The sequence below is a fragment of the Pseudomonas lundensis genome (assembly GCF_015377145.2).
GTDB lineage: Bacteria > Pseudomonadota > Gammaproteobacteria > Pseudomonadales > Pseudomonadaceae > Aquipseudomonas > Aquipseudomonas lundensis.
In genome coordinates this window covers 3,206,244-3,433,774 of sequence record NZ_CP062158.2, presented here as the reverse complement: position 1 = coordinate 3,433,774, position 227,531 = coordinate 3,206,244, and the positions used below count along the sequence as shown (strand labels likewise).

The 227,531-nt window shown below is 57.9% G+C and carries 205 protein-coding genes, 8 tRNA genes, 6 rRNA genes and 3 pseudogenes (2 of these 222 cut by a window edge); 138 read left to right on the top strand and 84 right to left on the bottom strand.

Annotation, left to right across the window (positions count from 1 at the left end; genetic code table 11):
* The 4 genes from ybgF to IF654_RS16140 all read left to right on the top strand — a co-directional run.
* Positions 1-631, top strand: the 3' portion of a protein-coding gene (gene ybgF / locus IF654_RS16155; RefSeq protein WP_047281010.1) for a tol-pal system protein YbgF. The gene continues 191 nt to the left of window position 1, outside the view; the window shows 631 of its 822 coding nt (coding positions 192-822); its start codon lies beyond the left edge, outside the window; it ends in the stop codon at positions 629-631.
* A gap of 163 nt (positions 632-794) precedes the next feature.
* Positions 795-1,442 (top strand): 7-carboxy-7-deazaguanine synthase QueE, encoded by a 648-nt coding sequence (gene queE, locus IF654_RS16150; RefSeq protein ID WP_047276706.1) that lies wholly within the window; start codon positions 795-797, stop codon positions 1,440-1,442.
* Position 1,443: 1 nt separating this feature from the next.
* Positions 1,444-2,136: a 7-cyano-7-deazaguanine synthase QueC gene (queC, locus tag IF654_RS16145; RefSeq protein ID WP_047283010.1), complete on the top strand. Its 693-nt coding sequence runs from the start codon at positions 1,444-1,446 to the stop codon at positions 2,134-2,136.
* A 74-nt stretch (positions 2,137-2,210) separates the two neighbouring features.
* Positions 2,211-2,286 (top strand) — tRNA-Lys (locus IF654_RS16140).
* A 142-nt stretch (positions 2,287-2,428) separates the two neighbouring features.
* Here the strand turns inward: IF654_RS16140 and IF654_RS16135 are convergent.
* Positions 2,429-3,694 (bottom strand): cytidine/deoxycytidylate deaminase family protein, encoded by a 1,266-nt coding sequence (locus tag IF654_RS16135; protein WP_047295329.1) that lies wholly within the window; start codon positions 3,692-3,694, stop codon positions 2,429-2,431.
* Positions 3,695-3,880: 186 nt separating this feature from the next.
* Between IF654_RS16135 and IF654_RS16130 the strand changes: the two genes are divergently transcribed.
* Both IF654_RS16130 and nadA read left to right on the top strand, forming a co-directional pair.
* A complete protein-coding gene (locus IF654_RS16130) occupies positions 3,881-4,570 on the top strand; it encodes a type 1 glutamine amidotransferase domain-containing protein (protein ID WP_047276703.1) in 690 nt (229 codons plus the stop codon).
* A 251-nt stretch (positions 4,571-4,821) separates the two neighbouring features.
* The gene (gene nadA, locus IF654_RS16125; RefSeq protein ID WP_047277983.1) at positions 4,822-5,880 is read left to right on the top strand and encodes a quinolinate synthase NadA; all 1,059 of its coding nucleotides are present in this window, start codon (positions 4,822-4,824) and stop codon (positions 5,878-5,880) included.
* 71 nt (positions 5,881-5,951) lie between these two features.
* On the opposite strand, the gene IF654_RS16120 is transcribed toward nadA, so the two are convergent.
* Complete coding sequence (locus IF654_RS16120) at positions 5,952-7,382, bottom strand: M48 family metalloprotease (protein ID WP_047276699.1); 1,431 nt, start codon at positions 7,380-7,382, stop codon at positions 5,952-5,954.
* Between the two features lie 113 nt (positions 7,383-7,495).
* Here IF654_RS16120 and IF654_RS16115 point away from each other — a divergent pair, with 113 nt between their 5' ends.
* Together IF654_RS16115 and IF654_RS16110 are read left to right on the top strand one after the other, a co-directional pair.
* Complete coding sequence (locus IF654_RS16115; RefSeq protein WP_047276697.1) at positions 7,496-7,735, top strand: sulfurtransferase TusA family protein; 240 nt, start codon at positions 7,496-7,498, stop codon at positions 7,733-7,735.
* A gap of 32 nt (positions 7,736-7,767) precedes the next feature.
* A complete protein-coding gene (locus IF654_RS16110; RefSeq protein WP_169836920.1) occupies positions 7,768-8,838 on the top strand; it encodes an AI-2E family transporter in 1,071 nt (356 codons plus the stop codon).
* Positions 8,839-8,908: 70 nt separating this feature from the next.
* Here the strand turns inward: IF654_RS16110 and acnB are convergent, their stop codons facing one another.
* Complete coding sequence (acnB, locus tag IF654_RS16105; protein ID WP_047276694.1) at positions 8,909-11,509, bottom strand: bifunctional aconitate hydratase 2/2-methylisocitrate dehydratase; 2,601 nt, start codon at positions 11,507-11,509, stop codon at positions 8,909-8,911.
* Positions 11,510-11,914: 405 nt separating this feature from the next.
* On the opposite strand from acnB, the gene IF654_RS16100 reads away from it, so the two are divergent.
* The gene (locus IF654_RS16100) at positions 11,915-12,385 is read left to right on the top strand and encodes a DUF1289 domain-containing protein (RefSeq protein ID WP_047276693.1); all 471 of its coding nucleotides are present in this window, start codon (positions 11,915-11,917) and stop codon (positions 12,383-12,385) included.
* Between the two features lie 8 nt (positions 12,386-12,393).
* On the opposite strand, the gene IF654_RS16095 is transcribed toward IF654_RS16100, so the two are convergent.
* A complete protein-coding gene (locus IF654_RS16095) occupies positions 12,394-13,257 on the bottom strand; it encodes a universal stress protein (RefSeq protein WP_047281007.1) in 864 nt (287 codons plus the stop codon).
* A gap of 212 nt (positions 13,258-13,469) precedes the next feature.
* On the opposite strand from IF654_RS16095, the gene IF654_RS16090 reads away from it, so the two are divergent.
* From IF654_RS16090 to IF654_RS16070, 5 genes are all read left to right on the top strand, one after another.
* Positions 13,470-14,078, top strand: a complete 609-nt coding sequence (locus IF654_RS16090; RefSeq protein WP_083333360.1) for a MiaE family protein — start codon at positions 13,470-13,472, stop codon at positions 14,076-14,078.
* Between the two features lie 198 nt (positions 14,079-14,276).
* The gene (locus tag IF654_RS16085) at positions 14,277-14,750 is read left to right on the top strand and encodes a MarR family winged helix-turn-helix transcriptional regulator (protein ID WP_047276687.1); all 474 of its coding nucleotides are present in this window, start codon (positions 14,277-14,279) and stop codon (positions 14,748-14,750) included.
* A complete protein-coding gene (locus IF654_RS16080; protein WP_194862230.1) occupies positions 14,747-16,216 on the top strand; it encodes an efflux transporter outer membrane subunit in 1,470 nt (489 codons plus the stop codon). Before IF654_RS16085 ends, IF654_RS16080 begins: the two co-directional genes overlap by 4 nt.
* A 15-nt stretch (positions 16,217-16,231) precedes the next feature.
* On the top strand, positions 16,232-17,437 hold the full coding sequence (locus IF654_RS16075; RefSeq protein ID WP_083333362.1) for an HlyD/EmrA/EmrK family protein: 1,206 nt from the start codon (positions 16,232-16,234) through the stop codon (positions 17,435-17,437).
* A gap of 63 nt (positions 17,438-17,500) precedes the next feature.
* Entirely contained in the window at positions 17,501-19,030 is a 1,530-nt protein-coding gene (locus IF654_RS16070; protein ID WP_047277971.1) for a DHA2 family efflux MFS transporter permease subunit, read from the top strand.
* Between the two features lie 105 nt (positions 19,031-19,135).
* On the opposite strand, the gene lpxH is transcribed toward IF654_RS16070, so the two are convergent.
* Complete coding sequence (gene lpxH, locus IF654_RS16065) at positions 19,136-19,885, bottom strand: UDP-2,3-diacylglucosamine diphosphatase (RefSeq protein WP_047276678.1); 750 nt, start codon at positions 19,883-19,885, stop codon at positions 19,136-19,138.
* Positions 19,882-20,385 (bottom strand): peptidylprolyl isomerase, encoded by a 504-nt coding sequence (locus IF654_RS16060; RefSeq protein WP_047276676.1) that lies wholly within the window; start codon positions 20,383-20,385, stop codon positions 19,882-19,884. Before IF654_RS16060 ends, lpxH begins: the two co-directional genes overlap by 4 nt.
* Before the next feature lie 275 nt (positions 20,386-20,660).
* On the opposite strand from IF654_RS16060, the gene IF654_RS16055 reads away from it, so the two are divergent.
* Positions 20,661-22,358 carry a glutamine--tRNA ligase/YqeY domain fusion protein gene (locus IF654_RS16055; protein ID WP_047277965.1) on the top strand — a complete coding sequence of 566 codons (1,698 nt, stop codon included), beginning with the start codon at positions 20,661-20,663 and terminating at the stop codon, positions 22,356-22,358.
* A 21-nt stretch (positions 22,359-22,379) separates the two neighbouring features.
* Entirely contained in the window at positions 22,380-23,762 is a 1,383-nt protein-coding gene (gene cysS, locus IF654_RS16050; protein ID WP_194862231.1) for a cysteine--tRNA ligase, read from the top strand.
* Between the two features lie 112 nt (positions 23,763-23,874).
* Here the strand turns inward: cysS and folD are convergent, their stop codons facing one another.
* Positions 23,875-24,729, bottom strand: coding sequence for a bifunctional methylenetetrahydrofolate dehydrogenase/methenyltetrahydrofolate cyclohydrolase FolD (folD, locus tag IF654_RS16045; protein WP_047276671.1), 855 nt, complete (start codon positions 24,727-24,729; stop codon positions 23,875-23,877).
* 280 nt (positions 24,730-25,009) lie between these two features.
* Here folD and IF654_RS16040 point away from each other — a divergent pair.
* From IF654_RS16040 to IF654_RS16025, 4 genes are all read left to right on the top strand, one after another.
* Positions 25,010-25,086 (top strand) — tRNA-Arg (locus tag IF654_RS16040).
* Between the two features lie 40 nt (positions 25,087-25,126).
* Positions 25,127-25,202, top strand: a tRNA-His gene (locus IF654_RS16035).
* Positions 25,203-25,258: 56 nt separating this feature from the next.
* A tRNA-Leu gene (locus IF654_RS16030) sits at positions 25,259-25,343 on the top strand.
* Between the two features lie 164 nt (positions 25,344-25,507).
* Positions 25,508-26,737, top strand: coding sequence for a tyrosine-type recombinase/integrase (locus IF654_RS16025; RefSeq protein ID WP_047295305.1), 1,230 nt, complete (start codon positions 25,508-25,510; stop codon positions 26,735-26,737).
* Here IF654_RS16025 and IF654_RS16020 read toward each other — a convergent pair.
* From IF654_RS16020 to IF654_RS16005, 4 genes are all read right to left on the bottom strand, one after another.
* Entirely contained in the window at positions 26,734-26,946 is a 213-nt protein-coding gene (locus IF654_RS16020) for a helix-turn-helix transcriptional regulator (protein WP_047276666.1), read from the bottom strand. The two genes, IF654_RS16025 and IF654_RS16020, sit on opposite strands and share 4 nt — an antisense overlap.
* 232 nt (positions 26,947-27,178) lie before the next feature.
* Positions 27,179-27,394: a hypothetical protein gene (locus IF654_RS16015; RefSeq protein WP_169835959.1), complete on the bottom strand. Its 216-nt coding sequence runs from the start codon at positions 27,392-27,394 to the stop codon at positions 27,179-27,181.
* 82 nt (positions 27,395-27,476) lie between these two features.
* Entirely contained in the window at positions 27,477-28,019 is a 543-nt protein-coding gene (locus IF654_RS16010) for a hypothetical protein (protein WP_230683719.1), read from the bottom strand.
* A 70-nt stretch (positions 28,020-28,089) separates the two neighbouring features.
* Positions 28,090-28,563, bottom strand: a complete 474-nt coding sequence (locus IF654_RS16005; RefSeq protein ID WP_194862232.1) for a class I SAM-dependent methyltransferase — start codon at positions 28,561-28,563, stop codon at positions 28,090-28,092.
* Positions 28,564-28,998: 435 nt separating this feature from the next.
* Here IF654_RS16005 and IF654_RS16000 point away from each other — a divergent pair, with 435 nt between their 5' ends.
* Positions 28,999-29,241, top strand: a complete 243-nt coding sequence (locus IF654_RS16000; RefSeq protein WP_230683718.1) for a hypothetical protein — start codon at positions 28,999-29,001, stop codon at positions 29,239-29,241.
* Between the two features lies 1 nt (position 29,242).
* Here IF654_RS16000 and IF654_RS15995 read toward each other — a convergent pair whose 3' ends face one another.
* Positions 29,243-29,410: a hypothetical protein gene (locus IF654_RS15995; RefSeq protein WP_194862233.1), complete on the bottom strand. Its 168-nt coding sequence runs from the start codon at positions 29,408-29,410 to the stop codon at positions 29,243-29,245.
* A complete protein-coding gene (locus tag IF654_RS15990; RefSeq protein ID WP_194862234.1) occupies positions 29,407-29,844 on the bottom strand; it encodes a hypothetical protein in 438 nt (145 codons plus the stop codon). The genes IF654_RS15995 and IF654_RS15990 overlap by 4 nt, the downstream gene beginning before the upstream one ends.
* Positions 29,845-30,163: 319 nt before the next feature.
* Here IF654_RS15990 and IF654_RS15985 point away from each other — a divergent pair, with 319 nt between their 5' ends.
* Positions 30,164-30,820, top strand: a complete 657-nt coding sequence (locus tag IF654_RS15985; RefSeq protein ID WP_194862235.1) for a hypothetical protein — start codon at positions 30,164-30,166, stop codon at positions 30,818-30,820.
* A 28-nt stretch (positions 30,821-30,848) separates the two neighbouring features.
* Here IF654_RS15985 and IF654_RS15980 read toward each other — a convergent pair whose 3' ends face one another.
* Positions 30,849-31,445: a hypothetical protein gene (locus IF654_RS15980; protein ID WP_194862236.1), complete on the bottom strand. Its 597-nt coding sequence runs from the start codon at positions 31,443-31,445 to the stop codon at positions 30,849-30,851.
* Between the two features lie 134 nt (positions 31,446-31,579).
* Here IF654_RS15980 and IF654_RS15975 point away from each other — a divergent pair, with 134 nt between their 5' ends.
* Entirely contained in the window at positions 31,580-32,125 is a 546-nt protein-coding gene (locus tag IF654_RS15975) for a hypothetical protein (RefSeq protein ID WP_194862237.1), read from the top strand.
* On the opposite strand, the gene IF654_RS15970 is transcribed toward IF654_RS15975, so the two are convergent.
* The 6 genes from IF654_RS15970 to IF654_RS15945 all read right to left on the bottom strand — a co-directional run bounded on the left by IF654_RS15970 (position 32,085) and on the right by IF654_RS15945 (position 35,851).
* Positions 32,085-32,435, bottom strand: a complete 351-nt coding sequence (locus IF654_RS15970; RefSeq protein ID WP_194862238.1) for a hypothetical protein — start codon at positions 32,433-32,435, stop codon at positions 32,085-32,087. The genes IF654_RS15975 and IF654_RS15970 overlap by 41 nt on opposite strands.
* Before the next feature lie 78 nt (positions 32,436-32,513).
* Complete coding sequence (locus IF654_RS15965; RefSeq protein WP_047276659.1) at positions 32,514-32,861, bottom strand: hypothetical protein; 348 nt, start codon at positions 32,859-32,861, stop codon at positions 32,514-32,516.
* A 394-nt stretch (positions 32,862-33,255) separates the two neighbouring features.
* On the bottom strand, positions 33,256-33,639 hold the full coding sequence (locus IF654_RS15960; RefSeq protein ID WP_194862239.1) for a helix-turn-helix domain-containing protein: 384 nt from the start codon (positions 33,637-33,639) through the stop codon (positions 33,256-33,258).
* A 315-nt stretch (positions 33,640-33,954) separates the two neighbouring features.
* Positions 33,955-34,626 (bottom strand): BRCT domain-containing protein, encoded by a 672-nt coding sequence (locus tag IF654_RS15955; protein WP_194862240.1) that lies wholly within the window; start codon positions 34,624-34,626, stop codon positions 33,955-33,957.
* Complete coding sequence (locus IF654_RS15950; protein WP_230683717.1) at positions 34,580-35,053, bottom strand: hypothetical protein; 474 nt, start codon at positions 35,051-35,053, stop codon at positions 34,580-34,582. Before IF654_RS15950 ends, IF654_RS15955 begins: the two co-directional genes overlap by 47 nt.
* 27 nt (positions 35,054-35,080) lie before the next feature.
* Entirely contained in the window at positions 35,081-35,851 is a 771-nt protein-coding gene (locus tag IF654_RS15945) for an XRE family transcriptional regulator (protein WP_194862241.1), read from the bottom strand.
* 83 nt (positions 35,852-35,934) lie between these two features.
* Between IF654_RS15945 and IF654_RS15940 the strand changes: the two genes are divergently transcribed.
* The 33 genes from IF654_RS15940 (at position 35,935) to IF654_RS15780 (ending at position 63,069) form a co-directional block, all read left to right on the top strand.
* Complete coding sequence (locus IF654_RS15940) at positions 35,935-36,180, top strand: Cro/CI family transcriptional regulator (protein ID WP_418889546.1); 246 nt, start codon at positions 35,935-35,937, stop codon at positions 36,178-36,180.
* Between the two features lie 254 nt (positions 36,181-36,434).
* The gene (locus IF654_RS15935; RefSeq protein WP_194862242.1) at positions 36,435-37,208 is read left to right on the top strand and encodes a DnaT-like ssDNA-binding domain-containing protein; all 774 of its coding nucleotides are present in this window, start codon (positions 36,435-36,437) and stop codon (positions 37,206-37,208) included.
* Positions 37,205-37,900 (top strand): replication protein P, encoded by a 696-nt coding sequence (locus tag IF654_RS15930; protein WP_194862243.1) that lies wholly within the window; start codon positions 37,205-37,207, stop codon positions 37,898-37,900. The genes IF654_RS15935 and IF654_RS15930 overlap by 4 nt, the downstream gene beginning before the upstream one ends.
* Positions 37,893-38,102, top strand: a complete 210-nt coding sequence (locus tag IF654_RS15925) for a hypothetical protein (protein ID WP_194862244.1) — start codon at positions 37,893-37,895, stop codon at positions 38,100-38,102. The genes IF654_RS15930 and IF654_RS15925 overlap by 8 nt, the downstream gene beginning before the upstream one ends.
* The gene (locus IF654_RS15920) at positions 38,099-39,394 is read left to right on the top strand and encodes a tyrosine-type recombinase/integrase (protein ID WP_194862245.1); all 1,296 of its coding nucleotides are present in this window, start codon (positions 38,099-38,101) and stop codon (positions 39,392-39,394) included. The genes IF654_RS15925 and IF654_RS15920 overlap by 4 nt, the downstream gene beginning before the upstream one ends.
* Positions 39,395-39,396: 2 nt before the next feature.
* Positions 39,397-39,600, top strand: coding sequence for a hypothetical protein (locus IF654_RS15915; RefSeq protein WP_095009982.1), 204 nt, complete (start codon positions 39,397-39,399; stop codon positions 39,598-39,600).
* Positions 39,600-40,163: a hypothetical protein gene (locus IF654_RS15910; RefSeq protein ID WP_194862246.1), complete on the top strand. Its 564-nt coding sequence runs from the start codon at positions 39,600-39,602 to the stop codon at positions 40,161-40,163. The genes IF654_RS15915 and IF654_RS15910 overlap by 1 nt, the downstream gene beginning before the upstream one ends.
* Positions 40,164-40,382: 219 nt before the next feature.
* On the top strand, positions 40,383-40,706 hold the full coding sequence (locus IF654_RS15905) for a phage holin family protein (RefSeq protein WP_047295275.1): 324 nt from the start codon (positions 40,383-40,385) through the stop codon (positions 40,704-40,706).
* Between the two features lie 15 nt (positions 40,707-40,721).
* Positions 40,722-41,459 carry a hypothetical protein gene (locus tag IF654_RS15900; protein ID WP_194862247.1) on the top strand — a complete coding sequence of 246 codons (738 nt, stop codon included), beginning with the start codon at positions 40,722-40,724 and terminating at the stop codon, positions 41,457-41,459.
* A 104-nt stretch (positions 41,460-41,563) separates the two neighbouring features.
* The gene (locus IF654_RS15895; RefSeq protein ID WP_080960185.1) at positions 41,564-42,118 is read left to right on the top strand and encodes a terminase small subunit; all 555 of its coding nucleotides are present in this window, start codon (positions 41,564-41,566) and stop codon (positions 42,116-42,118) included.
* Positions 42,081-44,102: a phage terminase large subunit family protein gene (locus IF654_RS15890; protein ID WP_047295271.1), complete on the top strand. Its 2,022-nt coding sequence runs from the start codon at positions 42,081-42,083 to the stop codon at positions 44,100-44,102. The genes IF654_RS15895 and IF654_RS15890 overlap by 38 nt, the downstream gene beginning before the upstream one ends.
* The gene (locus IF654_RS15885; RefSeq protein ID WP_047295269.1) at positions 44,093-44,308 is read left to right on the top strand and encodes a hypothetical protein; all 216 of its coding nucleotides are present in this window, start codon (positions 44,093-44,095) and stop codon (positions 44,306-44,308) included. The genes IF654_RS15890 and IF654_RS15885 overlap by 10 nt, the downstream gene beginning before the upstream one ends.
* A gap of 5 nt (positions 44,309-44,313) precedes the next feature.
* Positions 44,314-45,837 carry a phage portal protein gene (locus IF654_RS15880; protein ID WP_047295267.1) on the top strand — a complete coding sequence of 508 codons (1,524 nt, stop codon included), beginning with the start codon at positions 44,314-44,316 and terminating at the stop codon, positions 45,835-45,837.
* Positions 45,785-47,824, top strand: coding sequence for a ClpP-like prohead protease/major capsid protein fusion protein (locus IF654_RS15875; RefSeq protein ID WP_230683716.1), 2,040 nt, complete (start codon positions 45,785-45,787; stop codon positions 47,822-47,824). The genes IF654_RS15880 and IF654_RS15875 overlap by 53 nt, the downstream gene beginning before the upstream one ends.
* Before the next feature lie 69 nt (positions 47,825-47,893).
* Positions 47,894-48,208, top strand: a complete 315-nt coding sequence (locus IF654_RS15870; protein WP_047295266.1) for a capsid cement protein — start codon at positions 47,894-47,896, stop codon at positions 48,206-48,208.
* Positions 48,208-48,588, top strand: a complete 381-nt coding sequence (locus IF654_RS15865) for a head-tail joining protein (protein ID WP_047295264.1) — start codon at positions 48,208-48,210, stop codon at positions 48,586-48,588. Before IF654_RS15870 ends, IF654_RS15865 begins: the two co-directional genes overlap by 1 nt.
* A gap of 19 nt (positions 48,589-48,607) precedes the next feature.
* The gene (locus IF654_RS15860) at positions 48,608-49,093 is read left to right on the top strand and encodes a hypothetical protein (protein ID WP_047295262.1); all 486 of its coding nucleotides are present in this window, start codon (positions 48,608-48,610) and stop codon (positions 49,091-49,093) included.
* Entirely contained in the window at positions 49,090-49,683 is a 594-nt protein-coding gene (locus IF654_RS15855; RefSeq protein WP_194862248.1) for a phage baseplate assembly protein V, read from the top strand. Before IF654_RS15860 ends, IF654_RS15855 begins: the two co-directional genes overlap by 4 nt.
* 42 nt (positions 49,684-49,725) lie before the next feature.
* Positions 49,726-49,959, top strand: a complete 234-nt coding sequence (locus tag IF654_RS15850; RefSeq protein WP_230683715.1) for a hypothetical protein — start codon at positions 49,726-49,728, stop codon at positions 49,957-49,959.
* Between the two features lie 6 nt (positions 49,960-49,965).
* Positions 49,966-50,292 carry a GPW/gp25 family protein gene (locus IF654_RS15845; RefSeq protein WP_048374851.1) on the top strand — a complete coding sequence of 109 codons (327 nt, stop codon included), beginning with the start codon at positions 49,966-49,968 and terminating at the stop codon, positions 50,290-50,292.
* Positions 50,289-51,176: a baseplate assembly protein gene (locus IF654_RS15840; protein ID WP_048374849.1), complete on the top strand. Its 888-nt coding sequence runs from the start codon at positions 50,289-50,291 to the stop codon at positions 51,174-51,176. The genes IF654_RS15845 and IF654_RS15840 overlap by 4 nt, the downstream gene beginning before the upstream one ends.
* Positions 51,173-51,775 carry a phage tail protein I gene (locus IF654_RS15835; RefSeq protein WP_169836252.1) on the top strand — a complete coding sequence of 201 codons (603 nt, stop codon included), beginning with the start codon at positions 51,173-51,175 and terminating at the stop codon, positions 51,773-51,775. The genes IF654_RS15840 and IF654_RS15835 overlap by 4 nt, the downstream gene beginning before the upstream one ends.
* Complete coding sequence (locus IF654_RS23030) at positions 51,772-53,955, top strand: phage tail protein (RefSeq protein WP_230683714.1); 2,184 nt, start codon at positions 51,772-51,774, stop codon at positions 53,953-53,955. Before IF654_RS15835 ends, IF654_RS23030 begins: the two co-directional genes overlap by 4 nt.
* On the top strand, positions 53,952-54,566 hold the full coding sequence (locus IF654_RS15825) for a phage tail assembly chaperone (protein ID WP_052959421.1): 615 nt from the start codon (positions 53,952-53,954) through the stop codon (positions 54,564-54,566). The genes IF654_RS23030 and IF654_RS15825 overlap by 4 nt, the downstream gene beginning before the upstream one ends.
* A 90-nt stretch (positions 54,567-54,656) precedes the next feature.
* Complete coding sequence (locus tag IF654_RS15820) at positions 54,657-55,829, top strand: phage tail sheath subtilisin-like domain-containing protein (protein WP_194862249.1); 1,173 nt, start codon at positions 54,657-54,659, stop codon at positions 55,827-55,829.
* A gap of 12 nt (positions 55,830-55,841) precedes the next feature.
* Positions 55,842-56,345, top strand: coding sequence for a phage major tail tube protein (locus IF654_RS15815; RefSeq protein ID WP_194862250.1), 504 nt, complete (start codon positions 55,842-55,844; stop codon positions 56,343-56,345).
* An 11-nt stretch (positions 56,346-56,356) separates the two neighbouring features.
* Positions 56,357-56,665: a phage tail assembly protein gene (locus tag IF654_RS15810; RefSeq protein ID WP_095008538.1), complete on the top strand. Its 309-nt coding sequence runs from the start codon at positions 56,357-56,359 to the stop codon at positions 56,663-56,665.
* A gap of 148 nt (positions 56,666-56,813) precedes the next feature.
* Positions 56,814-59,819 (top strand): phage tail tape measure protein, encoded by a 3,006-nt coding sequence (locus tag IF654_RS15805; RefSeq protein WP_194862251.1) that lies wholly within the window; start codon positions 56,814-56,816, stop codon positions 59,817-59,819.
* Between the two features lie 16 nt (positions 59,820-59,835).
* Entirely contained in the window at positions 59,836-60,681 is an 846-nt protein-coding gene (locus tag IF654_RS15800; RefSeq protein WP_095008616.1) for a phage tail protein, read from the top strand.
* Complete coding sequence (locus IF654_RS15795) at positions 60,656-60,862, top strand: tail protein X (RefSeq protein WP_047296895.1); 207 nt, start codon at positions 60,656-60,658, stop codon at positions 60,860-60,862. The genes IF654_RS15800 and IF654_RS15795 overlap by 26 nt, the downstream gene beginning before the upstream one ends.
* Before the next feature lie 76 nt (positions 60,863-60,938).
* Entirely contained in the window at positions 60,939-61,985 is a 1,047-nt protein-coding gene (locus tag IF654_RS15790; protein WP_194862252.1) for a phage late control D family protein, read from the top strand.
* 47 nt (positions 61,986-62,032) lie between these two features.
* Positions 62,033-62,578 (top strand): glycoside hydrolase family 19 protein, encoded by a 546-nt coding sequence (locus tag IF654_RS15785; protein WP_047280270.1) that lies wholly within the window; start codon positions 62,033-62,035, stop codon positions 62,576-62,578.
* Positions 62,575-63,069, top strand: coding sequence for a lysis protein (locus tag IF654_RS15780; RefSeq protein WP_052959406.1), 495 nt, complete (start codon positions 62,575-62,577; stop codon positions 63,067-63,069). The genes IF654_RS15785 and IF654_RS15780 overlap by 4 nt, the downstream gene beginning before the upstream one ends.
* A gap of 50 nt (positions 63,070-63,119) precedes the next feature.
* Here the strand turns inward: IF654_RS15780 and IF654_RS15775 are convergent, their stop codons facing one another.
* Complete coding sequence (locus tag IF654_RS15775) at positions 63,120-63,650, bottom strand: hypothetical protein (protein ID WP_047294202.1); 531 nt, start codon at positions 63,648-63,650, stop codon at positions 63,120-63,122.
* Between the two features lies 1 nt (position 63,651).
* Positions 63,652-64,716 carry a hypothetical protein gene (locus IF654_RS15770; RefSeq protein WP_047294200.1) on the bottom strand — a complete coding sequence of 355 codons (1,065 nt, stop codon included), beginning with the start codon at positions 64,714-64,716 and terminating at the stop codon, positions 63,652-63,654.
* Positions 64,717-65,735: 1,019 nt separating this feature from the next.
* Between IF654_RS15770 and tig the strand changes: the two genes are divergently transcribed.
* The 6 genes from tig to IF654_RS15740 all read left to right on the top strand — a co-directional run bounded on the left by tig (position 65,736) and on the right by IF654_RS15740 (position 74,252).
* Positions 65,736-67,046 (top strand): trigger factor, encoded by a 1,311-nt coding sequence (gene tig / locus IF654_RS15765; RefSeq protein WP_047277961.1) that lies wholly within the window; start codon positions 65,736-65,738, stop codon positions 67,044-67,046.
* Positions 67,047-67,137: 91 nt separating this feature from the next.
* Positions 67,138-67,779, top strand: a complete 642-nt coding sequence (gene clpP / locus IF654_RS15760; protein WP_047276599.1) for an ATP-dependent Clp endopeptidase proteolytic subunit ClpP — start codon at positions 67,138-67,140, stop codon at positions 67,777-67,779.
* Between the two features lie 106 nt (positions 67,780-67,885).
* Complete coding sequence (gene clpX, locus IF654_RS15755) at positions 67,886-69,169, top strand: ATP-dependent Clp protease ATP-binding subunit ClpX (RefSeq protein ID WP_047276597.1); 1,284 nt, start codon at positions 67,886-67,888, stop codon at positions 69,167-69,169.
* A 164-nt stretch (positions 69,170-69,333) separates the two neighbouring features.
* Positions 69,334-71,730, top strand: a complete 2,397-nt coding sequence (gene lon / locus IF654_RS15750; protein ID WP_047277959.1) for an endopeptidase La — start codon at positions 69,334-69,336, stop codon at positions 71,728-71,730.
* A gap of 148 nt (positions 71,731-71,878) precedes the next feature.
* Positions 71,879-72,151 carry an HU family DNA-binding protein gene (locus tag IF654_RS15745; protein ID WP_003183171.1) on the top strand — a complete coding sequence of 91 codons (273 nt, stop codon included), beginning with the start codon at positions 71,879-71,881 and terminating at the stop codon, positions 72,149-72,151.
* 229 nt (positions 72,152-72,380) lie between these two features.
* Complete coding sequence (locus IF654_RS15740; protein WP_047282921.1) at positions 72,381-74,252, top strand: SurA N-terminal domain-containing protein; 1,872 nt, start codon at positions 72,381-72,383, stop codon at positions 74,250-74,252.
* Between the two features lie 253 nt (positions 74,253-74,505).
* Here the strand turns inward: IF654_RS15740 and fabI are convergent, their stop codons facing one another.
* The 8 genes from fabI to gloB form a co-directional block, all read right to left on the bottom strand.
* Positions 74,506-75,300: an enoyl-ACP reductase FabI gene (fabI, locus tag IF654_RS15735; protein WP_194862253.1), complete on the bottom strand. Its 795-nt coding sequence runs from the start codon at positions 75,298-75,300 to the stop codon at positions 74,506-74,508.
* A 19-nt stretch (positions 75,301-75,319) separates the two neighbouring features.
* On the bottom strand, positions 75,320-76,930 hold the full coding sequence (locus IF654_RS15730) for an ABC transporter ATP-binding protein (RefSeq protein WP_194862254.1): 1,611 nt from the start codon (positions 76,928-76,930) through the stop codon (positions 75,320-75,322).
* Between the two features lies 1 nt (position 76,931).
* Positions 76,932-77,951 carry an ABC transporter permease gene (locus IF654_RS15725; protein WP_047276583.1) on the bottom strand — a complete coding sequence of 340 codons (1,020 nt, stop codon included), beginning with the start codon at positions 77,949-77,951 and terminating at the stop codon, positions 76,932-76,934.
* Position 77,952: 1 nt separating this feature from the next.
* Positions 77,953-79,026, bottom strand: coding sequence for a microcin C ABC transporter permease YejB (locus tag IF654_RS15720; protein ID WP_097191485.1), 1,074 nt, complete (start codon positions 79,024-79,026; stop codon positions 77,953-77,955).
* On the bottom strand, positions 79,027-80,868 hold the full coding sequence (locus IF654_RS15715) for an extracellular solute-binding protein (protein ID WP_194862255.1): 1,842 nt from the start codon (positions 80,866-80,868) through the stop codon (positions 79,027-79,029).
* Positions 80,865-82,718 carry an extracellular solute-binding protein gene (locus IF654_RS15710; protein ID WP_094987722.1) on the bottom strand — a complete coding sequence of 618 codons (1,854 nt, stop codon included), beginning with the start codon at positions 82,716-82,718 and terminating at the stop codon, positions 80,865-80,867. Before IF654_RS15710 ends, IF654_RS15715 begins: the two co-directional genes overlap by 4 nt.
* A 130-nt stretch (positions 82,719-82,848) precedes the next feature.
* On the bottom strand, positions 82,849-84,249 hold the full coding sequence (locus IF654_RS15705; RefSeq protein ID WP_047276576.1) for a transglycosylase SLT domain-containing protein: 1,401 nt from the start codon (positions 84,247-84,249) through the stop codon (positions 82,849-82,851).
* A 99-nt stretch (positions 84,250-84,348) separates the two neighbouring features.
* On the bottom strand, positions 84,349-85,128 hold the full coding sequence (gloB, locus tag IF654_RS15700; protein WP_194862256.1) for a hydroxyacylglutathione hydrolase: 780 nt from the start codon (positions 85,126-85,128) through the stop codon (positions 84,349-84,351).
* A gap of 73 nt (positions 85,129-85,201) precedes the next feature.
* On the opposite strand from gloB, the gene IF654_RS15695 reads away from it, so the two are divergent.
* From IF654_RS15695 to IF654_RS15680, 4 genes are all read left to right on the top strand, one after another.
* Positions 85,202-85,960 carry a methyltransferase domain-containing protein gene (locus IF654_RS15695; protein ID WP_047276574.1) on the top strand — a complete coding sequence of 253 codons (759 nt, stop codon included), beginning with the start codon at positions 85,202-85,204 and terminating at the stop codon, positions 85,958-85,960.
* 96 nt (positions 85,961-86,056) lie between these two features.
* Positions 86,057-86,509: a ribonuclease HI gene (gene rnhA / locus IF654_RS15690; RefSeq protein ID WP_047276573.1), complete on the top strand. Its 453-nt coding sequence runs from the start codon at positions 86,057-86,059 to the stop codon at positions 86,507-86,509.
* The gene (gene dnaQ / locus IF654_RS15685) at positions 86,502-87,260 is read left to right on the top strand and encodes a DNA polymerase III subunit epsilon (protein WP_194862257.1); all 759 of its coding nucleotides are present in this window, start codon (positions 86,502-86,504) and stop codon (positions 87,258-87,260) included. The genes rnhA and dnaQ overlap by 8 nt, the downstream gene beginning before the upstream one ends.
* Before the next feature lie 96 nt (positions 87,261-87,356).
* Positions 87,357-87,929, top strand: coding sequence for a GNAT family N-acetyltransferase (locus tag IF654_RS15680; protein ID WP_047276570.1), 573 nt, complete (start codon positions 87,357-87,359; stop codon positions 87,927-87,929).
* A gap of 119 nt (positions 87,930-88,048) precedes the next feature.
* Here the strand turns inward: IF654_RS15680 and IF654_RS15675 are convergent, their stop codons facing one another.
* Entirely contained in the window at positions 88,049-88,270 is a 222-nt protein-coding gene (locus IF654_RS15675; RefSeq protein WP_047276568.1) for a hypothetical protein, read from the bottom strand.
* A gap of 205 nt (positions 88,271-88,475) precedes the next feature.
* Here IF654_RS15675 and IF654_RS15670 point away from each other — a divergent pair, with 205 nt between their 5' ends.
* On the top strand, positions 88,476-89,036 hold the full coding sequence (locus IF654_RS15670) for an NADPH-dependent FMN reductase (protein WP_094987721.1): 561 nt from the start codon (positions 88,476-88,478) through the stop codon (positions 89,034-89,036).
* Positions 89,037-89,086: 50 nt separating this feature from the next.
* Here the strand turns inward: IF654_RS15670 and phnX are convergent, their stop codons facing one another.
* Positions 89,087-89,914 carry a phosphonoacetaldehyde hydrolase gene (gene phnX / locus IF654_RS15665; protein WP_094987720.1) on the bottom strand — a complete coding sequence of 276 codons (828 nt, stop codon included), beginning with the start codon at positions 89,912-89,914 and terminating at the stop codon, positions 89,087-89,089.
* Between the two features lie 68 nt (positions 89,915-89,982).
* Positions 89,983-91,092, bottom strand: coding sequence for a 2-aminoethylphosphonate--pyruvate transaminase (locus tag IF654_RS15660; protein ID WP_094987719.1), 1,110 nt, complete (start codon positions 91,090-91,092; stop codon positions 89,983-89,985).
* 115 nt (positions 91,093-91,207) lie between these two features.
* Here IF654_RS15660 and IF654_RS15655 point away from each other — a divergent pair, with 115 nt between their 5' ends.
* Together IF654_RS15655 and IF654_RS15650 are read left to right on the top strand one after the other, a co-directional pair.
* The gene (locus IF654_RS15655; RefSeq protein WP_047277937.1) at positions 91,208-92,077 is read left to right on the top strand and encodes a LysR substrate-binding domain-containing protein; all 870 of its coding nucleotides are present in this window, start codon (positions 91,208-91,210) and stop codon (positions 92,075-92,077) included.
* Between the two features lie 169 nt (positions 92,078-92,246).
* Complete coding sequence (locus IF654_RS15650) at positions 92,247-92,951, top strand: YebC/PmpR family DNA-binding transcriptional regulator (RefSeq protein WP_047282914.1); 705 nt, start codon at positions 92,247-92,249, stop codon at positions 92,949-92,951.
* A gap of 127 nt (positions 92,952-93,078) precedes the next feature.
* Here IF654_RS15650 and IF654_RS15645 read toward each other — a convergent pair whose 3' ends face one another.
* From IF654_RS15645 to IF654_RS15635, 3 genes are all read right to left on the bottom strand, one after another.
* The gene (locus tag IF654_RS15645) at positions 93,079-94,389 is read right to left on the bottom strand and encodes a leucine-rich repeat-containing protein kinase family protein (protein WP_047280491.1); all 1,311 of its coding nucleotides are present in this window, start codon (positions 94,387-94,389) and stop codon (positions 93,079-93,081) included.
* Between the two features lie 93 nt (positions 94,390-94,482).
* Positions 94,483-95,634, bottom strand: coding sequence for a M14 family metallopeptidase (locus IF654_RS15640; protein WP_194862258.1), 1,152 nt, complete (start codon positions 95,632-95,634; stop codon positions 94,483-94,485).
* 535 nt (positions 95,635-96,169) lie between these two features.
* Complete coding sequence (locus IF654_RS15635) at positions 96,170-96,637, bottom strand: Lrp/AsnC family transcriptional regulator (protein WP_047276552.1); 468 nt, start codon at positions 96,635-96,637, stop codon at positions 96,170-96,172.
* A gap of 189 nt (positions 96,638-96,826) precedes the next feature.
* On the opposite strand from IF654_RS15635, the gene IF654_RS15630 reads away from it, so the two are divergent.
* Positions 96,827-97,879 carry a Glu/Leu/Phe/Val dehydrogenase gene (locus IF654_RS15630; protein ID WP_194862259.1) on the top strand — a complete coding sequence of 351 codons (1,053 nt, stop codon included), beginning with the start codon at positions 96,827-96,829 and terminating at the stop codon, positions 97,877-97,879.
* 131 nt (positions 97,880-98,010) lie between these two features.
* Here the strand turns inward: IF654_RS15630 and IF654_RS15625 are convergent, their stop codons facing one another.
* Positions 98,011-98,358, bottom strand: a complete 348-nt coding sequence (locus IF654_RS15625) for a DUF6124 family protein (protein ID WP_047276550.1) — start codon at positions 98,356-98,358, stop codon at positions 98,011-98,013.
* 131 nt (positions 98,359-98,489) lie between these two features.
* Between IF654_RS15625 and IF654_RS15620 the strand changes: the two genes are divergently transcribed.
* Positions 98,490-99,146: a LexA family protein gene (locus IF654_RS15620; RefSeq protein ID WP_047276549.1), complete on the top strand. Its 657-nt coding sequence runs from the start codon at positions 98,490-98,492 to the stop codon at positions 99,144-99,146.
* Between the two features lie 72 nt (positions 99,147-99,218).
* On the opposite strand, the gene IF654_RS15615 is transcribed toward IF654_RS15620, so the two are convergent.
* From IF654_RS15615 to IF654_RS15600, 4 genes are all read right to left on the bottom strand, one after another.
* Positions 99,219-101,159, bottom strand: a complete 1,941-nt coding sequence (locus IF654_RS15615; protein WP_194862260.1) for an acetyl/propionyl/methylcrotonyl-CoA carboxylase subunit alpha — start codon at positions 101,157-101,159, stop codon at positions 99,219-99,221.
* The gene (locus tag IF654_RS15610; protein WP_047276545.1) at positions 101,156-101,974 is read right to left on the bottom strand and encodes a gamma-carboxygeranoyl-CoA hydratase; all 819 of its coding nucleotides are present in this window, start codon (positions 101,972-101,974) and stop codon (positions 101,156-101,158) included. The genes IF654_RS15615 and IF654_RS15610 overlap by 4 nt, the downstream gene beginning before the upstream one ends.
* A 106-nt stretch (positions 101,975-102,080) precedes the next feature.
* Entirely contained in the window at positions 102,081-103,688 is a 1,608-nt protein-coding gene (locus IF654_RS15605) for a carboxyl transferase domain-containing protein (RefSeq protein WP_047280488.1), read from the bottom strand.
* 10 nt (positions 103,689-103,698) lie between these two features.
* Positions 103,699-104,862 carry an isovaleryl-CoA dehydrogenase gene (locus tag IF654_RS15600; RefSeq protein ID WP_047277923.1) on the bottom strand — a complete coding sequence of 388 codons (1,164 nt, stop codon included), beginning with the start codon at positions 104,860-104,862 and terminating at the stop codon, positions 103,699-103,701.
* A gap of 206 nt (positions 104,863-105,068) precedes the next feature.
* On the opposite strand from IF654_RS15600, the gene IF654_RS15595 reads away from it, so the two are divergent.
* A complete protein-coding gene (locus IF654_RS15595) occupies positions 105,069-106,766 on the top strand; it encodes an AMP-binding protein (protein WP_047280487.1) in 1,698 nt (565 codons plus the stop codon).
* A 542-nt stretch (positions 106,767-107,308) separates the two neighbouring features.
* Here the strand turns inward: IF654_RS15595 and IF654_RS15590 are convergent.
* From IF654_RS15590 to IF654_RS15580, 3 genes are read right to left on the bottom strand one after another with little or no spacing between them, the layout of a single operon-like run.
* Complete coding sequence (locus IF654_RS15590; protein WP_047282907.1) at positions 107,309-108,205, bottom strand: hydroxymethylglutaryl-CoA lyase; 897 nt, start codon at positions 108,203-108,205, stop codon at positions 107,309-107,311.
* A 57-nt stretch (positions 108,206-108,262) separates the two neighbouring features.
* Complete coding sequence (locus IF654_RS15585) at positions 108,263-108,658, bottom strand: MerR family transcriptional regulator (protein ID WP_047276537.1); 396 nt, start codon at positions 108,656-108,658, stop codon at positions 108,263-108,265.
* 26 nt (positions 108,659-108,684) lie between these two features.
* Positions 108,685-109,650: a LysR family transcriptional regulator gene (locus IF654_RS15580; protein WP_047277920.1), complete on the bottom strand. Its 966-nt coding sequence runs from the start codon at positions 109,648-109,650 to the stop codon at positions 108,685-108,687.
* A gap of 154 nt (positions 109,651-109,804) precedes the next feature.
* Between IF654_RS15580 and IF654_RS15575 the strand changes: the two genes are divergently transcribed.
* Positions 109,805-111,019, top strand: coding sequence for an acyl-CoA dehydrogenase (locus IF654_RS15575; RefSeq protein WP_047276535.1), 1,215 nt, complete (start codon positions 109,805-109,807; stop codon positions 111,017-111,019).
* 61 nt (positions 111,020-111,080) lie between these two features.
* Here IF654_RS15575 and IF654_RS15570 read toward each other — a convergent pair whose 3' ends face one another.
* The gene (locus tag IF654_RS15570) at positions 111,081-112,397 is read right to left on the bottom strand and encodes a substrate-binding domain-containing protein (protein ID WP_094987714.1); all 1,317 of its coding nucleotides are present in this window, start codon (positions 112,395-112,397) and stop codon (positions 111,081-111,083) included.
* A gap of 142 nt (positions 112,398-112,539) precedes the next feature.
* Entirely contained in the window at positions 112,540-113,352 is an 813-nt protein-coding gene (xthA, locus tag IF654_RS15565) for an exodeoxyribonuclease III (protein WP_047276533.1), read from the bottom strand.
* A gap of 185 nt (positions 113,353-113,537) precedes the next feature.
* Here xthA and IF654_RS15560 point away from each other — a divergent pair, with 185 nt between their 5' ends.
* From IF654_RS15560 to IF654_RS15550, 3 genes are all read left to right on the top strand, one after another.
* Positions 113,538-114,188 (top strand): GNAT family N-acetyltransferase, encoded by a 651-nt coding sequence (locus tag IF654_RS15560; protein ID WP_047276532.1) that lies wholly within the window; start codon positions 113,538-113,540, stop codon positions 114,186-114,188.
* Positions 114,189-114,251: 63 nt separating this feature from the next.
* Positions 114,252-115,979: an autotransporter assembly complex protein TamA gene (locus IF654_RS15555; RefSeq protein WP_083333411.1), complete on the top strand. Its 1,728-nt coding sequence runs from the start codon at positions 114,252-114,254 to the stop codon at positions 115,977-115,979.
* Positions 115,976-119,650 carry a translocation/assembly module TamB domain-containing protein gene (locus IF654_RS15550; RefSeq protein ID WP_094987713.1) on the top strand — a complete coding sequence of 1,225 codons (3,675 nt, stop codon included), beginning with the start codon at positions 115,976-115,978 and terminating at the stop codon, positions 119,648-119,650. Before IF654_RS15555 ends, IF654_RS15550 begins: the two co-directional genes overlap by 4 nt.
* Before the next feature lie 61 nt (positions 119,651-119,711).
* Here the strand turns inward: IF654_RS15550 and IF654_RS15545 are convergent, their stop codons facing one another.
* Positions 119,712-120,707, bottom strand: coding sequence for an aldo/keto reductase (locus IF654_RS15545; protein ID WP_047282903.1), 996 nt, complete (start codon positions 120,705-120,707; stop codon positions 119,712-119,714).
* Between the two features lie 118 nt (positions 120,708-120,825).
* On the opposite strand from IF654_RS15545, the gene IF654_RS15540 reads away from it, so the two are divergent.
* Entirely contained in the window at positions 120,826-121,731 is a 906-nt protein-coding gene (locus IF654_RS15540) for a LysR family transcriptional regulator (protein ID WP_047282902.1), read from the top strand.
* Positions 121,732-121,743: 12 nt separating this feature from the next.
* On the opposite strand, the gene IF654_RS15535 is transcribed toward IF654_RS15540, so the two are convergent.
* Complete coding sequence (locus tag IF654_RS15535) at positions 121,744-121,929, bottom strand: hypothetical protein (RefSeq protein ID WP_080960359.1); 186 nt, start codon at positions 121,927-121,929, stop codon at positions 121,744-121,746.
* Positions 121,930-122,078: 149 nt separating this feature from the next.
* Between IF654_RS15535 and IF654_RS15530 the strand changes: the two genes are divergently transcribed.
* Positions 122,079-122,267, top strand: coding sequence for a hypothetical protein (locus IF654_RS15530; RefSeq protein WP_047276524.1), 189 nt, complete (start codon positions 122,079-122,081; stop codon positions 122,265-122,267).
* Here IF654_RS15530 and IF654_RS15525 read toward each other — a convergent pair.
* Entirely contained in the window at positions 122,264-122,647 is a 384-nt protein-coding gene (locus IF654_RS15525) for a hypothetical protein (RefSeq protein ID WP_047276522.1), read from the bottom strand. The two genes, IF654_RS15530 and IF654_RS15525, sit on opposite strands and share 4 nt — an antisense overlap.
* A 312-nt stretch (positions 122,648-122,959) precedes the next feature.
* On the opposite strand from IF654_RS15525, the gene pvdQ reads away from it, so the two are divergent.
* Positions 122,960-125,254 carry a bifunctional acylase PvdQ gene (gene pvdQ, locus IF654_RS15520; protein WP_194862261.1) on the top strand — a complete coding sequence of 765 codons (2,295 nt, stop codon included), beginning with the start codon at positions 122,960-122,962 and terminating at the stop codon, positions 125,252-125,254.
* On the opposite strand, the gene IF654_RS15515 is transcribed toward pvdQ, so the two are convergent.
* Positions 125,251-126,252, bottom strand: coding sequence for a FecR family protein (locus IF654_RS15515; RefSeq protein ID WP_047276518.1), 1,002 nt, complete (start codon positions 126,250-126,252; stop codon positions 125,251-125,253). The two genes, pvdQ and IF654_RS15515, sit on opposite strands and share 4 nt — an antisense overlap.
* 164 nt (positions 126,253-126,416) lie before the next feature.
* On the opposite strand from IF654_RS15515, the gene IF654_RS15510 reads away from it, so the two are divergent.
* The gene (locus tag IF654_RS15510; RefSeq protein ID WP_047282900.1) at positions 126,417-126,695 is read left to right on the top strand and encodes a PepSY domain-containing protein; all 279 of its coding nucleotides are present in this window, start codon (positions 126,417-126,419) and stop codon (positions 126,693-126,695) included.
* Between the two features lie 132 nt (positions 126,696-126,827).
* On the opposite strand, the gene IF654_RS15505 is transcribed toward IF654_RS15510, so the two are convergent.
* Together IF654_RS15505 and IF654_RS15500 are read right to left on the bottom strand one after the other, a co-directional pair.
* Positions 126,828-127,085 (bottom strand): DUF2790 domain-containing protein, encoded by a 258-nt coding sequence (locus IF654_RS15505; RefSeq protein ID WP_047276514.1) that lies wholly within the window; start codon positions 127,083-127,085, stop codon positions 126,828-126,830.
* A 300-nt stretch (positions 127,086-127,385) separates the two neighbouring features.
* Complete coding sequence (locus tag IF654_RS15500) at positions 127,386-127,640, bottom strand: DUF2790 domain-containing protein (RefSeq protein WP_047276512.1); 255 nt, start codon at positions 127,638-127,640, stop codon at positions 127,386-127,388.
* 305 nt (positions 127,641-127,945) lie between these two features.
* Between IF654_RS15500 and zapE the strand changes: the two genes are divergently transcribed.
* Positions 127,946-129,067 carry a cell division protein ZapE gene (zapE, locus tag IF654_RS15495; RefSeq protein ID WP_047276510.1) on the top strand — a complete coding sequence of 374 codons (1,122 nt, stop codon included), beginning with the start codon at positions 127,946-127,948 and terminating at the stop codon, positions 129,065-129,067.
* Between the two features lie 26 nt (positions 129,068-129,093).
* Here zapE and dkgB read toward each other — a convergent pair whose 3' ends face one another.
* Positions 129,094-129,897, bottom strand: coding sequence for a 2,5-didehydrogluconate reductase DkgB (gene dkgB, locus IF654_RS15490; RefSeq protein ID WP_047276508.1), 804 nt, complete (start codon positions 129,895-129,897; stop codon positions 129,094-129,096).
* A gap of 227 nt (positions 129,898-130,124) precedes the next feature.
* Here dkgB and pvdP point away from each other — a divergent pair, with 227 nt between their 5' ends.
* A complete protein-coding gene (gene pvdP, locus IF654_RS15485) occupies positions 130,125-131,753 on the top strand; it encodes a pyoverdine maturation tyrosinase PvdP (RefSeq protein WP_047276506.1) in 1,629 nt (542 codons plus the stop codon).
* 73 nt (positions 131,754-131,826) lie between these two features.
* Here the strand turns inward: pvdP and IF654_RS15480 are convergent, their stop codons facing one another.
* The 6 genes from IF654_RS15480 to IF654_RS15455 all read right to left on the bottom strand — a co-directional run bounded on the left by IF654_RS15480 (position 131,827) and on the right by IF654_RS15455 (position 138,582).
* The gene (locus tag IF654_RS15480; protein WP_139047516.1) at positions 131,827-132,768 is read right to left on the bottom strand and encodes a hypothetical protein; all 942 of its coding nucleotides are present in this window, start codon (positions 132,766-132,768) and stop codon (positions 131,827-131,829) included.
* Positions 132,769-132,799: 31 nt separating this feature from the next.
* Positions 132,800-133,294 carry a hypothetical protein gene (locus IF654_RS15475; RefSeq protein ID WP_196325519.1) on the bottom strand — a complete coding sequence of 165 codons (495 nt, stop codon included), beginning with the start codon at positions 133,292-133,294 and terminating at the stop codon, positions 132,800-132,802.
* A gap of 212 nt (positions 133,295-133,506) precedes the next feature.
* Positions 133,507-133,758 carry a hypothetical protein gene (locus tag IF654_RS15470; protein ID WP_194862263.1) on the bottom strand — a complete coding sequence of 84 codons (252 nt, stop codon included), beginning with the start codon at positions 133,756-133,758 and terminating at the stop codon, positions 133,507-133,509.
* A gap of 281 nt (positions 133,759-134,039) precedes the next feature.
* Positions 134,040-135,434 carry an efflux transporter outer membrane subunit gene (locus IF654_RS15465; protein ID WP_094987791.1) on the bottom strand — a complete coding sequence of 465 codons (1,395 nt, stop codon included), beginning with the start codon at positions 135,432-135,434 and terminating at the stop codon, positions 134,040-134,042.
* Between the two features lie 7 nt (positions 135,435-135,441).
* On the bottom strand, positions 135,442-137,409 hold the full coding sequence (locus IF654_RS15460; RefSeq protein ID WP_094987710.1) for a MacB family efflux pump subunit: 1,968 nt from the start codon (positions 137,407-137,409) through the stop codon (positions 135,442-135,444).
* Positions 137,410-138,582, bottom strand: a complete 1,173-nt coding sequence (locus IF654_RS15455; RefSeq protein WP_047276498.1) for an efflux RND transporter periplasmic adaptor subunit — start codon at positions 138,580-138,582, stop codon at positions 137,410-137,412.
* Between the two features lie 312 nt (positions 138,583-138,894).
* Here IF654_RS15455 and IF654_RS15450 point away from each other — a divergent pair, with 312 nt between their 5' ends.
* The 8 genes from IF654_RS15450 (at position 138,895) to IF654_RS15415 (ending at position 150,265) form a co-directional block, all read left to right on the top strand.
* The gene (locus IF654_RS15450) at positions 138,895-139,374 is read left to right on the top strand and encodes a sigma-70 family RNA polymerase sigma factor (protein WP_047280478.1); all 480 of its coding nucleotides are present in this window, start codon (positions 138,895-138,897) and stop codon (positions 139,372-139,374) included.
* 117 nt (positions 139,375-139,491) lie between these two features.
* Positions 139,492-140,829: a lysine N(6)-hydroxylase/L-ornithine N(5)-oxygenase family protein gene (locus tag IF654_RS15445; protein WP_083333420.1), complete on the top strand. Its 1,338-nt coding sequence runs from the start codon at positions 139,492-139,494 to the stop codon at positions 140,827-140,829.
* Positions 140,830-141,537: 708 nt separating this feature from the next.
* Positions 141,538-144,300, top strand: coding sequence for a magnesium-translocating P-type ATPase (gene mgtA, locus IF654_RS15440; RefSeq protein ID WP_083333421.1), 2,763 nt, complete (start codon positions 141,538-141,540; stop codon positions 144,298-144,300).
* A 70-nt stretch (positions 144,301-144,370) separates the two neighbouring features.
* A complete protein-coding gene (locus IF654_RS15435; RefSeq protein ID WP_047280477.1) occupies positions 144,371-145,087 on the top strand; it encodes an MgtC/SapB family protein in 717 nt (238 codons plus the stop codon).
* Positions 145,088-145,375: 288 nt separating this feature from the next.
* Complete coding sequence (locus IF654_RS15430) at positions 145,376-146,002, top strand: response regulator transcription factor (RefSeq protein ID WP_047276489.1); 627 nt, start codon at positions 145,376-145,378, stop codon at positions 146,000-146,002.
* Positions 146,003-149,260, top strand: coding sequence for a transporter substrate-binding domain-containing protein (locus IF654_RS15425; protein ID WP_094987708.1), 3,258 nt, complete (start codon positions 146,003-146,005; stop codon positions 149,258-149,260).
* Positions 149,261-149,378: 118 nt separating this feature from the next.
* Positions 149,379-149,723, top strand: coding sequence for an ANTAR domain-containing protein (locus IF654_RS15420; RefSeq protein WP_047276485.1), 345 nt, complete (start codon positions 149,379-149,381; stop codon positions 149,721-149,723).
* Between the two features lie 56 nt (positions 149,724-149,779).
* Positions 149,780-150,265 (top strand): GNAT family N-acetyltransferase, encoded by a 486-nt coding sequence (locus IF654_RS15415; protein WP_047276483.1) that lies wholly within the window; start codon positions 149,780-149,782, stop codon positions 150,263-150,265.
* Between the two features lie 115 nt (positions 150,266-150,380).
* Here IF654_RS15415 and IF654_RS15410 read toward each other — a convergent pair whose 3' ends face one another.
* The 3 genes from IF654_RS15410 to IF654_RS15400 all read right to left on the bottom strand — a co-directional run bounded on the left by IF654_RS15410 (position 150,381) and on the right by IF654_RS15400 (position 154,871).
* Positions 150,381-152,627, bottom strand: a complete 2,247-nt coding sequence (locus IF654_RS15410; RefSeq protein WP_047276481.1) for a TonB-dependent siderophore receptor — start codon at positions 152,625-152,627, stop codon at positions 150,381-150,383.
* Positions 152,628-152,777: 150 nt separating this feature from the next.
* A complete protein-coding gene (locus IF654_RS15405) occupies positions 152,778-154,520 on the bottom strand; it encodes a phosphoethanolamine transferase CptA (RefSeq protein ID WP_047276479.1) in 1,743 nt (580 codons plus the stop codon).
* A 168-nt stretch (positions 154,521-154,688) separates the two neighbouring features.
* Positions 154,689-154,871 carry a DUF6026 family protein gene (locus IF654_RS15400; RefSeq protein WP_047276477.1) on the bottom strand — a complete coding sequence of 61 codons (183 nt, stop codon included), beginning with the start codon at positions 154,869-154,871 and terminating at the stop codon, positions 154,689-154,691.
* A gap of 291 nt (positions 154,872-155,162) precedes the next feature.
* On the opposite strand from IF654_RS15400, the gene gnd reads away from it, so the two are divergent.
* From gnd to nudC, 5 genes are all read left to right on the top strand, one after another.
* On the top strand, positions 155,163-156,143 hold the full coding sequence (gene gnd, locus IF654_RS15395; protein WP_047276476.1) for a phosphogluconate dehydrogenase (NAD(+)-dependent, decarboxylating): 981 nt from the start codon (positions 155,163-155,165) through the stop codon (positions 156,141-156,143).
* Positions 156,140-157,663 carry a glucose-6-phosphate dehydrogenase gene (gene zwf / locus IF654_RS15390; protein WP_047276474.1) on the top strand — a complete coding sequence of 508 codons (1,524 nt, stop codon included), beginning with the start codon at positions 156,140-156,142 and terminating at the stop codon, positions 157,661-157,663. Before gnd ends, zwf begins: the two co-directional genes overlap by 4 nt.
* Positions 157,664-157,667: 4 nt before the next feature.
* Entirely contained in the window at positions 157,668-158,486 is an 819-nt protein-coding gene (locus IF654_RS15385; RefSeq protein ID WP_255164200.1) for an HAD family hydrolase, read from the top strand.
* Positions 158,487-158,598: 112 nt separating this feature from the next.
* Positions 158,599-159,411, top strand: coding sequence for a crotonase/enoyl-CoA hydratase family protein (locus IF654_RS15380; protein WP_047280472.1), 813 nt, complete (start codon positions 158,599-158,601; stop codon positions 159,409-159,411).
* Between the two features lie 42 nt (positions 159,412-159,453).
* Positions 159,454-160,284, top strand: coding sequence for an NAD(+) diphosphatase (nudC, locus tag IF654_RS15375; protein ID WP_047277878.1), 831 nt, complete (start codon positions 159,454-159,456; stop codon positions 160,282-160,284).
* Here the strand turns inward: nudC and IF654_RS15370 are convergent.
* On the bottom strand, positions 160,252-161,031 hold the full coding sequence (locus IF654_RS15370; protein ID WP_047276468.1) for a TSUP family transporter: 780 nt from the start codon (positions 161,029-161,031) through the stop codon (positions 160,252-160,254). The genes nudC and IF654_RS15370 overlap by 33 nt on opposite strands.
* Before the next feature lie 537 nt (positions 161,032-161,568).
* Between IF654_RS15370 and IF654_RS15365 the strand changes: the two genes are divergently transcribed.
* Both IF654_RS15365 and IF654_RS15360 read left to right on the top strand, forming a co-directional pair.
* Positions 161,569-162,738 carry a cysteine desulfurase family protein gene (locus IF654_RS15365; RefSeq protein WP_094987706.1) on the top strand — a complete coding sequence of 390 codons (1,170 nt, stop codon included), beginning with the start codon at positions 161,569-161,571 and terminating at the stop codon, positions 162,736-162,738.
* A 56-nt stretch (positions 162,739-162,794) separates the two neighbouring features.
* Complete coding sequence (locus IF654_RS15360; RefSeq protein ID WP_094987705.1) at positions 162,795-164,618, top strand: aminopeptidase P family protein; 1,824 nt, start codon at positions 162,795-162,797, stop codon at positions 164,616-164,618.
* 56 nt (positions 164,619-164,674) lie between these two features.
* Here the strand turns inward: IF654_RS15360 and IF654_RS15355 are convergent, their stop codons facing one another.
* Complete coding sequence (locus tag IF654_RS15355) at positions 164,675-164,956, bottom strand: hypothetical protein (RefSeq protein WP_047277875.1); 282 nt, start codon at positions 164,954-164,956, stop codon at positions 164,675-164,677.
* Positions 164,957-165,120: 164 nt separating this feature from the next.
* Positions 165,121-166,008, bottom strand: coding sequence for a threonine/homoserine exporter RhtA (gene rhtA, locus IF654_RS15350; RefSeq protein ID WP_047276461.1), 888 nt, complete (start codon positions 166,006-166,008; stop codon positions 165,121-165,123).
* A 604-nt stretch (positions 166,009-166,612) separates the two neighbouring features.
* On the opposite strand from rhtA, the gene IF654_RS15345 reads away from it, so the two are divergent.
* From IF654_RS15345 to rrf (IF654_RS15300), 10 genes are all read left to right on the top strand, one after another.
* Positions 166,613-168,149, top strand: a 16S ribosomal RNA gene (locus tag IF654_RS15345).
* Positions 168,150-168,271: 122 nt separating this feature from the next.
* Positions 168,272-168,348 (top strand) — tRNA-Ile (locus tag IF654_RS15340).
* A 9-nt stretch (positions 168,349-168,357) separates the two neighbouring features.
* A tRNA-Ala gene (locus IF654_RS15335) sits at positions 168,358-168,433 on the top strand.
* A 235-nt stretch (positions 168,434-168,668) separates the two neighbouring features.
* A 23S ribosomal RNA gene (locus tag IF654_RS15330) occupies positions 168,669-171,560 on the top strand.
* A gap of 150 nt (positions 171,561-171,710) precedes the next feature.
* A 5S ribosomal RNA gene (gene rrf / locus IF654_RS15325) occupies positions 171,711-171,826 on the top strand.
* A gap of 455 nt (positions 171,827-172,281) precedes the next feature.
* Positions 172,282-173,818, top strand: a 16S ribosomal RNA gene (locus tag IF654_RS15320).
* Positions 173,819-173,940: 122 nt separating this feature from the next.
* Positions 173,941-174,017, top strand: a tRNA-Ile gene (locus IF654_RS15315).
* Between the two features lie 9 nt (positions 174,018-174,026).
* Positions 174,027-174,102, top strand: a tRNA-Ala gene (locus IF654_RS15310).
* 235 nt (positions 174,103-174,337) lie between these two features.
* Positions 174,338-177,229 (top strand): 23S ribosomal RNA (locus tag IF654_RS15305).
* A gap of 150 nt (positions 177,230-177,379) precedes the next feature.
* A 5S ribosomal RNA gene (gene rrf, locus IF654_RS15300) occupies positions 177,380-177,495 on the top strand.
* Together the 16S, 23S and 5S rRNA genes with 4 tRNA genes alongside form the textbook arrangement of a ribosomal RNA operon.
* A gap of 217 nt (positions 177,496-177,712) precedes the next feature.
* Here the strand turns inward: rrf (IF654_RS15300) and queD are convergent.
* Complete coding sequence (queD, locus tag IF654_RS15295) at positions 177,713-178,069, bottom strand: 6-carboxytetrahydropterin synthase QueD (RefSeq protein ID WP_047276013.1); 357 nt, start codon at positions 178,067-178,069, stop codon at positions 177,713-177,715.
* 220 nt (positions 178,070-178,289) lie between these two features.
* Here queD and IF654_RS15290 point away from each other — a divergent pair, with 220 nt between their 5' ends.
* Genes IF654_RS15290 through IF654_RS15280 form a run of 3 tightly spaced genes read left to right on the top strand, consistent with a single transcriptional unit; the run spans position 178,290 to position 180,603 of the window.
* Positions 178,290-178,604 (top strand): PepSY domain-containing protein, encoded by a 315-nt coding sequence (locus IF654_RS15290; protein WP_047282817.1) that lies wholly within the window; start codon positions 178,290-178,292, stop codon positions 178,602-178,604.
* Positions 178,604-179,272, top strand: a complete 669-nt coding sequence (locus tag IF654_RS15285) for a response regulator transcription factor (RefSeq protein WP_047276140.1) — start codon at positions 178,604-178,606, stop codon at positions 179,270-179,272. Before IF654_RS15290 ends, IF654_RS15285 begins: the two co-directional genes overlap by 1 nt.
* Positions 179,269-180,603, top strand: coding sequence for an ATP-binding protein (locus tag IF654_RS15280; protein WP_047276138.1), 1,335 nt, complete (start codon positions 179,269-179,271; stop codon positions 180,601-180,603). The genes IF654_RS15285 and IF654_RS15280 overlap by 4 nt, the downstream gene beginning before the upstream one ends.
* Before the next feature lie 23 nt (positions 180,604-180,626).
* On the opposite strand, the pseudogene IF654_RS23325 reads toward IF654_RS15280, so the two are convergent.
* A pseudogene (locus tag IF654_RS23325) lies at positions 180,627-181,142 on the bottom strand (methyl-accepting chemotaxis protein); the annotation flags it as partial.
* Between the two features lie 342 nt (positions 181,143-181,484).
* Positions 181,485-182,555: pseudogene (locus IF654_RS23320) on the bottom strand (methyl-accepting chemotaxis protein); the annotation flags it as partial.
* A 523-nt stretch (positions 182,556-183,078) separates the two neighbouring features.
* Here IF654_RS23320 and IF654_RS15270 point away from each other — a divergent pair.
* The 3 genes and pseudogenes from IF654_RS15270 to IF654_RS23310 all read left to right on the top strand — a co-directional run bounded on the left by IF654_RS15270 (position 183,079) and on the right by IF654_RS23310 (position 186,184).
* On the top strand, positions 183,079-184,398 hold the full coding sequence (locus tag IF654_RS15270) for a Na+/H+ antiporter family protein (protein WP_162493713.1): 1,320 nt from the start codon (positions 183,079-183,081) through the stop codon (positions 184,396-184,398).
* 103 nt (positions 184,399-184,501) lie between these two features.
* Positions 184,502-185,326 (top strand): annotated as a pseudogene (locus IF654_RS23315) (cache domain-containing protein); the annotation flags it as partial.
* 15 nt (positions 185,327-185,341) lie between these two features.
* Positions 185,342-186,184 carry a methyl-accepting chemotaxis protein gene (locus IF654_RS23310; RefSeq protein ID WP_371264259.1) on the top strand — a complete coding sequence of 281 codons (843 nt, stop codon included), beginning with the start codon at positions 185,342-185,344 and terminating at the stop codon, positions 186,182-186,184.
* Between the two features lie 58 nt (positions 186,185-186,242).
* On the opposite strand, the gene IF654_RS15260 is transcribed toward IF654_RS23310, so the two are convergent.
* Both IF654_RS15260 and IF654_RS15255 read right to left on the bottom strand, forming a co-directional pair.
* A complete protein-coding gene (locus tag IF654_RS15260) occupies positions 186,243-187,103 on the bottom strand; it encodes a pirin family protein (protein ID WP_194862265.1) in 861 nt (286 codons plus the stop codon).
* 64 nt (positions 187,104-187,167) lie between these two features.
* The gene (locus IF654_RS15255; protein ID WP_047276128.1) at positions 187,168-187,584 is read right to left on the bottom strand and encodes an OsmC family protein; all 417 of its coding nucleotides are present in this window, start codon (positions 187,582-187,584) and stop codon (positions 187,168-187,170) included.
* A gap of 140 nt (positions 187,585-187,724) precedes the next feature.
* On the opposite strand from IF654_RS15255, the gene IF654_RS15250 reads away from it, so the two are divergent.
* Entirely contained in the window at positions 187,725-188,732 is a 1,008-nt protein-coding gene (locus tag IF654_RS15250; protein ID WP_047282813.1) for an amidohydrolase family protein, read from the top strand.
* A 125-nt stretch (positions 188,733-188,857) separates the two neighbouring features.
* Here IF654_RS15250 and IF654_RS15245 read toward each other — a convergent pair whose 3' ends face one another.
* The 4 genes from IF654_RS15245 to IF654_RS15230 all read right to left on the bottom strand — a co-directional run bounded on the left by IF654_RS15245 (position 188,858) and on the right by IF654_RS15230 (position 193,843).
* A complete protein-coding gene (locus IF654_RS15245) occupies positions 188,858-189,640 on the bottom strand; it encodes a hypothetical protein (protein ID WP_047280914.1) in 783 nt (260 codons plus the stop codon).
* 319 nt (positions 189,641-189,959) lie between these two features.
* Entirely contained in the window at positions 189,960-191,180 is a 1,221-nt protein-coding gene (fabB, locus tag IF654_RS15240) for a beta-ketoacyl-ACP synthase I (RefSeq protein WP_047276123.1), read from the bottom strand.
* 11 nt (positions 191,181-191,191) lie between these two features.
* Complete coding sequence (gene fabA, locus IF654_RS15235) at positions 191,192-191,707, bottom strand: 3-hydroxyacyl-[acyl-carrier-protein] dehydratase FabA (RefSeq protein WP_047276121.1); 516 nt, start codon at positions 191,705-191,707, stop codon at positions 191,192-191,194.
* A 249-nt stretch (positions 191,708-191,956) separates the two neighbouring features.
* Complete coding sequence (locus tag IF654_RS15230) at positions 191,957-193,843, bottom strand: response regulator (protein ID WP_194862266.1); 1,887 nt, start codon at positions 193,841-193,843, stop codon at positions 191,957-191,959.
* 260 nt (positions 193,844-194,103) lie between these two features.
* Here IF654_RS15230 and IF654_RS15225 point away from each other — a divergent pair, with 260 nt between their 5' ends.
* The 8 genes from IF654_RS15225 to IF654_RS15190 all read left to right on the top strand — a co-directional run bounded on the left by IF654_RS15225 (position 194,104) and on the right by IF654_RS15190 (position 200,368).
* The gene (locus IF654_RS15225) at positions 194,104-195,129 is read left to right on the top strand and encodes an NAD(P)H-dependent glycerol-3-phosphate dehydrogenase (protein ID WP_194862267.1); all 1,026 of its coding nucleotides are present in this window, start codon (positions 194,104-194,106) and stop codon (positions 195,127-195,129) included.
* An 18-nt stretch (positions 195,130-195,147) separates the two neighbouring features.
* Positions 195,148-195,477 carry a DUF4389 domain-containing protein gene (locus tag IF654_RS15220; RefSeq protein WP_047276115.1) on the top strand — a complete coding sequence of 110 codons (330 nt, stop codon included), beginning with the start codon at positions 195,148-195,150 and terminating at the stop codon, positions 195,475-195,477.
* Positions 195,474-195,923, top strand: a complete 450-nt coding sequence (gene sixA, locus IF654_RS15215) for a phosphohistidine phosphatase SixA (protein ID WP_047276113.1) — start codon at positions 195,474-195,476, stop codon at positions 195,921-195,923. Before IF654_RS15220 ends, sixA begins: the two co-directional genes overlap by 4 nt.
* 139 nt (positions 195,924-196,062) lie before the next feature.
* The gene (locus tag IF654_RS15210; protein WP_047276111.1) at positions 196,063-196,506 is read left to right on the top strand and encodes a hotdog fold thioesterase; all 444 of its coding nucleotides are present in this window, start codon (positions 196,063-196,065) and stop codon (positions 196,504-196,506) included.
* A 111-nt stretch (positions 196,507-196,617) separates the two neighbouring features.
* Complete coding sequence (locus IF654_RS15205) at positions 196,618-197,424, top strand: alpha/beta fold hydrolase (RefSeq protein WP_194862268.1); 807 nt, start codon at positions 196,618-196,620, stop codon at positions 197,422-197,424.
* A 5-nt stretch (positions 197,425-197,429) separates the two neighbouring features.
* A complete protein-coding gene (locus IF654_RS15200; protein WP_047282810.1) occupies positions 197,430-198,284 on the top strand; it encodes an alpha/beta hydrolase in 855 nt (284 codons plus the stop codon).
* 145 nt (positions 198,285-198,429) lie between these two features.
* Positions 198,430-199,248 carry a DUF4892 domain-containing protein gene (locus tag IF654_RS15195; protein WP_194862269.1) on the top strand — a complete coding sequence of 273 codons (819 nt, stop codon included), beginning with the start codon at positions 198,430-198,432 and terminating at the stop codon, positions 199,246-199,248.
* Positions 199,249-199,318: 70 nt separating this feature from the next.
* Positions 199,319-200,368, top strand: coding sequence for an AI-2E family transporter (locus tag IF654_RS15190; RefSeq protein WP_047276058.1), 1,050 nt, complete (start codon positions 199,319-199,321; stop codon positions 200,366-200,368).
* 59 nt (positions 200,369-200,427) lie between these two features.
* Here the strand turns inward: IF654_RS15190 and IF654_RS15185 are convergent, their stop codons facing one another.
* From IF654_RS15185 to IF654_RS15170, 4 genes are all read right to left on the bottom strand, one after another.
* Positions 200,428-200,763 (bottom strand): DUF2892 domain-containing protein, encoded by a 336-nt coding sequence (locus IF654_RS15185; protein WP_047276060.1) that lies wholly within the window; start codon positions 200,761-200,763, stop codon positions 200,428-200,430.
* A 78-nt stretch (positions 200,764-200,841) separates the two neighbouring features.
* Complete coding sequence (locus IF654_RS15180; protein WP_047276062.1) at positions 200,842-201,309, bottom strand: RNA methyltransferase; 468 nt, start codon at positions 201,307-201,309, stop codon at positions 200,842-200,844.
* A gap of 92 nt (positions 201,310-201,401) precedes the next feature.
* The gene (locus IF654_RS15175; RefSeq protein WP_047276064.1) at positions 201,402-201,776 is read right to left on the bottom strand and encodes a YajD family HNH nuclease; all 375 of its coding nucleotides are present in this window, start codon (positions 201,774-201,776) and stop codon (positions 201,402-201,404) included.
* Between the two features lie 52 nt (positions 201,777-201,828).
* Complete coding sequence (locus IF654_RS15170; RefSeq protein ID WP_047276066.1) at positions 201,829-202,515, bottom strand: spermidine synthase; 687 nt, start codon at positions 202,513-202,515, stop codon at positions 201,829-201,831.
* A gap of 82 nt (positions 202,516-202,597) precedes the next feature.
* Here IF654_RS15170 and IF654_RS15165 point away from each other — a divergent pair, with 82 nt between their 5' ends.
* Positions 202,598-202,894, top strand: coding sequence for a hypothetical protein (locus tag IF654_RS15165; RefSeq protein WP_047276068.1), 297 nt, complete (start codon positions 202,598-202,600; stop codon positions 202,892-202,894).
* 44 nt (positions 202,895-202,938) lie between these two features.
* Here the strand turns inward: IF654_RS15165 and IF654_RS15160 are convergent, their stop codons facing one another.
* Positions 202,939-204,984, bottom strand: coding sequence for a S9 family peptidase (locus IF654_RS15160; RefSeq protein WP_094987467.1), 2,046 nt, complete (start codon positions 204,982-204,984; stop codon positions 202,939-202,941).
* 88 nt (positions 204,985-205,072) lie between these two features.
* Between IF654_RS15160 and IF654_RS15155 the strand changes: the two genes are divergently transcribed.
* The 6 genes from IF654_RS15155 to IF654_RS15130 all read left to right on the top strand — a co-directional run bounded on the left by IF654_RS15155 (position 205,073) and on the right by IF654_RS15130 (position 209,478).
* A complete protein-coding gene (locus IF654_RS15155; protein WP_047276208.1) occupies positions 205,073-205,567 on the top strand; it encodes a hypothetical protein in 495 nt (164 codons plus the stop codon).
* A gap of 35 nt (positions 205,568-205,602) precedes the next feature.
* Complete coding sequence (locus tag IF654_RS15150; protein WP_047276072.1) at positions 205,603-206,379, top strand: class II glutamine amidotransferase; 777 nt, start codon at positions 205,603-205,605, stop codon at positions 206,377-206,379.
* Positions 206,380-206,391: 12 nt separating this feature from the next.
* Positions 206,392-206,925 (top strand): DUF2937 family protein, encoded by a 534-nt coding sequence (locus IF654_RS15145; RefSeq protein WP_047276074.1) that lies wholly within the window; start codon positions 206,392-206,394, stop codon positions 206,923-206,925.
* 182 nt (positions 206,926-207,107) lie between these two features.
* A complete protein-coding gene (locus IF654_RS15140; RefSeq protein WP_047276099.1) occupies positions 207,108-207,857 on the top strand; it encodes a 5-oxoprolinase subunit PxpA in 750 nt (249 codons plus the stop codon).
* Positions 207,854-208,558: a 5-oxoprolinase subunit B family protein gene (locus IF654_RS15135; protein WP_047276078.1), complete on the top strand. Its 705-nt coding sequence runs from the start codon at positions 207,854-207,856 to the stop codon at positions 208,556-208,558. Before IF654_RS15140 ends, IF654_RS15135 begins: the two co-directional genes overlap by 4 nt.
* Positions 208,555-209,478, top strand: a complete 924-nt coding sequence (locus IF654_RS15130) for a 5-oxoprolinase subunit C family protein (protein ID WP_094987469.1) — start codon at positions 208,555-208,557, stop codon at positions 209,476-209,478. The genes IF654_RS15135 and IF654_RS15130 overlap by 4 nt, the downstream gene beginning before the upstream one ends.
* A 30-nt stretch (positions 209,479-209,508) precedes the next feature.
* On the opposite strand, the gene IF654_RS15125 is transcribed toward IF654_RS15130, so the two are convergent.
* Together IF654_RS15125 and IF654_RS15120 are read right to left on the bottom strand one after the other, a co-directional pair.
* A complete protein-coding gene (locus IF654_RS15125) occupies positions 209,509-210,687 on the bottom strand; it encodes a vWA domain-containing protein (RefSeq protein ID WP_194862270.1) in 1,179 nt (392 codons plus the stop codon).
* 19 nt (positions 210,688-210,706) lie between these two features.
* Positions 210,707-211,552, bottom strand: coding sequence for an AAA family ATPase (locus tag IF654_RS15120; protein ID WP_047276083.1), 846 nt, complete (start codon positions 211,550-211,552; stop codon positions 210,707-210,709).
* A gap of 207 nt (positions 211,553-211,759) precedes the next feature.
* Here IF654_RS15120 and cysK point away from each other — a divergent pair, with 207 nt between their 5' ends.
* The 3 genes from cysK (at position 211,760) to IF654_RS15105 (ending at position 215,132) form a co-directional block, all read left to right on the top strand.
* Entirely contained in the window at positions 211,760-212,734 is a 975-nt protein-coding gene (gene cysK, locus IF654_RS15115) for a cysteine synthase A (RefSeq protein WP_194862271.1), read from the top strand.
* A 276-nt stretch (positions 212,735-213,010) separates the two neighbouring features.
* The gene (locus IF654_RS15110) at positions 213,011-213,949 is read left to right on the top strand and encodes an aspartyl/asparaginyl beta-hydroxylase domain-containing protein (protein ID WP_047276087.1); all 939 of its coding nucleotides are present in this window, start codon (positions 213,011-213,013) and stop codon (positions 213,947-213,949) included.
* A 319-nt stretch (positions 213,950-214,268) separates the two neighbouring features.
* A complete protein-coding gene (locus IF654_RS15105) occupies positions 214,269-215,132 on the top strand; it encodes a DMT family transporter (RefSeq protein WP_094987470.1) in 864 nt (287 codons plus the stop codon).
* 62 nt (positions 215,133-215,194) lie between these two features.
* Here the strand turns inward: IF654_RS15105 and IF654_RS15100 are convergent, their stop codons facing one another.
* On the bottom strand, positions 215,195-216,079 hold the full coding sequence (locus IF654_RS15100) for a DMT family transporter (RefSeq protein WP_047276086.1): 885 nt from the start codon (positions 216,077-216,079) through the stop codon (positions 215,195-215,197).
* Between the two features lie 136 nt (positions 216,080-216,215).
* On the opposite strand from IF654_RS15100, the gene aceK reads away from it, so the two are divergent.
* The 5 genes from aceK to IF654_RS15075 all read left to right on the top strand — a co-directional run bounded on the left by aceK (position 216,216) and on the right by IF654_RS15075 (position 224,176).
* The gene (gene aceK / locus IF654_RS15095) at positions 216,216-217,925 is read left to right on the top strand and encodes a bifunctional isocitrate dehydrogenase kinase/phosphatase (protein ID WP_047280903.1); all 1,710 of its coding nucleotides are present in this window, start codon (positions 216,216-216,218) and stop codon (positions 217,923-217,925) included.
* A 135-nt stretch (positions 217,926-218,060) separates the two neighbouring features.
* Positions 218,061-221,972, top strand: coding sequence for an ATP-dependent RNA helicase HrpA (gene hrpA, locus IF654_RS15090; protein WP_047276082.1), 3,912 nt, complete (start codon positions 218,061-218,063; stop codon positions 221,970-221,972).
* Between the two features lie 187 nt (positions 221,973-222,159).
* The gene (locus tag IF654_RS15085; protein ID WP_047276080.1) at positions 222,160-223,281 is read left to right on the top strand and encodes a beta-ketoacyl-ACP synthase III; all 1,122 of its coding nucleotides are present in this window, start codon (positions 222,160-222,162) and stop codon (positions 223,279-223,281) included.
* A gap of 56 nt (positions 223,282-223,337) precedes the next feature.
* Positions 223,338-223,940 (top strand): RNA polymerase sigma factor, encoded by a 603-nt coding sequence (locus IF654_RS15080; protein ID WP_047276077.1) that lies wholly within the window; start codon positions 223,338-223,340, stop codon positions 223,938-223,940.
* On the top strand, positions 223,934-224,176 hold the full coding sequence (locus IF654_RS15075; protein WP_047276075.1) for an anti-sigma factor family protein: 243 nt from the start codon (positions 223,934-223,936) through the stop codon (positions 224,174-224,176). Before IF654_RS15080 ends, IF654_RS15075 begins: the two co-directional genes overlap by 7 nt.
* Positions 224,177-224,238: 62 nt before the next feature.
* Here the strand turns inward: IF654_RS15075 and IF654_RS15070 are convergent, their stop codons facing one another.
* Entirely contained in the window at positions 224,239-225,531 is a 1,293-nt protein-coding gene (locus IF654_RS15070) for a putative porin (protein WP_047276073.1), read from the bottom strand.
* A 357-nt stretch (positions 225,532-225,888) separates the two neighbouring features.
* On the opposite strand from IF654_RS15070, the gene IF654_RS15065 reads away from it, so the two are divergent.
* On the top strand, positions 225,889-227,013 hold the full coding sequence (locus tag IF654_RS15065; protein WP_094987473.1) for a GNAT family N-acetyltransferase: 1,125 nt from the start codon (positions 225,889-225,891) through the stop codon (positions 227,011-227,013).
* A gap of 18 nt (positions 227,014-227,031) precedes the next feature.
* On the opposite strand, the gene aqpZ is transcribed toward IF654_RS15065, so the two are convergent.
* Positions 227,032-227,531 carry the 3' portion of an aquaporin Z gene (aqpZ, locus tag IF654_RS15060; RefSeq protein ID WP_047276069.1) on the bottom strand. The gene runs 202 nt beyond the window's last position, so only the last 500 of its 702 coding nucleotides appear in the window; its start codon lies beyond the right edge, outside the window; the stop codon is at positions 227,032-227,034.

Sequence of the window (227,531 nt, the reverse complement as noted above, 5' to 3'; positions counted from 1 at the left end):
CGAGCTGTTCAACCAGTTGCAACAAATGCAGGAACAGATTGCACGCCAACAGGGTGTGATTGAAGTTCTGCAAAATGATATTTCGCGCATGAAGCAAGAAAGCCTGGAGCGATACCAGGATCTTGATCGGCGTATTGGTGCTGGCATTGCTCCTGCTGCCACGCCTGATAATTCGTCATCGGGTGGCAGCAATACCGCCGCCAGTAATACGGCCGCGCCTGCACCTCAGGCCGCCGCCAGTTCCGAGCCGGGTGATCCTGCGAAAGAAAAGCTCTATTACGATGCTGCTTTCGACTTGATCAAGGCCAAAGATTTCGACAAGGCCAGTCAGGCTTTCACTGCCTTTTTGCGCAAATACCCTAACAGTCAGTACGCCGGTAACGCGCAGTACTGGCTGGGTGAGGTGAATTTGGCGAAAGGGGATTTGCAGGCTGCAGGCCAGGCATTTGCTAAAGTCAGCCAGCTTTATCCCAAGCATGGGAAGGTGCCTGACTCTTTGTACAAGTTGGCTGATGTAGAGCGCCGTCTTGGCCATGCCGATAAGGTTAAAGGCATCCTGCAGCAAGTGGTGTCTCAATATCCGGGCACATCGGCAGCGCAATTGGCGCAGCGCGATTTGCAGCGCATGTAAGCTCTCAAACGCTTTCATCGAGAAACCCGCGCCTGTCGCGGGTTTTTTCGTTAGAATCCACGCCCTTTTATGAAATACGCTCTTCTGAGTACTGCGTTGGCAGATTCTTTGGAGTGCCTGACGGAGGCGGACAGCCTGTTTAGCTGTTACGCCCGTGGCGGATATGCAAGACACATTGAGAATTACCGAAGTTTTTTACTCGTTGCAGGGTGAAACGCGAACGGCTGGCTTGCCGACCGTTTTTGTTCGCCTTACCGGTTGCCCGTTGCGCTGTGGTTATTGCGACAGCGCTTACGCATTCAGTGGCGGCACTGTGAGACCTCTTGAGGACATACTCGAGCAGGTGGCAAGTTATCGTCCGCGTTACGTCTGTGTTACGGGGGGGGAGCCGCTGGCGCAGCCCAACGCAATTCCTTTACTGACGCAGCTCTGTGATGCCGGGTATGAAGTCTCCATCGAGACCAGTGGCGCGCTGGATATTTCGGCAGTTGATCCACGCGTCAGTCGCGTGCTTGATTTGAAAACCCCTGGCTCTAAAGAATCCCATCGTAACCTCTACGAAAATATCGCGTTGCTGACATCCAATGATCAGGTCAAGTTTGTGATCTGTTCGCGTGATGACTACGACTGGGCTGTTTCGAAGTTGATCGAGTATGGATTGGAGCGGCGAGCGGGCGAGGTGCTGTTTTCGCCAAGCCATCATGATTTGTCGGCCCGTGACCTGGCCGACTGGATCGTAGCGGACAACTTGCCTGTGCGTTTGCAAATGCAGTTGCACAAATACTTATGGAATGATGAGCCGGGGCGCTGAAATGACGGAACAATCGGTTGTAAGAGAGAAAAGAGCGGTCATTCTGTTGTCGGGTGGCCTGGATTCGGCGACCGTTGTCGCCATGGCTCGCGCCGAGGGCTACAGCTGCTACACGATGAGCTTTGATTATGGCCAGCGCCATCGTGCGGAACTTGATGCCGCAGCGCGTGTTGCACGTGATCTGGGGGTCATTGACCACAAGGTCATTGGCCTGAACCTGGACGGCATCGGAGGGTCGGCGCTGACCGACAGCTCGATTGACGTGCCTGAGGCGCCAAGTGAAGGTATTCCCGTCACCTATGTCCCGGCGCGCAATACGGTGTTCCTGTCGTTGGCATTGGGTTGGGCCGAGGTACTGGATGCCCAAGATATTTTTATCGGCGTGAACGCTGTGGACTATTCAGGCTATCCGGATTGCCGTCCCGAGTTTGTCGCGGCTTTTGAAGTCATGGCCAACCTTGCTACCAAGGCGGGTGTCGAAGGTAAGCCTTTCAGTATCAAGGCGCCTTTGCAAAATCTGAGCAAGGCACAGATCGTTCAGGCGGGCATACAGTTAGGCGTCGACTATTCGCTGACTGTTTCGTGCTATCAGGCCGATGACCAGGGCCGTGCATGCGGTAAGTGCGACAGCTGTCGCTTGCGTGCAGATGGCTTTGCAGCCGCCGGAATCAAAGACCCAACCCGTTATTTTTGATTTATTTCATATTTATTTTTAATCGGGTGTTGAATTCTCGTTAAAAATCAGTATTATACGTCCCACAACGAAGCGGGTCGTTAGCTCAGTTGGTAGAGCAGTTGGCTTTTAACCAATTGGTCGTAGGTTCGAATCCCACACGACCCACCATATCGCTACACCAAAACAGCCGGTCAGTACCTCAGGGTCTACCGGCTTTTTTGTGTCTTTAATTTGCCTGGAATGGACATACCTGCAACGGGTCGACGCCATCCAGTCGCGTCGTCCCGTTGGCGCTTGACGGCGAATTTAGCTAGTGCTTGCATCCGCCTTGCTGGGCGCTGGCAATCAACGCTTCGCTGAGCACTTGGGCGGGCGCCACTTGCACGCTTTGGGTATAAAAAGGCGGCAGCGTTTGCGCCAGTTCCGAAACGGCCTGTGCGGTGGTTGAGGCGGGCAACAGTACGTATTGAAAGTTCGAGGGGTAGCTCTGCGGTACGGGGCCTTCCATCGTTGATCCGTACGCCCCCAGTGTCATCACGGCCTGTGGTGTTGCGGGATCTGGGGCGTAAAGAAAGACGAATGTTCCGTATTTGGGGTGCGTCAGATATTGCTCGGCTTCGGCGCGCACTTCCGGTGACGGGTCATTCATGAGTTTCCAGCGCAGAACGGCGTAACCGCGCGTGGTCTCCATAAATGCCGTGCGGATGGGGGATTGTTTTTCACTCCCGCCCAAGCAGGTCAGCAAATTACCAAATGGATCAAGCAGCGCAACCGCGTTGAAGGCGCCGCCGTTGAGCTGGGCCTGTTGTGCAACGGCAATCAATGGGGCGCTCAGCTCGGCGCCAGGGTTGCGCGGGCTGGGTGAGACCGTTGTGAGTGCTTGGTCGCTCAATGCTGTTAGCGCTTGTCGTACGGGGCTGTTGGCAGGGAGGTCGGCGGGGTTTTTCAAGTGTGCCGGCTCGATGCCGCTGTTATTGCTGGACTCTCTGACGGTGTTCACGCTGGCTTCAAAAATGGATGACGTCAGGCAATACAACAACGAATCAATCGTCTGTCCTGCAAAGACCGGCGTGGTGCTGCCTGTAAAAGCACGGCTGAAGGGTGGTGCGACAGCGTAATAAGCCCAGCTTTTTTGCGCTTGTTCGCGTATGTGGAGGGGCAGAGTGGGGAAATCAAACGCGCTGTTGTAATTAATGCCCGCATAGGTATCGATTGCGCTGACGGCAACATTGAACCCCGCGGTGAGTAAAGAGCCTGCGCACATGGCGCACGGGTCGAGCGTTGTAACGATCGTGAGCTGCTGCGCAGGTGGCAGTTTGAGTGCGGCGGCGTTTTCGTAATACCAGTCCACCAATTGCCGTTCGCCATGGGCGGTAGGGTCGTGGGGTAGAAACCGGGTTGTGCCAGAGGCTGGCGGGTAGGGCATCAATACGTTGTTATGCATGGCTGCGATGATTTTTTTTGTGGCGTTATCAATGATGGCTCCGCCGACAGCAAAGGTTTTTTGATACGCCGCGTTGACTGACTCCGATGCCGCGACACCGACGGCTTCCTGCGCATTCGTGACTGTGGTCATGGCTTCAACTCCTGTTGGGTTGGATGCTGGCACGCTATTTCAAGTGCTGGGAAAACTCAGCGTAGCCGCTCACCCTGAGTCGGCAAACCTAATGGTCTATGCTCTCGCTTCGTTCCTCGGCTGAACCATTTGCAGTGATGTACAGCCCAAGTTGCGTGCATACCCGCTATTTACAGGAGGCTTACGATGAGCAAGAAAATGTTGGTGGTTTTGACCAGTGTCGAAAAATACCCGAACCTGCCGCGTGCCACGGGTTTATGGCTGGGGGAGGCGGTGCATTTCGTACAGAAGGTTGAGGCTGCAGGCTACACAGTCGACTTCGTCAGCCCTCAAGGTGGTTACACGCCGATCGACCCTCACAGTTTGGCCAAGGACATGGCAGCTGATATTGACTGGCAGTGGTATCACGATAAGTCGTTCATGAATCGCCTTGGCGCAACGCTCAAGCCAAGCGATATCAAGCCTGAAGACTACTGCGCTATTTACTTTGCAGGGGGCCACGGGGTCATCTGGGATTTCCCGGACAACGTTGAGCTGCAAACCATCAGCCGCGAGATTTATGAGTCGGGTGGAGTCGTGTCCTCGGTATGTCACGGGGCGGTCGGGCTGCTGAATATCATGCTCAGCGACGGCAAACTGCTGATTGAGGGGAAAAAACTCACGGGTTTCTCCAATGAAGAAGAGCAATTGGCCGGTTTGGCCGAAGTCGTGCCGTATTTGACCGAGACCGAGCTGGTCAAGCGTGGGGCCAAGTATGAGAAGGCGAGCCAGCCGTGGGCGGCTTATGCCGTTGCAGATGGGCGTTTGATTACGGGCCAGAACCCTGCGTCAGGTGGCGCTGTGGCTGAGCTTGTGCTTAAAGCGTTGAGCCAGTGAGTTAAGTTCTGCTGCCGATGCCTGGTGGCCTGCCAGTCATCGGCAGATTTGCCCTTGTGGCCCTGCAACACATCCCCTGCAAGACCTCCCCTGAAACATTAAACTTTTGAATCGCAAGCATATTCTGTAGCCTTGGCGAGCTGAATAGATGGTCCGTGCCTGATAACACACACTCTCCCGGCGGGACTCGACGGTCCGGAGCCGGTGGTACACTCGACTTTCGCGCAGTAGCGCCTGCAGGTCTTGCGAACATGACGCATATTTCCGAACGACTTCTGGTTCAAGCCCACCTTGATGCCAAGCAGCCTAAAGCCCTGACCCTGGAAGAAGAGGCTGCATTGCGTGCCGCCATCGCTGCCGAGCTCAAGGCGCAGGATGCGGTTCTGGTGGCTCATTTTTATTGCGATCCCGTGATTCAGGCGCTCGCCGAAGAAACAGGCGGTTGCGTTTCCGACTCGCTGGAAATGGCCCGTTTCGGTGCCGCGCATCCCGCAAAAACGGTACTGGTCGCCGGTGTTCGTTTCATGGGTGAAACGGCCAAAATCCTCACCCCTGAAAAGCGTGTGCTGATGCCGACGCTGGAAGCCACCTGCTCGCTGGACCTGGGTTGCCCGGTCGAAGCGTTTTCTGCGTTCTGTGACAAACACCCCGAGCGCACTGTGGTGGTTTACGCTAACACGTCAGCTGCGGTTAAAGCCCGTGCAGACTGGGTGGTGACATCAAGCTGTGCGCTGGAAATCGTCGAAAGCCTGATGGATAACGGCGAAACGATCATCTGGGGGCCTGACAAGCATCTTGGTCGCTATATCCAGCGCCAGACCGGGGCCGACATGTTGCTCTGGGATGGGGCGTGCATTGTCCATGAAGAGTTCAAGTCCAAGCAGCTCGAAGACATGAAGGCGCTGTACCCGGATGCGGCGATTCTGGTTCACCCTGAATCGCCCGAGTCGGTGATTGATCTGGCCGACGCCGTAGGCTCCACCAGTCAACTGATTGCCGCCGCGCAGAACCTGCCCAACAAGACCTTCATCGTGGCCACCGACCGCGGCATTTTTTACAAAATGCAGCAGCTGTGTCCTGACAAAGTCTTTATTGAAGCGCCTACGGCAGGCAATGGCGCGGCGTGCCGCAGCTGCGCCCATTGCCCGTGGATGGCAATGAATACGCTGGAACGTACGCTGGAATGTCTACAGAAGGGATCGAACGAGATCTTTGTCGATCCGGCGCTGGTGCCGCAAGCGGTTCGCCCACTCAAACGCATGTTGGACTTCACTCAAGCGGCCCGTTTGAAGCTGGCGGGCAACGCCTGAGTGTCGCTCTTGGGCGTAGGCACTGAAGGCGGTAGCTCACTCCCGTGAAGCTGCCGCCTTCAGGCGTGCTCTCAATTCATCATGTCTTTGATAGACCGCTCTTCATCCAGCAAATCACGTTGCCGAGCATCAATGCGCGATAGCAGCTGGAAGTTATTGGTCAGTTTTTTCGCCAGGTCCAGCTGTTGCAGGGCCTGACGGTAATCACCCACCAGTGCAAAGTACTCCGCCCGCGCCTGATGCAAGCCGATGATATTGCCCGAAAGGCCGCGGGTTTCAGCCACCGAGTACCAGACATCCGGGTCGTTCGGTCGACTCTTGAGCAAGGCTTCCAGTGCTTTATCTGCTTCGCCTGCTCTGTTCTGTTTAAGCAACAGATCGACACGCGCCTGATTGAGCGGGTAATTGCCCGGATACAGCGTACGCATCCGTTCGACCCGCTTTTGCGCATCGTCCAGTTGATTGCTGGCCATGTCGAGTTCGATCTGCGCCAGGTTGTACGTGATGTCGTTGGGCGATTTGTCGAGCAGCCGTTTCAGGTTGTCCCGAGCGTCCTTGAATTGACTGCCCTTGATCTGCGCGATGGCCAAACCGTAGCGGGCCACGTCGTTGTTCGGGTTTTCATCGAGTTGGACCCGGAAACGCTTGGCGGCAAGTCCGGGTGTTTCTTCGTAGTTGAGTTGCACCCGTGCGCGAATCAATTGATAGCGCAGGCTGTCCTCGGCGCCGCCGGGGCGGGCTTGTTCAGCACGGTTGCGGGTGTCTGCAATACGCGATTCGGTCACCGGGTGAGTCAGTAAAAATTCCGGTGGTTTGGCATCGAACCGGTATTGGCGCATCAGGCGCTCGAACATCGTCGGCATGGAGCGCGGGTCGTAACCGGCTTTCTCCAGATTAAGGATGCCAATGCGGTCTGCTTCCTGCTCGTTTTGCCGGGAGAAGCGTCGCTGCTCCTGAAATGCTGCGGCCTGAGTGCCCGCAATAGCGGCAATCCCGGCATCACCCGCCCCCGAGGCGGCGATGACGATGCCTGCCAGCAAGGCGGCCATCATGGGCAATTGCATGCGTTGTTGCGCTTCGACCCCGCGTGCGAAGTGCCGCTGCGACAAGTGGGCCAATTCGTGCGCCAGCACCGAGGCATACTCACCTTCGGTCTGCGCGTTGAGAAACAGGCCGCCGTTCACGCCGATGATTCCGCCGGGCGCGGCAAAGGCGTTGAGCTGGGGGCTGTTGATTAATATGAATTCAAGGCGCCGGTCCTGAACCTGGCTGGTTTCGACCAATTTATAGACGCTGGTTTCAACGTAGTCCTTGAGCTGCGGATCGTTAAGCTGCGAGACCTGGCCGCGCAACATGCTCAGCCAGGCGCGACCCAGTTTGTACTCTTGTTGAGGCGAAACAATGGAGGAGCTGGCATCACCCAACGACGGCAAATCGTCGGCGAAAAGCGGTGATGCGAGCAGGCAAGCGAGCGTCAACAGGGTCGGGCGCAGAAAATTCATGCACGAAGCTCTAGTCGATAAAGGGCTTACTGTAGCTGCACAGTGGGCTGGCGACCAGAGGCGGGTCAGCCTGGGGTATTCTAGTGCGCTACAAAATGCCTGAGGACGGGTAAATGACTGATGTGTTGGAACATGATTCGCTGCTGGACGCCAGCGGTCTGAATTGCCCGTTGCCGTTGCTCAAGGCGAAGATGGTACTCAATCAGATGAGCTCGGGTGCCGTGCTGAAGGTGATTGCGACTGATGCGGGCTCCCAGCGCGACTTCCGCACATTCGCGCGCCTGGCGGGGCATGAACTGCTCGGAGAGCAAGAGGATTCGGGCGTCTATCGTTATTGGTTGCGCAAGGCCTGACGCCCGGGCGACACCTTTTAAAAGGAATCTTGATGTTCAACGTGTTGCGTAACTGGATACAACGCTACTTTTCCGATGAGGAAGCGGTGGTGCTGGCCGTGTTGCTAGTGCTGGCGTTCACAGTGGTCTTGACCTTGGGCGGCATGCTGGCGCCTGTGCTGGCGGGCATGGTTCTGGCGTACCTCATGCAGGGGCTGGTGGTGGCACTGGAGCGCTTGCGCTTGCCTGGAGCGGTGGCCGTAGGGCTGGTGTTTGCGTTGTTCATGGGCCTGTTATTGCTGTTTATCGTGGTAGTGGTGCCGCTGCTGTGGCACCAATTGATCACGCTGTTCAATGAGCTGCCGGGCATGCTCGTCAAGTGGCAGTCGTTGCTGTTGTTGCTGCCTGAACGCTACCCGCATCTGGTCTCGGATGAGCAAGTGTTGCAGGCCATCGAGGTGGCGCGAGGGGAGATTGGCAAAGTGGGGCAATTGGCGTTGACCCTCTCGCTGTCCAGTCTGCCGCTGTTGGTCAACATCATGATCTATTTGGTACTGGTGCCGATTCTGGTGTTCTTCTTTCTCAAGGACCGGGCCATGATCGGCCGCTGGGTGCGCAGCTACTTGCCTCGCCAGCGTGCGCTGATTACCCGCGTGGCGCATGACATGAACCGTCAGATTGCCAACTACATTCGTGGCAAAGTCATCGAGATCATCATCTGCGGAGGCGTCACCTACATTGCGTTTGTCGTCATGGATCTCAATTACGCGGCATTGCTGGCCTTATTGGTGGGTGTGTCGGTGGTGGTGCCCTACGTAGGAGCGGTGGTCGTGACTGTGCCGGTGTGCCTGATTGCCTTGTTCCAGTGGGGCTGGAGCGATCAGTTCATTTACCTGATGGCGGTCTACGGAATCATTCAGACACTGGATGGCAACATTCTGGTGCCGTTGCTGTTTTCAGAAGCGGTGAGCTTGCACCCGGTGGCGATCATTTGCGCGGTGCTGTTGTTCGGTGGCTTGTGGGGCTTCTGGGGGGTGTTTTTTGCCATCCCGCTGGCCACGCTGTTCAAGGCGGTGCTGGATGCCTGGCCGCGCAAGCAGCAGGTTGTGGCGCCACTGCTATAGCCTTGCATTGCGGCGGGCATGAAAAAGCCCCGGCTCTTGCGAGTCGGGGCTTTTTCGTTACAGCGTCAGCTTACGCTTGAATAACCGGAATGTTGGCATTGGCTGCCGCTTCACGGAATTCAGCGATCTGATCAAAGCTCAGGTAGCGGTAAACGTCCGCCGCCATGGTGTTGATCTCAGCTGCGTACGCCATGTATTCCTCAACGGAAGGCAGGCGGCCCAGGATAGAAGCCACCGACGCCAGCTCGGCCGAAGCCAGGTATACGTTGGCGCCGTCACCCAGACGGTTCGGGAAGTTACGGGTTGAAGTCGACACCACGGTGGCGTTCGGCTCAACACGTGCCTGGTTACCCATGCACAGCGAGCAACCCGGCATTTCCATGCGCGCGCCGGCTTTGCCGTAGATGCCGTAGTAGCCTTCTTCGGTCAGCTGGTGAGCGTCCATTTTGGTCGGCGGCGACAGCCACAGACGGGTTGGCAACTGACCTTTGACCTTGTCGAGCAACTTGCCCGCTGCGCGGAAGTGGCCGATGTTGGTCATGCACGAACCGATGAATACTTCGTCGATTTTCTCGCCAGCAACGCTGGACAGCAGACGGGCGTCATCCGGGTCGTTCGGGGCGCACAGCACTGGCTCGTTGATGTCAGCCAGGTCGATTTCGATGATGTGCGCGTATTCGGCGTCAGCATCGGCTTCCATCAATTGCGGGTTGGCAATCCAGGCTTCCATCGCTTGAGCGCGACGCTCAAGGGTGCGTGCATCGCCGTAACCTTCACCGATCATCCAGCGCAGCAGGGTGATGTTGGATTTCAGGTATTCGGTGATCGACTCTTTGGACAGTTTGATCGTGCAGCCAGCAGCCGAACGTTCTGCCGACGCGTCGGACAGTTCGAACGCTTGCTCGATGCTCAAGTTGTCCAGGCCTTCGATTTCCAGGATGCGACCCGAGAACTCGTTGATCTTGCCCTTTTTCTCTACGGTCAGCAGGCCTTGTTGGATTGCCACGTAAGGAATGGCGTGAACCAGGTCGCGCAAGGTAATGCCAGGTTGCATTTTGCCTTTGAAGCGAACCAGAACCGATTCCGGCATGTCCAGTGGCATGACGCCAGTCGCGGCAGCAAATGCCACCAGACCCGAACCGGCCGGGAACGAAATGCCCATTGGGAAGCGGGTGTGGGAGTCGCCACCGGTGCCGACGGTGTCAGGCAGCAGCATGCGGTTCAACCAGCTGTGGATGATGCCGTCGCCCGGACGCAGGGAAACGCCGCCACGGGTCATGATGAAGTCAGGCAGGGTGTGGTGGGTGGTCACGTCGATCGGCTTTGGATAGGCCGCGGTGTGGCAGAACGACTGCATCACCAGATCCGCCGAGAAGCCCAGGCATGCCAGGTCTTTCAGTTCGTCACGGGTCATTGGGCCGGTGGTGTCCTGAGAACCCACGGTGGTCATTTTCGGCTCGCAGTAAGTGCCCGGACGAACACCGGTTACGCCGCAGGCTTTACCGACCATTTTCTGCGCCAGGGTGAAACCCTTGGTGCTTTCAATAGGCGCTTCAGGCTTTTTGAACAGGTCAGACGGACCCATGCCCAGTTCGGCGCGTGCCTTTTCAGTCAGGCCGCGACCGATGATCAGCGGAATACGGCCGCCAGCGCGGACTTCATCCAGCAGAACCGGGGTTTTCAGTTCAAAGGTGGTGATGACTTCGTCGGTACCGTGCTTGCAGACTTTACCAGCGTGCGGGTACAGGTCGATCACGTCGCCCATGTTGATGTTGCTGACGTCAAACTCGATAGGCAGTGCGCCCGCATCTTCCATGGTGTTGTAGAAGATCGGAGCAATTTTGCTGCCGAAGCAGAAACCACCGGCGCGCTTGTTCGGCACGTAAGGCACGTCGTCGCCGAAGAACCACAGTACCGAGTTGGTAGCCGATTTACGCGAAGAACCCGTACCGACAACGTCACCGACGTAGGCGATAGGGAAGCCCTGGCCGCGCATTTCTTCGATTTGCTTCATCGGGCCGATGGAGCCCTGGACGTCTGGCACGATGCCGTCACGGGCCATTTTCAACATGGCCAGCGCGTGCAGCGGGATGTCAGGACGTGACCAGGCATCTGGGGCAGGCGACAGGTCGTCGGTGTTGGTTTCGCCGGTCACCTTGAATACGCGCAGGCTGATTTTGTCTGCCAGGGTAGGGCGGTTTTTGAACCACTCGCCGTCAGCCCAGGATTGCACCACCGCCTTGGCGTGGGCATTACCGTTCTTGGCTTTTTCAGCAACGTCGTGGAAGGCGTCAAACATCAACAGGGTGTGCTTGAGCTGCTCGGCAGCCACCGGAGCCAGCTCTGCGTCGTCCAGCAGGTCAACCAGCGTGACGATGTTGTAGCCGCCTTGCATGGTGCCAAGCAGTTCAACAGCGCGCTTTTTGCTGATCAGGGGGGAGGTGGCTTCACCTTTCGCGAGGGCAGCGAGGAAGCCGGCTTTTACGTAGGCCGCTTCGTCAACACCCGGTGGAATGCGGTTGGTGATCAGGTCAACGAGGAATTCTTCTTCGCCAGCAGGCGGGTTTTTCAGCAGCTCAACCAGGCCTGCAGTTTGTTCGGCGTTAAGCGGCTGGGGAACGATACCCAGTGCTGCGCGCTCTTCGATATGTTTGCGGTAGGCTTCAAGCACAGTTATTACCCTCATCATTGGTCCCAAATGGGTGTCCGGGACGCTCATCCAGGAATGCAAGGCACTCATGCGCTGCGGGGCTTTATGAGCCGCTTAGCCAGAGTTGCAGAGATTCCCAACAGAAGCTGTTTTCAAAGTTTTACGCCTTGGGAACGGAGGGGTGGTGCACGTTGGTGCGGGCAGTTGCCTGGCAAGTACCCATCACCAACACCGTTCTTCAGGATCAACTGTGCTCGTGACGCTTTGAAAACAGCTTCTAACGGACATTGGCGCCTTAAAAGGCAGGCCGATTCTACGGGAAAAACTTGGTAAAGGTAAGTTAACCCCTGAAGGTTGAGGGGTGATCTGCGTTAGACAAAGGGCTAACATGCCCGCCTGTTTCGCTCTGCAGTGCTCTATTTCGCCATGCCCAACCAAACCATCAAGACTCCCTGTATCGGCCTGTGTTCGACGGTTTACGGCGACCTGGTATGCCGTGGATGCAAGCGTTTCCATCATGAAGTGATCCACTGGAACGGTTACAACGACGACGAGAAGCGCGCAGTGTGGATGCGTCTGGAGCAGTTGCTCGTGCAGGTGATGGCGGGCAAGGTTGAAGTGTTTGACCCACAAAAGCTGCGTGGTCAGTTGCTGGCGCGGCAAATTCGGTTTGTCCCCCATCAGTCCGAATATTGCTGGGCCTACCAGCTGATTGCCCGCGGGGCGCGGGTGATCAATCAGCTGGAAGCGTACGGAATGGTGCTGTTGCCTGAGTTTCGCGACTGGAATTTGCCCGAGCTGCGAGACGCCATTGATCGGGAATTTTTCCTGCTGTCCGAAGCCCACTATCAGCGCTACATCGCCCCCAGTTTCTTGAAAGATGCGCTGGGCAACTGATTAGCAGGTCAATGTTTGGATGCCAGTTTTTCCAGGTGACGGGTCATTTCTTCTGGCTTGAGCACCAAGATGTCACTTTTGAGTTTGTCGATGACAACTTCTGCGGTGTTACCGATCAGCGCCCCCGAAAACCCGGTGCGCGCCACTGTGCCCATGACGGTCACGGCAGCGTGTAGCTCGTCGGCAACCCGCGGAATAATCACATCGGCCGGGCCTTCCTCGACATGCAGGCGGCTGCCGTCAATGTCGTACTGTTTCTGGAACCCTTCGCACGCCTTGCGATAAATCGCCTCGTATTCCGTTTCAATCGGGTAGGCGGCTTCAACGGCGGCCAGCATGGGAGCCGGGTAGGCGCTGACCACATGCAGCTTGCCTTTAACCAGGCTGGCGATTTCAAAACCGGCGTCAACAATGCTCTTGTGCAGTTCCATGTGGTCGGCATCGTCATTACCCACGTCCACCGCGGTCAGCACGACACCGTTGTCCCAGTCCGTTGCACATTTAGCCAGCAATACCGGAGCCGGGCAGTAGCGCAACAGTTTCCAGTCTTCGGGCGTGAGCAAGAGTTTTTTCAGGGGGTTGTCAGGAATGTGCTGCTTGATCACCAGGCCGCAATTCTCAGCCTGCTGCGCCCGGATAATGGTCTGGTGCTTGCTCTCATGCCAGGACCGTTCGCTGCTGGCAGTAACGCCTTCGGCCCTTAACGCGTTCTCAAGGACGCTGAGCAATGCGGCGTGTTTGTCCTCTTTGTCGCAAATCAAGAGGTGCAGGGCGGCCTTGGTCTTTTCGGCGATTTGTTTGGCGCGCTTGAGGGCAAGGCTTTCCATTAACTCGGGTTCGATCACCACCAGCAGCTTGTTGATCTTTTGCATGGTCGAGGCTCCATGGAGGATTAAGTGCAACCACTATAGTTGCTCGCGGGTTGCCCGCGCGTTGATGCATATCAACCCGCCAGGCTGGTGCTGTGCCGTGGGCCCCGTATAATCGGCGGCTTTGTCACTCCAGTCTGTGTGAGCCTCATGCCTGTCACTTCTCTGCCTACTGCCGACTCGTCGCGCACCCTTCTTATTTCGGGAGCGTTCGCGTGATTCTTCCTGAAATTCACGAGTTTCTTGGTTGCCGAACGCCCGATGGCTGGATCGCGGCAGCGCTGGCCGATCAGGAAACCCTGCTCATCGATCATAAAAACTGCGAGTTCAAGGCTGCCAGCACGGCGCTGAGCCTGATCGCCAAATATCACTCCCATGTTGACCTGATCAACATGATGTCGCGTCTGGCCCGCGAAGAGTTGGTGCACCACGAGCAGGTCATGCGTTTGATGAAAAAGCGCAAGATCGAACTTCGCCAGCTGTCTGCAGGCCGCTACGCCTCAGGCTTGCGCAAAGTAGTACGCAACCACGAGCCCGTGAAGCTGGTAGACACGCTGGTGGTCGGGGCGTTTATCGAGGCGCGCAGTTGTGAGCGTTTCGAGGCGCTGGTGCCGCACCTGGACGAAGAGCTGGGCACGTTTTATTTCGGTTTGCTGAAAAGCGAAGCGCGGCATTTCCAGGGCTATTTGAAGTTGGCCTATCAATGCGGCGACGCCAAGGACATTGCTCAGGTCATTGAGCGCGTTCGCGACGCCGAGCAAGCACTCATCGAAAGCCCTGACGTTGAGTTTCGCTTCCACAGCGGCGTGCCTGCTCAGGCGTAGCCTTCAGCTGGCGCAGGCATCCCTTGCGTCAGCCCCTGTTTTTTTATCAAACAGCTCATTGCTACGAGTGGCGGACCCACCCCCGTCGGTCAGACGCCATTGGCATGAATAGATAGCTGGCTATTTATCGCCTTGACATTAGCTGCCTAGACAGTAATATTTTGAAACATTACTGCTTAAGCAGCTTCCTGGTGGCCGATGAAGCACTTTTCCCCCGATAACTTCCAAAATTGCACCCTGGGTTTGCTCTTGGGTCGTGCGGCGTTGCTCAAGGACCGCATTATTGATACGCACATGGAGCCGTATGGCATCACGGCTGCGCAGTTCAAAGTGCTGATCATCATGGCGCAGTTCGAGGTGGACACCCCGGCCGAGCTGTGTCGACACTTGTGCATCGACAGCGGTTCGATGACCCGCATGCTCGACCGTCTTGAGCAAAAAAATCTGTTGGTGCGTCAGCGCTCCGAGGCCGACAGGCGTCAGGTGCGGTTAGTGCTTACAGAGGAGGGGCAAGGGCTGGCCGATCAACTCCCGACCATCGGTGCCGCTGCCATGAACCAGTTGGCTGGCGCGATAACCCCGCAAGAACTGCAAAGTCTTGAACATATCCTGAAAAAAATACTGCTCGCCGCCGGTGACACGATCACGGTGCAGCGCCTGGGTGGAAAATGAGCGACAAAACCTTGCGTACGGGCTTGAGCCTGGTATTTGCGTCAATGGTGTTGGCTGGCTGTGCCAATTACCACGGGCTGAACCCCCAGGGCATCAGCCTTGATGCCCAACACTTGAAGGCCGGTCACTCCTTCAAAAACGTCAGCGTCACCCCCGCCGCCTGGCCCGAAAAGGAATGGTGGACGCGGTTGGGCGATCAGCAACTTAACAGCCTGGTTGCGCAGGCCTTGCGTGACAGCCCGGACATGCAAGTGGCCAGCGCCCGCACCCATCAAGCCACGGCTGCTGCCCGTTCAGCGAACGCGGCGCGGATGCCCACGCTGGATGCGAACGGGGATGTCACGCGCTCGCGCCTGTCTCGATCACACGATCCAAGCGGGCAGGGTGGACGTTACAGCACCGAGCGTGACCTTAATCTGACCTTCAATTACACCTTTGACTTGTGGGGCGGTCAGCGCGCTGCGTGGGAAGCCGCATTGGGCGAAGCCCGTGCAGCTGAAGTGGACGGCCAGGCCGCGCGTCTTACGCTGGCGGGCGATGTGGCGCGTGCCTACAGCAATTTGGGACATGCCTTCCAAGTGCGAGATCTGTCGCAAGAGGATCTGCAACGCACGCGAAAAATGCTGGACCTGAGCAAACGTCGTTTGGCTTCAGGCATCGACAGCCATTATCAGTTTCAACAAACCGAAAGCCTTGAGGCTAGCGCCCAAGAGCAACTGATTGACGCCGAGAAACAGCTCAATTCGGCGCGTATAGCGCTCGCGGTATTGCTTGGCAAGGGGCCGGATCGGGGTCAGGAAATCACCCGGCCCGATAGGTTGGCTCCGGGCGCCGTGGCATTGCCCAGTACATTGCCTGCGGACTTGCTGGGGCGTCGGCCGGACGTAGTCGCGGCGCGCTGGCGCGTGGAAGCGGCGAGTAAAAACATTGCTGCGGCCAAGACCCGCTTCTACCCCAACCTGAATTTAACGGCCGCAGCGGGTACTCAGTCGTTGCTAGGGGATGCGTTGTTCGGGTCGGCAAGCCGCTTCTTCAATATTGCGCCAGCGTTGACGCTGCCGATTTTTGATGGCGGGCGTTTACGCGCCGGGCTGGATGCGGAGGACGCCAATTACGATCTGGCGGTGGCGCAATACAACAAAACAGTCGTGGGCGCCCTTGGCGAAGTCAGCGATACCCTCGGGCAATTGGGGGCCACGGGCCGTCAGATTATGGCTCAACAGCGTGCCGCCGATATCGCGCAGGACTCCTACGACACGGTGTTGCAGCGTTATGGTTCGGGGGTCGGTAACTACCTGGACGTGCTCAGCATTGAACAGCAACTGCTTCAGGCTCAGCGCCAATTGGCTGATTTGAACGCGCAACAGATCGATCTCTCGATTCAATTGATGCAGGCCTTGGGCGGCGGCTTCGAGCCCGCTCACACGGCGTTGGCCGTTCCCTCCCAAGCCTCGCTGGCAGAATAATTTCAGGTAATGGTCATGGCCTCTGTGCAAACACCGAATGAAACGCAACACAACGAAAACGCGGGTGGCTCGCGTAAACGCAAACTCTGGCTGGGTGCCCTCGCGCTGCTGGTCGTGCTCGGTATCGTAGGCGTTTGGGCCTGGCACGAACTGTACGGCCGCTGGAGTGAAAGCACTGACGACGCTTACGTCAATGGCAACGTGGTTGAAATCACGCCTCTGGTGACAGGTACGGTGGTGAGCATTGGCGCCGATGATGGCGATCTGGTTCACGAAGGTCAGGTATTGCTCAATTTTGACCCGAGCGATGCGCAAGTCGGGCTGCAAAGTGCTGAAGCCAATCTGGCGCGTACGGTGCGTCAGGTGCGTGGTTTGTTCAGCAATGTGAACGGCATGAAGGCTCAAGTGGCTGCGCAAAAATCCGAAGTGCAAAAGGCTCAGGACAACTACAGCCGTCGTAAAAGTCTGGCTGCGGGCGGCGCCATTTCGCAGGAAGAGCTGTCCCATGCGCGGGACGATCTGGCATCGGCACAAAGTGCCTTGCGCAATGCCGAACAACAGTTAAATACCACCACGGCATTGGTGGATAACACCGCCGTCGCTAACCATCCCGATGTACTCGCGGCCGCCGCGCAATTGCGTCAGGCGTACCTGGAGCATGCGCGCACCACCCTGATTGCCCCAGTGACCGGTTATGTGGCGAAACGCACGGTTCAGCTGGGTCAGCGTGTCCAGCCGGGCACGGCGCTGATGGCCGTTATCCCGCTGAATCAGTTATGGATTGATGCCAACTTCAAGGAAACCCAGCTGCATAACATGCGTATCGGCCAGCCGGTTGAGATCGAATCGGACATTTACGGCAGCGATGTGAAATACAGCGGCTCCATCGACAGTATCGGCGCCGGTACAGGCAGCGCGTTCGCGTTGTTGCCAGCGCAAAACGCGACTGGCAACTGGATCAAAATTGTCCAGCGGGTACCGGTTCGTATTCATATCAATGCCGACCAATTGGCGCAGCACCCGTTGCGGGTGGGTTTGTCGACCGTGGTGGAGGTGAACTTGCATGACCAGAGTGGCCCGGTGCTGGCGCAACAGCCACCGCAAAAAGCCACCTTCACGACCAATGTGTATGAAAAACAATTGGCCGATGCTGAAGCCTTGATCGCGCGCCTGATTGACCGTAACAGTGCCGCCGTGAGCAATGCCGCCGCTGCGCGTTGATTCGCCAATCCACTGACCCCGTCGCTACGGCGGGGTTGCGCTCTCTGTTTTAAAGGATTTGCGATGAGTACAAACGCGTCTTTTACGCCGCCCAGCCTGCTGCTTGCCACCATTGGCCTGTCGTTGGCCACTTTTATGCAAGTGCTCGATACCACCATTGCCAACGTCGCGCTGCCCACCATTTCCGGCAACTTGGGGGTGAGTTCGGAGCAGGGGACGTGGGTCATCACTTCTTTTGCGGTCAGCAACGCGATTGCATTGCCATTGACCGGCTGGCTGAGCCGCCGCTTCGGTGAAGTGAAGCTGTTTTTATGGGCGACGATTTTGTTCGTGCTGGCTTCATTTTTGTGCGGAATTTCCACGTCGATGCCTGAACTGGTGGGCTTTCGGGTCCTGCAGGGCTTGGTCGCGGGGCCTTTGTACCCGATGACTCAGACCCTGTTGATTGCTGTGTATCCACCCGCAAAACGGGGGATGGCATTGGCATTGCTGGCGATGGTCACGGTGGTGGCGCCCATTGCCGGGCCGATTTTGGGTGGCTGGATTACGGACAGTTACAGTTGGCCATGGATTTTCTTCATTAATATTCCGATCGGAATATTCGCGGTCATGGTCGTGCGCCAGCAGTTGAAAGCGCGCCCCGTGGTTATCACCCGCCAGCCCATGGACTATGTGGGGTTGATCACGCTGATCATCGGGGTGGGCGCCCTGCAAATTGTGCTCGATAAAGGCAATGATCTGGACTGGTTCGAATCCAGCTTCATCCTGATGGGTACCGCGCTGTCAGTGGTTGCACTGGCGGCCTTCGTCATTTGGGAAATGACTGACAAACACCCGATCGTCAACCTGCGCCTGTTCGCCCATCGCAACTTCCGTATCGGAACGCTGGTACTGGTATTGGGGTATGCCGGCTTCTTCGGTATCAACTTGATTCTGCCGCAATGGCTGCAAACCCAAATGGGTTACACGGCCACTTGGGCCGGTCTGGCCGTTGCACCTATCGGCATCTTGCCGGTGGTGATGTCTCCGTTCGTGGGCAAGTACGCGCATAAATTTGACCTGCGACTGTTGGCGGGGCTGGCCTTCCTGGCGATTGGCCTGAGCTGCTTTATGCGCGCCGAATTCACCAATGAAGTGGATTTCCAGCACATCGCAATGGTGCAACTGTTTATGGGGATTGGCGTGGCGCTGTTCTTTATGCCGACGTTGAGCATTTTGATGTCGGATTTGCCCCCACATCAAATTGCCGACGGGGCCGGGCTGGCTACATTCTTGCGTACATTGGGCGGCAGTTTCGCGGCCTCATTGACCACGTGGATCTGGATTCGCCGGGCGGATCAGCATCATGCCTACATGAGTGAAAGCATCAGTACGTACGATCCAATTACCCGGCATACCCTCGAAAATCTGGGGGGTGCCAGTACCAAGGCCTACGCTCAGATGGATCAAATCCTGACCAGCCAGGCGTACATGCTGTCGACCGTGGATTACTTCACGATGATGGGCTGGATGTTCATGGGCTTGATTTTGATCGTATGGCTGGCCAAACCACCCTTTGCTGCCAAGGCGGGGCCAGCGGCCAGCGGGCATTGAGACACTTTTAGCAGGGATGAGGCGGGGATAGCCGAAGGCCGCGACGTACTGGGTCTTGGCCTTTGGCGACGCCGGTCAGTGCTCTGTCGGCGAGGCTCGGGTGGTTCAGGGGTGCGTGGCAGCTGGCAATGTCAGCTGAAAGTCGAACGGCGTGAGTTGCATGCCTTGCTCATCCACTTGCAACACCCAGCCTTGACGGTCCCAGTCGCCGAGCACAATCCGCTTGGCGGCCTGCTCACCAATCTGCAATTTATGAATCGCCGGTCGATGTGTGTGGCCGTGGATCAAGGTGTGGACGCCGAACTGCGTCATGATCCGCGGAACCTCTTCAGGGGTCACGTCGACAATGTCGTTGGCTTTCATGCGGGTCTGGGCGCGGCTTTCGCTGCGCAATTTACGCGCGAGTGTGTGGCGGGTGCTTACTGGCAAGTGACGCAACACCCACAGTGTTACCGGGTTGCGCAGGTAGCGTCGTAAGCGCATGTAGGCTTCGTCGCGGGTACACAGACTGTCGCCGTGCATCAGGAGCACGGGTTCGCCGTAAAAGTCCACGACGCTTGGGTCTTTCAGCAGGGTGCAGCCGGCCGCTTTACAAAAGGCCCGGCCCAATAAAAAGTCACGGTTGCCGTGCATGAGAAACACATCAGTACCGCCATCGCTCAGGGCGCGCAGTGCGTCACAGATCGAGCGCTGGTAGGGCGTCATTGCATCGTCGCCGATCCAGGCTTCAAAAAAGTCGCCCAAGATGTACAGCGCCTGAGCCGAGCGCGCGCGCCCGGTCAGGAAATTCAGAAACGCCCGGGTAATGTCCGGGCGCTCCTCTTCCAGATGCAAATCTGAAATCAGCAGTATCACTCAACGATCTCGGCTTTCTCGATGATCACGTCGTCTGCAGGTACATCCTGGTGGCCAGCTTTGGAAGTGGTTGCGACAGCTTTGATCTTGTCGACAATGTCCTGACCTTCAACGACTTCGCCAAACACTGCGTAGCCCCAGCCCTGAACGGTCTTGCCGCTGTGGTTCAGGAAGCTGTTGTCAGCCACGTTGATGAAGAATTGAGCAGAAGCAGAATGCGGCTCCATGGTGCGGGCCATGGCTACCGAATACTTCTTGTTCGGCAGGCCGTTGTCGGCTTCGTTCTGGATGCTGGGACGCTTGTCTTTCTTTTCTTTCATGCCCGGCTCAAAACCGCCGCCCTGGATCATGAAGTTGCCGATGACACGGTGAAAAACGGTGTTTTCGTAGTGGCCGGCTTTTACGTATTCGATGAAGTTGGCAACCGTGATCGGCGCTTTTTCAGCGTTCAGTTGCAGCACGATGTCGCCGTGGTTGGTGGTCAGTTTTACTTTTGACATGGTGTTATCGCTCTATCAGAGAATTCGTCGGGCCCGGAGGCGGTATGGGTCGCCCCAACCCCTGAGCTGGCTGGGTAGAAACAGCCGCGGGGCGGAGTTTAGCGTGCTCGCGCGGCATTTCGATGCGGTTTTTACGATATGGGTACTAAAAGCGGCGATTTCAAATGCTTTGATTGAGCGCCTGCTCTGTCAGTGGCTTGACAGCATCGGCTATGATAGGCGCTTTGATTTAGTCGGCCGACCCAGGCCGCGCACTCGTTATGTTCAAGGATCCTATGAGCAAGCCCACTGTCGACCCCACTCTGAATCCAAAGGCTGGCCCAGCTGTCCCGGCCAATTTCCTGCGTCCAATCGTTCAGGCTGACCTTGACTCGGGTAAATGCAAACAGATCGTGACCCGTTTCCCGCCCGAGCCCAACGGTTACCTGCACATTGGTCACGCCAAATCGATTTGCGTGAACTTCGGGCTGGCTGAAGAGTTTGGTGGCGTCACGCACTTGCGTTTTGACGACACCAACCCGGCCAAGGAAGACCAGGAATACATTGACGCCATTGAAAGCGATGTCAAATGGCTGGGCTTTCAATGGTCCGGCGAAGTGCGCTATGCCTCTCAGTATTTCGACCAGTTGCACGAGTGGGCGGTTTACCTCATTAAAGAGGGCAAGGCCTACGTCTGCGACTTGACGCCTGAACAGGCCAAAGAGTACCGCGGCAGCCTGACCGAGCCTGGCAAAAACAGCCCGTTTCGTGACCGCGGCGTAGAGGAAAACCTCGACCTGTTTGCCCGCATGAAGGCGGGTGAGTTCGAAGATGGCAAGCGTGTGTTGCGTGCCAAAATTGACATGGCCTCGCCGAACATGAACCTGCGCGACCCGATTCTGTATCGCATTCGTCATGCTCATCACCATCAGACGGGCGATAAGTGGTGCATCTACCCCAACTATGACTTCACCCATGGGCAGTCTGATGCCATCGAAGGGATTACTCATTCGATCTGCACCCTCGAATTTGAAGGTCACCGTCCTCTGTATGAGTGGTTCCTCGACAATCTGCCGGTGCCGAGCAAGCCTCGTCAGTACGAGTTCTCGCGCCTGAATCTGAACTACACCATCACCAGCAAGCGCAAGCTCAAGCAGTTGGTTGATGAGAAGCACGTCAACGGTTGGGACGACCCGCGCATGTCCACGCTGTCGGGATTCCGCCGTCGTGGTTATACCCCCAAGTCGATCCGTAACTTCTGCGACATGGTCGGCACCAACCGTTCCGACGGTGTAGTCGATTTCGGCATGCTGGAGTTCAGCATCCGCGACGATCTGGATCGAAGCGCGCCGCGTGCCATGTGCGTCTTGCGTCCGTTGAAGGTTGTGATCACCAACTACCCGGAAGGTCAGGTTGAAAACCTTGAGCTGCCTTGCCATCCAAAAGAAGACATGGGTGTGCGCGTGCTGCCGTTCGCGCGCGAAATCTATATCGACCGGGATGACTTCATGGAAGAGCCGCCAAAAGGTTACAAGCGGCTTGAGCCTGCGGGCGAAGTGCGGCTGCGTGGCAGTTATGTCATTCGCGCGGATGAAGCAATCAAGGATGCCGAGGGCAATATCGTCGAGTTGCGTTGTTCCTACGACCCGCAAACCTTGGGTAAAAACCCGGAAGGTCGCAAGGTCAAAGGAGTTGTGCACTGGGTGCCGGCTGCGGCCAGCGTTGAATGTGAAGTGCGTCTTTATGATCGTCTGTTCCGTTCGCCGAATCCTGAAAAGGCTGAAGACGGTGCGGGTTTCCTCGAAAACATCAACCCTGGCTCGCTGCAGGTCCTGACCGGTTGTCGTGCTGAACCTTCTTTGGGGAATGCACAGCCTGAAGACCGTTTCCAGTTCGAGCGCGAAGGTTACTTCTGCGCGGATATCAAGGACTCGAAACCGGGTCGTCCGGTATTCAACCGCACCGTGACCCTGCGCGATTCTTGGGGTCAGTGAGTCAGTTTTAAGGAAGTCGTCGTGCTAACGATCTACAACACGCTCACCAAGAGCAAAGAAGTCTTCAAGCCGCTGGACGGCAACAACGTGCGCATGTACGTGTGCGGCATGACGGTCTATGACTATTGCCATCTGGGTCATGGTCGCAGCATGGTTGCTTTCGACCTGATTACCCGCTGGTTGCGCTTCAGTGGGTATGACTTGACCTACGTACGCAACATTACGGATATCGACGACAAGATCATCAATCGCGCGGTCCAAAATAATGAGTCCTTCACGGCGTTGACCGAGCGCATGATCGCCGCGATGCATGAAGATGAAGCGCGGCTCAATATCCGCAAACCGGACATGGAGCCGCGTGCCACGGACCACATTGCCGGCATGCACGCGATGATCCAGACCTTGATAGACAAGGGGTTTGCTTACGCGCCGGGCAATGGTGACGTGTACTACCGCGTGGCCAAATTTATGGGCTACGGCAAGTTGTCGCGTAAAAAGATCGAAGACCTGCGTATCGGTGCGCGCATCGAAGTTGATGAAGCCAAGGACGATCCGCTGGATTTCGTGCTGTGGAAAGGCGTCAAGCCCGGCGAGCCTAGCTGGGAATCGCCGTGGGGGCCGGGTCGTCCGGGGTGGCATATTGAATGTTCGGTCATGTCTACCTGCTGCCTGGGCGAGACGTTCGATATTCACGGTGGCGGCAGTGATCTTGAGTTTCCGCACCATGAAAACGAAATCGCCCAGAGTGAGGCGGCGACGGGCAAGACCTACGCCAATGCCTGGATGCACTGCGGGATGATTCGCATCAATGGCGAGAAGATGTCCAAATCCTTGAACAACTTCTTCACCATTCGTGACGTGCTGGAGAAATATCATCCGGAAGTGGTGCGCTATTTGTTGGTGTCCAGCCATTACCGCAGCTCGATCAACTATTCGGAAGACAACCTGAAGGACGCGAAAGCAGCGCTTGAACGTTTCTACCATGCGCTCAAAGGCTTGCCAAAGGCTGAGCCAGTGGGTGGTGAAGCGTTTGTAGAGCGTTTTACTCAGGTGATGAATGACGATTTCGGTACGCCGGAAGCGTGTGCGGTCTTGTTTGAGATGGTCCGTGAAATCAATCGCCTGCGTGAAACTGATCTTCAGGCGGCGGCTGGCTTGGCGGCTCGTCTCAAGCAGTTGGCGGATGTGCTGGGCGTTTTGCAGCTTGAGGCAGACGATTTCTTGCAGGCAGGCGCTGAAGGCAAGGTCGACGCTGCGCAGGTAGAAGCTCTGATCGCGGCGCGTTTGGCGGCACGTGCGGCAAAAGACTGGGCCGAATCCGATCGTATTCGTGATCAATTGACCGAAATGGGGATTGTGCTCGAAGACGGGAAGGGCGCAACCACCTGGCGTCTGGCTGACTAGTTAATCGCCGTACCAACAAAAGCCCGCTTCGTGCGGGCTTTTGTTTGTCTGGAAAGTTATCGCCAACAAAAACGGCACCCGAAGGTGCCGTTGGCCTCAATGGATTGAGCGCTTAGCCGTGCAACGTCTCGGCGGCGTACAGCGTGTTCTCAAGCAGGCAGGCACGCGTCATCGGGCCTACGCCGCCCGGAACGGGGGTGATCCAGCCTGCGCGGGGCAGGGCGGTCTCGTAAACCACGTCACCCACTAGCTTGCCATCCGCCTGACGGTTAATCCCGACGTCAATCACGATGGCGCCTTCCTTGATCCACTCACCTTTGACCAGGCCCGGTTTGCCAGCGGCCACCACCACGAGGTCGGCGCGGCCGACATGGCCAGCCAGATCTTTAGTGAAACGGTGGGTGACGGTCACGGTGCAGCCTGCCAGCAGCAACTCCATGGCCATTGGACGCCCCACAATGTTGGAGGCGCCAACGACGACGGCATCCATTCCGTACAGGTTTTGGCCTGTGCTTTCCAGCAGGGTCATGATGCCTTTCGGGGTGCAAGGGCGCAGGAGCGGGATGCGTTGTGCCAGGCGCCCGACGTTGTAGGGGTGGAAACCGTCTACGTCTTTGTCAGGGCGGATGCGCTCCAACAGTTTGGAAGCGTCCAAATGCTCTGGCAGCGGTAATTGCAGCAGAATGCCGTCGATGTTCGCATCGTCATTGAGGCGGTCGATCAAGTCGGTCAGGTCTTGCTGTTTGGTATCGGAAGGCAAGTCATAGGCTTGTGAAAGAAAGCCTACCTCTTCGCAGTCTTTACGCTTGTGCGAAACATAAACCTGGGAGGCAGGATCGCTGCCGACCAGAATCACTGCCAGACCAGGAGTGCGCAGGCCTTGCTCGTGACGCTCGGCAACACGTTTGGCAATCTGCTGGCGCAGGCTGGCGGCGATCGCTTTGCCGTCGATTAGTTGTGCAGTCATTACGCGTGATTAACCATCGAAAAGGGTGGAAAAAGGGCGTGCATTCTCGCATGCCATGGCGTGAGGGCAAAGGCGCTTGGTCTGCTTAATCCCCTAACCCCTTTATATTTCTAAACTTTTTTTAAAAAAGAGTTGACGACCTACCGACTCACCTATAACATTCGTCGCACTTGTCGGGCACAGCCTAGCACTGGTTAAGAAGGTAGAGCGAAGTTGATGTCTAGCTTGGTGATACTGAAAGCACTTAGTTTGTAGTCGTCACAGAGTACAGATTAATAAGGCGCCCGTAGCTCAGCTGGATAGAGCATCCGCCTTCTAAGCGGATGGTCGCAGGTTCGAGTCCTGCCGGGTGCGCCATTAGGCAGCTTTGGCACAAGTAGGCAGTACAGGCAATATGGTGGGCGTAGCTCAGTTGGTAGAGCACGGGATTGTGACTCCCGTTGTCGAGGGTTCGATCCCCTTCGTCCACCCCATATTTAGAAAGACGCCAGATTAATAATCTGGCGTCTTTGCTTCAAAAGTTTGAAATGCGGATGTGGTGGAATTGGTAGACACACTGGATTTAGGTTCCAGCGCCGCAAGGTGTGAGAGTTCGAGTCTCTCCGTCCGCACCAAACATGGTTTCGCACAGTCTCGCTGACTTTCGCGAAACCCTTGAAATAACCCGCCTTGAGCGGGTTTTTTCTTTTGTGGCGTTTCGCTTTCTTTCGCCACCTTCCCAACATTTTTAGTACATTAGCCAGTCCATCGGTAATTCGAGCACTATGGTGATGTACTAATGCCCCTCACTGACACCGCTGTCAGGCAAGCCAAGCCCCGTGACAAAGACTTTACTCTGAGTGATCTCGACGGCCTTTCGCTGTTCGTGGCTGCCAACGGCAAGAAGTCCTGGCACTTTCGATTTAGCTGGCACGGCAAACAACCGCGCATCTCTCTTGGCACATATCCCGAAATTACCCTCCGTGAAGCCCGTGAACTGCGGGATCAGGCGCGTGCGCTCGTTGCAAAAGGCATTGATCCGCGGCTAGAGCGCAAGCAGGCCCGACACGCTGCTGGTGCCGAGGTCGAGAACACCTTCGAAGTTGTGGCCAACAAATGGTACGACTTCAAGTCTCCGCGCCTGGTGGCTGCCGTGAAGGGGGGCGCGGCGCAATCGCGTAGGTATTTGGACAAAGACCTGATACCGATGCTGGGCAAAATCCCCATCGGCCAAATCAAGCGTGCCGATGTACTAGCGGCAGTACATCGCGTTGAAAAGCGTGGCGCGCTGAATGTGGCTGAGAAGTGCCGCACTTGGCTGAATCAGATTTTTCGCTACGCCATAGCGCAGGGTCTGATCGAGACCAACCCTGCGGCAGATATCGATATTGTTGCCGCCGTGCAGCCGCCAGCGAAACACAACCCTTTCCTGAAACGCTCGGAACTCAAACCGTTCCTGCTGGACCTGCGCAATTTCAAAGGTTCGGTATTCACTATGCATGCGATCAGGTTATTGCTGCTGACAGGCGTTCGCACGGGTGAGCTGAGAGCGGCAACACCAGATCAGTTCGATCTGGACGCCGCACTGTGGACAGTGCCGGCTGACAACGTTAAGCAGTTGCGCAGCCGGGTTAGAACAGAGGGGGATGTAATACCGCCGTATCTGGTGCCACTGTCGCGGCAGGCGGTAGAGGTGGTGCGTGCATTGAAAGGCATGACCGGTGAGCACTGTCGGTTGTTGTTGCCCGGGAGGAATCACCCGAACACACCGATGAGCGAGAACACGGTAAATAGCGCGATCAAAAAAATGGGATATGAAGGCCGACTGACCGGGCACGGAATACGCGCCACGCTTTCAACGGCCTTAAATGAGATGGGATACAAAGAGGATTGGATCGAGGCTCAGCTGTCCCACGCGGGGGATAACAAGGTGCGCAAGACGTACAACCATGCGGAGTACGTGGAACAGCGGAGAGTGATGATGCAGGAGTGGGCTGACTTTCTCGATGCGGCCGAGGCCGCCGATTAAGCGCGGTGCTCACGTGCCGCCATTTGATCATTGGCCCATTGCAATACCTCGGCTTTAACCCAGCGCACTGAGCGCGTGCCGAGGTGCACCTTTTTCGGGAAGGCGCCTTTATTCACCATGTCGTAGATCTTCGTGGTCTTGAAGCCGGTAATCTTGATCACCTCGGGCAGCGCGATCAGTTCGGTTGGTTGGGTGTTTTGAGTGTTCATAGAGATACCTCGCCATGCCGGTTACGGCTGGTGCGTTGAAATTCGGAGGGTGGGGTTATTGCTGCCGCTTGAAGTCAGCGCACCGCGCAATGACTGCGCTTGCGTCGCGCTGAATCGGCGGCATGTTCTTGAAGGCAAGGGCACAGCAATCGCTGCGTGCCTGCGGGCAGGGGCAAAAACATGGCGCCTTTTGGGTGGCTATCCATGGGCTGCATCAATAAATTCCCTGTGTTTAGGCACTGCGAATCACGTAAATGACAATCGAATACCCGGACACAATCCAAAGCGCGGTACCAGCGAATGCGCCTACCAGGTGAGCGTCAGAGCCGTTATCGGTTAGCGGAGGGATAGCCAGGCAGAACCATGCAACGCTGGCGATCAGGTAAAGCGTGACGATCAGCAGGAACAAACAGAGCTGTTTCGTGCCGAGAGCTTGAACTGAGGGCATAGAAAATCCTTGCCTGCCGAAGTGGGGCGGGCTGAATGGGGCTTGAAGGTGGGTATTGCCGCGCTGAGCGGCAGGAAGTGGGTCAGCTGATGGCTTTCTTGATCGCGGCGCGCGCGTCGAACAAGGCGTAGTACAGGCGGTGGAAGATCGCGCAGCTCGGGTCTTCGTGATCGTCACCGCCGTGCTCGAAGATCCCGTCGATAGTCCCGCTGTAGTTGCTGGCTATCTGCTCGCATTCGCTTGCTACCTGGGTAAGCGCCGTCAGTGCTTTCAGCAATTGCTCGCTGTTGGCGCGCTCCTCCCGGCCAATATCCCAGAATCGCTGACCCCAGTGATTCGTCGGCGGCGGGTTCGTTTTCTGAGCGCCAAAGGCGAGGGCACCGATGATTGAGTCACACAGGTCACGCTTATAGGCGTTATCACCATCGATGCTCAGGCCGCGTCGGCGTAAGGAGCTTACTACTTCATTGTCATCAAGCCCTTGATCCTTGAGAACGATGTCTTCCTCGGGTTTGCCTGGGGTATAGATCACAAGTGCGATCTTGGCTCCGGGCAGGCAGTGCTCGCTGACCTTAACGAGCGCGTCATTGGCGACTTGGTGGAAGCGCTGAAGAATTGCAGACATAGAAATACCTCGCCATGCCGGTTACGGCTGGATAGTTTTTGGAGTGGGGGTTGGGCTTGAAGCAGAAGGTTTAGCGCTTCATAAACGTCATCCAGTGCGTGTTCACACGCTTACCGGACTTATGGCCGAAGAGTGGCTGATGATCAGTGAGTGCAAGTATTTCGCTCACTTTGACCTGGGTTTCGTTCCACTTGAAAATTAACGTGCCATCGGTGGCCAACACGCGAAAGCATTCCGCAAAACCCTTCGACAAGTCGTCGCGCCAGTCATCGGTGAGCAGGCCGTACTTGGCACGCAGCCAGCTATCACGCCCGGCGCGGGTCAGGTGCGGCGGATCGAATACCACCAACTTAAATGCGCCGTCAGCGAAGGGTAGGGTGCGAAAGTCCATGATGACGTTGGGCTCTACGTTCAACACGCGGCCATCACACAGAACGTTCTGCTCGTCGCGAATATCGCCGAAGAGGGCGCGCTGGTCACTCTTGTCGAACCAAAACATTCGGCTGCCACAGCACGGGTCGAGAATTTTGGCGGCGGCGGTCATAGCGTTGCCACTCGGCGTGCCCAGCTCACGCAAGGGCCGTCTTCACTATCGAAGATCCCAAGCAAAAACCACTCATGCGCGGGTGCTGTCGGTGACCAGCCTAGGCAGTGACACGCGCCGTCGTCATACGGATGATGGCCCTCCATATCAGCTTCCATGTGCCACTGTTGCAACTCCAAGCGCTGCTCCGCAATCCACGCTTTGAATGCTGCGTAGTCCTCGTCGAAATCAGGTAAGTCAGGATGGCTCCACCATCCGTCAGCGTCGCGTACAACAGCTCACGGTTGAATCAATACAGTTTCTTCAGGCATGACTTCGTCCTCGCCGCTGCAGCGGCTAATCTATGGAATTTGGCTTTGATGTTGCGTATTTGTGGATGAGACCTAAAGTAGGCCTACTCGATGTAACTACTTGGTCAAACTGGAGTATTGTTTCGTGCAATACGAAAAACAGATGTCGTTGACGCATCGATACAGGGGTCACACTGTTTATTTGAAATTCTATTGGATGAAGCCCAACGATAGCGTTCCTGCGGCTGTACATATTGTCGATGCGAGCGATGTGTCTGGTTTCGGCATCACCGCTGCCGAATTGGGTGGGAAATGGCCTGATTATCAAAGCTCTTTAGCCGAAGCGGTAGGGGCAGCGAATAGATTCATTGATAGCCAGTTAGGTTGAATTAATTATTCGGCAAGCGACGCTCAACCGCTTCGGCTTGGCGCAATTTGCTGCATTTGGTGTGGTTGCCATGGGCGCGTGACCTGTTGCATTGGTCGCACATGACGTTCAAGTCCAGCGGCCGCATGGGAGCACCGCGCAGCCTGACTGTTCGGCGTAGGGCGGTCATGCTGCCTCCTGCTGGACATCCGGCTTTTGGATCAGCCCAAGGCGAACGCCTTCATCGCGAACAATTAAGATGTCGTCGCCATAGCCCCAAGGATTCTCGAAACCCTTATCCATGGTTGGCTGGAAATATCCATAGCGCATCGTCTTCCCGCTGAGTACGAACGCACCGATGGATCCGACCAGGCTTTTTAGGGTGCCTCCGTGCGAGAAGCCATCCCAGCGACTTTCCTTAAGAACGTTGATGCGGGCACCGGTGTAGTCGTCAAATAGCCAGACGATGTTGCGGCGAGCGTTGAGGGTTATGTACGCATCGTGCCCTGCGCCCGTGTTACGAAAGAAGCACCGGCCGCAATTAGAAATAACCCTGATGAATTCGTTCGCAGCGATGATTCGGTCTAGGCGCAGTTGTCCCATAGTTTTGTGTTCTGTAGGCATTGGGAGTCCTTGCCGGGCCATGCCCGGGAGGTAGTGAGATCGTGGAAAAAGCCCAAGAGGAATTGGATGCAGGGGCAGTGGCTCAATGTCTCAAACCAAACCGAGGCATTGCCAAATGAAGCGACTTATTGCAGACCTGATGTACCACGTCCTGACCGAGCTATTGAGTCAGTTGCTGATTCGTCTTGCTGAGTGGGCCGGGGCGGTGCCTTGGCTTTGATTTGTGCCGCTTTCGCCTGATGCTCGCCTGAGCTGGCGTGATTTGTTGAAGTGGGGTATTTGTGTTCGGCCCGGCATGGAGCCGGTAAAAGGAGTGGCAATGGCTTTCGCGTTTAGATACTCAGGTCAGAAACACAATGACGCTCTTCTTGCTCTTGGAAATATTCGAATTGGGACGCTTCACGACTTCAGAAGAATCGAGCACAAGCGAGGGATTGCAGATGCCAACGAGGGAACCAAAAGTGTTTCGCATCACATCCCTTATGCCACTGAAAAGGATGTAGGAAGTATTCACCTCGAAGCTTTGAAGCGGTTCAACGTCATTGATTTAGGTAACTCAACGGACGTGGTACTTCAAAATATTCAGATGATCCAAAGCTTTGATCATCCCGATTGCTTCGTCCATTGCGTGTCGGCCGATTATTCAAAGGGAGTCTTGGATCAATTTGAAGGTGCGGACTCCTGCGTTGAAATTGCCGATCTGGAAGGGTTCTATCAGCGCTTAACTAGCACTTTAAATTCCCACGTACCTGTACAGCTTTTAGCTATATCAATGGTTCAGTATATGCAGCGGAATGAGGATTGGAATGGACGGGACTGGGGTGTTCATCCGGCCCTGATTAAGGAGCCCGAGTTTTCTAAGCAAGTGGAAATAAGAGCGATATGGCGCCCGAAGTTTGGAGGTGGAATCTCTCCAGTCGTGATCAATGACATCGGACTGATCGAGTTTTGTAAGGCTAGAGAATTGCCTCTATGATGAGCTCCTCGCAATAGGTGAGGGCTGGTCAGGCTGTTATGCGCTCGCCTATCACTTTCGTGGTGAAGGTAACCGAGTACTCGATTGTCAGCTCGAATAAACCGTCGCAGGTATCGCACTCCATGTTCTTGTCGCCGTAGTCCTCGGTTTCAATGTGGATCACGGTGGCGCAGTGCGGGCATTTGCATTCGTCCAGATTGCGATAATCCCACTCGTCATAGTCGCTCTCGGCGACCTTGGCCAGCGCTGCTGCCTTCGCAACGGCGTCTACTGCGTCTTGGCAAGGCTTGCAGGTGAAGCCTTCAGGGTGGCCCCACGGTGTTTCCGTTAGCTTAGAGCGGTGAGTACTGCATAGGCGGCAGACGTTATGCTTGTCGCACACCGAGTAGCTGTATTTCTCACCACTTCCGTTGCACTTTGCGCAACCAGATACCCAGTACCAGGCGCCATCGATTCGCTCGGCGTACAGCCCTACTTCTGGGGGATCAAGCCGAACCTCTGGCAAACCGTTGGCATGCGGCTTGCCGTGTCGAGCTTCATTCCAGATGTTTGTTTTCCCCGAGCGCAGGCGCTGCGTCCATTCGCCGGGGATTTCCGGGATTAGGATCTTCGTGTTCTTGTCCATGAATTATCTCCAGTCAAGCGCCGCCCTCCGTGACCGGTGGTGGCAATTTTAGTACGAGTGGTATTTGATGGCAGCCTTAGTCAAAGAAGGGTAAGCCGGTGAAGCTAAAGGAGCGTGGAGCACTACTAGCAGGTATGACGTTGCTGAGCGTTTGGATTGCATTGCTCGGAACGTCACTGCTTTGGATGGTAGTTGGCATTTGCAAGTACTACGGCATGGAACTCAAAGGTGGGGATTGGGTGCAAGCAGCTGCTTCTCTGACTGGGGTTGGCGCAGCTATCTTCATTGCCAACTCTCAATTTCGTCGTGATGCGTTGGCAGAAAAGAATAAGAAAAAAGTCGCCTTGGCTGCTCTAGTTAAGATGGCGGAAGTCGCAGGCGTTGAAGTGAATCATCTCTATATGAATGCATCGCCAAACAATAGAAGCCCGATGCATTTGGAGCGGGTTAGAAGCATGGAGAGATCCTTCATGGCAGTGGACATACTCAATCTTCCGGATGCGAAAATGGTTGAATACGTCCTACAGATTCGCAGCATGCTGGAGTACTCAGCGCAGCAGATGGAACTAGCGCACAATCTGATTGATGCTCAAGCTGCTCATGCCGCCTACGAGTCTTTAATCGCAACCAGATTACTGATCAACGGCGCAGCATTGAATCTTCGAAGGCTGGTGGAATAATCTCGTCGCCCGGGTCTTTCTGGATGGCGAGAAGGCTTTTATTGCGGAATTCCCGCGCCACCTTTTCTGTAGGTTCGAAAACGTGGCGCGGCGGATTTAGCAGCGGCTGGCAATTGGCGGAACCCAGCGCATGCAGGTGATGAATCATCAGCGTCATCGCCTCGCCCTGCTCAGAAATGCCTGACCACTGCATCAGGTCGGCCAGTGCCTGTCGGGTGCCAGGGCGAACCCTGAGCCTCAATTCTTCTTCGGCATTTTCCACGCGCTTCTTGGCAGCCTTGGCCGACCGTTCCTGTACCGTTTTGGCCATGGCCTACCTCTTCTATTCCGCTAGCTGGCAATGCCAACCATGTTTGACGTTTGCGTTGCTGGATGCGGGCTATACGTCTCACACGTGGCTGCCGAAGAATGCGAACACCGTCAGCGTCAGGCTGATGCGCAGTGCCCAGTCCCGCAGGAAACGGCCGAACTGTTTCACATCGAACTGATCTTTCTTGGCTTCCAACTCGCGAGCATGAGCGGTCGCATTGTTGTGGCCGAAGCGCTCCGTGATGATCTTGCCCGTGGCGCGCTCGATCACTTCAAAGGTGTTGCTGCCAGTCGGCTTGACGATGAAGCGCGGAGCCAATGGCGGGGCGATGACGTTTGGCTTCTGGTAGAAGTCGGCAGTGGCTTGGCGTGTGCGTTCGCGCAACCCTTCGAGAATGGCGCGGCGCTGGGAGAAGGTTGGGTGCATGGTCGATCCTCGACAGGGTTACGGGTATTCGTCAGCACTCGGGGCCTGGCATATATGCCGGTGGGCGCGCAGGGGAGTGCTGACGAATAACCGCAGGATTGAAAAGCCCGGTCGAAACCGGGCTGTGAGCTGCTCTACAAACGCCGCCGTATGTAAGAGCGAAGCGTGTAAATCGTGTTAATTGCCCATGGCTGCAAATCCTCCGTTCAGGTGTGCACTGCGGGCGGTAGCGCGGCAGCGGTGTGATGCAGGTGTCCAGCGTCTGCTGGGTTGGCTTCCGCATCGGTCTGTATTCAGGTTGTAAAGTCGGAGTACAGACCGATGCGGCCTGGGGATGTGGGGCCAGGCGCTCGGGCAGTCTTCGAAAGGCTGTCGTAGCGTTGGTTGATGCGGTTTAGCCAATCAGCTCGACAGCTTCGGCGCGGCGCACTAAACGCATTTCAGCGCTGCGGCGTTCCGATGGCCTGCGATCACGGCGGGCCAATTGGTCATCTGTGGCGGTGTGCATGGCGATCAGGCCAGCCAGCAGCAGGCACAACGGGGTGATGATCTGGCGGCGCATGGCTTCGGCGACCAGCGCGCCTTGGCGGTGAACGCCAAGCTTGAACATGGCGTTGGCCAGTCGCTTAACCACGGTGCCCGGCGCAATGCCGAATACCCGGGCGATCTCTTTGGCGGTGAGCCCTTGTGCGACCGACAGAACAAATTGCAGCTCACGCGGCGCAAGGCCACGGCCGAGGTGGCCTTTCCATGCGCCGTCTACGATTGTCGATTCCATGATGTGTACTCGGTTGTTTTCCCAATGCACCCGGTTAGCCAGGTGCATCAGTGAAAGTGTCCGTTTTTAAAGAGCTCTCATTGCTGAGCCAGTCGGTCCCCGTGAGGGGGCTGGGGTCAGGTTTCCCCCTGGCCGTGGTAGCCGGTGAGTCTCCGGCTTGTTGCCGGTTTGCTCCGGCGATGGAACAAACAATACCAATGGCAATATTAATTGTAAATGCCAATGGTAATAATATTTTCGATGGGCATGAAAAAACCCGCACTTGGCGGGTTTCTATCTGGGCCGGATAAAGGCTTTCAGGTGCAACGCTTGACGCTAGCCGTTAGTCGGCTGTCCGAAAAGCGCTTCTTGCCAAGCATGTTCACCAATGATTGCTACCGGGCTCCCTGATTCGCGCAGCTCAACGGCTCTCATGATTTTTAAGCCATAACTGCTATGGCGCCATTGATCATTCCCAACACTTCCTACCACCAAGTAGTGAGTTTTTTTATTGATCCCGCTACCAATCAGCCCTCCACGTTCCTCAATAAGCGCCTGGCAGTCCTTGCGCGGCCCGTAGGCCATAACACCCGTGAAGACGAACAGACGTTCTTGCCAAACTATTTCTGGAATGGGCATGTTGAAAGGGAGGTCGTTCGGGGCGGTAAAGTTATTTTCGTTGGCTCTTTTCACGGCTTTTCCTTGGCAAAGGCTCAGGCCTGAGAAATTTTGCAGCATTGCCAAAAGCTCTCTCGACTCTTCGGCATCCAGAATTCCATCGGAAAGCATGTTTGATAGGCGGCGATAGAGGATGTTGACGACAGGGTCTTCTAAATGCAGAAGATTTTTAGCAATCCAGTCTTCAAGAAAAATGGCCTCTTTCAAGTTGACTACACCGTCCGAAACAATTCCAGCTGCCAGACCTACAAGGGCGTCGGCAGAGCGCCTATCAATGCGGTCCTCATTGAAAAAGCGACTGTTCTGAAACTCCTGATACAAGTCCACCATTTAAAGCTCCTTCTTCAATGTTGTTATTCTCGGAATCATTCAAGATTTTGCGAAGGTCTGGAGTGAAGGTCACGATCATATGAGTTTTTACACATTTGATAGTTACGTCTGCGTCCAGGTTGATGCTCAAGTCTTCCCCGCGGAGCCCCTGCCACTGAGCTAGATAGCGCAAGGAGCCGAACTTTTCGCGCTTAACCAGAGTTCGATCGCTCCCACCTTTCCAGTTCAGAGGAGGGAGCTCTCCGGCCAGTGTTTTCGAAGCCAAGTTAGGGTTCTGAATGGCAAGCTTTCGACCAATTTCCCAGGTTTTTATCAGTCCAGAATCTGGACCTTCCCAAGTCTCGTGCCAGCTCAGGTTAGACCTTACTGGCTCTGCATAGGATCGCTGAATTAGTCGGTTTGTCTGAATTGATTCAATCTGGGTCATTCAAGGGTCCATCCTGCAGATTTTTTGTTAGAGCTTCTTCACATCCCAAGCCAGTAGGACGCGAGCATGGACGTACATGCGCTCCAGTTGTTCGCCATTTAGATCAATCGGGCGGTAGATCGGATTGTCAGAAATCATTGACAAGGACTTGCCGGTGATTCGCTGCAAGCGCTTGATAAAAAGATCACCGTCGAGTGTGAAAACATAAATGGCGTCTGTTTTGATTTCAGTAATGCCGCGATCAATCAAAAGGGATGCACCATCGCTGAAAGTGCCTTCCATGCTGTCGCCGTCGCCAGTGATGATCGCCAGATTCTCGAGTTTTGAGTAGTGGACTCCCCGGCGTGCGAGCCAGTCCAAATGCACAGTAATGTCACGTATCACATCAATGTGTCCGTCTGGCGCTGTTATGCCTCGGCCCATAGACGCAGAGACATCGAGCCGGGGGATGGTCACGTACCCCTCGCTGTCGGGCTTTCTGATGAAGTCGACAGTGATTACGTTTTCTTCTTTGGCAGTCTGCGCACCGATAGCCTGGGCGATTTTGGTCATTTCTTCGGCAAGGCGCTCACTGAATGCGGAGACATCTACGCCAAGAATTTTCGCAAAGCTTGCGGCCACTGCAGCATTGAGCGGGTTAATACCGTTCAGGTAATGGCTTACGGAGCTCTGGTTCATTTCCAAAGCATGAGCAAGCTTCTCTTGGGTTAAACCAAGCTCATTTTTCTTCGCGTTAAAGATGGCCTTGAGACGCTGGCACTCTTCTTTCTTTTCGGGGGGTAGCGGCTTTTTGCTCATGGCCGAATCCTATGCCCATCGGTAATAAAGCATCAAATGCCATTGGCATTTACATTTAAAAATGCCATAGGTAATATCTCGCCATGAAAACCATGGAGAGAACTCCTGTGAAAAGAACCCACATCACTCATTTTGCTCAGGAGCTTGGGCAATGTGAGGCGGCAGCCTTACTCAAAATGACTCAAGGCGCGCTCAGCAAAGCTATACGCCGTGGCCGGGACGTATACGTCACCAAGCACGCAGATGGCTCGTACACGGCGGAGGAGGTGCGTTCATTCCCTTCGCAGAGTCCAACAAAAAACCAACCACCTGAAGCTGTCGCCGTTTGAGAAATCAAGAGGGCCAGCTTGGCGTGCCTAGCAATTATCAATCCTTCCGAACCCACTCAACAGCACCTCGGATTAGCTGTAAATCCATCCAGTTACCAAATCGCAGGCAAAAAAAAGCCGGTGGCTAGACCGGCTTCTTCACAACATATTACGGGGGCCATTATGTGCACCATTTGTTCATCGCGCAACACCGCTGACGTGATACATCGCCTTGCACCATTACTCGCCACGACTACCGCACAGGAGGCCGTGTAATGGCCCGTATACGAACCATCAAACCCGAGTTTTGGACCAGTGAACAAGTGATGGAATGCAGCCCTTTGGCGCGCCTGTTGTTCATTGGTGTCTGGAATTTCTGCGACGACGCGGGCAACCACCCAATGTCAGCCAAAACGCTTAAGGCTCTGGTATTTCCCGGTGACGACATTACCTCGGCGAAGGTAGGCGAGCTGCTCGTCGAGCTATCCACGAATGGGCTTATCGACCTCTACGAGGTGTCGGGCAAAGAGTACCTGCACGTCAACGGCTGGAAGCATCAGAAGATCGACCGGCCAACCATCAAACACCCTACATATCGACTGACTGTCGACGCTGACTCGGAGGACGCTCGACGAGCACTCGCCGAGGACTCGCATGAGCCTAGACGAGACCTCACCCCCGGAAGGGAAGGGATATATAAGGGAGAAAACCCACCCAACGCGCACGAGACGTTCGACGCTCGTGAAGTAACCGCCATGACTCTGGATTGGTTGCCTGATCCCCAAGCGCTGAAAACCTACGCCATGCACATCGGTCTTTCAGTCGATCTGTTCACCCCGGCAGTGATTGCCCTGTTCACGTGTCACTACGAGCCGAAGGGTGTGGTTAACACCCAGGCTGAGTGGGTAAGCATGTTGGTCAAGTGGGTGCAGCGTGATCAGGTCAAGTCAGCAGGCTCCAACGTCAGCCGCTTCCCGGTGCAATCGCGCACAGATCAAAACTTCGAAGACGAAACCACTGACTGGCTGACTCAGGAGGCCACCCTATGAAACACGTTTCAGTCACTGCCACCGGCCTGTGGGCCAAGGTACAAACCGGCCAGTTCATTGCTGCCGGTGAAAGAGAAAACGTCCGGCCTGCCGCGGGAGTTTCCGAAGCGACGGCCAAGGTCATCAACGGTCTTTTTCGCGAACTGCGCTCAATCTTTCCTGCGTGGAAGCAGGCGTGGCCGGACATGGCGACCTACAAAGCCGCTAAGCAGCAGTGGATGCAGGGGTTCCTCGAAGCGGGCATTTGCAGTACTGAACAACTGCGGTTTGGACTGATGCGAGCGCGTCAGGCTGCCAAGGACTTTGTGCCCAACGTGGGAGTATTTATCGATTGGTGCACGCCAACGGCGGAAATGCTGGGACTGCCGAAGCTGGTCGCTGCTCACCGCGAGGCTTGCCGCAACGCGCACCCGTCTATGGCAGGACAAGCGCAATGGTCCCATGACGCGGTGTGGCATACGGCCAAGGAGTGCGGGTTTGAAAATCTCAACCGTCTTGCTAATGACCTGAGCATCAAACTGTTTGAGCGCAATTACACGATCACTGTGCGCCGTGTGCTGGCAGGTCTGCCGTTGCAGAAAATGCCGCTGGCCTTGCCTCCGCGCACTATCGAGCGCAGCGCCCCTGAGGTTGGCAACAACGCGTTGGCGGCATTGCGAGCCATGCGTTCGGGAGGTGCAGCACATGCCTAACCCAAATCTGGCCCCGGTGGAACCGAGTGCTTATCGCTGGGCCGTTCACTGCTGCGCTCACAAGCTGGATTTGAGTGCTGGCCCTGACCGCGCCGTAGCCTTGTTTGAGCATGAAAGCGTGGCCCACACCTTTGGCCGCCTGATGTGGCCAACCACTTACGAGGTTGTCGACCGGCAGCCTCAACCGGAAGGTGCCCTGTGAACACCAAAATAAAAACCCTGACCGTGAAACTGTCCGATGCGGAGATTGGGCGCAATGCCAAGCTTGAGCACGTGCGGGATTTGCGTGATGCCGGCCATCCTGCGTTGCATTTTCGGTATGGCAAGAACCGCACCCGAGGCTCCTGGTACTTGGTCAATAAACGCCGTTGGCACCGTATCGGCGCGTTCCCGGACTTGAGCGCCAAGCAGGTGCTGGCTGCGTTGCCCTCTGTGCGCCTGCGGGTTTCGGCTGATGCTGGCTCGGCTATTTCGCAGTGGGCGACCACGGGTGAACTGCTCACCTGGTATGCCGATCGCATGGCCCGTGACCGCAATCTGTCGGCCAAGCGAAAGAATACCGGCGCCTCAGCCATGAAGTGCCATCTGCTGCCGCGCCTGGGTGATTTGCCGTTGGTTGAGGTCAACAAGGCGGCGCTCGACAAGCTGCTGATGTGGCCACTGCAAGAAACCCTTTCAATCGATTACGTGCGTCTGGCGTTCCAGTTGCTGGCTCTGGCGTTCCGGCAAGCGTTGGCGCTGGGCCTGATCACGTCCAATCCGATGGCGGGCATCAAGTTCAAGGACTTCTCCAAGGCCAAGGTGAGCATCAAGCCGTCTCGGTTGCGCGGCGTGCAGTTGCAGGACTTGCTCGGTGAGTTGAAGCAGGTGATGGGTAGCGACCCGGCTGACGCCATGCTGGCCCTGATGATGCTGTGCCACGGCACGCGCATTGGTGAGACCAGGCAAGCGCGCTGGTCGCATATCAGTCTGGCAGAGGGTGAGTGGTTCATTCCGGCTGAGCACACCAAAACCGGTGTTGAACATCACCTGCCGCTGACTGAGCAAGTCCGCAATCTGTTGATCCAGTACCGAGAAAATCAAATCGCCCGCGGCTATGACGGCCAGTACCTGTTCCCGGCGCGCAATGGCAAGGCGCTGAGCGAAGGGCAGGCCAGTGCTGTGTTCACCCGGTTGGGAAAGGGTGAGTGGACCAGTCACGACCTGCGCAAGTTGGCTCGCACGGGCTGGGCAGTTCTCGGCATCGACCATCTGATCGGTGAGCTGCTGATCAACCACGCGATGGGCCACAACGTGAAGGTGTACATCCAGTCGGACGTGATGAACCGCAAGCGTGACGCGCTGGAGAAGTGGCACGCGCATCTAGATCGGAAGGGTTTGAACCTGATCCACGGGCAGACAGGCGTTAGATTCAAAGAATCCGGTAATACGCTGGAGGCCGCTAACGGCGTGGCATGCATCACCATTCAGAAATCAACCATAGGCGAGGATTAAAAATGATGATTTTGCTTGAGAAGCGCACACGCCTCGCCGTGAATCCTGATGATGTCAGCTCAATGAGCGTCGGTACTTCGAACGGCTACGCGGTGCTTGAGGTACGAATGAAGAGTGGTGAGAAGCACAGAATCAAGGACACCGCTCATTGTTCAGATGGCGACAACATTTTTGCGCTTCACAAGCAGTTGCTGGAGGCTAAGTGATGGGGCTTTATAAAGACGTAATGGGCACCCTGGTACGTGTGCTTGCTGCAGACAACATCGACAACTCAACCAAGCAAAGCTGGCAGAAACTGATTGATGCCGAACTGCGCTCAGGTGGGCAGGGCGCTGGCATTTCGGTGCGGGACAAGTTCGACTATGACTGCTGCCTGTATGCGCTGCTGCACCGTGAATTGACCTCGGCCCACTGGGATGTGCTGGTGGCGAAGTACTCGACGCACAAGGCCAACAAGGTCGCGGCAATAGGGCGGTTAATCAGCCGGATTGCCTCACCAGCACCGCAGCTATTCATCTATAAAGCTGTGACTGCCTGGGCCATTCCGAAGCTTAAGGGCGTTCAGTCTGGTAAGCGCTCAACAGACATGATCGTGCTGCCTGCCGAGTTCTATGACATGAACACTTGGGATCTTGAAGCATCGCCTGAGCGCACTCGGAGAGACTGGAGGGCTGGTATTGGTAAGCGTCTGGAGGCACTTGAAGAAGGGGCTGTTATCCATGCCACCGAGATATTTGACGTAGAGGAAATCTTTATTGATGCCGCTTGACTGATTCGCCGACTCGCCGTAAATTAACCCCATCATGTCGATTTTGCGCGTTATGAGGATCGACCAGTAAAAGCCCTGCCATTGAGCGGGGCTTTTTGCTTTCTACAGTTCACTGAGCCCTGGCATTTGCCGGGGCTTTTTCGTTTTCGGTCCCATGCCTGTCTCTTTGCTCCAAGCGGATGACAGAGTCATGGAGGCCGGATTTATTGAGGACCGCAGATGAACACTGAGCATCAGGCTCTCGCCGATGTGCCCCTATGGCTATTGGTTTTGTTGAGCATGGCCGGTTTGTCCGGGGAAATGTTGCGAGCTTCAGGCACTGACCTGGGGCTTCGGCAGATTCTGCAACGTGTTGCTCTGCGCTTTCTTGCATCAGGTCTGCTGGGCATGGCAACGCTGCTGCTCGCGCTGGCAGTATGGAGCAATCTGTACCTGGCCGCAGGCTTGGGCATTGTCATTGCGGTGATTGGTGCCGATGTAGCAGGTGGTCTCTATACCCAGTTCTTGGCGAAGAAAGCTGGTATCGACACTCGTAATTCTTAACGTGGAGAGGACCGCATGTTCAAGCTCGAAATCGGAGTCGATGATGGCCAACTGACTAAATCAGCGATTGAGATGCAGCGTCGTCATATCCCGTTTGCACTCGTCTTAACGGCCACTCGCTTGGCCCAGCGGATCAAAAAAGGCGAGTTGGCTGTGATGCGCAAGCGTCTCGATAGGCCGACCCCGACCACGTTGAACAGTTTGTTTTTAAAAGCTGCGACCAAGGCAAAACCCGCGCGAGTGTATTTCAAGGATTCTTGGACTTCAGGGATACCAGCCGATACGTATTTACAACAGGCAGTTTTTGGCGGAGTGCGACCACATAAGCGGTTTGAGAAGTCTCTGATAGCCCAGGGCATCATGAAGTCAGGCCAGTATGCATTGCCCTCAAAGTCGTTTCTCAATCAGTACGGCAACGTATCCCGGGGCACGATGACCAAGGTCTTGTCTGGCTTGGGCGCCGCTGAAACAACCAGTGGCTTCAAGGCAAATGCTACGAATAGTAAGCGCAGCATGGCTAAGGGCAACAGGCGCTACTTCGGTGGTGTAGTGGGTGATGAGTCCGGTGTGTGGGAGCGCATGAATACCAAGTGGGGTGCCGCTGTTCGACCGGTATTTGTCTTCAGCGATGGCGCTCCTGCATATCGCACCATCTTCCCGTTCTTCAAGATCGCGGAAAATATCGCTAGAGCCCATAGAACTCAGGAGTTCAACGATGCTTTGGCTCAAACCCTGGCAACTGCTCGTCCCTGATGCGTAGCAATGGGTCCTCCTGAGGGGGTGGGGGCATGGGGGTAATTCGGGCCCCGCTCTTACGTTATGTACGAGAATTTTCAGAGGTTGGTTGTTGTTTAGTTATGGCCAATACATCAATCACACGACAGCCGTTCTGGCTAAACAAAACTCGCATGGCCGAAAGCTTGGGGATTTCCGTTCAAGCCTTTGACAAATGGGGCGTTGATGCCGTCGCGAAAGTCGGTCGAGAGTCGTTCTATGACGTGCGCTCCGTTCTCGATAACCGACTTAAGCACCAAGGTGTGAAGCAACAACCCACCGGACCTGATGGCGAAAACCTCGACCCACTCATTGAGTACCGCCTGTTGCAGGAGCGACTGCGTTTGACTGGTGCTCAGGCAGATGCACAAGAGCGGAAAAACAAGGTTCAGGATAAAGACTTGGTCCCGGTCGGTTTTATGGTTTTTGCCCTCGGTCGTTTGTCCGCCATGTTGGGCTCAACACTGGACACCATTCCCAAGAGTTTGAAGCGCAAGCACCCCGACATTGCCATTCGGCATTTGGAGGCGCTTGAGCGCGAGATTGCCGTTACGCGTAACGAGGCTGCTGGGTTATCCGAAGCCATACCGGAGATTTTGGATGACTACATCGCCACCCTGGATGAGGGCGTTGGCTGACGCCGTTCGACGGGGACTCAATGCACTGTACAAAGAGCCGCCACTGACAGCGGTGGAGTGGGCCGACACGCATTTCTATCTGTCGTCGGAGTCCTCCTACCAACAAGGCCGCTGGGTGACGGCCGCGTTTCAAGTGGCGATCCTCAACGCGATGGGCAATGACCTGATTCGGGTGTTCAACCTGCACAAGTCGGCCCGCGTGGGTTACACCAAGATGCTGATGGCCAACATCGGCTACAAGATTCAACACAAGAAACGCAACGTGTTGAGCTACTGCCCGACCGATCCCGACGCTGATGAGCTGATGAAACGGCACGTCGACACGATGATCCGCGACGTTCCGGTGTTGCTGGCCCTGGCACCGTGGTTCGGCCGCAAGCACAGCGACAACACACAAGACGCCAAGCGCTTCGATAATCAGAAGATGCTGTGGTGCCTTGGCGGTAAGGCCGCGCGCAACTACCGGGAGAAAAGCCCGGACGAGGTGATCTACGACGAGCTGTCGAAGTTCGACCACGACATTGAGGGGGAGGGCTCGCCCACCTCTTTGGGGGACAAGCGCCTTGAGGGCGCGACCTACAAGAAATCCATACGCGGCTCAACGCTGGGCATTGCCGGGCAATGCCAGATCAGCCGGGCGGCCGAGAAATCGCCGCACTACCTGCGATTCCATATCAAGCCACCGTGCTGCGGAGGTGAGCAACACCTGAAGTGGGGCGGCAAGGACGAGCCTTACGGGCTCAAGTGGCGCACCAACGAATTGGGCGAAGTCGAGAGCGCCTGGTATCTGTGCGAGCACTGCCAAGGTGGCACCTTCGAGTATCACGAGATGGTCGAGGCGTCCCAGTTCGGGCGCTACATCTGCGAGCGCACCGGCATCTGGACGCGCAACGGCATGGAATGGTTCGGTGCGGATGATCAGCCGATCCCCACGCCGCGCTCGGTCACGTTTCATATCTGGACGATTTATTCGACGTTCACCACCTGGGTGGATATTGCGGCCGAGCGGATCGAGGTCGGCAAGGACTTGGGCAAGCTCAAGACCTTTGTAAACACGACGCTGGGCGAAGTCTGGGAAGAAGACCAGACGGAAAAGGTCGACTGGGAACAGTTGCGCGACCGTCGCGAGAATTATGGTGCGCAGGTGCCGGGCCGCGCCGTGGCGCTGTTCGGTTCCATCGACTCGCAAGATGACCGCTACGAGGGCCGCGTCTGGGGGTTCGGCGCCGGTGAGGAAAGTTGGCTGGTTTACCGATTCATTCTGTACGGCGACCCGGCCAGTCAGGTGCTGCGCAAAAAGGTGGGCGTGGAGCTGCACCGCCAGTTCACCCGGGCCGATGGTCAGGTGATGGGCGTCGAGCGATGGTGCTGGGACTCCGGCGGCCACTATTCGGACGAAGTGCGGCTGGAAAGCCGCAAACATGGCGTGCATTGGGTCATTCCGATTTTCGGCGCAAGCGTCTACGGCAAGCCTATTGCCAACTTCCCGCGCAAGAAAGAAAAGAAGAGCAAGACCTACCTTACCGAGGTAGGCACCGACAACGCCAAAGAGCTGATTTACAACCGCCTCAAAATCCAGCCAGACGGCGATCAGCCGGTTCCTGGCTGCGTGCATTTCCCTGCCGACGACAACATCTGCGATGAGGCTGAGCTGAAACAGCTCACCTCGGAAAGCAAAAAGTGGGTCGTGGTCAGGGGGCGCCGGGTATTCCGCTGGGATGCCAGCAAACGGCGCAACGAGGCGCTGGACTGTTACGTGTACGCCGTCGCGGCGCTGCGTATCAGCCAGCAGCGTTTTGGTCTGGACCTTGACGAGCTTTCAAAGGGGCTGCCTCAAGTCATTGAGCGGCCACAAGCCGAGCCGATGGACGAGCCGGCCGAACTATCCGCCCCGGCTGAGCCGGAACCGGCGACCCACCAACCCCCAGCTGAGCCTGCATCTGTTGGCGGCTGGGTCGACACAGGACGAGGCGCATGGCTCTAGATCCGCAAACCATGATTGACCGCTATCTGGAGGCCGAGGTGGCCGTGCTGGACGGCAAGGAAATCACTTTCAACGGCCGCAAGCAGGTGATGGCCGACTTGCCTCAAATCCGTGCGGGCCGACTTGAGTGGGAGCGCCGTCTGGCCTCGCAGCAAACAGCACTTGCAGGGGGCCGCCCGGGGTATTCCCTCGCGGTATTTGATTGAGTCGTATGAACTTGCTCGACCGGATTTTGGCCCCGGTATTTCCCGGGGCCGTGGCCGAGCGCTTGCGGGCCCGCAATGTGATACAGGCGTTTGAGGCGTCGGATATTACTCGCACGCATAAGGCAAAAAAGCAGTCGAAAAGTGCTGACAAGTCCCTGCAGAAGTCGGCCGTGTCGCTGCGTGAGCAGTGCCGCAAGCTGGACGAGGATCACGACATTGTTACCGGCCTGTTTGATCGGCTGGAAGAGCGCGTGGTGGGAGGCTCCGGTATTTCAGTCGAGCCGATCCCGCTTACCTATGCCGGTGACGTTGATCTGGAATTTGCCGCCGCGATCAAGGCGCAGTGGTCCGAGTGGTCGTTGTCGCCGGAGACCTCCGGCGAGTTGTCGCGACCACAGATGGAACGCCTTATGTGTCGTACCTGGTTGCGCGACGGTGAGGGGCTGGCCCAGATGCTGATCGGTCGGGTGGCTAATTATGACCACCTGCATGATGTGCCGTTTGCCCTTGAACTGCTGGAACCGGACTACCTGCCGTGGGGTTACACGGACTTGGCCAAGGGTATTTCCCAAGGCATCGAGCGTAACGGTTGGCGACGGGTCAAGGCCTATCACTTGCTCAAGCAACACCCGGGCGATGGCTTGGGTTATGGCATGACCCTCGACACCAAGAGTGTCCCGGCTGATCGCATGATCCATATCGCGTACCGCAAACGGATTGGCCAGAACCGTGGCCAGCCCTTGCTGCATGCCGTGATTATCCGGCTGGCGGATATCAAGGATTACGAGGAAAGCGAGCGGGTGGCCGCACGCATCAGCGCAGCTCTGGCGATGTACATCAAGAAGGGCACGCCAGACGACTTTGTGCCCAGCCAGACCAAGGCACCCGAGCGGACGTTTCCGCTGGCCCCCGGTGTCGTGGTCGACACCCTGTTGCCGGGTGAAGACGTGGGCATGATCGAAAGCAACCGGCCCAACCCGTTTCTTGAGGGGTTCCGCAATGGCCAGCTCAAGGCAGTGGCAGCGGGCACCCGGGGCACTTACTCCAGTGTGGCCCGCAGTTATGACGGCACCTACTCGGCACAGCGTCAGGAACTGGTGGAAGGGCAATTGGGTTATGACCTGCTGCAGCACGAGTTTATCGACTACTGGTGTCGGCGTGTGTACCGCGAGTGGTTGCGCATCGCGATCACCAGCGGGGTGTTGGTGGTGCCCAAGACCGTCGACCCCAGCACGATTTATGGCGCGATCTATCAGGGGCCGGTCATGCCCTGGATCAACCCGGTGCATGAGGCCAATGCCTGGAAAATCCTTGTTGAGGCGGGTTTTGCCGATGAGGCCGAAGTGGCCCGGGCTCGTCAGCGCAACCCTCAGGAATTGAAACGCACCCGCAAGGCAGAGATTGAAACCAACCGGGCGCAAGGGCTGGTGTTCAGCTCCGATGCCTACCACCTGTACTACGGGAAAAACAAAGCGAATGAAACGGAAAAAAAACCGGATGACGATGACCCCGAGGGGGGCGACAAGTAGCGCCGGGGAGAGCTGGTACACGCTGCGAGCCAAGGCCCGGGGCGTCGTGGACCTGATGCTTTACGGTGACATTGGTGCCTGGGGCATTACGGCCAACCAGTTTGCTCGCGACTTGAAAGCCCTCGGTGACGTGTCACAGATCAATCTGCACATCCACTCCCCCGGCGGTGACGTGTTTGAAGGCATGGCCATGTACAACCTGCTCAAGGCGCATCCAGCGCGTATCGAGGGGTTTGTGGATGGTCTGGCCGCGTCGATGGGCAGCGTGATCCTGATGGCCTGCGACACGATCAGCATGCCCGAAAACGCCATGATCATGGTCCACAAACCGTGGGGCATTCAGGGTGGCGATGCCGAGGATCTGCGCCGTTATGCCGATCTGCTGGACAAGGTCGAAGACTCACTGGTCATGGCCTATGTGGCCAAGACCGGGAAAACCGCCGATGAAATTCACGCCTTGTTGAAAGATGAGACGTGGATGAACGGAACAGAAGCGGTCGTGGCCGGATTCGCAGACACCGTCATTGAACCAATCAAGGCCGCCGCCCATATCAACTCTAATCGCATGCAGGAGTTCACCAACATGCCCGAAGCATTTAAAAAACTGTGGGAGCCGCGCGGCTCGACCACTCCCCCGGCGCCTGCTCCAACCCCTGCGCCTGCTCCAGCGGGATCGGTTCTGACTCCTGAGCAAATTCGCGCTCAGGTAGTGCAGGCCGAGACCGAGCGCCGTACCGCGATTACAGCCGCGTTCGGTGGTTTCAATGTGGCCCATGCCGAACTGCTCAATACCTGCCTGACCGACATGGAATGCAACGTCGAAAAGGCCCGTGAGCAGCTACTGGTGGCTTTGGGCAAAGACACCACCCCTACGGGTGGGCCAACTCCGCGTCACCCCGGGCACACCTCCAACGGCAATCTGGTCGGTGACTCGGTGCGTGCGTCGTTGGTAAGCCGTACTGGTCAGGGCGAAATCCAGAAGGATAACTCTTACAACTACATGAGCCTGCGCGAGCTGGCCCGTGCTTCGCTGCAGGATCGCGGCATTCTGGTGGCGACCCTGGCCCCGATGCAGATGGTGGGCATGGCGTTTACCCATGACACCAGCGACTTCGGCAACATCCTCGTCGACATTGCCGCCGCGTCGGTGCTGCAGGGCTGGAATGAAGCGGAAGAAACCTTCCACCTCTGGACCAAGACCGGCCGGCTGAGCGACTTTAAAACCGCCAAGCGTGTGGGCATGGGCGAATTCCCAACTCTGCGTGAAGTGCGCCCGGGTGCCGAGTACAAGTACATCACCACCGGCGACCGTGGCGAAACCATCCGCTTGGCCACCTACGGTGAATTGTTCTCGATCACCCGTCAGGCGATCCTCAACGATGACCTGGACCAACTGACCACCATCCCGAAACGCATGGGTGAGGCGGCACGCGGCACCATTGGCGATCTGGTGTATGACACCCTGATCAATAACCAGAATTTGAGCGACGACAAGAAGCTGTTCGATGCTTCGCGCAAAAACCTGTTCACCGGCGCCGGTTCGGCGTTGTCGATCGAGTCGCTAAGCAAAGCCAAGACCGCGATGGCACTGCAGAAGAACCAGACCGAAGGCGGCAAGGCTCGAACCCTCAACATCCGGCCGGGCTTCGTACTGGTGCCGGTGGCGCTGGAAGACAAGGCCAAGCAGTTGATCCGTTCGGCCTCGGTGCCTGGTGCTGAAACCAATGCCGGTATCGACAACCCGATCCGCAACTTTGCCGAAGTGATCGCTGAGCCGCGTCTTGATGATAATTCGTCGACCGCCTGGTATCTGGCGGCCAAGAAAGGTAGCGACACCATTGAGGTGGCCTACCTTGACGGTGTTGAGCTGCCATACCTGGAGCAGCAACAAGGCTTCACCAATGACGGTGTTATCTCCAAGGTGCGAATCGATGCCGGTGTCGCGCCGCTGGACTCTCGCGGCCTCAACAAGTCGAACGGCGCCTAAGCCGCGCTGTTACCCCTGAGCCCCGCCCTGTGCGGGGCTTGTTGTTTCTTAAGGCAGGAGAAATTGGCTATGGCCAAGAATTTTGTAAGCAGTGGCGAGACCCAAGACTTTATTGCCCCGGCTGGCGGCGCCGATGCCGGTGTTCCGGTGACCATCAATGATCTGGTGTTGATTCCGGTCACTGGCGGTCTGGAAGGTGACAAGTTGGTGGGGCATATCAGTGGCGAGTGGCGTGTAAAGGCTGATGGTGCGCTTAAAAAGGGCCAGAAAGTCAGCGTCAAAGCAGGTGTGCTGGTAGCTCCGGCGACCGCTGATTCAGTGCCGTTCGGCAAGCTGACCAGCGACATGGTCAGTAACGTGGCCACCGCGTTGTTGATTCCCTGATGGCGGCTGATCGCTTTCGCGAGCGAGCGGCGCGGATGGATCGCGTTTTGATCGAGCGCCTGGGCGATCAGGCCACGCTGGAAGATGGCACGACGATTCGCGGCGCGTTTGTGTCGCCATTTATTGGTGCGCAGATCGGCGCCAAGGCGAGCGGCTTTCGCCTTGGCGCATCGATCAATGCCGAGCAGATCAAGGAGCCCACGTTTACCGTGCGCTCGGTCGATGCGGCCAAGGTCAAACGCGGGGCATTCATTACCATTGACCTGCCTGATGTTGATGGCGGCGGGCGTTACAAGATGGTCAGGCCCGAGCCGGACGGTGCGGGCATGGTTGATCTGATTTTGGGGGCAGACAGTGAGCGATCCGACGATATCAAGTGAGGCCGTCAGTGAGCTGACAATGCTGCACGAAGCCATTGAGGCGACCTTTCGTGAGCGTATCCCCGCCTTTAAGCATGTCGAGCCTTACCCCGAGCTGAACAAGGAAATGGGCGAGCCTGCCCTCGTGTTCGCGGTAACGGGGATGGGGGAAGTGGATGATACAGGTACGGGAAAAATAACCCTGAATTGTCGTTTCCAAGCTGTTGTGCTTGTTGATGCCACTCGCAAGCGAGCACCTCTTCAAGCAGCGATTTTGGCTGGCCGCGTGGCGACGGTTTTGCACGGGCAGTATTGGGGGTTGGATTTTGTCGAGTCTCCTGAACATATTCAGGTGCAGCCAGATGGGTCCACCCCCGAATTGGCGCAATTCTGCGTATGGGTTGTCGAGTGGATGCAAGTTGTTCACTTTGGTGAGTTTTCGTGGCCATGGCCTGATGAGCCACCGGGCACCTTGCTGATCAGCGTCAACGATGAAGACCACGTCGCCCCCGAGGGGCTGCCATGAGCTACGCCAGTGCTGAACACGACCGCATGATCGCGGCCCTGTTGATCCCCTGCTACGTGGTCGCGGTGGACTTGGCAGCGTCGCCACCCGCCTGCCGCGTATCCACCGGCGACTGGACCAGCGCCTGGGTGCGCTGGCACAGCGTGGCCGCGGGCAAGGCCCGGCACTGGCGCGCGCCGAGTTTAGGTGAGCAGGGCGTGCTGTTTAATCCCAGCGGACAGGCAGGCATGGGGACCTTTGTACCGGGCTTGTACGGCGATGCAGGCGCACCCCCGGACAACCGCGACCACGTCGAGGTGTGGCGGTTTGATGATGGCGGCTCGCTGGTCTACGACTGGCAGGCCAAAAGCTACAGCATCACCTTGCCCAGCGGCACCGTGACCATTGCGGTCGGTAGCAGTTCGGCGGTGGTCACGGACAGCGCCATTACTGGCAAGGCCGAAGCGATCAACCTGACCGGGAAAATAACCCTGAACGGCGACGTGGTGATCAAAGGATCGATCTTGACCCACAACGGGCTGAATGTCGGATCGACGCACACCCATAAAGGCGTAACACCCGGTGCGGGAATAACGGGCACACCGTCTTAACCAACCTCGCTACGGCGAGGTTTTTATTACCTGGAGAACACCATGAGCAAAACATCTGACGACAAAGTCACCGAGCCGGGTGCCTTGGTCCTGCAAAAAACCACCCCTGTCACGGAACCGGTTCGTGCGTTCCGCGACAAGGTCTACACCTCCCGCACCCTGATCCTGCCCGGCGGCGCCACGCTTGCGGTCGCCAAAGGCCGTGCCACGGCGGTCGACGATCAGCAGTTTCAGTACCTCAACACCCACCCGGATTTTGAACGCCTGACGGAGTAAGCCGCGATGATCGGAATGGATCGCCACACCGGCGCGGCCCTTTCCGGCGTCGAGCACTTGCGCCAATCCATTGCCGACATCCTCACCACCCCGGTGGGCAGTCGGCGCATGCGCCCGGCCTATGGCTGCCAGTTGCGCCGGTTCGTCGACATGCCGATCAACGCGGGTTGGAAAAGCGCGGTACAGGCCGAGGTCGCCCACGCGCTGAACCTGTGGGAGCCGCGTTTCAAGTTGCAGGCGGTGCGGGTGTCGGCGGTGCTCGATGGCGTGATCACTTTTGAACTCAAGGGCCTGTACCGGGGCGAGGGCGTAGCAATGGAGGTGAGCGCATGAGTACCGTGGACCTGTCGGCATTGCCGACCCCGGAGGTGCTGGAGTCGCTGGACTTTGAAGACGCCTATCAGGAAGAACTGGCGGTGTTTCGCGCCTACATGGGCGACAACTGGAACGCGGCGTTGGAGAGCGACCCGGTGGTCAAGTTGCTGGAGCTGGGCGCCTACAGCCGGGTTCGGCACCGGGCGCGGGTTAATGACGCGTCCAAGTCGCTGCTGTTGGCCTACGCCCAGCGCACCGACCTCGATCACCTCGCCGCCAACGTGCGGCTTAAACGGTTGGTGATTCAGGAAGCCGATCTGCAAAGCGTGCCACCGGTGCCGCAAGTGATGGAACTGGACGACGCGTTACGCGAGCGTATCCAACTGGTGTACGAGGGCCTGACCACGGCCGGGCCGCGTAACAGCTACATCCTGCACGCGCGCAACGCCTCGGCGCTGGTGGCTGACGCGCAGGCCGAAAGTCCGAGCCCGGCCCACGTGGTGGTCACCGTGTTGCATCTGGAGGGCAACGGCGTGGCCGACCAGCCGTTGCTGGACAAGGTGCTGGCCCACCTCAGCGACGAAGACATTCGCCCGGTCGGGGATCGGGTCACGGTGCAAAGCGCCGAGGTGCAGGAATACCGCATTGACGCGGTGCTGCACATGGCCGGGACCGGCTCGGAAAACGAAGCGATTCTGGCCGAAGCCACCCGGCGCCTCGCGGCCTGGATCAACCCGCGTCGGCGCCTTGGCGTGGAAATCGCCCGCTCGGCCATTGATGCGCAACTGCACATCACTGGCGTCAGCCGCGTGGACTTGCCCGGCTGGGTCGACATTCCCCGGGCCACGCACCAAGCCGCGTACTGCATCGGCTACAGCGTGACCCAAGGCGGTGCCGGATGAGCCTGCTGCCGCTCAACAGCACTCAGTTAGAGCGGGCCATCGAAGCGGCGATTGATCACAACCCGGCGATTCCGATTCGCACCCTGTACAACGCGAAAACCTGCCCGGCGCACTTGCTGCACCAGTTGGCGTGGGCGTGGTCGGTGGACCGCTGGGACAACCGCTGGAGCGAGCAGGTCAAGCGCGCCGCCATTGAATCGGCGTTCTTCATCCATGCCCACAAAGGCACCATCGGCGCGCTGCGCCGGGTGGTGGAGCCGCTGGGTTATCTGCTGGAAGTGATCGAGTGGTGGCAGACCGTGCCGCTGGGCGTGCCGGGCACGTTCGGGCTCAAGGTCGGGGTGCTGGATACCGGCATCACCGAGGAAATGTACCGCGAGCTGACGGCGCTTATCGATGACGCAAAACCGCTCAGCCGCACGCTGACCGAACTGGTGATCAGCCTTGAAAGCACCGGCCAGCTCAACGTCTTTTCCTGCCTGTACGAGGGCGAGGTGATCGACGTGTACCCACCGGCGCCGCGCGACATCGAGGTCACGGGGCATTACGGCCCGGCTGGCCGGGAACATCAAATCGAATACCTGGACGTGTACTCATGATTGATCAAAGCAGCCAGTTCATGGCGATCCTCACCGCCGTGGGCAAGGCCAAGCAGGCCAACGCCAACGCGATGAACATCCCGTGGACGTTCTCTCAAATGGGCGTGGGCGATGCCAACGGTGCCGACCCGCAACCCAACCAGGCGCAAACCAAGCTGATCAACGAGCGCCGCCGCGCGCCGCTGAATCAGGTCAAGATCGACCCGAAAAACACCAACGTGATCATTGCCGAGCAGGTGATCCCGGAAAACGTCGGCGGCTGGTGGATTCGTGAAATCGGCCTGTACGACGCGGACGGCGATCTGGTGGCGGTGGCCAACTGTGCGCCCAGCTTTAAACCGGAGCTGGCACAGGGCTCCGGCAAGACCCAAGTGGTGCGCATTAACTTCATCGTCAGCAGCGCCGCCAACGTCACGCTCAAGATCGACCCGAGCGTGGTACTGGCGACCCGGCAGTACGTGGACGACCGCATCATTGAAGTGTTGCCGCCGACGCGCAAGCCCGGCAGTTACACCAAGGTGCTGATCGACAAACGCGGCGTGGTGATCGAGGGCAGCAACCCCGAGACACTGGCCGATAACGGGATCAAGGACGCTTACACCAAAACGCAAGTCAATGACTTGCTGCAGGTGAAAGCGCCGCTCGACAGCCCGGTGCTGACCGGCACCCCGAAAGCACCCACGGCGCCGTTGACCAGCAACAGTCAGCAGTTGGCCAACACGGCTTTCGTTCAGGCGCTGGTTGCCTCGCTGATCAGCGGTGCGCCAGGTGCGCTGGACACCTTGAAAGAACTGGCCGACGCCTTGGGCGGTGATCCAAACTTTGCCAACACCATCATCAATGCCTTGTCGCGCAAAGTGTCCCGCGAAGGCGATGAGATGTCGGGGGGGCTGACCCTCGGCAATGGCACTGATGTATCGCCCTCGCTCAGCTTTCGCGATGCCTCCGGTATTGGCGGGTTCAGCCTGAACAAAGGCGTGTTGCGCTACATCGGCTATTACGGGTCGCAATCCAAACAACTGTTCTCGCTGGACTTCAACAGCGGGAACGTGGCCAACGCTCGCGGCGCCTTGTGGGACGTGGTCACCTATCCGCCTTCGACGTTCTGGAACACCGGCAATTTCAACCCGGCGTCCAAAGCGGACGCGGCAGCGGTCACGGCCGCACTGGCGACCAAGGCCGACAACGCGACCACGCTGGCGGGCTACCGCATCGGGGACGCCTACACCAAAACTCAGACGGCCCAGCTGGTCGAGAACGCGATTACCGCGCTGGTGGGTTCCTCCCCGGAAGCGCTGAACACGCTCAATGAACTGGCGGCCGCGCTGGGCAATAACCCGAACTTCGCCACGGCCATCAACGAAGAACTGGCCAAGCGCGTACGCAACACCGGCGACACCATGACCGGCCCGCTGACCCTTGCGGGCCTGACCACCAGTAGCCCTTCGATTAGCTTTAGGTCCGAAGAGGGCATCGGCTCACTGAATGTCTACCGACAGCGTCTGCGCTACATCGGCTATTACGGCAGTGAGTCGAAAGAGATCTTTTCGGCCGACTTTGCCACCGGCGACGTGTTCAACGGGCGCGGCGCGTTGTGGGACGTGTCCAAGTACCCGCCTGCGCAGTACCTCAAGGTCAACCAGTCGTTGGCCAGCGGTTCCAACCTGCATTGCGGTTCTGGGAATTCGCCGTATATCGCGTCCATGACCAGCGAAACCGGCTCGCTGGAAGTGCACAACGAGGCCAACAACGCGGCCTCGGCGGTGATGCTGTTTCATCGCAAAGGGATTTTCGGGGCCTACTTTGGTCTGGACACGGACAACCAGTTCAAGGTCGGCGGGCTCTCGATGGGCGCCAATGCCTACACCGTGTGGCACTCGGGCAACGCCCCGAAAAACACGGGCAGTGCAGCTGTGACCGGTTGGTGGCGATGCGCTGACACCGGACTGATGCGTATGTGGGGGGTGACCAACAGTGTCGGGCAGGATTCGTCCGTGGCGGTGCCGCTGCCGATGACCTTCCCGAACGCGGTGTTCGGCGTCCACTTTATGCAACAGGCCGAGATGAAGCCCAGCGCGGTGGGTAACTACGGCGTCAAAGACGTGACCCGCCAAGGGTTCACACTGGTTAACGGCAACGACGGCGTAGGGCCGTGTTATTGGGAGGCGTGGGGAAATTGAAGACTGACACCTACTACCTGCACCGCACGCAGTTGAATTTCTACTGTGATTCGGTGTTTGGTCCACGTCGCATCGACGTGGTTGATCCCGAGTGGACGCCGCCTGTGGCGTATGTGCCTGACCCGGACTGGTCGCCGGATGCCGACAACCTCAGTGCGTCGGCGCCGAACATTGAAATGCCCGATCCGGACGCCATACCGCCCTTGATCAGCGTGCCCAACCCGGCCTGCAAACTGCCGCCTGAGCACGAGCTGCTGGAACTGAGCGAGGCGTTGTACCTGGAACTGTCCCACGCGTCGGCGGCAGGCAAGGTCGTGGCCCTGGACGAGGACGGCGTGCCGTGTCTGGTTGACCGGCCGCCACCCAGCCTTGCCCAGCAAGCCGCCGGACAGCGCCAATGGCGTGACCGGCTGCTGCTGAGCACCGACACGCTGATCGTTCGCCATCGGGATGAAACCGAAGCCGGTCGGCCGACCACGCTTGGTGCTGATCAATACCGGGCGTTGCAAGGCTTTCGCATGGACCTGCGCGACTGGCCCGAATCCGAAGCGTTTCCGGACGTCACCCGGCGTCCGGTCGAGCCGGACTGGTTGGCTGACTACCTTGCCTGACGCCCCGCACCCTGGGGCGTTTTTGTATCCACTGTTTGACCCACACAAGCCCCGCTCTGCGGGGCTTTGTTGTTTCTGGAGAGTACCTGTATGAGCACAGCCAGCCGTTTTCACGGCGTTACCGTCACGCTGGTCGACACCGGCGAGCGCACCATTGCGCTGCCGTCGACCTCGATCATCGGCCTTTGCGACACCTTCACCCCGGGTATCAAGGCGACGGCCAAACCCAATGACCTGGTACTGCTGACCAGCGAGCGCGAAGCCATCGCCGCATTCGGTGAAGACTCGGCCATCACCCGTGCGGCAAAAGCGGTGTTCTTGAAAGCCAAGGCCGTGATCGTCGCGTGCGGCGTGGCCAAGCTGGAAGACGAAGCGCTGCAAACCTCGGCCATCATCGGCGGCGTGTTGGCCTCGGGTCAGCGTACCGGCCTGCAAGCCTTGCTCGACGGCAAAAGCCGCTTCAACGCCCAGCCGCGGCTGTTGATCGCGCCCAAGCATTCCGCCACGCAAGCGGTGGCCACGGCCATGGATGCACTGGCGGGCAAGTTGCGCGCCATCGCCATCGTCGACGGCCCCAACACCACCGACGAGGCGGTGCTGGCCTACGCGCAGGAGTTCGGTAGCAAGCGCATTTACATGGTCGACCCGGGCGTTCAGCAATGGGACACGATCACCAGCAAAACCATCGACGCCCCGGCCTCGGCGTTTACCGCTGGCCTGTTCGCCTGGACTGACACCGAGTACGGCTTCTGGGCCTCGCCGTCGAACAAGGAGTTTGTCGGCATCACCGGCACCACGCGCCCGATTGAGTTCCTGGACGGCGACGAAACCTGCCGCGCCAACCTGCTCAACAACGCCAACATCACCACCATCATCCGCGACGGCGGCTACCGCCTGTGGGGCAACCGCACGCTGTCGGCCGATTCGAAATGGTCGTTTGTCACCCGCGTGCGCACCCTCGACATCGTGATGGACGCGATTCTGGCCGGGCACAAATGGGCGGTGGACCGCTCGATCACCAAGACCTACGTCAAGGACGTCACGGACGGCCTCGAAGCCTTTATGCGCGACCTGAAAAATCAGGGTGCAGTGATCAACTTTGAAGTGTTTGCAGACACCGAACTGAACACGGCCAGCCAGCTGGAGGAGGGCAAGGTGTACTGGAACATCCGTTTCACCGACGTGCCGCCTGCCGAGAACCCTATTTTCCGCGTGGAGGTCACCAACCAGTGGTTGACCGAAGTGCTGGAAACCGCCGCCTAAGGAGGCCGCTCAATGATTCCGCAAATGCTCAGCAACACCAACCTGTTCGTGGACGGGGTCAGCTTCGCCGGTGACGTGCCGTCGCTGACCCTGCCCAAGCTCACGGTTAAAACCGAAGCGCATCGCGGCGGCGGGATGGCCGGTGAGATCGATATGGACATGGGGCTGGAAAAGCTGGAAGCCAGCTGGACCAGCACCGGGGTACGCCGCGAGATGATGAAGTACTTCGGCCTGTCGGACCAGACCGGCTGCAACGCGGTGTTTCGCGGGGCCTTCAAGGGGCTCAAGGGCCAGATCACCCCGGTGATTGCCACCCTGCGCGGCATGCTCAAGGAAGTTGATCCGGGCGACTGGAAGGCGGGCGACAAAGCTGAAATGAAATACGCCATGGCGGTCACCTACTACAAGTTGGAGATCGACGGTCGTGTGATGTACGAAATCGACATGGTCAACGCGGTGCGCGTGATTGACGGCGTCGATCAACTGGCTGCCGAACGCAGCGCCCTGGGCCTTTAAGGAATTCCCGCATGACTATCAATACTGAAAAGAAACTCCCGTCCTGGCTCACCCTGACCGACGAAGGCGTCACCATCACCCTGCGTTACCCAACTGAACTTAACCATGTCAAAACCGACAAGGTGGTCATGCGCGCGCCGACCGTTCGCGATGTGCGGGCAGCGGGCGCGGTCTCGGGCGGCGATGCTGAAAAGCGCGAATTGCAACTGTTCTCCAGCCTGACCGAAATCCCGCCCGGCGATCTGGAGGGGCTCAAGGTGGTGGACTACAGCCGCGTGCAGGAAGGCTATTTTCGTATGGTCGACGAAGGCGAACTGTAACCCCGCAACCCTTAAACAACTGGCCAAGCGCTTGGCGGCAGAAACGAGTTTTTCCGCCGCCGAGATCATGGCCATGCCGTTTTCTGAAATGGTCTGGTGGCTCACGGATTGAGCCGCCTGACGCGCAACCACAGGGCAGGGCGAACAGATGGCAAACAAACTCGCGCTCGGGCTGGTGATCGGCGGGGCGGTCAGTTCCTCCGTGGGCTCAGCGTTCAAGGACGTTGATAGCCGGATCAAGAAGCTGGAAGCGACCGGGGCCAAGGCCCGGGTCATGCAACGCCAGATCGGTGACACCATCCGCCTGCGCAACGAATGGAAAAAGGCCTACGACAGCGGTTCGGCCGGGGCATACGCGCTGCGGAACAAACTCAATGCCAATCTCGACAGTTTGCGCAAGCAGGGGATCGAGGTCGGGCGACTCGACCGGGCCTATCAAATGCTCGGCCGTACGGCGCGGCAGGCGGATCTGAAAGCCCAGGGCCATGCACAACTCAACGAAGGCCGGGCCAGTGTCAAAAGCACGGTTGGCCGGGCAGCGGTGGGGGCGGCAGCACTGGCGGTGCCGACCAAAGTCAGCGCCGATTACAACGCCATCATCCGCGACATCGCGATCAAGGCGGGCATCGCCAATGCCCCCGAAGAAAAGCAGATGTCGCGCACCATCATCGACACCTCACGTGACACCGGCATGGCCCGTAACGAGGTGGCCACCGTGGTCAACGAGCTGGTGGGTGCCGGTATGGACTTGGCCAAGGCCATGGAATACGCGCCGGTCGCGGCCAAGTTCGTGATCGGGCAGGGCTCGGATGGCGGCGAAACCGCGAAGATGATCAACGCCCTGGGGCAGAACGCCAACATCACCAGCGCCAAGGAAATGCAGCAAGCGCTTGAGGCCATCGCCTTCCAAGGGCAGGCGGGCAGTTTCGAGGCCAGCGACATGGCCAAGTGGTTCCCTGAGTTGCTGGCCAACATGGGGAATTTGCGGATCACTGGTATGGATGCCGTGACCCAACTGGGCGCAATGTTGCAAGTACAGATGAAGACCGCAGGTAGCTCCGATGAGGCGGCTAACAACCTCAAGAACTGGATGGGGAAAATTGGTTCTTCGCAAACTGTTGAGTCTTACGCCAAGGTAGGTATTGATTACCAAGGCTCACTGGAGTCTGGCATTCAGCAGGGCATGTCTACGCTGGAATCTAGCTTTGCCCTCGCACAAAAGTATATTCAGAAGACTGATCCAAAACGCGCCGCTGAAATGGCCGAAGCAACGGCAAAAATAAGCAAGGAGTCCAACCCGGAAAAAGCCAAGGCCATGATGGCTTCGCTTGAACAGGCACTGCGAACCGGCGATATTTTCGCGGACATGCAGGTCAAGGCCGCGCTCACGGCCTACATGCAGAACAAGGAACTGTACGGCCAGCTCAAGCGTGAATCCCGGGACGCCACCGGCATCCTCGACAAGAACTTGGCTGAGCGCCGCGAAACCTCGTCGCAAAAATGGAAGGAAATGGCCCAGTCGATGGACGACGCCATGCGCTCGGTGGGCGATGCGATCCGGCCGATCACCGACGGCGTGGCCGAAGGGCTGACCAGTGTGGCCAAGGGCATCACCTCGCTCAGCGACCGCACGCCCGGGTTGGCCATGGGGCTGACGGTGTTGGCCGGTGGAGCGCTGACCCTGCAAGGGCTGCTGGGCTCGTTCAAGATCGGCAAGGGCCTGTTCAACCTCGCACGCGGCGCCATGGGCGGACGGGATGCCAAGGGCGTGCAAAAGGTCTTTGTGACCAACGCCGGTGATGGTGACGACAAGGAAGGCGGCAAGGGCTCCAAAGTGCTGGCCCTCGCGGAAATCGGCCTGAAAGCCTTCGGCGGCAAAAAGGACGATGACGGCGACAGCGAGGAAGGCGGCGAAAGCAAAGGCTTTGACCCGATTGATACCGGGCTCAAGCTACTGGATGTGTTCCGCGAAGCCAAAAACGATGATGACGGTGGGGAAGACACCGGGCCGCAAAAGGTGTTTGTGGTCAACGCCGCAGCAATGGGCGGCGGGGGTGGTGGAGGCGGCGCCGGTGGTCGTGGCGGGCGACGGCGCGCGGGCGGCCGCAACGGCCGACGCCGTGCGGGTGGTGGTGGGCCTCGTCCGCCGAGACCGCCCGTGCCGCCCGTTCCACCTGTACCGCCGGGGCGGGCGGCGCGCGCCATGGGGTTGATTGGCAAAGCAGGTAAAGCGGTTCCTGGTGCTGCGCTGTTTGAAGGCGTCCTGCGTGCGGCCGACACCTACCAGAACGCCGAAACCAAGGACGAAAAGGCCGAAGGCTACGGCGCCGCTGCGGGCAACATGGCCGGTGCGCTGGCAGGGGCTGCGGCCGGTGCGGCCATCGGTTCTGTTGTGCCGATTTTGGGCACGGCGGTCGGTGGCTTGATCGGCGGCATCCTCGGCAGCATGGGCGGCGAATCCATCGGGGGCAGCCTCGGTAAATCGTGGTTCGGATCGGACGATGAAAAGCCCGCTGAACCGCCGAAGCCCGAAGCCAAAGCGGCAGGCGAGCCACTGGCTCCAGTGGTCAAGCCGGTGTCATATGACCCGACTGATCCGGACTCGAAAGACCCGTTCCTGTTGCCGCACTTTGCCAACAAACCGCGCTTCCCCGGGGCGGACCTGGTGCGCCCGGATTCGTTGCCGCCGCCGACAGCATCACCGGCGCCGGTGGTCAAACCGGTGTCGTATGACCCGGCTGATCCGGACTCGAAAAACCCGTTCCTGTTACCGCACTTTGCCAACAAGCCGCGCTTCCCGGGGGCGGACTTGGTACGGCCCAAGTCTTTACCGCCTGAGGGCTCACTCGGTGCCAGCGCATCACGCGAGCTGCCCGGTGCAGTAAACATGGGCGACGTGGTGCGCTCGTTCGCCAGCACCGCGCCTGCGGGGCCGCTGGCCATGCCGCCGAAGGTGGAGCCGGTGCTCAAGGTCGAGCCGCCGAAGATTGATCAGAAAATCGACGTCAGTGCGCCGCTGACCATTACGGTGCAGGGAGATGTGAAAGACCCGGCCGCACTGGCCCGCGAGCTACAGCCACACCTGCAGCGGCAGATCGAGCAAATCAACCAGCAGATGTCGAGCCGGAATCTGTACGACCAACCGCATCTTTAAACAGAAGGGGCAAGCCATGGCCTACATGGAACAACTGCAGTCGGGGTTGAAGTACCTGACTGCGGCCGGGGAAACCGGGCGTCGTAGCCTGGACGGCATGCTTGGGCCAGTGAACGGCGCCATTGGAGAAATCAGCGGCGCCGCCTCCGAACTGAGCGACTTGCCGTTCATTGGCCCTGCGGTCGGGGCCAAGGTGCAACGGCTGATGCGTGGGGTCAACGCCGCGCAGGCCAAGGTCGGCGCGGTGGTGGCCACCTACAACAAAGCCACCCGGGCGGCCTCGCAAATTGAGGAACGCCTCGGCGTGCTGAAAGAGCAGGCGGGCAAGGCCGCGACTGCGATCAACAAAATCGCAGGCAAAGTCAGCCCGTCACTGGCCAACATCGTGCCCACCGGCGCGCTGGGCGCAGACGCGACCCCGGCCGCCGAAGCGGTAAAACCGTTCCCGCATCTGCTGATCATGCAACCGCTCAAGCCCGGATCGACACCGTTCTACTTCAACCTGGACACCGCCGCCTTCGACGAACTCAAGCGCTCCAGCGAATACCGCTGGGCTTCACAAGAGCGCCTGAACCGTCGCCCGGCGCAGCAAGCCGTGGGCATGGGCGAAGAACGCATCACCCTCACGGGTGCGATTTTTGGCGGGTTCAAAGGCGGCATCAAACAACTCGACACCCTGCGCAGCATCGGCGCCCAACTTCAACCGCTGGGCCTGACCACCGGCTACGGCGACGTGCTGGGCAACTGGTGTTTGAAAAACATCGAAGAAGAACAAAGCGCCCTGCTGCAAGGCGGCATCCCGCGTAAACAGGGCTTTACCTTGGAGTTTGTGCGCTATGGCGACGACCTGCAGAACGGCTAGCGGCGACGTACTCGACACCATTTGCCAGAACTACTACGGCCACCTCAATGGCACGGTAGAAGCCGTGCTCGATGCCAACCAAGGGCTGGCCGAACAGGTTCAGCCGTTCAAGGCTGGGCTAGTGATTCACCTGCCGGATTTGCCCGCGCCGAGTGATGAAGTGGTGATGCTCTGGAATTAACCGCGTTTCGTTACGCGTAACGCTCAACCACTCGGCCCGCCATCGCGCGGGCTTTCTATTGTTCGGAATTCACCTAATGACCCCGACCTTTCGCATCGTCGCAGACGGCGCCGACATCACCGCGCTGATAAACGACCGCCTTCTGTTGCTGCGCACCACTGATAAACCCGGGATGGAGTCCGACGACTTTGAACTTCGCATCGATGACCGTGATAGCGCCGTGTCATTGCCAAGTCGTGGAGCGAGTATCGAAGTATTCCTCGGCTACAGCGGCACCGCATTAACCCGCCTCGGACGCTACACCGTGGACGAGGTCGAGTTGTCCGGCCCGCCCGATACGCTGGTGATCCGGGGCAAAGCCAGCGACATGCGTGGCAGCGGCAAGACCACGCGCAGCGGCAGTTGGGAAGGGGTGAGTCTGGCCAGCATCGTCAAGGACATAGCTGCGCGTAACGGCTGGTCGCCGGTGTGCCCGGTCGACACCGTGGTGCCTCGCGCGGACCAGCTCGGCGAATCCGACTTCAACTTCATCACCCGGCTCTCCAAGCAGTTCGACTGCACCGCCAAAGTGGCGGACGGCAAGTTGCTGGTGATGCAGCGCCAAGGCGGACAAAGCGCGAGCGGCACAGCGCTGGGCACCGTCACCCTGACACGTAGCGACGTCAGCCGGTGGCAGTTCCGGTTGGGTGATCGCAGCGCCCATAAGGCGGTCAGCACCAAGCATCAGGACAAGAAGACCGGCAAGCTGGCCATCGTCACCTTGGACAACGACGAAGCTCCTGACGGCCTACCGCCCGTTCATACAGACCGCCACATTTACCCCAACAAATCCGCCGCCGAGCAGGCCGCCAAAGCGCGGCTGGCCGCGTTCAACCGCTCGACCGCCGCAGTGCGTCTAGAAATGCCCGGGCGAACTGATTTGTTTGCTGAGCGGACCATCAATGCCCAAGGCTTCAAGGTCGGGCTCGATGGTGAGTACCTGGTGGACTCGGTGGAGCAGGTTTTCACCCAAAGCGGCTGGAGCACCACCGTCGAATGCAATGGCGGCAAGAAAGGCAAAGCCAAGGCCAAAGGCAAGAAGCCCAAAGCTCCGCTAAAAGTCGTGCAGCTACAAGCAAATTAATCCCAAACCTAACCCGCCTTGTGCGGGTTTTTCATTAAGGCAAGCCTATGTCGATTACCCAGCAACAACTTCAGCAGATCCTCCCCAACGCCGGCCAAACAGCCGGCGTTTTTGTTCCTGTCCTTAACACCGCAATGGTTCGCTTCCAGATCATCGGGACAAAGCGCGTCGCCGCCTTCATCGCCCAGATCGGCCACGAGTCCGGCCAGTTTCGCTACGTGCGCGAGCTGGGCAGCGACCAGTACCTGAGCAAATACGACACCGGCTCACTCGCCAAGCGCTTGGGCAACACACCTGAGGCGGACGGCGACGGCCAGAAGTATCGCGGCCGTGGACTGATCCAGATCACCGGACGCGCCAACTACATCACATGCGGCGAAGCGCTGGCCCTTGATCTGGTCAACCATCCAGAGCTGCTGGAAAAGCCGCAGCATGCCTGCATGTCAGCAGCGTGGTTTTGGGCGAGCGGAGGACTCAACACCTTGGCCGACGCTGGTCAGTTCGACAAGATCACACAACGCATCAACGGTGGCCAAAACGGAGCAGCAGATCGTCAGGCGCTGTACGCGCGGGCGTTGAAGGTGTTGGCGTGACTCCGTGGCGCTGGGCTGGTCTTGCCGCAGTGGTGGCCATTGCTTGTTTTTCCACATGGAAAGTGGAGGCTTGGCGGTACGGCAAGCAACTGGCCGATCTGAGTGCGGCGCATAAAGCTGACCTGACGACCATTACCACCGCTGCAAACGCCCAAGTACGCCAGGCGCTGGACAAGCAGCAAGCCGCAGAGCTGGCCCGCGCAGAACTCGATGCTAAATCCACAAAGGAAAAAGCCCATGCTCTCGCTGAAAATGAAAGGCTGCGCGTTGATGTTGCTGCTGGTGATCGCCGGCTGCGCATCGCGGGGCGCTGTAGTGCCGGTAGCGGCAAGCTGTCCGATACCGCCAGCGCCACCCGCGTGGATGATGGCGGAGCCGTCGAACTCGCTGGAGCTACTGGACGAACTGTTTTTGATATCAGAGCCGGGATCATCAAAGACCGGGCAGCCTTGAAGGGGTTGCAGAGATATGTGCGGGAGGTGTGTCGATAAAATTGTGGAAATAAAGAGCCCGGCGCAGGGCTGGGCTCTTTGTTACAGGGTCACTTCGGTTGTTTTGGAGCCAATCTCTCAAGTTTTTTATTAATGCTTTTGGTCTTGATTGCCCTCTCATGGACTCCGCTTTTGAAGTCTGATACCTCTTTGATCTCACTGAGAATAAGAAAAAAAGAGCAGATACTCACCGAAAAGCTAACGCCAGTGAAAGTAGTGACAACTTTGTATACAGCCCAATTTCCTGGGGACAAGAAGAGCCCAATTGCTATTAGAGAGGCTGAGCACACATAAAAACATATGGCGTATTGTATTTGTCGTCTTTTGGCTCCGACAGTAGCTTTTACACGACGTCGTTCAGATTCGGTGATTCCCTTGATTTCTCGCAGGCTATTGAGGTTCCACCATAGCTGGGTGGCAAAACCAAGGGGTAGCAAAAATACTGTCAGCATCCCCCACTGTATAGTCGGTGGTGAGCTTTGATCTGCCGACAACAGGAAGAAATGAGTCGCAAGCGCTCCCATCGCGGCTGCAACCAGCACCGCAAGAAAACCTAACCCAGTCCAACCCTGCTGTTTCATGTCAATCAATCTCCGGAAGAATTATTGCTTCTGCGTCGCCTGATCTTAGCTTGCCTGCGAGCCAGCCGTGCATTTTATGATACAAGACGCCCTCATCGAGCAAACCATTCGTCAGTTTTGGCACGGAAATAGAGCCAGAGAGTTTCAGATCGCCACCTTTTATTGTCCCTCCACCTTCTAGTTCGATCCGGATGTCGGCCTCGTCAACGTGGCGGAGCGATGTTGCAATGTTATCTAGTATCTTTTGGCCGACTTTTGTAGTCTTTCTCATGTAAGTTATCTCAAGGCTTACCTTGAGATTTGCTTCATCAAGGTCTTCTTCGAGATCGAGCCTGTTGAACCAGTCCGCACCCATAGCGGCCCGTATGACATCCGCACCCATTCCAGCAGGTTGAAACCGTACCTTTCGGGGGTTGAGTACATCTTCAGAAACTTCGGTGAGCGTTACGCGACCTTCATCATCAGGCACAGAGTCTTCAGCCTCGGCCTTTACAGGGGTCCCAAGCTTGATATTCCTTACGGGCTTGGCTGCAATTTTTGCGAATGTTTCTTGGCTTGGCTGATCATTCAGAATGATAGCTGTTCCAGTGGGGACGCCACCAAAGCTGGCGATGATCCATCCCAGATGAGCCTCAAGCTCTCTTGCCCGAAGAGAGCTGGATTGCAACACTACAACGTGATTATCAAAAACCCCGAAGTAAAGCAGCGAGTCAACAAACTCTTTTCTGAATTTAGCTTGCTCCTCGGCATCTGCCGGCTTATTGAGAGCTTCGTTTGTGAACGCATCGAGGGCATAAAAGTCAGCATCATCGTCCATTTCTATGAATGCTTGGCTGCCTCCTGGCTCAAACATGATCATTTGAAAGAAGAGCATGCCGTTATAGTCAAGCTTGTGGTTGATCACACGGAAACTATCGGTATCAGCATTTACAATTTCTTTTCGCTTGCCGACCTTGTTCGCCGGACTGGCCACAGCAAAAACTTTTTCTAAAATTTCCTGCAGATTACCTGCCCCGCTTATTACTGCTCGCTTGTAGTGCAGAGTCTTGGAAATAGTCCCGGCCATAGAATTTCCCTTTTTGGTAGATACGCTGAATTTCGTAGTGAGAGCATTGTTGGGGGGGTAAAGATAAGGCAAAAGGCCAGCTCGGAATAGCCGCTAAAATGATGCGGGAAATAAAGCGCAATGCATTTGGCACGTTTCTGAAGGCTTGTTCGTTCGGCAGGACGCCGGGGGAGGGAAATAGCCTGCGTGACTTTCTCACGAACCTATCTGTGGTTATTCGGTTGCAGCGAGCGCTAGAGAAGCAGCCATGTTTAAACGGTTTGCCATGCTCCTTCGGGCATGTGGTGCTGATGGAAGCATTGACTATCGATCATGAATGCGGAATAGGCTGACTTCGAGCGTCATAAGATTCGAATGTTGCGACCTTACCGTTTCCCTCCTTTATAGAGAGGGGCGATGCAGTACATCCGCTATCGTGCGGAATGAGGTGGGCTGGGGTCCAAGGAGGGGTTGCTGTGCGGGTCCCGTTTTGTGTAACAATACCAGTAGGTTAGGGTGTCTTCGCGGGCTCCCAGCAAGCGCATTTTAGTACAGTGGTCAGTACATTGGTTTTGCGGGCTGCTTTGCAGGCCGCGTACGGCAGGGGCTTCAGGCTTTGATTTGATTCCCTCCGTCCGCACCAAATTAGTGGCTCGTCCACTTACTGAAAAAGGCGCAGCACCTGAAAAGGGCTGCGCCTTTTTCGTTTTGGCGTTTTTAAATGTTCAAGCGCCATTGATCGTGCTAAAGAGGCGGGTTGTCGAGTCAGGCATTTCTGCTTTTCCTCTTTAGCTGGGCCTTTTTGGTGGGCGTTTATGGCCGAGAGTCGCCTTCTATATAGGAAGGTTCTGATTCGGTCTTTATGGTTATAGGTTGTGTGTCCGGGAGTGAGCGAATGAATGCTGCTCCTTATTAATGCGTGTGCTGTTTCCGAGTACGAATGCGGTAGGGTGACTTCTTGAGTTTGACCCACTAGAATGCATGCCCTTGATTATGGGGTCGGAAACGGCCGGCTAACGTCTGTGCAACGAGGAATATCCATGCAAGTTTCTGTTGAAAATACTTCCGCTCTTGAGCGTCGCATGACCATTGGCGTGCCAGCTGAGCGTATTGAGGCTGAAGTCAACAAGCGTCTGCAACAGACTGCCCAAAAGGCCAAGATCCCGGGCTTCCGTCCAGGCAAAGTGCCAATGAGCGTGATCCGCCAGCGTTACGAAGCTGATGCGCGTCAAGAAGCGCTGGGCAACATCATTCAGGCTTCCTTCTACGAAGCAGTGGTTGAGCAAAAACTCAACCCGGCAGGTCAGCCATCTGTAGAACCTAAAGTGTTCGAAAAAGGCAAAGATCTGGAATACATCGCCACTTTCGAAGTGTTCCCTGAATTCGAAGTGACGGGTCTGGACACTATTGCCGTTGAGCGTCTGAGCGCTGAAGTGGCTGATGCTGACCTGGACAAAATGCTGGAAGTGCTGCGCAAGCAGAACACCCGTTTTGAAGTCACTGAGCGTGCTGCTCAGAACGAAGATCAGCTGAATATCGACTTCGTTGGCAAGGTTGACGGTGAAGTGTTTGCGGGCGGGTCGGCGCAAGGTACTCAGTTGGTTCTGGGTTCGGGCCGCATGATTCCTGGTTTTGAAGAAGGTCTGGTAGGCGCCAAGGCGGGCGAAGAGCGCGTTCTGACCCTGACATTCCCTGAGGATTATCAGAATCTTGATCTGGCAGGCAAAACTGCCGAGTTCACCGTGACGGTTAATACCGTTTCTGAGCCAAAGCTGCCTGAATTGAACGAAGAATTCTTCGCTCAGTTCGGTATCAAAGAGACTGGCCTTGAAGGTTTCCGCGCCGAAGTTCGTAAGAACATGGAGCGTGAATTGCGTCAGGCGATCAAGTCCAAGGTTAAAAATCAGGTTATGGAAGGCCTGCTGGCTGCCAACCCGATTGAAGTGCCTAAGGCGCTGTTGTCGAGCGAAGTTGACCGTCTGCGCGTTCAGGCTGTTCAGCAGTTCGGCGGCAACATCAAGCCGGATCAACTGCCAGCCGAGCTGTTTGAAGAGCAAGCCAAGCGTCGCGTTGTGCTGGGTCTGATCGTGGCTGAGGTGGTCAAGCAGTTCGACCTGAAGCCAGACGAAGATCGCGTTCGTGAAATGATTCAGGAAATGGCTTCTGCTTACCAAGAGCCGGAGCAGGTTGTAGCCTGGTACTACAAAAATGACCAGCAATTGAACGAAGTCCGTTCGGTTGTGCTGGAAGAACAAGTTGTGGATACTGTTCTGCAGAAGGCTAAGGTGACCGATAAGTCGGTCTCTTACGAAGAAGCTGTCAAGCCGGTGGAAGCTCCACAAGCCGACTGATTTCAGATTCGTTTGAAAACACAACCATAAGCCAGCCTCGTGCTGGCTTATGCGTATTCAAGACAGAACTATTTGGGAGTGACTGCAGGACATGTCCCGCAATTCTTATATGCAGCAGAACTCTGACATTCAAGCCGCTGGCGGCTTGGTCCCGATGGTTGTTGAGCAGTCCGCCCGTGGCGAGCGCGCCTATGACATCTATTCGCGCCTGTTGAAGGAGCGGATCATCTTCCTGGTAGGCCCTGTAGAAGACTACATGGCTAACCTGGTCGCGGCGCAGTTGCTCTTCCTTGAAGCCGAAAACCCGGACAAGGACATCCATCTTTACATTAACTCCCCTGGTGGCTCGGTAACGGCAGGCATGTCGATCTACGACACCATGCAGTTCATCAAGCCGGACGTCTCGACCATCTGTATTGGTCAGGCCTGTAGCATGGGTGCATTCCTGTTGGCTGGCGGTGCGCCGGGCAAGCGTCATTGCCTGCCAAACTCGCGGATGATGATTCACCAGCCACTGGGCGGTTTCCAGGGGCAGGCGTCGGATATCGATATTCACGCCAAGGAAATCCTCAACATCCGTCATCGTTTGAACTCGCTGTTGGCGCATCACACCGGTCAAACCCTCGAAACCATCGAGCGTGACACGGAGCGTGACAACTTCATGAGTGCCGAGCGTGCAGCCGAATATGGCTTGATCGACTCTGTGTTCAGCAAGCGTCAAATGCCCGCTTAAGCAGCTAAAATGTAGGTGGTTGGTTTATCCGGCCACCTGTGGGCTTGAAAAAGCCTGCAGTTGCCTTCATCTTGTGTTGCAAGCCTATCGGATTTGGATCGATCGAATGACTGACACCCGCAACGGCGAGGACAACGGCAAATTGCTCTATTGCTCCTTCTGTGGCAAAAGCCAGCATGAAGTGCGCAAATTGATTGCCGGCCCCTCGGTCTTTATCTGCGACGAATGCGTCGACCTGTGCAATGACATCATCCGTGAGGAGGTGCAGGAAGCCCAGGCCGAGAGCAGTGCGCATAAATTACCATCGCCAAAAGAAATCAGCGGCATCCTTGATCAGTATGTAATTGGTCAGGAACGTGCCAAAAAGGTTTTGGCTGTAGCGGTTTATAACCACTACAAGCGCCTTAACCAGCGTGACAAAAAGAACGACGACGTCGAACTGGGCAAGAGTAATATCCTGCTTATCGGTCCTACTGGCTCGGGTAAAACCCTGCTGGCAGAGACCTTGGCTCGTTTGCTGAATGTGCCTTTCACCATTGCCGACGCAACCACGCTGACTGAGGCGGGTTACGTGGGTGAAGATGTTGAAAATATCATTCAGAAGCTGTTGCAGAAGTGCGACTACGATGTAGAGAAGGCTCAGATGGGCATTGTCTACATTGATGAAATCGACAAGATTTCACGCAAATCTGACAACCCGTCCATCACCCGGGATGTTTCCGGCGAAGGTGTGCAGCAAGCTTTGTTGAAGCTGATCGAAGGCACCGTGGCTTCCGTTCCGCCTCAAGGTGGGCGCAAGCATCCTCAGCAAGAGTTTTTACAGGTTGATACCCGTAATATTCTCTTCATTTGCGGTGGTGCTTTCTCCGGCCTCGAAAAGGTCGTTCAGGCTCGCTCAACCCGTGGCGGTATTGGCTTCAGTGCTGAGGTTCGCAGCAAGGAAGAGGGCAAGAAGGTAGGTGAATCCCTGCGTGAGGTCGAACCTGACGATTTGGTCAAGTTTGGTCTGATTCCGGAATTCGTAGGCCGTCTCCCTGTACTGGCGACATTGGATGAGCTGGATGAGGCTGCATTGATGCAGATTCTCACCGAGCCTAAAAATGCGCTGACCAAGCAGTACGGCAAGCTGTTCGAAATGGAAGGTGTAGACCTTGAGTTTCGTGCGGATGCGCTGAAAGCTGTGGCCAAGCGTGCTCTGGAACGTAAAACAGGTGCTCGTGGCCTGCGTTCCATTCTCGAAGGCGTGCTGCTCGACACCATGTATGAAATCCCCTCGCAGTCCGAGGTGAGTAAAGTGGTGATCGATGAAAGCGTTATCGAAGGCAAGTCCAAGCCATTGTTGATTTACGAAAACAACGATGCGACTGCCAAGGCTGCGCCAGACGCGTAAATGTGTAGCTCTTTGTTACATGGTGCGTGTTTAACAAAGGGGCCTTCGGGCCCCTTTGTTTTTACTGCCTATCAACGCTTGTTTTTTTTAGAGACAGCCCCCATCTTGGCTTCAAGCTTACTTCCATCTGATTACGGCCGTATGGCCGCCGTAGAGGCGAAATCATGAAGACAACCATCGAATTGCCTCTCCTGCCGTTGCGTGATGTCGTTGTGTATCCGCACATGGTGATCCCACTGTTCGTGGGACGCGAGAAGTCGATCGAGGCCCTCGAGGCTGCGATGACGGGCGACAAGCAAATCCTGCTGTTGGCTCAAAAAAATCCTGCAGACGATGATCCCACTGCAGACGCACTTTATGGCGTGGGCACTATCGCCACTGTTTTGCAGTTGCTGAAACTGCCAGACGGTACCGTCAAGGTGCTGGTCGAGGGTGAGCAGCGTGGCGCTGTTGAAAAATTTGGCCAGGCGGATGGCTACCTGAGCGCCGAAGTTTCCTTGATCGAAGAAGCGGCTGCGCCTGAGCGCGAGTCCGAAGTATTTGTACGCAGCCTGCTCTCGCAGTTTGAGCAGTATGTGCAGTTGGGCAAAAAAGTACCGGCTGAGGTGTTGTCTTCGCTTAACAGCATTGATGAGCCAAGCCGACTGGTCGATACCATGGCTGCCCATATGGCACTCAAGATCGAACAGAAGCAGGAAATACTCGAAATCATCGATCTGCAAACCCGGGTGGAGCACGTGCTCGCGCTGCTGGACGCCGAAATCGATCTGCTGCAAGTTGAAAAGCGCATTCGCGGCCGCGTCAAAAAGCAGATGGAACGCAGTCAGCGCGAGTACTACCTGAATGAGCAGATGAAGGCCATTCAGAAAGAGCTGGGTGATGGTGACGAAGGTCACAACGAAATTGAAGAACTGAAAAAGCGCATCGATGCAGCCGGCCTTCCAAAAGATGCCATGGCCAAAGCGCAGGCTGAGCTTAACAAGCTCAAGCAGATGTCGCCCATGTCGGCCGAAGCGACGGTCGTACGCTCCTATATCGACTGGCTGGTCCAGGTGCCCTGGAAAGCACAGAGCAAGGTGCGTCTGGACCTCAAGCGCGCTGAAGACATCCTTGATGCCGACCATTACGGTCTGGAGGAAGTTAAAGAGCGGATTCTTGAATATCTCGCTGTGCAAAAGCGGGTGAAGAAAATCCGTGGACCGGTGCTGTGCCTGGTCGGGCCTCCGGGGGTCGGTAAAACCTCGCTTGCCGAGTCGATCGCCCATGCAACCAATCGTAAATTCGTGCGAATGGCGTTGGGCGGTGTGCGTGACGAGGCTGAAATTCGGGGCCATCGCCGGACTTATATCGGTTCGATGCCAGGCCGATTGATTCAAAAAATGACCAAGGTGGGCGTACGTAACCCGCTGTTTCTGCTCGATGAAATCGACAAAATGGGCAGCGACATGCGTGGTGATCCCGCGTCAGCGTTGCTCGAAGTGCTCGATCCTGAGCAAAACCATAACTTCAATGATCATTACCTCGAGGTTGATTACGACCTGTCCGATGTGATGTTCCTGTGCACCTCTAACTCCATGAACATTCCGCCAGCGTTGCTGGACCGGATGGAGGTGATTCGTCTGCCGGGTTACACCGAAGACGAAAAAATCAACATTGCTGTCAAATACCTGGCACCCAAGCAAATCGAGGCGAATGGCCTTAAAAAAGGCGAATTGGCATTCGACAACGAAGCCATTCGCGACATCATTCGTTACTACACCCGTGAAGCCGGTGTACGGGGGCTTGAGCGTCAAATTGCCAAGATCTGCCGTAAAGCCGTCAAAGAGCATGCGTTGGAAAAACGCTTCTCTGTGGTGGTGACGTCTGATTTGCTCGAGCACTTTTTAGGTGTAAGAAAATTCAGTTATGGCTTGGCTGAACAGCAAGATCAGATTGGTCAGGTAACCGGCCTGGCCTGGACTCAGGTGGGCGGCGAGCTGTTGACGATTGAAGCCGCAGTCGTGCCTGGCAAAGGTCAACTGATCAAGACCGGCTCGCTGGGCGATGTCATGGTCGAGTCGATTACGGCAGCGCTGACGGTTGTGCGCAGTCGGGCTAAAAGTCTGGGTATCCCGTTGGATTTCCACGAGAAACGCGATATTCACATTCATATGCCTGAAGGCGCTACGCCCAAGGACGGCCCGAGCGCGGGTGTCGGAATGTGCACCGCTTTGGTCTCCGCACTGACGCTGATTCCCGTGCGGGCCGATGTTGCGATGACCGGTGAAATTACGCTGCGTGGTCAGGTATTGGCCATCGGGGGCTTGAAGGAAAAACTATTGGCTGCTCACCGTGGTGGGATCAAGACAGTAATTATTCCTGAAGAAAATGTCCGTGATCTGAAGGAAATCCCTGACAACATCAAACAGGATCTTCAAATCAAACCGGTTAAATGGATTGACGAAGTCCTGCAAATTGCGCTGCAATACGCGCCGGAGCCCTTGCCGGACGAGGCTCCCGAGATTGTCGCCAAGGAAGACAAACGAGAGTCTGACTCTAAGGAAAGAATTAGCACGCATTAATACGGATTCGCCTGAGGGGCTTTCTTGACGCTTTTTAGAGCCCTTGTTATAAAGCGGCTCTATAAGTGTCCGTAAGTGCTTCAGCAGTCGTTTTGCTTTGACCAAAAAACTTTAGAAACATACTCAGATAGATATAAGGGGACTTAGAGTGAACAAGTCGGAACTGATTGATGCTATCGCTGCATCTGCTGATATCCCGAAAGCTGCCGCCGGCCGTGCGCTGGACGCAGTAATCGAATCCGTCACTGGCGCTCTTAAGGCTGGCGACTCTGTGGTACTGGTTGGCTTTGGTACTTTTTCTGTAACCGATCGTCCTGCTCGTACTGGTCGTAACCCACAGACCGGTAAAACGCTGGAAATTCCTGCTGCTAAAAAGCCAGGTTTCAAAGCCGGTAAAGCGCTGAAAGAAGCCGTTAACTGAGTTTCTGTTACACCTTTTACCCAACCGGGTCAGGCGCACGCCAGGCTTGGCAGCGGAGCGGTAGTGCGGTCGATGGCTATATCGATCTGTTACGCCGGGGGTCGCGGGTTCGAGCCCGGTCCGCTCCGCCAGTTACGAGAAGGCGCATCCTCGGATGCGCCTTTCTTCTATCCGGACTCTACCCACGCTCCACGGTTGTTCATTAAGCAAGACCGTTTCTGGGGGAAGCATGCTGCAAAATATCAGGGACAATTCACAAGGCTGGATTGCCAAGACCATCATCGGTGTCATCGTCGCGTTAATGGCGTTGACCGGTTTCGATGCCATTTTTCAAGCCACTTCGACCAGCAAGGATGCAGCCAAGGTAAACGGTGAAGAAATCACTCAAACCGAGCTGAGCCAGGCCGTCGACATGCAACGTCGTCAGCTGATGCAGCAACTGGGCAAGGATTTCGATGCCTCGCTTCTGGACGAGAAAATGCTGCGTGAGTCAGCCCTCAAAGGGTTGATCGACCGCAAGCTGTTGCTGCAAGGTGCCAACCAGTCCAAGTTCTCTTTCTCTGAGGCCGCGCTGGACCAAGTGATTCTGCAAACGCCAGAGTTCCAGGTGGATGGCAAGTTCAGTCCCGAACGTTTCGATCAGGTCATCCGCCAGTTGGGCTACGGCCGTCTGCAATTTCGTGACATGTTGGCTGAAGAAATGCTGATTGGTCAGCTGCGCGCCGGTTTGGCAGGCAGTGGTTTCGTTACCGATGAGCAAGTCAACGCCTTCGCCCGTCTTGAAAAACAGACCCGCGATTTCGACTCGCTGAACATCAAGGCCGATCCTGCTGCGGTGAAATTGAGCGATGACGAGATCAAGGCCTACTACGACGAGCACGCCAAAGAGTTCATGACCCCTGATCAGGTTGTGATCGATTACATCGAATTGAAGAAGTCTTCTTTCTTTGATCAGGTGGCGGTCAAGGATGACGAGCTTCAGGCGCTTTATCAGAAAGAAATCGCCAATTTGGCTGAACAGCGTCGTGGCGCGCACATCCTGATTGAAGTGAACGACAAAGTCAGCGACGAGCAAGCCAAGGCCAAAATCGCCGAGATTCAACAACGTCTGGCCAAGGGTGAAAGCTTCGAGGCATTGGCCAAGGAGTTCTCTCAGGATCCAGGTTCGGCGGCTAACGGCGGTGATCTTGGTTTCGCAGGCCCGGGTGTTTACGACCCGGTATTTGAGACAGCCCTGTATGCGCTGAACAAAGACCAGGTGTCCGAGCCGGTTCGCACGAGCTTTGGCTACCACTTGATCAAACTGCTGGGTGTGGAAGCGCCTGAGGTGCCGACCTTTGCCAGCCTCAAAGACAAACTGACGCGTGACCTGAAAACACAACAGGTCGAGCAGCGCTTTGTCGATGCCAGCAAGCAGCTTGAAGATTCGGCATTTGAAGCCTCTGATCTGGCGCAGCCAGCCCAGGAGCTGAAGTTGACTGTTCACACCTCTGCACCGTTTGGTCGTGAAGGTGGAGAAGGGGTTGCCGCCAACCGCGCTGTGGTTCAAGCCGCATTCAGCACTGAAGTGATGGATGAGGGGGCGAACAGCTCTGCCATTGAGCTTGATCCTGAGACCGTTGTCGTATTGCGCGTCAAGGAGCACCGCAAGCCGGAGCAATTGCCGCTGGAAGCGGTCGCGCCAAGCATTCGTGCGCAATTGGTTAAAGAGCACGCCAGTGCTGCGGCTAAAACCCGGGCTGAGGACATCATTAAAGGTCTGCGCGATGGCAAGTTGCCGTTGAATCAGCCGGTTGATGGTCATGCCTGGAAGGTTGAGCAAGGGGTGGCACGAGGTCAGGACGGTATCGATCCGGCTGTCTTGCAAGCCGTATTCCGCATGCCCAAGCCAGCCTCCAAGGACAAGCCGACGTTCAGCAGCGTTACCCTGGCGGATGGCAGTGTTGTTGTGCTGCGGTTGAATGCCGTCAATGACGGTGCCCAGCCGACAGCAGAAGAGAAAGCTACGTATCGTCGCGTTCTCGCCTCGCGTGCCGGTCAGCAGGACTTCTCTGCTTTCCGCAAGCAGTTGGAAAACGAGGCCAAGGTCGAACGCTACTAAGCCGTGAGATCAAGCGTTTAGCCTCAACCAAAATGGCCGCTCATGGAGCGGCCATTTTTTTTGCTTGGGAAACGGGCCAGTAGCTCCCTCGCGATTAGGGTACGCAGAGGGAATGCGGTCCTCGCGTGATCAGGGGGCTGGCCGTGTAGCGGCGCATGCGACGAGGGAAGAGCAGGAGGAGCGCCGACCTTAAACGCAAAACGCCCGATGCAGTGGCTGCACCGGGCGTTTTCAAGGCAGCGACAGCGAAGAGTTACTCTTCGATGTTGCCCATTGCGGTGGTGTTGAAGCCGCCGTCAACGTACATGATTTCACCGCTGATGCCCGACGCCAGGTCAGAGCACAGGAAGGCGCCGGCATTACCGACTTCCTCAATGGTCACGTTGCGACGCAGAGGCGTTTGCGCTTCGTTGGCTGCCAGCATTTTACGGAAATTCTTGATGCCTGACGCGGCCAACGTGCGGATCGGGCCTGCCGATACACAGTTAACGCGCGTACCTTCCGGGCCCAGGCTGCCAGCAAGATAGCGTACGCCCGCTTCCAGGCTGGCTTTTGCCATGCCCATCACGTTGTAGTTGGGCATGGTGCGCTCTGCGCCCAGGTACGACAGGGTCAGCAGGCTGCCATTACGGCCTTTCATCATTGGGCGGCCAGCCTTGGCCAGGGCCACGAAGCTGTAGGCGCTGATGTCGTGGGCAATGCGGAAACCTTCACGGGTGGTGGCGTCGGTGAAGTCGCCATCCAGTTGGTCGCCCGGAGCGAAGCCCACGGAGTGAACGATGCAGTCCAGACCGTCCCACTTCTTTCTCAGGTCTTCGAAGACCTTGGCAATTTCTTCATCGCTGGCAACGTCGCAAGGGAAGCACAGTTCAGGGCTGGAGCCCCAACCTGCGGCGAACTCTTCAACGCGGCCTTTAAGCTTTTCGTTCTGATAAGTGAAGGCAAGTTCAGCGCCTTCACGGTGCATGGCGGCAGCAATGCCAGAAGCGATGGACAATTTGCTAGCGACACCGACGATCAGGACGCGCTTACCGGCGAGAAAACCCATGTGTTGTTCCTCTATCAGATTAATCGACAGCCACTGGTGCCAAAAAGGCGGCTTCCAGCAACTGCTGTGTATATGGATGTTGCGGCGAGGCAAAAATGGAAGACGCCTCACCTTGTTCGACCACTTGGCCTTGCTTGACCACCATCAATTGGTGGCTCAGCGCTTTGACTACCGCCAAATCATGGCTGATAAACAAATACGTCAGGTTGTACTTGGCTTGCAGAGCACGCAAGAGCTCGACGACCTGGCGTTGTACCGTTCTGTCCAACGCAGAGGTTGGCTCGTCCAGCAAAATCAACGCTGGCTTCAACACTAACGCGCGGGCAATGGCGATTCTCTGCCGCTGTCCACCTGAAAACTCGTGAGGGTAACGGTGCCGGGTTTCAGGATCCAGACCTACTTCACGCAACGCCTCAATAATGGCGGCTTCTTGCTCTTGAGCGGTGCCCATGCCGTGAATGCGTAAACCTTCACCGACAATTTCGCTGACGCTCATGCGTGGGCTGAGGCTGCCATACGGGTCCTGAAACACCACCTGCATCTGGCGTCGCAACGGTCTGACGTCTTTCTGCGACAGGCAGTCTAGCTGCTTGTCCCCAAAATGAATCGCGCCGCGACTGGCAATCAGCCGCAAAATCGCCAGCCCCAACGTCGATTTGCCCGATCCGCTTTCCCCCACAATGCCCAGCGTTTGACCACGGGGCAGGCTGAAGTTAATGCCATCGACTGCTTTTACGTAATCGACGGTTTTGCGCAACAGCCCTTTTTTGATCGCAAACCAGACTCTCAGGTCCTCGACCTTCAGCAACGTCGGGCCCGCGACGGTATCCGCTGGGCCTCCGCTGGGCTCTGCACCGAGCAGTTCCCGGGTGTAAGGATGCTGCGGCGAACGGAACAGCTGTTCGCACGATGCTTGTTCGACGATGCAACCGCGCTGCATGACACATACTCTGTGAGCAATTCGTCGAACCAGGTTCAAATCGTGACTGATCAGTAACAGCGACATGCCCAGCCGGGCCTGCAAATCTTTGAGCAAATCGAGGATTTTGAGCTGTACCGTGACGTCCAGCGCCGTCGTGGGTTCGTCGGCAATTAACAACTCAGGCTCATTGGCCAGGGCCATGGCAATCATGACACGCTGTCTCTGGCCGCCGGAGAGCTCGTGTGGCAAGGCCTTTAGCCGTTTGCGGGGCTCGGGGATGCCTACGAGGTCCAGCAGCTCCAGCGTCCGCTCAGTGGCTGCCTTGCCCGTTAACCCTTTGTGCAGCCCCAGCACTTCATTGATCTGCTTTTCAATGCTGTGCAAGGGGTTGAGTGACGTCATCGGCTCTTGAAAAATCATGGCGATGCGGTTGCCGCGGATGTGCCGCAGTTTTTTCTCGTCCAGCGTCAGTAAATCCTGCCCCGCATAGGTGATGCTGCCGCCGGGGTGGCGGGCGTTGGGGTAGGGCAGCAGCCTCAGGATCGAGTGGGCCGTGACAGATTTGCCTGAGCCGCTTTCGCCCACCAGTGCCAGGGTTTCGCCACGTTTGATGTCAAAGCTCACGCCTTGCACCACACGCTGCGGTTGCTCCCCGGCCACGAACTCGACGCAGAGATCGCGCACTTCGATCAGATTGTCCTGCGTCATTTCATTTCCTCGGGTCGAAGGCATCGCGAGCGGACTCACCGATGAACACCAGCAAGCTGAGCATGATTGCCAGCACGGCGAACGCGCTCATGCCCAGCCACGGCGCTTGCAGGTTGGATTTACCCTGGGCGACCAGCTCGCCCAGAGAGGGTGCTCCCGGCGGCAGGCCGAAGCCCAGAAAGTCCAGCGCGGTCAGGGTGCCGATCGCACCGGTCAGAATGAACGGCATGAACGTCATGGTCGACACCATGGCGTTAGGCAAAATGTGCCGGTACATGATGGCCATGTCCTGCATGCCCAGGGCACGGGCGGCCCGAACGTACTCCAGGTTGCGACCCCGCAGGAATTCGGCCCGCACGACATCCACCAGGCTCATCCACGAAAACAGCAACATGATGCCTAGCAGCCACCAGAAGTTGGGCTGCACAAAACTGGCGAGGATGATCAGCAGGTACAGCACTGGCAATCCGGACCAGATCTCCAGAAAGCGCTGACCTGCCAGGTCGACCCAGCCTCCGTAGAAGCCCTGCAGCGCCCCGGCAATCACACCGATGATGGAACTCAAGATCGTCAGGGTCAGGGCGAACAGCACCGAAATCCGGAAGCCGTAAATCACCCGCGCCAGCACGTCGCGCCCTTGGTCATCGGTGCCGAGCCAGTTTTCGGCTGAAGGCGGTGCGGGGGCCGGGACTTTCAGGTCGTAGTTGATGCTCTGATAGCTATACGGAATAGGTGGCCACAGCACCCAGGCATCTTTTTTGGCCAACAGTTCGCGGATGTAGGGGCTCTTGTAATTGGCCTCCAGCGGGAACTCACCGCCAAAGTCGGTCTCGGGGTAGCGTTTGAGGGCGGGAAAGTACAGCTCGCCGTCGTAGCGGATGACCAGCGGTTTGTCGTTGGCGATCAACTCGGCGCCGAGGCTGAGCGTGAACAGCACCAAAAAAATCCACAATGACCACCAGCCGCGTTTATTCGCTTTGAACCGTGCGAATCGTCGCTTGTTAAGGGGCGATAACGTCATCTCAATGCTCCCTGCTTTCAAAGTCGATGCGCGGATCAACCAGGGTGTATGAGAGGTCACCGATCAGTTTTACCAGCAAGCCGACCAGCGTGAAGATGAACAACGTGCCGAAAACCACGGGGTAGTCACGGTTTATCGCCGCTTCAAAGCTCATCAAACCCAGCCCGTCCAGCGAGAAAATCACTTCGACCAGCAAGGAACCGGTAAAGAAGATACCGATAAAAGCAGACGGGAAACCGGCAATCACCAGCAACATCGCGTTGCGAAACACGTGGCCATACAGCACGCGATGATGGGTCAGCCCCTTGGCCTTGGCCGTTACCACGTACTGTTTGTTGATTTCGTCCAGAAAGCTGTTTTTGGTCAGCAGGGTCATGGTCGCGAAGTTGCCGATCACCAGCGCCGTGACCGGCAAGGCCAGGTGCCAGAAGTAATCGAGGATCTTGCCGCCCAGGCTCAGTTCATCGAAGTTGTTGGAGGTCAGGCCGCGCAAGGGAAACCAATCCAGGTAGCTGCCGCCGGCAAACACCACAATCAGCAAAATGGCGAACAGGAAGGCGGGTATCGCATACCCGACAATGATGGCCGAGCTGGTCCATACGTCGAAATGACTGCCGTGCCGCGTGGCCTTGGCGATCCCCAGCGGGATCGACACCAGGTACATGATCAGCGTGCTCCACAGGCCGAGCGAGATCGAGACGGGCATTTTTTCTTTGATCAGATCAATGACCTTGGCGTCGCGGAAAAAACTCTCCCCGAAGTCCAGGTGGGCGTAATTCTTGATCATGATCCACAAGCGCTCCGGGGCAGACTTGTCGAACCCGTACATTTTTTCGATTTCCTGAATCAGCGCAGGGTCCAGCCCCTGCGCACCACGGTAGTTGGAGCCTGCGACCGACACTTCGGAGCCGCCCCCGGCGATCCGGCTGGTCGCGCCGTCAAAACCTTCGAGCTTGGCAATCATCTGCTCCACCGGGCCGCCGGGAGCGGCCTGGATGATGACGAAGTTGATCAGCAGAATCCCGAAGAGTGTCGGAATAATCAGCAGCAGTCGCCTGAATATATAGGCCAGCATCTAAGGCTCCAGGCTTTCGCTTGTGGGTTGAGTGGCAGTGACCGGCTCGACATCAGGTTTGACCCACCAAGTGGAGGTGCCGATGTCATACAGCGGTGTGACGGCCGGGTGACCGATGTGGTTGGAATAGGCCACGCGCCAGGTTTTGATGTGCCAGTTGGGAATGACATAGAACCCCCACTGCAACACGCGATCCAGCGCGCGGGCATGGGTGATCAGGTTCTGGCGGGAGTCGGCATTGATCAGCCCTTCGGTGAGTTGATCGATGGCTGGGTCCTTGAGGCCCATGAAGTTGCGACTGCCCAGTTTTTCGGCGCTTTCAGAGGCCCAGTACTCGCGTTGCTCACTGCCCGGCGAGCTGGATTGCGGGAAGCTGCCGATGATCATGTCGAAGTCCCTTGAGCGCAGACGGTTCAGGTATTGGGAGGTGTCGACGCGACGAATTTGCAAGTCGATGCCCAAGTCACTGAGGTTGCGCTTGAACGGCAGCAAGATGCGTTCGAATTCGGTTTGCGCCAGAAGGAATTCAATCTTTACCGGGTTGCCCTGGGTGTCGACCATCTTGTCGTCAACGATGCGCCACCCGGCGTCTTGTAACAGCTTGTACGCGCGGCGCTGCTGCTCCCGAATCATGCCGCTGGCGTCGGTCACATCCGGTTTGTACACCTCGGTGAAGACCTTGTCGGGAATTTGCCCGCGCAACGGTTCCAAAATCGCCAGTTCTTCGTCGCTCGGCAGTGTTTTGGCGGCCATGTCCGAGTTTTCGAAATAGCTGCTGGTGCGCGCATATGAACCGTTGAACAGCTGTTTGTTGGCCCATTCAAAGTCGAACAGCAGGTTCAGGGCTTCACGCACGCGCACATCCTGAAACATCGGCCTGCGCAGGTTGAAAATAAAGCCTTGCATACCGGTGGGGTTGGCGTTGCGGATTTCTTCTTTAATCAGGCGACCCTGTTTGACCGCAGGCACGTTGTAAGCACCTGCCCAGTTTTTGGCGCTGATTTCCAGCCAGTAATCGAATTGGCCGGCCTTGAGTGCTTCAAACGCGACGCTGTTATCGCGGAAATAATCGATGGTGATGGCGTCGAAGTTGTACAGGCCTTTATTGATGGGCAAGTCTTTGCCCCAGTAGTCCTTGTTGCGTTCGTAGCGTATCGAACGGCCCGGCTTGATCTCGGTAATGGTGTAAGGGCCACTGCCGACGGGTATTTCGAGATTTCCCTTGTTGAAGTCGCGAGTTTCCCACCAGTGTTTGGGCAAAATCGGCAGTTGTCCGAGAATCAGCGGCAATTCGCGGTTTTTGGTGTGTTTGAAGATGAATTTCACCTGCAACGGGTTTTCTTCGACCGCTTTTTCTACGTCGCTGTAATAGCTCTTGAACAGCGGCGAGGCGCTTTTCATCAAGGTGTCGAAGCTGAACACCACGTCTTCTGCGCGGATCGGGTGGCCGTCATTGAATTTGGCCTGCGGACGCAGATAAAAACGCACCCAACTGTTGTCAGGGGCTTTTTCGATTTTTTCTGCGATCAGTCCGTAGGCGGTAAACGGTTCGTCGAGGCTCTGACGGGCCAGGGTGTCGTAGGTCAGATCGATGTCATCGGCCGGAACGCCCTTATTGATAAACGGGTTCAGGCTGTCGAACGTGCCGAGGGCGGATTTGCGGAAGGTGCCGCCTTTGGGCGCATTCGGGTTCACGTAATCGAGGTGCTTGAAATTGGCCGGGTATTTTGGCGGTTCGTCGTACAGGGTCAGGGCATGTTGCGGGGCGGCCAGCACGAGGCAACTGACACCGGCCAATAGCAGGCCGCCAAGGGGCTTTAGCAGGGTACGCAAAGGCATCATTGGGATTTCTCCGTAGGCTTTAGCCACCACGCACTCAAGCCCAATGTGTAGGGCGGCGTAGTCACGAAGGCGAACCGGTTGCGGTACGCCAGGCGGTGATAATTCAGATACCAGTTTGGGATGCTGTAGTACTGCCACAACAGGACACGATCCAGTGCCCGGCCTGCGGCCAATTGCTCTTCACGGGTTTGCGCGGCCAGCAGCTTTTCGAGCAGTTGGTCGACAATCGGATTGGCCACGCCTGCATAGTTTTTACTGCCCTTGACGTTGGCCTGGCTCGAGTGAAAGTACTGCCACTGCTCAAGGCCGGGGCTCAGGGTCTGGTCAAGGGTTATGAGGATCATGTCGAAATCGAACTGATCCAGACGCTGTTTGTACTGGGCCCGGTCCACCGTACGCAGCCGCGCTGCAATGCCGATGCTCGCCAAGTTCTCCACGTACGGTTGCAGAATGCGCTCAAGGTTTGGATTTACCAGCAATATCTCAAAGCTCAGTGGTTTTCCTTCGCTATTGATCAAGCGTTGCCCGGAGAGTTTCCAGCCATTTTCGGCCAGTAAGGCCAGCGCGCGACGCAGGGTGTCGCGGGGGATGCCGCGCCCTTGTGTTTGCGGCAGGCTAAAAGCCTGTTTGAACAGTTCGGGCGGCAATTGCGTGCGCCAAGGCGAAAGCAGTAGCCATTCATGACCCTGTGGAATGCCGCTGGCCGAGAAATCGCTGTTGGGATAGAAGCTCGTCGCGCGCTGGTAGGCGCCGTTGAACAGGGTGCGGTTGGTCCATTCAAAATCGAACATCAAGCCCATGGCTTCACGCACGCCGGTTGAATTGAACGTGCTGCGGCGGCTGTTCATGAACAGCCCCTGGGTTTGAGTCGGGATGTGATGAGGGATTTGCGCCTGGATCACTTCGCCCCGGCGCACGGCCGGGAAGTTGTAGCCATTGGCCCAATTTTTGGCCTGATGCTCGATATACATATCGAATTCACCGGCCTTGAAGGCTTCGAACGCCACATCGCTGTCGCGGTAAAACTCAACGTCCACCCGGTCAAAATTGTATTTGCCACGGTTGACCGGCAGGTTGGCGCCCCACCAGTTCTTGACGTGTTCAAACACCAGTTGCCGTCCCGGCGTGACTTTAGTGATCCGGTAGGGACCGCTGCCCAGCGGCGGTTCGAACGTCGTGGCCTTGAAGTCGCGCGTGGCCCAGTAATGCTGGGGCAACACCGGCAGCTCACCCAGGCGCAAAATCAGCAGCGGGTTGCCCGAACGCTTGAACACAAACCGGATCCGCTTGGGCCCCAGAACGTCCACGCGCTGCACTTCTTGCAGGTTGGTGCGGTACTGCGGATGGCCTTCTTTGAGCAGCAGGTTGTATGAAAACGCCACATCGTAGGCTGTGATGGGGGCGCCATCATGAAAGCGCGCTTCGGGCCTGAGGTTGAACACGACCCAGCTGCGGTCTTCGTTGTATTCAACCGATTGGGCAATCAAGCCATAACTGGCGGTCGGCTCGTCGCCGGACGGAGCATATTGGCCGGTGCCCGCCATCAGGGTTTCATTGAGCTCATTGACCCCGTATTGCAAGAAATTGGGGGTTGAAACCGGGCTGGTGCCTTTGAAGGTATAGGGGTTTAGCGTATCGAACGTGCCAAACGCCATGACCTTGAGCGTCCCGCCTTTGGGCGCGTCAGGGTTGACCCAGTCGAAATGGGTAAATGTGGCCGGGTATTTGAGTGTGCCGAACTGCGCATAACCGTGGCTTTCGCTGAGGGTTGCGCAGGCGGGGGCGCTCAAGGCCAGGCAGAGCAGTAACGGGAGGAGGGGACGCTTCAAGTCAGAGATCCGATCCGGCATTGGGCTTGGGTTTCCGTACAGTAACAGCTTGTATCTGTAGGAAAAAGACTGCACCGGAAAGCAAAACGGGCAATCTGCTTCCCACATTTATGTAGGAGCTGGATTGCCCGCTGCGTTGACGGCGTGACGCTTACCGAGGCTTTGAAATGGTCAGCATCTGCCCTGGCTTGAGTGCCTTGGCACTGTTGGGATTCCAGCGCTTGAGGTGTTGCATCTCAACGTTGAACCGCTTGGCGACGATGTACAGCGAGTCGCCCTTTTTTACCTTGTATTGCGTGGGTTTCTGGCGGGTCGCGGGTTTACGTGTGTCCTGCATGACCAGCATCTGACCGGCCTTGAGGTTTTTGCCGGTGAGCTTGTTCCAGCGCTGCAAGTCTCGAACATTGACCCTGTTGGCTTTGGCAATGGTGGTCAGGTTGTCGCCGCTTTTGACTTTGTACGTGCGCTTGAGGCGAGGCGTGGTGCTGGCGACGGTATCGAAGACAGCCTTTTTAGGGCGCAGGCTGACCAATTCTTCAGGTTTGAGGTTGGACAGGCTGGCCGTCAGCAATTGAGCCTTGGAGGTCGGTACGAGCAAGTGCTGCGGGCCATCGGTGGTGGCGCGTTGCTTGTAGGCCGGGTTCAACTGGAACATTTCGTCTTCGTCGATTTCAGCCAACGCTGCCACACGGGACAAGTCCATGGACTGCTTGATTTCGACCATCTCGAAGTACGGTTCGTTGGCGATAGGGTTCAGGTTGATGCCATAGGCTTCAGGGGCCATCACCACTTGGGACAATGCCAGGAGCTTGGGGACGTAGTCCTTGGTTTCCTGGGGCAGGGGCAGGTTCCAGTAATCGGTAGGCAGGCCCAGCTTTTCGTTGCGCTCGATTGCCCGGCTCACCGTGCCTTCGCCCGCGTTGTAAGCCGCGAGTGCCAGCAACCAGTCGCCATTGAACATGTCATGCAGGCGGGTCAGGTAGTTCATGGCCGCCAGGGTCGAGGCGGTAATGTCTTTGCGACCATCGTAAGCGCGGGTCTGGCGCAGGTTGAAGTAGCGACCGGTCGAGGGGATGAACTGCCAGAGACCTACGGCATTGGCGTGGGAATACGCCATTGGGTTGTAGGCACTTTCAATCACTGGCAGCAGGGCCAGTTCAAGCGGCATGTTGCGTTCTTCGAGGCGCTCCACGATGTAGTGGATATAAAGGCTGCCGCGCTCGCCCGCGTTTTCGAGAAACGACGGGTTGCTGGCGAACCAGAGGCGCTGCTGTTCTATTCGCGGGTTAACGTCCGCGCCTTCCTGCAACTTGAACCCCTGGCGCATCCGCTCCCACACATCTTGCGGGGCGGCAGGGCTGGGTTTTTCGTTGAGCCAGATCGGCTCTTGAGGAATGCGTTTGGTCAGTTTGAGCGAGGGTCTTTCGGACGTTTGAGCCGAATGATCCATGCTTTGACAACCCGCCAGTACAGCGGACACGGCCAGCGCGATGGCTTGCGCAAGGCGCGTCAATGCGTCTGTTTTGAGGGAGTTACGTATAGATGACGACATTGGCTGGAAGTAAGTTCCGGGCAAAAATGTCGGGCGATTCTAGAAAGCAGGTGGGACGCGGTCAACTGTTCAGAATTTTTGTGCCAACCGCGACCCTGATTAGAACTTATCTTTCCAGCGGCGCAAGCTGGCAAACACCGCGCCCGGCGAGGCATTGTCCTGCCCGCTCCATTCGTCAGCTTTTTCTTTAACGGATGTTTCGTTAACCCGTAAAAAAGGGTTGGTACGTAATTCCAGTGCGACATCGGACGGAAGACTGATCTGATCCTTGGCTCGCCATTGCGTGACTTGTTCGATGCGCGCCTTGATATCCGCGTTGTCCGGCTCCACCGCCTGAGCAAAGCGCAAATTGCTCAACGTGTATTCATGGGCGCAATACACGGCGGTGTTACCGGGCAGCGCCGCCAGTCGGCCCAAGGAGCGATGCATTTGTTCGGGGGTGCCTTCAAACAGCCTGCCGCAACCCGCCGCAAACAGGGTGTCGCCACAGAACAGCAGCGGGGTTGCCGGATGCGCGTGATAGTAGGCGATGTGCCCAAGGGTATGGCCGGGCAGTAGGAAGACCTCGAACGTACACCCCAGCACCTCGATGCGATCGTTGTCGTTAAGGGCCGCTTGTCGTGCGGGGATGGTTTCCTGGGCCGGGCCCCAGACCTTGGCGTTAGTCTGTTGGTGCAACTGTTCAACCCCACCAACATGGTCGAAGTGGTGATGGGTGATCAGGATGTCGCTCAAGGTCCAGTCCGGGTGTTGGGCCAGCCAGGCTTCGACCGGCGCAGCGTCGCCCGGATCCACGACCGCGCAGCGTTTGCTGGCAGTGTCCTGTAACAACCAGATGTAGTTGTCATTGAAGGCAGGCAGTGCATCGATCTGTAGCATGGCGCAATTCCCAAGTGCGAAACAATGGCGCATCTTAGGGCTTGTGATGGGTACATGGCGAGTTGGAGGAGCAATGACCGATAAAGCATTGGCTCAGGCTGACCCTGAGTGGCTGGCGCTGATCCGTTCGGCGCGCGAATGGTTGTCCGGTCCCCACGGGCAGTTATTGCTGGAAGATGAACAACGTGTACTGGAAGACGAACTCGGCCGGTTCTTTGGCGGTTATCTGGTGCATTACGGGCCGGGCGCGGATACCCCGCCCAACGCGGCTCAAGTCCAGCGCACGGTGCGCCTGGGGGCGCCATTACCGGGTGTTGAGATTTTTTGTGAAGAACAGGCCTGGCCGTTGTGCGAGCACGCGGCCGACGTGGTGGTGCTGCAACACGGTCTGGATTTCTGCCTGTCGCCCCATGGCTTGTTGCGCGAAGCCGCCAGCAGCGTACGGCCCGGTGGGCATTTGCTGATCGTGGGCATCAACCCCTGGAGCACCTGGGGCCTGCGCCACGTGTTCGCCAAGGATGCGCTGAGCAAGGCGCGTTGTATTTCCCCCTCCCGCGTGGCCGATTGGCTGAACCTGCTGGGCTTTGCGCTGGAGAAACGCCGCTTCGGGTGCTATCGTCCGCCGCTCGCGTCCCCGGCCTGGCAGCGTCGTTTATCAGGTTGGGAACACAAGGCGGGCAACTGGCAATTGGCCGGTGGCGGCTTCTATATATTGGTGGCACGCAAGATGGTGGTTGGCTTGCGGCCGGTCAATCCGTTACGACGCGAGCCCATGGGCAAGCTGATTCCCTTGCCGATGGCCAAGGTCAACCGGCGTCACAGCCAACCGTAGTTGCGCTTGAATAAACGAAGGGCCGGAGCGATCCGGCCTCAGGTGCTGCCGATCCGTGATGGGCAGGCCACAACACCCTTTTCTGGATAGGTTGTAATGAGCAATAGCGTTGAAATGTTCACCGATGGTGCCTGCAAGGGCAATCCCGGCCCCGGCGGCTGGGGTGCCTTGCTGGTGTGTCAGGGTGTCGAGAAAGAACTCTGGGGCGGCGAACCCAATACCACCAACAACCGCATGGAACTGATGGCGGCCATTCGTGGCCTTGAAGAACTCAAGCGTCCGTGCGAAGTCGTGCTGGTAACGGACTCCCAGTACGTGATGAAAGGCATCACCGAGTGGATGGTCAACTGGAAAAAACGCGGTTGGAAAACCGCGTCCAAAGAGCCGGTGAAAAACGCCGACCTGTGGAAGTTGCTCGATGAACAAGTCAGCCGTCACACGGTGAAGTGGCAATGGGTGCGTGGTCACATCGGCCATCCGGGCAATGAACGTGCCGACCAGTTGGCCAATCGGGGTGTGGATGAAATGAGGGGCCTCAAGCATGCGTAGTGTTGTCCTCGATACCGAAACCACCGGTATGCCGGTGACCGATGGCCACCGGGTCATCGAAATCGGCTGCGTCGAGTTGATGGGCCGCCGCCTGACCGGGCGGCATTTTCACGTGTACCTGCAACCTGACCGTGAAAGCGACGAGGGCGCGATTGGCGTCCACGGGATCACCAACGAGTTTCTGGTGGGCAAGCCGCGTTTTGCCGAAGTGGCCGATGAATTCTTCGAGTTCATCAAGGGCGCTCAGCTCATCATCCATAACGCCGCGTTCGACATCGGCTTCCTGAACAACGAATTTGCCCTGATCGGGCAAACCGACCGCGCCGACCTCACGCAGCACTGCACCATCCTCGATACCTTGATGATGGCGCGTGCCCGTCACCCGGGTCAGCGCAATAGCCTCGATGCCTTGTGCAAACGCTATGGCGTCGACAACTCGGGCCGTGAGCTGCACGGCGCCTTGCTCGACTCCGAGATCCTGGCAGACGTTTACCTGACCATGACGGGTGGGCAGACCAGTCTGTCGTTGGCCGGGAATGCCTCTGACGGCAATGGCTCGGGCGAAGGCTCCGGCAACCAGGCCACTGAAATCCGCCGTTTGCCCGCAGATCGTCTGCCGGGGCGGATTATTCGTGCAAGTGAAAGCGATATGGCTGAGCACGCAGCGCGGCTCGAAGCGATTGCCAAGTCTGCGGGCGCCCCTTCGTTATGGGCGCAACTGCTTGAAGCCAAGCAGCAGACGCTGCAATAAACGACCCCCTTTGAGGTCTCGGCAAGGGCTGGCAGCCCTTGTTGCCATCGGCGGCACCTGGGTGAGAGGTGCCCGCACACAAGGATCGGCTCACCCATGCACCTGGTCATAAACCCGCAAAATCCTGAAGTGTCTGTGCGCCTGGCGGATGAAGGGTTCGCGCCCTATGTGTGGTGCAACGATTTCAGTTTTGAAGTACGCGCTTACGCCCAGGTAGACCTGCACACGCGCGTCGATGAATGGCCCCTGCACCGGATCACACCCTACCGCAAGTGTTACGGAATCGATCCCGACGAGTTCGCCAGTTATCGGGGCGCGCCAGACAGCGCCGTGTTCATGGCTTATCTCGATGGCCAAGCCGTAGGCCACGTAGTGGTCAGTACCAACTGGAACGGTTTTGCCCACGTTGACGAATTGGCCGTGATTGCTGGCGCCCGTCGCCATGGGGTCGCCCGATCATTGCTGGATGTGGTGAGGTTCTGGAGCCACAAGAAAAAGCTGCCGGGCATCATGCTGGAAACCCAGAACAACAACATCGGTGCGTGCCGTTTGTACGAGCGTTGTGGGTATCAGGTAGGCGGGGTCGATCATTTGCGCTATCGCGGGATTGATCCGCAGACAGCCGAGGTGGCGATCTTCTGGTATCTGCTATTTGAAAAGCAGGCATGAGACGTCAGTCAACGCAGGGTTGAGCGTGTCGTGTGATACCCGCAGCGCGCAGCGACTTCTCAGCCAAGGCGCATGATCGTGCACCACCCGACAGGCGCGCCTCCCACAAAAATGACGTGTTAAGAGTGAGCGGGTTCAGGCTCGCGAACCAGGGCAATGCCTGATTGCACCAGTTCGAATTCGGTATCACTTATTTTCTTGACGCGGTCGCCAATCGCCAACTTGTACGTGATGACCGGCTGACCGTCTGTTCCAGGGGTGGAGTCTTGAAACTCATGCACGGAATAAACACGGCCTTCCGCGTCTCTTGCATGAAACTGCCCAACGAGCACTGCTGCCATTTGTAGAGAACCTCTGGAGATAAACACCCAATTTGCGGTTCTTGTAGACCGTTGATCAGCCGGGGAAGTTTAACGCTGTGGAAAAAATAGTCCGGCTACTTTACAGGCTTGCCGGTCGATAGGGTGAACCGGGGTGCAAGAAAGGCGTCCGATCATCTATAACTAACGTTCTTACAGCTTTCCTACAGCAGCTTCGGGGGTTTCCATGAGCAAGGTCTACAACGTTGCAGTACTGGTCGGCAGTTTGAGAAAGGACTCGCTCAATCGAAAAGTGGCACACGCCCTGGCGCACCTGGCGCCACCCCACGTGAAGCTGAACATTGTCGAAATTGGCGATCTGGCGCTTTATAACGAAGACATTGATGTCACCCCGGCGCCTGCGCCGTACACGGCATTTCGCGATCAGGTTCGCCAGGCCGATGCGGTGCTGTTTGTGACCCCCGAATACAACCGTTCAGTGCCGGGTGCGCTGAAAAACGCCATCGATGTGGGATCGCGCCCGTACGGTCAAAGTGTCTTCAGCGGCAAACCGGGCGCTGTGATCAGCGTTTCCCCTGGCGCCATTGGCGGCTTTGGGGCTAACCATCACCTTCGCCAGTCGCTGGTGTTCCTGAATGTTCCGTGCATGCAGCAGCCAGAAGCCTATCTGGGCGGAGCGGGCGCGGCTTTTGATGAGTCCGGCGCACTCTCGGAAAAAACCCGTCCCTTCCTGCAAGCCTTTATTGATGCGTATGTGCAGTGGGTTGAGCTGAACACGCCAGCCTGAATGCGGTGAAGACAGCGGCGCCATTGGCCGCTGTCCTCCGTTGAATCGGGTCAGCTACTTTGTGGCATTTCACCGTTTTTCAGACGCGTATTGATGTCTGCAATCACGGGCGGCAAGTCCATGATGGTGTCGATCATGTAGTGCGGGCGTGAGCCCTCGAACAGCGCGTGAATGCGCGTGCGCTCGCTGGCCAGCGTCTGCGCGTCCAGCGCTTGGAATTGTTCCCATGTCAGGCCCAGGGCGTTGCCCGAACACACCAACGCCACTGTCCACATGCCTGCGCGGCGACCTTCAAGAATGCCCGGCACGGTGTCATCAATCTTCACGCAAGCGCCCACGTCCTCAATGCCCAGCGCGATCACGTTGGCCAGCGCCTGAGCAGGCCATGGACGCCCGTTGGGTACGTCGTCGGTTGCCACCACATGGTCGGCGACGTAACCGTTGGAGGTCGCCAGTTCAACGACTTTGGCCATGACCTGTGCGGGGTAACCCGAGCAAGAGCCGATTTTTAAGCCTTGGGCGCGCAATTGGGCAATGGTCTCAAGCGCACCGGGGATCAACGCCGAGTGCGCGGCGATTTTCTCGATTTGCAGCGGCATGAAGCGCTCATAAAGGGCCGTCACGTCATCATCGGTCGGGGTGCGGCCAAAGACCTTTTTGTAGCGCTCGGCAATCTGCGGCTGATTGCACAGGGTGCGAATGTGGTCCCACTTGCCCATACCCATGGGGCCGCGTGCTTCCTCGATGGAAACGTGTACATCGAACTCGCCAAACGCTTCGACAAAAATCTGCGTAGGGGCGAATGAACCGAAGTCGACCACGGTGCCCGCCCAGTCGAAGATGGCGGCTTGAAGCGTGTGGGGGTTGGTGTAGTTCATGTCGTTGGATCCTGTATGAGCGGTCGTAACCGCACGGAGAAATTTACGTTCAACCAGCGTTTGTGCCGTCAGATGTCCAGCACTTCCATGTCTTGCAGCACCTGCGCCACGGCATCGACCGCCGCCTGCATATCGACGTGGGTGACGTGGCCTATGCAGCCCACGCGGAATGTTTCAACTTGGGTCAATTTGCCTGGGTAGAGAATGAAACCCTTAGCCTTGACCCGTTCGTAGAATTCCTTGAACTGATAACGCGGGTCTTTCGGGGCGTGGAAGGTGACGATGATCGGTGCCTGAATGGCTTCGGGCAGGAAACTGCGAATCCCCAGCGTGGCCATGCCGGCGAGCAGTGTCTGGCAGTTGTTGGCGTAGCGCTGATGGCGAGCGGGCAGGCCGCCTTCTTCGTGGTATTGCAGTAACGCTTCGTGCAGGGCGGCGACCACATGGGTGGGTGGGGTGAAGCGCCACTGGCCGGTTTTTGCCATGTAGGCGTGCTGATCCTGCAAGTCCATCGCCAGTGAGTGGGCATTGCCCGCTGCCTGGGCCAGGGAGGCTTTACGGGCGAACACGAAGCCCATGCCCGGCACCCCTTCGAGGCATTTGCCGGAGGCGGCGATCAGCGCATCGAACGGTACTTTTTGTGCGTCCACCGGCAGTGCGCCGAAAGAACTCATGGCATCGATGATCAGACGCTTGCCCTGTCGGGCAATGACCTCGGCAATTTCTGGCAGCGGATTGAGTATCCCGGTACTGGTTTCGCAATGGATCAACGCCACGTGGGTGATACCGGGATCAGCCTTGAGCAGGCGTTCTACGTCAGCGGCTGTGGTGGGTTGATCTTCGGCGGTTTCAAACGTGCTGAAGCGGCGCCCCAGCACCTCACAGATTTTCGCCACACGCTTGCCGTAGGCGCCGTTGATCAACACCAGCACTTTGCCGTCACGCGGGACCAGGGTGCCGATAGCGGCCTCTACAGCGAAGGTGCCGCTGCCTTGCAACGGTACACAATGGTGGCTGCTGGCGCCGTTGATGATGGCCAGCAGTTGTTCGCACAGGCTGGCCGTCAATTGGTTGAAGCGTTCATCCCATGAGCCCCAGTCGACCATCATGGCCTGACGGGTTCGCGCCGAGGTGGTCAGGGGGCCGGGAGTCAGCAGGATCGGCGCGGCAGTGTGCATTCGGGGGTTCCTCGCAAGCAATGGGATAGCGACTGGATACACCGGCTAAATTGCAGTTTGAGTTACCATCATTCAAATTGTTTGTTGTGATGCCAGCCATCAGCGAGGCTTATTTATGAATCTGTTCCAGCTCCGGGCCTTCGACGCGGTGGCACGCGAAGGCAGCTTCACCCGGGCGGCCGCACGCTTGTTTATCAGCCAGCCGGCGGTCACCGGGCATATCAAAACCCTTGAAGAGCATTACCAAATCACCTTATTGCGCCGCACGGCCCGGCGTGTGGAGTTGACCGAAGAGGGGATCAAACTGGCGGCCATCACCCGCGCCATGTTTGGTTTGGTGGATGAGGCGCAAGTCATGCTCGAAGCCAATCGCCAACTGCTTACCGGACGCCTCGAAGTGGCGGCGGACGGCCCGCACCTGGTGATGCCCATGCTGGCGAGCCTGCGTGAGCGCTATCCCGGCATCACCGTGAATTTACGCTTGGGCAATGCGCAGGACACCCTGGCCGCTTTGCTCTCAGAACACGCAGACGTGGCCGTGCTGACAGAGGTCGAGCCGCGTAAAGGCTTGATGCTGCGGCCCCTCAAGGCATCGCGTATCTGCGCGTTGGTGCCGTCCGGTCACCCTTGGCAGGCGCTCTCGGGCGGGGTTGAGATGGCGCAGTTGGATCAGGTCATCATGGTCTTGCGCGAACCCGCGTCCACGACCCGCCGCACGTTTGACCTGGCCTGCGAGCAGGCAGGGGTCAGCCCGCGTGTGTTGCTGGAGCTGGACAGCCGCGAGGCGGTGACCGAAGCGGTGGCGGCCCAGCTTGGGGTGGGCATTGTCTCGTCGGCGGAGGTTAGTCAGGACCCACGGGTACACGCTGTACCCATTAACGGGCAGGGCTTGACCAACCGGCACCTGCTCGGCTGCATGGAGCGTCGCGCCCAACTTCGACTGATCAAGGCGTTCATGGAACTGGCGCCATCGTACCCAGCGTGAGGGTTATCGCCTTGGACAGCGGCCGCGTGCCGTCGGTGAAGGGCGGTGTGGATAAAGGTTGAGCCGGGCGTGATTGGATTTTTTGGTCGATTGAGGCGTTCTGGGCGTATAAACTTGCGCCCATTCGACGGCCAGCGTGCCGCGACACACACGATTGAGAGAGTGAGAAATGGGCGCACAGTGGAAGGTTAAACACAAAGCGGAAGCCGCCAATAGCCGCGGCAAGATTTTCGGCAAGCTGGCCAAAGAGCTGACCGTTGCAGCCCGTAACGGCGCCGACCCGGACATGAACTCGCACCTGCGCCTGGTGTACGAACAGGCCAAAAAGGCGTCCATGCCGGCTGACACCATCAAGCGGGCGATCAACAAGGGTGCCGGTATCGGCACTGAAGCCGTGCAATACACCCGCGTGACCTACGAAGGTTTCGCCCCGCATCAGGTGCCGCTGATCGTTGAGTGCCTGACCGATAACGTCAACCGCACCGTGGCTGAAATCCGCGTGGCGTTCCGCAAGGGGCAGTTGGGTGCGTCGGGCTCCGTGGCCTGGGACTTTAACCATGTCGGCCTGATCGAAGCCAAGCCTGACTCCCCGGATGCTGATCCAGAAATGGCAGCAATTGAAGCAGGCGCTCAGGATTTCGAAGAGGGCGAAGAAGAAGGCACGACCTTGTTCATCACCGAGACCACGGACCTGGATGCCGTGCAAAAGGCGTTGCCTGAACAAGGCTTTACGGTGTTGTCGGCCAAGTTGGGCTACATGGCTAAAAACCCGGTAACGGGCCTGACTGACGAGCAAATGGCCGAAGTCGAGGAATTTCTGGCGAAGCTGGAAGAGCAGGACGATGTGCAGGACATGTTTGTAGCGCTGGCCTGAAAACGCGCACGTGCTTTAAGAGGCCCGTTCACGACGAGTGTGTCGCCGGGCCTTGCTTCGATCGCCTCGTCAACGACTGCCGCTCAGTGTGTCGCTGACCAGGCGCGGGGCGGTAGTCGGGCAGCCCTCAGCCCAGGGCGCGGCAGATTTCAACGAAGTCCGGCCGGGCGAGTACCTCAGGCTGCATGCAGCGCGTTTGTAAGTGTTGCAACGCTGCGCGCTGTTGATCGCTCAATCCTGAATCGATCCGCTGCAGCAACTCCCCCAGCAGAATGCCGAACGCACGCACCTCGATACGCTGCAAGGCGCGGGTGTGCGGGCTGTCATCGGTGGCGTGCAAGCACGCGGCCCCGAAGTCGCCCAGCAAACACTCGCCTTGATCATTGAACAAAATATTGTGCCCATACAGGTCACCGTGGCAGATGCCCTGCGCGTGCAGATGCGCTGCGGCTGACGCGATGCCACGTGCCAGGCGCAACGCGCTGTCGGCATTGAACCGCGTGCTATCGGCATAGACGTCGCGGCTGCAGCTCTCAAGGCTCGGTAGCCCGGCCAGATTGCGGAAAGAGGGCGCAATCAGCTCCATCACCAATGCCGCCTGGTGCTGCGGATGGCCTACCACGCGCCCTAACACGTTGATCAGGTTCGGGTGCTGGCCCGCAGCAATGCAGGCGTGCATCTCGTCAAGCGGTGAGCCATCACTGGTGATCGCGCCTTTGTACAGTTTGACTGCCACCGCACGTTGCGCCTGACCCGGTGCCCGCCAGATGGCCTGGTAAATCACCCCGGATGCGCCTTCGCCCAGCGGCTGCGCCAGTTCCAGTTCTGTCCAGTCGATGTTTGGCGTGCTGTCAGGCGCGTGCTCGGCATTCAGTTTGTCCGCCAACGGATTGCCCGAGTACGCCAGCCAGCTCAGGCCGGGCATCGCCAGTAACCAGTCCGGCAGTTCGCGCAGTTGGTTGGAGGCTAGGCGAATCAGCTCCAGACGCTCGCAACCGGCCAGGCTGCGCGGCAACGCCTGAAGACGGTTACCGGCCAGCATCAATTTTTGCAGCAAGGGGCGGCGGCCCAACTCATCCGGCAACTGACTGATGTGATTGTCAGTGAGGATCAACCAGCGCAGTTGCGGCGGTAACGCGGCGCCTGGCACGTCGGTGATCCGGTTGGCCTTGAAGCCAACCATGCTCAGTTGGGCGCACTGACCCAGGCATTCGGGCAGGGTGGTGAACAGGTTGTCCGAGCAGAACAGTACCCGTAAATGCGTCAGGCGATGCAGGTCGTGGGGCAGGGAGCACAGGGCGTTGCCGCTCAAATTGAGGATTTCCAGCGAATCCGCCAGTTGAAAGATTTCCTCAGGGAACTCGGTCAGCCCACAGGACAAATCCAGACGTTTGAGCCCCGTCAGTTGACCGGCGCGCAGTTTAGCGAGGGTATCCATAAGCAGGCGATGTGCACTCGTATCGATCAGTGAAAGTGCCGCGCATGATAGCGATTAATCGTGCGCGGGTTTCAGGCAATTAAGGCGAGGAGGTTAACGCAGCGTTTTGACCATATCCGAAAGGGTGGTCAGCACCGTATGGCCCAGTTGCATCGAGCGTTTACCATCCCAGCCGGTGACCGGGTCGGGTGCGTCGTTGTTGTCCTTGAACGGCATTTCCAGCGTCAGGGACAAGCAGTCGAAGCGTTGGCCCACGCTGTTGCAGGCCAGGGTCATATTGGCCTGGCCGGGTTCGTCGCGGGTGTAACCGTGGGTTGTCTGGAAGTCTTTCGTCTGCTGGCTCAGGTGCGAACGAAAACGTTCTTCGAGCGTGGCAATCCGCTCGTTATAGCCCGGGTTGCCCTCGCAGCCTGCGGTGAAGACGTAGGGGATTTCTTCGTCGCCGTGAATGTCCAGAAACAGGTCGACGCCGTAGGTGTGCATCTGTTCCAGTGCGAAGAACACCTCAGGGCTGACCTCAGGGCTGGTGTTTTGCCAGGCGCGGTTCAAGTCCTGGCCGTTGGCATTGGTGCGCAGATGCCCGTGAAAGGCGCCGTCGGGGTTCATGTTGGGGATCAGGTACAGCTCGGCGTAATCAAGCAACTTGCGCAGTTGCGGGTCGCTGCCTTGTTCCAGGCGCTTGAAAATGCCCTCCATAAACCACTCGGCCATGTGTTCGCCGGGGTGCTGCTGCGCAATGATCCAGATTTTGTGTTTGCGGGGGGCGCCATTTCCTTTGCGCAACAACTGAATGTCACGCCCTTCGGCACTTTTGCCCACCGCCAGCACTTGGCAACCGGACCATTGCTGCGCGTCGCTGATCAATACCTCGTGGCGTGCGCGGCTGTAGGGTTCGAAGTAGGCAAACCAGACGCTGCTGTGTTGAGGTTCAAGACTGAAGTTGAGCGATGTCCCATCAAAGTCGGTAGGCACGCGGAACCAGTGTTCCTGATCGTAAGACGCCACCGCACGGTAGCCGTCCCACGCTTTGTTGTAGGAAGACTGGCTGGCGTTGGTCAGATGAAAGTGATGGGGCTGCCCGGGCGTGAGGCCGCTGGCCTTGAAATGAAACCACTGGAAGTGCGGGCTTTTGGTGTCGGGATTGATCGCCAGTTTCACGTCCAACGGATCGCTGGCATCCAGCACTTGAATATTGCCGCTGTCGAAGTCACTGCTGATGTGAAGTGAAGAGGGCGCCACAGTCATCGTCCAGATCCCTGAGTCTGAGAATTGTGGGCGTTACTGTACCTCGCCATGGCGTGGGGCCAATACGAAAATGCAGGCATTTACAGAGAGAATGGGGGAGAAAAACGTCAGGGGGGCGTCATCCGTGACGCGGCGCAATTCTAGTGTTTTTGCGAGTGATTCTCAAGTGCTAAATTGCCATTACGCCTATAGTCCTAGACTTCAGGCTTTCTTCGGTCGATGTTCTTTTGCTATCATCGCCGGCATCGTAGCGGCCACCGAAAAAAACCGGTCGCACACCCGACTTCATTAGCCTGAAGCAAGCTGAGCCAGATAACTGGCCACAAAAAAAAGACCCGGCCATAAGCCGGGTCAAATAACCGTGATTAGCCTGATGAGGAGATTATTCAAAGCACCGACCTAAGGTCCCTTGAATGATCGGCTGATCTCGCGACCAGCTGCATGCAATAGTAATCATTATCATTTGCAAAGCAAGCGTTTTTTCTGTGCTTCTCGGAAATTTTTTCCCCTTCCCCCGCCCCAAGGCTCTATCTCGCTAATCCAGCAACAACTCAGTGGTGCGTTTGACTTCGCTCATGGCGATGTTGGAGTGAGCTTCCTGCACGTGTGGCTTCTGCAAAAGATGGTCGCGTAAAAAACGCTCGTAACTGTCGATGTCGTGCGTGACCACTTTCAGCAGGTAATCCATATCGCCCGCCATGGTGTAGCACTCGATGACTTCCGGGTAATGAGTGATGGCTTCTTCGAATTCGGTCAGGTGGCGACGTCCGTGCCCCGATAACCGCACATTGACGAATACCACGACGTTGAGTCCCAGTTTTTTCGGGCTGAGCAGGGCAACTTTGCGCTCTATCAAGCCTTCTTCCTGCAAGCGATGAATCCGTCGCCAACAGGGGGATTGGGATAATTCCACGCGCTCGGCCACCTCGGCGGCGGACAGGTCGGCGTCATGTTGCAGCAGGCGCAAAATCTTACGGTCGATGGGGCTTAATTTAATCGGCATGAATTGATCAGATTTCTTATTTTTGTTGAATGATTCATGCAGCGTAGCACTGCATTTCCTAAGAATTAGAAAGAAAAATCCTCTTGTAACCCTTCACGCTCTTAAGGCGGACTTCGCAGCCCCTGAACGGGTCGAAAACTGACTTTTTGGTCTGACGTCCCTGTGCGCTAACAACAAGAGAGAACTGAAATGCCGATATTTGCTCATCCCGAGTTTGATCAACACGAACAGGTCATGTTCTGCCACGACAAGGCCAGCGGCCTCAACGCCATTATCGCGGTGCACAACACGCGTCTGGGCCCTGCACTGGGCGGTTGCCGGATGTGGCCATACGCCGATGAGCAACAGGCGGTCAATGATGTGTTGCGCCTGTCACGGGGCATGACCTACAAATCGGCCCTGGCCGGGTTGCCGTTGGGCGGTGGCAAGGCCGTGATCATTGGCGATCCGCGCAAGGACAAAACCGAGGCGTTGTTCCAGGCCATGGGCGATTTTGTCGAAAGCCTGGGCGGTCGCTACATCACCGCCGCTGACTCGGGCACCGGGGTGACGGAGATGGCGCAAATGGGCCAACGCACCCGTCACGTCGTGGGAGCCGGTACACGTGAGCAGTTGGGTGGCGGCACGCGCAGCGGCGATCCGTCGCCTGCCACGGCACTGGGGGTGTACATCGGCCTCTGCGAGGCCGTTCGCCAGCGTCTGGAGCGATCCGACCTGAGCGGGCTGCGCGTGGCCATTCAAGGCCTGGGGCAAGTGGGCTTCAACCTGGCCCAACAGCTCAGCGCGGCCGGTGCCCAGTTATGGGTGCACGATATTCAGGAAGCCAATGTCCGCCGCGCCGTGGACGAGTTGGGCGCCCATGCGGTCAGTGGGCAGGACATCTACGGCTTGGACGTGGATGTGTTCTCACCCTGCGCCATGGGGGCGGTCATCAACGACGAAACCCTGCAATTGCTGCGTGCCCCGGTGATTGCCGGTGCAGCCAACAATCAACTGGCCCGTCCCGAGCACGGCGACGTGTTGTGGCGCCGGGGCTGCCTGCATGCACCCGATTACGCGATCAATGCCGGGGGCATTATCGACGTGTCCTACGAGTACAACGGCGGGACGCCTGAGCAAGTGCGTCAGCACGTTGAGGGCATTGGCGAAACATTGCGTCAGATTTTTGAGCGAGCGAAGGCTGAGGATCGCAACACCACGCTGATAGCCGACAGCCTTGCCCACGAACGCCTCAACGCCTGATGTAACGCAACACCGCAGGCAGCCAATGGGGTTGCCGCCGGGGGCGAGGCTGCGCAAGGGAGCAGCCATCGCTCGCGGTGTGACGTTATGCCCTCGTATGCAGCTTCATTGCCTTGGAGCGACGACCCACCTCAGCGTGCAGGTGCTTTTTGCTTGTCGATGGTCTTGTCGACCAGGTCTTTGGCCATTTCAACGAAGTGCGCCATGCCCCTGATGAGGTCCAGATGAGGGCCTTGCACACTCGCCGCGCCTCCATGAGCGTAAGTCAATGCAAAACGCATTAACTCCGACGCGTGCAACAAGGCTTCTTCGTAGCCGACATCGTCGCTGACGTTGAACACTTTTTGCTCGTTGCAGCGCTGAGTTACAGATGGTTTCAAATAATAGTCGAGCGCGCGTTGGGTGGCGGCGCTGTCTTTGAGGGCTTCAAGCTCGGCATCGGCCTCAATCTTGAGAGGGATTTTTGTTATTGGAGTCATGATCTGCCTGCGTTTGTGAGGTTAATCGAATCAGCAGAGGTCAGATTAGTACGTAAGGTATTTATGATTAACAAAATAAATAATACAATATGTGTATTGTTGCGTGACGGGCAATCCGTATTGTTCGGCAAATGGATAAATGGATCGCTTTAGTCAGAACGAAATTGCGCGAGCTCAAACTCACGCAAGAAAAACTCGCCGAACGCGTGGGGGCTTCCCAGGGCGGCGTTGGTCATTGGCTTAATAAACGTCGTCAACCCGACCTCGAAACCATGAACAAAGTGCTGCATGCCCTCGGGCTTGGGCACCTTGAGGTGGCGTTGGTGGTGCGTGAACGCAAGGCCAGTAACGACGACCTCAACCCTGAAGAAAACACGTACGTCATTACCTCAGCCTTCCGATACCCAGTGCGGGATTGGGAGAAGGTGGGCGAGATCAACGAGGCCACGCCCGACGGCTATCCCGCGGCCACAGCCTTTGAAATGAGTGATCACTACGCCAAGGGCGATGCTTTCTGGCTGCAAGTGACCGGTGATGCGATGACAGCGCCCATGGGCCTCAGCATTCCCCAGGGCATGCTGATCCTGGTGGACCCCGATATCGAGGTCGAGCCCGGCAAAATGGTGGTCGTGCGCACACCGGGCGCCGAAAGCGCCATGTTCCGTCAGTTGATCGAGGACAGTGGCCAGCGTTATCTCAAGCCGCTCAACCCGACCTATCCCAAAGTCCTGTTTGATGAAGGCTGCCGCGTTCTTGGCGTCGTGGTACAGGCGACGACCAAGTTCTGAGGCGCAGTTTCCAGACATCCACTAAAAAGGCGGCTACCGAAACCGGTAGCCGCCTTTTTCATGCCCGTTGCTTTATTCGAGTTCGACCAGTACCGCGCCTTCTCCCACCATGTCACCTTCCTGGCCGAATACGGCTTTGACCACCCCGTCGCGTGGCGCACGCAGGCTGTGTTCCATCTTCATGGCCTCAAGCACGACCAGTTGCGCCCCTGCCGCCACGTTCTGTCCGACCGCCACCATGACGCGCACGATGCTGCCGTTCATGGGCGCACTCAGTCCCCCTTCTTGTGCCTGCCGGGCACCGGCCGCGGCCAACGGATCACAAGCGCTCACGGCCTGCAGCTCGCCGTCCCACTGCACATACAGCGTGTCGCCGCGCCGCACAGCCAGATGCCGGGTGCGCACGCCGTGTCGTTCGATCACCAGATGCTGATCCTGCACCGTGGGCTGCTGCCCGGTCAGGGCAATGACCTTGTGTTCATCCTTACAGCTCAGGGCCAACAGGGTTTGCGCGGGCAAACCGATGCGCCATCCGTTGCGCTGCGACCACGGTGAAGTGGCCTCGTCGTCGCGACGATCAAGTGGCAGGGTCTGGACGAATGCGGGTGCTGCCACTGACCAAAACGCGTCAGGCAAAGGTTGCGCCTTTGGCAGTAATTGCGCCTCATGGCGCGGGATAAACCCCGTGTCCAGCTCGGCCGCGGCAAACGCAGGGTGAGCGATGATTCGGCGCAAGAAACTCAGGTTGGTTTTCAGGCCGCCGATAGCGAACTCATCGAGCATGGCCAACAAGCGCAAACGCGCCTGCTCGCGGTCTTCGCCCCACGCGATCAGCTTGCCCAGCATCGGGTCATAAAACGGCGACACCTCATCGCCTTCGCTGACCCCGCTGTCGACCCGGCGTCCTGCACCCTCGGCCGACTCGCGGTACACGGCCAGACGGCCGGTCTGGGGCAAGAAATCATGGCTCGGGTCTTCGGCGTACAGGCGCACTTCGATGGCATGCCCGCGCAGTGGTACATCCGCCTGGGTGATGGGCAACGCTTCGCCGCGCGCAACGCGGATCTGCCAGGCCACCAGATCAAGCCCGGTGATGGCTTCCGTCACCGGGTGTTCCACCTGCAGCCGGGTGTTCATCTCCATAAAGAAGAAATCCCCCCGCGCATCCAGCAAAAATTCCACCGTACCGGCGCCCACGTAACCAATGGCCTGCGCCGCCCGCACGGCCGATTCGCCCATGGCGCGCCGCAGCTCGGGGCTGAGCCCCGGCGCAGGGGCTTCTTCAACCACTTTTTGGTGACGGCGCTGAATGGAGCAGTCCCGTTCGTTGAGGTACAGGCAATGGCCGTGCTGATCGGCAAACACCTGAATCTCCACATGCCTGGGCTTGAGCACGTATTTTTCGACCAGCATGCGTGCATCGCCAAACGACGACAGCGCTTCACGCTGAGCCGAAGCCAGTGCTTCGGCCAGTTGGCTTTCGTCGTCCACCACTTTCATGCCCTTGCCGCCACCCCCGGCGGTGGCTTTAAGCAAGACCGGGTAGCCGATGTTCTCAGCCGCGGCGCGAAAGGTTTGCAGATCTTGCGCCTCGCCGTGATAACCCGGCACGAGAGGCACCCCGGCCACTTCCATCAAAGCCTTGGCGGCGGACTTACTGCCCATGGCATCAATGGCCGAGGCGGGCGGGCCGAGGAAGATCAGGCCTGCCTGTTCAATCGCCCTGGCAAACCCGGCGTTTTCAGACAAAAAGCCATAGCCGGGGTGGATCGCCTGCGCGCCGCTGGCCTTGGCCGCGGCAATGATCTTGTCGATTTGCAGGTAGCTGTCGGCCGCCTTGCTGCCCCCCAGGTTCACGCACTGGTCGGCTTCTCGGCAGTGGCGTGCGTCGCGGTCAGTGTCGCTGTGCACGGCGACGCTGGTCAGGCCCAAGGCCTTGGCAGTGCGCATCACCCGGCAGGCAATTTCACCACGGTTGGCCACCAACACGGTGGTAAGGGTCTGGGCCTTCATGGGCGCGGCTCCTGTTGCGTTGAGTCGATCTGCCAACTGGGCGCGCGCTTTTGCAAAAATGCGCGCAGGCCTTCCTGGCCTTCGGGGCTGACGCGAATGCGCGCAATAGCGTTTTCACAGTAGCGGCGAATGGCTGGCGTCGGTGCGCCATGGCTGACTTCGCGCAGCAGGTCTTTGCAGGCGCGCATGGCGAAGGGGCTGTTGAGCAGCAACGTGTCGATCCAGCGTGCGACCTGCTGATCGAGTTCGGCGGCCGGGTAGCTTTCGGACAACAGCCCCAGCTCACGCGCCCGTTCGCCACTGAAACGTTCGGCGGTCAGCGCGTAGCGGCGCGCGGCACGTTCGCCAATCGCTTGCACCACAAACGGGCTGATGACCGCAGGCGCGATGCCGATGCGTACTTCAGAGAGGCAGAACTGCGCGTCGTCCGTGCCGATGGCCATGTCGCAGGCGCTGATCAGGCCCAGCGCGCCGCCGTAGGCCGCGCCTTGCACCACGGCCAGCGTCGGCATTTTCAGCTTGGCCAGGTTGTACATCAGCTCGGCCAAGTGCCGGGCGTCGTCGAGGTTGGTGTTGTAATCCAGTTCAGCCGATTGCTGCATCCAGGCCAGGTCGGCGCCAGCGCTAAAGTGCTTGCCGCGCCCGCGCAGGACCAGAAACCGCAGGCTGGCGTCGCTTTGCACAGCGTCCAGCGCGAGGATCAGTTCGCGGATCATCTCGGCATTGAAAGCATTGTTTTTTTCTTCGCGACTCAACCACAGGGTGGCGAAACCCCGGGGGTCGGTCTGGAGTTCAAGGGTGTTGAAATCGATCATGTCCGTCAGTCCTTGGATGGCTGTACGTGTAGATGAGTGCGCAGGGGGGCCGGCAGTGGCGCGGCGGGTAGGTGTTGCGCCCGCCCATGCACGCCCCGGTACGGGTTTACATGCGGAACACGCCAAAGCGCGTGGTGTCGATCGGCGCGCTCAAGGCAGCGGACAAGCCCAACGCCAGCACGTCACGGGTTTGCGCCGGGTCGATCACGCCGTCATCCCACAGCCGGGCGCTGGAGTAGTAGGGGTGGCCCTGATGTTCATACTGGTCGAGGATCGGCTGCTTGATGTCGGCTTCGTCCTGAGGGGTAAAGGCCTCGCCGGTACGTTGCGCCTGTTCACGCTTGACCTGCACCAACACGCCCGCCGCCTGTTCCGCCCCCATCACGCCGATGCGGGCGTTGGGCCACATCCACAAAAAGCGCGGGTCATAGGCACGCCCGCACATCCCGTAGTTGCCCGCGCCAAAACTGCCACCGATGATCACCGTGAATTTCGGCACCTTGGCGCACGCCACGGCGGTCACCAGCTTGGCACCATGCTTGGCAATGCCGCCGGCTTCGTATTTCTGCCCCACCATAAAACCGGTGATGTTTTGCAGGAACACCAGCGGAATGGCGCGCTGACAGGCCAGCTCAATGAAATGCGCGCCTTTTTGCGCCGCCTCGGCAAACAAAATGCCGTTGTTGGCCAGAATCGCCACCGGATACCCGTGCAAATGGGCAAAACCGCACACCAGCGTGGTGCCGAACAGCGCTTTGAACTCATCGAACACCGAGCCGTCCACCAGCCGGGCGATCACCTCACGCACATCAAACGGCTGCTTGGCCTCGGCCGGGACGATGCCGTACAGCTCGTCGCTGGCATACAGCGGCGCCAACGGTGTGCGTCGGGTCAATTGCCCCAGCTTTCGCCAATTGAGGTTGGCAACACTGCGCCGCGCCAGCGCCAGCGCATGCGCGTCGTTCTCGGCGTAATGGTCGGCCACCCCGGAGATCTTGCAGTGCACATCGGCACCGCCCAGGTCTTCGGCGCTGACCACCTCTCCGGTCGCGGCTTTGACCAGCGGCGGCCCGGCGAGAAAAATGGTGGCTTGCTGGCGCACCATGATCGCTTCGTCCGCCATCGCGGGCACGTACGCGCCGCCCGCCGTGCACGAGCCCATGACCACGGCGATTTGGGGAATCCCGGCGGCGCTCATGTTGGCCTGATTGAAGAAGATGCGCCCAAAGTGCTCGCGGTCCGGGAAGACTTCGTCCTGACGGGGCAAGTTGGCGCCGCCCGAATCCACCAGGTAAATGCAAGGCAGCCGGTTTTGCTCGGCAATGGTCTGCGCCCGCAGGTGCTTTTTGACCGTCAGCGGGTAGTACGAGCCGCCTTTGACTGTGGCGTCGTTGGCCACAATCATGCATTCCACGCCTTCAACCCGACCGATCCCGGCAATGATGCCGGCAGCCGGGACGTCCTCGCCGTACACCTCGTAAGCCGCCAGCTGACTCAGTTCAAGGAAGGGCGAGCCAATGTCCAGCAGCCGGTCGATGCGTTCACGCGGCAGCAGTTTGCCCCGGGCGGTGTGGCGCTCCTGGGCGCGGGCACCGCCGCCCTGTTGCACATGGGCGAGCACGCTGTGCAGGGCGTCCACCTGTTTGAGCATGGCGTCGCGATTGGCGGCGAACTCGGGGGAGCGCGGGTTGACGGTGCTGTGCAAGATAGACATGGGCCACTCCTTAGCGGGTTTCGTTAAAGAGTTCGCGGCCAATCAGCATCCGGCGGATCTCGCTGGTGCCCGCACCGATTTCGTACAGCTTCGCGTCGCGCAGCAGACGTCCGGCCGGGAATTCATTGATGTAGCCATTACCGCCGAGGATCTGGATGGCGTCGAGGGCCATTTGCGTGGCGCGTTCGGCGCTGTAGAGGATCACCCCGGCGGCGTCCTTGCGGGTGGTTTCGCCCCGTTCACAGGCGGCCGCGACCGCATACAGGTAGGCACGGCTGGCATTGAGCTGGGTGTACATATCGGCCACTTTGCCCTGAATCAGCTGAAACTCGCCGATGCTTTGGCCGAACTGTTTGCGGTCATGGATGTAGGGCACCACCAGGTCCATGCAGGCTTGCATGATGCCGGTCGGGCCGCCCGACAGTACGACGCGCTCGTAATCGAGGCCGCTCATCAGCACCTTGACCCCGGCGTTGAGGGGGCCCAGCAGGTTTTCTTCAGGCACCTCAACGTTGTCGAAAAACAGCTCGCCGGTGTTGGAGCCGCGCATGCCCAGCTTGTCGAAATGCTTGCTGCGGCTGAAGCCTTTCCAGTCGCGCTCGACAATAAAGGCGCTGATGCCATGGGCCTTTTTTTCGATGTCGGTCTTGGCGTAGATCACATAAGTGTCGGCGTCGGGGCCGTTGGTGATCCAGGTTTTGCTGCCGTTGAGCACGAAATGGTCGCCGCGCTTGTCAGCGCGCAATTTCATGGACACCACGTCAGAGCCGGCGTTGGGTTCGCTCATGGCGAGCGCGCCGATGTGTTCGCCGCTGATCAGTTTGGGCAGGTAGTGACGTTTTTGAGCATCGCTGCCGTTGCGGTTGATCTGGTTCACGCACAGGTTCGAATGCGCACCGTAGGACAGCGCAACCGACGCCGAACCACGGCTGATTTCTTCCATGGCCACCACATGGGCCAAATAGCTGAGGCCGGTGCCGCCGTAGGCTTCTGGAACGGTGATGCCCAGCAAGCCCATGTCGCCAAACTTGCGCCACATGTCTGCCGGGAACAGGTTGTCCTTGTCGATTTGCGCTGCACGGGGCGCCAGTTCAGCGGCGACGAATGACTGGACCTGTTCGCGCAGCATGTCGATGGTTTCGCCCAGGGCGAAGTTCAAAGTCGGGTAGCTCATGGGGCACCTTGTTCATTGTTCTTGTATGAGGCGGTTACTGCGTCGCCAGGGGGAAGCTTTACGTAAACGTAAACTTGGCACCTGGGCCTGTCAATGACCTTTACGTTAACGTCAACTTAAGCCAGAGTGATTGCTATTCTTCTGATTGAGAGGGCGCTTGTGCGCGCTTTCCCATACTCCCAACAATAATCACAAGAGGAGTTGTCATGACGTCGCAATCAGCCCCCAGTTACAGCCAGGGTGCGCAGGACAAGGCCCTGCTGACATTGACCATCGGCCAGGCGTTTGAGCGTACGGCCGCGCGTTACCCCGAAAACGAGGCGCTGATTGTGCGCCACCAGCACCAGCGCCTGAGCTGGTCGCAATTGAGCCGTGCTGTCGACCTGCATGCCCGTGGCTTCATGGCGCTGGGGCTGCAAGCCGGCGACCGGCTGGGCATCTGGGCGCCCAATTGCCTTGAATGGTTTATCTGCCAATTTGCCAGCGCCCAGATCGGCGTGATTCTGGTCAACATCAACCCGGCGTACCGGCTTTCTGAACTGGACTACGTGCTCAAGCAGTCGGCCTGTCAGTGGCTGGTGTGCGCCGGGGCGTTCAAAACATCGGACTACCACGCGATGGTTGAGCAATTGGTCCCGCAATTGAGTGCCCACTCGCCTGGCCACCTGTGCAGTGCGCACCTGCCGGATTTGCGTGGCGTAATCAGCCTCGCGGCGGCGCCGGCGCCCGGCTTTTTGCCCTGGGCGCAACTGGCCACGCTGGGGGCAGGGGTCGAGGTTGAGCAATTGCAGGCGCGCAAGGCGGCCGTGATGCCCGAGCACCCGGTGAATATCCAGTACACCTCAGGCACAACAGGTTTTCCCAAGGGCGCGACCCTGAGCCATCGCAACATCCTCAACAACGGTTTCATGGTGGGCGAAAGCCTCGGGCTGACGGCCAATGATCGTCTGGTGATTCCGGTGCCGTTGTACCACTGCTTTGGCATGGTCATGGGCAACCTGGGGTGCGTCACCCACGGCACCACGATGATTTACCCCAGTGAAGCCTTCGATCCCGGCCTGACCCTGCAAGCCATCGCACAAGAACGCGCCACCGGGCTCTACGGGGTGCCCACCATGTTTATTGCTCTGCTCGATCACCCGCAGCGGGCCGGGTTTGACCTGTCGAGCTTGCGCACCGGGATTATGGCGGGCGCCACGTGCCCGATTGAAGTGATGCGCCGTGTCATCAGCGAGATGCACATGAGCGAGGTACAAATTGCTTATGGCATGACCGAAACCAGCCCCGTGTCCATTCAGACGGGCCCTGCGGACGAGCTGGAATTACGGGTGACCACGGTCGGGCGCACTCAGCCGCACCTGGAGAACAAGCTGATCGACGCTGAAGGGCAGATCGTAGCGCGAGGTGAGATCGGTGAGCTGTGCACGCGCGGCTACAGCGTGATGCTGGGCTACTGGAATAACCCGCACGCCACGCTGGAGGCTATCGACAGCGAAGGCTGGATGCACACCGGCGATCTGGCGCAAATGGACGAGCAGGGGTATGTGCGTATCGTGGGGCGCAACAAAGACATGATTATTCGTGGCGGCGAAAACATTTACCCGCGTGAGCTGGAAGAGTTTTTCTTCACCCACCCGGCCGTGGCGGACGTGCAGATTGTGGGCATTCCGGACGAGAAGTACGGTGAGGAAATTGTCGCCTGGATCAAGTTTCACCCCGGCCATACTGCCAACGAGCTGGAGTTGCAGACCTGGTGCAAGGCCCGCATTGCGCACTTCAAAACCCCGCGCTACTTCAAGTTCGTCGACACGTTCCCGATGACCGTGACCGGCAAAATCCAGAAATTCAAAATGCGCGAAGTCAGCATTCAGGAGCTTGGTCAGGCAGGGCGGGGCAAATCCTGAGCAACACAAAGGGGAGCCTGAGCTCCCCTTTAATGTGTTGTTGCCTGCTCTTTTTATTATTGAGGGGCGGTCTGTTGTTGTTTTTGTGACCGTGGCCCTTTACTGCTGTTTTTGGCGATCCCCATCCGGGATCAAGAGCAAACGTATTTTTTTGAGCGCTGATCCACTTTCATCACAGGGTTTGAAACCTGCGATCCAACCTGAACGGGTGCTACCTGAAGGTAGTTTTATTGTTCTCTGCCCGGTTGCGAGGTGGCTTTTGGCTCCCCGGAAAAGTAAACCTTCTCCAAAAAAATCTGTTAGCTGCGTCTCTGCCGTGTTGTTTTTGTTATGTCAGAGTCGTTTCGTATTGTTTTTATTATGTTGCTGCAGTTTTTATTCTTGTTATGCCATAGAGATAGCAGAACCCGTGCCAACTTTTAAAAACCCTTATAAATCAATGGTTTGTATTTTTTGGTATTAAAAAACCGGCCTTGCGACGGGCCGGTTTGTTTCCTTGTTACTCGTGTGGGTTACCGTGCGGTAACACTGCGGCACACTTTTCAGCCCTGTCGGGCGCGGGCAACACGTGAACCGGTGACCCGGCCCAAAACCCGACTGATGTGTTCACCGGCGAGCAACAATTTGTCCATGTCGACACCGGTTTCGATGCCCATGCCATTGAGCATGTACAGCACATCCTCGGTGGCGACATTGCCGCTGGCGCCCTTGGCATAAGGGCAGCCGCCCAGCCCCGCTATGGAGCTGTCGAACACGGCGAGGCCTTCTTGCAAGCTGGCGTAAATATTCACCAGCGCCTGACCGTAGGTGTCATGGAAATGCCCGGCCAGTTTCTCCCGGGGCACGGCAGCACTTACGGCCTCAATCAGCGTGCGAGTGGCGCTGGGGGTGCCGGTGCCGATGGTGTCGCCCAGCGACACTTCATAACAGCCCATGGCATACAGCTCGCTGGCCACGGCCGCCACCTGCTGCGGCGCTACATCGCCTTCATACGGGCAGCCAAGCACGCAGGACACATAACCGCGCACGCTAATGCTGTGCTGCCGGGCGGCTTCAATCAGCGGCACGAACCGCGCCAGGCTTTCGCTGATCGAGCAGTTGATATTGCGTTGCGAGAAGGCTTCAGACGCGGCTGCAAACACCGCGACTTCCTTGACCCCGGCGGCCACCGCGTCTTCAAACCCGCGCAGGTTGGGCGCCAGCGCACCGTACACCACGCCCGGTTTACGCTGGATGCGGGCGAAAACCTCGGCCGAACCCGCCATTTGCGGCACCCATTTGGGTGAAACGAAACTGCCCGCTTCGATGTACCCGAGTCCGGCATCGGTCAAGGCGTCAACCAATTGCACCTTGTCAGCCACGCTGATCGGCCGGGCTTCGTTTTGCAGGCCGTCGCGGGGGCCGACTTCGATCAGGCGCACGTGGGTGGGTAATGTCATGGGGTCACCGGTTTGAGTGTGGGGCCTGCCTGTGTGAGCGGCCACGGGAGGGCGGGTTCAGGCCGTCTGGTTTTTGATGGTGTGTTCCAGCGCTTGGGTGCAACGCTCTTCGGCGGTGTCCAGCTCCAGTTGCATCTGCTGAATGTCGAGCAGTTGTTGCTCCAGTTGCTGACGGCGTTCTGCGATTTTGGCCAGCATGCTGGTCAGTTGCTTCTGATTGCCGCTGGTGGGGTCGTACAACTCGATCAGCTCGCGGCACTCGGCCAGAGAAAAGCCAATGCGCTTGCCACGCAGGATCAGCTTCAGGCTGACCTTGTCCCGGCCTGAATACACCCGCTCCTGGCCTCGCCGTTCAGGGGCCAGCAACCCTTGTTCTTCATAAAAACGGATCGCACGGGTGGTGATGTCCAGCTCACGGGCAAGGTCGGAAATACTGTACGTCTGGCTGCTCATGGGCGGGCTCTGGAAAGTTCGTGGGGTTAAGCTAATGGCTGGTTGACGTTTACGTCAAGCAAGGGCTGCGCCCGCTGCCTGGTTTCAAGGGCCACTTGTTGTTCGCACAGCTCGATCAACAGTTCGCGCATCCAGCGGTTGGCCGGGTCTTGCTCGGTGCTCTCGTGCCAATACAAATGGGTTTCCACGTTGGGCAGCTCGTTGAGCGGCAGCGCCACAAAGTGCAGCGCATGACGCCGGGCAAACCGCTCGGGCACGGTCATCACCATGTCGGTGTGTTGCAACACGTTGGAGGCCATCAGGTAATGCTGTGAACGCAGGGTGATTTTGCGTTGCAGGCCCATTTTGCCCAGGGCCAGGTCGACCTGGCCCAGCCCGTTACGCCGCGTCGAAATGTGGATGTGCGTCAGCCCCAAATACTCATCGAGTGAAATCGACGGCTGACCCGCCAGCGGATGGGCGGGGCGCATCGCGCACACGTAGCGGTCTTCCATCAGCTTGACGTGGCGAACTTGCGGGTCGGTGTTCAGTGGCGCATCAATGGCGAAGTCCAGACGTCCCGCAGCCAGATCGCTGGTGGTCTCACGTCGATGGGACAACAAGCTTTCCACCACCACAGAAGGAGCCTGCTTGCGTAAACGCTGAAACAGCGGGGGCAAGACCACGGCTTCTGTCAGGTCGGTCATGCTGATGCGAAAGGTCTTGTTGGCCTGCAAGGGGTTGAAGGTGCGGCTCTCTTGTACCGAGACCCGCAACAAAGCCAGCGCACTGCGCACCGGGTTGATGATGTTTTGCGCCATGGGAGTCGGCACCATGCCCTGGGCGGTGCGCACAAACAGCGGGTCGTTGAAACTTTCGCGCAGCCGGGCCAGCGCATTGGACACCGCAGGCTGAGTGATGCCGATGATTTGTCCGGCGCGGGTCAGGTTGGCTTCGGTGTAGATCGCATCGAACACCACAAACAAATTGAGATCGACCTTGTTCAGGTTCATGGCACGCCACTCGTGTTAGCGAAGGGGAGGTTGGTGGTGAATCATATATTGCTTATGAATGGTGATACACGCGGTAAATAGACAAGGTAAATGATGGGGCGCTCAACTAGCATCGGTCACACGTTCCCACATTCCCGGTAGAAGGTAGCCACCCATGGATTTCGCTTATTCCCCCAACGTTCAGGCGCTGCGCGAGCGGGTCACGGCTTTTATGGACGCCCATGTGTACCCGGCCGAAGCGATTTTTGATCAGCAGGTGGCGCAAGGCGATCGCTGGCAACCCACGGCCATTATGGAAACCCTCAAACTCAAGGCCAAAGCCGAAGGGTTGTGGAATCTGTTTTTGCCCGAGTCTGAACTGGGGGCGGGCCTGACCAACCTTGAGTACGCGCCGCTGGCCGAAATCATGGGGCGCTCGATGCTCGGGCCCGAGCCGTTCAACTGTTCGGCGCCAGACACCGGCAACATGGAGGTGCTGGTGCGGTACGCCAGCGAGGCCCAAAAAGCACAATGGCTGGCCCCTTTACTGCGCGGGGAAATCCGTTCGGCGTTCGCCATGACCGAGCCGGACGTGGCCTCGTCGGACGCCACCAACATGCAGGCCCGCGCCGAACGCCAGGGCGATGAGTGGGTGATCAACGGACGCAAGTGGTGGACTTCGGGGGCGTGTGATCCGCGCTGCAAAATCATGATCTTCATGGGGCTGAGCAACCCGCAGAACCCGCGCCATCAGCAGCATTCGATGATCCTGGTGCCCGTGGACACGCCCGGGGTTCACATCGTGCGGCCGTTGCCCGTGTTTGGTTACGACGATGCGCCCCACGGCCACGCTGAAGTGCTGTTCGACAACGTCCGCGTGCCCTATGACAACGTGTTGCTGGGTGAAGGCCGGGGCTTTGAAATCGCTCAGGGGCGACTGGGGCCGGGGCGGATTCACCACTGCATGCGGTCCATCGGCATGGCCGAGCGGGCGCTGGAATTGATGTGCAAGCGCTCGTTGGAGCGCACGGCTTTCGGCAAACCGCTGGCACGCCTGGGCGGCAATCTCGACACGATTGCCGAGTCGCGAATGGAGATCGACATGGCCCGCCTGCTGACCCTCAAAGCGGCGTACATGATGGACACCGTGGGCAACAAGGTGGCGAAAAGCGAGATCGCGCAGATCAAGGTGATCGCGCCGAATGTGGCCCTGCGGGTCATCGATCGGGCCATCCAGATGCATGGCGGAGCGGGGGTTTCAGGGGATTTTCCGCTGGCCTACATGTACGCCATGCAGCGCACCTTGCGCCTGGCCGACGGGCCGGATGAGGTGCACCGCGCCGCTGTGGGCAAGTGTGAACTGGACAAGTACGCCAAGTCGTCGAGCTGAATCGGAGCGTGTACCCGTTGCCGTGGGAAGCGGCTTTGCGCGTCTGCAACGGGTAGCGGTCTCAATACACCCACACCTCAACCCGGCGATTTTTCACGCGGCCTTCGTCTTCGGTGTTGGCCGCCACCGGCATTTGCGCGCCGTAACCGCGGATTTCGCGCAGGATGACACCGCTTTTCGCCAATTCCCGGCGCACGGCCATTGCCCGCAGTTTTGACAACAGTTGCGCTCGCTCGGGGTCGTCCTTCACATCGCCAAAGCCCACCAGCGTCGCCTGTTTGCCGAGTTTGTCGTGGGCCCGCAAATAGTCCACGACACGCAACACATCCTGCCGGGCCTTGTTGTCCAGCGAGGCGCTGCCCTCTTCAAAACGAAAATTCACCGACAAGCGCTGCGCCTGTTGCGTGAGCGTCCGGTAATCGGCCGGCATGTGCGGCCCGTGCGTCACGTGGCCTGCCACGATGCTTTGGGCCACAAAGCCGTTGCGCGCGACGATGGCCTGGCCTTGGGTGCTTTGGGTGAAGGTAATCAGGGCTTTGGCCCAAGGATTATTCGCGTTGGGCGGCAGGTAAAAGAACAGGCGCCGCGACAACGGGTAATCTTCGCTGGCAATCAGGCTCTCCAGCGGCAGCATCGGTTGGGAGGCACCGTCAACGATGGCCACGGCCTTGGCCTGACGTACATAGGGCAGGCCGATAAACCCGATGGCTTGCGGGTCCCGGCTGACCGCATCGGACAATTGCTCGCTGGACTCGAAACGCTTGGCGTCCGGGCTCAACCCCCGCGGGCTGCGATTAAGCACCAACTCCTTGAAGGTTTCCCAGGTGCCGGACTGATCGTCCCGCGCATAAAGATGAATCGCCCCACCGATGCCGCCTAATGCTTCCCACGTCTGGATCTGGCCGCTGAAGACCTGTGCCAGTTGCTCGGTGTTCAACGTTGTGAGCGGGTTGCGCGGGTGGAGGATGATCGCCAGCCCGTCAATGGCAATCACCTGTTCGGCGTCCGGGCTTTTGAGGTCGCCGAGGCGTTCGAGCTCCACCAGCTCGCGGTCCTTGATCGGGCGTGAAGACGCCACCACATCGGCCTGACCGGCATTCAGGGCGGCGAATCCGGTGCCTGAGCCGTGGGCCGCGACGTCCACCCGCACCTGTCGGCCGTGGGCGTCAGTGCCGATGATGGTCTGTTCGTTGGGAGGCGGCGCGGCCACGCTGTGGATGTCGCGCAAGCCTTGCCCGGCAAGCATGGCGGCAACCAGCGCCGGGCCAAGGTTGGCGCCAATGGTGTTGGAACCCTGAATCCTCAGGTCAGCCACCGGTGCGGCCCAGGCCAACGCCGTCATGGCCCACAGCAGGATGAAAGACGTTAAACGCAGCATGATCCGGCACCTTCCTGGGGCCATAAAAGTGCCAGCAATTTAAGTCAGAAACGTTGCAAGCCGATGACAGCCGGATCGTGCGGCGTGCCGCTGACGTGCTCCGCGCGATGGCGTGGCCCGGCAGCGGCGCACAGGCGCGCTGTCAGCTCAGTTCCAGCCAGATCGGCGCATGGTCTGATGGTTTTTCCATGGCGCGCAGGTCGTAGTCGACGCCTGCGTCCTTGATGCGCGGCACCAACCCTTGGGAGGTCAGAATCACGTCGATGCGCAGGCCGCGCTTGGGTTCGTCTTCGAAGCCGCGGCTGCGGTAGTCGAACCAGCTGAAACGGTCGGTGACGTCCGGGTACAGGTAGCGGAAGCTGTCCACCAGGCCCCACCCCTTGAGGCGCTCCATCCACTCGCGTTCTTCGGGCAAGAAGCTGCACTTGCCGGTTTTCAGCCAGCGTTTGGCGTTGACTTCGCCGATACCGATGTCGCAATCCTGGGGCGAGATATTGATGTCGCCCATGACCACCAAAGGCTGTTCGTTGCTGAACCGGCTTTCAAGCAACTGCTGCAAATCGCTGTAGAAACGTTGCTTGGCAGGGAACTTGGTGGGGTGATCGCGGCTTTCACCTTGTGGGAAATACCCGTTCATGATGGTCACCGGCTGACCGTTTTCATCCGCGAATTCGCCCCAGATGAAGCGGCGCTGGGCGTCCTCTTCATCGGTGGCAAAGCCTTTATTAATGCTCAGCGGCGCCTGACGGGACAGCAGCGCGACGCCGTAATGGCCTTTCTGGCCATGAAACTGCACGTGATAACCCAGCGCTTCAATGTCAGCGAAAGGGAACTGTTCGTCACTGACTTTGGTTTCTTGCAGGCCGATCACGTCCGGCTGATGTTTTTCGATCAGCGCTGCCAGCTGATGAGGCCGAGCGCGCAGGCCGTTGATGTTGAATGACACAATTTTCATGGGCGGGCAGTCCTGAGCAAAAAACAGCGATGCTAGCGGACTGACGCCTCAGCGGCCAGCGTGCGGTAGGGCAAATGCACTGCTAACGTAGGTTGCATGCGCCACGATGGAACTGTTGTGGCACTCGGGGGCTCGTACTCACTAGAAGCGCCGCCATCCAAGCGCCGCCACGGAGATTGAACGTCATGACGCAAACGTCGAATGCCACCGCCCAGATCCAGTTGCTCGATGGGGGGTACTCACGCGAGGCGCGGTCGTTGCTGTATCAGGCTTATCGGCATGAACCGACGTTCCGCTTTTTGTTCGATGCTGACCGCCGGGGTTACGAACAGCGGGTCAGGGCGACGGTGCGGGAACTGGTCAAACAGCATTTTTTGCAGGACCGTCCGGGGCTGGGGTTGCTGGTCAATGACCGGCTGGTGGGGGTGGCCCTGATCGCGCCGCCGATGCGACGTCTGGACATCACTGAAAGCTGGGCCTGGCAGTTGCGCATGGTGCTCAGTACCGGGTTGCGTTGTACCCGCCGTTACCTTGAGTACCATCAGGCGGTGCTGGCCTGCGTGCCGGGCGATGCCGTGCACATGCTGCCGCTGCTGGGCATTCACCCTGAATTTCAGGGCCAGCATTATGGCGAGCAGTTGCTCGAAGCCGTGCACAACTGGTGCGCCGAAGACGAACACTCCGAAGGGGTGGTGCTGGATACGGGCAACCCGCGTTACCTGGAGTTTTATAAGAAGCAGGGTTACGTCGAAATTGGCGAAGTCGCCATCGGGCCGGTGCGTGAGCACGTTTTCTTTCACGCCAATCCGCAGGTGTTACATACAGCAACGGGTTGAGGACGAACTTCTTCCCCCAGGTGTGCTCTATGACGCTCCTTGCCCGTGTTAGCATCCGCGCCTATGACGTTTCCAGGAAGATTTACCAGCGGTGTGGTCCTGCTGCTCAGCAGCTTTGCAGTCTGTGCGCAAAGCGAGCTGGTGGTCAGGGTCAAGCCCGCCAATAACGCCCTCAAGGCCAATGTGGAAGGCTATATAGGCAGCCTCGGCGACCGCGACGAGGCGGCTTTGCTGCGCTTCAAACGCGGCGCGCACGAGCAGGCCCTCAAAGCGTCGCAAGCCTTGGGGTACTACAACCCCATCATTGAAAGTGAAGTCCAGCCCGGCACGCCGCCGCGTCTGGTGTTGAACATCGAGCCCGGCGAGCCGGTGCATCTGCGCAACGTCAACGTGCGTGTCGAAGGCCCGGCGGCTTCGCTCAAGGCGTTTCAAATTCCGCCCGCTGACGACCTCAAGCCGGGGGCCGTGCTTAACCAGGGCAATTACGAAAGCGCCAAGCAAATGATCCAGAACCGGGCGCTGCGCTACGGTTTCTTTGACGGTAAATTCACCCGCCACGAGCTGCTGGTCGACCCCAAGGGGGGCTACGCAGATATCAATCTTGTCTACGAAAGCGGGCCGCGTTACGTGCTGGGCAAGGTCAGCTTTACGGGTGACACGCCGTTCGATGACGTGCTGTTGCAGCGCATGGTGCCGTTCAAGCCGGACACGCCCTACGATTCGGAACTGGTCAACGAACTGAACCAGAACCTGCAATCGAGCGGCTATTTTGAAGTGGTGCGGGTCGATGCGGCGCCCAGTACGGCTGTCGGGCAGGTCATCCCGGTGGACGTCGACCTGCATACGCGCAAACCCCGCACCATGACATTGGGCCTGGGCTACTCGACCGATACCGGGCCGCGAGGCAAGGCCAGCTGGATGCGTCACTGGGACAATGCCCGTGGGGACAGTTACGGTTTTGAGTCTGAAATTTCACAACCCAAGCAAAACGTTGGCGCCTGGTACGACATTCCGCTCGACCCGCCGCTGACCGACAAACTGCGTTTTGCGGCCGGGTATCAGTATGAAGAAATCGCCAACACCGACACCTTGAGCAAATTGCTGACCGTAGGCCCCGAGTGGCACAGCAAGCTGGATAACGGCTGGACGCGGATTGTCTCGTTGCGCTGGCAGCACGAAGAGTACCGGTTGGGCGATGACTCGGGGCTCAGCACCCTGTTGATGCCGGGCGTCAGCTATGCCGTGTTGCGCAGCGACAACCGCATCGACCCGTCCCATGGTTACAGCGTGTCGCTGGATGCGCAGGTGGCCAAGGAAGGGCTGATGTCGGACACCAACCTGTTGCACGGCAACGCGCAATTCAAGGCGTTGACAACCCTGTGGGAAAAACACCGTTTCCTCGGCCGAATACAGTTCGGCGGCAGTGCCACCAACGGCTACAAATCAGTGCCACCGTCGCTGCGTTTCTTCGCCGGTGGTGATCAAAGCGTACGCGGCTATGACTACCAGAGCCTGTCACCGAAAAACTCCGACGGTGACCGGATCGGCGGCCGCTACATGGTTGCGGGCAGCGTCGAGTATCAATACCAGTTCGCGGATAAGTGGCGCTGGGCAACCTTTGTCGACAAAGGCAACGCTTTCAACAACCTTGATTTTCCAAGCCTGAAAACCGGGGTCGGGGTGGGGATCCGCTGGGTCTCGCCAGTCGGTCCGATCCGCCTCGACCTGGCCCACGCGCTGGATGATGACGGCGGCGTTCGTTTGCACTTTTCCATGGGGCCAGAACTGTGATTCGTGGGTTGAAAATAGCGGGTCTGGTGTTGCTGGCCCTGGTGGTGTTGGTGGCATTGGCGCTGGGGATCGTGCTGGGTACGCAAGCGGGCAGTCGCTGGGTGTTGGGCCAGGTGCCGGGTTTGCAGATCGACAATTTTGCCGGGCGCCTGGGCGGCCAATGGAGCGCTGACCATCTGCTGTGGGAGCAGGGCACCAGCCGTGTGGAAGTGGATAAACCGATTTTTGCCTGGTCGCCGTCCTGCCTGACACGCATGACCCTGTGCATCGATCAGTTGCAGGCCGAGCGTGTCAGCCTGCAATTCCCGCCCAGTGAAGACAGCAGCAGCGGGCCGGTCAGCCTGCCTGAATTGACGTTGCCGGTGTCCATCGAAGTGGGTGTGATCAAAGTCGGCAATGTGCTGTTTAACGGTATCGAGCAGCTCAAGGGCATGCAGATGGCGGCTCAATGGACCTCCAAAGGGTTGCAGATCGATTCGGTGCACTTGGATCGCGAGGACGTGAACGTCGAGTTGTCCGGTCTGTTGCAGCCCAATGGTGACTGGCCGTTGACCCTGCAAGGCACTATCCGGCTGCCCTCGCCTGATCAAACACCCTGGGCGCTGGCGCTCAAGGTCGACGGCCATTTGCGTACCTCCCTGAATCTGATCGCTGACAGTACCGGCTACCTCAACGCACAGCTAAAAGGCCAATTGCAGCCGCTGGCCGAGCACTTGCCAGCACAGGTCAGTATCACCGCTGACGCGTTCAAGGCCAGCCCCGAGCTGCCGGACACCCTGCAAGTCAATCAGCTTGTGCTGACGGCCAAGGGCGACCTCAAGGACGGCTATGTGCTGGACGGTAGCGCCAGCCTGCCCGCCGAAACAGCCCCCGTCCGTGTGCTGCTCAAGGGGCGGGTAGACGCCACGGGCGCGCAGGTGTCGGCACTGAATTTGACCGTCAGCCCCGAGCAGCACCTGAACCTGTCCGGGCGAGTGGACTGGCAGGAAGGCGTGAAGGCCGACGCGAAGATCGACTGGCTGGCGTTTCCCTGGCACCGCTTGTACCCGGTCATCGCCAAGCCGGAGGTGGACCTGCGCACTTTCAACGGCGAAGTGTCTTACACCGATGGCAACTACCTGGGCAACTTCAAGGCCAACCTGGATGGCCCGGCCGGGGCGTTTAGCCTGGCCAGCCCGTTCAGCGGTGATCTGGGCAACCTCTACCTGCCGCAACTGGAACTGGTGGCGGGTCAGGGCAAGGCCCAAGGCCACGTCAAAGTGCAGTTTGCCGACGGCGTGGCCTGGGATACCGCACTGGACCTCAGCGCAATCGACCCGGCGTATTGGGTGGCCGAGTTGCCGGGCAATCTCGGGGGGCCGCTGCGCAGCACAGGTTCATTCAAGGATGAACGTCTGGAGCTGAACGCTAACCTCGACCTCAAAGGCCGTTTGCGCGGCTTGCCCGCCGTGTTGCAGGCCAAGGCCCAAGGGGCGGGCGAGGACTGGAACCTCAGCGCGCTGGACATTCGCCTGGGGGACAACCGCATCAATGGCACGGCCCGTGTGCAGCAGCAACTCAAGGCGCAACTGGACCTCAACCTGCCGCGCTTGGGGCAGTTGTGGCCAGACCTGCGCGGTCAGCTCAAAGGCCGGGTCGATGTCGGCGGCACCCTCAAGGCGCCGCAGGGCAAGCTGGTACTCAATGGCCAGCAACTGGCTTTCGCCGACAACCACTTGCAACACCTCAGCCTGGATGCCGCGCTCGATCGCAATCAGCACGGGCGGATTGACCTCAAGGGCAGCGGGATCACGAGTGGCGATACGCAGTTGGGTGTGCTGACCGTCAACGGCAGCGGGGATCTGAAGCGACAGCAACTCAAACTTGCGCTGCAAGGGCCGATGCTGCAACTCGCCCTGGCACTCGATGGCGGTCTGGACAAAGACCAATGGCGCGGGCGTTTGCTCAGCGGGGACGTCAAGGCCGGTGGTCAGGACTGGGCCTTGCAAAAACCGGCGCGTCTGGAGCGTCTGGCCGATGGCCGGATCAACCTGGGGGCCCAGTGCTGGATGTCGGGGCCTGCCAGTCTGTGCAACGAAGAACAACGCCTGATGCCGGACCCCAAACTGCGTTTCCATCTCAAGCAGTTCCCGCTCGACAGCCTGGCCAAGTGGCTGCCCGACGACTTCCGGTGGCAAGGTCAGCTCAATGCCGACTTATCCCTCGACTTGCCAGCCAGCGGGCCTAAAGGACAAGTGGTGGTGGACGCCAGCGGCGGCACGTTGCGCATCAAGGACAAAGGCCAGTGGCTGGACTTCCCGTACCAGACGTTGCGCTTGACCAGTCAACTGACGCCGAGCCGGGTCGACACCCGCTTTGATTTCAACGGCGGCAAACTCGGGCAACTGATGCTCAATGCACGCATCAATCCTCTGCCCAAGAGCAAGCCGGTGACTGGCGATTTTCGCTTGAGCGGGCTGGATGTGTCGGTGATTCGTCCGTTTGTGCCCATGGTCGAAACACTCGCCGGCCAATTGAATGGCACGGGCACGTTCACGGGCGGATTACTGGCGCCGCGCATCAACGGCACAGTGGCCCTGACCGGCGGGCAGATTTCCGGGCCGCAACTGCCAACCACTCTCGAGAACCTGCAACTGACCGCCAACATTGTGGGCGAAACGGCTTTGCTCAACGGCGGCTGGACCAGCGGCCAGTTGGGGCTGGGCAGTATCAGCGGGAATGTGGCGTGGGGCAACACCATGGCCGTCAACGTGTTGGTCAAGGGCAGTCACCTGCCCGTGACGGTTGAGCCCTACGCCAAACTGGATGTGGCCCCGGACCTGAGAATTTCGCTCAACCCCGACAATACCTTGCTGATCGCGGGCAACGTGAACGTGCCCAAGGGCGAAATCACCGTGCGCGAACTGCCGCCGTCGACGGTCAAGGTGTCTGATGACACGGTGATCGTTGGCCAGCAAACCTCCGATGCAGACGCCCCGATGGTGGTCGACATGGACATCGACGTCATCGTCGGGCAAGAGCTGCTGACGTTCTCGGGGTTCGGTTTGAACGCCGATCTGGTGGGCCAGGTGCACATCGGCAACAACCTGGACACCCGCGGCGAGTTGCGCCTCAACAACGGCCGCTACCGTGCCTATGGCCAGCGCCTGACCATACGCCGGGCGCGCTTGCTGTTCGCCGGGCCGATTGCGCAGCCGTATCTCGACATCGAGGCGATTCGCCAGACGGATGACGTGATTGCGGGCATTCGCCTGACCGGCAGCGCAGAACAGCCGACCACGCAGATCTTCTCTGAACCCGCCATGAGCAAGGAGCAGGCGCTTTCCTACCTGATTCTGGGGCGTCCGCTGTCGGGCACCGGCGAAGACAACAACATGCTGGCGGAGGCTGCGCTGGGCCTTGGCTTGATGGGCAGTTCGGGGATTACCTCGGGGCTGGCCAATCACTTGGGCATCAAGGACTTCGAACTCGACACCGAAGGCAGCGGTGACAGCACCTCGGTGGTTGCCAGCGGCAAGATCAATGAGCGGTTGAGTGTGCGGTATGGCGTCGGGGTGTTTGAGCCGGCGAGCACCATTGCCTTGCGGTACAAGTTGAGCAAACGGGTGTACGTGGAAGTGGCCAGCGGCTTTGCCAGCTCGCTGGACATCTTCTACAAGCGCGACTTTTAGCGCCCGTGTGTCAGCCTTCGCCGCCTCACGCTGCCCGGCAGCGTGAGGCGGTGATGTGCAATCACCGATTAAGCTGCTTCATGTTTTCTTCGGCATAGCGCAAACCGGCCACGGCGTCTGGAGGGAAGATGGTTTGCAGGGCGTCCAACTCGTTGGCGCTCAAACTGATGTCTAGCGCCGCGATGTTTTCTTCCAGGTAATGACGTTGCTTGGTCCCCGGAATCGGGATCAGGTGATCCCCTTGCGCCACTACCCAGGCCAGCGCCAGTTGCCCGGCCGTGACGCCTTTGTCAGCCGCGAGTTGCTTAACCTGATCCACCAGTTGCAGGTTTTTCGCAAAGTTATCGGCCTGAAACCGCGGATTGGAGCGGCGATAGTCGTCCGCCGCGAAGTCCTCGGGGCTTTTCAGTGCGCCGGTCAGAAAACCGCGCCCCAAGGGGCTGTAGGGCACAAAGGCAATGCCCAGACGCTGGCAAGCCGCAAGGCAGCCGTTGTCTTCCTGATCGCGACTCCACAGCGAGTATTCGCTTTGCAGGGCGCTGATGGGGTGCACGTGATGCGCACGTTCGAGCGTGGCCACAGATGCTTCGCTGAGGCCCAGGTAGCGGACTTTGCCCGCCTTGACCAGATCGGCCATGGCGCCGACGGTCTCTTCAATCGGCACCTCGGGGTCCATGCGGTGTTGGTAATACAGGTCGAGGGTGTCGACGCCCAAGCGTTTCAGGCTGCCGTCGATGGACTGACGAACGTACTCCGGGCGGCCGTTCACTGCCCGCCCCTTGGGGTTGGCCGGGTCGCGCACGATGCCGAACTTGCTGGCCAGAAATACTTGGTCACGTTTGCCGCGAAGGGCTTGGCCGATCAGGATTTCGTTGGTGTGTGGGCCGTACATGTCGGCGGTGTCGAGAAAATTGACCCCCAACTCCAGCGCGCGGTGCAAGGTGGCCACGGCTTCGCGGGTATCGCTGCCGGTGGTGTAAAAGTCAGTCATGCCCATGCAGCCAAGGCCAATGGCGCTGACTTGCGGGCCGTTTTTTCCGAGTGGGCGGGTGTGCATGTGAAGTCCTCCTGAGTGGGTGGCCTATTCTTAACCTCGACACATGCAAGATAAACCGGGTAAAAACGCTATCACTGTTCGGATAATCCGAATAATCCAGGCCGGGACGGGAGCGGATATGGACCGATTCAATGCGATGCGGGTGTTTACCCGCATCGTCGAGCTGGGTGGTTTTGCCAAGGCGGCTGACAGCCTGCACATGCCCCGTGCGTCAGTGACGGTGCTGATCAAACAACTTGAAGCCCATCTGGGCGTGCAATTGCTGCACCGCACCACCCGTCAGGTCAGCCCGACCCTCGATGGTGCGGCCTATTACCAGCGTTGCGTCAGCCTGCTGGCTGACCTGGAAGAAGCGGAGGGGCTGTTCAGCACCCGTCAGCCCAAAGGCACGCTGCGGGTCGAGATGCCCGCGGCGGTCGGGCGATTGGTGGTGTTCCCGGCGTTGCCGGAGTTCACCGGGCGCTACCCGCAAATCGACCTGGAAATCGGCCTGAATGACCGCCCGGTGGATTTGATTCGCGAGGGGGTGGACTGCGTGATTCGCGGTGGCCTCACACTGGACGACTCACTGGTGGCCCGGCCGCTGGTGCAGATGGATCAAGTGACCTGCGCCAGCCCTGCCTATCTGCTGACCCATGGGGTGCCGCTGACCCTCGCGCAGTTGAGCGGGCATCAGATGGTGGAGTATTTCTCCGGTGCATCAGGCAAGCGCTACGGGCTCGAATTTCAGCAGGGCGAGGACGTGCAATTCATCAATTTGCCCAAGCAGGTATCGGTCAACAGTGCAGAAGGGTATTTGGCGGCGTGTGTGGCGGGCTATGGGCTGGTGCAAGCGCCGCACTACCACGTGACACAGCTGGTGCGCGAAGGGCGCTTGCAGGCCGTCTTGACGGATTGCCCACCGCCGCGGATGGCGCTGACGGCGTTGTACCCGCCGCATCGGCAACTGTCGCCACGGGTGCGGGTGTTTGTCGACTGGTTGGTGGACCTGTGCGCCAGGCCCACCAGTGGTTTCAGGCGTTAACCGGAATGCGGTTCAGCGGCGGTTATAACCCGGCCGGCCATCGTCGTAACGGTGGTCATAGCGCTGCTGGTCATAGCGCTGATCGTATCGCGAGTCGTGCCGATGATCGTGATGCCTTCCATGGTCTGGATAAAAGACGCACCCGCTCAGGGTCAACATGAGCAAGAGTGCAAGCGGGCGTGCAGTACGACGGAGCATGGATCAATCCTCAGGGTGAAAGCCGGCTCAAGCGAAAACGCTTCTCCGGCTGTAAGATGAGACCAGGATTGTTTCAATTCATCTCCATGAGCCGGACATATTTGTTAAATTCCGGCCTGTGTTTTCCGCCTTACTTTCAGGAACAGGTAATGACTCCTTCGCAGCGCTTGAAATACTCGATTCTGATCTCTCTGGTTGTGCTGGGGATCATGTTTGGTCTTTCGTACATGCAAAACGCCGGCATGATCACCGAGAAGATGTTCCAGTACATCGCCATCGGCGTGGCCGTGGTGGTCGTGGTCATCAATGGCGTCATGCGCCGCAAGACCAAGCTTTAAGCCTCGATCTGACCGGTCAGCACCGCTTCAGCCTGTGGATGCAGGCTGTAGCTCTTGTCACTGTTAAGCACCACCACCCCCTCGCTGCACAAGCGCTTGAGCACCTCGCGCACACTCAGAAAAGACAGCGGAATATCCAGCGCCTGCAAGTGGCTGTGCATACCGCGCACCCCCAGCCGACGATCATTGCCGGCGGCCGTCAACAGCGCGTCGATCACCTTGAGCCGCACCAGGCTGGTGCGCAGCCCGAAAAATTTCAGTAAGTGTCGAATACGTTCATTGCCGTGCAGTTGCACCTGGGCCTCCAGCAACCCGTTGTCGGGTTGAAAAGCTGATTTGCGTTGTTGATGACCGTCCGTTGGCAGTTGCGAGTTGTGCATGCAAAAAACTCCTTTTCAGAGCCTGATCAGGAAAACAAAAAAGTGCTCTTTAGTAACTAGACGAATGAGCAGCCAAAATCATGAACAGTGGGTTGTAGAAATTTTGTCGTCACGCCAGTGCAGGCGCGTCAAAGCCCCCGTGCAGACGAGGTTGCAGCGGCGGATTAATTTTTTTTCACCGGCTTCGTCTTTAGGGTCTGTCCCCGTTTCATTGCATGCGCTACGAAACCCCACGGGGGGCAGGCATCGGCCGGGCAGTCGCGTGTGATCGCGCGCGCCGCCTGGCATTTCTAAGACAAAGCAGGAGTCCGCGTGATTATTTCCAGGCCATTAAGCAAAGCGTGTCTTGCAGGACTGTGTCTGGGGCTAAGTGTTTCAGCCCAGGCTCAGACACCCTCAATGGACGTGAGTGCCGAAATCCGGCGCACCACGTTCGGCGTGCCGCACATCAAGGCCGCCGATGAGCGCGGCCTGGGTTACGGCATCGGGTATGCCTACGCGCAAGACAACCTGTGTTTGCTGGCCAATGAAGTCACCACGGTAAATGGCGAGCGCTCGAAATTCTTCGGCCCTGAGGGGCAGACCCTAGAGCAGCGTGACAACCTGTCCAGCGATGTGTTTTTCAAATGGTTGAACACGCCGCACGCCGTGGACGCGTTCTGGCAGGCGCAAACCCCGCAGGTCCAAGCGCTGATTGAAGGTTACGTCGCCGGTTACAACCGCCAGCTCAGCGAGCGCAACCCTTTGCCGGCAGCGTGCGACAACCCCTCGGTGCGCCCGCTCACGCCACAGGATCTGGTCAAGCTGACCCGCCGTCTGTTGGTGGAAGGCGGGGTGGGGCAGTTTGCCGAAGCACTGGTGGGGGCTACGCCACCTCAGGCCAGCGCCCAGCTGGCCAGTCGCCCGCAGCCCTTCGCGTTGGCTGCCGAGCGCATGCAGCGGTTTGCCCTGGACCGGGGCAGCAATGCCGTGGCCATCGGCCGCGAACGCTCAAATACCGGGCGCGCGATGTTGCTGGCCAACCCGCATTTTCCATGGGTCGGCGGCATGCGCTTTTATGAAATGCACCTGACCATCCCCGGCAAACTCGATGTAATGGGCGCTGCCTTGCCCGGCCTGCCATTGATCAATATCGGCTTCAACCGGCACATGGCCTGGACCCATACGGTCGACACCTCTAAACACTTCACCTTGTACCGGCTGGCCCTCGATCCGCAGGATCCCAAGCGTTACCTGCTGGATGGCCAGTCGTTGCCGCTGCATGAGCAAACCGTCAGCGTTGAGGTCAAGCAGGCCGATGGCAGCGTCAAGCCGCAATCACGGGTCATTTACAGTTCGGCATTCGGGCCGGTCGTGCAGTGGCCGGGCAAGCTGGACTGGGACGATCACGTGGCGTTCAGCCTGCGGGACGCCAATCTTGATAACGATCGCGTGTTGCAGCAGTGGTACGCGATCAATCAGGCGCACAGCCTCGACGCCCTGCAAGCGTCGGTCAATCGCCTTCAAGGCATCCCGTGGGTCAACACGCTGGCGGTGGATGACCAGGGCCAGACGCTCTACATGAACTTGTCGGTGGTGCCGTATGTCGATCAGGCCAAACTGGCGGCGTGCAGCGACCCTGCGGCAGGGCTGGAGATGATCCTGCTCGATGGCAGTCGCAGCACGTGTGCATGGACCGTCGACCCCCATGCGGCCCAGGCCGGGATTTACCCGGCCCGCCAATTGCCGCAATTGCGGCGCACGGATTACGTGCAGCATTCCAACGACTCAGCCTGGATGGCCAACCCGCAGGCGCCTCTGCGCGGCTATTCGCCGTTGATCAGTCAGGACGGTCAGCCCTTGGGGCCACGTGCGCGCTTTGCCTTGCAGCGCCTGAGTCAACCCGGAACGCTCGGAGTCTCGGACCTGCAAGGGATGGTGATGGACAACCGGGTGTACCTGGCCGGGCAGGTGATGCCCGATCTGCTTCACGTCTGCCAAGCAGAACAGCAGGCGCCGCTGGTTGCCGTGTGCGCGAGCCTCAAGGCATGGGATCAGCAAGCGAATCTGGACAGCGGTATCGGCCTGGTGCATTTCCAGAACCTCATGGCGCAGCTGTTCGAGGTGCCTGACGTGTGGCGGGTGCCGTTCAGTCCGGCGGACCCGCAGCACACGCCGCGCGGGTTGAATATCGAGCAGCCGACGGTGCGCCAGGCGGTGCACGAGGCGCTCGCGGCCTCGGCCGCGCAGGTGGCGCAAGCAGGGTTGAGGGCGGACGTGACGTGGGGCGAGATTCAAGGTGTCAGCGTGGGTGGCCAGCGCACGCCGATTCACGGTGGCCCGGCGGTACTCGGCGTTTACAACGCCATGCAGAGCGTGCCGGGCGAGGGTGGCAAGCAAGAGGTCGTCAGCGGCACCAGTTATGTGCAAACCGTCACGTTTGACGAACACGGCCCACAGGCCCAAGGCATGCTGGCGTTTTCGCTCTCAAGCGACCCGGCGTCCCGGCACGCGTCGGATCAGACTCGGGCGTTCTCGAAAAAGCAGTGGCAAACCTTGCCGTTTACCGACGCGCAGATCAACGCCGATCCGAACTACCAGCGGGTTGAGATCCGGCAGCGCCGTTAACCCCGAGGCAGGGCGTTGAGCACCGGTTTACCATCCTGACTCAGGGTCAGGTAGACCGGTAACACTTTGGGAAGGGAAGTCACGAGGCTGTTGATTTCTGTGGTGTTGAACACGCCACCCACGCGCAGGGCGCCGGTGGCACTGTCCGCCAGTTCCAGCGGCGTACTCAGGTAGCGGTTGATCAGGGGCAGCGCTTCGGCCAGGGTCAGGTTGTCCAGCACCAACTTGCCGTTGCGCCACGCCAGATCCGGCGAGTTGGCGTAGGTCTGGCTGATTTGCGGCGCATAGTCGCCCGCCTTGTAGCGTGCCTGCATGCCCGGCTCCAGGCGCAGCCCGTCACCGCTGAGCTTTTTATTGCTGGTCACCAGCACCGAGCCTTCCAGCAATGTCACTTTGACCTGATCTTGATACATCCAGACGTTGAACTGGGTACCGGTGACGCGCACACGGCCTTCCGCCGCCTGCACCACAAACGGGTGCGTGACATCGTGACTCACCTTAAAGAAAGCTTCACCTTTGCTCAGGGTGACCCGGCGCTGGTCTTTGTAGTTGGCGTAGGTGAGTTCCGTGCCCAGGTTGAGCTCGACTTCACTGCCGTCCGGCAGGGTCACGGTCTGCAGGTGGGAGTGCGCCTGCACCCGCTCGTAGGCATTGGGCACCCAACCCAACTCCCAACCGCTGTAAGCTGCGACCGGAACTGCCAGCAAGGTGATGGCCGCAGCGATAGCCAGCTTTCGCCAGGCTGGCTGGCGCGAGCGTTGAGTCCGTGCAATCACTTGCGGGGTAACAGGCTCGGGCTTGGGCAGGTGTTCGCTGACTTCCCAGATATCTTGCATCGCTTGATATTCAAACGCGTGCAGGGGGTCGGCGTTCAGCCACACCGTAAACGCCTCACGCTCCCGATCCGTACAATCGGGCTCATGCAGGCGCATGCACCACTGAGCAGCGGCCTCGGTGATGGCATCGTATTGGGCTTCGGTGAGGCGTGTTTCGCTCATTGGCTCTTCCTGGTTTTGGGCATTCTACCCCTGTGCCAGAGCGAACGAGAACCTGAGTCATGTCAAAAGCATGTCATTTGAGTCTCATGGCTGGTTTTTTCTCTGCTACGTTTACTGCGGCAAGCTAGGTAACAGACGCAACATCAATTAATGGAGTTAAGACAATGTTGAAAAAAACCTTTACTGCTGCAATCACTGCTGCTGTTCTGTTGAGCGCTGGCGCTGCGATGGCGGCGCCTGATGCAAACTGGGCGTTCTCCAAAGAAGTCGTTGAAGTCCTCAAGACTAAAAATGGCTACATCACCATCAAGAAAATCGAAGTGGAAGACCCGGCGACGGGTATCTGGAAAGCGGAAGGCGTGAAGAAAATCGATGGTGTGGAAGTAGAGGTCGAAACGACGCTTGACCATACAGGCAAAGTGATTTCCGAGAAAAAAGACTGATCCTCGGCGTCTGAATCGCCTTGAACGTCCGGCCCGTACCTAAGGGCCGGACCCTGCCGAGCGTGCTTTTTACGCACAAAAAGCCCCCGTTCAACGGAGGCTTGGTTGGCAAAGGGTTGTGGTGTGCCGGGCTTAGCCGTTCGAGCAGCCGTTACCCATGATGCGGTACTCAAGGATGTGACGCTGACCCTGATGGTCTTCGTAGATCATTTGCGCCGGGACCACTTCGCACACATCGGCAGTGGGGGTCACGCTGATAACTTTGGCAACGTCGAGATCGGTGGCGTAGGTGTAGTGTTCAACCACCGGTTGGGCCTGCGCAACGTGAACTTCATCAGCAGCGGCCAGTGTCGAAATACCCATCAAAGCAAGTGCGATCAAACGTTTCATTTATTCAAGACCTTAAAACAATCACGTGTCACTGACTTCAATTGCCGTGCCGGCGGGAGAAGTTGTTACGCCCTGAGTGCTCAATGACGTAACACGAAGTACCGTGCCCTGTTTCAATGTTTCGGCTAGGGATGTACATAGAGTACCGAATCAAAACATTGATTAAAGTCAAAAGATCGCCAAGAAGTATTGTCGGATCGGTAACAATACGGTGTTTTTAACCCGCCATAAAAAAGCCCCCTGCAAAGAGGGGGCCTAGGGTCGCATCCGTGCGGGCAACCGGAGGTACAGCGCACGGTTTTAGTGGGTGCTGCAGCCGTCGCCCATCACTTGGTACTCAACGGTATGACGTTGACCCTGATGGTCTTCGTAGGTCATCTGTGCCGGTACCACTTCACACACTTTCGGGATCGTCGACAAATGAATGACTTTGGCAATGTCCAGCTTCGACCCGTAGGAATAGTGCTCGACCGCCGGTTGCGAAGGGTGGGTTGTTTCACTGGCCATGGCAACTGTTGCCATGCCAGCCATCAATAAAGCAATTAACTGTTTCATTAAAGTGGCCTCTAAAGTAATCAAGGGGTAACACTGACTGACTTCATTTGCCAGGCGGGCGGGAAGAAGTTACGGCGCCCGTTGATTATTCAATAAGCCCGTACGAAGTACCGGTAAGACAGTTCATAAGTTGTGTATTACATGTCGCAAAGTTTACGCCGTTTAATCTTCTGAAAAAGCCCTGATGGCAAAAGGCTGTGTTACCGCATGGGTAACAATGTGGTGACGTCGATCACCTTTTCAAGGGCGCGTCATCAAGGCCTTGCTGGCATACTGCCGCGTCAGATTCTGGAGCCAGCCATCGTATGAATGTGGATTCCCCCCTCAGTGCCTGGGAGCAGGCCGTCGCACAACACGGCTTTGTTCACGACCCCGCGCAATGGCGCGCGGTGCAAGCCTTGCAGCGTTGTCATGAGCAACTGAACCAGGGCGTGAAATCGGTCAAAGGGGTGTATTTGTGGGGCCCGGTTGGGCGTGGCAAAACCTGGTTGATGGATCAGTTCTACCAGAGCCTGCACGTGCCAGCCCGACGCCAGCATTTTCATCACTTCATGCAGTGGGTGCATCAGCGTCTGTTTCAGTTGATCGGGACCGCTGATCCGCTCAAGGCCTTGGCGCAAGGGCTGGCTCACGAAGTGCGGGTGCTGTGTTTTGATGAACTGTTCGTCAATGACATCGGCGACGCGATCATCCTCGGCCGTCTGTTTCAGGTGATGTTCGATGAAGGCGTGGTGTTGGTATGCACCTCCAACCAGCCGCCCGAGCAGTTGTATGGCCACGGCTTCAACCGTGATCGTTTTGCGCCAGCAATTACCGCGATTCTCAAGCACATGGACGTGATTTCGGTCGACGGTGCGCAGGATCATCGCCTGCATCCGGGCATCGCCGAACAGCGTTATTGGGTGACACCCGCGGGGCCATCCAGCGTCATGGGGCCTTTATTCGAGCGCCTCACACAGGGGCAGACCCGCAGCCATCAGCCGAGGGTGGTCGGGCACCGTTCGCTCAACATCCGGGGCGCCAGTGACAACGTGCTGTGGTGCAGCTTTCATGAACTGTGCGAGCAACCGCTGGCCGCCACGGACTTCATGGACCTGTGCGACCGTTACAAGGTCCTGTTGCTCAGCGACGTCCCCTGCCTGAGTGCCGAGCAACGTGAAGGCAAGATTGCACGCGGCACTGAGGATGGGGCAGTGAAAGTTGAGGCAGGGGATCGGGAGCTGCCGCAGCTGTCCAAGTTCGACGACAGCGTGCGGCGTTTCATTGCGCTGATCGATGAATGCTATGACCGCAAAGTGCCGGTCTGCATTGAGGCGCAGGTGCCCATGGATCAGTTGTACACCCAGGGCTACCTGGCGTTTGCGTTCCGCCGCACCTTAAGCCGATTGCAGGAAATGCAGTTACAACGCTTCGGCCAGCCTCTGTAGTTGCCGCCTTAAGGCCTCCGACGACATCAGTCCCACGTCGGGGCCACGCTTTTTGGGTCGGTCAGGCGGTGGCCGCGGTCCAGCGCTGCAATCTGCTGCATATCGTCTTCAGTCAGTTTCAATGCACACGCCTTGAGGTTGCTCTCAAGGTTCGCGCGTTGGGTGGACGACGGGATCACCGAATAGCCCAGTTGCATGGCCCACGCCAGCGTGACCTGCGCCGGGGTGGCGTTGTGCTGTTGAGCGATACGTTGGATCACCGGGTCTTTCAGCACTTCGCCATACGCCAGGGTCATGTAGGACGTGATGTGAATGCCCTGGCTCTTGGCGAATTCGGCCACTTTGCGGTTCTGCAAGTACGGGTGCAGTTCGATCTGGTTGGTCGCAATGTGTTCGGCGCCGACGGCGTCAATCGCCTCTTTCATCAGTGCGATGGTGAAGTTGGACACGCCGATTTCTTTGGTCAGCCCTTGCTTTTTGGCTTCCAGCAGTGCGCCCATGAACTCGGCAACCGGAACGGCGCCCTGAGGGGACGGCCAGTGAATCAAGGTCAGGTCCAAATGGTCGGTGCGCAGTTTCTTCAGGCTTTCTTTCAGGCTCGGGATCAGTCTGTCCTGGCTGAAGTTATCGACCCAAATCTTGCTGGTGATGTACAGCGAGTCACGCGCCACACCGCTGTCGGCAATGGCTTGGCCCACATCCGCTTCGTTTTCGTAAATCTGCGCGGTGTCCACTGCGCGGTAACCCAGTTCAAGGGCGTTTGTGACCGAGTCGATGACCACTTGGCCTTTAAGTCGAAAAGTACCGAGGCCGAAGGCTGGAACTGTCATGGATAACTCCTTGGAGGTTGTAAGAATGAGGCTGAGTATCCCTGTCCTTGCGGGTCTGAAAAACCCGTCCTGAGACAAAGCACTTGTGAGTTCAGGTCATGAATCACTGAGTGCGCTCACGCATAGGAGTTCCGGCTGCCGGATACGGGCTCACGGCCTAAATTTCGTCGGCGCACGCACGTTCTAGCTTGGATAACGCCTGCATTCAGGCTGGGACAGGTAGGGCAATGACGATTTCTCGACGAGGGTTCATCGCGGGTTTAGCGATCACCGGCGCAGCAGCGCCAGCAGCGTTCTATGGCCATCGCGAGTTGACCCGGGTGGACGAGCCGGTCACCCCCGGCGAGGCAACGGTCGACCTCGCGGACACCGCCGGGCAGCAACTGGCTGACCAACTGCGTGGCCTGTGGACGATCCGCTTCAACGGCCGCGATGCCGGGCTGGACGGCTTGCCGTCCGATGACCTCGAAATGTGGCTGGACATCGCGCCGCGTGGCCGCGGGGTACGTGGCTATCTGGACACGGCGCAGGTGTTGCACAGCCAGCAAACCCCGCGCTACCGCATTCTGGGCGACCTGGTTGAACCCGACGCCAAACACCTGCACTGGCGCCTGACGCGCAGCGATGCGCCTCATGGCGTGCCCGATTACGAGTTGAGTTTCAGCCTTGATGAGGTGTGGGGCATGTATGGCAACGCGGGCAGCGGCACGTTGAGTGGCCGGGTGCAGCGTCTGGATCGCCCGCTGGCATTGCCCGAGCAGGACAACCACGTTGTCGCGCTCAAACGCACCTTTCCTGAAGCCCGCGAGCGTATCGGCCTGAACCCGACCCTGCTGGCGTGGCTGGTGTCCCCGGAACACCGTTTGTTTCACCAGCTTTGGCATGCCTCACGCGACACCTGGCACGACTTGTCCGAGACCAAGCGCAATGCCTTGCGCGGCATCGGCTGGCAGCCCGGTCAGCGCGACAAGGAGCGCGACGCCCGCGGGCCACGCAAAGACCGCAATGGCTCGGGGGTGGATTTCTTTTTTATGCACCGGCACATGTTGCGCACGGCGCGCTCGATGCAGCATTTGCCCTCGTGGCCCGCGTTCCCGATGCCCCAGCCGGAGCTGGAGCGCGACCGCGCGGGGTTCGCCCGTTACTTTGACAACCACGACGGCAGCGCCTTGCCACCGACCTGGTTGGCGGAGGGTGATGAGTTCTACACCCAGTGGCTGAGTGATATCAAACAGCCTGAGACCTTTCACAGTAATTTTGAGGTGTGGGAGTCGCGCTACCGTGACCCGCGTTACCTGTCGACATTGACCCTCGGCCAGTTTGGTTCCGAGGTTGAGCTGGGGCTGCATGACTGGCTGCACATGCGCTGGGCGTCAGTGCCGCGCGATCCTTCCAACGGCGCTCCGGTGCCCTGGGCGCGTGACCCTGCGGATTTTTCGGCGCGCTGGTACGTGCCTGAAAACGACTTTCTGGGCGATCCGTTTTCGTCCCACGTCAACCCCGTGTTCTGGTGCTTTCACGGCTGGATCGATGATCGCCTGGAAGACTGGTTTCGCGCCCACGAACGCTTTCACCCTGGCGAACTGACGCGTAGGGAAGTCAACGGTGTGCCGTGGTTCGCACCGGGTCGCTGGGTCGAAGTCGACGACCCGTGGTTGGGGCCCATCACCCACGGGTGCAGCACCACGCCGGGGCTGGCGTCGGGCAAAACCGTGGAAATGGACCCTGAAACCATGAAACTGGCGTTACGCATTACCTTTGGGGATGAAAAGACCCTGGACAGCTTGTTCCGAAAAATTCCGCGCCGCCCCTGGTATGCGCGGCATCTGGTGACCAAGGCCCCGCACCGCGAGTGACCCTGAAGGCGGGCGTATCCGATGGGGGACCGTGACGGGTAAGCGTCATGAATTCAACGGCCAGGGTCCCCGTTCATTTTGTTATACAAACCGGGTTGAGTTTCAGGAGGGCCAGGTCCTGGCAAGGCCGTTGCCCGATCAGGTACACATCGCCCAGGTAGCTGGTCAGGCAGGGCGCAGACACGAAGCGTCCTGCCGTTTGCGAGTAGATATCCACATCGAGATACGGACGAAACGTTTCAACGGTGTATTGGTTGCCCGACCGTTTGCGGGTGGCGCAATAAAAGTATTCCCCCTGGGTATGCAGCGCGGAGGCGCCATAGGTGTCCGGTTGGTTGGACACATGGATCGGGTACTCCTCATCGATCAGTTGAAAGGTGACCAGTTGCCCGGTGGCACTTCGGGTTGAAACGAAGGGCATGTCTTTATGGATACACAGGGAAGGACTTTCGACGACGCTTTTGTGGTCTTCGCGTACGTGGGGTTGCCAGCCGGAAGGCTCCAGCACTTTGTAATAAAGTGCGCGGCTGTCTGCCCCGCGTAAGGCGAGATAAAGATTGACACCATTACCCACTGCCGAAGGAGCATCAGACGTTAACACCTGGGGGACGGTTTCAACGGGCGACCACTGAGTGCCGGAGAACGTGATAAACCGTATGGATTGATCAGGCGCGGTATAAAAACAATACAAGTGATCTGCATACACGGTGACGGAAGGTCGAAGCGGGCGGGTCCGTGTGGTCGGCAATTCAGAGATGTGCTGGATAATCATTTGATTGGCTGAGTTTTTGAACAGCACGGTAAAACCCAGCGTAAACACTCCCGGTGCTTTTTGCAGGGCGTAAAAAATATATAACTTGCCTTTGAATTCAACCGCTGAGGCGCCGGTGGACATGCCGGTGCCTTCAATCAATAAATGAAGATCCCATGTTTCGCAGGGCATACTTTTCTGCGGATCTTGAGGCAAGACTTGACGTGTGGGTCGAAGGGCGGAATGGTCGGGTTCAGTACTCAAGGGCGCACCTTTAATGTTGATAAGTTAATGGTTATTTAATGCACTCAGGGTTGAAGATCGAAATGCCCAGATCATCACAGGGGCGCTTTCCAATTAAATACAGGTCACTGTGGTAGTTCACCAGGCACGGTGGGGAGGTGTAGGCGCCCGCGGTCTGGTAGTAGTCGTTTAATTCAGTGGGGGAGCGAACGAGTTCAGTGGTGTAGTGGTTGTTTGAGCGTTTGAGTGAGGCGTCAACCAGGAACCTGTCCCATCCGGCAACGGCGGGGGCCTCATATATATCGTTCAGTGCTGACGTCAAGACGGGTGCCCAACCGCTCTCATGGAAGTTGAACAGGTACAGACGTTCATCCAGTCCTTTGACGGCGACGGTGGGCAGGCCGCCCGCGATGCAGAGGGAAGGGCTGCCATTGAATTTTATGTGAGGGTCGCGCTGATGCGGCTGCCAGCCTGAAGGTTCAAGCACCTTGTGATAAAAGTCACCGCCCTCTGTACCTCGCAGTACCAAAAACAGTTGTTCGCCCAACGCTGCCACAGAGGGGGCGTCGCTGGTCAGGACGTTGGGCACCTGTTGCGCGTTTTCCCAGAAAGCACCTGAGCCCACACTGAAGCTAATACCGCCGCTGGTATCTCTGTAAAAACAGAACAACCTGTTTTGATACACCGTGACCGCAGGACGATAACCCCCTAGAGGTCGGTATTGAATACCCGGCTCAGTGGGCAATTCATGCAGGCCCTCTAAAACAAGTTGGTTGTTTGGATGTTTGGATGTTTGGACACGATGGCATAGCCAATTATTCCGTCTTGCGCACTACTGCCTTTGTTATAGAAGGCATATAACTTGCCCTGATGTTCGACGGCCGAAACACCGCTGTTAATACCTGTGCCTTCTATAGGAAGAACCAGTTGCCAAGCCTGGCAGGGGAGAGTGTCCTGGGTCTGCGTGTCCGAAAGTAGGTTGAACCTGTTATCGCTGGAATGTGTGTTCAAGCGTCACTCCTTCTGCACGGTAAAGTGCAAGTGGATAAAGAAAATAATTAAATACGGCGTGAGCCGAGTACTCGCCGTCGCATCAATGTTGAGGCGAGTCAGTTCAGCCACAACGCGTGCTCATTCGCGTGCTTAATGTGGGGTGATGAATGTTAAATGCCGTTGTTGTTAACGGCATGTCGACATTCTAAGGCGGGGCGGGGGCGTTGAAGGGGTAGATATATAGGGTGACGTTTACGGCGTTATGGGCACAGCAGCGATGCACTGAATGCCCTTGGCCGCTACCGCGCGTGCCATCCCCCGCCCAGTGCTTTATACAACGCGATGCTGGCTTGCAGGCGCGCCAGGCGCAGTTGCACGTGCTGGTCTTGCGCCTGGTACAACGTGCGTTGGGTGTCCAGCACCGTCAGTAACACCTCTGCTCCGGCGGCATAACGGTGTTGGGCAATGTCGAACGCCTGTTGCGCCTGCTTGAGTTCTTCGTCTTGCCACTGGCGCTGGCCGTCCAGCCCGTTGGCGCTGTTCAGGGCTTTTTCGACGTCGGCAAAGGCGCTGATGATGCTGGCGCGGTAGGTGTGCAGCAGTTCCTGCTGGCGGGCGATGGCTTTGTCACGTTCGGCGCTCAGGCGGCCATTGTTGAAGATGGGCGCCGCCAGCCCTGCCGTCAGGTTGTAGAACGGGCTGCGCAGCACGTCGCTCAAGCGGTCGGCGCCCGAGCCCAGGCTGGCCCCCAAGGTCAGGCTGGGCAGCATGGCGGCCCGTGCGACGGTGATGTCGGCGTGTGCCGCCGCCAGTTTGGCTTCGGCGCTGGCGATGTCCGGGCGGCGGCTCAGCAATTGGCTGGGCACGCCGCTGCCAATGCTTGGCCAGTGCAGGCGCGCGAAAGGCGTCGCCCCCAGTTGCAGCTGTTGCACGGGCTTACCCAGCAAAACGGCCAGGCTGATGCGCGCCTCTCGGGCTTGCTGTTCCACGAGCGGCACGTGCCGTTGTTGGCTGGCCACCAGGCTGGTTTGCTGGGCGAGTTCCAGTGCCGTGGCCGAGCCCGCGTCATGGCGCGTTTGCACCACCTTGAGCACCCGTTGAGCGTTGGCGAGGTTGAGGCGGGCGATACGCAGTTGCTCATCAAAGGCCAGGGTCTGCACGTAACGGTTGGCGACGCTGCTGAGCAAGGTCAGCTCCACGGTGGCGCGATCAAACTCGCTGGCCCGCAGCGCCTGAACCGCACTGTCTCGGGCAGCGGCCTTGCCCCCCCAGAAATCCACTTCATAGCTGGCGGTCAGGTTGGCATCAAAGTAGTCCACGGCTTTGTTGTCATCGGTGGCATCCAGTTGGCTGTAGCCGTTGCCGCGCAGGAGTTTTTCCCGGTTGCCGCTGCCACCGAACTTAACCTCGGGCAGCAGCGGCGCACCGGCAATCACGGCGCCGGCTTGCGCTTGCTGCACGCGGGCGACGGCCGCCGCAAGGTCGTAACTGCCCGCCTGAGCTTGGGCAATCAGGCGATTCAACTCAGGGCTGCCAAACTGTTGCCACCATGGTTGGTTGACGGCCAGGGAGGCGCGCTCTTGGGCAAACTGCCAGCTCGGCGGCGGGACAACGGCCGTCGCGTCAGGCGCAACGTTCTGGCTGCAAGCCCCCAGCAACAGGCACACGGACAACAGGCTCAAGGACGGCTTTATCAATTGTTTATTCACTGGTCAGGGCCGTGACCGGGTCGAGCCGGGCAGCTTTGCGGGCCGGCATAAAGCCGAAAATGACGCCAGTCACCAGGGCGCAGCCAAAGGCGCCGAGGACGGCCATCCACGAGAACGCCACGGCCACGTCGCACAGGTACAACACGGCGCCGACGATGAAAGCCAGGCCGATGCCAGCCGCGCCCCCGACCACCGACAGCATCAGCGCTTCGGTGAGGAATTGGCGCAGGATGTCGCGTTGGCGCGCCCCGGTGGCCATGCGAATACCGATTTCACGGGTGCGCTCACGCACCGTCATCAGCATGATGTTCATCACCCCGATGCCGCCCACCAGCAATGAGATGGCAGCAATCGAGCCGAGCATCAACGACAGGGTGTTGCGGGTCTTGGCCTCGGCTTGAATCATCGCGGCGTTGTTGGTGATTTCGAAATCGCGATGGCCGTTATGCAGCCTGAGCATCAAGTGCTCGATGGCTTTTTCGGTCTGATTGACCTTGCTCGCGTCGGCCGCGGCGATCACCACGTATTCCGGGTTGTGGGTGCCAAACAGGCGGACACTGGCGGCGGAATAGGGCACCACGATGCGCGTGTCGCTGTCCGAGTCCCCGGAGCTGGCGCCTTTTTCGGCCAGAATTCCCACCACGCGAAACGGTACATTCTCCAGCAGAATGTAGCGCCCGATCGGGTCGGGCACGTCCTTGAGTACCTTTTCCCGCACTTTCTTGCCGATCACGGCCACGGCGGCCGCAGCGTCTTCGTCGGCCTGGGTGAAGAAACTGCCTTGCACCACCGGCCAGTTGAAGATGGCCGGGAAATCGATGCCGTTGCCCCCGGTGTACATCGTGTGATCGACGTTGCCATAGCGCACGCCAATCTCGGCGCCGTTGATCGGCATGATCATCTTCACCTGCGGCAGCGTGGACAGCGCGGCCACGTCATTGAGCGTGATAATCCCCAGCGGTGCCCGAGGCCGGGGCGACATGCCGCTGAGGTAGATGATGTTGGAGCCGAACGCGCCCATTTCGGCCATCACTTGACGCTTGCTGCCTTCACCCACGGCCAGCATCACCACCACCGACGCCACGCCAATCACGATACCGAGCAAGGTCAGGGCGGTGCGAAAGCGATTGATCCACATCACCCGCCAGGCTGCATGAACGGCGTCCACCAGCTCGCCTTTCCAGGCACCGCGCGCTTCGCTGCCCTGGTTGAGGCGTTGGCGCAGGTCGATGGCTTGCAAGGCGTTCGGGTTGTCAGAGACGGGGTGCGCGCCATTGGCGCTGTCGCTGATGACCTCGCCATCGCGCACTTCGATGATGCGGTTGGCCCGTGCCGCGACATCGCGGTCGTGGGTAATCAGGATCACCACATGGCCCTGGCTGGCCAGTTCATCGAGCAACGTCATGACCTCGGCGCCACTGTGGCTGTCGAGGGCACCGGTGGGTTCGTCGGCGAGGATGATGTGCCCGCCGTTCATCAAGGCGCGGGCGATGGACACCCGTTGTTGCTGCCCGCCGGACAGTTGATGCGGGCGGTTGCCGGTGCGTTCGGCCAGGCCCAGGCGCGTCAGCAGGGCAGCGGCGCGGGCATGGCGTTCGGCGGCAGGCATGCCGGCATAAATGGCAGGCATTTCGACGTTTTCCTGGGCCGAGGCAGAGGGAATCAGGTGGTAGCCCTGAAACACAAAGCCGAAGGCTTCGCGGCGCAGCCACGCCAGCTCGTCGGTGTCGAGGCTGGCCACGTCTTCGCCGGCGAACAGGTAGCGCCCGGACGTCGGGCGGTCGAGGCAGCCGAGGATGTTCATCAGCGTCGACTTGCCGGAACCCGAGGCGCCGACAATGGCCACGAATTCACCCGCATGGATCGACAGGCTGACGCCTTTGAGCACCTGCACCTGCGGGGTCTCGACACCGCCGTACACCTTGCGGATGTCATGCAGTTCAATCAGTGGCGTGGGCATTTAACCTCCGTTGCCGGGGGCGGGGCCGATCAGCAGGTGATCGCCTTCGTTGAGCCCTTCAAGGATCTCGACGCGCAAGCGGTCGCTGATGCCAGTGCGGATCTGGCGGGTTTCGATGTCACCGTTTTTGGCCACCACCCGCGCGGTCTGGCGATCGCTGTCGGTGCTGCCTTGCAGCGCCACGACCGGCGCCAGCAGGACATCGCGCGCCTGATTGGCGACGAAGAACACTTGGGTCGTCATTTCAGGCATCAACGCCTGGTCGGTGTTGTCGACATCGAGCAGCACGGTGTACAGCACTACCCGCGCGCTGCCGCTTTTGCCTGAGCTGGCGGGGCTGCCGCCGCCCTGACTGGCCTCGTTCAGGGGCTTGGGCGGCACGGGCAGGATTTGCCGCACGGTGCTGGCCCAGCGCCGGTTGCCGCCGCTCAAGGTTGTGAAATACGCCTGCATGCCCGGTTTGACGTGACCGATGTCGGCTTCCGAGACCTCGGCCCAGACCGTCATGGGCGACAGGTTGGCGATCCGCAGGATCAAGGGCGTTTGCTGCTGGGCGTTGAGGGTTTGCCCTTCGCGGGCGTCGATGGCCACCACCGTACCGGACATGGGCGCGAAGATGCGCGTATAGCCCAGCTCGGCTTCGTCGCTGCGCAAGCTGGCCCGGGCCTGACGGATCTGTGCCTGGAACATGTCGATGCGCGCCTGGGTGGTGCGCACCTCAGCCCGGGCACTTTGGATGTCTTCTTCGCGGGTGGCGCCGCCCTGGGCGAGGCGCTGCTGGCGCTGGTATTTCTGTTGCGCCAGATCGTGCAGGGCGCGCTGCTCTTGCAACTGGGCCTTGAGGTTTTCAATGGCGAAGCGGCTGGCGTCGAGCTTTGCGGTTTGCGTCGACGGATCAATCTCGACCAGCGGCTGGCCTTGCGTGACCTCGGCGCCGACGTCGACGTGGATCTTGCGGATCTGCCCGGACGCCTGGGCGCCGACGTCGACGTACTGACGCGGTTGCAGCGTGCCGAGTGCCGTCACACTGCTTTCGATGTTGCCGCGCGTCACGGGGACCGTGTCATACGCTTCGCGACCGGGTGTCAGAAAAGGCCAGGCAACCAGGGCACCAACCAGCAGTGAAGAAAGTACGATCAGCAACGCGCGGCGGGTCTGTCGGGGGCGTTTCATGCAGGGTTCCGGCCAATGGGATTCGGCCCGTCGTCAGGTTATCGAGCTGAAATGCCCTACAGCTAACGCTGTCGCGAGATGACAGTTACGGGGAGCTGTTGAGTAGACGTAGGCGTGAGCCATGAATTTAAGGCTGTTCGGAATGGGCTGTTACTGAATATTTCCTGTTTGTTTCTACAGTCGGACTTTAAATCTATATGAGAATTACTATAAATTACGTCCCCTAAAGTGCCATCATCATGCCGCCATCTGATTCGGCCCTGTTTCAGCGCTCATGGAAAGTTACCGCACCCGTTGCGGTCAGGAGTCACGTTGGAAAACTACTACCGCGAGCTGGTCAGCTTTTTGAGCGCCAGACTGGGCAATGCACAGGCCGCCGAAGATGTGGTGCATGACGCCTATGTACGCGTACTGGAGCGTTCCAGCGATGAGCCGATTGAGCAGCCGCGGGCCTTTTTGTACCGCACGGCCCTGAATCTGGTGATCGACGGTCATCGCCGCAACACGCTGCGCCAGATCGAGCCACTGGAGGCCCTGGACGCCGACGAACGCTTTTACAGCCCATCCCCGCAGGCCACCCTGGCGCAGGGGCAGCGTCTGGAAATGGTGCAGCGCGCGCTCAATGAGTTGCCGACGGTGTGCCGCGACTGTTTCTTGCTGCGCAAGCTCGAAGGGCTGTCCCACCTGGAAATTGCCGAACGCCTCGGTGTGTCCCGCAGTGTGGTCGAGAAGCACATCGTGAACGCCATGAAGCATTGCCGAATTCGGATTCGGCAGTGGGACCACGCTTAAATTTTATTTCTGTAGCCTCGTTCCTACTCAACAGACGACCTGCTGCGCTGCCACAGCGCAATCGGGTCATGGGCTTTTTCTTCCCTCTGTTGAGGGGCAATCCAGAGGACACTGGAAATGACACAGGCAATCGCTTCGGCCGTCGTTCATGATCTGATCGGCATCGGTTTCGGGCCTTCCAATCTGGCCCTGGCCATCGCTTTGGAAGAACGCGGGCAGGTGCAAGGCCCGTTGGACGTGCTGTTTTTGGACAAGCAGGCGGACTACCGCTGGCACGGCAATACGCTGGTCACCCAGAGTGAGCTGCAGATTTCCTTCCTCAAGGATCTGGTGACATTGCGCAACCCGACCAGTCCGTATTCTTTCGTCAATTACCTCAAAGCCCACGGGCGCCTGGTGGATTTCATCAACCTGGGCACCTTTTATCCGTGCCGCATGGAGTTCAATGACTACCTGCGCTGGGTCGCGTCGCACTTTGAAGCACAAAGCCGCTACGGCGAAGAAGTGCTGGCCATCGAGCCGGTGTTGCATCAGCAACAGGTCGAAGCGCTGCGCGTGATTTCCCGCGATGCCCACGGCCAGCAGCACGTGCGCACCACGCGTTCGGTGGTGGTCAGCGCGGGCGGTACACCGCGCATTCCAGAGGCGTTCAAGGCACTCAAAGACGACAGCCGCGTGTTCCACCACTCGCAGTACCTGGCGCGGATGGCTTCGCAGCCTTGCGTGAGCGGCCAGCCCATGCGTATCGCAATCATTGGCGGTGGCCAGAGTGCCGCCGAAGCCTTCATTGATTTAAATGACAGCTTCCCGTCGGCCCAGGTGGATTTGATCCTGCGCGGCTCGGCCCTCAAACCGGCCGATGACAGCCCGTTCGTCAACGAAGTGTTTTCGCCGGAGTTCACCGATCTGGTGTACCAGCAGAACACCGCCGAGCGCGAGCGCCTGATTACCGAGTACCAGAGCACCAACTACTCGGTGGTCGACATCGACCTGATCGAGCGTATTTACGGGATTTTCTACCGTCAGAAAGTCTCGGGCATTGCCCGTCACGCGTTCCGCAGCCTGACCGGCATTGAAAGCGCCGTGGCTGACGAGCAGGGCATCACCCTGGCGCTGCGTAACTCCGCCAACGGTGAGGTCAGCACGCAGGCTTACGATGCAGTGATTCTGGCCACGGGCTATGAGCGGCACATGCACCGTCACCTGCTGGCCCCGCTGGCTGAGTACCTGGGCGAGTTTGAAGTGGACCGCGATTATCGAGTCGTCACCGACGAGCGATGCAAAGCGGGGATCTACATGCAAGGTTTCTGTCAGGCCAGCCACGGTTTGAGCGATACCTTGTTGTCGGTTCTTCCGATTCGTGCCGAGGAAATTTCAGCATCTTTGTATGGTTACGAGAAAGATCGTACAAAGAGCGGCGTCAGCGCTGAGCAAATGCTGGCCGCTGCCGTCTGAACCTGCCCCTACTTAAGGCCCTGTCGAAGCGCTCTATTCCCTGCCTTGGCCATTGCCTCCCTCCAGTCGCTCACGTTTTTTGAGTGAGTGACTGGTCATTTCTGAACCCGTGCTGAAGAACTGTTTGATTCGTCAACGGGACGTGTTTTCACGGTTTACTCTGCAAAAGGTCGGGCGTAAGCTGCCGGCGTTTTCATCAATAGCGGAGTCCCTCAGTGGGTACCAGTTCGAGTGACAGTAGTCGGCCGGTCTTCAAGACTGGCACATACTCGGCAAGTTAACGCGCAGCTTCCCCTGCCGTTTCTTGCTGAACAGCGAGAAATGGCGCCTGGAACCGGTCCCCTGTGACCTGATCCGACAAGCCCTCTCTTCGACACTTAAACCTGTGTGACCAACGCCTTTTGCCAGGCCGGTTGCCTCAGGAAGCAGGCTCATGCCCCGCGTTTGCGGCGTAGCGCCTGTGCTCGCCTGCACCTGCCGTGGAATCCCGCTGACGTTGTCTGTCAGAGGACTCACCATGGGTAACACGTTTATGCCAATCCGCCGTCGCCATCATCGACCTGCCTTGCCGGGCCGTGTGCGATTGCCCCGTTAAACGCAGGCATTTGACCTGCTCGCGAGTACTCACACCATGAATGACGGTTCGAGATTAAGGCCGCCTGCGTAAGCCCCGATGAGGGTGAGCGCAGGCGGCGCAGGAGTAGCACGATGAAACTCACCCTTAAAGAATTTTTCGCAGGTTTTCTGCGGACCCGGCACATCGCACGGCATTTTCGGCGTCTGGCCGTGCTCGACAGCGTGACCCACACCACCGTCAGCCGCGAGGTGCCGCCCACCCTGGCGCAAACCCTGGTAGCCGCGGCCCACAGTGACAGTGCCGAGCTGATCGACCGGCTCGGCACCCACACTGACGGGCTGAGCGAAGCTGAAGCGCAGGCCTTGCGCCAACAGCACGGGCTTAACGAGGTCGAGCACGAACAACCGCTCAGCCGTTGGGTTCACCTGTGGCACTGCTATAAAAACCCCTTCAACTTGTTGCTGACCTTGCTGGCGGGCGTGTCGCTGGCCACCGATGACGTCCAGGCCGCGGTGGTGATTGGCACCATGGTGGTGTTGTCCACAGTGTTGCGCTTCTGGCAAGAGGCCAAGTCCAATAAGGCCGCGGACGCGCTCAAGGCCATGGTCAGCAACACCGCCACGGTGATGCGCCGTGACTTCAGTGCCGATGCGGCGCCGGTGTTTGGCAAATTTTATGGGGCGTCGTTGCACATCAAGGGCGCGCAACGCATCGAGTTGCCGATCAAGCAACTGGTGCCGGGCGACCTGATCGTGTTGTCGGCCGGGGACATGATTCCGGCAGATTGCCGCGTGCTCAGTGCCAAGGACCTGTTCGTCAGCCAGGCAGCCATGACCGGCGAATCCATGCCCGTGGAAAAATTCCCGCACCAGGCAGACCGCGATACCCGCAACCCGCTGGAGCTGGACAACATCGTGTACATGGGCACCAACGTGGTGTCCGGGGCGGCAACCGCCGTGGTGCTGGCCACCGGCAACGCCACGTATTTTGGGGCTTTGGCCCAGCGCGTCGGGGCCACCGACCGTGGCCCGACGTCGTTCCAGACCGGTGTCAATAAAGTCAGCTGGTTGCTGATCCGCTTTATGTTTGTGATGGCGCCGCTGGTGCTGTTCATCAACGGTTTCACCAAAGGCGATTGGCCCGAAGCCCTGCTGTTTGCACTCTCGGTGGCCGTGGGCCTGACACCTGAAATGCTGCCCATGATCGTGACCTCGACCCTGGCCAAGGGCGCGGTGTTTCTGTCGCGCAAAAAGGTCATCGTCAAGCGGCTGGATGCGATCCAGAACTTTGGTGCGATGGACGTACTGTGCACCGATAAAACCGGGACCCTGACCCAGGACAAAATCTTTCTCGCCCGCCACGTGGATATCTGGGGGCAAGAGTCCGACGACGTGCTGGAAATGGCCTACCTCAATAGCTATCACCAGACCGGCTTGAAGAACCTGCTGGACGTCGCGGTGCTGGAGCATGTTGAGGTGCACCGCGAGCTAAACGTGGGCACGGCCTATCGCAAGGTCGACGAAATTCCTTTCGACTTTAACCGGCGGCGCATGTCGGTGGTGGTGGCCGAGCACGACCGGCCGCACGTGCTGATTTGCAAAGGCGCTGTCGAAGAAGTCCTGTCCGTGTGTCAGTACGTTCGCCACGGCGATGCGCAAGAAGTACTGACCGATGAACTGCTGGCCCGCATTCGCAGCGTCACGGCAGCGTTCAACGAAGAAGGCCTGCGGGTGGTGGGTGTCGCTGCACGTTCCATGGCGCACGGGCGCGACACCTACACCCTGGCGGATGAGCAAGGCCTGACCCTGATCGGCTACGTGGCGTTCCTGGATCCACCCAAAGAGAGCACGGCGCCCGCGCTCAAGGCACTGGCTGAACACGGTGTGGCGGTTAAAGTGCTGACCGGTGACAACGAGTTGGTGACGGCGAAAATTTGCCGGGAAGTGGGGCTGGACCAGCAGGGTTTGTTGCTGGGCAATGACATTGAGCGCATGAGCGATGCCGAACTGGCGGTGGCTGTGGAAACCACCAATGTGTTTGCCAAGCTCACGCCCACCCACAAGGAGCGCATCGTGCGCTTGCTCAAAGCCAATGGCCATGTGGTCGGTTTTATGGGCGACGGGATCAATGACGCTCCGGCATTGCGCACCGCCGACATCGGGATTTCGGTCGACAGCGCCGTGGACATTGCCAAGGAAGCGGCTGACATCATCCTGCTGGAAAAGAGCCTGATGGTGCTGGAGGAGGGCGTGCTGGAAGGGCGTCGCACCTTCGCCAACATGCTCAAGTACATCAAAATGACGGCCAGCTCCAACTTCGGCAATGTGTTCTCGGTGTTGGTGGCGAGCGCCTTTATCCCGTTCTTGCCGATGCTGCCGATGCACCTGCTGGTACAAAACCTGCTCTACGATGTGTCGCAGATTGCGATCCCGTTCGATAACGTCGATGACGACATGTTGAAAAAGCCCCAGCGCTGGCAGCCCGCCGACGTGGGACGTTTCATGTTGTTCTTCGGACCGATCAGCTCGATCTTCGACATCCTGACGTTTTGCCTGATGTGGTACGTGTTTCAGGCCAATACGCCCGAGCATCAGACGCTGTTCCAGTCGGGCTGGTTTGTGGTTGGCCTGCTGACTCAGACCCTGATCGTGCACATGATCCGCACGCCGAAGATTCCATTCCTGCAAAGCCGCGCCGCCATGCCGCTGCTGGTCATGACGGGGGTGATCATGGCGATCGGGATTTTCCTGCCGATGGGGCCATTGGCCAGCTACTTTAAACTGGAGGCGCTGCCACCGCTGTACTTCGTGTTCTTGCCCGTGATCCTGCTGGCGTACATGGGGCTGACCCAAGCGGTGAAAGGGTTCTACATCCGCAAGTTCGGCTGGCAGTAACGCCAGTGCTTACCCATCGCCGCCTGGCCGGGCGGCGATGCCACACAGCGATTGAGTCAGGGATGAAACCATGCAAGCACTCAACAACATCAACCTCTCGTCACTGATCGACACCTTGGTCAGCCTCAGCGCGGCGTTCGTCCTGGGCGGGTTGATCGGTTTCGAGCGTCAATTCCGTCAACGTACCGCCGGCTTGCGCACCAACGTGCTGGTGGCGGTGGGCGCGGCCATTTTTGTCGACATGGCCAACCGCCTGGGCGGGGCTGAAGGCGCCGTGCGGGTAGTGGCCTATGTGGTTTCCGGCATCGGCTTTTTAGGGGCCGGGGTCATCATGCGGGAAGAAGGCAATGTGCGCGGACTTAACACTGCCGCCACGCTCTGGGCGTCTGCCGCCGTGGGCGCGTGTGCGGGGGCCGACCTGATTCTCGAAGCGCTGCTGGGCACATTGTTCGTACTCGCGGCCAACACCCTGTTGCGCCCGATCGTGAACAACATCAACCGCCAGCCGTTGGACGTGATTTCGTCCGAAGTCACTTACATGGTCTATGTGATTGCGCGACGTCATCAACAAAAGGCTGTGCTCGCCTTGCTGGAAGCCGAGCTTGAGCGCAGCAATTACCCGGCGCGGGATCTGGATCTGCATGCGTTTGGCCAGGACGAAGTCGAGATTGAATGCACGCTGGTTGCCACTTCCGTGGATGGCGACGAGCTGGATGCACTGGTCGCGCGAATTTCCACATCAACGCTGGTGGTCCAGGCGTTTTGGAGCCCGAGTACCACGGAGTAACTTCGGGATAACGGAAAGCATCTTTAAGGGAATTCTTACAACAAGAGTCACCTGCGCCCTTCCTCGCGATGGTTTGTTTTTGGCCATTATCCGCAGCTTGATTTGAAATCGGTTTTAACCCGGCAGCGTTTTTTTTGAGCCTGATGAAAGAAGTTTGTAGGACTTTTCCTATACTTCATTAAGGTCTCAATAACTCTGTCTTTTTGGGTTGAAATTAAATCGTGTCTATTCAAAACGGTGATTTTCGCTCGGTGTACACCGGCATTGATACTACGGGCTGGGGTGCATATGCATAAGATTTTGATTGTTGATGATCATCCGTTAATCCGTTCTGCCGTGAGCGCCATCTTGAGCAATCACGGCTATCACGTCGTGGGGGAAACCGATAGCGGGGTGGACGCTGTTCAAATGGCCCGCGAGCATCATGTCGATCTGATTATTCTTGATCTGAGCCTGCCAGGGCTCGATGGCCTTGAAGTCATCAGGCGCATAAAAACCTCGGGCCTTACGAGCCGTATTCTGGTGCTGACCTCCCATTCGCCCCTGCATTATTCACAGCGTTGCATGAAAGCCGGTGCGACCGGGTTTATCACCAAAACCAAAGGCCTTTCCGAAGTTCTGCAAGCGGTAAAAGTCGTGCTTGACGGGTACACCTTTTTTCCCAACTTGAGTGATAGCTCGGTGCGTAGCAGCGATTGCGCCGTGAGTGAGCAGGAGTTAATCGAGCGTTTATCTGGCCGTGAACTGAGCATTCTGAAACAACTGGCACTGGGTAAAACCAACAAGAAAATTGCTGAAGACATGTTGCTCAGCAGTAAAACCATCAGTACGTACAAAGCCCGTCTGATTGAAAAGCTGAACATGAGGTCGGTGGTGTACCTGGCAGAGTTTGCCAAACGTAATGACCTGATCTAAATGAACGCGCTCATCCTCCGGGCGTGGGCTGGCATGGTGGTGCTCGTATTCGGGTGGCCACAAGCCTTTGCTGACCCCTCAGTGCAACCCTTGCAGCTGTTGGGACGCTCGAATGTCGAAGAGTACAACGTGGCACTTGAGGCCGCCGATGAGCACTGGCTTGAGCAAAAGGGTGTCTTGCGATTAGGGGTGTCTGCCCCCGACAACATGCCTTTCGAGCTGGCCGAAGATGAGCAGTACCTTGAAGGCATCACGGCGGACTATGCGCAACTCCTCTCGCAGTTGCTGCACATCGCGATCGAGGTCAGGCGCTACCCTTCAAGGCCCCTTGCCGTGCAAGCCCTCAAGCAAGGTGAAGTCGACCTGCTGGGCAGCGCCAACGACTTTGAAGCCCAGGACAGGGCGCTCAAGTTGACCCAGGCCTACGCCGAAGACGCGCCGACGCTGGTGACGCGTACGGCGCGAACAGGCCATTTGCCTGCCGATCTGGCTGGCCTGCGGGTGGCGCTGCTGGATCATTATTTACAGCCGCAAAAAGTCCAGGCGTTTTACCCCAAGGCCATCCTGCAACTGTACCCGTCCACCCTGACCGCGATCGGCGCGGTGGCCTTCGGCCAGGCAGACGTCTACCTAGGCGATTTCATCGGCGCCAATTACCTGATCAACAGAAATTACTTGAACAATGTGCAGTTGGCTGACTTCTCGCGCATGGAAGTCACCCCGTTTGCCTTCGCCCTTGAACGGGATAACACCAGGCTGTTGGGTATTGTGAACGCCGCTCTGTCGGCCATTCCGCCCAGTGAACGCATGACGATCCTGCGTCGCTGGAGTTCGGAAGGGCCGCAGGTAAGCGGTCATTGGCGATTAAACCTCAGCAGTAACGAACAGCGCTGGTTGAATGAACACCCGCGATTGAAAGTGGCCATCAATGACCATTACCTGCCGCTGTCATTTATTGATGAGCAGGGCGCCTTCAAAGGCGTGAGCGCGGATGTGTTGCTCAATATCAGTGCTCGAACCGGGTTGGTATTCGAGCCGGTGACGGGGAATTCTGTCGAGGAGTTGATCGCGCTGGTGACCACGGGCGAAGCCGACTTGATGGGCGCTTTCACGCCCAGCAACGCCCGTGAAGGGCAATTGCGCTTTTCCCGGCCTTATCTCACCACGCCCTTTGTGCTTGTCACGCGGGTCGCGCCGGGCAGCCCGACCACCCTGGACCAGATGGCGGGCCAGCGGGTGGCCATGGTGCGGGGCACTGTGCTGCGTGAGTTTGTGCTGCATCACTACCCGCAGGTGCAGGTGCTTGAGGTGGAAAATGCCTGGGAAGCCATGAACAAGGTGGCCCAAGGTGAGGCGGCAGCGGCGGTCAATGCGTTGATCAGCGCGCGCTACATGATTTCGCGCTATTTCCGCGAGCAGTTGCATATCACCAGCACGGTCGGCACACAGCCCGCGCATATCGGATTCGCCACGGCGCGGCACTCATCCGAGTTAAGCAGCATTCTCGACAAAGCCTTGTTGAGTATCAGCCCTGAAGAAATGAGTGCCTTGACCCAGCGCTGGCGCACCACCGGGCAAGAGACAGACAGTTATTGGTTGCGCAATCGTGCCGCGATTCTTCAGGGCTTTGCGATTGCCGCTGTTTTGTTGGCGGTGGCGTTGGGCTGGATTGCTTATCTGCGCCGCGCGGTCATTAAACGTCAGCAATTGCTGGAGCAGCTGCAGGCCGCCAAGCAAAGTGCTGATGAGGCGAACCGGGCCAAAACCACGTTTTTGGCCACCATGAGTCATGAAATTCGTACGCCGATGAATGCTGTGATCGGCATGCTCGAGCTGGCCATGAAAAAAGCCGAGCAGGGTGTGCTGGACCGTTTTGCCATCGAGGTGGCTTCCGGGTCGGCGCGAGAGTTGCTGGCGCTGATCGGGGACATTTTGGACATCGCGCGCATTGAGTCCGGGCATCTGTCTTTAAGCCCTGAACGGGCCAATATTCAGGCATTGGTCGCGTCGGTGTTGCGCATGTTTGACGGGCTGGCACGCCAAAAACGTCTGAGTCTGGTCAGCCATGTGGTCTGTGAAGTGCCCGAGACGGACGCCTGGATTGACCCTTTGCGGTTCAAGCAGATTGTCTCCAACCTGCTGAGCAATGCCATCAAGTTCACGGACGCCGGAGAAGTGAAGCTGGCCTTGTACGTGACGCCGGGCCGCGACCCTTCCCGCCTGAGCGTGAGCGTGCGCGTGAGCGATACGGGCATGGGCATCTCAGAGGCGGATCAGTCACGGTTGTTCAGCCCGTTCATTCAAGCCAGCAACAACACGCAATCCGCCCGCAGTGGCTCGGGCCTGGGGCTGGTTATTTGTCGAACCCTGTGCGAAATGATGGACGGAACGTTACGCCTGCAGAGTGTGTTGGGGCAGGGGACGCAGGTTGAGGTGCTGTTGCAGGTGCCGCGTCTTGAGCCGATGGCCATGCCCATTGAGCCGGAGTCAGCGCCGGTACAAAGCCGTTCGTTAACGATTCTGGTGGTGGACGATTATCCGGCGAACCGTCTGTTGCTGGCTCAACAGATGCGCTATCTGGGGCATCAAGTGATTGATGCCGAGCACGGCGCGCGAGGGCTTGAAAGGTGGCATGCGCGCTCATTTGACGTGGTCATTACCGATTGCAACATGCCTGTCATGAACGGGTATGACCTGGCGCGCGCCATACGCGAACAAGAACACCTGCTGGGCATGAAACCGTGCCTGATCCTGGGGTTTACGGCCAATGCTCAACCCGAAGAGGTTGACCGTTGTCTGGAAGCCGGGATGAATAAATGCCTGTTCAAACCCATCAGCCTCAAGGATTTGAGCGACTGCCTGGCGTCGGTTGGTGGGGAGGAGGCCGATGCGCTTTGCGGCGCCGCGCCAGAAATTGACCTGAGGTACCTGCGCGAGACCAGTCAGGGGGATGACGCACAGGTCCAAAAGATGCTGGCCGCTCTGGCCACGAGCAATCAGCAGGACATGGCCCGGCTGTTGGCATTGTTTGTGGACGGCGATCGCAAGGGGTTGATGGGGTTGGCGCATGGGGTTAAAGGCGGTGCGCGCCTGATCGACGCGCGGGACGTGATCCAGCGGTGTGAGCGCCTCGAAGACGCTTGTACTGCCAGCCATGCGCCCGAGCTGACCGAGACTGTAGACGCTTTGTATCAAAGCATGGAAAGGCTCGATGAACTGCTTGCGCCTTATCTGGATGATGATGAATCGGGCGCCTGACAAGACAAATGGCCTCTTGAAATGGTGTGGGCAGCACTTATTTTGCTGGTGCCGTGGCCTGGCGCTGCCAGGCATCGGTAAACGTTCCAACGACACACTTGCTGATGGTTCAACTTAAATGCCAACGAAATCATTGCGAATCTTGATCGCCGACGCAGAGCGAAAAGAGGCTCTGAAGATAGAGAGGGCGCTTAACGGTTTGGGCTATTTCCGCATTGCGCCACTGGACCGGATTGAAGCCCTGCTGGGGCTCGGGGATGCCGAGAAACATGCGTTTGATGTGTTGCTGATCAGTCAACGCATGGCGGCCGCTGCGGGTTTTGATCGACCCGACGCCTGCAAGGAGCACCCGCAATACAAACACGTGCTGGTGTATGCCAGTGCCCATGACGTTGCACAACGGGTCAACGCGTTGATGCAGAGCATTGACGTGCCGGACACCACGTCAGGCTTGTCGGACTGAGGTTGGCCCGTTAATGTCCGGGGCTTCTTAAGCGCGTTCATAAAGGAGCCGGTGGCATGTCAGACGTCGTTGTGGTGCAAGCGGACTATTTGAATCCTGTTCACGCACAGGCCGTCAGGGATGTGCTCAACCATTACGCCCGGGACCCGATGGGGGGCGGTGAAGCCTTATCGGATGCGGTTCTTCAGGCGTTGCCCGCTGAACTGGCCAAGCGTCCGCATGCGTTTAGCGTACTGGCCTTCGTAGGCGGCCAGGCCGCGGGGTTGATTAACTGCTTCGAAGGGTTTTCCACTTTCGCCGGTAAACCGCTGGTCAACGTTCACGACGTGTCAGTGGTCGATACCTATCGGGGGTTGGGCTTGAGCCAACACATGCTGGAGAAAGTTGAAGCCATCGCCCGTGAGCGCGGTTGCTGCAAAATCACCCTCGAAGTGCTGGAAGGCAATCCGGTGGCTCAGGGCTCCTATCGCAAGTTTGGCTTTAGCGAAGGCCAACTGAATCCGGCACACGGGCGCATGCTGTTCTGGAATAAATACTTGTAAGGCTTGCCGCCGGTGGCTTCAGGCGGGTGCCCGGCGAGCCGTGTTTGAATTGCCTGGGGCTGCTTGCGCCAGCCCCGTTCGTGCCCTGCGTTGCCCGCTGCCTAGGGCAGGCGCATTAGAGCTTCCATTCAATTCCCACGTTGACGGTACGGGGATCCCCCCAGAACACTCCGTTATAAAAGCCGACATTGTCGTAGTACTTCTGATCGAACAGGTTTTTGACGTTCAGTGTGGCCGACAGGTGTTTGTCGAATTCGTAGCGGGCCATCAGATCCACCAGGGTGTAGGACTTTTGAGTGATGGTATCGGCGACGGTAATCGGCTCGCCCTTTTCATCTTTGCCACCGGTTGGGCGCCAAGCCTCACGGAATATGTCGCTTTGCCAGTTTACGGCTGCACCCACTGTCAGGGCTCGCCATTGGCCGGGCAGCCGATAGGTGCTTGAGAGCTTGAACAGGTTTAACGGCGATGCACTGTTGAGGCGTTGACCTTCACTGTCCCGCGAATGGGTGTAGGTGTAACCGGCCATCATGTTCCAGTCGCGCATGACTTCTCCGGCCAGTTCTATTTCAAAGCCCTTGATCTTGTTGCCTTTGCCGGCTGATTTGTAATATTCCTCGCCATTCGGGCCGCGGGGCACGGAGTCATCTATCACAGGTACGTTGTCTTGCGTGCTCCAGAACACGGCGCTCGAGAGATTCAACCGCTCTTGCAGAAAGCTGCCCTTGAGGCCCACTTCGTAGTTACTGCCGACCACCGGCTCAAGGTAAGTCTTGTTGATGGTTTTCTCTTCGGACGGTTTGAAAATATCGGTGTAGCTCACGTAGGCCGTGAGGTGCTCGGTGAAGTCATAGAGCAGCCCGGCGTACGGGGTGAGCATGTCGTTATGCAGTTGGGTGACTTTGTTTTTTTGGGTCAGTCGGTACGTGGTTTCGTCGTATTCCTTGTTGAGGTTGGTGCCTTTCCAGCTGCCGTAACGCGTGCCCAGCACCGCGTGCCATTGATCGCTGAGGTTAAAGCGTGTTGCCAGGTACCCGGCTTTCTGCTGGGTGGTGTCCCGGCTTTGCTCCAGCCCGGTGTTGATGTCCTGGAATTTGGGCACGTTGCTCAGGTTCTGCCAGTCGGGCACCTGTATGTAACCTTCCGGGTTGCGATCAATTAACCAGGGCGAGGTATTGACGAACGTTGCCTCCCCGTAGCCAAACATCAGCTCGTGATCGCGACCGAACAGCGGGTACGTGCCTGAAATATTGATGTCCATGGCGGTCATGGATTCGTCGCCCGTCATGTGCTTGGTATAGGCCTGCATGCCCGTGCCATCGGCTTGCGGAAAACCGCCCCCGGCGTAATAAACACTGCCGTCTGTACTGCTGATGCGATGGGTGTAAGCCGCTTTGAGGCGCCAGTCGCTGAATAGACGTTGATCCAGCGTGGCAAACGCCGTTTTGTCTTGTTTGGGCCATGAACTCCAGGGCGCTACCCAATTGGTTGCACGGCCCAGCCCGGCTTTTCCCCCTGCGCCATTCCAATAGGGCAATGTGCCCCAGGATGTGCCCTGGACCTCTTTGTTGAAGTAGTCATAACCCACCGAGAGGGTGGTGTCGTCGGTGAGGTCGGCTTCAAGAATGCCGTAGGCCACTTCTCGTTTGAGGGCGTAGTGATCGCGAAAGGACTTGGCGTCACGGTAGGCCAGTACGCTGCGGCCGCGCAAACGGCCGTCAAGGCCCAATGGACCGCCGACATCCACGTAGCTGTAATAGTCGTCGTAACTACCGCCACTGACGCCCACTTTGGCGGCCAGTTCATGAGTCGGGCGCTTGCGGATCATGTTGATAGTGGCGGACGGATCACCCGCACCGGTGGTCAGGCCCGTGGCGCCGCGCACCAGCTCGATGCGGTCATAAATGATCGTGTCGGCGTCGGTTTTCATGTTGCTGAATGTGTTGAGCATCCCGTCGATTTGAAAGTTCTGGATGGAATAGCCCCGGGATGAATAACTGACGCGATCTGTGTCGTTGTGTTGCACCACCACGCCGGTGGTATGGCGCATCGCTTCGGTGAGGGTGTTGAGGTTGAAGTCGTCCATTTCCTGACGGGTGACGACCGAAACCGACTGCGGGGTGTCGCGGATGCTCAGATTGAGCCGGGTGGCGGTATTGGTCGAACCGGTGGTGTAAGCGCCTGTGTGCTCAGTGATGGCGCCTAAACCCTGGGCGGTGATGCTGGTCTTGGGGAGTTCCAGCGTGGGGGTTGGGGCTGGCTCATCCTTCTCGGCCTCGGACGCTGCCAGCAGTTGGGCGGTGAAAACACTGCCGAGCAGGCCGAGGGCGAACGTGACGGGACGGGGTATGGGCGCGTACATGGCTGTCGGCTCCTTATCGTTGTTGTGAAGTGGTTCACATAAAACGAGCGATAAGGAGGCAAATTAGCCAAATGGGAAATGTTCTTATTTCAAAATATGTCTTTGCGCAACTCAAGGTCAACGAGGCGGTCGGGCCGCCTCGTTGTGGGGTTATTGCTTGGCGATTTCGCCGGGAGCCGGGTGTTTGGGTTTGATCAGGCTGAAGTCGATCAAGGCTTTTTGCGGACGCGAGTAGGGGTCGCCGATCAGTTGCGGGCGGGCTACGAATTGATCGCTGACCAGGCTTTTCTTGTCGTCCAGCTCATCGGCGGACAGCCCGGCCAGGTCGCTCCAGGTGTGAATGAATTGCGAGCTGCTGTACGGGCGACTCAGGTCACGGGTGAAATTCCATGGGTGGTTTTCACGCCATTTCGGTGAGGCCCAGGCCATGAAGGGAATGGTGTACATCGGGGCCGTCGGTTTTGCTTCGTTGCGCCCCAGCGTGCTGTGGCCGACCGAGTCGAACACGTCTTCGCCGTGGTCGGACAGGTACAGCAGGAAACCGTTGGGATCGGTCTTGGCGAAGTCCTTGATCAGGCTCGACACCACGAAGTCGTTGTACAGCACCGCATTGTCGTAACTGTTGTAGGTCGGCACCTGATCGTCCGTCAGGCCGGCGGGTACACCTGTGCGGTCAGTAAATGTGTCGAAGCTGGGCGGGTAACGGTACTGGTAGCTCATGTGGGTGCCCAGCAAGTGAACCACGATCAGTTTTCGCGGTGCGCTGTCGGCGAGGATTTTCGAGAACGGCTCCAGCACGTCGCCATCGTACTGACGGGCGTTCTGATTGCGGTTGTTGTTGAGGTAGACCTGTTCGTCCGCTTGCTCGGAGAAGGTGGTGAGCATGGTGTTGCGCTTGGTCATGGTCTGCTGGTTGGTCACCCAGAAGGTTTTGTAGCCCGCCTGCTTCATCACACTGACCAGCGACGGCGTGCTCAGGTACAGGTCGGGGTTTTCTTCGTCCGCAAACGTCAGCACTTGTTGCAAGGCCTCGATGGTGTACGGACGCGGGGTCACGACGTTGTCGAAAATCGACAGCTGATCGCGCAGTGCGTCGAGGTTGGGCGTGGTTTTGCGGTTGTAGCCATACAGGCTCATGCGCTGGCGGTTGGTTGACTCACCGATGATCAGCACCAGCGTGGCAGGCTTGCCCGCTTCACTGTCCTTGAGATGGGTCAACGGCGGGATTTTGCTGGCGCTGGCCAACATGCCCTGCATGCTGTCCAGTTGCTCAAGGTAACGGCGATACGCCACTACCATCTGCCATGGCACCGCAGGTTCGACGCGGCTTTCAAAGCTTTCCATCGCAGCGGCCAGGGTGTCGTGTTTGAGCGTTTGCTTGATCAACGGGTAACCCACGACGGCGACCAGAATACCGACGGCGGCGGCCCATGCCTGAACGCGGGGCAAGTACACCGGCCTTAAACGCGTCCACAGGAATACGGCCACGGCGGTATGTGCCAGGAAGGCCAGCACCATCCACCAGGCAAAGTACTGGGTCAGGTATTCGCCCGCTTCAGAGATGTTCGATTCGAACATGATGAAGATGACGCTTTGGGAAAATTCCTGCTGATAGATGAAGAAATAGCCGAGGCTGGCCAGGGAACAAGCCCACAACACAACGCCAATAATCGCCGCGAGTACGCGAGTGCGGGCGGGGAAGAGCAGCATCGGGGCGAGCCAGATTGCGCTCATGACGAAGGCCTGACGGAAGCCGGAAAAGCCCGAGGTGCCGGTCAGCTGGATCAACAGTTGAGTGATGCCGGAAAAGTACCAGAAGAACAGAAACAGCCAGCCCAGGCCTGCCCAGTCGAACCCTTTAGCCGAGGTGGCATCGCGTTTAAACATCCCCATACAGCGCTCCAGCTGATAACCACTTGGATGGTTGGCGCAGCAAGGCGTGGCCAACGCGTCAGCGCTGCATCAAGAGTTGAGCAGCATTCGAGCGTTGAAGTATCAACAAGGGGATGTGAAAACTTTGTCGCGAAATGGCGAGCATTCACTCGCCATGGCGGGCGGGTGTCAGTTCAGGTGGGCGGCTGAGCGTGTCAGGGAAAGAGGCGATTGGCCGAGGGCCAGTTGCTGGCGCAAGTGCTCGACCTGTTGCAGTAACTGCGCGTTGTCGTCCTTGAGCTGACGCAACTCATCACGACGGATCGTGACATAGAGGGTTTGCGCGGGTCGTGCGGACAGTACTGTGGTCATGGTTCACCTCTTTTTTGACATCTTCGATCGAGTACCCGAACGGCCCGCTGCGGGTCGTGGGTCACTGCCGGGGTGAATTGTGATTTCTTTTGTCAGTGAAGTGAACTTTTATATTTTTCGTTGTCCGCGTGCCTTCGTCCGTCGCCAGAACGTATTGAATAGGGAATCTGTTACCTCTCATGTGCGAAACTATGCGCCATGCGCTAGGACTAATCCTCAGCGAGGCACTTTACGCATCGCTGCACTAGAGTGTTGTAACCCTTTTTTATTTTGTGTTTGGAGCATCAGTACATGCAGTTGGGAATTATTGGATTGGGCCGTATGGGCGGTAATATCGCACGGCGTCTGATGCTCAATGGGCATACCACCGTGGTTTTTGACCGCAATACCGATTTCGTCAGCGCGCTGGAAAAGGACGGTGCAACCGGTGTTGCCGACCTTCAGGCGCTGGTCGACGGCCTGTCCAAGCCACGTGCAGTGTGGGTGATGCTGCCCTCCGGTGCACCGACCGAAGACACCATCGAGACCTTGAGCCAACTGCTCGATGCCGATGACATCATCATCGACGGTGGCAACACGTTCTATAAAGATGACATCCGGCGTGCCGCATCGCTGGCCGCAAAAGGCATCCGTTATGTGGATGTCGGCACGTCGGGCGGTGTGTGGGGCCTGGAGCGCGGTTACTGCATGATGATCGGCGGTGACACGGCGGTGGTTAAGCACCTCGACCCGTTGTTCGCCACGCTGGCGCCGGGCATGGGAGACATCCCGCGTACCAAAGACCGCGTGTCTGACGATGACCGTGCCGAACGTGGCTACATTCATGCAGGCCCAGCGGGTTCCGGTCACTTCGTGAAAATGGTTCACAACGGTATCGAGTACGGCCTGATGCAGGCTTATGCCGAAGGCTTCAACGTGATGAAAATGAAGGCTTCCGAAAACTTGCCGGAAGACCAGCGCTTTGATCTCAACCTGGCCGATATCGCTGAAGTCTGGCGCCGTGGCAGCGTGGTGTCGTCCTGGTTGCTGGACCTGACAGCCGATGCTCTGGCCACCGATGCACCGCTGGACGGTTTCTCGGGTGCGGTGGCTGACAGCGGCGAAGGTCGCTGGACCATCGAAGCGGCCATGGAGCAATCGACGCCGGTTCCTGTCCTGTCCAGCGCATTGTTTGCCCGTTACAGCTCCCGTCAGCAAAGCCTGTATGGCGACAAAATGTTGTCGGCCATGCGCTTTGGTTTCGGCGGCCACGTTGAGACCCCTAAAAAATGACTGACCTGTCCAGCCAACCCGACGCCAAGCCGGCACCGCCCACCACACTGTTTCTGTTTGGTGCGCACGGTGACCTGGTCAAGCGCTTGCTGATGCCCGCGCTGTATAACTTGAGTCGTGACGGTTTGCTGGACGATGGCCTGCGCATTGTGGGCGTTGACCACAATGCGATCAGTGATGAAGGCTTTGCCAAGAAGCTGGAGGACTTCATTCGCACGGAAGCCTCCAGCAAGGTCGATCATCCTGATGGTCATGGCTTGGATGCCGCGTTATGGGCCTCGCTGGCAAAAAACATCAGCTACGTGCAGGGCGACTTTCTGGACGACAGTACCTACGCGGCGCTGGAACAGAAGATTGCCGCCAGTGGCACGGGCAATGCGGTGTTTTACCTGGCGACTGCGCCGCGCTTCTTCAGTGAAGTGGCGCAGCGTCTGGGTGCCAGCGGGTTGCTCAATGAAACCCCGGATGCATTTCGCCGGGTCGTGATTGAAAAACCTTTTGGCTCGGACCTCGAAACAGCCCAGGCATTGAACGCTTGCCTGCTAAGGGTCATGAGCGAGAAGCAGATCTACCGGATAGACCACTACCTGGGCAAAGAGACGGTCCAGAACATTTTGGTCAGCCGCTTTTCCAACGGGCTGTTCGAAGCCTTTTGGAACAATCATTACATTGACCATGTGCAGATCACCGCGGCCGAAACCGTGGGGGTCGAGACACGCGGCAGTTTTTACGAACACACGGGTGCGTTGCGCGACATGCTGCCCAATCACCTGTTTCAGTTGTTGGCGATGGTGGCCATGGAGCCACCTGCCGCGTTCGGCGCAGACGCGGTGCGGGGCGAAAAGGCCAAGGTCATCGGCGCGATTCGTCCCTGGTCGATTGAAGACGCGCGCAAATATTCAGTGCGCGGGCAGTACACCCAGGGTGAGTCCGGCGGTAAGCCAGTGCCCGGTTACCGCGAAGAAAACAATGTGGCGCCCGACAGCACGACGGAAACCTACGTCGCTCTCAAAGTGATGATCGACAACTGGCGCTGGGTAGGCGTGCCGTTTTATCTGCGCACCGGCAAGCGTATGAGTGCCCGGGACACGGAAATTGCCATTTGCTTCAAGCCTGCGCCTTATGCGCAGTTTCGTGATACCGACGTTGAGCGCATGCAGCCCAACTATTTGCGCATTCAGATCCAGCCCAATGAAGGCATGTGGTTTGACTTGCAGGCCAAGCGTCCGGGACCGGGCCTGAAAATGGCCAATATCGAGTTGGGATTTGCCTACAAGGATTTCTTCAAAATCCAGCCTTCCTCGGGTTACGAAACGTTGATTTACGATTGCCTGACGGGCGATCAGACGCTGTTCCAGCGCGCCGATAACATCGAAAACGGCTGGCGAGGCGTGCAGCCCTTTTTGGACGCCTGGCGCGAACACACTGAAGTCCAATCCTACAGGGCCGGCGAAGATGGTCCTGAAGCAGCTAAAGACCTGCTGGCCCGCGATGGCCGGGTGTGGCTGAACATAGGATGAGCGCGTGAAACCCGATTCAATCCAACTGGTGCTATGCGATATGGACGGCACCCTGCTGCGCCCGGACCACTCCCTGAGTGAGGCCACGGTGGCGGCGGTCAGGCAACTGCAAGATGCTGACGTCTCGTTCACATTGGCTTCGGGGCGCCCGCCGCGCGCGATGCGCGATCAGATCGAGCAGTTGGGCATCATCTTGCCCACGGCGGCCTTCAATGGCGGAGTATTGGTCGATGCAGATGGCCGGTACCTGAAATCGCACCACATACCGGCAGACGCGGTACGCCATAGCTTGAAGGTGTTGTCAGCCTACCCGATGGAGCTCTGGGTGTTCGCTGATGATCAATGGTATTTGCGCGATCCAGACGGCCCGATGGTGGATCATGAGCAGCGCGCTCTCGGCTACGCCCCTGTGGTGGTTGACTGTTTTGAGCCGCACCTGGAGCGCGTTGACAAAATCGTGGCCGCCAGTCGTGACGCGCAACTGTTGATCCAGCTTGAGCACCACCTGCACGACGAACTGGCTGGCAAGGCACTGGCGAGCCGCTCTCAAGCGTTCTATCTCGATATCACGGCGCCGAAGGCGAATAAGGGCGAAGCCCTGGTGGCGCTGGCGCACATGCTGGATGTGCCGTTGTCCCGGACCATGGCCATTGGCGATGGGGGCAATGACCCGGCGATGTTCGAAAAGGCCGGGCTATCAATCGCCATGGGGCAAGCGGATGAAGCCATCAAGGTGAAGGCGGCCCATGTCACGGGCACCAATGTGCAAGACGGTGTTGCGCAGGCGATCGAGCGCTTTGTCCTTCGGCCTCAGAAGCACTGAGTAAGTCATTTTGTCCGGCGTTTGGCAGGATCGCGGCCTGCTAGCGTGGTTTGCGGCTTGTTATAGTCCTTGGCTTATGGCCGGCAACGGCACTTAACAAAGGATTCAGGTGATGTCTCAGTACCAGGCGTTTGAGGTTGAGTTAGACGGCAATATTGCTCACGTGCGGATCAATCGACCGGAAAAGGTCAACGCGATGAATGCGGCGTTCTGGACTGAGATCATCGATATTTTCCGCTGGATCGACGAGACCGATGCCGTGCGGGCAGTGGTCATCAGCGGTGCCGGCAAGCATTTCTCGGCGGGTATCGACCTCATGTTGCTGGCCTCGGTCGCCAACGAAATGGGCAAGGATGTAGGGCGCAATGCGCGCTTGTTGCGGCGCAAGATCTTGCAGATGCAAGACTCTTTCAATGCCGTGGATCGCTGCCGTAAGCCTGTACTGGCGGCGGTTCAAGGTTACTGCTTGGGCGGTGCGATTGATCTGATTGCCGCGTGTGACATGCGATATGCCGCTGAAGATGCGCAGTTCTCGATCAAGGAAATCGACATGGGCATGGCCGCCGACGTGGGTACTCTCCAGCGTTTGCCGCGCATCATCGGCGATGGCATGCTCCGCGAAATGGCCTACACCGGGCGTATGGTCGGTGCCGAAGAGGCGCGCGCCATCGGGCTGGTCAACCGTGTTTACCCCGACCATGAGGCGCTGCTTGCAGGCGTTATGGGGATCGCACGTGAGATTGCCGGCAAGTCGCCTATTGCGATTGGTGGCACCAAGCAGATGATCGGTTACATGCGCGATCACCGGGTGGACGATGGCCTGGAATACGTGGCTACCTGGAACGCAGCCATGCTGCAATCCGCCGATTTGCGCGTCGCGATGACGGCGCACATGACCAAGAACACTCCGCAATTTCTCGACTGACGCCTGCGCGGCGTCAGCGTTTAACCCTGACAAGGACCTTGTATGACACCGCGTTGGACCACCGCAGTACTGGACACCAACCTTTCGGGCGGCCGTGCCGTGGCGCGCAGCCCGGAGGGCTTTCTGGTTAACGATGATGGGCCGCTGTTTTCGCGTGAATGGCTGGCTTCACAGTCGCTACCGGTGATGGCTGAACACGGGATCGGTTATCTGGATGGCGAGCCGGTGTATGTGCTGGAGCTGGAGCGCGCGGTGGAGGTGGAAGGCTGTCGCTGGCAAGGGTTGCGCGCCTTTATGCTGGAAGGCGATCACACGCTGTACAAGGTGTTGGGCTATGCCGCTCAGATTGCGACGTGGGCGCGCGAGCATCGGTTCTGCGGGCGTTGCGGCCGGGCGATGACTCAAGTGCCCGGGGAGCGGGCGATGTACTGCTCGCCTTGCGAGTTGCGCAGTTATCCGCGTATTTCACCGAGCATGATCGTGCTGATCACCCGAGGAGATGAGGTGTTGTTGGCGCGGTCCCCGCGCTTTGTCCCTGGTGTCTACAGCACATTGGCGGGGTTTGCCGAGCCGGGGGAGTCGGCGGAGGAGTGCCTGATCCGCGAGGTGCGCGAAGAAGTGCAGCTTGAGGTCAAGAATATCCAGTATGTGGGCAGCCAGTGCTGGCCGTTCCCGCACTCCATGATGTTGGGTTTTCATGCGGAGTATGCTGGCGGGGAAATCGTGCCACAGCCCGACGAGATTGAAGATGCGCAATGGTTCAATGTGCATCACCTGCCGCCGTTGCCGGCGTCGCGCTCGATTGCGCGTTATCTCATCGACCTGTACGTGGCGCGTCGTTTAGGCCTGGCCGAACCAGTGTTGCCAGGCTAGGCGTACAGTCAGCCCCAATACCACGGTGATGAATACCGGACGAATGAATTTGGCCCCGCCGCTGATTGCGCTGCGGGCGCCAAAGAAGGCGCCGACCATGACTGCCAGGCCCATGCTCAGGCCAATGATCCAGTCCACATGCCCGGAAAAGATGAACACCGACAGGGCTGCAATATTGCTCACGAAGTTCATGCTGCGCGCTACCCCGCTGGCTTTCACCAGATCGATGGGATAAAGCAGCATGCTGCTGACGGTCCAGAAGGCCCCCGTTCCAGGCCCTGCAACGCCGTCGTAGAACCCGAGACTGAAACCTTGAGGCAACTGCCACTTCTTTTTGATCGGAGCCTCGTTGTCGATCGGGGTTTTGGGCGTGCCTCCGAATAAAAGGTACAACCCGCACGCAAAAACAATCACCGGCAGCATTTTATTGAGCCATTCGGCAGGCATGTAATGCGCGACGATGGCGCCAATCAGGGCGCCCGCCAACGTGCCGAAAATCGCCAGTTTCCACTCCCGTGGGTGAAACAGCTTGCGCCGGTAAAAGGTGAAGCTGGCAGTGGCGGCGCCGAAGGTCGAGCTGAGCTTGTTGGTGCCCAGTACCAAGTGCGGCGGTAACCCTGCGGTGAGCAATGCAGGCGTGGTAAGCAGGCCGCCACCGCCGGCGATGGCATCGATGAAGCCGGCCACAAAGGCCACGGCAGCCAGAATGGCGAGGGTGGTCAAATCTACGCTGAGTTCAAAAGGCATGGGATCGACTTAATTCGGCGGGACGTACGGCGCAGGTGCGCGGGAAGGGCATCATCTTACCCATAACCCGACAGGGCGGCGACAGGCATGTCGACGATTTGCCACGTGCCGCTGGGTCAACAGGTGTTCAACAATTGGTCAGGTAAAACAAACCGCGTGGCCCTGCAGCCTGTGCAAGTGTTATTGCCGGTTTCCCCCCAATGACCCCGACGCTGCCATTGCTTGAGGCTCTGACTTTCACCGGTCAGTCGGAGTCAGCTTGAAAGGCGAGGGTTTATATTCCTTAAATCTATCTAATTCCATATTTATATATCTGTATTGCATATAAGACTTGCGCTTGATCGGTGTTCTGGCGCTTTATTAAGGCCATTGCGGTGCAAGATCAGAATTTGGGAATGCTCCTACGGCTTTTCTTGTGCGCGGCTCTTTTTTCGCAGGCTTCGATAGGGTAGTTGTAAAGGCCCCTGAACCTGTTTGCCTCCCGCTTCTGTTATCAAGCAATGCCTGATGCCGGAATTCGATCAGTGAGTGTTCACAATGGACAAACGACCTCTTTATTTCGATTACGCTGCCACCACGCCTGCCGATCCTCGCGTCATTCAGGTGATGGTGGATTGCCTCAGTTTCGAGGGTAACTTCGGGAACCCGGCTTCCAGTTCACATGTGTTTGGTCGGCAAGCGCGTGCCGTGGTTGAGCAGGCCCGGGCGCAAGTTGCCCGGTTGGTTGGAGCCATGCCCTCACAGATTGTCTGGACATCCGGGGCCACGGAGTCCAACAACCTGGCGCTCAAGGGAGTGGCGTCAGGCAGTGGCTTGACCCGCGGACATATCATTACCAGCCAGATCGAGCACAAGGCCGTCTTGGACACCGCGTTGTTTTTGCAGCAATCAGGCTTTGATGTGACCTGGCTGAAGCCGGACGTCAACGGGCTGATCAGTGTGCAGCACGTCCGGGATGCGTTGCGCGAAGATACCTTGCTGGTTTCGTTGATGCTGGTGAACAACGAACTGGGAACAGTCAACGATATCCAGTCCATCGGGCAGCAGGTGCGCGAGCATGGAGCCCTTTTCCACGTGGATGCCGCACAAGGCGCAGGAAAGATGGCCATTGATCTCAGCCGTTTGCCGGTGGATTTGATGTCCTTTTCTGGGCACAAGATTTACGGGCCTAAAGGAATTGGCGCTTTGTATGTTGGCCCACGGGCTCAGGACCGGCTGCATGCGCAGATGCATGGCGGGGGGCATGAGTTGGGTCTGCGCTCCGGTACGTTGGCCACACACCAAATTGCAGGCATGGGCGCGGCGTTTGAGCTGGCCGAGCAGCAGTTTAGTGAAGAGCTGGCGCATATCTGCCGCTTACGTGAGCGTTTACTGGATCAACTGGCCGGTATTGCCGGTTTGCGGTGTAACGGTTGTCAGACTCATCGGATTCCTCACACGCTGAGTCTGACTTTCGTTGAGGGCAACTTCGACAGTGCGGTGCTGGCGGCTGATGTAGCGTATTCGGCCACGTCGGCGTGTAATTCGGCCAGTCATGCCCCGTCCCATGTACTGCTCGCCTTGGGCCTGAGTGCAGAAGAAGCATCGCGCACCCTTCGCTTGAGTTTTGGACGCTTTACATCTGAGGAAGACGTTGATGCGCTGGCCAGCGCTATTCACGCGGCAACACAAGTCGCCACGCCGTTTTGGGCAGTTGCTCAACCTTAGTTGCTGATTCATGATCAGGGCTTCATAACAATGACCATTGGCCTGCAGGAGAGAGGATGAGTACTCAGTTGTTGAATCAAGGATCGGTTGTGCAGCGCCTGGCGCGGGTCCGGTCAGTCATGAGCGAGCATGGCGTCCATGCGTTGCTGGTGCCTTCCGCCGATCCTCATCTATCAGAGTATTTGCCTGCGTACTGGCAAGGTCGGCAGTGGTTGTCGGGTTTTCAGGGTTCGGTCGGTACGTTGATCGTGACGCCGACATTTGCAGGTTTATGGGCCGATAGCCGCTACTGGGAACAGGCGGCCAAAGAGCTAGCGGGCAGCGGCATCGAATTGGTCAAACTGATGCCCGGGCAACCTGGCCCGCTTGAATGGCTGGCCGAGCAAACCCCTGAAGGTGAAACCGTCGCAGTGGACGGTTCAGTGCTGGCCTTGGCGCCTTCCCGCACACTGGAAAACAGGTTGAAAGAGCGGGGTGCGCAATTGCGTACCGATATCGACGTGTTGGGGCTGGTGTGGGAGGGGCGTCCCTCGCTCCCTGTTCAGCCGTTGTACGAACATGCGGCGCCACAGGCCACTGTGAGCCGTGCAGAAAAGCTGGCGCAATTGCGAGAAACGCTGCAACAGCGTCAGGCCGATGCGCACTTTATTGCTACGTTGGACGATATCGCCTGGCTTTTTAATCTCCGCGGTTCGGACGTTTCCTTTAATCCTGTATTCCTCTCGTTTGCATTGATTGAACACACACAAGCCTCTTTGTTTGTCGATCTGAACAAGGTCGGTGCCGAACTCAAGCGTACTTTGCAGCGTGAGGGCGTAATGCTGCGCGATTACAGCGAGATCGCAGACGCCTTGGCGGCCTTGCCAGCGTCGACCCGTTTGCTGCTGGATCCTGCGCGTGTCACGTGTGGGCTGATTGCCAATGTAAACAAGGAGGTCAAGCTGGTTGAAGGCATAAACCCTACAACGTTAGCTAAAGCCCAAAAGAAGCCCGAAGATGCCGTTCACATCCGTCAGGCAATGGAGCAGGACGGCGCGGCGTTGTGCGAGTTCTTTGCGTGGCTGGAGTCCGCTTGGGGCCGCGAGCGTATTACCGAACTGACCATTGATGAACGATTGACGGCTGCCCGGGCACGTCGTCCGGGTTTCGTGTCGTTGAGCTTCAATACCATTGCGGCATTTAACGCAAATGGTGCGATGCCTCATTACCATGCGACCGAGCAGGAACATGCTGTGATCGAAGGTAATGGCCTGCTTCTGATTGACTCGGGTGGGCAGTATCTGGGTGGCACAACGGATATCACGCGGATGGTGCCGGTGGGGGAGGTCAGTGCTGAACAAAAACAGGACTGCACCCGCGTGCTCAAAGGTGTCATTGCATTATCCAGGGCCCGTTTTCCGAAAGGTATTTTGTCTCCTTTGCTGGATTCGATCGCGCGCGCACCCCTCTGGGCGGATAACGTCGATTACGGGCACGGTACCGGACATGGGGTCGGTTATTTTCTGAATGTGCATGAAGGCCCGCAAGTGATTGCTTACCAAGCCGCGGCTGCCCCGCATACGGCCATGCTGCCGGGGATGATTACCTCCATAGAACCTGGTACGTACCGGCCGGGGCGCTGGGGGGTGCGAATTGAAAACCTGGTTTTGAATCAAGAAGCGGGGGCGTCAGAATTTGGCACGTTCTTGAAGTTTGAAACGCTTACGTTGTGTCCGATTGACACGCGCTGTCTTCAAGTTGAGCTATTAACGTGCGAAGAGTTGGATTGGCTCAATGGCTATCACGCGCACGTTCGTGAGCGCTTGGCGCCGTTGCTGGCAGGCGATGCGCTGGCCTGGCTGAACACGCGCACTGAGCCTGTAGTCAACGCGCGGTCATAACAAGAAAGCCACGCAATCAATTTCACAGGGTTGCGTGGCTCACTTTTATGGCTGTTTTACTTGCAGATGATGATCAGGCTTCGGCTGGTGTAACCCGCCGGGTTCAAGCCGAAGGGATAATCTCCCGGCTCTTCGGCGGAGTCCCCTGATTTTGCGAGGGTGCGAAAACCTTTTTCGCCACAGGATCGCGCAGCCTCGGCATAACATTTGTCCCACGACGAAGACAATCCTGAGCAGTTGATATGCATCCCTCGTTTGCCATGTTTCACAGTGGTTTCTGAGGTTGCCGCACAGCCTGCTAGTGCCAATGCTGCCAAACCTATCAAAAAGCGTTTCATTCCTGTCCTTAAGCGTTAGCGTCGGGTTGCGGAGGTGGGTGCCGAACTGCCTTGCCCGTGGCTATTTATAGATCTCCCTGTCCTGAACCACCCAATTGACTCTCACGGTGATTAAACATCGCTCAAATGAGAGTCAATTACCAGAGCTTATAGCGATTGGGCTGTCATTCGGCTTTAGTCACAGGCTTTGTGTGGCCGCGCATGGTTAAAGTTGCACCGACTGACGCCATGATGATGCACAAGATGGCCATCCACTGTACGAACGACAGCACTTCATTAAGAAACAGCAGGCCTGACAGTGCGCCAAACGCTGGTTCTATGCTCATGAGCGTGCCGAATGTGCGTGTGGGCATGCGGGTCAGTGCAACCATTTCCAAGGTATAGGGCAGGGCGGTTGACAGTACAGCTACACCGATGGCCACCGGGATCAGGCTTGGCGTCAATAACGTTGCGCCTGCGTGGACGATGCCGATCGGTGCAATGAATAACGCCGCAATGATCACGCCCAGTGCTGCAGTCTGCACGCCGTTGTCGGCCCCTGCTTTCTGTCCGAACAAGATATAGAGCGCCCAGCAAACACCAGCCCCTAGGGCGTACCCAGCCCCTAATAAGTCAATGCCATGTGTGCTTTCGCCAACTGGAATCAGTAGTAAGAGGCCCGTGATCGCAAGCGCAATCCAGACGAAATCAATGGCTCTGCGGGATGAATAGATAGCGACTGCCAAAGGACCTGTGAATTCAAGTGCTACGGCTATGCCGAGTGGGACCGTTTGCAATGACATATAGAAGAGGAAATTCATCCCGCCTAACGCGATGCCATAAACAATCACAGTCTTCAGGGACTTGGCGGTGAGCTTGGCTCGCCAGGGACGCAGAATGAGCAGCATGATGAGGCTGGCAAAGATCAGGCGCAGCGTAGTGGTGCCTTGCGCACCCACGATCGGGAACATGCTCTTGGCAAGGGAGGCGCCAGATTGAATAGACGCCATGGCTATGAGAAGTAAGCCGACCGGTAATAGAGCTGATGTAAGGCGTTGAGTCTGCTTTGTCATATAGGGATGGCCTGAGAAGGGATGCAATCGTGTCAAGAGGGGCATGATGCGCAAGTTATGAGGGCTGTGCAATATAGTGCGCAATTTAGGGGGGGGGTACATTGGTGTTGAACTTTTCACAACTAAAGCGAACACAGGGCTTGACTCAGAATTCCAGCGGCCTATAATTCGCCCCACTTCCGGCGCAGTCGAAACGGAAAACTCCTTGAGTTTCAATGAGTTAGACGGTTTTGACGATGCCAGCTTCAAATCATCGAAGCAGGAAATGAGGTGTTGACAGCAGCGTGTAACGCTGTAGAATTCGCCTCCCGCTGATGAGAGATCGAAAGCGCAAGTGGTTGATGTTACAGAGGAAACTTTGAAAACATCTTAAAATAACCGCTTGACAGCAACAGAGGCTGCTGTAGAATGCGCGCCTCGGTTGAGCGAAAGCTTAACCAACCGCTCTTTAACAACTGAATCAAGCAATTCGTGTGGGTGCTTGTGGAGTCAGACTGATAGTCAAAAAGATTATCAGCATCACAAGTTACTCCGCGAGAAATCAAAGATGTAACCAACGATTGCTGAGCCAAGTTTAGGGTTTTCTCAAAACCCAAAGATGTTTGAACTGAAGAGTTTGATCATGGCTCAGATTGAACGCTGGCGGCAGGCCTAACACATGCAAGTCGAGCGGTAGAGAGGTGCTTGCACCTCTTGAGAGCGGCGGACGGGTGAGTAATACCTAGGAATCTGCCTGGTAGTGGGGGATAACGTTCGGAAACGGACGCTAATACCGCATACGTCCTACGGGAGAAAGCAGGGGACCTTCGGGCCTTGCGCTATCAGATGAGCCTAGGTCGGATTAGCTAGTTGGTGAGGTAATGGCTCACCAAGGCTACGATCCGTAACTGGTCTGAGAGGATGATCAGTCACACTGGAACTGAGACACGGTCCAGACTCCTACGGGAGGCAGCAGTGGGGAATATTGGACAATGGGCGAAAGCCTGATCCAGCCATGCCGCGTGTGTGAAGAAGGTCTTCGGATTGTAAAGCACTTTAAGTTGGGAGGAAGGGCATTAACCTAATACGTTAGTGCTTTGACGTTACCGACAGAATAAGCACCGGCTAACTCTGTGCCAGCAGCCGCGGTAATACAGAGGGTGCAAGCGTTAATCGGAATTACTGGGCGTAAAGCGCGCGTAGGTGGTTTGTTAAGTTGAATGTGAAATCCCCGGGCTCAACCTGGGAACTGCATCCAAAACTGGCAAGCTAGAGTATGGTAGAGGGTAGTGGAATTTCCTGTGTAGCGGTGAAATGCGTAGATATAGGAAGGAACACCAGTGGCGAAGGCGACTACCTGGACTGATACTGACACTGAGGTGCGAAAGCGTGGGGAGCAAACAGGATTAGATACCCTGGTAGTCCACGCCGTAAACGATGTCAACTAGCCGTTGGGAACCTTGAGTTCTTAGTGGCGCAGCTAACGCATTAAGTTGACCGCCTGGGGAGTACGGCCGCAAGGTTAAAACTCAAATGAATTGACGGGGGCCCGCACAAGCGGTGGAGCATGTGGTTTAATTCGAAGCAACGCGAAGAACCTTACCAGGCCTTGACATCCAATGAACTTTCCAGAGATGGATTGGTGCCTTCGGGAACATTGAGACAGGTGCTGCATGGCTGTCGTCAGCTCGTGTCGTGAGATGTTGGGTTAAGTCCCGTAACGAGCGCAACCCTTGTCCTTAGTTACCAGCACGTAATGGTGGGCACTCTAAGGAGACTGCCGGTGACAAACCGGAGGAAGGTGGGGATGACGTCAAGTCATCATGGCCCTTACGGCCTGGGCTACACACGTGCTACAATGGTCGGTACAAAGGGTTGCCAAGCCGCGAGGTGGAGCTAATCCCATAAAACCGATCGTAGTCCGGATCGCAGTCTGCAACTCGACTGCGTGAAGTCGGAATCGCTAGTAATCGTGAATCAGAATGTCACGGTGAATACGTTCCCGGGCCTTGTACACACCGCCCGTCACACCATGGGAGTGGGTTGCACCAGAAGTAGCTAGTCTAACCTTCGGGAGGACGGTTACCACGGTGTGATTCATGACTGGGGTGAAGTCGTAACAAGGTAGCCGTAGGGGAACCTGCGGCTGGATCACCTCCTTAATCGACGACATCAGCTGCTCCATAAGTTCCCACACGAATTGCTTGATTCATTGAAGAAGACGATAGAAGCAGCTTTAAGCTCCAAGCTGATAGCTCACGCTAACAGTTACAAGCTCGAAATTGGGTCTGTAGCTCAGTTGGTTAGAGCGCACCCCTGATAAGGGTGAGGTCGGCAGTTCGAATCTGCCCAGACCCACCAATTTTGTATGGGGCCATAGCTCAGCTGGGAGAGCGCCTGCCTTGCACGCAGGAGGTCAGCGGTTCGATCCCGCTTGGCTCCACCATAAACTTGCTTCTGCATCGTAAAGCTTAGAAATGAGCATTCCATGAGATGATGGTGAATGTTGATTTCTGATCTTTTGATTAGATCGTTCTTTAAAAATTTGGGTATGTAATAGAAAGATAGACTGAATGACACTTTCACTGGTGTTTATTCAGGCTAAGGTAAAATTTGTGAGTAATTGCAAGTTTTCGGCGAATGTCGTCTTCATAGTATAACCAGATTGCTTGGGGTTATATGGTCAAGTGAAGAAGCGCATACGGTGGATGCCTTGGCAGTCAGAGGCGATGAAAGACGTGGTAGCCTGCGAAAAGCTTCGGGGAGTCGGCAAACAGACTTTGATCCGGAGATGTCTGAATGGGGGAACCCAACCATCATAAGATGGTTATCTTGTACTGAATACATAGGTACAAGAAGCGAACCAGGGGAACTGAAACATCTAAGTACCCTGAGGAAAAGAAATCAACCGAGATTCCCTTAGTAGTGGCGAGCGAACGGGGACCAGCCCTTAAGCTGTATTGATGTTAGCGGAACGCTCTGGAAAGTGCGGCCATAGTGGGTGATAGCCCTGTACGCGAAAACATCTTTGCAGTGAAATCGAGTAGGACGGAGCACGAGAAACTTTGTCTGAATATGGGGGGACCATCCTCCAAGGCTAAATACTACTGACTGACCGATAGTGAACTAGTACCGTGAGGGAAAGGCGAAAAGAACCCCGGAGAGGGGAGTGAAATAGATCCTGAAACCGTATGCGTACAAGCAGTGGGAGCCCACTTTGTTGGGTGACTGCGTACCTTTTGTATAATGGGTCAGCGACTTATTTTCAGTGGCAAGCTTAACCGAATAGGGGAGGCGTAGCGAAAGCGAGTCTTAATAGGGCGTCTAGTCGCTGGGAATAGACCCGAAACCGGGCGATCTATCCATGGGCAGGTTGAAGGTTGGGTAACACTAACTGGAGGACCGAACCGACTACCGTTGAAAAGTTAGCGGATGACCTGTGGATCGGAGTGAAAGGCTAATCAAGCTCGGAGATAGCTGGTTCTCCTCGAAAGCTATTTAGGTAGCGCCTCATGTATCACTGTAGGGGGTAGAGCACTGTTTCGGCTAGGGGGTCATCCCGACTTACCAAACCGATGCAAACTCCGAATACCTACAAGTGCCGAGCATGGGAGACACACGGCGGGTGCTAACGTCCGTCGTGAAAAGGGAAACAACCCAGACCGTCAGCTAAGGTCCCAAAGTTATGGTTAAGTGGGAAACGATGTGGGAAGGCTTAGACAGCTAGGAGGTTGGCTTAGAAGCAGCCACCCTTTAAAGAAAGCGTAATAGCTCACTAGTCGAGTCGGCCTGCGCGGAAGATTTAACGGGGCTCAAACCATACACCGAAGCTACGGGTATCACGTAAGTGATGCGGTAGAGGAGCGTTCTGTAAGCCTGTGAAGGTGAGTTGAGAAGCTTGCTGGAGGTATCAGAAGTGCGAATGCTGACATGAGTAACGATAATGGGTGTGAAAAACACCCACGCCGAAAGACCAAGGTTTCCTGCGCAACGTTAATCGACGCAGGGTTAGTCGGTCCCTAAGGCGAGGCTGAAAAGCGTAGTCGATGGAAAACAGGTTAATATTCCTGTACTTCTGGTTATTGCGATGGAGGGACGGAGAAGGCTAGGCCAGCTTGGCGTTGGTTGTCCAAGTTTAAGGTGGTAGGCTGGAATCTTAGGTAAATCCGGGATTCTAAGGCCGAGAGCTGATGACGAGTGTTCTTTTAGAACACGAAGTGGTTGATGCCATGCTTCCAAGAAAAGCTTCTAAGCTTCAGGTAACCAGGAACCGTACCCCAAACCGACACAGGTGGTTGGGTAGAGAATACCAAGGCGCTTGAGAGAACTCGGGTGAAGGAACTAGGCAAAATGGCACCGTAACTTCGGGAGAAGGTGCGCCGGTGAGGGTCAAGCATTTACTGCGTAAGCCCATGCCGGTCGAAGATACCAGGCCGCTGCGACTGTTTATTAAAAACACAGCACTCTGCAAACACGAAAGTGGACGTATAGGGTGTGACGCCTGCCCGGTGCCGGAAGGTTAATTGATGGGGTTAGCTAACGCGAAGCTCTTGATCGAAGCCCCGGTAAACGGCGGCCGTAACTATAACGGTCCTAAGGTAGCGAAATTCCTTGTCGGGTAAGTTCCGACCTGCACGAATGGCGTAACGATGGCGGCGCTGTCTCCACCCGAGACTCAGTGAAATTGAAATCGCTGTGAAGATGCAGTGTATCCGCGGCTAGACGGAAAGACCCCGTGAACCTTTACTATAGCTTTGCACTGGACTTTGAATTTGCTTGTGTAGGATAGGTGGGAGGCTTTGAAGCGTGGACGCCAGTTCGCGTGGAGCCATCCTTGAAATACCACCCTGGCAACTTTGAGGTTCTAACTCAGGTCCGTTATCCGGATCGAGGACAGTGTATGGTGGGTAGTTTGACTGGGGCGGTCTCCTCCTAAAGAGTAACGGAGGAGTACGAAGGTGCGCTCAGACCGGTCGGAAATCGGTCGTAGAGTATAAAGGCAAAAGCGCGCTTGACTGCGAGACAGACACGTCGAGCAGGTACGAAAGTAGGTCTTAGTGATCCGGTGGTTCTGTATGGAAGGGCCATCGCTCAACGGATAAAAGGTACTCCGGGGATAACAGGCTGATACCGCCCAAGAGTTCATATCGACGGCGGTGTTTGGCACCTCGATGTCGGCTCATCACATCCTGGGGCTGAAGCCGGTCCCAAGGGTATGGCTGTTCGCCATTTAAAGTGGTACGCGAGCTGGGTTTAGAACGTCGTGAGACAGTTCGGTCCCTATCTGCCGTGGACGTTTGAGATTTGAGAGGGGCTGCTCCTAGTACGAGAGGACCGGAGTGGACGAACCTCTGGTGTTCCGGTTGTCACGCCAGTGGCATTGCCGGGTAGCTATGTTCGGGAAAGATAACCGCTGAAAGCATCTAAGCGGGAAACTTGCCTCAAGATGAGATCTCACTGGAACCTTGAGTTCCCTAAAGGGCCGTCGAAGACTACGACGTTGATAGGTTGGGTGTGTAAGCGCTGTGAGGCGTTGAGCTAACCAATACTAATTGCCCGTGAGGCTTGACCATATAACACCCAAGCAATTTGCGTCGAAAGGCCAGATTGCGGTGTGTGAAGTCGATACAAACCGAAAGTTTGCACCTCACAAAACACCACTCTATTACATACCCATTCGCTGGAACGTTGACCGTAAGGTAAACGCACCGGCTACCGAATTTCTTGACGACCATAGAGCATTGGAACCACCTGATCCCATCCCGAACTCAGCAGTGAAACGATGCATCGCCGATGGTAGTGTGGGGTTTCCCCATGTGAGAGTAGGTCATCGTCAAGATTAAATTCCGAAATCCCTGTCTGCTCACGCAGATGGGGATTTTGTTTTTGTATAAGTACAAGCTTTGTAAAAAGCATGTGCAGTGAGTCAGGTAGTTACCTGATAAACAAAGAATAAAGTGGGGTTGACAGCAGCGTGTAACGCTGTAGAATTCGCCTCCCGCTGACGAGAGATCGGAAGCGCAAGTGGTTGATGTTACAGAGGAAACTTTGAAAACATCTTAAAATAACCGCTTGACAGCAACAGAGGCTGCTGTAGAATGCGCGCCTCGGTTGAGCGAAAGCTTAACCAACCGCTCTTTAACAACTGAATCAAGCAATTCGTGTGGGTGCTTGTGGAGTCAGACTGATAGTCAAAAAGATTATCAGCATCACAAGTTACTCCGCGAGAAATCAAAGATGTAACCAACGATTGCTGAGCCAAGTTTAGGGTTTTCTCAAAACCCAAAGATGTTTGAACTGAAGAGTTTGATCATGGCTCAGATTGAACGCTGGCGGCAGGCCTAACACATGCAAGTCGAGCGGTAGAGAGGTGCTTGCACCTCTTGAGAGCGGCGGACGGGTGAGTAATACCTAGGAATCTGCCTGGTAGTGGGGGATAACGTTCGGAAACGGACGCTAATACCGCATACGTCCTACGGGAGAAAGCAGGGGACCTTCGGGCCTTGCGCTATCAGATGAGCCTAGGTCGGATTAGCTAGTTGGTGAGGTAATGGCTCACCAAGGCTACGATCCGTAACTGGTCTGAGAGGATGATCAGTCACACTGGAACTGAGACACGGTCCAGACTCCTACGGGAGGCAGCAGTGGGGAATATTGGACAATGGGCGAAAGCCTGATCCAGCCATGCCGCGTGTGTGAAGAAGGTCTTCGGATTGTAAAGCACTTTAAGTTGGGAGGAAGGGCATTAACCTAATACGTTAGTGCTTTGACGTTACCGACAGAATAAGCACCGGCTAACTCTGTGCCAGCAGCCGCGGTAATACAGAGGGTGCAAGCGTTAATCGGAATTACTGGGCGTAAAGCGCGCGTAGGTGGTTTGTTAAGTTGAATGTGAAATCCCCGGGCTCAACCTGGGAACTGCATCCAAAACTGGCAAGCTAGAGTATGGTAGAGGGTAGTGGAATTTCCTGTGTAGCGGTGAAATGCGTAGATATAGGAAGGAACACCAGTGGCGAAGGCGACTACCTGGACTGATACTGACACTGAGGTGCGAAAGCGTGGGGAGCAAACAGGATTAGATACCCTGGTAGTCCACGCCGTAAACGATGTCAACTAGCCGTTGGGAACCTTGAGTTCTTAGTGGCGCAGCTAACGCATTAAGTTGACCGCCTGGGGAGTACGGCCGCAAGGTTAAAACTCAAATGAATTGACGGGGGCCCGCACAAGCGGTGGAGCATGTGGTTTAATTCGAAGCAACGCGAAGAACCTTACCAGGCCTTGACATCCAATGAACTTTCCAGAGATGGATTGGTGCCTTCGGGAACATTGAGACAGGTGCTGCATGGCTGTCGTCAGCTCGTGTCGTGAGATGTTGGGTTAAGTCCCGTAACGAGCGCAACCCTTGTCCTTAGTTACCAGCACGTAATGGTGGGCACTCTAAGGAGACTGCCGGTGACAAACCGGAGGAAGGTGGGGATGACGTCAAGTCATCATGGCCCTTACGGCCTGGGCTACACACGTGCTACAATGGTCGGTACAAAGGGTTGCCAAGCCGCGAGGTGGAGCTAATCCCATAAAACCGATCGTAGTCCGGATCGCAGTCTGCAACTCGACTGCGTGAAGTCGGAATCGCTAGTAATCGTGAATCAGAATGTCACGGTGAATACGTTCCCGGGCCTTGTACACACCGCCCGTCACACCATGGGAGTGGGTTGCACCAGAAGTAGCTAGTCTAACCCTCGGGAGGACGGTTACCACGGTGTGATTCATGACTGGGGTGAAGTCGTAACAAGGTAGCCGTAGGGGAACCTGCGGCTGGATCACCTCCTTAATCGACGACATCAGCTGCTCCATAAGTTCCCACACGAATTGCTTGATTCATTGAAGAAGACGATAGAAGCAGCTTTAAGCTCCAAGCTGATAGCTCACGCTAACAGTTACAAGCTCGAAATTGGGTCTGTAGCTCAGTTGGTTAGAGCGCACCCCTGATAAGGGTGAGGTCGGCAGTTCGAATCTGCCCAGACCCACCAATTTTGTATGGGGCCATAGCTCAGCTGGGAGAGCGCCTGCCTTGCACGCAGGAGGTCAGCGGTTCGATCCCGCTTGGCTCCACCATAAACTTGCTTCTGCATCGTAAAGCTTAGAAATGAGCATTCCATCACATGATGGTGAATGTTGATTTCTGATCTTTTGATTAGATCGTTCTTTAAAAATTTGGGTATGTAATAGAAAGATAGACTGAATGACACTTTCACTGGTGTTTATTCAGGCTAAGGTAAAATTTGTGAGTAATTGCAAGTTTTCGGCGAATGTCGTCTTCATAGTATAACCAGATTGCTTGGGGTTATATGGTCAAGTGAAGAAGCGCATACGGTGGATGCCTTGGCAGTCAGAGGCGATGAAAGACGTGGTAGCCTGCGAAAAGCTTCGGGGAGTCGGCAAACAGACTTTGATCCGGAGATGTCTGAATGGGGGAACCCAACCATCATAAGATGGTTATCTTGTACTGAATACATAGGTACAAGAAGCGAACCAGGGGAACTGAAACATCTAAGTACCCTGAGGAAAAGAAATCAACCGAGATTCCCTTAGTAGTGGCGAGCGAACGGGGACCAGCCCTTAAGCTGTATTGATGTTAGCGGAACGCTCTGGAAAGTGCGGCCATAGTGGGTGATAGCCCTGTACGCGAAAACATCTTTGCAGTGAAATCGAGTAGGACGGAGCACGAGAAACTTTGTCTGAATATGGGGGGACCATCCTCCAAGGCTAAATACTACTGACTGACCGATAGTGAACTAGTACCGTGAGGGAAAGGCGAAAAGAACCCCGGAGAGGGGAGTGAAATAGATCCTGAAACCGTATGCGTACAAGCAGTGGGAGCCCACTTTGTTGGGTGACTGCGTACCTTTTGTATAATGGGTCAGCGACTTATTTTCAGTGGCAAGCTTAACCGAATAGGGGAGGCGTAGCGAAAGCGAGTCTTAATAGGGCGTCTAGTCGCTGGGAATAGACCCGAAACCGGGCGATCTATCCATGGGCAGGTTGAAGGTTGGGTAACACTAACTGGAGGACCGAACCGACTACCGTTGAAAAGTTAGCGGATGACCTGTGGATCGGAGTGAAAGGCTAATCAAGCTCGGAGATAGCTGGTTCTCCTCGAAAGCTATTTAGGTAGCGCCTCATGTATCACTGTAGGGGGTAGAGCACTGTTTCGGCTAGGGGGTCATCCCGACTTACCAAACCGATGCAAACTCCGAATACCTACAAGTGCCGAGCATGGGAGACACACGGCGGGTGCTAACGTCCGTCGTGAAAAGGGAAACAACCCAGACCGTCAGCTAAGGTCCCAAAGTTATGGTTAAGTGGGAAACGATGTGGGAAGGCTTAGACAGCTAGGAGGTTGGCTTAGAAGCAGCCACCCTTTAAAGAAAGCGTAATAGCTCACTAGTCGAGTCGGCCTGCGCGGAAGATTTAACGGGGCTCAAACCATACACCGAAGCTACGGGTATCACGTAAGTGATGCGGTAGAGGAGCGTTCTGTAAGCCTGTGAAGGTGAGTTGAGAAGCTTGCTGGAGGTATCAGAAGTGCGAATGCTGACATGAGTAACGATAATGGGTGTGAAAAACACCCACGCCGAAAGACCAAGGTTTCCTGCGCAACGTTAATCGACGCAGGGTTAGTCGGTCCCTAAGGCGAGGCTGAAAAGCGTAGTCGATGGAAAACAGGTTAATATTCCTGTACTTCTGGTTATTGCGATGGAGGGACGGAGAAGGCTAGGCCAGCTTGGCGTTGGTTGTCCAAGTTTAAGGTGGTAGGCTGGAATCTTAGGTAAATCCGGGATTCTAAGGCCGAGAGCTGATGACGAGTGTTCTTTTAGAACACGAAGTGGTTGATGCCATGCTTCCAAGAAAAGCTTCTAAGCTTCAGGTAACCAGGAACCGTACCCCAAACCGACACAGGTGGTTGGGTAGAGAATACCAAGGCGCTTGAGAGAACTCGGGTGAAGGAACTAGGCAAAATGGCACCGTAACTTCGGGAGAAGGTGCGCCGGTGAGGGTCAAGCATTTACTGCGTAAGCCCATGCCGGTCGAAGATACCAGGCCGCTGCGACTGTTTATTAAAAACACAGCACTCTGCAAACACGAAAGTGGACGTATAGGGTGTGACGCCTGCCCGGTGCCGGAAGGTTAATTGATGGGGTTAGCTAACGCGAAGCTCTTGATCGAAGCCCCGGTAAACGGCGGCCGTAACTATAACGGTCCTAAGGTAGCGAAATTCCTTGTCGGGTAAGTTCCGACCTGCACGAATGGCGTAACGATGGCGGCGCTGTCTCCACCCGAGACTCAGTGAAATTGAAATCGCTGTGAAGATGCAGTGTATCCGCGGCTAGACGGAAAGACCCCGTGAACCTTTACTATAGCTTTGCACTGGACTTTGAATTTGCTTGTGTAGGATAGGTGGGAGGCTTTGAAGCGTGGACGCCAGTTCGCGTGGAGCCATCCTTGAAATACCACCCTGGCAACTTTGAGGTTCTAACTCAGGTCCGTTATCCGGATCGAGGACAGTGTATGGTGGGTAGTTTGACTGGGGCGGTCTCCTCCTAAAGAGTAACGGAGGAGTACGAAGGTGCGCTCAGACCGGTCGGAAATCGGTCGTAGAGTATAAAGGCAAAAGCGCGCTTGACTGCGAGACAGACACGTCGAGCAGGTACGAAAGTAGGTCTTAGTGATCCGGTGGTTCTGTATGGAAGGGCCATCGCTCAACGGATAAAAGGTACTCCGGGGATAACAGGCTGATACCGCCCAAGAGTTCATATCGACGGCGGTGTTTGGCACCTCGATGTCGGCTCATCACATCCTGGGGCTGAAGCCGGTCCCAAGGGTATGGCTGTTCGCCATTTAAAGTGGTACGCGAGCTGGGTTTAGAACGTCGTGAGACAGTTCGGTCCCTATCTGCCGTGGACGTTTGAGATTTGAGAGGGGCTGCTCCTAGTACGAGAGGACCGGAGTGGACGAACCTCTGGTGTTCCGGTTGTCACGCCAGTGGCATTGCCGGGTAGCTATGTTCGGGAAAGATAACCGCTGAAAGCATCTAAGCGGGAAACTTGCCTCAAGATGAGATCTCACTGGAACCTTGAGTTCCCTAAAGGGCCGTCGAAGACTACGACGTTGATAGGTTGGGTGTGTAAGCGCTGTGAGGCGTTGAGCTAACCAATACTAATTGCCCGTGAGGCTTGACCATATAACACCCAAGCAATTTGCGTCGAAAGGCCAGATTGCGGTGTGTGAAGTCGATACAAACCGAAAGTTTGCACCTCACAAAACACCACTCTATTACATACCCATTCGCTGGAACGTTGACCGCAAGGTAAACGCACCGGCTACCGAATTTCTTGACGACCATAGAGCATTGGAACCACCTGATCCCATCCCGAACTCAGCAGTGAAACGATGCATCGCCGATGGTAGTGTGGGGTTTCCCCATGTGAGAGTAGGTCATCGTCAAGATTAAATTCCGAAATCCCTGTCTGCTCACGCAGACAGGGATTTTGTTTTTGTGCCTGAAAAAGAGCTTTCAGGTAATTCTACGGGTAACCCCATCCCTCAAGAAGAGTTACACGCCTCCGACGGCCTCAATTGACGAGGCTAAACCCGTTTTTTGGCCAAAAAAACCTGCGAACACACTGCTCGCAGGTTGGGGTGAAACAAACCGCTAACTCCGAAATCACTCGCCGCGATAAATACAACCGCTGGTACAGGTTTCGTGAATCCGTATTGCTGACAACTCTGGCAGCAAAGGTTTCAGCTGCTGCCATATCCACGTGGCAAGCACTTCGCTCGTTGGATTTTCCAGACCAGGAATGTCATTCAAATAGTTATGATCAAGCACTTCATAGAGAGGCTTGAAAATCGCTTTGATCTCAGAAAAGTCCCGAATCCAGCCAGTCGAAGCGTCTATTTCACCGCTTAAATGGATCGCTACTTTGAATGAGTGGCCGTGCAAGCGTCCGCATTTGTGTCCTTGCGGAACGAAAGGCAGGCGGTGCGCCGACTCGAAGGTAAACTCTTTGAAAATTTCCACAGTGTTAGCAGCTCTTGAAGAAAGGGGGGCTTTCACGTGTGTGATGAAAGCAGAAACAGAGTTTAACAGTTAACCCCGGCGCAGCGCTCAACCTGAGCGGGACCGGAGTATGATCAGCGACAAAATGCCCGATATCTTCAGTTTAAGTTAAGCCATGACCAGTAGAGTTAACCCCTCCAGCATTCAACACCACCCTATGCGCTGGACATCAGGAGATACCATGTACGGGAGCGGGCGCGCTAAAGCTCTGCTGGTTTTAATGCTTTTCGGTGTTTGCTCGCTGGCTGTCGCGCGGGATCTGGGGCCGGATGAAGCACTGCGCCTGCGCCAAAAAGGGATTATTTTGCCGTTTGAGCAGTTTGTGGACAGAGCCCTTGAGCGCTACCCGGCTTCCAGATTGCTGGAAGTTGAGTTGGAAAAAAAACACGGTCGTTACGTTTATGAAGTCGAACTGTTGACCAAGGAAGGCGTTGTTCGAGAGCTCAAGTTCGACGCCCGTGAAGGTGAATTGTTCGAAGATAAGGAAGACGATTAATGCGTTTGTTGCTGGTTGAAGATCATGTGCCATTGGCTGATGAGTTGACTGCCGCCCTGACCCGTCAAGGTTATGCCGTTGACTGGCTTGCTGATGGCCGTGACGCTCTCCATGAAGGGCAAAGCGAGCCTTATGATTTAATCATTCTTGACTTGGGATTACCGGGTCTGCCCGGCATAGACGTTCTACAACAGTGGCGAGCAGGTGGCGTGACCACCCCAGTGTTGATACTCACAGCCCGCAGCTCTTGGGCGGAGCGGATAGAGGGCCTCAAGGCCGGAGCGGATGATTATCTGACCAAACCCTTCCATCCAGAAGAATTGCAATTGCGGGTGCAGGCGCTGTTACGACGCTCGCATGGCCATGCCAATCAACCGGTATTAACGTCTGCCGGCTTGCAACTGGATGAAGGCCGTCAATGTGTTACCCGGGATGGTGTCGATATTCAACTGACCGCTGCCGAGTTCCGGTTATTGCGGTATTTCATGTTGCATCCGCAACAAATTCTCTCGAAAAGCCATCTATCCGAGCACTTATATGATGGTGAAACCGAGCGTGATTCCAATGTATTGGAAGTGCATGTAAACCACCTGCGCCGCAAATTGGGACGTGATGTGATTGAAACGCGCCGCGGGCAAGGATATATCTTTGGATCGGGTACTTCATGAGGTCAATCCAGCGCAGGCTCAGTCTTGGGCTTGTCAGTGTCTTGCTGGTAGCAGGCCTTGTAGTGGGGCAGGTTAGCCTGTGGTTATTTGAAACAGGTCTGCAGCGTTATCTGGAGTCAGGCTTGCAAAATGACAGTGAAAACCTGTTGATTGCATTAAGCCGGGGCCCCCAAGGATTACAACTCGACGAGCGACGTCTGGCGCCCGCTTATCAGCGTCCGTTTTCCGGGCATTACTTCAGTATTGAGTTTGGGGACATCCACTGGAGGTCTCGATCCCTCTGGGACAGTCAACTCCCCAAGACAGCGAAGCCAGGGTTGAGCAGCAAACTCCAGCCAGGCCCGGATAACCAGATGTTGCTCGTGCTGCGAAGTGAGTACAAACGTTTGGGGCAGGTGGTTTCCATCACCGTTGCCCAAGATTACTCGCCCATACGCGCCAGCCTGAAGCAAGTACAACGCATTGGTTTAGCCATGGGGGTGGCGGCGTTAATCATCATCCTGATGCTGCAACGTGTAACCGTCCAACGCGCACTGCGCCCATTGGAGATAGCCCGCAAACAAATAGCTCAGTTACAGCAAGGCCAACGCTCTCAATTGGATGCGCAGGTGCCCCTTGAACTGGAGCCGCTGGTCACGCAAATCAACCACCTCCTGGCACACACGGAAGACACCCTCAAGCGTTCACGCAATGCCTTAGGCAATCTGGGGCATGCCCTGAAAACGCCCCTGGCAGTGCTGATGAGTCTTACCAACGACCCACGTCTCGCGGCCTATCCCGAAATCCAGCGCACTTTGCATGACCAACTTGAGCACATAGAACAGCGCATGAACCGAGAACTTAATCGGGCCCGTCTCGCGGGGGATGCTCTACCGGGTGCCCAATTTGATGCCGATGCCGAGTTACCTGCGTTGCTCGCCACCCTAAGCATGATTCACGGCCAGCATCTTGCGATTACCTTTGACTCAACGCCGAACCTGCATTTGCCCTGGGATCGCGAAGACATGCTTGAGTTATTGGGCAACTTATTGGACAACGCGTGCAAATGGGCGGATGCCCGCGTCGAGCTGCGTTTGCGGCAAACGGAAGTCGGGTATGACATTCAAGTGCAGGACGACGGTCCGGGCATCCCCGAGGGTGAACGCGATCAGGTAGTCAGTCGCGGTACGCGTCTGGACGAGCAGACGGCTGGCCATGGTTTGGGACTGGGGATCGTGCGCGACATAGTCGACGCCTGGGGCGCGAGCATGCAGTTGACAACAGGCGAGTGGGGCGGTTTGTTGGTCACTATTGAACTGGTGCACCCAGCAAACGGGGCGACGACAGCCTGAGGCATGTCGTCGCCTTTGCACAATCAGACCCGGAACTGATCCATGAGCGTCTGTTGTTGATTGGCCAGTTCGTTCAGCGACTGACTGACCCGCGCCGATTCATTTGCCTGTTCAGACAATGACTCCGTGACATCACGAATAGTCGACACGTTGTTGTTGATTTCTTCCGCCACCGCGCTCTGTTCTTCCGCCGCGCTGGCAATCTGCAAGTTCATATCCGTAATCACGGTCACGGCATTGCCGATTTGTTGCAGGGCTGTGACGGCCTGTCCGACCTGTTCAACACTGCCTTGCGCCTGACGATGACTATTACTCATTGAGCTCACGACCACTTGCGTGCCCGCTTGCAATTGCTCAATCACCTGGCGGGTTTCTTCCACGGATTCTTGCGTGCGCCGCGCGAGGTTACGGACCTCATCCGCCACTACTGCAAATCCGCGGCCTGCTTCGCCGGCCCGGGCCGCCTCAATGGCGGCGTTCAAGGCCAACAAGTTGGTTTGTTCGGCAATGGCGCGAATCACTTCCAGCACCGTCCCGATTTTTTCACTGTTGGCTGCCAGCCCTTCGACTTGGGTCATGGCGTCGTTCATGTCGGCAGCCAGGTGATCGATGCTGCTGGTGGTGCGGTCAATGATGGTCAAGCCTTCACGGGTCGCCTGGTCTGCATCCCGCGCGGCTTGTGCAGCCTGAGCGGCGCTGCGGGCAACGTCCTGTGCCGTGGCACTCATTTCGTGGGACGCCGTGGCAGCCTGGTCGACCTGACGGTATTGCTGTTCCATGCCCGCGCTGGTCTGCGTGGCGATGGCGGCCGATTGATCGGCAGTGCTGCGCGCATCCTGCACGGAGCGTTTGACCTCGGCAATGATCGGCTGCAGTTTGTCCAGAAAACGGTTAAACCAACCGGCTAACTGGCCAAGCTCGTCTTTTTTGTCGTACGTCAGGCGGCGCGTCAGGTCACCTTCGCCACTGGCGATATCCTCCAGCATGTGAGCCACGCCCAGGATAGGGCGCGTCACGCTGCGCGCCATGAACCAGATAAGCACCAGGCCGACGATCGCCGCCAGCAGGCCCAGGCTCAGCTCAATCAATGTGCCGGCGTTATTGCGCTCATCCAGCTCGGCCTGCAAGGTTTCAGCCGGGCCTACCAGCACTTTTTCAGGCACGTCCAGCAAAACCCCCCAAGGTTGGCTCCCGGGGATGGGAAAGAACGGCGTGAGTACTTTCAGACGCCCCTGATTGCGCAGGCTTTGGGCTTGACCGCCCGTGGTCATCATTTGCAGCAGTTGTGCGCCATTTTCACGATCTACGGCATCCAGGCGCTGACTGAGCTTACTGGCGTCGGCACTGTAACCGGCGAGCAAGCCGACCGAGCTGATAATGCCTACGTTGGTCTGGCCGCCATAGAGTTTCTGGCTGGCGTCCTGGCTGAGGGCTTGCAGGCTGTTGAGATTTATATCCACGGACAGCGATGCAATCACTTTGCCGTTAACCATGAGGGGAAATACGATGCTGGTCAGCAGCACGTTCTGCCCGTCTATTTCATAAAAGTAGGGCTCAATGATGCACGGCTTCAGGGTCTTGCGCGGGCAAGTGAACCAGGCGTTATTGGCCTGTCCGCTCGGACCGGTGCTGGTATCAGCCATGTCACTTTCAGGAAGCGCCATCGACGTCAGCTTGCCCGGCGTCGGTTGCGACCAATACAGGGCAAAACGGCCTTTGTCGTTACTGCCCAGCTCTTTTTGATGATCAAACAGCTGGTCTTTGCCATCCAGCGCGTTCGCTTCAAACACAAGAGACAAACCGAGCAAGTCCGGGTTGGCCTGCAAGGCGGCTTTTACCTGACGGGTCAGGTCTTCGCGCAGATCAAACGCATCCAGAAAACGTTTTTCCGATTGCTCGCGCAGAAAGAGCACCTGACGGGCGAAGCCATTCCCATATTGATACGCATCCATGAACTGGCGACTGATGGCCAGTGCCTGAGCTTCGCCCTGTGATTCGATACGGGCTTGGGCGGACTCATTGAGCATCTGGGTGCTGGAGGCTTTCACCAGCTCCGAATTGTGCTCCATGCGATAAAGGGACAATCCCACCAGCAACGTCACAATCGCCAATAAACAAAGTCCGGAAAGCAGGGTGATTTTCCATTGAATGGAAAGCTGTCTGATCGACATGGAGACATCCTAAAAAGAGGCTTTGTCTGTTAGCGGCCGATTGACACATTTCTTTACCGTTGAAACCTGAAATCAGGCTTTTTAAAATTTGATTTGGCCCTGTATTTACTAGGGTTAAAGCCGGATGCGGCGTGTTTAATGGCAAGGCAAGGCACGCGCTTTGACAAGGCGGCAATGCTGCTGCAAAGTGTGCGCCCTCAAATAAATCCTCCTTTCCAAATCCGGCGACTGGAACAGCAGTCTTTTGCCCGGAATCATCCGCATGACGGTATTTTCACGTTGTGTGAGCCATGAGGTTGTAATGATAAATGCAGTTGTTGCCGCGGTCGGCATCATGTTGGTGCTCAGTCTGTCCCGTGTGCATGTGGTCATCGCCCTGATCGTCGGTGCTGTCGTCGGCGGCCTGGTGGGCGGGTTGGGTGTCGAAGAAACCCTTAATGCGTTCAACAGCGGGCTGGGCGGTGGAGCGCAGGTCGCACTGTCATATGCAATGCTCGGTGCCTTCGCTGTAGCCATCGCCAAATCAGGCCTGGCACATGCCTTGGCCGATAAAGCCCTGACCTTGGTTAACAAACAACAGACTGCAGGCGGGAACCGGGTCAAGTGGTTATTGATCGTCCTGTTGTTGGTGGTGGCCATTTCGTCGCAGAACATTTTGCCGATCCACATTGCGTTTATCCCTTTGCTGGTGCCTCCGCTGCTGTACGTCTTGACCAAACTGCGAATCGACCGTCGCCTGATTGCCTGTGTCATGACATTTGGCCTGATCACGCCGTACATGTTCCTGCCTGTGGGCTTTGGCAACATTTTCCTCAACCAGATCTTGCTCGCCAACGTCAGCAAAGGGGGCGTGGACATCAGCCAGGTCAATGTCACCCATGCCATGGCCATTCCGGCGTTGGGCATGCTGTTCGGTTTGCTGGTTGCCGTGTTTATCAGCTACCGCAAAAAGCGTGAGTACGACCTGTCGAAAATCGAGCAGGTCGAGCAAACTGCCATTCGCTATAACCCGCGCACCCTGCTGGTCGCCGGTGTGGCCATCGCGGCGGCCTTCATTGTTCAGCTGTGGCTGGGTTCGATGATCATTGGCGCACTGGTCGGTTTTCTGATTTTTTCTGCCTCGGGCATCGTGCGCTGGCGTGAGACCGACGACCTGTTTACCGAAGGCATGAAAATGATGGCCATGATCGGCTTCATCATGATCGCAGCCTCGGGGTTTGCCGAAGTGATGAAGGCCACCGGCGAAGTGAAATCCCTGGTTGAGGCGTCCGCGGGCTGGATCAATCACAGTAAAGGCGTCGGAGCATTGCTGATGCTACTGGTCGGCTTGCTGGTGACCATGGGGATTGGCTCCTCGTTTTCGACCGTGCCCATCCTGGCAGCCATTTTCGTTCCGCTCTGCGTTCAACTGGGTTTCAGTCCAATGGCCATCGTTTGCATCGTGGGCACTGCCGGTGCGTTAGGCGATGCCGGGTCCCCGGCTTCAGATTCAACCCTCGGTCCGACCTCCGGTCTGAACGTTGACGGCCAGCATCACCATATTTGGGACACCGTGGTGCCCACTTTCCTGCATTACAACTTGCCACTGCTGGCGTTCGGCTGGGTTGCGGCAATGACGCTGTAAGCGGCGGGCTGACCATTTATGAATAAACACCTGTGTGCGGTCTTAACTTTGTAGGATTCAGGCCGTTAACGCAGTAAGTCGTTTCTTAAAAAGAGTAAAAGCCATGCGCCTGAGCCTGAAGGCAAAAGTGTTGTCCCTCGCAGTGTTGCCGGTCTTGTTGTTTGCCCTGGTCATGAGTCTGACGACTGTCTGGATTTTGCAAAATCAGGCCAACCAGGAAGTGGAGGAAACTCGTCAACGCCTGCTCAATGACGCCAAGTCCACCCTGAAAAGCTACGTTGAAGTGGCGATGACCGCGATCAAGCCTCTCTACGATGCCGCGCAACCGGGGGATGAGGTTGCGCGGGCGCAGGTGATCAAGTTGCTCTCCAACATCACTTACGGCAATGACGGCTACTTTTTCGGCTATGACTCGCAAACCGTGCGCCTGTTCAAAGGCAATAGCCCGGAAGGCGTCGGCAAAAACTTTCAGGACAACCGCGATCCGAATGGCGTGTACACCAACCGCGAGTTGGTACGCGTGGCCAAGGATGGCAGCCATTATGCTCAATACAGCTCCTCATTGCCGGGCAACGAACACGTGCTGGTACCCAAGCTGGGCTATACCGAGTACTTGCCCAAATGGGACATGGTGATCGGTACCGTCGTTAACCTCGATGGCATCGAAGCACAGGTGGCGGAGGTCGAAGCCGGTGTCAAAGAGCGCATGCAGGGCATGATCCTCAGCATAGTGGCCATTACCTTTGTCGTTCTCCTGGTCATCGCAGTGATTGGCATGTTGGTAGCCAATACCATCCTGCGCCCCTTGCACCTGATGAAAGCCAACCTGGACGATATTGCCGCGGGCGAGGGTGACTTGACCCACCGTTTGGCGATCACCAGTCAGGACGAACTTGGCGACCTGGCCCGTTCGTTCAACCGCTTCGTGGATAAAATCCACGCGATGGTTCGTCAGATCACGGACATGACATTCCAATTGACGACGCTGGTCGGGCAAGTATCTGATCAGGCTCATCGTTCTGAGCAGGCCATGGAGCGTCAGCGTCACGAGACGGATCAAGTGGCCACTGCCATCAATGAAATGTCCTCGGCCGCACAAGAGGTGGCCCGCAGTGCTCAGGGCGCTTCGGTCGCGGCGCAGAAAACCGATGAAGAAGGCCAGGTGGCCAAGCGTGTGGTCGACGGCAGCATTCAGCAGATCCATGCGTTGGTCAGCGACATCCGCAGCAGCGGGTCTTCGTTGGACAGTTTGCAGCAGGACGTGACCTCTATTGTCAGCGTACTGGGTGTGATTCGCTCCATTGCTGACCAGACCAACTTGCTGGCCTTGAACGCTGCCATTGAAGCGGCGCGAGCGGGTGAAGCGGGTCGGGGCTTTGCGGTCGTCGCCGATGAGGTGCGAGCGCTGGCCAGCCGTACACAGCAAAGCACGCAAGAGATTCAAGGCATGATCGACCGCCTGCAACAGGGCACCGATGAGGCAGTCCAGGCCATGCGTCGGTCCAGCGAAGCGGGTGTCGGCACTTCCGAGCAGGCCAATCAGGCGGGTGAATCACTGGACGCCATGGCGCAACTGATTGGCACCATCAACTCGATGAACGCACAAATTGCCAGTGCAGCAGAAGAGCAGACGGCGGTGGCCGAAGAGATCAACCGCAGTGTTCACCAGATTGCTGTCGCCGTGGATAACGTGGCAGACGAAACCCAGCAGGGCGCGCAAACGACTCGCAGCCTGGCGCAGTTGGGGCAGCGGCTCGGAGACCTGGTTGGTCAGTTTCGTATTTGATTGGCCGATGCTGGCGAAGGTGACGAGCTTTTTGTTCCCTTCGCCAGCGGTTTGAGGTTCAGGGTAATTCGATGCGGCCAGTCTCGCCCGGTACGGTGGGCCATTGCCCGGCAGCCCATCGAGCCCTGGCCCGCTCAATCAGCGCCTGATCGCTGGCGACGAAATTCCAGTTCATTCGACGTGGCCCGTCCAGGGTTGCGCCGCCGAGAATCACAACGTGACAGGGACTGTCAGCGCAGAGCGTCACATCCTCTCCTGCCGACAACACGTTGAGTGTGCGAACCTCCAGCGGCTCGCCATCGGCTTTCGCATCGCCTTCCAGCACATACACCGCACGCTCTTCATGCTCAGCCGGGATCACCAACGTGGTCGCAGTCTGCATCTGTACGTCGGCGTAGAGAGTGGGAGAAAGCACGGGTACCGGGGATGTCAAGCAAAACCCTGAACCTGCAATCAGGCAAATTCTTACACCCAAGGTGTCGCTGACGGGCAGGCTGTCAGCCGGGTGATAGCTATAGTAGCCAGGCCCTTGTTCATGCTCTGTGGGAGACGCAAGCCACACTTGCAGGCCATGAATATCAGAGCCGGCAGAAAGAAAAGGCTCAGGGGTTCGTTCAATGTGAGCAATGGCTGCCCCTGAGGTCATCCAACTGACATCGCCCGGTCCGACGTGTTGATCGGAGCCCAAGCTGTCCTTGTGCTGCAAATGACCTTCATACAAATAGGTAAGGGTCGACAGACCGATATGAGGATGTTGTCGGATATTCATCCCATGGCCTGGCAGATAGCGGGCCTGCAGGATGTGATCAAAAAAGACAAAAGGGCCGACACTGCGGCACTTGGAAGAAGGAAGCGGACGCAGAATAGGTTGGCCTTCCACTTCTTCAGCGCGGGGGCGAATCACGATACGTGCAGACATGAGCCTGCTCCGGCAATCAAGGAGCGTTGAGCATACCCCAACGCTCCGCGGTAGCGCGTTCCGTTTACTGGCTGAAGGCGCCTTCAGACAGGTGCGTTTCGATCTCAATCTCAGCGGATGTCATGAGTTTGTGTACCGGGCATTTGTCCGCGACTGCGCGCAGTTCCTGGCGCTGTGCGTCCGTTAATACGCCCTTGAGCGTTAACTTGACGATCAGTGTGTAATGGCCTTTTTGTTCCTGCTCGGCATCGTGCTTGATCTCGACCGTGACGCCTGTCAGCGGGATGTCTTTCTTTTGCGCATACATCTTCAGTGTCAGCGCTTTGCAGGCAGCCAATGAAGCATCGAAGTAGTCGTGAGGTGACGGCGCGCTTCCTTCGCCGCCCGCGCTTTTGGGCACGTCGGTAAACAGTTCGTAGTCGTCGATCTTGATGCTGTGACGAAAACCATCGTGCGACACAGTATTAACGGTAACAGTCATGGCAAACCTCAGCTTGGCAGTGATTAAAGGTTCTGATCTTTATAGAGCATCTGGGGGATTGTGCGTTCCATTTAAAACCGTGGCATGAACCCCGGAGGTTCTGATCGGGTCTACTCGTATCACTACATGAGGATGACGCATTGAGATTCACATCAGTGTTTTTGGCTTTGGGGGTGTTGGCGGTCTGTGCCACGGTGCAGGCACGCGAATATGCTTACAGCGACGCGCATTTGCATTACGTGGATTTTTTCCAGGAAACCGCCGGTATGCCTGAGTTGCTGCAAGCAATGGAGAAAAATCGCATCCAACACGTGATGATTTCAGGCATTCCAGTGGCCAAAAAGTGGCATGAAGACGAACCCAAGCGCCCTCGTTACTACGCGGGTGACGACGCTGACGCCTATTGGTACAGCGCAACCGATGTGTGGGTGGCGCAAGCGGTCAAGCAGCTTAGCGCTGAGCAGCGTCGGCATTTTCATCCGTTTCTGTCGGGGTTTAATCCGAACGACAAGAACTCCGCCGCGCACATTCAGCGCATGCTCGACCTCAATCCGGGGCTGTGGCAAGGCATTGGCGAGGTCTTCACCCGTCACGACGATCTGACGGCACTTATTTCCGGGGATACGCCACGAGCCAACAATGAGGCGATGATGCGTATTTACACCTTGGCGGCCGAGCATGACCTGCCGGTGCTGGTGCATTCGAATATCACGTCAAAGCGTGAAAAAAATCCGTTATACCTGGCAGAAATCGAAGAGCCGTTGGGTCAACACCCTGACACGCGCTTTATTTGGGCGCACGCCGGTACCAGCGCCGAGATTCATCGGCATCAAACACAGATGGAGTTTTTATTACCGACGCTGACCCGTTTGCTGGCCACTTATCCCAATCTTTATATCGACCTGTCCTGGAGTATGCTCACGCCTTATCTGCTGGATGAGCAAGGCAAGCCGAGGGCTGAGTGGGTGGCACTCGTTAAGCGCTTCCCAGAACGCTTTATGCTGGGGTCAGATGTGGTAGGGCGGTTCGACAAGTTGGGGCAGGAAATGCACAGCTTTGATCCCTTTTTAAACGCGCTGCCAGTGGAGGTAGCTCATAAGGTTGCCAAAGAAAACTTTTTAGCCATCTTGCCCAAGAATAGAAGTTGATTCTCTCTCAGTGACTCCAGCAGCGCGACACTGTTTAAATAGGCGTGATAAGCACGCCTAAATATGCGCGTCAGTTCATCTACAGATGTTGGCGCGCACTTGCTGATAGGCGTAACAGTACAGTCTTAATCCTGACAGTCGCCGGCCAATGGACTTCCTTTCATCACGTAATGACCCTCAAGGTTGGCCAGGTTCTCCAGCGCGGGCTCGTAGTGTTTAGACGTGGACAGTAACTGGAAATCGACCTCTCTTTTTTCAGTGTGTGTAGCGTTTTTAGGGGCTGACCACGTGAGTTCGATGACCCCTGTAAGTTCGTCGTGGGTGTAGGCGGTCCAGGGCTTGTTGAAAACGAGTGTTCCTTTCCCGACTTTAAAAGAAACGCTCCAGTGGCTGACATTCTTATCAGGCAAATCAAGGCTGATCCTGTGGCTGTAGACGCGCTTGCCACTTAAGTTATCTTCCCAACTGGCGAGCAGTTCTTGTTTCAAGTTCATTTTGACTCTGGGGTCAAAAGGCGCTCTTACCCGCAATGGGGTCGAGACACCCCGTACGCCTTCCGGGCTGTAATACGTGAAGGTACCGACCTCGACGACACTACCGTCAGTGGGTAAATGACCGCAAGTTACATAGACAAGAATCTCGGATTTCCAGTGCTCTGAGTTGAAAGAGGGTACGTAGAACCAGTGCCCGTCGCGACCATTAGGGTGCGCTTGATAACCATATTGAGCGTTGTACATAAAGATGCCGTTAACGTTACTGTTACTGCTAGGGGTCATGATGGCTTCAAGTTTTGCCCCGTAGCGCTCCTTTTCGCCTGTTGTTTCCAGAAGAATAACAAGTTTGTTTTTTACCCCGCTCATCGCCAGGGGTAACGCCTTCTGTTTCATATTAAGCATGATGGATTTCATCGCTCTTCCTTGTGCGCGTAAGTATTAAGGTGTGTTTTGGTTGTTTAAATAAACGTAGTCGACAAGTGGCGAGTTGTATCAAAGGGGGTGTTTTTAAATGTTTCGATATGCCGTGAACGCTGTTTTTACTTCTTGTAAATGGCGCGTCATTACGGTGTTGGAGGTTGTTAATAATCAACGGGGTATGAGGGCATTAAGCGTGGGTAAATAATTTAAAGGGACAGGAATACCCGGTTGCGTAAGAGCGTTTCTGAACGTAAGTGGCACCCACAAAAAAGCCCTGACAGGTCAGGGCTTTTTTATGAGGCAAGAGGTTGGCTTATTTGCCCGCCCAACGCTTGAGAACCAGCGTGGCATTGGTGCCGCCGAAACCGAAGCTGTTGCTCATCACCGTGTCGATTTTTGCATCTTCACGGGTTTTGGTCAGGATCGGCATGTCGGCGACCGCCGGGTCCAGTTCTTCAATGTTGGCCGAGCCAGCAATGAAGTTGCCTTCCATCATCAGCATGCAATAGATCGCTTCGTGAACGCCTGCGGCGCCCAGGGAGTGACCCGACAGGCTCTTGGTGGAGCTGATGGCGGGCGCATTTTCACCGAACACTTCACGCACACCTTTCATCTCGGCAATGTCGCCGACCGGGGTCGAGGTGCCGTGGGTGTTGATGTAGTCGATTGGGGCGTCAACGGTAGACATTGCCATCTGCATGCAACGAATGGCGCCTTCACCGCTTGGGGCAACCATGTCGTAACCGTCGGATGTTGCACCGTAACCGACGATCTCGGCGTAGATTTTGGCGCCGCGGGCCAGAGCGTGCTCCAGCTCCTCAACCACCACCATGCCGCCACCACCGGCAATGACGAAACCGTCACGCTTGGCATCGTAGGCACGGGAGGCTTTTTCCGGTGTGTCGTTGTATTGGCTGGAGAGGGCGCCCATGGCGTCGAACAGGAACGATTGGCTCCAGTGCTCTTCTTCACCGCCGCCGGCGAATACGATGTCCTGCTTGCCCATCTGAATCTGTTCCATGGCGGTACCGATGCAGTGAGCACTGGTGGCGCAGGCAGAAGCGATGGAGTAGTTCAGGCCCTTGATCTTGAACGGTGTGGCCAGGCAAGCCGAAACGGTGCTGCTCATGGTCCGCGTTACACGGTATGGGCCAACACGTTTAACGCCTTTTTCGCGCAGGATGTCCAGCGCTTCCATCTGGTTCAGGGTCGACGCGCCGCCCGAACCGGCAATCAGGCCGGTACGCGGGTTGGAGACTTGCTCCTCGGTCAGGCCCGAATCAGTGATGGCGTCTTTCATGGCCAAGTAAGCGTAAGCAGCTGCGTGGCCGACGAAACGATAAATCTTGCGATCGATCAATTCTTCGAGGTTCAGGTCAATGGAGCCGGAAACCTGGCTACGCAGACCCATTTCGGCATATTCCGGGTTGAATCGGATGCCAGGGCGACTTGCACGCAGGTTAGCGGAGACGGTCTCTTTGTCATTGCCCAGGCACGAAACGATGCCCAGACCAGTGATAACGACGCGGCGCATGCGGATAACCCTTAGAAGTTGTCAGTTGAAGTGAAAACGCCGACGCGAAGGCCTTCGGCGGTGTAGATTTCGCGACCGTCAACGGCCACCGAACCATCGGCAATGGCCAGGTTCAGCTTGCCCTTGAGGACGCGCTTGATATGGATGTTGTAAGTGACTTTCTGTGCGGTCGGCAGGACCTGGCCGAAGAACTTCACTTCGCCTGAACCCAAGGCACGACCGCGGCCCGGCAGACCTTGCCAGCCGAGGTAGAAACCCACCAGCTGCCACATGGCGTCGAGGCCCAGGCAACCTGGCATCACCGGGTCACCTTCAAAGTGACAGGCGAAGAACCACAGGTCAGGGGTGATATCCAGCTCGGCGACCAATTCACCTTTGCCGTACTTGCCACCCTCTTCACTGATATGGGTGATGCGATCCACCATCAGCATGTTAGGGGCGGGCAGTTGCGCGTTACCTGGGCCGAACAGTTCGCCGCGGCTACAGCGCAGCAGATCTTCCCGAGTAAAGGCGTTTTGTTTGGTCATGCGAGCTCCTCAATAATCCCATGCGGCAAGGTGGGGCAAAACTTCCCGACCAACTGAAACATACCCGTCTCAGTTCGCCAGCCTACACATAGACTATTGCGTAGTAGTGAAAGTCACAGCGCCAAGGGCACAAATGTACACTTGTTCACTGAAATTGTAATTCAGGCCGGTCAAGGGCCCCAATCGGGTGCCTAAGACTGCCGCACTTTTAGGTTTTACGCCAGTCGCAGGTAGGCTAATAGCCATAAGTTACTGGACCCAGCGCCGCAGTATTTGCTCCAGATCAGTGCGTTTGAACGGCTTGGCCAAGTAATCGTTCATTCCGGCTTGCAGGCACGCCTCGCGGTCGCCCTGCAAGGCGTTGGCGGTCAGCGCAATGATGGGCACGTCCGTGCAACCCGACAATTGGCGGATCTGCCGGGTCGCCTCATAACCGTCAATGATCGGCAGCCTGCAATCCATCAGGATGGCTGTAAACGCCTCGGTGTTGGCCCGGTGGATGGCCTGTGCGCCGTCACTGACCATGCTCACTTCATACCCCAGGCTGCTGAGCATGGCGTCGATAACGGTCTGATTGACCGGGTTATCTTCCACCAGCAGAATCTTGCGTCCTTTGATGCACGCGTTGTCCGCAGCCATCGCCGGCCTTGGGTTAATGGCAATGCTCTGGTGCAGTTCAAGGGGGATTTCCAGAGTGAAGACCGAGCCTTGAGCTTCTTCGCTTTGCGCAAGCAAGCGACCGCCCATGCGTTCAGCCAGGGTGCGGGCGATGGGCAAGCCAAGCCCGGTGCCACCGTAACGTCGTGAAATCGAACTGTCGGCCTGCTGGAAGGCTTTGAACATCGACTCCAGCTTATCTGCGCTGATCCCGATCCCGCTGTCGCGTACCGTGCAAGTGAACCAGATCAGCTCATGGTCCAGCGGTTGCCAGGTTGGCTCGATACTGACTTGACCCTGCTCGGTGAACTTCAGTGCGTTGCCGATCAGGTTGACCAGTATCTGACGAATCCGCGTAGGGTCGCCCAAAACCTGTAAATCCTGCAGGCCCTGGGCCATGCTCAAGTTCAGTTTCAGACCACGCTGTACGGCACTGTGCTGAAACGCCTGCGCGCAATTGCCCACCAGCTCGGCAAGATTGAACGGAATCTGCTCCAGCTCCAGGGTGGAACGCTCGATTCTGGAGAAATCGAGGATGTCGTTGATGACCTTGAGCAAGTGTTCCGTGGACTCCGAGGCCAGTGCGGCGTACTCAGCCTGTTCGTCCGTCATGTGGGTGGTTTCAAGCAATTGAAGCATCCCCAGAACACCGTTCATCGGCGTGCGCAACTCATGACTCATCATGGCCAGAAAGTCGGTTTTTGCGCTGTTGGCACGCTCTGCTTCCTCGCGGGTCTGGATCAACTGAGCGATCGCGGTCTGTTGTTCGCGGCTGGCTTGGGCCAGGCCGTGCGCCAGGTTGTTAATGTGGCGGGCCAGGCTGCCCAGTTCACCATCGTCAACCACCGGTAAAGGCGTGTTGAAGTGCCCCTGTTGAATCGCCTTCACCGCATCGCTCATGTCGCTGATCGGCTGGGACAGGTTGGACGCCAGGCGCCGCGCCAGCAAGTAGGTAAAGCCCAATGCAAACAGCGCAAGGATCATGGCTTTCAACAGGATGTCCTGCTGGCGCTCATTGAAGGCATCACTGGACATGCCCACCAGCACCCGCCCCAGGTAATCCTCGGTGGCAGGCGTCATGGGATCGTTGTCGGGTCTTCCTGAAATGCTTTGAACCCGCACGGGCGCCTCAAACACCTCTACATCCCGGGTGCGACCCTTATCGGCCAAAGGCTGCTGCGCATGCACCAGCACCTGGTTGGCGCGGTCCTGAACCTGCACGAATTGCACGTGAGGGGTGTTCAACGAGGCTTGCATCAGGGTTTCGAGCACGTGCGTGTTGCCGGAAATCACCCCGAATTCCGTGGCTGGGGCCAGTTGGTTAGCAATCAACTGGCCTGTGTGGTTGAGCTCTTGACGCAGATCCTGCAGGCGCACAAAGGTAAAAAAGCTGATGAGCATCAGGGTCAACAGCAAAGCAGGGCCCAGGCTCATCATTTGGGTACGGGCGTGAATATCCCAGCGGCGTCGGTCAGCCATGAGTGAGAGGTTCCGTGAGCCAGCGCCAGGGTGCCGAGATCAGCCGTGACGTGCAGTCAGTCATGCAGGTGCGCAGCCAGGCTGCCTCGAGTGTGGATGATGGGCGGCATGTTAACCGAGCTGAATCAGTTTTCCAGTCAAAACCATGCATTTTCTGAGGGAACAGCCGCACAAGGGCGCTGCGTGAGGGGGGCTGGCCCCAGCGGATGTGCTCCGTATAATGCCGCCATTGCCACGGCTAGATGGATGACAGGATTGCTATGACTGAACAGCGCGCGATTGCGGTCTTGGGAGGCGGGAGCTTTGGCACCGCGGTGGCCAACCTGCTGGCAGAAAACGGTCACCCGGTGCGTCAATGGATGCGCGACCCGGTGCAAGCCGAGGCGATTCGACTTAACCGTGAAAACCCTCGTTACCTTAAAGGCATCAAGATTCATCCAGGCGTTGATCCGGTCACGGACTTGCAAGCCACCCTTGAGACGTGTGATTTATGTTTCGTCGCTTTGCCTTCCAGCGCATTGCGGACCGTGCTATCAGCGCATGCCGAGCGCTTGAGCGGCAAAATGCTCGTCAGCCTGACCAAAGGCATTGAAGCCCACAGCTTCAAACTGATGAGCGAAATTCTTGAAGAGATCGCCCCGCAAGCGCGGATTGGCGTGTTGTCTGGGCCTAATCTGGCGCGTGAAGTCGCAGAACATGCGCTGACGGCCACGGTCGTTGCCAGTGCTGATGAAGCCCTGTGCACGCAGGTTCAAGCGGTTTTGCATGGCCGCACATTTCGTGTGTATGCCAGTGCCGACCGCTTCGGCGTCGAGCTGGGCGGGGCGCTTAAAAACGTCTATGCAATCATTGCCGGCATGGCGGTTGCGCTGGGCATGGGCGAAAACACTAAAAGTATGTTGATTACCCGTGCTTTGGCTGAAATGACGCGATTTGCTGTCAGTCAAGGTGCCAACCCGATGACCTTCCTGGGATTGGCCGGGGTAGGCGATTTGATCGTGACCTGTTCTTCCCCCAAGAGCCGTAACTATCAGGTGGGGTTCGCCCTAGGTGAAGGTCTGAGCCTGGAAGAGGCCGTCTCGCGTCTTGGCGAAGTGGCTGAAGGCGTCAATACCCTCAAGGTGCTCAAGGCCAAGGCGCAGGAACTGAATGTTTACATGCCGCTGGTGGCCGGTTTGCACGCGATCCTCTTTGAAGGGCGTACGCTCAATCAGGTGATTGAAGTGCTGATGCGGGGCGAGCCCAAGACTGACGTCGATTTTATTTCCACCAGTGGTTTCAACTGAACCCGACAGGAGCAACCCATGAATGACAACCCGAATGCCCCCCAGTACGAATCCCTAGTGTTGCGCGTGCTGTGGATGCTGGTTTTTCTGCTGGTCTGGCAAATCGCCCAGTTGCTGCTCGGCGGTCTGGTGCTGGTGCAGCTGATTTACCGGCTGGTGTACGGCGCGCCCAACGGCGGCCTGATGAATGTCGGCGACAGTTTGAGCCTGTACCTGGCACAAATCGGTCGCTTCGGTAGTTTTCACACCGAGCAAAAACCCTGGCCTTTTGCTGACTGGCCCGCTCCCCGTGCCCCAGAAGGTGAGGCGCCCTATGCCGAGCCTGCGGCGCAGACCAAACAGCCATGAAGTTATGGATATTGCGCCATGGAGAAGCCGAGCCGCATGCCCGTCGCGATGCCGATCGTAATCTCACCGAGCATGGGCGGCAGCAAGTGCTCCGTAGCGCTGCGCACTTGATGGGGCAACCGCTTGATTGCATCTTGGTGAGCCCGTATGTCCGGGCTCAGCAGACGGCCGCCCTTGTGCGCGATGCACTGGGGTTCGGCTCTGCCCTGAAAACCGTACCGTGGCTGACCCCGGAGAGTGATCCCCTGTTTGCCGTCAAGCAACTTCCGGACAGCGGCAATGTGCTGTTGGTCAGCCATCAACCGTTCGTGGGTGAACTGATCAGTCTGTTGCAGCATGGTCATTGCCGGCAGCCTCAACCCATGCAAACCGCCAGCCTGGCAGAACTCGAAGGTGAGTGGCCACTGGCCGGCAGCCTGCGCTTGCTGCGGGTGTGGCACCCTTAAACGCGAAAAACTGCGCCTGGAGGGGATTTTCGGGTGCCTTTGCTCGTTGCCCGGCGCTGCCTGCGAAGGCATGCATGGTTGTGCCGTCGGTGTGTTTTGTGGCAAGACGATAGCCGACTCACCCACCAAGGACTGAACAATGAGCATGTGGACATCCCTGCCAGATCTGGCGTACCTCAATGCAATGCGCAAAAACACCATTTGTGAGGTGCTGGACATCACCTTTGATGCGTTTGATGACAACTCCATCACCGCGAGCATGGTGGTTGACCACCGCACCCATCAGCCATTCGGGCTGTTACACGGCGGTGCATCGGTGGTGCTGGCGGAAACCCTCGGGTCGATGGCCAGCTATATGTGCATCGATCAGAAGCAATTTTATTGCGTAGGTATTGAGGTCAATGCCAACCACCTGCGCGGAGTACGCAGCGGGCGCGTGAGCGCCGTAGCACGGCCTGTGCACAGGGGCCGTACCACCCATGTCTGGGACATCCGCTTGACCGATGACACGGGCAAACTCACCTGCATTTCGCGTCTGACCATCGCCGTTGTGCCGCTCGGCGAAACACCGCCCGCGCGTTGAGCATTTAAAGGGCAATGGCCGTAGTGGCGTCCTTCATGGCGCATACGGTCATTGCGGCAAGTAAAATTCCTACAGACAATAAGGCGAATTCCCATATGTGGATGCCTTCATATGTCCCGGCAGATTTTTTTCGCCCATGCCAACGGCTTCCCTTCGGGCACCTATGCAAAGCTGTTTGCCGCACTTGCGCCCGATTACCACGTGGCGCATTTGCCTCAGCACGGGCATGACCCGCGTTTCCCGGTCGACAACAACTGGCGCAACCTGGTCGACGAACTCATTTACCACCTGCAGCAGCAGGACGGCCCGGTGCTGGGCGTTGGCCACTCACTGGGCGGGATGTTGCACCTGCATGCGGCCATCCGGTGTCCCCAGCTCTACAAAGGCGTGGTCATGCTCGATTCTCCTGTCCTGACGCGCACCGACCAGTGGGTGATTCGTGCTGCTAAACGCTTCGGCCTGATTGATCGACTGACCCCGGCCGGGCGCACGTTGGGCCGTCGTGAAGAGTTTGCCGATCGCGAAGCGGCGCGCGAGTACTTCGCCGGAAAATCACTGTTTCGCAGCTTCGATCCTGACTGTTTCGACGCGTATCTGGAGCATGGATTGCGTGCGATGGATGACCGTTTTCGCCTGAGTTTCGACCCGGCCACGGAAATCAATATCTACCGCAGCGTGCCCCACACCAGTCCCGGTCTGGTCAAGCAATTGCAGGTGCCATTGACCGTGGTGCGTGGACGTGACAGCCGCGTCGTGATGCGCCACCATGCCAATGCCGTGGCCCGCTTGCCGTTCGGTGAAGCGTTGAGCGTGCCGGGTGGGCATATGTTTCCACTGGAACAGCCGGACGATACCGCCCGCCTGCTCAGGGCGATTTTTACCCGTTGGGAATCGCGTGATTCCGGCGTTGAAGAGTGAACCGTATGCCCCCCGTGGTGGAAGAAATTCGTCTGAGCCTGCCCCATATCGAACTGGCAGCCCATGTGTTTGGGCCCGAAGACGGTATTCCCGTGATCGCGCTGCACGGCTGGCTGGATAACGCCAACAGTTTTGCGCGGCTGGCGCCCAAGCTGCACGGGTTACGCATTGTGGCGCTGGATCTGGCAGGTCACGGCCACTCTGCGCACAGGCCGCCGGGCGCCAGTTACTCCTTGTGGGAGTATGCATTTGATGTATTGAGCGTGGCCGAACAACTGGGCTGGGAGCGTTTTGCGCTGCTGGGCCACTCTTTGGGGGCTATCATTTCGGTGGTGGTGGCCGGTTCGTGCCCGGAGCGTGTCACGCATCTGGCGCTCATTGATGGCGTGATGCCGCACACCGGCACTCAGCACGACACGGCTGAGCGCATGGGGCAGGCGCTACATGCCCAGCTTCAGTTGAACCACAAACGCAAGTCCGTGCACACAACCCTCGAGCGCGGCGTCGAAGCGCGCATGAAAGGCATGGTCGCGGTCAGCCGCGAAGCTGCCGAGTTATTGGCTCAACGCGGGCTGATGCCGGTGCCGGGCGGATACAGCTGGCGCAGCGACAGCCGCCTGACACTCCCTTCGCCCCTGCGCCTGACGGACGAGCAAGCTATGTCCTTCGTCCGGCGCGTCAATTGTCCGGCCACCCTGATCGTGGCCGAAGCCGGCATGCTTGCTACCCATCCCGAGCGGCTGGATAGACTACCCTTCAGCCTGGAACGGTTACCCGGTGGCCATCATTTACATGTCAATGACGAAGCCGGGGCAATCCTTGTTGCAGACTGTTTCAATAGGTTCTTCGCTGCTCCTTGACTTGCGGCGGCCAACTGCCGAGGCTTGGCGGGTTGAAATGGGAGACAACCATGATAGATCTCTACACCGCTGCGACCCTGAAAGGCCATCCGGTCTCTATCGTGAGCAGGCTGAGTCACCCGTCACCTGCGGGTGACGCGTGCCGATGAAATTGACCAATCGTTTGATCGGCGTACTGGGTTTGAGTTGCCTGAGCCCGTTGTTGTGGGCAGCCGATGTGCCAGGCAGCCAGGACTTGCAGGACGTGCCCCGGCTGGCTGACGCACACATTGTCGATTACACCGTTAAGCCGGATGCCGAGCGCATCTACCCGATGGGACCGATTCGTAAAATAAGCGGGCGCCTGCGCTTCGACGGGCAAGTGGATGCACGGGGCGAGACCACCGCAATAACCTATGAGCTGCCGGCCGGCCATTCGGCCACCGAAGCCTTCACGGCGGCGCGCGAGGCGCTGCAAGCCAAGGATGCCGAATTATTGTTCTGGTGCCAGGCGCGTGACTGCGGCGAAAGCAGCCTCTGGGCCAATGAGGTGTTAGGCAACGCCAAGCTGGTGGGCTCCGATGAACAACAATCCTACCTGTTGCTCCGAATGGCAGCCCCTGAACGCAATCGATTGGTGGCGCTGTATGCCATCAACCGCGGCAGTCGCAAAGGGTATCTGCATGTAGAACAACTGGTGGCCACGACCGATCTCGGGACCTTGTTGCCCACGCCTGCTACGTTGCAGCGTCAACTGAAAACCACCTATGCGCTGGATTTCCCGACCCTGACACAAGCGCCCGACGCGCCCTGGCTTGAGCTCATTAGCCGTGCTTTAAAACTTGATACCACCGCACGCCTCAGCTTGAGCGGCGTCAATGCAGCTGCCTGGCGAGAGGCCCTGATCAAGAGCGGCGTGCGCGCCTCGCGTCTTGAACTGAGCGACAACCCGGCGCCGGGGCTGCATATCGAGCTGCTGCGCTAAGCGCTACCCACGACGGCTACACTTGGCGTAGCCGTCGTCTTTTTTGTTTTCGAATTTCTGTGGAATACACATGCTCAATAACGATCGCCTGCTGGTGCAAATCCTGCTGCTGGTGTTGTTCGGTGCCAGTTTGTGGGTCATGGCACCTTTCTGGTCGGCTCTGTTCTGGGGCGCCGTACTGGCTTTTGCCAGTTGGCCGCTGATGCGCTTACTGACCCGCTGGCTCAATGGGCGCGAATCGCTGGCAGCTGGCATTTTGACCTTGGGGTGGATGTTGCTGGTGGCCGGGCCGCTGGTGTGGCTGGGCTTTAATCTGGCCGATCACGTGCGCGACGCCACCACCTTCGTGAAGGATGTGCAATTAGAAGGGTTGCCCGAGGCCCCGACCTGGCTGGCAGGCATTCCGCTGGTCGGAGAGCGGCTGGTGGGCATCTGGGACACCATCGACGAGCAGGGCGCGGCGATGATCATCGCGGTGAAGCCGTATTTGGGGCAGGTGGGTAACTGGTTGCTGGCCCGCAGTGCGCAGATCGGCGGCGGGATTCTGGAGCTGACCCTGAGTATTGTCTTTGTGTTCTTTTTCTATCGGGACGGCCCGCGGCTGGCGACCTTTGTGCACCGTTTGCTTGAACGCCTGATCGGTGAGCGCGCGTCTTACTACCAAGAGTTGGTGGCGGGCACCATTCAGCGAGTGGTCAACGGGGTGATCGGCACGGCGGCCGCTCAAGCGTTACTGGCACTCATCGGCTTTCTGATTGCGGGCGTGCCCGGCGCGCTGGTGCTGTGCCTTGCAACGTTCCTGCTCAGCCTGATCCCGATGGGGCCGCCGCTGATCTGGATTCCGGCCACGGCGTGGCTGGCCTGGAAAGGCGATTACGGGATGGCGATTTTCCTGGGCATATGGGGCACGCTGATCATCAGCGGTGTGGACAACGTGCTCAAGCCCTACCTCATCAGCAGGGGCGGCAACTTGCCCTTGGTGATCGTGCTGCTTGGCGTGTTCGGCGGCTTGATGGCGTTCGGGTTTATCGGTTTGTTCATCGGCCCGACCTTGCTGGCGCTGGCCTATAGCCTGCTGGTGGACTGGAGCGCCAGCCAGCAAAACAAAACCCAGGGCTAACCCGCGCACGCAAGGACCAGCGGCGTGAGGCTGCGTAGCATCGCAGCCTCACGCGTCGGTCAGACGCTCTTGACGATCTTTCCTTCCACTTCGTCCTTCATGCGCAGCAACTCATCGCCAGCGCGCTCGATGTCTGAGCGCACGCTGTGCAGTTGCTGGCGGCTCTTCTCAAGCAGACGCTTGGTTGAGCTGTGGCCGGTAATACCGCGTTTGAGCGCCATGGCACCGATGCCCACCTGGATCAGGCCGATAAACCCGCCCCGGCGAATGCCCTTGCCGAGCATCACCACGCCGCCCGCCAAAGAGCCCACACGCTCCCAGCCTTCAACGTTTTGGTAAGGCACGTCCGGGTATGCGGGGGATTCAATGCGCTCTACAGGATTTCTGTTGCTCATGCTCTGTCTCCAAGGGTTGGTGGATACAGAGCTGACTGTCAGCGCAGGCGGGTTGTTCCCCTGGAAGGCGCCTGAGGGTCAGAATTTAGGCCCGGATCGGGTGTTGTTACCCTTGGCCAAACGGTCGTAAAGCACCACGTTGACGGTGGCGGCGAGGTTCATGCAGCCGTTGGTCGGGATGTAAATCACATCCTCGCACCAGTCCAGAATCTCTTTGTCCAGCGAGCCGTCTTCAGGCCCGAAGACATACAGTGCGCGATCCGGATGGGTGTACTCGGGCAAGGACCGAGCGCCCTCTACCAACTCCACTGCCACGGGAATGCAGCCCAGCGGCAGGATCTTTTTCAGGTCATCAATGCCGATCAGCGGAATGTCCTGATGCACCTTTTTGGTGTCGGTCACGAAGTCCCGGGCGCGCTCATAGCGTTTGCCGGTGTAGAACACGGACGCCACGTTATAGCAACCAGCCGCACGCATCACCGAGCCGACGTTTTCCGGTGATTTGGGGTTATACAAACCAATGCAGCTGTACCGTTTGTTCGCCACGTGCCCGAGCCCTTCAGAAAAAAGACGCGAGTATACGCCTGTTCACGCTGATCCGGCGCCGCAGTCCAGGCCGCGGCGTCGGCAGCGCGCGACTAGTCGTCTTTTTTCATCAACCCGGCCAAAGCAGCGAACGGGTTGTGGGTGGCTTTGGCCACTTTCGGACTGCTGGTCGAGCTGTCCGAAAAGTATTGCTGGTCGGTGTAACGCGAATGTTCGTTGTCATGGCAATACAGGCACAACAGTTCCCAGTTGGAACCGTCTTGCGGGTTGTTGTCGTGGTTATGATCGCGGTGATGGACCGTCAGCTCGCTCAGGCGTTTGCCCGAGAACTCACGGGCGCAGCGGCCGCAGACATGCGGGTACATTTTCAGCGCTTTGTCGCGGTAGCCCATTTCACGGTCACGCTGGGCATCGGCCAGGATGCGATCCAGCTTTGCGGTATGGGAGGGAGGGTTGGCCGAGCTCATGGGTTCACCTTTGAAGACGAATGACGGTCAGGTCGTTAAGTTTAGCTGTTGATCAGCCTTTGATTTTTTCAGCAATCCAGATGGTATGCCGCGTGCCTTTGTTGCCGTGGGCGAAGACTTGCACTTCCTCGGCCTTGAAACCGGCCTTGCGCAGTTTGTCGGAAAACTGTTTGTCCGCGCTGGCAGACCAGACGGCCAGCACGCCTTTGGGGCGCAAGGCGTTGGCACAGGCACTCAAGCCTCCGGCCGAGTACAACCAGCTGTTGGCTTTTTGAGTCAGGCCTTCGGGGCCGTTGTCGACATCCAGCATGATGGCGTCAAACCCTTTGGGTTCGGCTTGCAGCACCTTGGCCACGTCTTCCAGGCGGATCACCGTGCGCGGGTCCTGCAACGGGTTGCCGGCCTTTTCGCCTAACGGGCCGCGATTCCATTCAACAACCCCCGGCACCAGTTCGGCCACGACCACTTCGGCGGTTTTGCCCAAATGCTTGAGGGCCGACGCCAGGGTGAACCCCATGCCCAAACCACCGATCAACACACGCGACTGGGCACGTCCGGCGACCTTGCGGCAGGGGATTTCAGCCAGTGCATCTTCCGAACCGTGCATGCGGGTGTTCATCAATTGGCCGCCGTCGCCACCCTGGATCTTGATCACGAAGTCCTCGCCATACTCAAACAGGCACAGGGCGCCGCCGTTATCGGGGATCGGAGTGGTGTCGAGCAGAACAAAACGTTTCATGGGTATCTCATAGAAGAGGACAAAAACCGCAGGTTACGAGTAGCCTGAGGGCAGACAAGCCGGTCTGGCAACGGAGTGACTGATGAAACGCACTATTCTAACGGCCATTGCAGGGGCGGTGCTCTCGATAAGTGCAGCGCAAGCGGGGGCATTGAGCCCTGTGCCCGTGATGCCTGCAACCCCCGAACCCGGTTCGCCCGGTACAGCCACGCCCACGCCTTATCCGCAGATGACGCCGCGGCCGGTGCCCAAGCCCGTGGCAGGCAGCGGCAGCCTGCTCCCGCTGCCCCCCATCGACTTGCCCCAGCCGCCGCCCAAAGACCAACCCTTGCCGGGGCTCGACCGCAAAGACCTGAAGATCAAGCCTGCTGCTGATTGAGCCGGGCAGCGGCACCGGGTTCAGGCCCAGGCCCAGGCCCTCGGTTAGAGGCCCAGCACCTTGAACACAAACGCGTATTCCAGCGCTACATCGCGCAACGCTTGATAGCGTCCGCTCATCCCGCCGTGGCCAGCGTCCAGCTCTGTCTTGAGCAGTAACAGATTGTCGTCGGTTTTGCTGGCGCGCAATTTAGCGACCCATTTGGCGGCCTCCCAGTACTGCACGCGGCTGTCGTTGTATCCGGCAATGACCAGCATCGCCGGGTAAGCCTGTGCGCGCACGTTTTCATAGGGCGCGTAGGCCTTGATCCGCTCATAGACGTCGGGTTCCTGCGGGTTGCCCCATTCGTCATATTCGGTGACGGTCAGGGGCAGGTCCGGGTCGAGCATGGTGTTGAGCACGTCCACAAAAGGCACTTCGGCGATGGCCGCCTTGAATAGCTCAGGCCGCTGATTGAGCACCGCGCCGATCAACAGGCCGCCCGCGCTGCCGCCACTGATGACCAGTTGCCCGGCCGTTGTCAGCCCTTGAGCGATCACATGTTCTGCGCAGGCGATGAAGTCGCTGAACGTGTTGTGCTTGTGTTCCTGTTTGCCCGCCCGGTACCAGGCTTCGCCCAACTCACCGCCGCCGCGCACGTGAGCGATGGCAAACGCCACGCCCCGATCGAGCAGGCTCAGGCGCGCATGGGAGAACCACGGGTCAAGGCTTTCACCATAGGCGCCGTAACCATACATATACAGCGGCGTCGGCTGGCCCAGGGCGCTGCGCTTGACCACCAGGCTGATCGGCACCCGGGTGCCATCAGGGGCCGTGGCCCACAGGCGCTGACTGACGTAATCGTCGGCATTGAACGGCCCCAGGACCGGGGTTTCCTTGAGCACGCTTTGCTCGCCGGTGCTCAGTGTCAGTTGACGTACTTGTGCCGGACGATTCAACGCCTCATAGCGCAAACGGATATACGGACTTTCGAACTCAAGACTGTCTTGCACATAAAGGCTGTAGGCGGCGTCTGGTAATTGCACCCGATAAGGCGTTAAACCGCTCGGACGGATCTCAATGATCGGCAGTCCACCTTCGCGAAGGCTTAAACACAGTGCATGGGCATTGAGGGTCAGGCCTTCGAGCATGACCGCGTCGTCGTGGGCAATCAGCAGCGTCCAGTCATCGCGGGTCGGTGTTTCGCCCTTGGCGTGGTACAGCGCAAAGTTGATCCCGTCCTGATTGGTGCGGATAAACCAGCTCCACTCACCCTCATACAGTCCGTGATCGACACTGTAATCGTGGCCTTCAACCCGGGGCGCAAGGCAGTGGAAGGGGCTGGCCGGTTGATCGGCATCCAGCACCCAACTTTCACTGGTGGTTTTGCTGTTGAGCAACAGGATGAGCTGGCGCTCGGAACTGGAGCGGTAGCAATGCAGGAAAAAACGCCCGTCCGGCTCATGGAACACCTCGTGCGCGGCGGTTTCTCCGAGCGTGTGGCGCAGCAGCTTGTGGGGACGGTGAGTGTCGTCCAGCGTTGCGAAAAACAGCGTCTGGCTGTCATTGGCCCACGTCATGCTGCCATCGCACGCCTCGAACGGCAGCTCAGTCACGGTCCCGCTGGTCAGCTCTTTGACGAACAGGCGGTAGGTTTCTTCGCCACTGGTGTCGAGGCTGTAAGCCAGCCGTTGATGATCCGGGCTGATACTGAACGCACCCAGGGAGATAAACCCGCCGTTGGCCAGCGCGTTCGGGTCCAGCAACACATGTTCGGCTTCTTCGTCTACCTGCTGGCTATTGTCAGCCGGGCGCGGGCAGCGGAAATGGCGGGCGTATTCTTCCCCCGCCTGGGTGCGGGTGTAGTACAGATAAGGGCCCCAAGGCGACGGCAAGGACAGATCAGTCTCGCGGATGCGGCCCTTGATCTCTTCAAACAACGCTTCACGTCGCTCCGCCTCGTCGGCCAACTGGGCTTCCTGATACTGGTTTTCCGCTTTCAGGTAGTCCAAAACCTCTTTGCTGTCGCGATTTTGTAACCACGCATAGGGGTCTGAACCCTCTATGGTGTGTGCGACTGGAGCGCTATTTGCGTAGGTAGATTCGGTCATTAACTGCTCTCGGAAACCTGAATGAAAAGAAGCCGTGCAGCCGCACTGGCTAAAAGCCGTTATCATAGCGCCTCATTGCCTGCCGACCATGGATACCATGACCGAGAACGACTATCTGATCGCTTGGGGCCTTTACGCCTTTGCCGCTTTGGGCTGCCTGCTCGTGTGGTGCCGCCTGACCCGCTTCATGTGGCGCTGGCTGCGTGAACCGCTGCGGGTACTGATGGCCGTGCTGTTGTTCAGCCCGACCATCATTGACCCGGTCAAGGAAAAGTTCGCCCCTGCGATTGCCATCACCGCCCTTGATCTGGCGTTCAAAGTGGGCAACAACGCCTGGCGGGCCGTGTCCGACCTGTTGATGTACGCCATCATTGCGTTTTGCCTGTATGGGCTGTTTGTGCTGATCCGCTGGCCCATTGAGCGCGCGAGCAAGGCCCGGCGTGCGCAAGCGGCGGCGGCCGAGCAGGCCCGCCAGAGCGATCCTGAAGACGATCAACCCTTCGGCAATGCCGGTGACGACCGTTACGGCCGTCCGGTAGCACCGCGGGTCAGCGGTTCAACCCGGGTAGAACCCAGGTTGTAACTTTTTCCGTCGAGCCTGAATGCGAGAGTGCGAGCGTGTGTGAATTACTGGGCATGAGCGCCAACGTGCCGACCGATATTGTGTTCAGCTTCACCGGCCTGATGCAGCGTGGCGGGCGCACCGGCCCGCACCGTGATGGCTGGGGGATTGCGTTCTACGAAGGGCGCGGCCTGCGCCTGTTTCAGGACCCGGCCGCCAGTTGCGACTCTGAAGTCGCCTTGCTGGTGCAGCGCTACCCGATCAAAAGCGAAGTGGTGATTGGTCATATCCGCCAGGCCAATGTCGGCAAAGTGTGTCTGTCCAATACCCACCCGTTTGTGCGCGAATTGTGGGGCCGTAATTGGTGTTTCGCCCACAACGGCCAACTGGCCGATTTCAACCCGCGCACCAGCTTCTATCGGCCGATCGGTGACACCGATAGCGAAGCAGCGTTTTGCGACGTGCTCAACCGGGTGCGCGAAGCCTTCCCCGAACCGGTGGACGTCCAAACCCTCATTCCGGTGCTGGTGGCCGCCTGTGCCGAATATCGCGGCAAAGGCGTCTTCAACTGCCTGCTCAGTGATGGCGACTGGTTGTTTTGCTACTGCTCGACCAAACTGGTGCATATCACCCGTCGAGCGCCCTTTGGCCCGGCGCGGCTCAAAGATGTCGACGTGATCGTGGATTTTCAGGCAGAAACCACCCCCAATGACGTGGTCACTGTGATTGCCACCGAGCCGTTGACTGAAAACGAAACCTGGACGCGCTATGCGCCTGGCCAGTGGGGCTTGTGGCGACGCGGCGAATGCGTCAGCCAGGGCACAACCGAATAAGGATGGGCGAGCATGTTCCTGAGTTACCTGCGGTTGGTGTTGTTCACCCTGGGCCTGTTGGTCGGCGTGCAAGTGCCGGGTTTTATCAATGACTACGCCAAGCGCGTGGAAGCTCACCTGATCGAAGCGCAAACCGGTTTGGCCGGGTTTCAAAACACTGCCAACCAGTTTTTCAACGGCGACCTGCACGCACTGGTGGCGCACTACCAGGCCAGTGACGACCCGGTATTTCGCAGCGATGCCTCAAGTCTGGGCACCTTGTTGACCCGTCAGCGCCTGCTGGACAACCAGTTCCAGGCCATGCAAGGGCCGTGGTACCTGCGCGCCCTGCACGTGGCGTACGCGGCAGACCCGGCCATCCGTCAGGAAACCTACGACGCCTACACGTATCAAGTGTTGCTGTCGCCCAGCGCCATTGGCTGGGCTATGGCCGGCGCGTTGCTGTTTTCCTTCGTGATCGAGGGCTTTTTGCGGCTCATCGACTGGGTCGTCCTGGGCGGCAAGCGTCAACGCGAACGCATTGCACGCCGTGAGCGCAGCTACTGATCTGTAGTCGCTGCGCACGCCGTTCTGCGCCCTGCGCGCCGATCGGCAACGGTTTAAACGTGGCAACTTCACCGCAATCAACTTTTCTTATCCCTGTGCCCGGCTTTTATTAGTTGGACGAACGACGTACGGCTGTCGAAAAATGTCCTACTTCTAACGATAAAAACCACAGGAGCATCATCGTGAGCCGCCTGTTATTGAACTGCGACATGGGTGAAAGTTTTGGCAGCTGGACCATGGGCCTGGATGCCGAGGTGATGCCCTTTATTGATTGCGCCAACATCGCGTGCGGCTTTCATGCCGGTGATCCGCAGATCATGCGCAAAACCGTGGCGCTGGCGCTGGAGCATGACGTCCAGATCGGTGCCCATCCGGCGTATCAGGATCTGGCAGGGTTCGGCCGCCGCTCCATGGCCTATACCGCCCAGGCGCTGCAAGACCTGCTGCATTACCAGATCGGCGCCCTGGATGGCATCTGCCGCGCCCAGGGCACGCGGGTCAGCTACGTCAAACCCCACGGTGCGCTCTACAACGACATGATGGCCAATCCCGAGCAGTTGCGCGCGGTGGTGCGCGCCGTGGCGGCCTACGATGCGAGCCTGCCGCTGATGCTGATGGCGACCCGTGATAACAGTGCCGCGCAAGCCATCGGCGATGCGTGTGGCGTGACCCTGTGGTTTGAAGCATTTGCCGATCGCGCCTATGACGCGGCCGGGCATCTGGTGTCGCGCCAATTACCGGGCGCGGTGCACCACGACCCTGCAGCCATCGTGCAGCAGGCGCTGACCCTTGCAGCGGGCCAGCCACTGACAGCCATTGATGGCAGCTCATTGCACCTGCACGCCCACACGCTGTGCGTGCATGGCGACAACGCCAGTTCGGTGGCGGCCGTGCAGCGCATTCGTTCAGCCCTGAACGGGCAACGGGCATGAAGCCGCGTATCGAAGTGGCGGCCGTCGACTGCTTGATGCTGCGGTTGTTCGATGAGATTGCCGAACACAACATGCCGTGGATGCTGGCCGCCACAGAGCGTGTGCGCAGCGGGTTTGCGGGTTTTTTGATTGATGTGGTGCCGTCCTACACCACGCTGATGATTCACTACGACGGGCTGGCGCTCAGCCCGGCACAGGCGCGCGAATTGATTCATCAGGCACTGACAGACCTGCAGCCCGCTACCGGGGACCACGGCCAATGCCATGTGCTGCCGGTGTGGTACGACCTGAGCGTGGGGCCTGAGCTGGCATTGCTGGCCCGGCGCACGGGCGAGTCGCAGGGCGAAGTGATTCGTCGTCACAGCGCGCGTCCGTATCAGGTGTTCGCATTGGGTTTCGCCCCCGGTTTTGCCTTTATGGGGCTGGTGGACGAGGTGTTGGCAGCTCCACGCCTCGACACCCCGCGCAAACGGGTGGCGGCGGGCAGTGTCGGGATTGCCGAACGCCAGACGGCGGCCTATCCGGCCCAGTCACCCGGCGGCTGGAACCTCATCGGGCGCACGCCGGTCATGCTGTTTGACCGGGAGCGGGACGGCTACAGCCTGTTGCAACCCGGCGATCGCGTGCAGTTTGAGCCGATCAGTCATAGCGAATTCATCCGCCTGGGCGGTGACGACACCCCGCAGGAGGCCTTGGCATGAGCCGATTGTTGATTCAGGCCAGCACCCCGTTGTGCCAGTTGCAGGACGCCGGACGTTTTGGTGTCCGGCACTTGGGCGTGACGCAGGGCGGCGCTGCCGACTGGCAGTCGATGACATGGGCCAACTGGCTGTTGGGCAATGGGCTGCAGGCGCCGGTGATTGAAATCACCTTGGGCGGTTTTAGCGTCACCGCCCAGCGCGATTGCACATTGGCGCTGGCGGGTGCAGACCTGGCCGCCACCGTGGATGGTCAGCCGCTCAAGCCGTGGCGCAGTTTCAGGCTGCGCCAGGGTCAGACCTTGGATTTCGTGCAGCCGCTCAACGGCGCGCGCGCTTACCTGGCCGCGCCGGGAGGCTTCGACGCGCCGCGCGTGTTGGGCAGTTGCGCCACGGTGATACGCGAGCAATTGGGCGGGCCGGATGGCAAGGGGCACGCGCTGGCGAAGGGCGCCGAGCTGGGCTTCAGTGACATTCAGCCCGCGCTGCGTGAGTTGCATCACGCCTGGATTCCCACATTCACCGACGCGGCGTCGCTGGAGGTGGTCATGGGCGCGCAGATCGGCGATTTCAGCGGGCAAAGCACGTTTGACGCCTTCAATTGCCCATGGGCACTCGACAGCCGCGCTGACCGCATGGGCATCCGCTTGCTGGGGCCGACCCTGGTGTACCAAGGGCCGCCGATGATTTCCGAAGGGATTGCGCTGGGAGCGGTGCAAGTGCCGCCGGATGGTCAGCCCATCGTGTTGCTCAATGACCGGCAAACCATCGGTGGCTACCCGCGACTGGGTGCATTGACGCCGCTGTCATTGGCCCGGCTGGCCCAGTGCCTGCCGGGACAGCGGGTGACGTTGCGCCCCACAACCCAGGAGGTTGCGCAGCGCCAGCAGGTGCAGTGGATGCAGCGCCTCAACAGCGTCTGAGCCACACCCCTCGGAGGAGGGGGGGGCGGTTCATTTCGCCAGAAAGCGCATCCCTTCTTCCAGTCCCTCCAGCGTCAGCGGGTACATGCGGTCTTCAATCAAGTCGCGCACGATGCGCGTCGAGGCCGTGTAGTTCCACGTGTCTTTGGGGTACGGGTTGATCCAGATGAGCTTTTTGTATTTCTCCATAAAACGCTGTATCCACAGGTAACCCGGTTCTTCGTTCCAGTGCTCGACGCTCCCCCCGGCATGGGTGATTTCGTACGGGCCCATGGCCGCGTCGCCGATGAAGATCACCTTGTAATCGGCGCCGTATTTGTGCAGCACATCCTGGGTCGCGATCCGTTCAACCTGCCGCCGCTGGTTGTTTTTCCACACCGACTCATAAATGAAATTGTGGAAGTAGTAATACTCCAGGTGCTTGAACTCAGTTTTGCAGGCCGAGAACAGTTCTTCGCAGATCTGCACATGGGCGTCCATCGAGCCACCAATGTCGAACAGCAACAGCAGCTTGATGGTGTTGCGCCGCTCCGGTCGCATCTGGATATTCAGCAGACCGGCGTCGCGTGCGGTGTGGTCGATGGTGCCGTCGATGTCCAGTTCATCTGCCGCACCCTGACGGGCGAACTTTCGCAAACGCCGTAGCGCAACTTTGATGTTGCGGGTGCCCAGTTCGACCTGATCGTCGAGGTTTTTGTACTCGCGCTGTTCCCAGACTTTTGCAGCTTTGCCCTGGCGCGCACCGGCATCCCCGACGCGAATGCCTTCGGGGTGATAGCCGCCGGAACCGAACGGGCTGGTACCGCCGGTGCCGATCCACTTGTTGCCCCCGGCGTGACGTTCCTTTTGCTCTTCCAGGCGCTGTTTGAACGCTTCGATGAGTTTGTCCAGCCCGCCCAGCGACTGGATCTGCGCCCGCTCTTCATCGCTCAACGAGCGCTCGAACTCCTTGCGCAGCCATTCGTCCGGGATCAGGGCTTCAAGGTGTTCATTGAGGTTTTGCAGGCCATTGAAATAAGCGCCGAAGGCGCGATCGAACTTATCGTAGTGGCGCTCGTCCTTGACCAGAATGGTGCGCGCCAAAAAGTAAAATTCGTCCATGTCGGCGAAGGTCACGCGGTGTTTGAGCGCATTGATCAGGTCCAGCAGCTCACGCACCGAAACCGGCACCTTGGCTGCGCGCATTTCATTGAACAGATTCAGCAACATGCTTATCGCCTCGGGTCAATCAACGATTGCCGCGACGGCTCATGAACGCCAGGCGCTCAAGCAATTGCACGTCCTGCTCGTTTTTCACCAGCGCGCCGGCCAGCGGCGGGATGGCCTTGGTCGGATCACGCTCGCGCAACACGGCTTCGCCGATGTTGTCGGCCATCAGCAGCTTGAGCCAGTCCACCAGCTCGGAAGTCGAAGGCTTTTTCTTCAGGCCTGGCACTTTGCGCACATCGAAGAACACGTCGAGCGCTTCGCTGACCAGTTCTTTCTTGATGTCAGGGAAGTGCACGTCGACAATTTTTTGCAGCGTGTTGCGGTCCGGGAAGCTGATGTAGTGGAAGAAGCAACGGCGCAGGAAGGCGTCCGGCAGCTCTTTCTCGTTATTGGACGTAATGATGATGATCGGGCGCACCTTGGCCTTGATCGTTTCGTCGGTCTCGTAAACGTAGAACTCCATCTTGTCGAGTTCTTGCAGCAGGTCATTGGGGAACTCGATGTCGGCCTTGTCGATTTCGTCGATCAGCAGAATCACCCGTTCTTCGGCTTCGAAGGCTTCCCACAATTTGCCTTTCTTCAGGTAATTGCGCACATCGTGGACTTTATCGACGCCCAGCTGTGAATCGCGCAGACGACTGACCGCATCGTATTCATAAAGGCCCTGGTGGGCTTTGGTCGTGGATTTGATATGCCAGGTGATCAGCTTGCAGCCGAAAGACTCGGCCAGTTGCTCGGCCAGCATGGTCTTGCCGGTGCCGGGCTCGCCCTTGACCAGCAGCGGGCGTTCCAGGGTAATGGCCGCGTTGACCGCCAGCTTCAGGTCATCAGTGGCCACGTAGGCGCGGGTACCTTCAAACTTCATCTGCACATCCTCAAACCATGAACCCGGTCTGCACAGGGCAGGGCGGGCGACTAAAAAAGTATGTCCGACTATAACGCGGCACCCGCGTGGCGTGAACGCAAACGCCTCATTCAGTCTGTGAACGGGCCGTCACGCCATGACTGGACGCACGCGAACACGAAGCCTACCCTTGGAGCCTTTCCGAAAAGTGCATAAGGGACCCCCGTCATGAGTCGCATTTTTGCAGATAACGCTCATTCCATCGGTAATACACCGCTGGTAATGATCAACCGCATTGGGCCCCGTGGTGTCACGATTCTGGCCAAGATCGAAGGGCGTAATCCGGGGTATTCGGTTAAATGCCGGATTGGCGCCAACATGATCTGGGACGCCGAGAGCCGCGGGGTACTTAAACAGGGCATGACCATCATTGAGCCCACGTCGGGCAATACCGGCATTGGCCTGGCCTTCGTGGCCGCTGCACGCGGTTACAAATTGATGCTGACCATGCCGTCGTCCATGAGCCTTGAACGTCGCAAAGTGCTCAAGGCACTGGGCGCCGAGCTGGTCCTGACTGAACCGGCCAAAGGCATGAAAGGCGCGATCGACAAGGCCGCTGAAATCCAGGCCAGCGACCCTGCCCAGTACTTCATGCCGCAACAATTCGAAAACCCTGCCAACCCTGCCATCCACGAAAAAAACACCGGCCCCGAAATCTGGAACGACACCGAAGGGCGTGTCGATGTGCTGGTTTCAGGCGTGGGCACGGGCGGCACCATCACGGGTATTTCACGGTACATCAAGCACACGCTGGGTCAGCCGCTGACGTCAGTGGCCGTTGAACCCATCACCTCGCCTGTCATCACCCAAGCGCTGGCCGGTCAGGCCATCCAGCCTGCGCCGCACAAAATCCAGGGCATCGGTGCCGGTTTTGTGCCAAAAAACCTCGACCTGTCGATTGTCGATCAGGTTGAGCTGGTCAGTGACGATGAGTCCAAGGCCATGGCGCTGCGCCTGATGCATGAAGAAGGCATTCTGTGCGGCATCTCCTGCGGTGCGGCCATGGCAGTGGCGGTGCGGCTGGCCGAAAAACCGGAGATGCAAGGCAAGACGATTGTGGTGATCCTGCCGGACTCGGGCGAACGTTACCTGTCGAGCTTTCTGTTCAGCGACATGTTCAGTGAGCAGGAACTGGAGCAGTAAGGCCACGATTGTCGCGGCCCAGGGCGGCGCAGGCAGCCGGGCTCACCGCGCCTGCGCAAGCGCCGCCTGTCGCGTCCCGGCCCGCATCAGCGACAGGTTTTGCCTGACTCACATCAAGCGATTTCGCCTCGGCCTATGCTATTAAATGCGCTGTTACGTAATCCTTAACACTGAATGTTGGATCACGCGGGTTTTGTCCTGCGCCGGTAGTGTTTATCATGCCCGGCTGCCACATCGGGCTATCGGTGCCGCACAGTTTTTTCGAGGAGTTGTTGCATGACCTTATCCTTCGCCATCAAGGCAGGGCTGATACTGCTGTTTGTCGGCAGCATCCTTTACGTGCACTTGCGCGGCAAGGCGCGCTTGCCGGTGTTGCGTCAGTTCGTCAACCACTCCGCTTTTTTTGCGCCGTACAACGCCTTGATGTACCTGTTCTCCGGTGTGCCGTCCAAACCTTACCTGGACCGCAGCAAATTCCCCGAGCTGGATATCCTCAAGGACAACTGGCAGGCGATTCGCGAAGAGGCCATGCACCTGTTCGACGAGGGCTATATCCGCGCCGCCGAAAAGAACAACGACGCAGGCTTCGGTTCGTTCTTCAAAAAAGGCTGGAAGCGCTTTTACCTCAAGTGGTATGACAAGCCGCTGCCTTCCGCAGAGCTGCTTTGCCCGAAAACCGTGGCGCTGGTCAACAGCATTCCTAACGTCAAAGGCGCGATGTTTGCCTTGCTGCCGGGCGGCAGTCACCTCAACCCGCACCGCGACCCGTTTGCCGGTTCACTGCGTTATCACCTCGGACTGTCAACGCCCAACTCCGACGCGTGCCGCATCTTTGTGGACGGCGAGGAGTACGCCTGGCGTGATGGCGAAGACGTGATGTTCGATGAAACCTACGTGCATTGGGTCAAAAACGAAACCGACATCACCCGCGTCATCCTGTTCTGTGACGTGGAACGCCCGTTGACCAACCGCCTCATGACCAAGATCAACCGCTGGGTCAGCGCTCAGTTGGGCAAAGCCACCGCGCCGCAAAACCTGGACGACGAACGGGTAGGCGGTATCAACAAAGCCTACGCCTGGAGCAAACGCTTCAGCGATCGCTTCAGTGGCGTGGTCAAGCAGTGGAAACGCCGCAACCCCAAGCTGTACCGCATCATGCGCCCGGTGTTGGCGGTGCTGGTGCTGGTGCTGCTGTGGCGCTGGTTGTTCGGTTAACGTATTGCCAATTGTATCGGGCGCTGGTTATAGTCGGCGCTCGATACCCTTCAGAACGATCAGCCCATGTCGGTTTCTCTTCCACACCGCGTTGTCGATTCAGCAGTCACTGCTGACGCAGTGCCGTGTGCGAATCAGCAGCCGGAGCAGATCATTCACTCCCCCCCTCCTGTCAGCAGCACTGTGGTGTACGTCGTCGTATCGCCACCGGGTGTTGTGACGGGCTGAGCCGAGCCTTCGGCTACCCGTACCCGTCTGAAAAACCACTGAACTTCAGCCTTGGCTGAGTGGCCTTTTTGCCTGATGACAGGTGTAACTCATGTATTCGATCTCAAAAGATACCGCGCTGGCGGCTGCCTCCACGTGTGTGTTTGTGTTGCTGTGGAGCAGCGGCGCGATCTTCTCCAAATGGGGCTTGGCCCACGCGTCGCCCTTTGCGTTTTTATTGATCCGCTTTGCCATCGCGCTATTGGCGCTGGTGCTGTTGATCCCCTTGCTCAAACTCCAGCGGCCGCGCGGGGCCCGGGCGGTGCGGTATGCATTGGCCACCGGGGCGGTCTTGCTGGGCGCCTATCAGATTTTTTACATGCTGGCGCTGTCGCTTCACATCACGCCGGGCGTCATGGCCACGGTCATGGGCGTCCAGCCGATTCTGACCGCTGTGATCCTGGAGCGGCGCCTTTGCTGGAGCCGACTGCTGGGGCTGTTTCTGGGGTTGGCCGGGCTGATTCTGGTGGTGTACCAGGGCATCGGGCTGGCGGGCATGTCATGGCAAGGCATGCTGTTCGCGGTGCTGGCGCTGGGGAGCATGACGTTCGGCACCCTGATGCAAAAGCGCATCACCCATAACCCGTTGGGCACCTTGCCGTTGCAGTACCTTGCCGGGCTGGTGGTGTGCGCGGTGTTCGTGCCGTTTCAACCCTTTAACGTCCAGTACAGCGCAGGCTTTGTAATTCCGGTGTTGTGGATGGGGCTGGTGGTCTCGGTGCTGGCCACCTTGCTGCTGTACCGGATGATTGCGCGGGGCAACCTGGTCAATGTCACCAGCCTGTTTTACCTGGTGCCTGCCGTCACAGCCGTCATGGACTACCTGGTTTTCGGCAATACCCTCGCGGCGTTGAGCCTGCTGGGCATGGCCATGATCATCGTGGGCCTGATGTTCGTGTTCCGTAATACCGCGTAACCGCTGAGCCGGGCTGCGAAGGGGCTATGCGGCCTTCTTCGCAGCTTGTTTGAGTCACGGTATCAAGGCCGTCCGGGCCTGAGCACCAGCCACAGCGCCACGGCGATCAACAGCCCGCCATACACGTGCGCCATCGACAGCGGCTCGTCCAGAAACAGTGCGCCCCACAGCACGCCAAACGGCGGGATCATAAAGGTCACAGTCATGGACTTGACCGGACCGATACTGGTCAGCAGGCGGAAGTACAAAATGTACGCAAACGCTGTGCACAACAGGCCCAACCCGAGCAGCGACAACCACACGCTTGTACCACCCCAACTGGCGGGTGGCTGATGGATCAGGCTGCCCGCAAACAGCGGCAGCAGAAACAGCGTGGCTCCGAGCATGCTGCCCAGCGCCGAGAGACGCGGGTCCAGCCCACCTTGCTGATCCAGCCAGCGGCGCGCCAAAAAGCCAGCGAAGCCGTAGCAGGTGGTGGCAAGCAAGCAGGCGAGGGCGCCCATCAGCAAGTCCATGTCAAACGCGACAGGCCCTGCCCGGGTCAGAATGCCCACCCCCAACAGGCCCAAAAACACCCCTGCCATTTTGGTCAGCGTGAGTTTTTCACTGAAAAACAGGCCGCCAATCAGCACGCCCATCAGCGGCGTGGTGGCGTTGAAAATGGCTGAATACCCGGCAGGCAGCACCTGGGCCGCCACGGAATACAGCGTGGCCGGTATGCCTGAGTTAATGACCCCCAGGATCAGCACCACTTTGAATTTGCCGCCGAAATTCCAGCTGACACGCATCATCGTCAGCATCACCAGCAATCCGGTGGCCGCGATGGACACACGAAAGAAAGCAGTAGGGATGGAGCCGAGAACCGGTGCGATGATCCGCATAAACAAAAAGCTGGCGCCCCAAATGCCTGCCAGCGACAGCATGCGCACGATATCGACAAGTCTCACGGATGTTTCCTTACAGGTTTTGTGGCGGGCAGTGTAGGGGATGCTGCGCGCAAGGCAATGGTTGCGTCCGGTAACAATTGGCCTCTAAGCTCAGGCGCATAACAACATCCACGACGTTCGTGCAGAGGTTTTCCCCATGCCCCGTACCTGGCCGGCCGACGCCATCGCAACACTGATTCTCGATGGCTTCGATGATTACCGTGAGCACTTTCGGCAAATCACCGACGGCGCCCGCGCCCGGTTTGAAGGCGCGCTGTGGCAGGACGCGCAGGAGGCTTCCGCCGCACGGATCAACCTCTATGAGCAAAAAGTCAGTCAGGTCCGCCAGCGGTTGCAATCGGCGTTCGCTGAACAGGGTTTGCTGGATGCCAGCCAGTGGCCCTTGGTCAAGCACGCGTACATCCGCCTGATTGATCCGCGGCTGGACGATGAGCTGGCCGAGACCTGGTACAACTCGACGTTTTGCAGCCTGTTCAGCCACGACCTGATCAGCGACGACTGCATGTTCATTCACACCACGCGCCCGGCCTTGCGTCAGCCGCGGGCCGCACAAACCCGCACGTATCGCCCCGCCGGGCAGTTAAGCCTCACGCTCACGCAGATCTTCAGCGACTACGCGTTCAGTGAGGCGTACGCCGATTTACCGGGCGACGTGCGCAGGCTGGAAGCACACCTGCGTGAAAGCCTGCCCGACTGGGTGTGCAAAGACCCGGACATGAGCATCGAACTGTTTGGCTCGGTGTTGTACCGCAACAAGGGGGCCTATCTGGTAGGGCGCCTCTACACCCGTGACGAGCAATGGCCGCTGGTGATCCCGCTGCTGCACCGCGAAGGACGGGGCATTCAGATAGACGCTTTGATCACCGACGAAGCCGAAGTGTCGATCATTTTCTCCTTCACCCGTTCGTACTTCATGGTCGATGTACCAGTGCCCGCCGAGTTTGTCGGCTTTCTCAAACGCATCCTGCCGGGCAAGCACATCGCCGAGCTCTACACCTCCATCGGGTTTTACAAACACGGGAAGTCCGAGTTCTACCGCGCCCTCATCAACCACCTGGCCACCACGGATGACCGCTTCATCATGGCCCCCGGCGTGCGCGGCATGGTCATGACCGTGTTCACCCTGCCGGGCTTCAACACCGTGTTCAAACTGATCAAGGACAAGTTTTCACCCTCCAAAAACGTCAATCGGGCCACGGTCATTGAAAAATACCGGCTGGTCAAAAGCGTGGATCGGGTCGGGCGCATGGCCGACACCCAGGAATTTGCGGATTTCCGTTTCCCGTTAAGCAAGTTCGAGCCCGAGTGCCTGGCCGAGCTGCTGGACGTGGCGCCGTCCACGGTCGAGGTGGAAGGCGACACGGTACTGATTCGCCACTGTTGGACCGAGCGGCGCATGACCCCGCTCAACTTGTACCTGGAAAACGCCAACCCTGCGCAAATCCGCGAAGCCCTGGACGACTATGGGTTAGCGATCAAACAACTGGCGGCGGCCAACATCTTCCCCGGCGACATGCTGTTGAAAAACTTTGGCGTCACCCGCCATGGCCGCGTCGTGTTCTACGACTATGACGAAATCTGCTTTCTGACCGAAGCCAACTTCCGCCACATCCCCCAGCCGCGCACCCCGGAAGACGAAATGGCCAGCGAGCCGTGGTACTCCATCGGTCCGCTGGACGTGTTCCCAGAAGAGTTTCCGCCGTTCCTGTTCGCCGATGCCAGCCAGCGCCGTTTGTTCGACGAGCTGCACGGTGAAATCTACGACGCCGATTACTGGAAAGCCCTGCAAGCCTCCATCGCGTCAGGCAAGGTGATCGATGTGTTTCCTTATCGGCGGCGGGGATGATGCTGCGCAGGGGAGGCGTTTCTTGACACCTTCCGGATACGCACAACTGAGCGTCGTCGTGCTACAGATTCGTGCTTGGGCCCTTAAATCTGCGACAATCCGCCCCCTGCCTTTACCAAGACTGTTACGCACCTGATGACTGACGAATCGCCTGCTATCGACAAGCTGTTGAAAAACCTCGATCACGCCATGATTGCCGACCGCCACACGCTGCGTCGGCAGTTGCATGAGCTGCGCAAAAAACCGGACGACGCCAAGCTGGCGGCCTGGGTGGCGCGGGTCGAGGCGTCGTGCGCGCAGGTTACGGCGCGGGCGGCCAGTGTGCCGTTGATTCGCTATGACGAACACTTGCCGATCGCCGCCAAGCGCGATGAGATCAAGGCCGCGCTGCTCAAGCATCAGGTGTTGATTCTGGCCGGTGAAACCGGTTCGGGCAAAACCACCCAGCTGCCGAAAATCTGCCTGGAGATCGGGCGCGGTCAGCACGGTTTGATTGGCCATACGCAGCCCCGGCGTATCGCCGCGCGCAGCGTGGCCAGTCGCGTGGCCGAGGAGCTGGGGACGCCGTTGGGCGCGTTGGTCGGCTATCAGGTGCGGTTTGAGGATCAGAGCGATTCCAACACGCTGATCAAGTTGATGACCGACGGGATTTTGCTGGCCGAAACCCAGCACGACCGCTTCCTCGAACGCTACGACACGATCATCGTCGACGAAGCCCACGAACGCAGCCTGAACATCGACTTTTTGCTGGGTTACCTGAAAATCCTGTTGCCCCGGCGCCCGGACCTCAAGGTCATCATTACCTCGGCCACCATCGATCTGGAGCGTTTCTCCAAGCACTTCAACGATGCGCCGATTGTGGAAGTCTCGGGCCGCACGTTCCCGGTCGAGACCTGGTATCGCCCGTTGACCGCCGAGCAGGACGAGGAGGGCAACAGCGTCGAAGAGGATTTGAGTGTCGATCAGGCGATCATTGCGACGCTGGACGAAATTGCCGCCCACGAGCGCCATGAGCGCAAGAGCCCCGGCGACGTGCTGGTGTTTTTGCCCGGCGAGCGCGAAATCCGCGATGCCGCCGACATGTTGCGCAAGGCCCAGCTCAAACACACCGAAATCCTGCCGTTGTATGCACGACTGTCACCGGCCGAGCAGCAGCGGATCTTCCAGTCGCACCCCGGACGCCGTGTAGTCTTGGCGACCAACGTCGCAGAAACCTCCCTGACGGTGCCGGGCATTCGTTATGTGATTGACAGCGGCACCGCACGTATCAGCCGCTACAGCTACCGGGCCAAGGTCCAGCGTTTGCCGATCGAAGCCATTTCCCAGGCCAGTGCCAATCAGCGCAAGGGCCGCTGCGGGCGGGTTGAGCCGGGTATCTGCGTGCGCTTGTACGCCGAAGAAGACTTCAACGGGCGCCCGGAATTTACCGACCCCGAGATTCTGCGTACCAACCTTGCGGCCGTCATCCTGCAAATGCTGCACCTGCGTCTGGGGGAAATTACGGCGTTCCCGTTCATCGAGCCGCCAGACGGCAAAGCCATCACGGACGGCTTCAACCTGTTGCAGGAGCTGTCCGCCGTCAACCGCGAAAACCAGCTGACGCCGCTGGGCCGCCAACTGGCGCGCCTGCCGGTCGACCCGCGCATGGGGCGCATGCTGCTTGAAGCGGCCAAGCTCGGCAGCTTGCAGGAAGTGTTGATCGTGGCCAGTGCGATGTCGGTGCAAGACCCGCGCGAGCGTCCCCCGGAGCGTCAGCAGGCGGCCGATCAGGCCCACGCGCAATGGAAGGATGTGGACTCGGACTTTGCCGCGCTGATCAATGTGTGGCGCGGATTTGAAGAGCAGCGCCAGGCGCTGACCGCCAGTCCGCTGCGCAACTGGTGCCGCAAGAATTTCCTGAACTACCTGCGCTTGCGCGAGTGGCGCGATTCTCACCGTCAACTGAGCTTGATCTGCCGTGACCTGCAACTGTCGGTCAATAAAGAACCGGCGGATTACCCCAAGCTGCACAAGGCCGTGTTGTCGGGGTTGCTCAGCCAGATCGGGCAGAAGTCCGAAGAAGGTGATTACCTGGGCGCGCGTCAGCGTCGGTTCTGGATTCACCCGTCTTCGGGGTTGGGCAAAAAACGCCCGCAATGGCTGATGACCGCCGAGCTGGTGGAAACCACCAAGCTGTATGCGCGCATGGTGGCCAAGATCGAGCCGGACTGGATCGAGCCGCTGGCCGGGCATCTGGTCAAAAAGAATTACTTTGAGCCGCACTGGGAGAAAAAACGCGGGCAAGTGGTGGCCTTTGAGCAAATCACGCTGTTCGGTTTGATCGTGGTGGGCCGTCGCCCCGTGCATTACGGGCCGATTGACCCGGTGCTGTCCCGTGAGCTGTTTATCCGCGAAGGGCTGGTGCGCGGTGAGATCCAGTCGCGGGCCAAGTGCCTGGCGGCCAATGCCCGGTTGCTGGAACAGCTCGACGAGCTGGAAGCCAAGGCCCGGCGCCGTGACATTCTGGCGGACGAAGAGACCCTGTTTGCGTTCTACGACGCGCGCCTGCCCGCCGAGATTCATCAGACCGCGACTTTCGACAGCTGGTACCGGGTCAACAGTCAGAAAGACCCGCAGCTGTTGATCATGCGCGAAGAAGACGTGCTGGCCCGCGAGGCCACTGAAATCACCGCCCAGCATTACCCGGACACATTGCGTCTGGGGGATTTGACGCTGGCGCTCAGTTATCACTTTGAGCCGAACCACCCCCGTGACGGGGTGACGGTCAAAGTGCCCGCGCCGCTGTTGCCCGTGCTGCCGCCCGAGCGCCTGGAGTGGCTGGTGCCGGGGATGATTGAGGCCAAGTGCATCGCGCTAGTGCGCAGCCTGCCCAAGGCATTGCGCAAGAACTTCGTGCCGGTGCCGGACTTCGTCAAGGCTGCGTTGCAGCGTATGGAGTTTGGTCAGGGTTCGTTGCCCCAGGCGCTGGGGCGTGAACTGTTGCGCATGACAGGCGTGCGGGTCAGTGATGAGGCGTGGGCCGAGGCGGCGCAGCAGGTCGACAGTCATCTGCGGATGAACCTGGAAATCGTCGACGCCCATGGCAAGTTCCTTGGCGAAGGCCGCGATCTGGCCGAGCTGACCGCGCGTTTTGCTGAAGCCAGCCAAGCCGCTCTGGCGGTGCCGCAGAGCGCTGAAAGCCAACAGCCGGTGCAGGCCAGGGGCTTTGCCCCGGTGGCGGAGAAAACCCAGCAAAAGATTGCCGGTTTGTCGATGACGGTGTACCCGGCGCTGGTCGAAGAGGGCAATACGGTCAAGGAAGGTCGATTCTCGACCCCGGCCGAGGCCGAATACCAGCACCGTCGCGCCCTGCAGCGCTTGCTGATGCAACAGTTGGCCGAACCTGCGAAGTTCCTGCGGGGCAAATTGCCGGGGCTGACCGAACTGGGCTTGCTGTACCGCGAGCTGGGACGGGTTGAAAGTCTGGTCGAAGACATTCTGCTGGCCAGCCTCGACAGCTGCATTCTTGAAGGCGAGGCCGTGCTGCCCCGTGATGGCGCCGGGCTGGCTTCACTGGCCGAACGCAAGCGCGCCGGCTGGACGGAACACGCGGAAAAACTGGCGAAACTGACGCTGGACATCCTCAAGCTGTGGCACGGTCTGCAAAAGCGCTTCAAAGGCAAGATCGACCTGGCCCAGGCCGTGGCGTTGAATGACATCAAGCAGCAACTGAGCCATTTGGTGTACCCCGGATTTGTCCGGGAAACCCCCGCGATGTGGCTCAAGGAGCTGCCGCGTTACCTCAAGGCCATTGAACTGCGCCTGGAGAAACTGCCGGGCCAGGTGCAAAAAGATCGGGTGTGGAGCGGCGAATTGAGTGGGCTGTGGGCGCAGTATCAAGCCCGCGCCACCAAGCATGCGCAGGAAGGCAAGCGCGATCCGCAACTGGAGCTATACCGCTGGTGGCTGGAAGAATACCGGGTGTCGCTGTTCGGCCAGCAACTGGGCACCAAGGTGCCGATTTCTGACAAGCGCCTGAGCAAACAGTGGAGCCAGGTGGAGGCGTGACACGCGCCTGCGGCCGTCGATGCGGCGATAACGCAAATGTTGCCTTTTATGGCAAACTTCGCGGCTATTAAGTCCAGACACGTATGTGATCCAAGGCACTTCACCCCCGTTTGTCCGGGGTGAGTCCTTTTATGATTTGGTACGCAAGTACCAATATTTTCTGCTTGAACAGAACAGAGGAACGACCGTGCATAACGTCGTCATCAGCGGCACCGGCCTGTATACCCCGGCCAACAGCATCTCCAACGAAGAGCTGGTGCAGTCTTTCAATACCTATGTGCAACAGTTCAACGCCGAACACGCGGCTGCCATCGAGGCCGGTGAGATCCAGCCTCTGGCCGAATCCAGCGCGGCCTTTATCGAAAAAGCCTCCGGCATCAAAAGCCGTTTTGTCATGGACAAGGACGGCATCCTTGACCCGCAGCGCATGCGCCCGCGTCTGCCGGAGCGTTCCAACGACGAAATGTCGGTGCTCTGCGAAATGGCGGTCGGCGCGGCACAGCAAGCGCTGGAGCGCGCAGGCAAAACCGCAGCCGATATCGACGGCGTGATCGTGGCGTGCTCCAACCTGCAACGCCCGTACCCGGCCATTGCCATCGAGGTGCAACACGCACTGGGCATTCAGGGTTTTGGTTTTGACATGAACGTCGCCTGCTCGTCCGCGACCTTCGGCATCCAGACCGCCAGCAACAGCGTGCAGTTGGGCCAGGCCCGCGCCGTGTTGCTAATCAGCCCCGAAGTGTGCACCGGCCACCTGAACTTCCGGGACCGTGACAGCCATTTCATCTTTGGTGATGCGGCGACGGCCGTGGTGATCGAGCGCGCTGACCTGGCGACTTCGGCACATCAATTCGACATCGTCAGCAGCAAATTGCTGACAACCTTTTCGAACAACATCCGCAACAATTTCGGCTTCCTGAACCGTGCTTCGGACGAACCTGCCGACAGCCCGGACAAATTGTTCGTGCAGGAAGGGCGCAAAGTGTTCCGTGACGTGTGCCCGATGGTGGCCGAGCTGATCGGGCAACACCTCGAAGAAAACCAGTTGGACGTGGCCGACGTGAAGCGCTTCTGGCTGCACCAGGCCAACCTCAGCATGAACCACCTGATCGTCAAGCGCCTGCTGGGCCGTGAAGCCTCGGTCGAAGAAGCGCCGGTAATTCTGGATACTTACGCCAACACCAGTTCGGCGGGATCGGTGATTGCGTTCCATAAGTACCAGGATGACTTGCCTAACGGCGCGCTGGCCATTCTCAGTTCGTTCGGTGCGGGTTACTCCATCGGTAGCGTGATTCTGCGCAAGCGTTAATCCCCTTGCAGGGTCGTTGTCCAGATAGGGCAGCGGCCCTGATGATGTGAGGCCTGATGGCTGACTCTGAATTACTTGCCCGCCTGCTGGCGGGTGATGACCGGGCGTTTCGCGAGCTGGTCAGCACCTATCAAAGTGCCATGCGTGCCGTGGCGTACGCGATTGTCGGCAGTCGTCATGCAGACGAAGCGGTGCAAGACGCCTGGTTGTCGGTGGTGCGCAATCTGGACGGGTTCGAAGGTCGATCCAGTCTGAAAACCTGGTTGCTGACGATCACGGCCAACGCGGCCAAAAACCGCTACAAACAGAATCGGCGCGAAGTGCTGCTCGATGACCTGCCATCGCCCCACGGCAGTGTTGACGATGACCGTTTCTCCAGTGATGGCCATTGGCTGTTGGCGCCTTTTGCCTGGCATCAGGACACCCCGGAAGCCTTGTTGACGGAGGACGAACTGCGTGAGTGCCTTGAGCACACCTTGCTCAGCCTGCCGCAGTTGCAAAACAGTGTGCTGGTGTTGCGCGAGCGCGAAGGGCTGGCGCTGGAAGACATTTGTAATCTTCTGCAGATAACGCTCTCTAATGCCCGGGTGCTGATACATCGTGCCCGGCTTAAAGTCTTCGCGACGGTGGAGCATTTCGAGGAAACCGGTGAATGTTGACCTGCAAACAGCAAGTTGCCCGTTCAAGTGATTATCTGGATGGCCAGTTGACCTTTCGTGAGCGGCTGCTGGTGCGCCATCATTTGCTGTTTTGCCCTAACTGCCGTCGGTTCATCAAGCAAATGCGGTTGCTCAATGCCACCCTCAAACACGTGCCGCAGGCCCCGCCAGCGGACCTTGAGGCGACGGTTGAACGAATGGTGCGTGAGCGGTCGCGTCACCAAAAAGGGGACTAAAGACAAGGCGCCGTCGACGGATGAAGGGGATCGACGGCGCCTTTCTTTGATTCAAGCCGGGATTAGAACTTGGCTTCTACGTCCAGTTGCAGGGTGTTGGTGTTCGCGTCTTTCTGGGTCGTGGTGGCGTAGTCGGCCTTGGTCAGGTAGTACGTCACGCCGACACCGAAGTTCTTGTCGATTTCGTAACCCAGTTTGACCTTATGACCACGCGAGCCAGTCGTGCCGTTGGCAAAGTCGGAGTCAGTGAATGCCCCCACCACGGCGTTACGCTGAACGTCGCGGTAGTTGTAGTCCAGGCTGAAGGCGTCCAGTTTGCTCTTGAAACCCACCAGCCAGGCATCGTCCTGATCGCTGTCGGTGGCGGCGTTGTGCACGTACTGGCCGTACAGTGACAGCGGCAGTGGCAGGTTGGCGATGTCGACCTGGCCGAAACCTTCATACAGGCGGAACTCGCTGGTGCTGTTGCCATTGACGGCCAGGGCGCACGGCGTGGTTTTGGTGCCGGTGGTCGGGCACTTGCTGTCATCGTCGTTTTTGTAGCCGTAAACGCTGCCGCCCAAGGTCACTTTGAGGCTGTCGGTGGGTGCGAAGCGTGTGCCCAATTGACCGGCATACATGCTCAGGTCGTGGCGGAACTGCACGCCTTCGCCGTCGACGTTGTCCTTGAGGGTGTAGTAACCCGCGCTGCCGAACATTTCGACGCCGCTGTTGCCCAGGTTGTGCTTGTAGGTAGCGGCCACGCCTTCAGGGTTGATGTCGCTGTCCCAGATCACATCACCGGTGCTCACCCACGGTTGTGGCATCTTGCCGCCAATCAGGTGCAGGTCTTTGACCGCGGTCGGGTGGTAGTCGATGTAGGCCTGATCCAGCCACAGCTGTTTCTTGTCGAAATAGTTGTCCAGGTCCTGGTTGGTCGAGCGTGCATCGTCGCCGCCGCCAGTGGCGATACGAATCCCGGTGTTCACCTGCGGGTTGATCTGGGTGTAGGCACCCAGGCGTGCACGAATACGCTGGCGGTCCTTGTTTTTGCCGTCTGACTCACCGTCGATCTTGACGTTCTCATGGCGAACCCGCACGTCACCCTTGAACTCGGTCTTGGCGGCCCATGCCACTTTTTGTTCAAACGCGCTGAGGTCGGATTTTTTGACCTGTTGGGCGGCAGCTTCCTGCTGAGCCTGTTTTTCACTGGCGAGTTCGGTTTGCAACTCGGCGTATTGGCCAGGGGAGATGGAACCGTTTGCCTTGAGCATTTCCAGCAGTTTGGCATCGACCCCGGCGCTGGCCGGAATACTCATGGCTAACGCCAGGCCGCCACATAGTCCCGCCGCAACCCGTGTAGATACAAGACGCATATGAATCTCCCAGTGGTGGGATGGCGATGACCATCCCAGGAAAAACGGCCCTTCTCGGGCTCAAAATGGGTGCGGGGCGAGTGTGTTATTGGCGTGTTGGCAGCCGTCCACTCATAACCCCGCGCTCTAAGAAGCGGCGCCAGTATCGCGGCTGGATATGACAGAAAAGTGGCAGGGTGATAGCAAGTCTGTGACACCGCTCCAACCCCCGGTTGGCAGGCGTTCCGGTGGGCTGAAGTGCGGCGCCGGCACGCGTGCTGTGTGCAGGTGCTGCCGGGCATGAGGCGGCGAAGGGCGTTTTCAAAGGCGGGCGGGGTGATACCATCGCCGCTCTGAAGCGCGTGCCGGAGCCACTTAATGCCGTTACATCGTCTGGACAGTCTGTCGGCTATCAGCGCCCCTGAATGGGATGCACTGGTCCCGACGTCCCACCCTTTTTTGCGTCATGCCTTTCTCAGCGCGCTTGAAGACAGTGGCAGCCTGAACCCGCAGTCCGGCTGGCAGCCCGAGCACCTGTTGCATTACGCGCACGGCACTTTGCAGGCGGCATTGCCCAGTTATCGCAAATGGCATTCCTATGGCGAGTACGTGTTCGATCACGAGTGGGCCAACGCCTGCGAACGGGCGGGGATCGAGTACTACCCCAAGCTGTTGACTGCCGTGCCTTTCAGCCCGGTGAGTGGCCCGCGTCTTTTGGCTGCCAGCGCCGAGCAAGGGCGTGAGTTGCTGGCGGCGTTGCCGGGCTATCTGGAGCTCGAAGGGTTGTCCAGTGCGCACATCAACTTTACCGATGCGCTGGCAGACAGCGCGTTGACGGAGCAAGCCGGCTGGTTGCAACGCCTGGGCTGCCAGTTCCATTGGCAAAATCGCGGGTATCGCGACTTTCAGGACTTTCTCGAAACGCTCAGCTCGCGCAAGCGTAAACAAATGCGCAAGGAACGCGAGCAGGTCGCCGCGCAGGGTTTTACGTTCGAGTGGCTGGAAGGTCGTCAGGTGAGCGAGGCGCAGTGGGATTTTGTCTACGCCTGCTATGCGCACACCTACGCCGTGCGTCGACAGACGCCGTATTTGACCCGCGCATTTTTCAGCCTGTTGGCCGAGCGCATGCCCGAGGCCATTCGCGTGGTATTGGCCAAGCAGGGCGCTTCACCGGTGGCCATGGCGTTCAGTCTGTTGGGAGGCGATAGCCTGTATGGCCGCTACTGGGGCTGCCTGGCCGAGTTCGATCGCCTGCACTTCGAAACGTGTTTTTACCAGGGGATGGAGTACGCCATCGCCCACGGTATCCAGCGCTTCGATGCGGGGGCCCAGGGTGAGCACAAGTTGATCCGCGGCTTTGAGCCGGTCATCACACGTTCCTGGCATTACCTGCGGCACCCGGGCCTGAAAGCCGCGGTCAGCGATTTTCTGGAACGCGAGCGCGAAGGCGTGCTGGCGTATGCGGAACAAGCGAGGTCGGCGCTGCCTTATCGGCAGGCCTGAGCCTCGCCGTGTTGCACCTCAGTTGTCGGTCTTGCCCAGCCAGCGATAGGTCAGCCCGCCGATGGCCGCGCCCACCAGTGGCACCACCCAGAACATCCACAGCTGTTGGATCGCCCAGCCGCCGACGATCAGCGCCGGCCCGGTGCTGCGGGCCGGATTGACCGAGGTGTTGGTCACCGGTATTGAGATCAGGTGAATCAGCGTGAGCGCCAGGCCAATGGCAATGGGGGCCAATCCGGGCGGTGCGCGTTTATCGGTGGCGCCCATGATGATCAGGATAAACATGGCGCTCATGACCAATTCGCACACCAGCCCGGCAATCATTGAATAGCCTCCGGGTGAGTGTTCGCCATAGCCGTTGGCGGCCAGCCCGCTGACGGCCAGATCGAAACCCGGTTTGCCGCTGGCGATGAAGTACAGCACGCTGGCCGCAATGATCCCGCCAATGACCTGGGCCACCATGTAGGCGGGCAACTCCCTGGCCGGGAAGCGTCCGCCCACCCACAACCCGAAGGATA

What these genes read in the sequence shown, in the direction of transcription:
- queE (WP_047276706.1), top strand. Translation starts at nt 795, where the DNA reads ATGCAAGACACATTGAGAATTACCGAAGTTTTTTACTCGTTGCAGGGT.
- queC (WP_047283010.1), top strand. Translation starts at nt 1,444, where the DNA reads ATGACGGAACAATCGGTTGTAAGAGAGAAAAGAGCGGTCATTCTGTTG.
- IF654_RS16135 (WP_047295329.1), bottom strand. Translation starts at nt 3,694, where the DNA reads ATGACCACAGTCACGAATGCGCAGGAAGCCGTCGGTGTCGCGGCATCG.
- IF654_RS16130 (WP_047276703.1), top strand. Translation starts at nt 3,881, where the DNA reads ATGAGCAAGAAAATGTTGGTGGTTTTGACCAGTGTCGAAAAATACCCG.
- nadA (WP_047277983.1), top strand. Translation starts at nt 4,822, where the DNA reads ATGACGCATATTTCCGAACGACTTCTGGTTCAAGCCCACCTTGATGCC.
- IF654_RS16120 (WP_047276699.1), bottom strand. Translation starts at nt 7,382, where the DNA reads ATGAATTTTCTGCGCCCGACCCTGTTGACGCTCGCTTGCCTGCTCGCA.
- IF654_RS16115 (WP_047276697.1), top strand. Translation starts at nt 7,496, where the DNA reads ATGACTGATGTGTTGGAACATGATTCGCTGCTGGACGCCAGCGGTCTG.
- IF654_RS16110 (WP_169836920.1), top strand. Translation starts at nt 7,768, where the DNA reads ATGTTCAACGTGTTGCGTAACTGGATACAACGCTACTTTTCCGATGAG.
- IF654_RS16100 (WP_047276693.1), top strand. Translation starts at nt 11,915, where the DNA reads ATGCCCAACCAAACCATCAAGACTCCCTGTATCGGCCTGTGTTCGACG.
- IF654_RS16095 (WP_047281007.1), bottom strand. Translation starts at nt 13,257, where the DNA reads ATGCAAAAGATCAACAAGCTGCTGGTGGTGATCGAACCCGAGTTAATG.
- IF654_RS16085 (WP_047276687.1), top strand. Translation starts at nt 14,277, where the DNA reads ATGAAGCACTTTTCCCCCGATAACTTCCAAAATTGCACCCTGGGTTTG.
- IF654_RS16080 (WP_194862230.1), top strand. Translation starts at nt 14,747, where the DNA reads ATGAGCGACAAAACCTTGCGTACGGGCTTGAGCCTGGTATTTGCGTCA.
- IF654_RS16075 (WP_083333362.1), top strand. Translation starts at nt 16,232, where the DNA reads ATGGCCTCTGTGCAAACACCGAATGAAACGCAACACAACGAAAACGCG.
- IF654_RS16070 (WP_047277971.1), top strand. Translation starts at nt 17,501, where the DNA reads ATGAGTACAAACGCGTCTTTTACGCCGCCCAGCCTGCTGCTTGCCACC.
- IF654_RS16060 (WP_047276676.1), bottom strand. Translation starts at nt 20,385, where the DNA reads ATGTCAAAAGTAAAACTGACCACCAACCACGGCGACATCGTGCTGCAA.
- IF654_RS16055 (WP_047277965.1), top strand. Translation starts at nt 20,661, where the DNA reads ATGAGCAAGCCCACTGTCGACCCCACTCTGAATCCAAAGGCTGGCCCA.
- folD (WP_047276671.1), bottom strand. Translation starts at nt 24,729, where the DNA reads ATGACTGCACAACTAATCGACGGCAAAGCGATCGCCGCCAGCCTGCGC.
- IF654_RS16025 (WP_047295305.1), top strand. Translation starts at nt 25,508, where the DNA reads ATGCCCCTCACTGACACCGCTGTCAGGCAAGCCAAGCCCCGTGACAAA.
- IF654_RS16020 (WP_047276666.1), bottom strand. Translation starts at nt 26,946, where the DNA reads ATGAACACTCAAAACACCCAACCAACCGAACTGATCGCGCTGCCCGAG.
- IF654_RS16015 (WP_169835959.1), bottom strand. Translation starts at nt 27,394, where the DNA reads ATGCCCTCAGTTCAAGCTCTCGGCACGAAACAGCTCTGTTTGTTCCTG.
- IF654_RS16010 (WP_230683719.1), bottom strand. Translation starts at nt 28,019, where the DNA reads ATGTCTGCAATTCTTCAGCGCTTCCACCAAGTCGCCAATGACGCGCTC.
- IF654_RS16005 (WP_194862232.1), bottom strand. Translation starts at nt 28,563, where the DNA reads ATGACCGCCGCCGCCAAAATTCTCGACCCGTGCTGTGGCAGCCGAATG.
- IF654_RS15995 (WP_194862233.1), bottom strand. Translation starts at nt 29,410, where the DNA reads ATGACCGCCCTACGCCGAACAGTCAGGCTGCGCGGTGCTCCCATGCGG.
- IF654_RS15990 (WP_194862234.1), bottom strand. Translation starts at nt 29,844, where the DNA reads ATGCCTACAGAACACAAAACTATGGGACAACTGCGCCTAGACCGAATC.
- IF654_RS15985 (WP_194862235.1), top strand. Translation starts at nt 30,164, where the DNA reads ATGGCTTTCGCGTTTAGATACTCAGGTCAGAAACACAATGACGCTCTT.
- IF654_RS15980 (WP_194862236.1), bottom strand. Translation starts at nt 31,445, where the DNA reads ATGGACAAGAACACGAAGATCCTAATCCCGGAAATCCCCGGCGAATGG.
- IF654_RS15975 (WP_194862237.1), top strand. Translation starts at nt 31,580, where the DNA reads ATGACGTTGCTGAGCGTTTGGATTGCATTGCTCGGAACGTCACTGCTT.
- IF654_RS15970 (WP_194862238.1), bottom strand. Translation starts at nt 32,435, where the DNA reads ATGGCCAAAACGGTACAGGAACGGTCGGCCAAGGCTGCCAAGAAGCGC.
- IF654_RS15965 (WP_047276659.1), bottom strand. Translation starts at nt 32,861, where the DNA reads ATGCACCCAACCTTCTCCCAGCGCCGCGCCATTCTCGAAGGGTTGCGC.
- IF654_RS15960 (WP_194862239.1), bottom strand. Translation starts at nt 33,639, where the DNA reads ATGGAATCGACAATCGTAGACGGCGCATGGAAAGGCCACCTCGGCCGT.
- IF654_RS15955 (WP_194862240.1), bottom strand. Translation starts at nt 34,626, where the DNA reads ATGGTGGACTTGTATCAGGAGTTTCAGAACAGTCGCTTTTTCAATGAG.
- IF654_RS15950 (WP_230683717.1), bottom strand. Translation starts at nt 35,053, where the DNA reads ATGACCCAGATTGAATCAATTCAGACAAACCGACTAATTCAGCGATCC.
- IF654_RS15945 (WP_194862241.1), bottom strand. Translation starts at nt 35,851, where the DNA reads ATGAGCAAAAAGCCGCTACCCCCCGAAAAGAAAGAAGAGTGCCAGCGT.
- IF654_RS15940 (WP_418889546.1), top strand. Translation starts at nt 35,935, where the DNA reads ATGAAAACCATGGAGAGAACTCCTGTGAAAAGAACCCACATCACTCAT.
- IF654_RS15935 (WP_194862242.1), top strand. Translation starts at nt 36,435, where the DNA reads ATGGCCCGTATACGAACCATCAAACCCGAGTTTTGGACCAGTGAACAA.
- IF654_RS15930 (WP_194862243.1), top strand. Translation starts at nt 37,205, where the DNA reads ATGAAACACGTTTCAGTCACTGCCACCGGCCTGTGGGCCAAGGTACAA.
- IF654_RS15925 (WP_194862244.1), top strand. Translation starts at nt 37,893, where the DNA reads ATGCCTAACCCAAATCTGGCCCCGGTGGAACCGAGTGCTTATCGCTGG.
- IF654_RS15915 (WP_095009982.1), top strand. Translation starts at nt 39,397, where the DNA reads ATGATGATTTTGCTTGAGAAGCGCACACGCCTCGCCGTGAATCCTGAT.
- IF654_RS15910 (WP_194862246.1), top strand. Translation starts at nt 39,600, where the DNA reads ATGGGGCTTTATAAAGACGTAATGGGCACCCTGGTACGTGTGCTTGCT.
- IF654_RS15905 (WP_047295275.1), top strand. Translation starts at nt 40,383, where the DNA reads ATGAACACTGAGCATCAGGCTCTCGCCGATGTGCCCCTATGGCTATTG.
- IF654_RS15900 (WP_194862247.1), top strand. Translation starts at nt 40,722, where the DNA reads ATGTTCAAGCTCGAAATCGGAGTCGATGATGGCCAACTGACTAAATCA.
- IF654_RS15895 (WP_080960185.1), top strand. Translation starts at nt 41,564, where the DNA reads ATGGCCAATACATCAATCACACGACAGCCGTTCTGGCTAAACAAAACT.
- IF654_RS15890 (WP_047295271.1), top strand. Translation starts at nt 42,081, where the DNA reads ATGACTACATCGCCACCCTGGATGAGGGCGTTGGCTGACGCCGTTCGA.
- IF654_RS15885 (WP_047295269.1), top strand. Translation starts at nt 44,093, where the DNA reads ATGGCTCTAGATCCGCAAACCATGATTGACCGCTATCTGGAGGCCGAG.
- IF654_RS15880 (WP_047295267.1), top strand. Translation starts at nt 44,314, where the DNA reads ATGAACTTGCTCGACCGGATTTTGGCCCCGGTATTTCCCGGGGCCGTG.
- IF654_RS15875 (WP_230683716.1), top strand. Translation starts at nt 45,785, where the DNA reads ATGAAACGGAAAAAAAACCGGATGACGATGACCCCGAGGGGGGCGACA.
- IF654_RS15870 (WP_047295266.1), top strand. Translation starts at nt 47,894, where the DNA reads ATGGCCAAGAATTTTGTAAGCAGTGGCGAGACCCAAGACTTTATTGCC.
- IF654_RS15865 (WP_047295264.1), top strand. Translation starts at nt 48,208, where the DNA reads ATGGCGGCTGATCGCTTTCGCGAGCGAGCGGCGCGGATGGATCGCGTT.
- IF654_RS15860 (WP_047295262.1), top strand. Translation starts at nt 48,608, where the DNA reads ATGCTGCACGAAGCCATTGAGGCGACCTTTCGTGAGCGTATCCCCGCC.
- IF654_RS15855 (WP_194862248.1), top strand. Translation starts at nt 49,090, where the DNA reads ATGAGCTACGCCAGTGCTGAACACGACCGCATGATCGCGGCCCTGTTG.
- IF654_RS15850 (WP_230683715.1), top strand. Translation starts at nt 49,726, where the DNA reads ATGAGCAAAACATCTGACGACAAAGTCACCGAGCCGGGTGCCTTGGTC.
- IF654_RS15845 (WP_048374851.1), top strand. Translation starts at nt 49,966, where the DNA reads ATGATCGGAATGGATCGCCACACCGGCGCGGCCCTTTCCGGCGTCGAG.
- IF654_RS15840 (WP_048374849.1), top strand. Translation starts at nt 50,289, where the DNA reads ATGAGTACCGTGGACCTGTCGGCATTGCCGACCCCGGAGGTGCTGGAG.
- IF654_RS15835 (WP_169836252.1), top strand. Translation starts at nt 51,173, where the DNA reads ATGAGCCTGCTGCCGCTCAACAGCACTCAGTTAGAGCGGGCCATCGAA.
- IF654_RS23030 (WP_230683714.1), top strand. Translation starts at nt 51,772, where the DNA reads ATGATTGATCAAAGCAGCCAGTTCATGGCGATCCTCACCGCCGTGGGC.
- IF654_RS15820 (WP_194862249.1), top strand. Translation starts at nt 54,657, where the DNA reads ATGAGCACAGCCAGCCGTTTTCACGGCGTTACCGTCACGCTGGTCGAC.
- IF654_RS15815 (WP_194862250.1), top strand. Translation starts at nt 55,842, where the DNA reads ATGATTCCGCAAATGCTCAGCAACACCAACCTGTTCGTGGACGGGGTC.
- IF654_RS15810 (WP_095008538.1), top strand. Translation starts at nt 56,357, where the DNA reads ATGACTATCAATACTGAAAAGAAACTCCCGTCCTGGCTCACCCTGACC.
- IF654_RS15805 (WP_194862251.1), top strand. Translation starts at nt 56,814, where the DNA reads ATGGCAAACAAACTCGCGCTCGGGCTGGTGATCGGCGGGGCGGTCAGT.
- IF654_RS15800 (WP_095008616.1), top strand. Translation starts at nt 59,836, where the DNA reads ATGGCCTACATGGAACAACTGCAGTCGGGGTTGAAGTACCTGACTGCG.
- IF654_RS15795 (WP_047296895.1), top strand. Translation starts at nt 60,656, where the DNA reads ATGGCGACGACCTGCAGAACGGCTAGCGGCGACGTACTCGACACCATT.
- IF654_RS15790 (WP_194862252.1), top strand. Translation starts at nt 60,939, where the DNA reads ATGACCCCGACCTTTCGCATCGTCGCAGACGGCGCCGACATCACCGCG.
- IF654_RS15785 (WP_047280270.1), top strand. Translation starts at nt 62,033, where the DNA reads ATGTCGATTACCCAGCAACAACTTCAGCAGATCCTCCCCAACGCCGGC.
- IF654_RS15775 (WP_047294202.1), bottom strand. Translation starts at nt 63,650, where the DNA reads ATGAAACAGCAGGGTTGGACTGGGTTAGGTTTTCTTGCGGTGCTGGTT.
- IF654_RS15770 (WP_047294200.1), bottom strand. Translation starts at nt 64,716, where the DNA reads ATGGCCGGGACTATTTCCAAGACTCTGCACTACAAGCGAGCAGTAATA.
- tig (WP_047277961.1), top strand. Translation starts at nt 65,736, where the DNA reads ATGCAAGTTTCTGTTGAAAATACTTCCGCTCTTGAGCGTCGCATGACC.
- clpP (WP_047276599.1), top strand. Translation starts at nt 67,138, where the DNA reads ATGTCCCGCAATTCTTATATGCAGCAGAACTCTGACATTCAAGCCGCT.
- clpX (WP_047276597.1), top strand. Translation starts at nt 67,886, where the DNA reads ATGACTGACACCCGCAACGGCGAGGACAACGGCAAATTGCTCTATTGC.
- lon (WP_047277959.1), top strand. Translation starts at nt 69,334, where the DNA reads ATGAAGACAACCATCGAATTGCCTCTCCTGCCGTTGCGTGATGTCGTT.
- IF654_RS15740 (WP_047282921.1), top strand. Translation starts at nt 72,381, where the DNA reads ATGCTGCAAAATATCAGGGACAATTCACAAGGCTGGATTGCCAAGACC.
- fabI (WP_194862253.1), bottom strand. Translation starts at nt 75,300, where the DNA reads ATGGGTTTTCTCGCCGGTAAGCGCGTCCTGATCGTCGGTGTCGCTAGC.
- IF654_RS15730 (WP_194862254.1), bottom strand. Translation starts at nt 76,930, where the DNA reads ATGACGCAGGACAATCTGATCGAAGTGCGCGATCTCTGCGTCGAGTTC.
- IF654_RS15725 (WP_047276583.1), bottom strand. Translation starts at nt 77,951, where the DNA reads ATGACGTTATCGCCCCTTAACAAGCGACGATTCGCACGGTTCAAAGCG.
- IF654_RS15720 (WP_097191485.1), bottom strand. Translation starts at nt 79,026, where the DNA reads ATGCTGGCCTATATATTCAGGCGACTGCTGCTGATTATTCCGACACTC.
- IF654_RS15715 (WP_194862255.1), bottom strand. Translation starts at nt 80,868, where the DNA reads ATGATGCCTTTGCGTACCCTGCTAAAGCCCCTTGGCGGCCTGCTATTG.
- IF654_RS15710 (WP_094987722.1), bottom strand. Translation starts at nt 82,718, where the DNA reads ATGCCGGATCGGATCTCTGACTTGAAGCGTCCCCTCCTCCCGTTACTG.
- IF654_RS15705 (WP_047276576.1), bottom strand. Translation starts at nt 84,249, where the DNA reads ATGTCGTCATCTATACGTAACTCCCTCAAAACAGACGCATTGACGCGC.
- gloB (WP_194862256.1), bottom strand. Translation starts at nt 85,128, where the DNA reads ATGCTACAGATCGATGCACTGCCTGCCTTCAATGACAACTACATCTGG.
- IF654_RS15695 (WP_047276574.1), top strand. Translation starts at nt 85,202, where the DNA reads ATGACCGATAAAGCATTGGCTCAGGCTGACCCTGAGTGGCTGGCGCTG.
- rnhA (WP_047276573.1), top strand. Translation starts at nt 86,057, where the DNA reads ATGAGCAATAGCGTTGAAATGTTCACCGATGGTGCCTGCAAGGGCAAT.
- dnaQ (WP_194862257.1), top strand. Translation starts at nt 86,502, where the DNA reads ATGCGTAGTGTTGTCCTCGATACCGAAACCACCGGTATGCCGGTGACC.
- IF654_RS15680 (WP_047276570.1), top strand. Translation starts at nt 87,357, where the DNA reads ATGCACCTGGTCATAAACCCGCAAAATCCTGAAGTGTCTGTGCGCCTG.
- IF654_RS15675 (WP_047276568.1), bottom strand. Translation starts at nt 88,270, where the DNA reads ATGGCAGCAGTGCTCGTTGGGCAGTTTCATGCAAGAGACGCGGAAGGC.
- IF654_RS15670 (WP_094987721.1), top strand. Translation starts at nt 88,476, where the DNA reads ATGAGCAAGGTCTACAACGTTGCAGTACTGGTCGGCAGTTTGAGAAAG.
- phnX (WP_094987720.1), bottom strand. Translation starts at nt 89,914, where the DNA reads ATGAACTACACCAACCCCCACACGCTTCAAGCCGCCATCTTCGACTGG.
- IF654_RS15660 (WP_094987719.1), bottom strand. Translation starts at nt 91,092, where the DNA reads ATGCACACTGCCGCGCCGATCCTGCTGACTCCCGGCCCCCTGACCACC.
- IF654_RS15655 (WP_047277937.1), top strand. Translation starts at nt 91,208, where the DNA reads ATGAATCTGTTCCAGCTCCGGGCCTTCGACGCGGTGGCACGCGAAGGC.
- IF654_RS15650 (WP_047282914.1), top strand. Translation starts at nt 92,247, where the DNA reads ATGGGCGCACAGTGGAAGGTTAAACACAAAGCGGAAGCCGCCAATAGC.
- IF654_RS15645 (WP_047280491.1), bottom strand. Translation starts at nt 94,389, where the DNA reads ATGGATACCCTCGCTAAACTGCGCGCCGGTCAACTGACGGGGCTCAAA.
- IF654_RS15640 (WP_194862258.1), bottom strand. Translation starts at nt 95,634, where the DNA reads ATGACTGTGGCGCCCTCTTCACTTCACATCAGCAGTGACTTCGACAGC.
- IF654_RS15635 (WP_047276552.1), bottom strand. Translation starts at nt 96,637, where the DNA reads ATGCCGATTAAATTAAGCCCCATCGACCGTAAGATTTTGCGCCTGCTG.
- IF654_RS15630 (WP_194862259.1), top strand. Translation starts at nt 96,827, where the DNA reads ATGCCGATATTTGCTCATCCCGAGTTTGATCAACACGAACAGGTCATG.
- IF654_RS15625 (WP_047276550.1), bottom strand. Translation starts at nt 98,358, where the DNA reads ATGACTCCAATAACAAAAATCCCTCTCAAGATTGAGGCCGATGCCGAG.
- IF654_RS15620 (WP_047276549.1), top strand. Translation starts at nt 98,490, where the DNA reads ATGGATAAATGGATCGCTTTAGTCAGAACGAAATTGCGCGAGCTCAAA.
- IF654_RS15615 (WP_194862260.1), bottom strand. Translation starts at nt 101,159, where the DNA reads ATGAAGGCCCAGACCCTTACCACCGTGTTGGTGGCCAACCGTGGTGAA.
- IF654_RS15610 (WP_047276545.1), bottom strand. Translation starts at nt 101,974, where the DNA reads ATGATCGATTTCAACACCCTTGAACTCCAGACCGACCCCCGGGGTTTC.
- IF654_RS15605 (WP_047280488.1), bottom strand. Translation starts at nt 103,688, where the DNA reads ATGTCTATCTTGCACAGCACCGTCAACCCGCGCTCCCCCGAGTTCGCC.
- IF654_RS15600 (WP_047277923.1), bottom strand. Translation starts at nt 104,862, where the DNA reads ATGAGCTACCCGACTTTGAACTTCGCCCTGGGCGAAACCATCGACATG.
- IF654_RS15595 (WP_047280487.1), top strand. Translation starts at nt 105,069, where the DNA reads ATGACGTCGCAATCAGCCCCCAGTTACAGCCAGGGTGCGCAGGACAAG.
- IF654_RS15590 (WP_047282907.1), bottom strand. Translation starts at nt 108,205, where the DNA reads ATGACATTACCCACCCACGTGCGCCTGATCGAAGTCGGCCCCCGCGAC.
- IF654_RS15585 (WP_047276537.1), bottom strand. Translation starts at nt 108,658, where the DNA reads ATGAGCAGCCAGACGTACAGTATTTCCGACCTTGCCCGTGAGCTGGAC.
- IF654_RS15580 (WP_047277920.1), bottom strand. Translation starts at nt 109,650, where the DNA reads ATGAACCTGAACAAGGTCGATCTCAATTTGTTTGTGGTGTTCGATGCG.
- IF654_RS15575 (WP_047276535.1), top strand. Translation starts at nt 109,805, where the DNA reads ATGGATTTCGCTTATTCCCCCAACGTTCAGGCGCTGCGCGAGCGGGTC.
- IF654_RS15570 (WP_094987714.1), bottom strand. Translation starts at nt 112,397, where the DNA reads ATGCTGCGTTTAACGTCTTTCATCCTGCTGTGGGCCATGACGGCGTTG.
- xthA (WP_047276533.1), bottom strand. Translation starts at nt 113,352, where the DNA reads ATGAAAATTGTGTCATTCAACATCAACGGCCTGCGCGCTCGGCCTCAT.
- IF654_RS15560 (WP_047276532.1), top strand. Translation starts at nt 113,538, where the DNA reads ATGACGCAAACGTCGAATGCCACCGCCCAGATCCAGTTGCTCGATGGG.
- IF654_RS15555 (WP_083333411.1), top strand. Translation starts at nt 114,252, where the DNA reads ATGACGTTTCCAGGAAGATTTACCAGCGGTGTGGTCCTGCTGCTCAGC.
- IF654_RS15545 (WP_047282903.1), bottom strand. Translation starts at nt 120,707, where the DNA reads ATGCACACCCGCCCACTCGGAAAAAACGGCCCGCAAGTCAGCGCCATT.
- IF654_RS15540 (WP_047282902.1), top strand. Translation starts at nt 120,826, where the DNA reads ATGGACCGATTCAATGCGATGCGGGTGTTTACCCGCATCGTCGAGCTG.
- IF654_RS15535 (WP_080960359.1), bottom strand. Translation starts at nt 121,929, where the DNA reads ATGCTCCGTCGTACTGCACGCCCGCTTGCACTCTTGCTCATGTTGACC.
- IF654_RS15530 (WP_047276524.1), top strand. Translation starts at nt 122,079, where the DNA reads ATGACTCCTTCGCAGCGCTTGAAATACTCGATTCTGATCTCTCTGGTT.
- IF654_RS15525 (WP_047276522.1), bottom strand. Translation starts at nt 122,647, where the DNA reads ATGCACAACTCGCAACTGCCAACGGACGGTCATCAACAACGCAAATCA.
- IF654_RS15515 (WP_047276518.1), bottom strand. Translation starts at nt 126,252, where the DNA reads ATGAGCGAAACACGCCTCACCGAAGCCCAATACGATGCCATCACCGAG.
- IF654_RS15510 (WP_047282900.1), top strand. Translation starts at nt 126,417, where the DNA reads ATGTTGAAAAAAACCTTTACTGCTGCAATCACTGCTGCTGTTCTGTTG.
- IF654_RS15505 (WP_047276514.1), bottom strand. Translation starts at nt 127,085, where the DNA reads ATGAAACGTTTGATCGCACTTGCTTTGATGGGTATTTCGACACTGGCC.
- IF654_RS15500 (WP_047276512.1), bottom strand. Translation starts at nt 127,640, where the DNA reads ATGAAACAGTTAATTGCTTTATTGATGGCTGGCATGGCAACAGTTGCC.
- zapE (WP_047276510.1), top strand. Translation starts at nt 127,946, where the DNA reads ATGAATGTGGATTCCCCCCTCAGTGCCTGGGAGCAGGCCGTCGCACAA.
- dkgB (WP_047276508.1), bottom strand. Translation starts at nt 129,897, where the DNA reads ATGACAGTTCCAGCCTTCGGCCTCGGTACTTTTCGACTTAAAGGCCAA.
- pvdP (WP_047276506.1), top strand. Translation starts at nt 130,125, where the DNA reads ATGACGATTTCTCGACGAGGGTTCATCGCGGGTTTAGCGATCACCGGC.
- IF654_RS15460 (WP_094987710.1), bottom strand. Translation starts at nt 137,409, where the DNA reads ATGCCCACGCCACTGATTGAACTGCATGACATCCGCAAGGTGTACGGC.
- IF654_RS15455 (WP_047276498.1), bottom strand. Translation starts at nt 138,582, where the DNA reads ATGAAACGCCCCCGACAGACCCGCCGCGCGTTGCTGATCGTACTTTCT.
- IF654_RS15445 (WP_083333420.1), top strand. Translation starts at nt 139,492, where the DNA reads ATGACACAGGCAATCGCTTCGGCCGTCGTTCATGATCTGATCGGCATC.
- mgtA (WP_083333421.1), top strand. Translation starts at nt 141,538, where the DNA reads ATGAAACTCACCCTTAAAGAATTTTTCGCAGGTTTTCTGCGGACCCGG.
- IF654_RS15435 (WP_047280477.1), top strand. Translation starts at nt 144,371, where the DNA reads ATGCAAGCACTCAACAACATCAACCTCTCGTCACTGATCGACACCTTG.
- IF654_RS15430 (WP_047276489.1), top strand. Translation starts at nt 145,376, where the DNA reads ATGCATAAGATTTTGATTGTTGATGATCATCCGTTAATCCGTTCTGCC.
- IF654_RS15425 (WP_094987708.1), top strand. Translation starts at nt 146,003, where the DNA reads ATGAACGCGCTCATCCTCCGGGCGTGGGCTGGCATGGTGGTGCTCGTA.
- IF654_RS15420 (WP_047276485.1), top strand. Translation starts at nt 149,379, where the DNA reads ATGCCAACGAAATCATTGCGAATCTTGATCGCCGACGCAGAGCGAAAA.
- IF654_RS15415 (WP_047276483.1), top strand. Translation starts at nt 149,780, where the DNA reads ATGTCAGACGTCGTTGTGGTGCAAGCGGACTATTTGAATCCTGTTCAC.
- IF654_RS15410 (WP_047276481.1), bottom strand. Translation starts at nt 152,627, where the DNA reads ATGTACGCGCCCATACCCCGTCCCGTCACGTTCGCCCTCGGCCTGCTC.
- IF654_RS15405 (WP_047276479.1), bottom strand. Translation starts at nt 154,520, where the DNA reads ATGGGGATGTTTAAACGCGATGCCACCTCGGCTAAAGGGTTCGACTGG.
- IF654_RS15400 (WP_047276477.1), bottom strand. Translation starts at nt 154,871, where the DNA reads ATGACCACAGTACTGTCCGCACGACCCGCGCAAACCCTCTATGTCACG.
- gnd (WP_047276476.1), top strand. Translation starts at nt 155,163, where the DNA reads ATGCAGTTGGGAATTATTGGATTGGGCCGTATGGGCGGTAATATCGCA.
- zwf (WP_047276474.1), top strand. Translation starts at nt 156,140, where the DNA reads ATGACTGACCTGTCCAGCCAACCCGACGCCAAGCCGGCACCGCCCACC.
- IF654_RS15380 (WP_047280472.1), top strand. Translation starts at nt 158,599, where the DNA reads ATGTCTCAGTACCAGGCGTTTGAGGTTGAGTTAGACGGCAATATTGCT.
- nudC (WP_047277878.1), top strand. Translation starts at nt 159,454, where the DNA reads ATGACACCGCGTTGGACCACCGCAGTACTGGACACCAACCTTTCGGGC.
- IF654_RS15370 (WP_047276468.1), bottom strand. Translation starts at nt 161,031, where the DNA reads ATGCCTTTTGAACTCAGCGTAGATTTGACCACCCTCGCCATTCTGGCT.
- IF654_RS15365 (WP_094987706.1), top strand. Translation starts at nt 161,569, where the DNA reads ATGGACAAACGACCTCTTTATTTCGATTACGCTGCCACCACGCCTGCC.
- IF654_RS15360 (WP_094987705.1), top strand. Translation starts at nt 162,795, where the DNA reads ATGAGTACTCAGTTGTTGAATCAAGGATCGGTTGTGCAGCGCCTGGCG.
- IF654_RS15355 (WP_047277875.1), bottom strand. Translation starts at nt 164,956, where the DNA reads ATGAAACGCTTTTTGATAGGTTTGGCAGCATTGGCACTAGCAGGCTGT.
- rhtA (WP_047276461.1), bottom strand. Translation starts at nt 166,008, where the DNA reads ATGACAAAGCAGACTCAACGCCTTACATCAGCTCTATTACCGGTCGGC.
- IF654_RS15290 (WP_047282817.1), top strand. Translation starts at nt 178,290, where the DNA reads ATGTACGGGAGCGGGCGCGCTAAAGCTCTGCTGGTTTTAATGCTTTTC.
- IF654_RS15285 (WP_047276140.1), top strand. Translation starts at nt 178,604, where the DNA reads ATGCGTTTGTTGCTGGTTGAAGATCATGTGCCATTGGCTGATGAGTTG.
- IF654_RS15280 (WP_047276138.1), top strand. Translation starts at nt 179,269, where the DNA reads ATGAGGTCAATCCAGCGCAGGCTCAGTCTTGGGCTTGTCAGTGTCTTG.
- IF654_RS23310 (WP_371264259.1), top strand. Translation starts at nt 185,342, where the DNA reads ATGGTTCGTCAGATCACGGACATGACATTCCAATTGACGACGCTGGTC.
- IF654_RS15260 (WP_194862265.1), bottom strand. Translation starts at nt 187,103, where the DNA reads ATGTCTGCACGTATCGTGATTCGCCCCCGCGCTGAAGAAGTGGAAGGC.
- IF654_RS15255 (WP_047276128.1), bottom strand. Translation starts at nt 187,584, where the DNA reads ATGACTGTTACCGTTAATACTGTGTCGCACGATGGTTTTCGTCACAGC.
- IF654_RS15245 (WP_047280914.1), bottom strand. Translation starts at nt 189,640, where the DNA reads ATGAAATCCATCATGCTTAATATGAAACAGAAGGCGTTACCCCTGGCG.
- fabB (WP_047276123.1), bottom strand. Translation starts at nt 191,180, where the DNA reads ATGCGCCGCGTCGTTATCACTGGTCTGGGCATCGTTTCGTGCCTGGGC.
- fabA (WP_047276121.1), bottom strand. Translation starts at nt 191,707, where the DNA reads ATGACCAAACAAAACGCCTTTACTCGGGAAGATCTGCTGCGCTGTAGC.
- IF654_RS15230 (WP_194862266.1), bottom strand. Translation starts at nt 193,843, where the DNA reads ATGGCTGACCGACGCCGCTGGGATATTCACGCCCGTACCCAAATGATG.
- IF654_RS15225 (WP_194862267.1), top strand. Translation starts at nt 194,104, where the DNA reads ATGACTGAACAGCGCGCGATTGCGGTCTTGGGAGGCGGGAGCTTTGGC.
- IF654_RS15220 (WP_047276115.1), top strand. Translation starts at nt 195,148, where the DNA reads ATGAATGACAACCCGAATGCCCCCCAGTACGAATCCCTAGTGTTGCGC.
- sixA (WP_047276113.1), top strand. Translation starts at nt 195,474, where the DNA reads ATGAAGTTATGGATATTGCGCCATGGAGAAGCCGAGCCGCATGCCCGT.
- IF654_RS15210 (WP_047276111.1), top strand. Translation starts at nt 196,063, where the DNA reads ATGAGCATGTGGACATCCCTGCCAGATCTGGCGTACCTCAATGCAATG.
- IF654_RS15205 (WP_194862268.1), top strand. Translation starts at nt 196,618, where the DNA reads ATGTCCCGGCAGATTTTTTTCGCCCATGCCAACGGCTTCCCTTCGGGC.
- IF654_RS15200 (WP_047282810.1), top strand. Translation starts at nt 197,430, where the DNA reads ATGCCCCCCGTGGTGGAAGAAATTCGTCTGAGCCTGCCCCATATCGAA.
- IF654_RS15195 (WP_194862269.1), top strand. Translation starts at nt 198,430, where the DNA reads ATGAAATTGACCAATCGTTTGATCGGCGTACTGGGTTTGAGTTGCCTG.
- IF654_RS15190 (WP_047276058.1), top strand. Translation starts at nt 199,319, where the DNA reads ATGCTCAATAACGATCGCCTGCTGGTGCAAATCCTGCTGCTGGTGTTG.
- IF654_RS15185 (WP_047276060.1), bottom strand. Translation starts at nt 200,763, where the DNA reads ATGAGCAACAGAAATCCTGTAGAGCGCATTGAATCCCCCGCATACCCG.
- IF654_RS15175 (WP_047276064.1), bottom strand. Translation starts at nt 201,776, where the DNA reads ATGAGCTCGGCCAACCCTCCCTCCCATACCGCAAAGCTGGATCGCATC.
- IF654_RS15170 (WP_047276066.1), bottom strand. Translation starts at nt 202,515, where the DNA reads ATGAAACGTTTTGTTCTGCTCGACACCACTCCGATCCCCGATAACGGC.
- IF654_RS15165 (WP_047276068.1), top strand. Translation starts at nt 202,598, where the DNA reads ATGAAACGCACTATTCTAACGGCCATTGCAGGGGCGGTGCTCTCGATA.
- IF654_RS15160 (WP_094987467.1), bottom strand. Translation starts at nt 204,984, where the DNA reads ATGACCGAATCTACCTACGCAAATAGCGCTCCAGTCGCACACACCATA.
- IF654_RS15155 (WP_047276208.1), top strand. Translation starts at nt 205,073, where the DNA reads ATGGATACCATGACCGAGAACGACTATCTGATCGCTTGGGGCCTTTAC.
- IF654_RS15145 (WP_047276074.1), top strand. Translation starts at nt 206,392, where the DNA reads ATGTTCCTGAGTTACCTGCGGTTGGTGTTGTTCACCCTGGGCCTGTTG.
- IF654_RS15135 (WP_047276078.1), top strand. Translation starts at nt 207,854, where the DNA reads ATGAAGCCGCGTATCGAAGTGGCGGCCGTCGACTGCTTGATGCTGCGG.
- IF654_RS15130 (WP_094987469.1), top strand. Translation starts at nt 208,555, where the DNA reads ATGAGCCGATTGTTGATTCAGGCCAGCACCCCGTTGTGCCAGTTGCAG.
- IF654_RS15125 (WP_194862270.1), bottom strand. Translation starts at nt 210,687, where the DNA reads ATGTTGCTGAATCTGTTCAATGAAATGCGCGCAGCCAAGGTGCCGGTT.
- IF654_RS15120 (WP_047276083.1), bottom strand. Translation starts at nt 211,552, where the DNA reads ATGAAGTTTGAAGGTACCCGCGCCTACGTGGCCACTGATGACCTGAAG.
- cysK (WP_194862271.1), top strand. Translation starts at nt 211,760, where the DNA reads ATGAGTCGCATTTTTGCAGATAACGCTCATTCCATCGGTAATACACCG.
- IF654_RS15110 (WP_047276087.1), top strand. Translation starts at nt 213,011, where the DNA reads ATGACCTTATCCTTCGCCATCAAGGCAGGGCTGATACTGCTGTTTGTC.
- IF654_RS15105 (WP_094987470.1), top strand. Translation starts at nt 214,269, where the DNA reads ATGTATTCGATCTCAAAAGATACCGCGCTGGCGGCTGCCTCCACGTGT.
- aceK (WP_047280903.1), top strand. Translation starts at nt 216,216, where the DNA reads ATGCCCCGTACCTGGCCGGCCGACGCCATCGCAACACTGATTCTCGAT.
- hrpA (WP_047276082.1), top strand. Translation starts at nt 218,061, where the DNA reads ATGACTGACGAATCGCCTGCTATCGACAAGCTGTTGAAAAACCTCGAT.
- IF654_RS15080 (WP_047276077.1), top strand. Translation starts at nt 223,338, where the DNA reads ATGGCTGACTCTGAATTACTTGCCCGCCTGCTGGCGGGTGATGACCGG.
- IF654_RS15075 (WP_047276075.1), top strand. Translation starts at nt 223,934, where the DNA reads ATGTTGACCTGCAAACAGCAAGTTGCCCGTTCAAGTGATTATCTGGAT.
- IF654_RS15070 (WP_047276073.1), bottom strand. Translation starts at nt 225,531, where the DNA reads ATGCGTCTTGTATCTACACGGGTTGCGGCGGGACTATGTGGCGGCCTG.
- IF654_RS15065 (WP_094987473.1), top strand. Translation starts at nt 225,889, where the DNA reads ATGCCGTTACATCGTCTGGACAGTCTGTCGGCTATCAGCGCCCCTGAA.